The organism is Marinobacter sp. F3R11 (assembly GCF_003318275.1).
Classification (GTDB): Bacteria; Pseudomonadota; Gammaproteobacteria; order Pseudomonadales; family Oleiphilaceae; genus Marinobacter.
Map to the genome: position 1 here is coordinate 222,532 of NZ_QOCH01000003.1, position 230,686 is coordinate 453,217.

A 230,686-nucleotide genomic window follows, 5' to 3' on the forward strand; every position below is an offset into this window, starting at 1 on the left:
GCCAGAGCCAGAGCCAGAAATGGTAGCGGAGCCAGAGACATCTATAGCTACCGACATACAAACTGATAGCCCGGTAACAGAGACGGCAACCAGCGATGCCTCCGAGCCAGCCTCCGAAAATGGTGACGCCCAGTCACAGTCGTCTGTGCCATTGCAAAGTGCCGGCGATCCGTCCGCTGTGGATGATTACCTGGCAAAACTCAGCAGACACCTCTCGCGCTTTTATGAGTACCCCCGCCGGGCCCGCAGGCTCGGGCAGGAAGGCGCTCCGGTCATAACCTTCGAGTTTCGCCGGGACGGCTCACTTGTTGGCCATAGCCTGCGAAAAACATCCGGACACACACTGCTGGACGAAGCAGCCCTTGCCATGCTCGAACAAGCTGCGCCTCTGCCTGCCGTGCCTGCGGGCATGACCGGACGTACCTTTCGTTATGCACTGCCCGTCAGGTTCAGCCTGCGGTGAATTCCGCACCATTGCAGCGCGAATCGCACTGGGCCGGTGCGGAAAATTCTGTACAACCCAACCCACCCATGACTGCCAACTCCCCCCTTACTCTCTGAATAAAAACGTTTTTATCGGAAATTCCAAAGACTGGCACGGCATCTGCTCAGGCTTATTCAGCAGATTTTGATGGTCTGCCCACACAAAGTTTATTTCAGACGACGGCGTCTGCTCACACCTGCCAACCAACGGCAGCCAGTGAGCAGCGCCGTTTTTTTTCGCCTGTCGAAAAGACAGCCTGGAAAGCACAGGGGTTTACGTTATGTCTTACATCATGCCTTCGGAATTCGTCACCAAAATGGTGGACGCCGGTGAATCAAAAATCTACATGGCCACCCGGGATGTACTGATCCGGGCTTTCATGGCCGGTGCCATTCTGGCTCTGGCTGCAGTGTTTGCCATTACCGTAGCCGTCCAGACCGGCAGCCCGCTGGCGGGGGCCATGCTGTTCCCTGTAGGCTTCTGCATGCTCTACCTGATGGGCTTTGATCTACTTACCGGGGTATTCATGCTGACGCCTCTGGCCCTGCTGGACAAACGCCCGGGAGTTGATACCAAAGGTATACTCCGCAACTGGGGCTGGGTATTCCTGGGTAACTTTGGCGGCGCACTGACAGTGGCCATCATCATGGCATTTGTTTTCACCTACGGTTTCAATACAGACCCCGGCGCTGTTGGCGACAAAATTGCCAGTGTCGGCAAGGCACGGACCCTGGGTTATGCCGAATACGGAGTTGCCGGCTGGATGACAATTTTCCTGCGCGGCATGCTGTGCAACTGGATGGTTTCCATGGGCGTAGTTGGCGCCATGATATCGACAACGGTCCCAGGCAAGGTGCTGGCCATGTGGATGCCCATCATGCTGTTTTTCTACATGGGCTTTGAGCACTCTATCGTCAACATGTTCCTGTTCCCGTTTGCCCTGATGATGGGCGGAGAGTTCTCCATCATGGACTACTTCTTCTGGAATGAGATCCCGACTGTACTGGGCAACCTGGTAGGCGGCCTGTCCTTTACCGGTCTCACCCTGTACACCACACACATTCGTACAGCACCCAAACGCACCATGCCTGGCAGTTACACTGGCGAACTGGCCCGCTCCAACTGAACGATTGCTGCAGACACAAAGCCCGGGGGCCGCACCCTCCGGGCTTTGTGCTCTAGCCTGAGGCAAAGCAACCTATGACGAGCCAGCTTTCAGTTACCGTCGGCCAGCATTCGGAAAAGGGCCGGAAACCGGTCAATCAGGACTTTCATGGCCTGATAATGCCAGACAATCATCAGCTCCTCTCCAAAGGCATCGCAGTAGCCATAGCCGACGGCATCAGCTCCAGTAACGTCAGCCAGATTGCCAGCGAATCCACTGTCACAGGTTTTCTGAGTGACTATTACTCGACACCAGACAGCTGGTCAGTCAAACAGTCCTCCGAGAGAGTGCTGCGGGCCAGTAACTCCTGGCTGCACGCCCAAACCCGCCAAAGCAGGTACAGGTATGATCAGGACCGAGGCTATGTCTGCACCTTCAGCGTGCTGATTCTGAAATCTGCCACTGCCCACCTATTTCACGTGGGAGATGCCCGCATCTACCGGGTACAGGGCAACACCCTGGAACAACTGACCACCGATCACCGGGTCTGGCTGTCCCGGGATGACAGCTGCCTGAATCGGGCCATGGGACTGAACTCACACCTGGATATCGATTACCTGACCCTTCCGGTATGGCCCGGCGATACCTTTGTGCTGGTAACTGACGGCGTATATGAACACCTGCCCAGGCAGGACATGGCCCGAATCATCCGTGGGTCCGATAACCCGGACACCGCTGCCAGGCAGCTGATCGCAACAGCCTTGCGAAATGGCAGCGAAGATAACCTGAGCGCACAGATTGTACGGGTGGACTCCATCCCCGCCAGTAAAAGCAATAAAGAAATCACTCTGGATGCCCATCAACTGCCATTCGCCCCGGAGCTGATACCGGGGCAAATGCTGGACGGCTACCGGATTCTCCGCCAGATTCACGCCAGCAGCCGCAGCCATGTCTATCTGGCAGTGGACCAGGCCAGCGATCGACAGGTTGCCCTGAAAGTGCCTGCCATGGAAATGCAGCAGGACCCCGGAGCTCTGGATCTCTTTTCCACCGAACAATGGGTGGCCCAGCGCATCAACAGCCCCCATGTAGTGAAGCCCTTTGCTCCGGAGCGGCAACGCAGTTGCCTTTATCTCGCTACCGAGTACGTGCAGGGGACCAGCCTCAAGCAATGGCTGCTGGACAACCCGAAGCCTGGTCTGGAAACAGTACGCCAGTTGGTAGAACAGATAGCCAGGGGACTACGGGCTTTTCATCGGCTGGAAATGGTGCATCAGGACCTGAAACCGGAAAATATTCTTATCGATAAACAGGGCACAGTGGTACTGATCGACTTCGGAGCCACCCGTATCGCCGGCCTTCAGGAACTCCAGGAGCATGACGAACCCGCCTGGCCCCGGGGTGCAGCACTCTACAGCGCACCTGAGGCTTTTCTGGGAGAATCCGTCAGCTGGCAAGCGGATCAGTTCTCTCTTGGGGTGATCACTTATCAACTGCTGACAGGCCAATTACCCTATGGCACCCGTGTACCGGGAATTCGCAACAGAGGCCAGTTGCGCCGGCTCAGCTATCATCCTGCCCGCCTGTACCGGGAGGATCTGCCAGACTGGGTTGACGAAGCCCTGAGCAGGGCTTTGCATCCCGAGCCCCACAAACGCTATCCGGCACTGTCAGAATTCCTGTTTGAGCTGCGCCAGCCAAGTCATCACTGGAAACAGCAGCACCGGAAACCCCTGATCGAACGCCATCCGGTAGGCTTCTGGCAAGGGCTGTCCGCTTTACTGCTACTCGCTCTGATACTCTCATTCGCCTACTAACAAAGATCCGGGCAATTTCTTGCCCGATCAGCAAAGGCTCGCCTGCATATCAGGCAAGGGTTTGCCCGCATCCTCGCACCGCCATCTAAAAAACACATAATTTATTGTTTTTTAATAAGTTTAATAATCTGGCATGCACCTTGTAATTAAGTAAATGCGCTCGGGGAACAACCCGGGGCGAACATCAACTAAATGTCATGGAGCAGACTATGCCAACCCCTTGTTATATCGCTATCGAAGGTAAAACCCAGGGCAACATCACCGCTGGTGCATTCACGTCCGATTCCGTCGGTAACATCTACGTAGAAGGTCACGAAGACGAAGTGCTGGTTCAGGAATTCAGCCACGTTGTTACCGTTCCTACAGATCCACAATCCGGCCAGCCTTCAGGTCAGCGTGTACACAAGCCGTTCAAGTTCACATCTGCACTGAACAAATCCACACCGCTGATGTATAACGCTCTGGCTTCCGGCGAAATGCTGCCGAAGGTTGAGCTGAAGTGGTACCGCACTTCCGTTGAAGGCAAGCAGGAACATTTCTTCTCGACCATCCTGGAAGATGCCACCATTATCGACATCAACTGCAATATGCCACACTGCCAGGACGCTGCCGCTGCTGACTTCACTCAGCTGGTCACCGTATCCCTGTCCTACCGCAAAGTAACCTGGGAACACGTTGTTGCCGGCACTTCCGGTTCAGACGACTGGCGTTCGCCGATCGAAGCGTAAGAAATACAATATTGGGCTCCTGCGGGGGCCCTTCTTACTTTTTCAAGGATGAAAATATGGATACTCAGCTTTCGGGCGAGGATATTGATAAGACCAGAGCAATCATGAGGGTATTTTACGGACAATCGGTTTCAACAGGATTTACTGAGAGTAGCGTAATTATCTGACCGGGTATTTATTCAGTGAGGAGCACCCCGACTCCATCCTTATTTTCAGCTTTCCAGAAGGTGCGTTTGATAAAATTGCCGAGACGGTCTCGTCTGGTACTTAACGCGCCGAATACAGACAAATTGTCACCACTTATTGTTATCTGGCGACGTTTTGTCTGACTCAATCCCGAGAATCTAGTAAATTGGTTGATACTTTTATCCAGCCCTATTTATCAGATCATGAGGCGTGTAGCCCTTCAATCAATATGAGCGATCCGAAACCTCAAGCCCAAAAGCTCGGCGAACTGATGTGCATGGTTACCACACAGATTCTCTGGCAACCCGCCGCAGACTGGGTTCAGCAAAGGGCTTCTGGCAGTTCCTTGGTGTGCCGGGTGGGCTCTGGCCAGGCCACCTACCACCGCTTTGATCCGCAGCGAAAGCTGCACCAGATTACCTACGGCCTTCGCATGATTCAGGCCAAGCATCAGCCGGTTACGGCCAGTGGCTGGCTTTCTACACGGGAGATCCAGAAACGGGGATATTTCAGCGGCGAGCTGAGCACACTGAATCTGCTGGCCCACACCTGCTGCCACGAGTTTGCGCATCTGTTGCAACACAGTGCCGGGAAACGCTATCGCGGTTCGGTGCACAACCGGCATTTTTACAACATTCTTGATGAACTGCATGAGAGTGGTCTTGCAGAAGCAACCCGGGAAGCACTGGCAACGCGGGCCAGTGAACACCAGGTGCCTTTATCCAACGCCCAGTTCCAACTCCCCGACCCGGCACTCCAGCCTTCGCCCTGGCAGGTAGATGACCCGGTTATGTTTGTCTCCGGTACTCAGGAGTTCCAAGGCGAGATCATCCGCGTCAACCGGAAAACCTGCACTGTGAAAGGCACAGGCAAGTTCCAGGGACAGCGCTACCGCGTTCCCCTATCGATGCTGCAAAGAACGCACTGAAGCCTGTTTCAGGACACGATCTGCACGCTATCTGGTGTCTCGGCCTGCAACAGCTCACGAATTTCAGGAATACAGGAACCACAATTGGTGCCACATTTCAGGGCTTGCCCAAGTTCTTCAACCGTTGCCTGCCCCCCGCGAACAGCTTTGACAATTTGGCGATCACCCACCTGAAAACAGCTGCACACCACCGCCCCTATGTCTTCTGTCTCGACCGACCGCCCTGCAAGCAGGCACTGTCGCTGCTCCGGGCTCAGCTGCTCTGCCGCAAAGCACTGGTCGAGCCATGCCAGATCCGGAAACAGGGCAACCTCACGATCGACCAGCAGAACTGCATCCAGCCGGCCATCAATCACCCGGGCCGCGCGGAACCTCCCCTGTGCGAAATCAGCCATAATCAGCTGGGGGTCGCCTCCCAGCCAGGTCTTCGCTTCGCTTTTCCAGTCAACTGCCTGACTGCCTGCCAGCCACCAGCTCTCACTATGGGAAAGAGGCTGTCGGGACCAGTAGCCACATAACCTGTCCCACTCATAGGCCTTTTCACTTTCAGTACGCCGCATCAGCCTGGCTTGCCATCGGCTGTCGAGCCGGCAAAGGCTGGCAACACCATGCTTACTCTCTGGCTGCCCGGAGATAGGGTCTGTTATTGCGCTGATCAGATTCGTCGCTACACTTTGTGAAGCAAAACAATCACTCCAGTGTATCGGTATAAATACTTCACCTGGCCGCTGATCTGACGTGATTCGGGCCCGACCGACAAACGGTTCTGGCCCTGGACCAGTGAGTCTGCACAACGCCCCCTCGCGGATACCAAGGCGGAGCCCGTCATCCGGGTGAATTTCAACGAATGGTTCCTGGCGATGAGCCAAAAGCCGCGGAGCAAGTGCCGTACGTGTCATAGTGTGCCACTGATCACGAATCCGGCCGGTATTGACCACGAGTGGGTAGTCGCCAGTTACGCTCTGGCAGGGTAGTCCCGAAGATATGGGCACGAGCCGCGCCCGCCCGTCGTTGGTGGCAAAACGCCCGTCAGAAAATAAACGGAGCCTGCCGGTTGCAACACCCTTTTCATCAAGACTGACGGGCCACTGAACCGGCTCCAGTTGGTTATAGGCAGCATCGGTCAATCGAGACAAGGCTCCGATATCAAAAGCCTGACGCCCATCGCTGGTCTTACATGCGAGGGCCGAGAGCGCAGCGTGTTCCCGAAAAATATCCGCAGAGCTCTGGTACGGAAAAGCCGCTGCATGCCCCAACTCGTGCGCAACCGAAGCCAGTATCCACCAGTCCGGCCGAACCTCCGGGGGCAAAGACAGGAAGGAACGTTGGCGGGAAATGCAGCGTTCAGAATTGGTGACAGTGCCATCTTTTTCACCCCAGCCAGCCGCCGGAAGCAAAATATCGGCAAAGGCTGTGGTGTCGGTATGCGCCATGCAGTCAGACACAATTACTGTTGGACAAGCCGCCAGCGCCTCACTAACCCGCGCTGAATCCGGCAGACTAACCGCTGGATTAGTACCCATAATCCAGAGCACCTTGATGTCACCGCGGTGCACGGCTTCAAATAGATCAACAGCCTTATGGCCAGGAGCTTCCGGCAGGCACTCCGTGCCCCAGAACTGAGCCAGCTGCTCGCGAGCACCCGGAGTATCATATTCCATATGAGCCGCCAGGGTATTAGCCAGGCCTCCGACTTCCCGTCCACCCATGGCGTTGGGTTGACCGGTCAGGGAAAAGGGGCTGGCACCCGGCAGGCCAACACGCCCTGTTGCCAGGTGGCAGTTAATTATGGCGTTACACTTGTCGGTGCCAGTTGCCGCCTGGTTAATCCCTTGAGAAAAAGCGGTCACCGTTCGAGGGGTGTCGGCATACCAGCGATAGAACTTTTCAACGTCATCTTCATCAAGATCACATTGGGCTGCAACCGAAACCACCGATGGTGCAGCCTCTTGTGCACACGCCAATGTTTCCTCAAAGCCGTTACAATGCTCCTCAATGTATCCCGGGTTTGTTACGCCGTGTTGCTCCAGCCACACCAGTAAACCGTTAAACAGAACTGTGTCAGTACCCGGTTTCAGTTTGAGGTGCAGGTCCGCAAGCTCTGCAGTGGCTGTCCGGCGGGGATCAATGACCACCACACGGCGCCCGGGCCGCTGAGAAGCTTGCATGCGTTGGTAGAGAACCGGGTGCGCCCAGGCGGCATTGCTGCCCGCCAGCACGATAAGATCCGCGAGTTCCAGGTCGTCATAACACCCTGGAACGCAATCCTCGCCAAAAGCCCGTTTGTGGGCAGCCACAGCAGAGGACATACAAAGGCGGGAGTTGGTATCAACATGAGGTGTCCCGACAAAACCCTTTGCGAGTTTGTTGGCGGCATAATAGTCCTCAGTCAACAACTGCCCTGACAGGTAGAAAGCTACAGAGCCCGGGCCGTACTTATTGACCGCATCACGAATAGCATCGGACACCGCCTCGATGGCCTGTGGCCAGCTTCGATCCTCACCCCCTATCCGGGGCTTCAGTAACCTTCCGTTGGGCACCAGAGTGTCTTGCAACGCCGAGCCTTTCACACACAGCCGCCCCTGATTCGCAGGGTGGCTCTCATCGCCGGCTACTTTGGAAGGGGTGGCCACGACACCACAACCCACACCACAATAAGGGCAAGTCGTCCGGGTGCTGACTAGCTGTTCAGCCTTGGAATCCACGCTACATCCTCTTTGCCTTTGATTCCGGGGGAGGCTGCAATAACAAGGCCAGTGCACCTCCAGACACCGGAGTTTGCCCCGGAGGCCCGGCGACAGTGCATACCTCCCGCAAATTAACCTGAACCAGAGTGAACCAGGCGCCAGGAACTCGTTTTAAAATGGTGCAAAAGGCAACTAACCCGCACTAAAACAACCCAGAAAAAACTGCCTCCAACATCCACTTACCTGGAGGATAATTGCTTACCTGTTGTTTTAAATTAGTTTTCTGTCACTGGCACACGCTGTGCACTATTCAAAACAGATCATTCGAGACTACAAAGTTTAAACCGGCATAGACGCCTGCCCTCCGGCAACGGAGGGCAGGCTTTTTTTTGGCTAAAAGAATGTCACGAGGTAAGAACTCATGAATTGCACCATCACCAGAACATTCAATCAACTGGCCCAACTGATCACAGCAGTCTCCATATTTGCATACACCGGCATAGCCCATGCAGAAATTGCCCCCGCCGAAAAACCGGACCTGAAACTTGGCTTCATCAAATTAACAGACATGGCGCCACTGGCCGTCGCCTGGGAACAAGGCTTTTTTCTGGACGAAGGTCTGTTTGTCGAACTGGAAGCCCAGGCCAACTGGAAGGTATTGCTTGACCGGGTTATTACCGGCGAACTGGACGGAGCCCACATGCTGGCGGGCCAGCCTCTGGGGGCGACCATCGGTTATGGCACCCAGGCGGACATCATTACTGCTTTCAGTATGGACCTGAACGGCAACGGCATCACCGTCTCCAACGATGTATGGGAGACCATGAACCAGAACATCCCACAGAAAGACGGCAAGCCAGTGCATCCGATCAGCGCCACTGCCCTGAAACCGGCTGTGGAAGAATTCCATGCCAGGGGCGAGCGTTTTCGCATGGGCATGGTATTCCCGGTATCCACTCACAATTACGAGTTGCGTTACTGGTTGGCAGCGGGAGGCCTTCACCCTGGCTACTATGCACCCCAGCGTGGCGACACCAGCGGTACTCTGAACGCGGAGGTTCACTTGTCTGTCACACCGCCGCCGCAAATGCCCGCCACTCTGGAAGCCGGCACTATACAGGGATACTGCGTAGGCGAACCCTGGAATCAGCAAGCTGTGTTCAAGGGCATAGGTGTTCCGGTGATCACCGACTACGAAATCTGGCCCAACAACCCGGAAAAGGTATTTGGCGTCAGTGCATCCTGGGCCGAAGACAACCCCAACACCCATTTGCGCCTGCTTCGGGCTCTGATCCGGGCTGCCTACTGGCTGGATGAAAACAACAACGCCAACCGCGCAAAGGCTGTAGAAATCCTGGCCCGGCCGAGTTACGTCGGTGCCGATGCAGAGGTTATTGCCAACTCCATGACCGGCACCTTCGAGTATGAAAAAGGCGATGTTCGGGAAGTGCCTGATTTCAACGTATTCTTCCGCCATCACGCCACCTACCCATACCCCTCCGATGCCATCTGGTACCTCTCGCAGATGCGTCGCTGGGGCCAGATCCCGGATGCAAAGACCGACGACTGGTATATGAAAACTGCCGCACAGGTTTACCGCGGAGATATCTACACACAAGCCGCCAAGTCCCTGATCAACGATGGCTTAATGAAAGCCGAGGATTTTCCCGACTTCAGCCAGAAAAATTTTGTCCGCCCGGCTCAGGGCGAGCTGATTGACGGAGTCACCTTCACACCGCTTCAGCCCAACGCATACATAGACAGTTTTGATATTGGCCTGAAAGGCACGGATACCCCGTAACCGGCCGCAACCAGGAGAATGACATGAGCACGCTAACCACCTCAGGTTCCGGAGCCGGCACGTCTCTCTGGCTTAAAACCCAGACAGAACGACTCACTGGAGTCAGACTGGCCCAGGCCTGCAAGCAGTTAATACTGCCGATAGCTGGCATCCTTATCTTTCTCGGATTCTGGCATCTGGCCGCCCCCCAGGTGAACACCTCACTGGGGGCCTTCCCCGGGCCGGCACAGGTCTGGGAGCAGAGTGGACAACTCTGGCAGGAGCATATCGACCAGCGGGAACGGGCTGATAAATTCGTAACCATGCAGGAAGAAAGAAACGCCCGCATCCTGGCCGACAATCCAGAGGCCCCTGTCAAGATCCGGGGCTACCCCGGAGCCCCTACTTTTGTGGACCAGATCGTCACCAGCCTCATTACTGTAATGGCCGGCTTCCTGCTTGCCTCCGTGATCGCCGTACCACTGGGTATCGTGTTAGGCCTGAACCAATATCTGCAGGCAGCGATCAACCCTCTGATTCAGATTTTCAAACCCGTATCACCACTTGCCTGGTTGCCACTGGTCACCATGGTGGTCTCTGCAGCCTACGTCAGTGACGACCCGATGTTCGAAAAGTCGTTCCTGACCTCCATGATCACAGTCACCCTGTGCAGTCTTTGGCCAACATTGATCAATACCGGCGTTGGTGTGGCTGCGGTAAACCCCGACCTTCTGAACGTATCCCGGGTTCTGAGGCTGTCACCCTGGACCCATGTGAGAAAGGTGGTACTGCCATCATCCGTACCAATGATTTTCACAGGACTTCGGGTGTCGCTGGGCATCGCCTGGATGGTGCTGATTGCTGCTGAAATGCTCGCGCAGAGTCCCGGACTCGGTAAGTTTGTCTGGGATGAATTCCAGAATGGCAGCAGTCAGTCCCTGAGCAGGATCATGGTGGCGGTGCTGACCATTGGTTTTATTGGCTTCTTGCTGGATCGCATCATGCTGATGATCCAGAAAAAAGTTGCCTGGAACGAATAACGGAGACGATCATGACTAAACCTCATTTAGAACTGACCGGTGTCGAAATGGCGTTTGATACGCCTGAAGGCTCATTCATGGCATTGGACAACATCAACCTGAAAATCAAAAAAGGTGAATTTGTCTCCCTGATCGGTCACTCCGGTTGCGGTAAGTCCACCGTCCTGAATATTGTCGCAGGCCTGCTACAGGCTACCAAAGGCGGCTGTATTCTGGATGGCCATGAGATCAATTCTCCGGGCCCTGAACGGGCAGTAGTGTTCCAGAACCACGCACTTATGCCTTGGCTGACGGTATACGAGAACGTCGAACTGGCAGTACAACAGGTGTTCCGCAAGTCCATGGCAAAACAAGAGCGCCGGGACTGGATTCATCACAACCTGGAACTGGTGAATATGGCCCACGCAGCCAACAAACGGCCGGGCGAAATCTCAGGTGGTATGGCGCAAAGGGTTGGTATTGCTCGTGCACTCGCCATGAAGCCTAGTGTACTGCTGCTGGACGAGCCATTCGGTGCTCTGGACGCACTAACCCGGGCCCACCTGCAGGATTCCCTGATGGACATTCAGCAAGAACTGAACAACACAGTAATTATGATCACCCACGATGTGGACGAGGCAGTGCTGCTGTCTGACCGCATCATCATGATGACCAACGGGCCAGCGGCCGTGGTCGGGGAAGATCTGTATATCGATCTGCAAAGGCCTCGCAACCGGGTTACTCTGGCCGATGACCCCACATATGTACACTACCGGCAGGAGGTTCTGAAATTCCTCTACGAAAAGCAGCGAAAACTGGAAAGCATCGCACCACGCCGGGACAGGCCCGCCGCTGCAGAAAACATAAAAAAGGCGCACGGCTGACCACAAATATCAGGGCAAGCCGCCTACTTCAGCAAATCCGCCATAGACACCAATGCCCGGGCAACCTCGGGCAGTTTTTTACCCTGATCCATGGCCAGCTTTCGCAGAACCCGGTGGGCCTCATCATTAGTGATATTGCGGTGGTTCATCAACAACAATACTGCTTTTTCCTGGGTTCTCCGATCCTCCAGCGCTTCCTTGGCACCCTGTAAATCCTCACTCATCTGCTGAAGCCGGCGTGACTGCTCTTGTACAAGATCAAAAATCGAGCGCCCGGACTGCTGCCCGATCCCACCACTACTCCAGGCTTCACTTGCCCGGGACTCTCCATTGCTGCCTGATTCACACAGAACCAGCAGGGGCTGCGTAGCATCTTCCGGCTGATCAAGTGACGCTATCAGTGTCTCATGGTGTGCCAAAGAACTCCGGGCTTCGGCAAATCGCTCGACACAGCGCCCATGAAAGCTGGTTTCCACCGATTCCTCCACCTTTTTGAGCTCGTCCATACGCTCACTCATCAGCGCAAACCATTGGTCTGCGAGCTCGGAATCCAGAGGTTTATAACGCCCGACAGAACATCCGAACTGCCGAAGGCGCCCAATTTCCTTTTCACGATCATTCGCAAGAAGGCTCTGCAATTGCTGGCAGCTTTGTTCATCTGCAAACCCGAGAACCACCTCAAAACACCGCTCCTGCGCTTCAACAAGGTGCGTCATGCGCTGAATCAGTGCCGTATCAAAACCTCCCCCGGAAAATCCGGCAGAGCCTGTTGCGCGCTCCTGGCCACAAAACTCCTTACCATTCATCAAATGCACCATGGCCACCAACAAGCGCGCAAGCGAAGGATCTACTGCAGTATCCGCCGCCTCAAATACAACCGCGATCAGTCGGTGAATAAGAGTGCAGAAGAGTTCAGTTGCCTCGGGTACTTTCAGCGCCCGCGTCTCTATCCTCTTGCGCAGCTCGGGCAGACTCTCCAATCCGTGAAGCGCGCTGGCAATATGGGCCAGCAAGTGACTACTGACAGAATGAGTTGTCAGTTCTACATGAATCTCTGCAAGGGCCTGTTCGAAAACAAAGCGTAACTGCGCAGACTCTTCGGCGATAGCCTTGCGCTCCGGCCCAAACTTTTCGCCATTCGACCCGAGAAAGATATTGGACGCGCCTCGTTCCCTCTGCAGCCCATGCACAAGGTTGCTGATGCTCTGTATCAGCTTTCCCATCTGTAGAAAGTGCTGAAGATTCATCAGCTCACACCGTCTCGATGCGATCAGGTATGCCTCAGCTGAGGGCTGGTCAGAGCTGTATCGATGCTTATTGGTATTCATCTCAAGACTCCGTGCATACGGCCATGTAATTGCGTTACAGGGCACCATGGTATCAGAGCAATTACCGCGCCAGTAAAAAGCCACAAAGTCGTGCAAGCCGCCCCGCCACAGGGCAGGTTTGTGGGTTTCAAATGCCACTTGAAAACCAGACTTCATTCAAGTTATTGATTTAACAGAACTTGCAAAACTGGCACGAAGATCGCTTTACCTATGGTAAGGATGAATATTCCGGCCATGGATCAGGTCGGACCATCAGATCATTGTTGTTGGCATTGGCGCCGGACCATCAACTCCCTAAGGGGACGAGATGCTCCGGCTTTTTTTTTGGCCAAAATAAGGACCGGGGAGAAAAAATGATCCGGAAGACAGAACCCACGTTGATCGTCTGTGGACATGGAATGGTTGCCCAGCGCTTCCTTGAAGAGCTGGTAAACAAAGCTCCGGTCCCCTACAGACATATTATTGTGTTCAGCGGTGAGGCCTGTGCAGCATACAACCGGATCCAGCTTTCAGCCCTGCTCTGCGGAGATACCAGCGAAGACAGCCTGACCCTGAAACCCGACGACTGGTTTACCAGCTATGGTATTCAGGTTCATCGCGGGGAAACGGTAGAGACTGTTGCACCAGACAAACACACGGTGACCACAAGCACTGGTTGCGTTTACAGGTATGACACCCTGGTTATAGCAACCGGAGCCAGTCCTGCCCGCCTGGGTATTCCCGGCGAAGATCTGAACGGCGTTATGACTTTCCGGGATCTTGATGACACCCGCACCCTGATTGAATTAAGCCAAAGCCTGCAACGGGCCGTCGTAGTAGGCGGTGGCTTCCTTGGGCTGGAAGCTGCCGAGGGGCTTTTGCGCCGAGGCATGAATGTAACGGTTCTGCACCGAAGCGAATATCTCCTTAACCGGCAATTGGACCCGGAAAGCGGCAAACTCTTATCCAACGCCCTGACTGCTCGCGGCATCAATATTCTTACTTCGGCCTCGCCACTGCAGATACTCGGTCAGAACCGTGTTCGCGGCATTCAACTGACAAATCAGTCCCTGATCGACACGGATCTGGTTGTTCTTGCCACGGGCATAACCCCTAATAGAAAACTGGCACAAAGTGCCGGTCTCGCTTGCGGGCGGGGCATTCAGGTAAATGCCCACTTTCAGACCAGCCATCCAGACATATTTGCCCTTGGCGAATGTTGTGAATTTAACGGTGAGACCTTCGGGCTGGTAGAGCCCGGCTACCAGCACGCAAAAATCCTGGCAAATCTGCTTGCAGGAACTACAGATAGCGCCACATACCAACCTTCGGTTATCGCAACCCGCCTGAAAATCAGTGGCATACCCGTTTTTTCATGCGGCCAACAGGCACCTGATGAGCATACCGAATCCCTCATCTGGCAGGACCTGGCAACAGACAGCTACAACCACCTACTGGTTCGCAACAGCCGCTTGGTCGGCGCCATTCTGGTAGGAAACACCAGTCAGGGCCCCTGGTACCAGGAGCTGATTACCAGCAAGACCGACATCCACCAGATCCGGGCTCAACTGCCCTTTGGCAAATCGTTTTGCGAGGCAGCGGCTTAAGCCGTTGCCCAGGAGAGAGGACATCACTATGAGCAAGAAAACCCTGGTCGTTATTGGCAACGGCATGGTAGGCCACCATTTTCTGGAGCAGTTCACCAGCAGCCCCGCTGCCGATGACTATGAAATCATCGTTTTCGGTGAGGAAAAGCAACTGGCCTATGACAGAGTCCATTTGTCCGAGTATTTCGATGGTTCTACCCATTCAGATCTGGCGATGGGTACGCTGGAATGGTACACCGGGCAGGGCATCCAGCTGCACCTGAACGAGCAGGTAACCGGCATTGACCGGGAGACCCGCACCCTGGTTACTCCCCGGGGCAGCTACCACTATGATGAACTGGTACTGGCCACTGGCTCTTTTCCTTTCGTGCCTCCAATCAAGGGTAATGACAGCCCTCATTGCCTGGTTTACCGCACTCTGGATGATCTGGATTCCATTCGTTCCTCTTCTGAAGGGGCCAGGACCGGGGTGGTTGTAGGCGGTGGCCTGCTGGGGCTGGAAGCCGCCAACGCTCTCAAGAGTCTGGGGCTACAAGCTGAGGTGGTTGAGTTCGCACCCAGACTGATGCCAGTTCAGCTCGATACCGACGGCGGTGCTCTGTTACGACGCAAGATTGAAGAGCTGGGCGTCAAGGTACATACAGAGAAAGCAACCACGGCCATTACTGAGGGCGAGGATGCCCGCCTGCGCATGAATTTCAGCGACGACTCTTTCCTGGAAACAGACCTGATTGTCTTCTCCGCCGGCATCCGCCCACAGGATGCTCTCGCCCGTGCCAGTGGCCTTGAGATTGGTGAACGCGGCGGCATCGTTATCGACAATCATTGCACCACGTCGGATCCCCATATTCATGCCATTGGCGAGTGCGCGCTCTGGGAGCAGAAGATTTTCGGCCTTGTGGCCCCCGGCTACACCATGGCCCGGACTCTGTCCGCCGTTCTGAACAGTGATCAGGAAGCAGCCTTCACCGGCGCCGACATGAGCACCAAGCTCAAACTTCTGGGAGTGGATGTGGGCTCCATTGGCGACGCCCATGCCCAGACACCCGGCGCCCGCAACATACGCTTTAACGATGAACAGGCCGGCCATTACCGCCGCATGGTGATCAGCGAGGATGGCAAGACGCTGCTGGGCGCCATCCTTGTCGGTGACAACAGCCACTACGACACCCTGTTGCAGTATGCGCTCAACGGCATAACCCTGCCTGCAAACCCGGAAGCCCTGATCCTGCCGGAAAGCCAGGGCGGGGCACCTGCACTGGGGCCGGATGCACTGCCAGAGACGGCATCCATCTGTTCCTGCCATAACGTAACAAAAGGCGATATCTGCTGTGCTATCGATGCTGGCTGCTCCGACCTTGGCAGCGTCAAGGCAGAAACCCGGGCCAGTACAGGCTGCGGCGGCTGCACCGCCCTGCTCAAAAATGTGGTGGACTGTGAGCTGGAAAAGCGCGGCGTAGAAGTGAGCAAGGACCTGTGCGAACACTTTCCGTACAGCCGTCAGGAGCTCTTCCATCTGGTAAAAGTCAATGGCATCCGCACCTTCCGCACATTGATCACCCAGCATGGCAAAGGCCACGGCTGCGACATCTGTAAACCCGCAGTCGCTTCCATTCTGGCTAGCTGCTGGAACGACCATATTCTTGCTACCGACCATGTGCCGTTGCAGGACACCAATGACACCTTCATGGCCAATATGCAGAAGAACGGCACCTACTCCATTGTGCCGAGGATCCCGGGCGGCGAGATCACTCCGGACAAACTGATTGTGCTGGGTGAGGTAGCCAAGGAATACGACCTGTATACCAAAATCACAGGCGGCCAGCGGGTTGACCTGTTCGGCGCCACGCTGACTGAACTGCCGGAGATCTGGGAGAAGCTTATCGCCGCTGGATTCGAGACCGGTCACGCATACGGCAAGTCCCTGCGCACAGTGAAATCCTGCGTCGGCAAAACCTGGTGTCGTTACGGTGTGCAGGACAGCGTCGGCATGGCGATCCGGCTGGAGAATCGCTACAAAGGCCTGCGGGCACCACACAAGTTCAAGATGGCTGTGTCTGGCTGTACCCGCGAGTGCGCGGAGGCTCAGAGCAAGGACTTCGGGGTTATCGCCACCGAGAATGGCTGGAATCTCTATGTCTGCGGCAATGGTGGTATGCGCCCGCGCCACGCCGACCTGTTCGCCACAGATCTGTCTGATGAAGAGCTGATCCGCACTATCGACCGGGTGGTTATGTTTTATGTGCGCACGGCCGACCGGCTGCAGCGCACCAGTGTGTGGATGGAGAATCTGGAGGGCGGTCTGGACTATCTGAAGCAGGTGGTTCTGGAAGACAGTCTGGGTATTTGTGCCGAGCTGGAAGAGCACATGAGCAACGTTATCGATACGTATCAGTGTGAGTGGAAAACGGCAGTGGAAGATCCCGAGAAGCGCAAGCGGTTCCGGGAGTTTGTGAATGAGCCTGAACAGAAAGATCCGGTGCAGCAGTGGACCAGTGAGCGGGGCCAGAGACGGCCTGTTCTGGAGTCTGCGTAACCTCCCCAGAGTTGAAGGTGAGAGGGGGGCGGGGTGCTTTTCCGCCGGGAAAAATGTCTGAGCGCAGCGAGTTGTTTTTCCCAGAGGAAAAGCACCCCGCCCCCCTCGCTGGCAGAAATCCCGGCAATCGAAAATCGAAAGCTTAAGGAAAATACAGATGAAAGCTCGTACTTGTTGGAATGCGGTTTGTACTATCGATGATCTGGTTCCGGAATCCGGAATTGCAGTCTGGACCAAGGATGGGCCGGTTGCGGTGTTTTATATGCCGCACTGGCTGCCGGCATTATTTGCCATCAGCCATACCGACCCGTTCAGTGGCGCCAATGTTCTGGCTCGCGGCATCACTGGGGACCTTAAAGGTGCGCCGGTTGTAGCGTCACCACTTTATAAACAACACTTCAATCTGAAAACCGGTGTCTGTCTGGAAGACGACTCTGTTATGGTGAAAACCTATCCGGTTCTATTGGATGGCAACGAGATCCGCCTGGGGATCCCTGAAGATCAAAGGGAAGCTGTGGCGGCCTGAAACAAGACAAGGATCACCAATAAAAAGGGGTGCCGCCCGTGAAGCCTCTCAGCCCTACTGACCAGCTTTTCCTGTGGCTGGAGAAACGCCAGCAACCCATGCATGTGGGTGGGTTGCAGATTTTCTCGTTTCCCGACGACGCTCCGGATGACTATGTCACCAGGCTTGCTGAGCAGCTCCGTAACAATACAGAGGTGACGTCGCCTTTTGACCGTCGTCTCGACAGCCGGCTGGGACAACCGGTTTGGGTTCACGATAAACATCTGGATCTGGAGCACCACGTTCGTTTTGAAGCTCTGCCCACGCCGGGGCGTGTCCGTGAGCTGCTTGCTTTTGTTTCTGCCGAACATTCGCATCTGATGGATCGTGAACGCCCCCTCTGGGAGTTTCACCTCATTGAAGGGCTGGGAGACAGGCAGTTTGCGGTTTACATCAAGGTTCACCATTCCCTGGTGGATGGTATTTCTGCAATGAAGATAATCCAGCGGATGCTGACAACAGACCCCTCAAAGCGCAACATGCCGCCTCTGTGGGATGTGTCGGCGCAACCGAAGCGAGATGCAGATGGGAGTGGGCCTTCACTGTGGCACAGTGTCGGACAGCTGCTGGGGGCATCGGGAAAGCAGCTGGGCACGGTGCCGGCTGTTGCACGGGAATTGCTGCGCACCATTAACACCGGCCGCAAAAACCCGGCACATCAGTCTGTGTTTCAGGCGCCGCGCAGCATTCTGAACCAGAAAATTACGGGCTCCCGCCGCTTCGCTGCTCAGTCTTACTGCCTGAAGCGGATCAAGGCGGTCTGCAAGGCCTATCGTACAACAGTTAACGATGTGGTCACGGCAATGTGTGCCAGTGCTCTGCGCACCTACCTGATGAACCTGGATGCGCTGCCGGACAAACCCTTGATTGCCATGGTGCCGGTCTCACTGCGTAAGTATGAGCGCTCCGACTGCGATAAGGCGGCCGGAGGCAACCATGTAGGCGTTATTCTGGCCAACCTGTATACGGATGAAAACCACGCCGGCACCCGGCTGCTCAAGATTCATCAGGGTATTCAGGAAACGAAAGACCGTTACGCGCTCATGTCACCGGAAGAAATCGTCAATTACACGGCTTTGACTCTGGCACCCGCGGCCTTTCATCTGCTCACCGGGATGACTCCGAAGTGGCAGACCTTCAACGTGGTCATTTCCAACGTGCCGGGGCCCAAAAAAACCTGTTACTGGAACGGCGCGAGGCTGGAAGGCATATACCCCGTATCCATCGCTATGGACCGGCTTGCCCTGAACATGACACTAACCAGCTACAACGATCATATAGAGTTCGGTCTGATCGGCTGCCGCCGCACACTTCCAAGCCTCCAGCGTATGCTGGATTACCTGGAAGACGGGCTGGCGGAGCTGGAGCAGGGCGCCTTCAACTGAATCTGATTTCGCCATTACGCTCTGAAATCTGATCATTCAATGTCCAGAAATCATAGAGAATACCAATCAGAAAGAGGCCGCCGGTCAGCAGGTAGATAATTCCTGTGATCCACTTGCCCATATACATCCTGTGCAAGCCGAAAACGCCGGTGAACGTGAGCAACAGCCAGGCAATGTTGTAATCTATCGCACCCGCACGGAACCGGCGGTCTGCCTGTTCGTCCATGGATGGGATCAGGAAGAAGTCGACAATCCAGCCAATCAGGAACAGTCCGAAGGTGAAGAACCAGATGGTTCCGGTAACAGGTTTTCCATAGTAAAAACGGTGAGCCCCGAGGAATCCGAAGATCCAGAGCAGGTATCCAAACAACTTGCTGTGCGTATCCGGCCGGTATGTCATATCAGGTTCTCAGGTATAGGTAGGGTTGCATCCATAAATATGAGGTCAGCTTCTGCGTTCCACAACTCCTTTGCGCCACAACCGCCATTCGCCAGGCTGATAGACATCCCACTTTTCATCGGTGGTCAGTGGCTCGGTTACAATAACGCTTACAATATCATCTGGCGTGGTTTCAGATTCGAAATCCACAATAACGTCTGCATCTTTAAGCCGGGCGGGGCCAAAGGGAGCTCGCCGCGTAATACTCGCCATTTTGGTGCTACAGTAGCTGAACAGCCAGTCGCCATTACTCAGTAACAGATTGAAAACTCCCTGATCGGCGTAGTTTTTTGAAAGCTGAACCAGATGTTCAGTAATGGTACCGTCAGAATCGTTACGATCACAGTGAGTGCGCAGGTGGTTGAGGATGTCGCAGAACAGCGCCTCGCTGTCCGTGTCGCCAACCGGCTCATAGAACCCCGGGGATGGGCGGAATTCAGAAAGCTGTCCATTGTGGGCAAACACCCAGTAACGGCCCCAGAGTTCGCGCATAAATGGATGGGTATTGGCCAGGCAGATTTCGCCCACGTTGGCCTGGCGGATGTGGCAAACCGCCACTTCGCTTTTAATAGGATGAGTCTGAACCACTTCCGCAAGGCGCGAGTTGGAGCTGGCATCCACATCGTGGAAAGCCCGCACTCCCTTGCCTTCGTAAAAAGCCACACCCCAGCCATCCTTGTGAGGCCCGGTATCTCCGCCTCTGCGGGTAAGCCCGGTGAAGCTGAAGCAAAGGTCGGTTGGTGTATTGGCGCTCATGGCCAGTAATTCACACATAAAACGAAACGACTCCTTGCCATTACGGCATCAGGTGTACATAGTCCTGCGGGGTTTATTCTTAAAAATGCCTTTGGTAATAGTTTGAACCGCTTTATCAGACGGCGTCATCATCAGTCTATCAAACCCATTGCACAGAGCGGCACCGCTTTCGGTTGTATTCATACACCAGCCACTCTGACTCGGCCTGTGCTTTTGGGTACAATCCTGAATCTCCCCGGGCTTCGGCCTTGCGGATTACTTAAACCCTGAACCTGCGGATTTTCTGTATGGAATGGAGTCTTACGCATTTTTGGCTGATTCTCGCCCTCGTGCTGGGCCTGGCTGAGCTGACATCCGGTGTGCTGTTACTGCTGGCACTGGGCATTGCTTCTGCTCTTACCGCTCTGCTGGCCTATATCGGCATGTCATTCGAGTGGCAGCTTGTAGGCATGGGCGTGTTCTCTGGTCTACTGGTGCCCATCGCTATCCGCTGGATCCGCCCGCGCTTTTCACCGAAAGGCGTAGCTTACGGAACCACTGGTACCGGCGTGGAACAAGGGCAGCGCTATCGCACCCTGAAACGGGATTTTGATGGCGCTGCAGGCATCAAGATTAACGGCGATTTTTACCGGCTGAGAGACGAAGCGACCGGAGCCACGGATTTTCCCGAGGGAACCGACGTTATTTTCAGCCAATTCGACGGCACTACCGCCGTTGTTCAAACCGTCACAAAAAAGGAACAGTAAGCATGGAACCCTACATTTCACCGGGGCTGATCATCAGCCTGATTGTTGTCGCTATCGGCATATTCATCATCGCCAAAGGACTGGTGATTGTCCGTCAGTCTGAAGTTATGGTTATTGAGCGTCTGGGTTCGTTCAACCGCGTGCTGGAAAGCGGCGTTAACATCATCATTCCCTTTATCGAGCGCCCCCGCGCCATCACCATGCTCCGCTATGTCCGCATGGGTGAGGAATACCACCCGATGATCACCGATGAAAGCCGCATTGACCGACGGGAAACGGTAATGGACTTCCCGGGCCAGCCTGTAGTGACCACTGATAACGTGACCGTAAAGATCAACGGTGCGCTTTATTACCAGATCATCGATCCTCGCCGCGCAGTGTACGAAGTGGCCAATATGAGCCAGGCCGTTGAAGTACTGGCAAAAACAACCCTGCGCTCAGTAGTGGGCAAGATGGAGCTGGATAAACTGTTCGAATCCCGCGCAGAAGTGAACAACGCCATTCAGGCAGAAATGGAAGAGGCAGCCTCAAAATGGGGTGTGAAGCTGACCCGGGTGGAAGTTCAGGACATCAGTATGCCGGAAGAAGTGGAGGATGCCATGCGCCTGCAAATGGCCGCAGAGCGTAAGCGCCGTGCCACTGTCACCGAAGCTGAAGGTGAAAAAACTGCAGCGATCGCCAAGGCACAGGGCCAGCGCGAATCTGCCATCCTCAATGCCCAGGGTGACAAGGAATCCGCCATTTTGCGCGCTCAGGGTGAGCAGGAATCCATTCGCCTGGTGCTCAGCGCCATCGGCGATTCCGAAGACAACAAACAGACAGTTATCGGCTACCTTCTGGGACAAAGCTACATCAAGGTTTTGCCGAATATGGCAAAAGATGGAGAGCGGGTGTTTGTGCCCTACGAGTCTTCTGCTCTGCTGGGCTCTATGGGCATGTTCCGGGAACTGGCCGGCAGCCCGGAAGACGTGGTTCGGCAGTCACTGCAAAAAGACGGCCTGCGTGGCGGCCTGGTTGGCGGCGCCAGCAGCGTCTGACCTTTGCGAACCTGTGGACAGCCTGCCGGGATCATCCCAGCAGGTTGTCCAGTGGCTTTTCATAGCCTGGGGCAAACACTTCCATAAAATACGCGACTTCCGGCAACGATTCCTGTTCAAGCCTCTGCCGGATCTGCTTCTCTGCAGGCTCAAACTCCCGGTTACCTGCCCGCACTTCCGCCTGACATTTCAGCCAGGCTGACAAGCGGTCTGCCGCCTTGATCAGCTCACTGTCTTCAGCCGGCAGCCGGGACTCCCGGAGATAAGGTGAAAAATCCTCCCGCAGATCCTCTGGCAGCAAGGCCAGCAGTTCCTCTTCTGCTTTGTGTTCAATGTCACCAAAAGCCTCCCGCATAACCCGGGAGTGATACTTCACGGGTGTGGGCATATCACCCGTTATGACTTCAGTTGCATCGTGATAGAGCGCTGCGGCAGCAATTCTGTCAGCGTTTACCCGGCCACCAAAGTGTCGGTTGCGGATCAGTGCCAGTGCGTGGGCCAGAGTGGCCACTTCCCAGGAATGGGTTGCTACATTTTCTTCGATCGCGTTACGCATCAGCCCCCAGCGCTTGATCCAGCGCAAACGGGAAACGTAAGCAAAAAAATGGCTACTGACCTTGGGCACGGGCTTCATTCCTTTTAATATCCTTGAGTAATCCGGCACAGCCTTAACGGGCGTCCAGTGTAAACCCGACGATGACATTGCCATCGTCTGTTGCCTCGGCGTTGCGCGAAGAATCAAGCATGAATAACTGGTTACTCGGAACCTTATGAGTATCTCGCAGCAGCTCCAGCAGGGCCGTGCCCCGCGCGCTGGCAAGATTGTTCAGCGCTTCAGGTGCCAGGGTACGATTCCCGGCCAGATATGCCTCACGGGCGTCTGCCCACTCCTGTTCCGACAGTTCTGCCCCCTGGCTGGCTGCCATTTCATCCCGAAGAAGTACCAGCCCGTCAACCGAGGGAGACGCCCCACCGCGGATATTCAGCAACAGATCCGGGCGGTCAAGAAGAGCTTCTGCAAGAACCGCGAGTTTTTCGGGCTCACCCGGAGCAAGTCTGGTGGTGCCCGGCTCAAAACTCACCTGACCCAGCTCTTCGCCACTCAGGCCGGCGAGCTCAGCAATGGAGCCCAGCACGCCGAACGGCGAGGTAGCAGCTTTCGCCAGCAGGTTCACAAATGCCCGCATGACCACCTGGCCAACGCTGAAATCGGGGCTGGCCAGATCACCGCTGACGGGCAGGTTCACTTCAATGACCCCGTCGCCATCTCTCAGCAGGGCCAGCCCGAGTTTCACAGGCGCATTTACGGCTTCTTCACTGGCAATGGCCTGCCCCAACTCGAGACGATCCATAACAACCCGGTTCGATGCCTTGATCTGAGTGCCGGAAATCTCATAATCGAGATCCAGTTCCAGCTTTCCGCTGTCCACACTGTAGCCGAGATAGCGGCCGAAGTAGGGTGAAAGAGCTGGTAGTGACAAGTCCTTCATTTCCAGCTTCAGATCACTGGTTTCTTCTGTTCCAAGGGTGCCAATCGTGCCATCAAACACAACGCTGGCACTGTTTCCCACACGCCCGCTCAGAGCAACTTTGCCCTGCTGGGGTGAAATATTACTAAGGCCGGTAACCGTTCCGTTAAGTTGATCAAGAGAGGTCGTAAATGCAGGGTCAAGAGTTCGGTCGGTGTAATCGAGCCCCCCGTCTTCAATCATTAACTGGCCAATACGGAAGATAAACTGTGACGTCTCTGCGGCACTCTGCTCTGGCGCCGCAGAGGCCTCATCTGTCTCGGTCCGGGAAACTATCTGCTCTATGTTATGAAGGCTGTTGGTGTTGCGCACCAGGTTGATAGCCGGCTTGGTGAGGGTAACAGTGCCAATTTCCAGCCGGGCCGGATACACGTTGTACTCAATGGGAGCTAACTGCAGCGTTTGCCATGAAATCATCTTCTCATTGCTGCCAGGCAGCTGCAGGTTCAGCCCTGAAACCTCAGCGGTGCCGCTGAAAGTACCGGTTAAGGGTTCCTGTTGGCCATCCAGATCCAGATTTCCATCCAGCCCTAATTTACCGTCCACAACCGCAAGGTTAGCTGCTTCCTGCAAGTAGGGTTCAAGCGCCGCAAGAAGAATGTCTGAACCGGAGAGGGCCATTTCCAGCGTAAAAGGCTGAGGCGTAAGCTGGCCGTTCAAAGAGAGTTCACCACCGCTGGCCAGAGCTGTCTGCAGCTGGTACGACATCGGGTCTTCCATCCCGCTGTCTATGCCGCCGGTGGTCAGCGACAGCTGTTCAAGCGCGAGTTCTGCTGGAGCCTCTGGTTGCTGATCCTGCCAGAGCACTCGCCCACCGGAAAGACTGATGCCCCCCAGAGACCAGTGGAACGGCTGTTCAGCTGCCTCAGGTTCTGGCAGTTCCGTACCTGACCCGCTCATCTCATCCGTCTCCGCAACCGAGGACAAAGCTCCAAGCCAGTCGATTTCTCCCGCTTTGTTGCGCGCCAGGGCGATATCCGGTTGTTCCAGAGAAATCTGCCCAACACTGGCCTCACGGGCGTTGAGATCAAAACCTATATCATCAATGGCAATGGATCCCGCAGTCAGGCGGGCCTGTTCGCTCTGCGTATCCGGGGCCATGGCAAGGTCTTCCACCAACAAGCGACCATTGCTGGTGGAAAAGTGCAGAATATCACCGGCCTGAAGCTCATAATCGGAGTGCACTGTTACTATGCCACCGCGCAAATCGTAGGGAAGGTATGGCGCCAGGAAATGCCCGAGAGTCTCGTGATCGACACCGGAAATGGCAAGGTTGCCGCTGGAATAAAGCGGCGTGATGCTGAGATTACCCTGCCACTCAATGGTCTGATTACCCAGAGCGGCCTGCAGATGATAATCGCTGTTGCGGTCGTTCCGTGGCCAGGTGGCGAGATCGCTCAGAGAAAGATCCAGCGGTGTAATCCGGAATTCCATCATATCTGACTGGGTAAAATCCCGGAACAACAGCTCCCCGCCGCTTATTGTAAGCTGTTCAAAATACAACGCAGGCAGTGACTGATCTTCGTCTCCGCCCGCCTGATCTGTTGTTTGCCCGCTGTCCCCCGCACTGGCAGCCTGAAAGTCTCGTACGAAATTCACACTGTAGTCTTCCAGCAGGTCCAGCCGTATAAAGGGTTCCTCAAGCTCAATATTCTCAAAACCCACAACACCACTGACAAGCTCAAAGAAATCCATGTCAATGATCAGCCGATCGAAACCAACAACAGGCTCTCCCCCCCTGTCCTGCATCAAGATTCCAAGGGCTTCAACACTCAACGCGAAAGGGTTGGTGTTGATATCAGCGATCTCCACCTGCCACTCCATGCGCTGGCTCAGCTGTTCCGGGATCTGCTTTTTCAGCCACCATGGCAAAAGCAGAAAGCCTGCAAGGCTATACAGAATCAAAAGAACCAGAAATCCGACCAACAGATTCCGGGGTATACGACTGTACTGACGGCTCTGAGCCACGGATATCTCCTCATGAGCAGCGGTTGACCGGGGCGGATGTGCCCTCCTGCCTGCTCTCTAGGATAGTCGGCCAGGTGCCGCTTTGTCAGCTGTTCAAGGCCAGATCGGCGCCTGTCAGTTCTGTTTCCCTGGTCATATCGGTGAATCGGCCGACCTCGCCAGGGTCTCGTGGAAGAATTGCAGCCCGTATCAGCTTTCGTGTCGAATTGCCGGTTACCGGATATACGGACTGGCCGGTGCGCCAGAGTACCGGCATGGAAGTTGTGCCAGCATGTTCCCGGATCCACTGATACATGGGGGCATGTCGTGCACTTTCATGTTCAGGCACCAGAGCAAAAAAACTATTCGGCGAATACCGGGCCAGAAGGACATCTTTGGACATCTGTTTCCTGAGCGGCTCGCTGATCTTGCTGACCAGCAGGTTGACCGACTCACTATCCTTGCCGGAAGACAGCTCCCGGAAGTTGGCAATCTCCATGTATACCAGTGCAAAGGCGTTTTTCCGGGCGTCACCCAGGGCAAATATATCCAGCATCCGCTGCTCAAGGGCGGAACGGTTTGGTAGCCCGGTAGCGGAGTCTGAATACGCCAGTTCCGCGACTCGCTTATCGTCTTCCACTTTTCGTTCGGCCAATTCCCGGCGATAACGAACGTCCAGAGCGGTCACAACCAGGGCAACAGAAAGCAGCGCCATGCAAAAGATTGCCAGGGGAATACCCATCCAGCTTCCACGCAAACCATTATCAATGGCGGGAACGGCACCTTCGGGGAACGTCATCGCCATCATCCCGGTGTAATGCATGCCACAAATTGCCGCAGCCATCACCAGCGCAGCGATAAATTGAACGACCAGGGCACTGGAGCCTTCCATTCCCTGCAACTTCCTGCACAAGGCCAGAGCGGAACCCGAGGCGATAACTGCAATTGCGATGGAAAGCACCAGAAAACCGGTGTTGAACTCCGGTGGTGCGGACATCCGCATGGCGTACATCCCCAGATAATGCATGATCGCTATACCACTGGCCATGGACAGCGTGGCACCAATAAACAACACAGAGCCCAGGTGCTTTCGACCAATAATGTGCAGGGCAATACCCGAAGCTAAAACTGCCGCAAACCAGGAAACCAACGTCATCGGGATATCAAAGGACATGGCCATTTTCATTGGCATCGCCCGCATCCCTACGAAATGCATCGTCCATACGCCCGTCCCCATCAGAAGAGCTCCAGACACCAGCCAGCGCCATCGCTCAACACCTTTGGAACTAACCAGCCTCGCGCCGAAGTACAGAGCTGCGTATGCTGCCAGTACAGCAACAAGGAACGAAGACATCACGAGTGGCAAATCGTACGCAGCTATCATTGATCAACTCTTCTCTTTAAATGTGTATATTGGCCACTTCCGCCAGTTATGACTGGCAGTCCCGACTCAGGACACAAGGGTATACTAAAGTAGTACAGGCCCGTTCACACTTTAATGTTGTCTTTATGTAAATAGTTGCGACACAAGTGGCGCTGACAGCAAGCCCCGAACCCGATATGCTCAGGAGTCGTACCTGCTCCGCGCCATTGTTTGAACACGAATGAGAGGAAGGTTTATGGACATCGGCGATATGCGTCGGGATTTTGAAAGTGAAGGGATTGACCGCGAGGCGATGAGCGACGACCCGGTCATGCAGTTCGAAACCTGGTTCGGTGATGCCCGGGAAGCCGGTATTCTCGAACCCAACGCCATGTCTCTCGCCACCACCGGCGCTGACAGCATGCCAGACCTGCGTACGGTGCTGCTGAAGTATTTTGATGAGCGCGGGTTTGTGTTTTACACAAATTACGGAAGCCGGAAAGCTCAGGAAATTGATGAGAACCCCCGGGCAGCCCTGCTATTCCCCTGGATCGGTCTGAACCGGCAAGTACGTATTCAGGGGCATGTCGAGAAGGTCAGCAAAACCGAATCCCTGAAATACTTTGCCTCCCGACCAAGGGGGAGCCAGATCGGCGCATGGGTATCAGAGCAGAGCAAAGCCATCACTTCCCGGGGCCTTCTGGAGCAGAAAGTAGCTGAAATGAAGCGTAAGTTCAGTGAAGGCGAAGTACCACTACCCGGGTTCTGGGGTGGTTATCGGGTCGTTCCCGAGCGCATCGAATTCTGGCAGGGTCGCCCCAGCCGTCTCCACGATCGCTTCGAATACGTAAGGGAAGGCGATGCCTGGCTCATCCAACGACTCCAGCCCTGATCTCATCGGAGTCCGGCACAAGCCGGTCATCCACCTGTGTCACCAGATCGGACAAGTACCGGAAGTTGCGCCAGACTGGCTGACGGCAAACGAGCTCGAAAGATATTCCGGGCTCAGCGAAACCCGCGCAGCAGAGTTCCTCACCAGCCGCTGGCTCATCCGCCAGGCGTTAAGCCGGGCGAGTTTTACAGAGCCGGATCAATGCTGGCCGACGGAAGGACGCCCGACAACTGCCGCCATCCCGAAAGGTTGGCATATCTCGCTGAGCCATAGTCATGGCTTGTCCGCTTGCAGCACTCAGTATGGCTCTGCACTGGGCATAGACATTGAACCCAGCAAAAGGCATCCACAATGGCAAAAGGTGGCCAACCGCTGGTTCTCACCCATCGAGCAGGAATGGCTGTTTCAGGAGGACGACGCGCACATGTTTCTCCGGGCCTGGACCCTTAAAGAAGCGTGGCTGAAGGCGACTGGCAGGGGTATCGCAGGAAATCTGCAATCTTTGGAAATACGCCGGGATTTCGAACTCTATGGCGATCAGCCAGACGATCACTGGCAGGCCTGCGCCTTTTATACAGAAGGCTTTTTATGTTCACTTGTTTTCAGGCAAACCGAAGGCGGCCATTTCGGTACATGGCCAACCATCACCTTGCTGGAACCACCACCCGAAGACTATAGCCTGAGTGTTGCAGAACCGCTGGATACACACTGGGAACCCATGTTTCAGCGCAGAATCAGCTCAAAACGCGGATAAAATCCCGGAGGAGCGCCATATGCCAAGTGAACACCAGGACAACCCAGCTTCCACAACCCCGGGCACAACCAGCCGTTGCCCATGGTGTGGCACCGACCCCCTGTACATGCATTACCATGACACTGTATGGGGCAGGCCCGAATACGACGACCTGGCTCTTTTCGAAAAACTCTGTCTGGACGGTCAGCAAGCTGGCCTGAGCTGGATCACAATTCTGCGTAAACAGGAGAGTTACCGGGCTGCCTATGATGGTTTCAACCCGGAAAAGATCATTCAGTACGGTGACGCAAAAATTGCCGAGCTTATGCAGAACCCCGGCATTGTACGAAACCGACTGAAAATACAGTCAGTCATCAAAAACGCCAGGGGCTTTCTGGATATACAAGAGAAAGGCGCCGGATTTTCAGACTTCCTCTGGTCATTTGTCGAAAACAGCCCCATACAGAACAACTGGCGCAGCTTTGATGAAGTACCTGTTACCACGCCAGAATCCGAAGCCATGTCCCGGGCGCTGAAGCGTGCCGGCTTTACGTTTGTAGGGCCAACCATTGTCTATGCGTTCATGCAGGCTACCGGCATGGTTAACGACCACCTGGTTCATTGCCCACAGCACAGCCAGTGCCATTCGCCTTGTTTCAAACCCCGGGGTCATCTGTAACGGCTCAGAAGGCTGAACTCATCAGGCTGCAACTATGGCGTACCCGTGGTTGTGGGGCTCAACCAGAACACCATGCAAAGCGATAATCGCTTTCTCATAGTTATCCTCATCAACCACAAACTGGATATCCACCTGTCGCATGCACTGATGTACCGCCAGCACATTGATTTCTTCATCAGCGAGCACTTTGACCGACCGCGCCAGAATGCCAGGCATTTTTATATCACTGCCAATAGCTGAAACCACGGCCACCTTACGAGTAATTATCTCACCGTTTGGAAACTCGCCCTTCAGAGCCTCAACCACGCGTTTGACGTGCTTGAGTGTGCTGTCCACGTAATGGGTAATAGTATTGGCGTTAGTATCCTTGGCCATGAAGCGCACTTTGAAGCGACTCAGGATATCCAGGATACGACGGTCCGAGCCAGGCTCACCCTGCATATCCTGATCAAATACCTCTATGGCAAACACGCCCTTGGCGCCGGCAATAATCTCAACCTGTGGCTTCTCACTGACGTAATCACCGGTGATCAGAGTACCCGTATGCTCAGGCTCAAAGGTATTCATCACCCGCAGGGGAATCTCCGCCTGGCGCAGGCCTTTACCGGCACGGGGGTGAATCGCTTCCATGCCCAGGTTGGCCAGCTGGTCAGCCACATCGTAATTAGTGCGCCCCAGGGGTACTACTTTTTCTGCGCCCACAATGTTGGGGTCAGCTGAACTCAGGTGGTATTCCTTATGAATAACCGCCTCACGGGCCTCGGTAATCACAGCAACCCGGCTGAAAGTCATTTCACTGTAGCCGCGGTCGAATGTGCGCATCAGGCCTTCTTCACACTGGGCGTATCCGGTCACGATCGGCAGTTCCCGGCTCAGATCCACGGCATCGAAAGCCTGCTTCAGCTTCTGGTCCAGAGGCAGCAACTCGCTGTCACGCCAACCGGTAAGGTCCACAAACCTTGCATTGATGCCTTCCTGCTGGAGTTTCAGGGTGGTGTTGAAGGCACTGTGGGCCTCGCCGATACCAGCGAGCATCTCTCGCACCGTCAGCAAGTGTTCTGCCAACTGAAACTGGCCATAGGAGCACAGGCGCTGCAAATCAATAAGGCAGCCCCGAACGCCTTCGATGCGGTCAGTAATGAACTGATCTGCCTGCTGCTTGAGCATCGGATCTTCAAACAGCTTGCCGTTGATGTCGGTGACGAATTTTACCAACTTTGTAAGATCATCACCCCAGGCCCAGTCAGATTCTGCATCGGCAAACAGAGCGTAGACACCCGGCTCCCCGGTTTTCTTGTGCTCCAGCAGTTCGTTGGTTACCCCTCCGTATGCGGACACCACGAAGATACGCTGATAGAGATCTTCCTTGCTACGATTTCCGACAATGATGTTGTCGCGCACAGCTTCGTAGTCGTTCATCGAGGTACCGCCGATCTTCTCAACGGTATGTAATTGACTTGTCATATTCCTACCCTGGCTTACCCTGCAGTCTGAATGTCCGGAATGACGGGGACACCTTACGACGCCTTCCGGATTCCTTCCTGCATGATTTCATCGACACTTTTTGCCAACAGTTCGGCACCCAGTTTCAGGTCTTCCTTGCTGGTTGTCAGCGGCATCAGGCATTTGATGACTTCATCATTCGGACCACTGGTTTCTATGATCAGGCCGTGCTCAAAAGCTCGTTTGGTAATCGGGCCTGTAATATCTGCATGGGTGGCCTCAATGCCTCGCATCAATCCGCGCCCTTTCATTCTGAACTGCCCCGGGTGCTTATCGCAAATCGCCTGCAGAGCATCGCCCAGAACCTGGGTTTTTTCTTTGACCTCATTGGCGAACTTATCATCTTTCCAATAGGTTTCTACTGCCGTACGGGCGGTAATGAACGCCATGTTGTTACCGCGGAAAGTCCCGTTATGCTCACCTGAACTCCAGATATCCAGTTCCGGCTTGAGCAGTACCAGCGCCATTGGCAAGCCATAGCCACTCAGAGACTTGGAGACGGTGACGATATCCGGCTTGATTCCCGCAAACTCGAAGCTGAAAAACTCACCGGTACGGCCATTACCTGCCTGGATATCATCCAGAATCAGCAGCATGTCATGCTTCTTGCACAATGCTTCCAGACCTTTCAGCCACTCAGCACGGGCAGCATTGAGGCCACCTTCGCCCTGAACGGCTTCCACGATTACCGCTGCAGGCACTTCAACACCGGAAGAGCTGTCAGACAACAGTTTGTCCATAACCGCGAGGGTATCAACATCGTCGCCCAGGTAACCGTCGTAGAACATGAAGTCGACATTGCTCAGAGGCACACCCACACCACCCCGGTGATGCTTGTTGCCCGTTGCAGCCACTGCCCCCATAGTCACCCCATGGAAACCGTTAGTGAAGGAAATAATACCGGTACGGCCTTTTACCTTACGCGCCAGTTTCAGGGCTGCTTCAACACAGTTAGTGCCAGTCGGGCCTGTAAACTGCATTTTGTAGTCGAGTCCACGGGGATCAAGAATGTACTTCTTGTATGACGAGATAAAGTCATGCTTGGCCGTTGTAAACAGGTCAAGGCTCTGGCTTACACCGTCAGCCTCAATGTATTCAAGCAATGCTTTTTTAAGAATGTCGTTATTATGGCCATAGTTCAGTGAGCCGGCACCGGCCAGGAAGTCCAGATACTGCTTGCCGTCTTCAGTGTAAAGATGCGCATTCTTGGCGCGATTAAAAATCACCGGGAAAGCACGGCTATATACACGTACTTCAGATTCAGTGGACTTGAAAATTTCCATTGTGTTACCTCTTTGCCTTACGGCTTTGCAAATCAAACTTGGGGATCCGAATCGGCAGGGGATGCAGTTGCAACCCCATCACCGATTCGCTCAGCGTGCGTGGAGTCCTTCCTGGCAGAGCGTTACGCCTGCCTGGTAAACGGTCCGATGCGCAGCAGAAATTCAGAATCGTGCAGGCCGCCAAAATGCGTGTCTTTTTCAAAATGCTCATGGTGCTCAAGTTCTGCACCCATATCCCGGGCAAATGAACGGAACAATGCCCATGAGGCTTCATTATCAGCGGTAATTGTGGTTTCCATGTGGGTAACGTTTTTGCACGCTTCCCGAGCCACTATGGCTTTAAGCATCCGCTTGGCCAGACCCTGTCCACGACCTTTCTCGTGGACAGCTACCTGCCATACAAACACGGTTTCGGGTTTTTTAGGGGGGATATATCCGGAGATAAAGCCGACCAGGTCGCCATTCTTCTCCGCAGCTACGCAGGTATCGGCAAAATGGCTGCACTGCAACAGGTTGCAGTAAATCGAGTTAGGGTCCAGAGGGGGGCATTCTGCCACCAAATTATGGAGCCTGAAGCCATCATCCTTAACGGGTGTACGCAGGGTGATGGCGGTGGTATCCGATCCTTCTGATGTCATAGCGTGGTCAATTCACTTTAAAATTTAGAGCTAAATTATATAGACCACAAAATATATTTCAAGTCGGACCAATTAGCGGCACTACAGAAACCACAAGTACCTGCCTCGTTAACAGACCGGACCAAACGGTCCGCGAGCAGTAGAAAAATTAATCCCCCTGAGGAAATACAAGGTCGGCAGGTGTCAGCGAAGCGCCCCCAAGAATACGCTTGCGATAAGACAGCGCTGCCGGAGTGCCTTCGGGCCACAACTGATCAAACTGTGACAGCCACGCGCTGACGTCATAGTTTACAGGTATCAGATCAACACAGAGTTCACCAGCCACAACGCCCGCAACCGGCTTAATTCCCGGGGCTGCGCGGCTTATGCGTGTAATAAGCCCACGGGGATCCGACCTCAGGTTACCCATACCGGCGGAACCATTATTGGCCACCGCACAAGAGCGGCCATTTACCTCTCCTGTCCAGAGCACAGGAAGGCAAGTATGGGTGGCAGCCATGACATCCGCTCCGGAGGCGCGGAACCACTCCTCAATCCGCTGCTCATTGCCCGCAGCAAAGGATTCATGGGCCAGACCCCAGCCTGCCAGGGATTCCGGATCGCCATGCAGCACCAGAATCTTTAGGCCTCCAAATAACAAGCAATGATATCTGGGGAGAGACGACAGGCGCTTCTGAATATCCGGATGCGCTCCGGCAATATCCTGAAGCCTGGACATGATCTGATTGGAGCGTTCGACAACACCCTGATCAACAAAATCGGGGTAGGCGCAGCCACACCCGGCTCCGGCACTCGGAGTGCCCAGTTCGTAATCCACATTACCCAGACTGGCAGTATGGCTGAGTACCCGGCTATTAATTCCCCGGAACAATTCATCACTGGCATTAAACCAGTTGAAATCGCCGTTGAAGACCAGCTTTACAGTACGACCCTGACGCTCCTCGGCCAGGGCCATACGTTCGACTTCATCAAGCGCAAAAGGGTTACCGTAAAGCCCGCCGATAACATAAAGAACATCCTCAGTAACCGGCGTACTTTGCCCGCACAGGGACGCCGGCTGATAGCGGTAAGCCAGGGGACAACTGCGGCCTTCTGTCATCGTACTTCTCCCGCCGTCAGAGATTTACCTGCCAGCAGGCGCAAGGCCAGGGGCAGGAAAAAGCCCGCACTGCAGATGAGGAACCCATAGGCATTAACGCCCAACAGCATGGCGTAGTTACCCTCACCAATAGCCCAGCTTGCCGGGATCAGGCCGATTGCCAGCATCAACCCCAACCCAAGGCCGGTCCAGAAGCTCAGATGGAAACTCCACGGCGACCAGCGGGTGAACCCGTAAAACAAAAATACCGGCGCCAGCCCCATCACCATGGTGCCGGAAATGGTAGTAGCCTTGAGAATATCCGTGCCGGCAAACATGGGGAGGTTGCCAATCAACGCGAACACCGTCATCACCACCGCGCCCACCCGCATACTCGGCAACCGCTCCGCTGCCCGCTTTGCCAACCGTGGCAGATCAACCGCCAGAGATTTGGCCAGCGAGGTAAAGGTGGAATCCAGAGTAGAACCCGCAGATGTCATCATCACAACACTCATGAAAAACAGCGCAGCCAGCCCCAACGACTGCCCGACGGCTGCCGGCGCATTGCCCATGGTCTCAATACCATTCAAGCGCGCATGAACTCCCACAAGGCTGAACAGGAATACCGCAACAAAGCCCAGCAAGCCGGCAACCACAAAGCTCTTGAGCATGGTTTTTTCCTTGTTCACAAAGCCCCGGTCCGTAAGCACGGGGTCGTGGAACGGATAACTGAACATCTGCAACAGTGCGACCAGCAGCAGATCAAAGCCAGCATTCAACCGGAACTCACCTTCGTTCAGCAACGCCGAGGTATCGTTCGCCGGGATAATCATGAACAACACCGCACCCAGGAAAAACACGAACACGAAGGTCTGAATCACATCGGTAAAAATCGAAGACCGGAGCCCGCCTTTAAGGCTGTATGCCAGCGTAAACGCCGTGAACACCATAGCCGCAACGTAATACTCCCACTCACCAGGCAGCCCGAAATAACCACCCACAACCGCCGTATTACTCCAGACTTCGTTATACAGCCGGATCAGAATAGCCGCCGCAAATGCCAACCCTGCAAAACGCCCAAATCGCGAAGTAAGAAAATCCTGCAGACTACGCGCGCCAGTCTGTGTCCGAATGAGATAAATGATGTACCCAGCCACCGGAATCGACAGCCAGTAACTGGCATAAGCCAGCCCCCCGGTCACCCCATAGGTTGCCCCGAGATTTGCCGCATTGGTCACCGACTTGGCAAAAATCCAGCTGATAAAGATACTCGCCGTAAGCGACCACTGACTAACCGGGTTACCCTGATCATCCGCGCCTTTGTAAAAAGACTCTGAATTCCTGCTTTTTGGCGACAGCACATACATGACAACGCCATAAGCTAACAGGAACCCCCAGAACAGGGTGGCTTCCGTGATATTCATTTTCTCTGTTCCCTCATTATGCTCAGCACCCTGGTGAGCAGCATCAGATTCAGCCGCGGCATGGGAGGTGAGCTTTTCTTTTCGCCGGAAAAAATGTCTGAGCAAAGCGAGTTGTTTTTCCAAGAAAAGAAAAGCTCACCTCCCATGCCGCCAACTCCGAACCACCAGTCCGAAACACTAACCGGGCGCCGAACAACTGGCCCCATAGCGATAACAGGAAAAACACCGGTGGTGCCGCAACATAATGCGCTCATCCATGCTCTCCGCCAGCGACCCTCCCAGATCATATTGCGGGTCATCGTCTACCAGCGTGCACGCATAAACCCGCACCGAATCACCTTTCTTCACCAGCATCCGGGTATAGGTACACATAAAGTGCGACCGGCTCTGAACTGTTGGGTACTTCTCCATACAATTCTCGGTAATCTCCGGGCTACCATCTTCTGAACCCGGCGTCCCCAGATCCGGGAACGCAGTAAACGCCAGAGTTTCGGGAATCTGCCACTCACGGAAAATCTCCCGGAACGCAGCTTCCACATCAGCCGGAACTTCACCCTGGTCAGTCTGACGGGCAATGGAAACCCTGAACCCCTGATCGACCAGCCAGTGAATGCCCTCCAGCGCCTGATCAAAACTGCCGGCACCGCGATCCTTGTCATGGCGGGCACGATCAGGAAAATCCAGGCTCACGCGGAAATGAATCGGGTAGGGGTTATCCAGCAACGGCAACACCTGATGTCTGCGTTTCAGCAGCGGCTCAGTAGCATTGGTCAGCACAAAACAAGGCCGGTGCTGGCTGGCATAATCCAGAATGTTCACAAAATCACGGATCACGAAGGGTTCGCCACCAGTGAAAGAAAACTGCTCCACCCCCATATCCAGGGCTTCGTGAATAAACGGCTTTACATCACTCAGCTTCATGCCGGGAATGCGACCATCGCCCGGATGACTGCCCTCCAGACAGAAGGGGCAAGCCAGATTGCAGGCCGTGCCTGTGTGAATCCACAGCTCTTTCAGCCTGACGGCATCGATGTAACCCCTGGGGGTACCATTACGAGTGTGAGTCCAGCTATCAAAAGCTCTGGACTCCAATATTTCTACCGCCGGAATGCGTTTTCTGGCAGGTCGGGTTTTGGTCAGGGGCATAAATGCTCCTCGGTTGATCCGGAATAAGAACGCTAAATCACAGTTGACGCCTGTTGTTGCTACTGTCGTCCGACTTTTCAGCGTTCGGTTATTTCTATACGTTTCACTGAGCTGGGTCAGCCTTTGCCCCGGCGCCAGTTGTGCAGTTTCTCCAGCAGCTTCAGAATACCTTCAGGGGCATGAGCACGCTTCCACTCTCCAGCCGCATATTTGGCCGACTCGTTCCATGTCGGGTAGGGGTGAACTGTACCCAGAATCTTGTTCAGACCCAGGCCATGCTTCATGGCCAGAGTGAATTCCGCGAGAATTTCGCCCGCATGGGAACCAGCCACCACCACGCCGAGGATCTTGTCCTTGCCTGGCTGGGTCAGGATCTTTATAAAACCGTAGTCTTCACCCTCGGTAATAGCACGGTCCAGATCATCAAGACCATATCGGGTGATTTCGTACGCAACCCCCTGTTCTCTGGCCTCTGCTTCACTGAGTCCGACCCGCGCCACCTCTGGCGACGTAAATGTCACCCAGGGCATGACCCGATAATCCACCCGGAAACGCTTGAACTGACCAAACAGGCCGTTTACTGCCGCATACCAGGCCTGGTGAGCAGCTGCATGAGTAAACTGATACGGGCCAGCCACATCACCACAGGCGAACACGTTGGGGTAACGAAGGCTCATATCGTCTTCAACAGGCACGGTTCCATTAGGCAGGGTTTCGATACCAATTTTGTCGAGCCCCAGACCTTTGGTGTTCGGGGCCCGGCCCACTGCGACCAGCACCTGATCAAAAGCAATACGAACCCGTTCGCCCTTGTGCTCGCAGTAAGCTACTTTCTCTCCATCTTCGATGGCGAATTCCTTTGCCGAATGCTCCAGGCGAAGATCGATACCATCCTTTTCAAACTGAAGCTTCACCAGTTCTGACACATCGCTGTCTTCTTTGGCCAGCAACCGGTCACCCCTTTCTACCTGAATCACCTGACTACCCAGGCGGGCAAAAGCATGGGCCAGCTCGGAACCGATCGGACCGCCGCCCAGTACCAGCAACCGCTCCGGCTGCTCCTGCAAATTCCACAGGTTGTCAGAGTTCAGGGGTTCCATTTCTGCAAGCCCTGGAATTGGCGGCATGGCCGGCTTGCCCCCAGTGGCAACAATTATGCTGCGAGCAGTCAACCGCTCAGTGCGACCGTCGTTGTGCCTGACTTCCAGTTCCCAGGGCGATATGAAGCTTGCCTCTCCCGAGATGCAATCAACGCCCAGTTTGCTGTACCGCTCCGGGGAATCATGGGGTTCAACCTTCGCAATCACCTCTTGAACACGGTTCATAATGTTCTTGAAGGAGCCTTTAACCGGCACAGATTCCAGGCCGTAGCGGTTGGCATGGCGCATGGTATCGGCAGCCTTGGCGCTGCGGATCAGTGCCTTGGATGGCACACAACCTGTGTTCAGGCAGTCACCACCCATCTTGTGCTTTTCAATCAGTGCTACTTTTGCCTTAACAGCGCTTGCAATGTATGCAGAGACCAGACCCGCCGAACCACCGCCAATCACCAGCAGGTTGTAATCGAAACTTTCAGGCTTCTGCCAGCCGGCATATACCTTGCGGCGGCGGATAAAGCCCACCACGAACTTGGCAATCAGAGGGAAAATTCCTAGCAGGGCAAAGGAAAGCAGCAGGTCAGCAGAAACAATATCACTCGTAGACTGGATCTGACCCAGCTGAGTACCGGCATTGACGAAAACAAAAGTCCCCGGAAGCATGGCAATCCAGCTTACCAGTGCATAGGTACGCAGCTTCATAGCCGTAAGGCCCATGGCGAGGTTGATCAGGAAAAAGGGGAATACCGGTACCAACCGCAGAGTAGCCAGATAAAACGCACCGTCTTTTGAAATTCCCCGGTCCATCTTCGCCACGGTTTCACCATAGCGCTTGCGCAGCGAGTCCCGCATGAGGAATCGTGCCACCAGAAACGCCAGAGATGCACCCAGGGTTGAAGCAATCGAAACCGCAACCAGTCCGTAAAAGTTGCCTAAAAAGGCACCACCTGCCAGAGTCATTATGGTAGCCCCCGGTAAAGACAAGGCAGTTACTACCACATAAATAGCGGCATAGCCGACAACAGCGATCAGAAGATTCTGGTCAATCCATTGCGCCAGGGCACTCTGGTTAGCCTGCAGGTTCTCCAGGGTCAGCAGCTTGTGGCCGTCGAAGCCGAGAAAAACGGCAACGATTACAGCGATGACCAAAAGAAGTAAGAGCTTGCTACGAGTCATATCCATGCCTTTTAGATTATAAGAACCAGTTCGTTGATTTCATTCAGACACGGTTACCGATTGAATGTTACACACTACTGAATAAAAATTATTGAGCGATCACTCTAAAATACAGGAACTTTTCCAAAATCAGAAACACTAAAAACAAAATGACTCCCCAAAAACTGATAAGGAACGGCAATCCATGGGCACTAAAGCGCATCCGGATCCACAAGGTTTACTGATTGATGAACTGAAACTAGGCAGCTCATCCGCCTACAAAGAGGCCGTTCGGGAATACTCTCCGGGGATGTTGGCAGTAGCCCGGTTTTATATGGACCACTCCAGTGCTGAAGAGGTGGTCCAGGACTGCTGGGTTACGGTGATTGACGCCATTCACAAGTTTGAAGGCCGTTCCGGCCTGAAAACCTGGCTGCACCGGATCGTCGCCAACCGCTGCAAGAACAAGCTCCGCTCCAGCAACAGGGAAGTCGCTACTGATTTTTCAGAGAGTCTCGATCCGGAACTTGCAGACCGCTTCAATGCCACAGGCCGCTGGGACCTGCCACCAAAACTAAAGTTCCACGAATCTGCTGACACACTTATGGAAAATGATGCGCTCAGTGGCTGCCTGGACAAACACCTGTCGGCTCTGCCAGAAACCCAGCGTTCGGCCCTGATGCTGTACGAAGCCCATCAGCACAAATCTGAAGATGTCTGTAACATTCTTGATATTAGTGCATCTAACCTCCGTGTACTTTTACACCGCGCGAGGCAGAAGATCTTTCTGATGGTTGAAACGTTTCAGGAGACAGGAAAATGTTGATGTGCAGGGATCTGGCAGACATAGCCAGTGACTACATAGATGGTGAACTCACGAGCCGGCAAAACCTGTCTGTGAAAATGCATTTGATGATGTGCAAGCACTGCCGCACGTTTATCGGAAACCTTCGGGCAAGCACGGAAATGATGAAGGCTCACTCATCAGGCAGGCCGAACGAGGAATTCATGCGCAGAATTGATGAGCGGGTAGCGGAAGCACTCAAAACATGGGAACCCGAGGACGGGGATAAAAATTAACCATTCAAATCTTGTTCTAAAGTGCCATTGGCCAAACACATCTGGCGCGGTTCAATGAACGTCTCATGTCCGAATTCCAACAGGCGAGGCACCAACAATGATAAAAGTCAGCGTACTCTACCCGAAGACTGCAGATAGCACTTTCGACATTGCCTATTACCGTGAAACTCACATGGCGCTGGTTCGTGAAAAACTCGGAGACGCCTGTAAGGGAACCGCCATCGAATCAGGCCTGGCAGGAGGCGCACCGGGGGAACCACCCGTCTACATAGCCATGGGACACTTGTTTTTTGATTCTGTAAGTGACTTCGAGACAGCGTTTGGACCTCACGCCAACGAAATCCTGGGGGATATCCCGAATTTCACGAACGTACAACCTGCTGTTCAGATCAGCGAAATTATCCAGTAAACGATTACCGTCGGGTGGGGCCGGAGTTTTCCGCCTCACCCGGTTCCAGAGTGCTACAAAACACCCTACCGGGACTGCACCTGTTGTGTTTCCTCATACACTATCTGTTCTGTGAGCTCGGCTTCCCGGCGAAGATGAAGGTCCTTGCTGACGCTGGTATACGTTGACACCATATATGGAACGCAATAAGTCAGAACCACCTTCACCCAGTCCATGGCCCCCGCACCAACAATAGCTTCCCACTGATTGATCAGGACCAGCAGAGTGCCAACGATTGCCGCCAGCTTCGCAGCACGGCGAGGCGTACCATGGCCTATCGCCAGCTCAAAAGCCTCCCGGTAATGTCGAAACGGCCAACGCAGAACTTTCAGAAAAGACATAAGGCTATCCATGGTTTACGCATGAAACTTCAGGCCCTGCCCAGTTGCAGAAAACGAGACAGACGGGAGCCAGGATGCCTGCTGAGATACAGAGGCAGTACGCTCATGATCAGAAGGATAACAATCGCCGCCACTACGGTCAGTGCAGGGCTGAGATCAAAGCTGTGGCCCAGCCCGGCAAACACAAATGTCATGGGGAGCATCCCCAGGGTTGTGGCGATCGCATAGCGCCAGAAGGATATTGCAGTGACGCCGGCGGCATAGCTGATCAGAGCAAAGGAAAACAGCGGAATCAGGCGCGTCAGTGCCACTGTAACAAACAAAAAACGCTGGGATCCGGAAGCTGAGAAAACCGGGTTGTTCCCCAGTTTGCGCCGGACCGCCTCACGCCCCAGAACCCGCGCCAGATAAAAAGCAATAATGGATCCGGCAAGGGCGCCCGACACAGCAACCGCAGTTCCAGTGAACATGCCGTATGCAAGCCCTGAGGCCGCGCTAATGGGCAGTGTTGGAATCGGCCCGATAACCACCGCGAGGACCATTAGCAGCATCAACAACATTGGCCCAAACACGCCCTGACCATTAAACCACTCCGACAAAGATTCCGGTGCCAGGCTTACCGGCATACCCAACTGACTAAGAAGCAGCCAGATGCCCCCCATCACGAAGGCGATAATGACCAGAAAAGCAAAGCGGAAAGCCCATTGTGAACAGTTCATCAGGCTATTCTACCGGCCATGTCGTGACTATGCACTGTCACCCGCTTCATTCGGAACCCGTTATTCCCATATTCTCAGGCAGATTAAGGGACCAGTCATAAGCGATGTAATCCAGCTCATTCGTACCCGCCAGCTGCTCCACAACAGTGTCGCTGGCCCAACGCAGGATAAAGGCCCTCACCGAGCCCTCAGCCTCAACAAAGTCCTGCTTGTACCACTTGAACAATTCCGTGCCATACAGAGTGTTGCCTGACACCTTAAGATGGCGTTGGGTGCTGAGCGCCCGGCGAGTGTTCTCCTGCAGCAGGTCCTCAAGGTTGTCTGCGGTGTAAATTTGTTCGCGTAACGGAGGGCAGCCGACAGAAGCGCAGTTTACGGCGAAGTGAACCCGGGCATCCTTCCAACCCCTGGATTTATAGTCCTCACCCAACAACACGCCTTTTTCGATCTGGCTCAGGCTGAAGCGCTCCCCGCCAATCACGAAGTTTTCCCGGTCAAAAACACTGTCAACAAACGGATTTACCCGGCCACCGTAATCCCAGACGGATGTGACAAGCTCACCGCCCGGCCGCTCGGTAAGAATCTGCTCAAGCATGAAAAAATTGTAGGCATTTATCCAGAAGGCTACCGACTCTTTCCGGTCGTCCAGGTTTCCGATATCGAACTCCGCCAGAGCATTGCGCTGCTGTTCCAGCATCTGCACCAAGTCTGTATCCGCCAAAGCGGAGGGGTAATCAAAAGCAGAAACCAGTCCGTCACCGGGTAATGCCTGTTCGATAAGATAACCGGACAACAGGCGCTGGTAGGGTTTGTATAGCTCTTCATTAACATCCGCCCAAACCAGGCCTGGCAAAAGAACCCATGCAAAAAAGCCTGTTACTAGCCGATATCCACTCATAGCCACTCCCAAGTCAGTTTAATGATTAGTGCTGCAAGACGATGACTACAGACACGGGCAGGGCTGTTTTGTTACACGGCCAACACCTGAAGAAATGAAATAAACGAGACAGACGTTCCCACCCTCTCCAGCATGCAAATAATCCGTAACACTCGGAGTGTTGGTGTGTCCAAAGAGTGCAAGCCACACATCAGGATGTTGACTGAATTCACAGCAACGCAAATGTGGCCTCTATACAAACCAAAAGGAACAGAATCATGAAAACCTTCACACTGACAGGCGCTCTTATTGCTTTGGCTTTGACATTCGCAGCAACAGCACATGCAGAAGGCGTAAGTGCCGAAGATATCGAGCGCGGAAACAATCCATCCTGCTACCATATCCAGGAAAGCGGAAGCCAGGGTTCAGTCGCCTAAGTAGTGAACCCTGCTTCACAAGCCCGGACGAACCCCAGACCTCCTGGGGTTCTGCCTGTTGGGGACTATCAACACACAACCGGAGTGAAGAATGTTTTTGAGCTGGCTGGCGAAACACCTCGCCGCTTACCTTTCCAGGCAGGTGGCACAGCATTCAGTGCCCACATCAACCTACGAAGCTCTGGAAAGAGCACTCCAACCCGGAGATGTTCTGCTGGTGGAAGGTGATGCCCGCATCAGCGTGGCTATAAAGTACCTGACCCAATCAACCTGGTCTCATGCGGCTCTGTATCTGGGGCCGGATGCAGGTCTGGGAACATCAGAAGACGGAGAGCCCTGCACGCTGATCGAAGCGGACCTGGAAGCAGGTATTCGCCCTCTGCCGCTGTCATTCTATCGCCACAGCCATACCCGCATCTGCCGTCCGGTGGGGCTGAATGAAGAGAACATTCGTGCGCTCACAGATTATGCCCTGAGCCGGCTGGGCCACCAATATGATATGAAGAACGTTTTTGATCTGGCGCGCTACCTTATCCAGACACCCCCGGTGCCTGCACGACACAGGTATAAACTGCTGTCATTTGGCAGCGGCGACCCTACCCGGGCTATCTGTTCCACGTTTATTGCAGAAGGATTCCAGCGCCTGCGCTATCCGATCCTGCCGACCATCAACACCATGCCATCAGACGACCCGAACTGCTCGGGCTGCATTCGTGAGCATTACCGGATCCGGCAAACGTCCTTGTTCACACCCAGGGATTTCGATGCATCTCCGTATTTCCGGATTATCAAACCAACGCTGGAAGACAACTTCGATTTCAGGGCTATCAACTGGGCAGATCTGTGATCTACCTCAGTTACGGGTTGAGGGGCAGGGTGCTCCGCAAGGTGCGCAGGCGGATTCATCCCTCTGCGTCAGCGCGGTTTGTACATTCCCCTGCCCGGAATTAAAGGCAAAAGTAGGGCTGTTAAGGTGATCCACCAAAATCAGCGCCAGAATAACGCCAAGCATGATCAGAATCCGGCCCCGGCTGTATGCTTTGTCCATAGTGGCTAATCTCTCCATATCAGTCAGGTAACCGGAACCAGGGGCGCAGGCGAATACCTATCAACGACCCCGCAAAAGCACAGGCAAACCAGATCCACGCGTGCAGGCTGGCCGATGAAATACCGGAAAACAGCGCGCCAATATTGCAGCCGAAGCCCAAACGGGCACCATAGCCAAGAAGCAGTCCACCCACCACGGCAGCCAGCAGCGGGCGACGCTGAGGACGGTTCCGGCTGGCTTCATTGAAGCGATTGGCAAGGCCCGCCGCCAGCATGGCGCCGAGCAGCAACCCGAAGTTCATTACCGAAGGAATATTGGTCAGCAAGGAATCCTTGAGCGCCATCGCCGGGTAATCCCACTGCCAGAACTCAAACTGCGACATGTTTACGCCAACAGCTTCAAGGGCCTTGGCACCCCATACGTTGAAGGCAAAGGTCACACTCCAGGGTGAGCCGCCGATACCCAGGGTCAGCGCATTTCCCGCGGCCAGAATCAGAATGGCCCAGGTGAACGGCCAGCGACCGCTGATCAGAGTCCTCAAAACACCGTGTTCCTGACCTTTCCAGAGCAATTCATTCCGTTCAAGAGTTCCGTGGGCCTTGAGCTCAACCCGGTTAACCCAACGGGCAATCAGGCCCAGGCCCAGAAGCTGAACAATGATGGCACCGCTGACGCCGAAGGTATTAACCAGAGGTACCGGATCAAAACCAGGCTGGTCCAGCCACCAGGGCAGATGGATAGAGCCAAGCACGGCGCCAGCAATAAAAAATACCAGGGTAACTACCATGCGGATGTTACCGGCGCCGACAGTAAACAGCGTGCCCGAGCCACAACCGCCACCAAGCTGCATGCCAATCCCGAACATGAAAGAACCAACAACCAGAGACGTACCCACAGGCGCGACAGCACCCACAAGGCCAGCCTGCCCGCTGTAGAGCATGGGCACCATAATCAGAGAAGACAGGGCAAACAGCATCAGCTGAGCGCGCATACCCGCACCGCGCTTTTTAAGCACCAGATTGCGCCAGCCTGCTGTAAACCCGAAAGCTCCGTGATAGAGAGCCATACCAAGCACAGTACCGATTGCAAACAGTGCAACCATAAACGGTGCCGTTTCGAGCCAGATAAGCCCGCCAAGCACGCCCAACCCGGCAAGCGCCGTCAAAACCACGAAACGGTCAACAATCCAGGCAGGCGGTTTCACCCCTGCCTGAAGTACAGCTGATTCACTCATTGCAATAGCACTCAGTTAAAGAAATCGAGAAGTTTTCCAAGGCCGCGCTTGGCAACCTGCATGGGGCGATCGCTGTCCTGACTCCATTCCGACATGGAACCATCGTACAAAGCGACCTCACTGAAACCTGCCAGCTCACTCATCACGAACCAGTCGGTTGCAGCCCAGTGGCCAGTGTTACAGAAAGCGATTGTGCGGCTATCGGCTTTCAGATTCGCCCGCTCAATGCTCCCGTTGATAGCGTCTTCGTTGAGGTACCACACATCGGACAGCTCACTGACAAACTGGTGGTGGGGCAGATTCAAAGAGCCGGGGATGGTCCCGGGCGACTTGGCTGCCGGAGAGGTTGTTTCACCCAGGAAGTAATCTTCCGGGCGGGCATCGACCAGCTGCCCCTGGTTCTCCCGGGCATGCTGCACTTCACTCAGAGACGCAATCAGCTCTTCCTGTACGGAACCTTTGAAATCAGCAAACGGGCGATCTGCGCCTTCACCGCTGGCCACTTCATACCCTTCTGCCTGCCAGCCGGCAAAGCCACCGTTCAGGATGGTAACCTCATCATGCCCCAGAACACGGAAGGTCCAGAAGACACGCGCCGCACTGCCAAAGTCGGTGGCACCCGTCCCTGCCGGAACAATCACTACAGTGGCATCATTACCGATACCCAGGCCACCGATCAGACGCTCCATGCTTTTTACCGGCGGCAATACTCCCTGAACACCATCACGGCTTTCTCTCCAGCCATCGTCTGTATAACTGCTGTAAACGGAACCGGGGATATGGGCTTTCTGGAAACTGGTTCGATCACCGCCGTTGTCGATACCGGATCTCACATCCAGAACCACAATATTGTCCTGACCAAGGTGGGATTTCAGCCAGGCTGCATCAACCAGCGGTGGTGTATCGGTGCCAGCAACGGCCAGCGAACTGGCCAGAAACAGGATAGCGATGAAAAGACGGCCCATGCGGTTTTCTCCATAACGGATGAATTCATGGGCGCCATTATGGACCTGCAAAAAAGGAATTTACAGATATAGCATTATTCTATTTGGGAATATCAAAATATCCCGAGGCCAGTTGGCCTCCTCTACGGAGCACCAACTGAGGCCTCTGGCCATGAGCTGACAGCTAGCGCAGTTCCGGATTCAGTGTGTAGGTTCCAGTTACCCTGGCACTGGCCAGAACATGGCCCGCCATGGCCTTGCGTACCGCTTCACCATCAAACTCCCCGGAAAGCCCCAGAGATTCAATGTCCAGCGCATGCACTTCGTAGTGATAGTGATGCAGAAGCTCATCATTCCAGGGTGGGCAGGGGCCATCGTAGCCACCATAGGTGCCCGCCATATCAGGGTTTCCAGCCAGAAACTGAGTAAAGTTGTTTACGCCGCGCAGACCGACGGGGCCCGGGCCTGCGGGTTTACCCTTGGGTATCACACCGTCGCTGTCTTCACCCTCGGGAATACGGCTGACACTGGCGGGAATGTCTACCAGCAACCAGTGAAAAAAATCCACTCGCGGAATATCCTTTGAAACCCTCTTACCTTCCTGATTCGCATCATCCGCAATACTGGGCACATCCGGATCAAACATCATCACCACAAAGCTTTTGGTTCCCTCTGGTGCATCTTCCCAGGACATCCCGGGGTTGCGATTGGGGCCAAAACTCATATGATCTTCCGGATTGAACACGCCGAACGCGAATATCTCCGGGACGGGCTTGCCCTCTTCAATACCCTCAACGTTCAGTTTCATGGTGCTTTCTCCTGTTGTTTATTGCAGTTAATAACCGGGGTCTGACTCACTGATTGTGCCAGAGACCGGTCCATTCTGTGATAAAACCTTGTACCAACGGTATCGTACGTATGTCCAGCCATACAGATACACTTATCAATCACCTGGATCACTAACCCCGACTTCCTCAAAGAGCACAGCATGTTCAATAAAGGCGAGATTATTCACCATAGCCGGGACAAAACCGGCAGCATTCTGGTGATCGACTACCGTAAACACCGGGTACTGACCTTCAATTCACAGTTTGAACAAAGCAAGATCGACCGGCGATATCCGCACCTCCCGGTGCATGAATACAGCCGCGCCATGCTGCTACCCGCTGCCTTTATCGATCCGGGCCACGTAACCATACTGGGGCTTGGAGGAGGAGTAATGGCCGGCGCGTTCCATCACCTTTATCCGGAATGCAGGGTTCACGCCGTTGAACTCAGGCAAGCTGTTCTGGATGTGGCGAGAGAATACTTTGGTTTACCCGATAGTGACCGCCTGAGCGTCACCATTGCCGATGCCCGAAACGCCCTGAACGATCTGCCTGATGCCAGCACCGACATGATCCTGTCGGACCTGTACAACGCAGACCGCATGAGCCCCGCTCAGGCGCAGCGCCAGTTTGTAGAAAGCTGCAGCCGGGTGCTGAGCCCCAACGGCTGGCTGGTTCTGAACTACCACAGAACACCCGACGCCGAAGGGCCTTATTTTCGCCAGTTGAGGAAACACTTTGCAGCGCTGCTGATATTCAAAAGCAAAACCAACAACACCATAGTGTACGCCAGCAAAAAGCCCTTCGAGCCTATGCACCCTAAAGACCCTTCGCTTTCCAACCTCGAAAAGCGCTTGCCAATCGACTGGAGCCGGCTGATGGGCCGAGTCAGCCGGCTTTGAATACGTTCATGATGCTCGGGCTGCTCAGGTCCACTTTTCCCGAGGGGGAAGGTATGACCTGAATCCATCAATCAGTTCTTCAGGGGTTTGTGCAAGCACGATCATATCCAGATAGCGCTGCTTTACGAAACCTGAGGCCACCATGGATTTAATCATGTCGAGCAACGAGTTGTAGAATCCATCCACGTTATAGAGCGCACAAGGTTTTTTGTGGAAACCGAGCTGCGCCCAGGTCCAGACTTCAAAAATTTCCTCCAGCGTGCCTATGCCACCAGGCAAGGCTACAAAGCCATCGGCCAACTCCGCCATTTTGGCTTTACGCTCATGCATATCCTTCACAACAAAAAGCTCAGTAAGCCCCGGGTGTGCTAATTCCCGGTTCACCAGATGCTCGGGAATAACACCATAAACCTTGCCGCCGCTGGCCAGCACCGCATCGGCGGTAATACCCATAAGACCGACATGCCCACCACCAAACACCAGGTCTATCCCGTTTTTACCAAAGAACTGCCCCAACTCACTCGCTTTCTCAGCATATAGCGGTTCATTACCAGAACGGGAACCACAGTAAACTGCTATTTTCATACTTTCCTGCCTCTTGCTGCATGTCCAATAGTAGATAGGCATTCCGACTAATTGTGCCCTCTGCCTGGGGCGCGTTAGTATCCTACCTTGTATCCGGGCTCCAGTGACGACAGCCAAGCGTTTTTTTGGAAGAGTGCTTGGCTCTCTTTACTTACAGGGCTTATGACTATGGAAAACCTTCATCATATCGTGGTGGTCGGCGGCGGTGCCGGTGGTCTCGAACTGGTAACCAGCCTTGGCAGAAAACTCGGCAAAAAAGGCAAAGCCCGCATTACCCTCGTTGACGCCGGGCTGACTCATGTCTGGAAGCCGCTGCTACACGAAGTTGCATCCGGCTCTCTGGATGCCAGTACCAATGAAATCAACTACCGGGCCCACGCCCGTAAACACCATTACGAATTCCAGCTCGGGCGCATGAATGGCCTGAACCGCGAGACCAAAGAACTGGTGATAGCAGCCTTCCTGGATGAAGACGGCAAAGAAGTTGTTCCTGAACGTCGCCTGAAATACGACACTCTGGTGATTGCCGTAGGCAGTACTGCCAATGATTTTGGCACCCCGGGCGCACAGGAGAACTGTCTGTTTCTGGACAGCCTGAAACAGGCTCAACGTTTTCACCACCTGCTGCTGAACGCCTTTCTGCGCAAAAATCACGAAGGCCAGCAAGGCCAGGATCACATACTGAATATAAGCATTATCGGGGCAGGTGCCACGGGGGTTGAGCTTGCAGCGGAGCTGCGCCTCGCTTCGCGGGAATTACCGGTGTACGGCATGAACCACCTGAAAGCCTCTGATATAAACATTACCGTAATTGAAGCCACCGACCGGATTTTGCCTGCACTTCCGGCGCGGCTCTCGGCCGCCGCCGCCAAGGAACTGGAACACCAGCACGTCAAAGTGCTGAATGGCCAGCCTGTAAGCGAAATTCGCCCCGACGCAGTGATACTGAAAGACGGTACTGAGCTGGCGTCTGAAATGACGATCTGGGCCGCTGGTATCAAAGCCCCCGCATTCCTGGCAAATCTGGATGGGCTGGAATCCAATCGCGGCAACCAGCTGGTTGTGCACCAAACACTACAAACCACCCAGGATGTCGATATATTCGCTTTCGGCGACTGCGCTGCCTGCCCACAACCGGATTCTGACCGCCCGGTTGCCCCCCGCGCCCAGGCTGCGCACCAGCAAGCCGACACCTTGTTTAAAACTCTGTGCAACCGGCTGGAAGGTAAAGACGCCGTACCCTTTGTGTACAACGACTATGGCTCCCTGATCAACTTCAGCCGCTACACCACTGTCGGCAACCTGATGGGCAACCTCTCGGGCCGCAGCATGTACATAGAAGGTAAGGTGGCCCGCCTGTTCTATGTATCTCTGTACCGAATGCATCAGGTTGCGCTACACGGTTTTTTGCGCACCGGCCTGATCTGGTTCATGGATAAGATAAGCCGGGCGATGCAGCCGAGGTTGAAGTTGCATTAAAGTGTCCCGGGCTTGGGAGAGGTTTAGCATGCGCGCTGCCCAGGGCTGCGCGCTAACCGTGAAAGGCTCTATTTAGTTGCTGCTACTTTCATTGCCAGAGCTGTCCGATTTGCCACTCCGGTCTTACGGAACAAGGCATGTATCTGGTTTCGAACTGTATTCGGGCTTGAGCCCAGCTCCCGCGCAATCTGCTTGTTACTATTACCGCTGGCAACGAGTTTGAGGATTTGCACCTCCCTGGCCGTAAACTGATACCAGTCCAGCCCCTCATCATTCTGTTCGGAAGGAGCACAAGACGGAAAGTTATCAGCCGCATATATTTGCACAGCTTGCTCAACAAGCCCTGCCACCATACGTTTGACTGTTTTGACGTCATTCCAGTATTTGATCGAGCTAATGACGACAAACAGCAGACTGTTATCCCCAAGCTGAGCCGCATGGACAGCAAAGCGTCGTCCAAGGACCGGCTCCTGCTTCAATACGCGCCGACCAATACAAGTGCATTGACCCAGATCCACCAGCGATGGCGTTCGCATCGCTGTCCACAATGCAACAAGGGACGCACAGTGACTCTGTAAGGTTTCGGGTTCTTCGTGAATTTCGCCATCGAGAAAGAGAACTTCTTTAAAATGCACTGCAGGGCCATTTACATCTGTAATACCAATGGCGGTGCAGTCCACGTCCAATTCCAGAAAGGATGGGGCGCTCATACTTTCTTTAAGTGTTTGCAAACTACCGCTCTTGACACCTGTCATATTCAACCTTCCTTAGTAGATGTGTCCAGATCCTCCATTATAGGTCCATCTTCTAAGTGACGGGTATGAGCGGCCCCAACATCCCTTGACTCAAACCTGTCTCTAGTTCGCCTGAATCAAGCTGAAGCCCAGTACCTACCAGAATGGTATATCTGTTCCATTGTCGACCAAGTGCCGTGATTCCTACTATGGCGACATGAAAACACATATACCTGACCCATTGGATTATCCCCAGGCGCGAGTAACATCGCTCCCGGTTCATGTTCACGATTTGCTCAGGCATGCAGAGCAGGTGCACGGTTCAGCAACAGTGACATCTCTATCATTGGATGGCGCTGTCACAACTCAAACCTATTCTCAGTTCGCCACCGCGGCACAGCATCGAAGCGCCGAGCTGCAGAAACGGGAGGGAGGCCGGGCTCCGACACAATACCTGCTCCTGGACAGCTTTCCATACACGCCGTCTGCAAAAGTTCAAAAATATCTGCTCAAAGAACAAATCGCCTGCCGCCATAACAATAACGAGACTTTGACTCCTGATGCTTCCTGCCGAGGTCATGACTGATGACAGACATAACTAAAACGTCCGTAATAACCCCCGTTGCGAATGGCGCTCTTAAAAGCTCATTGCCCCTCGAAGGGTATCTGCGTTGGGTGGTCAACCACCGAGCCTGGATCATCACCTTGATACTGGCACTGTCAGCCTTCTTCGGTTTTTTTGCAGCCAAACAACAAGTCATCATCAATCCATCTGCGGTAGTACCGCAAAGCCACCCCTATATCAAGGCAACCAACACCATTGAGCAGATTTTCGGCTCGAAGTACATGGTGGTGATTGGCTTGACACCAACCGAGGGTGACGCATTGCAACCCCACGTATTGGAGGCAGTAAAACGTATCACCGACCAGCTATACGCTGCCCCTTCAGTAACCAATCGAACTTTGCTTAGCCTGTCATCCCGACAAGCCAAAAGCATCGCTGGTAATGCCGACGGGTTTGAAGCAAGACCCTTGCTTGCTGACCAGATACCCGACACGGCCCAGGAGCTTGAGGCTTTGAAGGCCACAATAATGAGTAATCCCATCTACCGCGATGCAGTTATCTCCAGAGACTGGCGTACTGCGACCATCATGCTCGAGCTAAAAGAAAACCCCAATGGTTTTGGTGCCATGCTTTCGGAAGTACATGAAATTCTTAGCCGGGAAAATCTTTCGGGTATCGACATTTCCTTGAGTGGCAACCCGGTTTTTCTAGAGCAGGCAGAAGTGTTTGCAGACAGGATAAACTGGTTATTTCCCATCGCTGTATTGGTTATCGGGCTGTTGCATTTTGAAGCCTTCCGAACCGTCCAGGGCTTGGTTCTGCCTCTGATTACAGCCGTCCTCTCGGTAGTGTGGGGGGTCGGCATCATGGGCTTGATGAAGGTACCAATGGATATTTTCAATTCGCCCACGCCAATTCTGATCCTCGCGGTAGCAGCCGGGCACGCTGTGCAGTTGCTGAAACGCTATTACGAGCATTTCATCGACTTGGTCAACGTGCAAAACATGGAACCACACGCAGCCAATCGCCTCGCCACCATTCAGTCCCTCGCCGCAGTAGGTCCGGTGCTCGTAATCGCCGGTGGTATTGCCGCATTGGGTTTCTTTTCACTGGTGGTCTTTGAGCTGGAAACCGTACGTGCCTTCGGCATTTTTACTGGCATAGGCCTACTCTCTGCCGTCATCCTGGAGTTCACCTTTACGCCAGCTGTACGTGCCAGTCTGAAGCCACCTTCAGCAGCTCATATCGATACTGAAATGAAGCCACGCATCTGGGATCGCCTGAGCAACACCATCGCCCGGACTGTGATCAGCTCTATCAGTCGTCGATGGGTGTTGTTGTTCTTCGTGGTACTTATAGGTGTGGCTATTGCCGGCTGGCCCAAAGTGCATGTTGATAACTCAAGCAAAAGTTTTTTCGCTGACTCACTGCCTATACAGCAGGATGATAACCTGTTGAACGCGCAAACCGGCGGTACAAATGTGCTGTACATCATGGTTGACACCGGGCAGCCTGACGGCATCAAGAACCCTCAGGTTCTGACCGCCATTCGCACACTCCAGGCTGATGCAGCAGCCCGAACAATAGTCGGAAAAACCCTCTCCATCGATGATTTCATTCAGCGCATGCACCAGGCCGCCCTCGGTGATCCGGCACTGCCTGTACCGCTTCCCGATGATCAGAACCTCATCGCTCAGTACTTGTTCCTGTATTCGATGTCAGGCGATCCTGAAGACTTTTCAGCCTATGTTGACTATGACTACCAACGGGCAAAGATCTCGATCATGTTACGTACCAACAGCAATGCAGAAATTGGTCAGCTGGTCAGTGAACTGAGCTCCCTGGCGGCCCAGAGTTTTCCCGATCACGTGACATTGTCCTATGGTGGAGAAGTAGCACAGACATTGGCCGTAACCGATGTCATGGTCCACAGCAAGCTATTGAATATTGGTCAGATTCTATTTGTGATCTTTTTGGTGGCTGTGATTGCCTTTCACTCTTTTATTGCCGGCTTTCTGGTGCTCTCACCGCTGCTGGTAGTGCTGTCGCTGGTGTTTGGTGTGATGGGCTATTTCGGCGTGCCACTGAACATTCCCAACTCTCTGATCTCGGCTATGGCGGTAGGCATCGGTGCCGACTACGCGATCTATCTCATTTACCGCATCAGTGAATACACCAAGCAAGGCCAAAGCTTGCCTCACGCAGTCGAAATGGCTATCAAAACCGCTGGCAAAGCCTGTCTGTTCGTTGCCACAGCAGTCGCCGGCGGCTATGCCGTGCTGATGTTTTCCTACGACTATAAGGTTCATGTATGGCTTTCTACATTCATCGTGCTGGCCATGCTAACCAGCGTTCTGGCAACACTAACACTTATCCCAAGCGTGATTCTGACCTTTAAACCGGCTTTCATTTTCCGCCGGCGATCCGGCGATCGCGGCGCTGTACTTCTGGTCATCCTCGCATCCATCGGCTTCCTGACATATTCCCAAGTGGGTTGGTCTGCTGAACAGATCATGGAACGCAATGCTGCCGTAACACGCTTCACCACGTCGACGGCCGATGCAGAATTCATTTTGCAAAACAAGAACGGATCAACCCGCACGCGCAGGTCAAATATGTCCTCCAAGCTCCAGGAGAACGGACAGGACACTATGCGTCTGGTCCGCTTCGACGCCCCTGCAGATATTCGCGGTACTACTACGTTACTGATAGAACACACTGCTGCAGATGATGATATGTGGGTCTACCTCCCGGCTATGCGTCGGGTACGCCGGCTGGTGGCTTCAAACAAAAAAGACAGCTTTATTGGCACTGACTTCAGTTTTGGCGATGTCATGGGCCATAAAGTTAATGACTGGCAGCACAGCCTGCTGAGACAAGACGTGCGAGACGGTGTCGAACACTATGTCGTTGAGTCGCTGCCTGTCGACGAAGACGTACGCATCCATTCGGGCTATAGCAAACGAGTGACCTGGGTGCGCATGGACAACTTTGCCACAACTTATGTGGAAGCCTTTGACATACATGGCAAACCCTACAAAACCTTCAGTTTCTCCGACATTCAGCAGGTTGATGCCGAAAACGACAAGTGGCAACCGATGCGGGCTGAATGCACTAACTTGCAGAGTGGTCACAGCACGACGATCCACTTCAGCAACTTCAAGGTTGGCGAACCGCTAAGCGACAGGCTGTTCTCAGCAAACAACCTGGCGATTCAATAGGAGGCAGAAGTGAGAGGTTCTCAATTGCTTCGTTGGGTGGCCGGTGCACTGGCAACGCTATCGCTTACATCTCAGGGATACGCCAACTTGCCACAATCAAACGGCGAAATCACCACGGGCTTATGGTCATCGAATCGCATGCTGGATAACCAGCATGCGATGTCCTCCAACCGTCTCAAGCTCAATATCGATTGGCAGGCCTCCGGAAACCTGCAACTACGGTCTGAGGTCTGGGCGCTCTCATCACCGGAAAGGCTGGATGGCAAGCGCGAAGACGCCGGGATAAGTGAGCTCTATATCCGGAACAGGGACTGGCTCTGTACCCCGGCGCTAGGCAAAAAACAGGTCATTTGGGGTCGAGCAGACGGTATCAATCCAACTGATTTGGTGTCGCCCACCAACTATCGCCGACTAACCCCAGAGCGTAACGATCAGCGTAGCGGGAACTGGGGCCTGCATCTGGATTGCGCCGTCAATCAAGGCCGGCTGCAAATACATGCGCTGAACCACTTTCGATTCAATGACGTGCCCTTGCCAACTACAACCGGTGTGCAGTTTATCGAAGAAGACCCTAGCGTGCGACCAACTCTGGCGGTCAAGTACGATGTGCTCGGCTCCACAGCCGATTGGTCAGTAAGCGTTATCGACGGACACGACCTCTTTCCCACTTTTGCGTTGCGCAATATTACATCTCAGGGGATTACGTTGGGCCAACATGCCACACGAATGCGAATGCTTGGCAGTGACCTTACCCTGGTGCGCGGAGGGCTAGCCTACAGAGCTGAGATTGCATGGGTCGATTTTCATCAGGCGTCGAATACATCAGTAGCCCGCCGGCGACCATACACCTCATTAATTGCTGGAGCCGAATGGTACCTGGGCGATAGCGAGACAGTGTCGCTGCAGAGTTTCTGGCGACACTTGAAATCCCTTTCACAGCCATCCAGCGATCCGCTGATGGAACAAATTCAAGATGCACAATCACTTGTTAGTAACGAACTGGATACGGACCAGTATGGAATTACCTTCAGGTATGCAAAGCCCTTGATCGACTCAAAAGCAGACCTGGATATCTTCGCTGTATGGACGGAGCCTCGGGGTGACTGGATGCTCAGAGGCCGTCTTAAGTATGCACTGACCGACAACTTTCGCATCAATACCGGGTTCGAGTTTTTTGGGGGCCCGGAGGAGTCGTACCTTGGGCGGTTACGAAACAACTCATTAACCTTCGTCGAGGCAAGCTACCTATGGTAAGTCAATTGCCTCTGAAAAAGAGAGCGTCCTATGCAAATTTTATTTATGTGTACCCATAACAGCTGTTGCAGCCTCTTGTTGCCCGCCAGCCTATTTGAATCTCACTACAAGCTCGTGCAGTTCCCCGGCTATGTTTTCCATCTGCTGAACCTGGTTTATCGCCAGTTCCCCCTTGTGCAGACTATCCGTACCCAGGCTGGAGATATGCTCAACCTGCCCATTTATCTCGTCATATACCTGAGCCTGTTCCTCTACAGCAGCCGCCATCTGGATGGACATTTCAGCAATTATGCTAACCGACCCGGCTATCTGCCCCAACGTGGTCTCGGCTTCCAGCATATGTGTCAGCCCGCTATCGGCGGCATTTTTGCCTTCATCAGTCGCGCGCACAGAATCAGATGTCCTGGAGAGCAAGGCCCCTATAATGCCGTGAATTTCCTGTGTTGAATCCTGTGTCCGTTTCGCAAGGCTCCGCACTTCATCTGCAACAACGGCAAACCCGCGGCCATGCTCGCCAGCCCGGGCCGCTTCGATCGCTGCATTCAACGCCAGCAAATTTGTCTGGCCTGCAATGTCTTCAATGATTTTCGCCGCGTTGGCAATTTTCTGACTTTCAGAGGCAAGCTCGCCAACCGATTCACTGATGCTGTGGACCGTTGTTTGCAGGCCTTCGATAACTTTTCGGGTTGTTCCGATAACAGCAGTACCGCTATCCGCCAGCTCTCGGGATTCCGCAGCCTTGTTGGCAGTATTCTGAACGTTGGAAGACACCTCGGAAATGGTCTTGGATACCTGATGCACTGAAGCCGCCACGTTACCGATTTCAGCCTGTTGCTTCCGGAGGGCTTCATGGGATTCGTAAGTGACTTCAAGTCCCTGCATGGCACCCGCTTTTACTTGCCCGGCAGAATCTTCGAGCCTTGTAAGCACCGCATCCAGGTGTGCTTTCTGAGCCAGTATGGCAACCTTTAGCCGCCCCAGCTCGAGATCATCATCAGTGTAGCTCTGCGCAGCAAGATCGTCGGTAAAGCTCTTTTCAAGCAGTTGCATCACCGAGCTGATCAGCCGGCGACGCGAACGGTGTATCCAGACAATGTATGCGGCCACTCCAAGTACAAATGTTGCCTGGGCAAGTATGGCCTGGCCAAAGTAGTACATAAGCACAGTGAGAATTGCAGTCGCCGCCAGAAACAGTGCCTCTGCCGGGAACCTCCGCAGAAAAGCAGTATCTGAACCGCCCTGGCGAATCCTCGCGTATTGTTTTTCCGCTCTCCGGATATCTTCTCTTGAGGGACATGAGCGAACCGATTCATAACCTACGACCGTACCGTTTTCAGTGATGGGTGTTATGTAGGCACTGACCCAGTAAAAATCACCGTTCTTGCGGCGATTTTTAACCATTCCCATCCAGGGAGTGCCGGCCTTGAGGTGGGACCACATGTTTTCGTATGCAGCCGGAGGCATATCGGGGTGGCGCACGATGTTATGTGGCTGGCCAAAGAGTTCTTCCCGCGTAAATCCGCTGACATCCACAAACGCCTGATTGCAGTGGCGGATGGTACCCTTCAGGTCTGTTGATGAGATGAGTTTTTGCGACCCTGAAAAGGTAAACTCAGTATCCGTTACGGGTAGATTCTTTCTCACTTAAGCGCCTCGTTATAACCGGAATAATCGGTCTAATCTGGCACAGGATGGTCTGTGTGTGAATCTTTTCCGCTTAACATATTGTATCTATAAGACTGAACAAGTATTCATGTTTTCAACAACTTCCGGAACAACAATCATCAGCAGACAAACATTTCTCTTTGATAACAAGCCGGTTTTTGCCTGCTCGCTTCGCTTCATACATAGCTGCATCAGCATCCTGCATAAGGCCTTCGCTGGTAATACCCGCACCGCGGGCAACAACAATACCAATACTCACACCCACACGAGCTTCGCCTTCAGGCAATACAACAGGTTCACCAACAGCCCTAATGATTTTTTCAGCGACGATTGCAGCATTTTCCGATGCAGAGACTTCGGTCAACAGTACAATGAACTCATCCCCACCCATACGCACGACCATATCGGTTTCGCGAACGCAGTCCTGCAGCCTGGAGGCTATTTCCTTTAGCAGCACATCACCAGCATCGTGACCATAGGTGTCGTTAACCGCTTTGAAGTTGTCAAGATCGAGGAACATAAGCCCCAGATAACAGGAATGGCGAGTTGAGAGTTCAATCGCCAGTTGCAGTCGATCTTCCAGACCCCGCCGGTTGGGTAAGCCTGTCAAAGTATCCTGGTAGGCAAGCGAATGGATTTTTTCCTGGTACTGTTTGGTCTCGGAGAAATCCTGGAATGAGATCACCACACCTTCATCCCCTGTGTCACTGGTTAAAGGCGCGGCGTTCAGGGTCACCGGGATGGTCGCGTTGTCTTTACGGCGGAACTCTTCATTTTTGCTGCGATAGAGCTGGCGTGTATTCATCACGTTGAGGATAGAACAGTTTGTTTCATTGCCATCATGAACATGAAATATCTGGTGCCCCTTTTTAGCAACTACCTCGTCAAAACCCCAGCCCAGAATACGCTCAGCTTCAGGGTTGATGTAGGTAACCAAGCCATCTTTATCCATCACAATCAGGCCATCACCCAACACGCTGGAAATTCTCCAGAACCGTTTTGCCTGTTGGATTTTTTCGCGGCTTAGCTGGCGACGTTTGTGGCGGGAAAACTGGAAATAGAACACAGCCACCAAAACCATCACCACGCCAGCAAGATATAAACTCCAAACCCATGGATTCAAAAAAATGGCCGTTGTTGGCAACGAGCTACGAGGTACAAAAGAAACAGCCTTCCAGACATAATCCCCTCCCACTACCGACGAATTCATGCCCTGTAGCGGTCTGACAGATTCAAACACGAACAGGCCTTCCTGAGTGTCTGCATAACCACTGTCGCTTTGTGCAATCTGCAGCCATGCCTGGGGGTACTCACGTTTAAAAGCCGGCGGCAGGCCGAACATAAACCCCCACTCGTTATTTTTATCGGGGCCGGAAAGAACATCACCGTCACTGTTGAGCAAAAACGCAGGGTAGGTGTCCGCCATACTCAACCTGAAGGTATCCAGCAGCGCCTGCCCCTTCATATTGAGAATAACCACACCTCTATTCGGCCCTGTGTCATCAAAAACCCGCACACCAAGGCGGATCATCGGGAGATAGGGAACATCAACCTTTCCATTTTCGACATTCAGGTCCAGAGGAGAGACATATACTTCATTTTCTGAAAGCTCCCGGGTATTAATAAAATAATACCGGTCGCCTTTTGGCTGTAAGGCGCTATCACGTGTAGTAACGCTGTGCCCGAATGAATTCTCAAGCCGCACCAGCTCCATGCCCTCACTGTCAAGAAAGCGCAGTTGGCTGTATATCGGTTTCTGCTCAAGTTGTGCCCGGAAAACCTGCTGCAACCACTGTTTCTCTGCTTCGGTTCTTTGCCGGTTAAACTTTTCTGTTGCGGGCAGTTTGGATATCGCCAGCAGATCGTTAGCTGTGTAGTCAAAAATCTGCTCCAGCAACCCGGATGTCAGTTTTGTTTTTGCCTGTTCAGCGATTTTTATGTCCACAACCTGCCGGGCCGAGTGATAACTCAGGGCACCCGAAAAAATAGCCGTAAACACGAGTACACACAACAAACCTGTGATCAGGGCTGGCTTGATATACCCCCGTTTCTGCAAACGAATGTCAGACATGTGTACCAGATGTTTAGTTTCAGAGAAGGTGTCACTGCAGCGTAAAGATGGCCCGGTAAGCTTTATTCTATATCAGACTCAGCCAAGGATGCTGTTACGATTAGGCCATCCTTCACGTAGTCTTTCAGAATAACGCCGTAAGTCCCATCAGGCACTTCTTTGGAAATGAGATAAACCGTTCCATTATCGTCTTTGGGAGATTCCCTTAAGTCCAGCACCCTGGACTCAGACACAGGTGCTTTATTCTTGTCCCGAACCATTAGCACCTTCGGCTTGAGCCTGTGGCCTTCAAAGCTTTCAACCACGATCCCAACTTCGCCATTCTGCATATCCACAATGGATCCTGGTGGGTATATGCCAACCATCCGGATAAAAGCATCCGCTAATTCGGCATCAAACTGGGTTCCGCGATTCTTATGGATAATTTCCAGAGCCTGCATGGACGCAAGGGCTTTCTGATAAACGCGTCTGCTGGTGATCGCATCGTATGTGTCCACCAGCGAGATAATCTTGGCAAAGTAGGGTATTTTTTCGGCCGGAAGCCCCCTCGGATAACCCTTTCCATCGATCCGCTCGTGGTGGGAAAATGCCACATCAACAGCTGTTTGCAGGGGAGCACCGGTGCTGATAAGAATGGAACGCCCGTATACTGCATGATTACGCATGATATCGAATTCGCCGTCAGTCAGGCGGCCAGGCTTGTTCAGTATCTCATTTGGTATTTTGGTTTTACCCACATCGTGTAGCAAGCCACAAAGAGCCAGGTTCTGGATCTCGCCCTTTATCATACCGAGAGATTTACCAAACGCTGCTGCCAGAATGGAAACGTTAATGCAGTGCTCAGCGGTATACTCATCCTGGTTCTTGATCTTGGTGAGCAGCATCAACGCGTTCTCGTTACGCAGTACGCTTTCTACGCAACTATTCACGACGACCCGGGCGTTGTTTATATCCAGCGTACGGCTGACACGCAAACCGGACATGATGGACTTGGCGGTGCTCTGAGCTTCCTCAAACTTCATGGTGGCCGCTTGTATTTCACGGCCCACGTTCACCTGGTTTATGTAGGAAACGCGCCTGCGGGGAATGGTGTTAGCTTTGACGGAATTCGGCGCCTGCGTATACTTCTGGTTACGCTTGAGACTCCCCTTCGGGCGGCCCCGGCTGGAAACCTTCTCTCCGGGCTGTCTCTGTTTCTCGGCGATGCCCTGTATAACAACGAAGTCACACTGACGGCGCAATGCATGGACTTCTGACATGTCGTTAATGATGAAGCCCTGCACGAGGAAATCCGTTTCTTCCCAAGGCCTGTCCAGCCGGATTACGTGCATGCCAATTTCAAGATCAGCAACATCGATCTGGGTTTCAATAAGCTCAACGTACGTACTGCGCATAGCTAACGCCTAGGAGTGAGATCCAAGCTTAATACCCGGAGATATTAACTTAAAACACACTCGGAGCCTGTAAAAATTGGTTAAACGGGAGCTTGCCTGCCGATTTATTCCTGTTCTGCCTGCAGCCTGGCAACTGTCAACCTGGCCAGTGCAGACAGCTCCGAAGAAGGCCCGTTAGCGTAATCCACGATTTGTTGTTTCATGCTGCGGGCCCAGAACTTGCGCATGTGGTCTGCAGCCACACCGGCCACCTTATCGTCATCACCATGATGCAGATTGTTGGCAATAATCTGGTCGAGCATTTTGATCAGGTTATTCAATTCCTGGTCCTTCACTGGGTGTACTCCTGAGCATGGCTATCACCACGGGTATAGATTACATGTCGGCCGGGGCGTGCAAAGCCGATCAGATTCATCCCGCTTTTTCGTGCCTCACGGATGGCAAGTGCAGTGGGGGCCGATACGGCCACCAGACTAGCTATGCCTGCGCTTGCCGCTTTTTGTACCATTTCAAAACTGGCACGACTGGAGATCAGGGCAAAACCTTCTTTGAAGGCCTGTTTGCCTTGCTCACGCACGCGGGCACCGATCAATTTATCCAGCGCGTTGTGCCGGCCTACGTCTTCCCGTACCAGAATAATCTGGCCATAGGCATCGCACCAGGCGGCACCATGGGTAGCCCCGGTCCGCAATTGCAGCGGCTGAGAGCTTTTCAGGTTTTTCAGCGCAGCCTGAATAGCCTCGTCACCCGGTAAGGGTTGTGCGGTAACCGGCTCAAGGGTTCGCACCACGTAAGCTAGGGATTCGGTACCGCAAAGCCCGCAACCGGTTCGACCGGCCATATTACGGCGCTGCTCCCGCAAACGCGCATAGCAATCGCCGGCAATGTGCATATCTACTTCAATGCCGTTCTCACCCGGGCTTATCCCGATACTGAACAACTGATCAGGCCGCTGCAGAATGCCTTCGCTCAGGCTGAAGCCCAGGGCAAAATCCTCGAGGTTACAGGGTGAAGCCATCATAACTGCATGGGAAACCCCATTGTAGATCATGGCAACCGGCACTTCTTCAGCAACCAGATCGCGGGATCCCGTGTCCTCAACACCACCACATACGTTCACCCGCACTTCGCTCACCGGAGGCGGAGCATGATCAACCACATCTGCCTCCTTGTTACTTGAGGGCATTTGCATGGCTGTCTTCCCGTTTATCCATGGCGGACTTCAGCAAAGCCTGCTGGCGCTTGTCAAAATCCACAAAGTTGAGCTGCCAGTCCGACGGCTGTGTCACTTTCTCTACCTGTACTGCAGTTACCTTGTACTCAGGGCAGTTGGTGGCCCAGTCTGAGTTATCAGTGGTGATTACGTTAGCGCCGCTACCCGGATGGTGGAAGGTGGTATACACGACACCTGGAAGCATTCGGGTGCTTATTTTCGCCCGTAGCACCGTGTGACCCACACGGCTGCTGATTCCCAGCCAGTCCCCATCTTTCACTCCGCGCAATTCAGCATCGCTTGGATGGAGCTCCAGAAGATCTTCCTCATGCCAGTCACTATTACTGGTGCGGCGGGTCTGTGCACCCACATTATACTGGGACAGTATTCGCCCAGTGGTCAGAAGCAGCGGGAAGCGCCGGCTGGTACGTTCTTCTGTAGCCAGATACTCAGTCACGGCAAAGCGGCCTTTGCCAATGGGGAAGTCCAGTCTGTGCATGGTCGGCGTGCCATCCGGATGCTCATCATTACACGGCCACTGAATACTGCCCTGCTCCTCCAGTTTGTCGTAGCTCACACCGGTAAAGGTGGGAGTCAGTTGGGCAATTTCATCCATGATTTCGGAGGGATGGCTGTAGTTCATGGGATAGCCCAGAGCGTTGGACAACGCCATGGTCACTTGCCAGTCTTCCATGCCGGCAATGGGCTCCATCACTTTGCGTACACGGTTGATGCGACGTTCGGCGTTGGTGAAAGTGCCGTTCTTTTCCAGGAAGGTGGAACCTGGCAACAGCACATGAGCATATTTGGCAGTTTCGTTCAGGAAAATGTCCTGAACGATCAGGCAATCCAGGGATTTCAGTGCCGCTTCAACATGCTGGGTATTAGGGTCGGACTGGGCTATGTCTTCGCCCTGCACATAAAGGGCCTTGAAGGTTCCGGCAACTGCTGCGTCAAACATATTAGGTATGCGCAGACCCGGTTCGTTATCCAGTTCCACACCCCACACCGACTGGAAGCGTGCCCGTACGGCAGGATCGCTCACATGCTGGTATCCCGGCAGTTCATGGGGGAAAGAACCCATGTCGCAGGAGCCCTGTACATTGTTCTGGCCCCGTAATGGGTTCACCCCGCCACCTTCACGGCCGATATTGCCGGTCGCCAGAGCAAGGTTGGCGATCCCCATCACCATGGTGGATCCCTGGCTGTGCTCGGTGACACCCAGGCCATAATAGATGGCACCATTGTCAGCCCCGGCATAGATCCGGGCCGCTTCCCGGACTTTAGCAGCCGGCACGCCGGTGACCTCTTCCATGGCTTCCGGAGAGTTACGCTCCTCAGCAATAAAGCTTCGCCATGCCTGGTAGGCCTTAAGGTCGCAACGGTTGCTGATGAAGTCAGTATCTTCAAGGCCTTCGGTCACGATCACATGGGCCAGGGCATTCACCATAGCCACGTTGGTGCCCGGGCGCAGTGGCAGGTGCAGGCCTTCGCCTCCATGGGGAGTGTTCAGAATGTCGGTGCGGCGCGGATCAATCACGACCAGCTTTGCACCCTGGCGCAAGCGCCGGCGCATCAGTGAACCGAATACCGGGTGGGCATCGGTAGGGTTGGCTCCGATCACCATGATGGTGTCAGCTTTCATCACCGAATCGAAAGTCTGAGTACCAGCAGATTCTCCCAGGGTGGTTTTCAGACCATAGCCTGTAGGGGAGTGGCAAACCCTTGCACATGTATCAGTGTTGTTGTTGCCAAACGCCGCACGTACGAGTTTTTGTACCAGATAGGTTTCTTCGTTGGTGCAACGGGAGGAGGTAATGCCGCCGATGCTTTCGCGACCGTATTTCGCCTGGATACCCCTGAGCTTCTGGGCAGCAAAATCCAGGGCCCGGTCCCAGGACACGGCCTGCCAGGGATCATCGATGGACTCGCGGATCATGGGTTCCCGGATACGGTCCTCGTGGGTCGCATAGCCGAAGGCAAAGCGGCCTTTGACGCAGGAATGGCCATGGTTGGCGGCACCGCCCTTGTAGGGCACCATACGTACCAGCTGATCGCCTTTCATCTCAGCCTTGAAGGAGCAGCCCACACCACAGTATGCACAGGTAGTTACCACGCTATGCTCTGGCTGTCCCGCCTCGATCACACTCTTTTCCATCAGAGTGGAAGTGGGGCAGGCCTGCACACAGGCGCCGCAGGATACGCACTCGGAATCCATGAAGGCTTCGCTCTGGCCGGGGGATACTTTGGAGTCAAAACCCCGGCCGTCGATGGTCAGGGCAAAGGTGCCCTGGACTTCCTCACAGGCGCGAACACAGCGGGAGCAGACGATGCACTTGCTGGGGTCGAAGCTGAAATAGGGATTGGAGCTGTCGGTTTCCGCTTCCAGATGGTTTTCCCCGTCGAAGCCGTAGCGAACTTCCCTCAGGCCCACGGCTCCGGCCATATCCTGCAGCTCACAGTTGCCGTTGGCGGGGCAGGTCAGGCAGTCCAGGGGGTGATCGGATATGTACAACTCCATGATATTGCGGCGCAGTTTCGCCAGCTTGCCAGTCTGGGTGGTAACTTCCATGCCCTCAGCCACTGGTGTGGTACAGGAGGCGGGATAGCCACGGCGCCCCTTGATCTCCACCGCGCAAAGACGGCAGGAACCAAAGGCTTCCAGATTATCGGTAGCACATAATTTCGGGATATTGATGCCTGCCAATGCCGCAGCCCGCAACACGGAAGTGCCTTCGGGCACAGTGATGTCCCGGCCATCTACGGAGATGGACACAAGGGATTCTGAAAGGCGTGCAGGCGTTCTATAATCCTGATCCGGGTTCGGAATACTCTTGCCCGGCTCAAAGGTTTCGGTGCTCGGATCATAATAGTGCAACATATCATGCCTCCACTGGGCGCGGGCTGGCCATCAGGTCTTCAGGAAAATGTTTCATCACGCTCTGCACAGGGAAGGGCGTCATTCCGCCCATAGCACACAGAGAGCCATCCACCATGGTTTCGCACAGCTCTTCCAGCAACACCAGATTGTTATCCCTGTTATCTCCGGCCCGAATGCGATCAATCACTTCTACACCGCGTACCGAACCAATCCGGCAGGGGGTACATTTGCCACAAGACTCAACAGCACAGAATTCCATGGCGAACCGGGCCTGCTCCCCCATGTCCACAGTGTCATCGAATACCACCACGCCACCGTGGCCAATGCCGGCGCCCAGTTTGGCAAAGGCTTCATAGTCCATGGGGGTATCCCACTGGCTTTCCGGCAGATAGGCCATCAGCGGGCCACCCACCTGCACGGCCTTTATTGGCCGGCCGGTGAAAGAACCATCACCGAAATCCTCCAGCACTTTGCGCAGGGTAACGCCAAAGGCAAGCTCGATCAGACCGCCCTGTTTGATATTGCCCGCTAACTGAATGGGAAGAGTGCCCAACGAACGCCCCATACCATAATCCGCATAGGTCTTTCCTCCGTGGGCCATGATGTATGGTACGGCCGCCAGCGAGAGTACATTGTTTACCACCGTGGGCTGGCCGAAGAGGCCTTTGATGGCAGGCAGAGGTGGTTTGGAACGCACCAGCCCACGTTTGCCTTCCAGGCTTTCCAGCAGTGAGGTTTCCTCGCCACAGATATAAGCCCCCGCTCCCAGTCGTACTTCGAGACGGAAGGCGCGGCCATTGCCACAGACGTTATCACCCAGATAACCGTGCTCTTCTGCTCTGCGGATGGCTTCGTCCAGCATTTTCCTGGACAGAAGGTATTCAGAACGCACGTAGATAAAGCCAAGAGTGGCACCCACAGCCAGGCCGGCAATGGTCATGCCCTCAATCAGCATGTAGGGATCACATTCCATCACCAGGCGGTCGGCAAAGGTACCGGAATCGCCTTCATCTGCATTGCAGACCACGTATTTTTGCTGGTCATGCGGTTCATCCAGCACGGTCTGCCACTTGATACCTGCCGGGAATGCAGCACCACCACGACCACGCAGGCCGGAAGCTTTTATTTCATCCACAATCCCCTGGGGGGTCAGAGCCGCAGCGTTCTTCAGCCCGGCAAATCCACCATGGGCGATATAGTCTTCAATGCAAACCGGGTCGGTTATACCGATACGGGCAAACGTAAGGCGCTGCTGACGTTGCAGATAAGGATGCTGAGCAATATCCCCCAGATATAAAGCGTGGTCCGGATTACCTTCAAACAAGCCGGCTGCCACAAGCTCTTTCACTTGTCCTGGTTCCACAGGGCCATAAGCTACCCGGCCGTATGGCGTCTGCACCTCTACCAGAGGCTCAAGCCAGAACAATCCGCGCGAGCCATTTCTTACCAGGCGGATATCCTTATTCAGTTCTGCAGCCGCAACCTGCAGCTCTTGTGCCACCCTGTCGGCACCCAGAGAAAGGGCTGTTGTATCGCAGGGCACATAGATTGTTATTGTCATGGTTTTGATCCTGCTTTCATTTTAACTGGAGAACGGACGTTGTCAGTTTGTCCACCAGCTCATCAAATTTTTGCGGGGTCACCCGGCCAATAATTTCATCATTCACCCGGATAGAGGGGCCGCAGGCGCAGTTTCCCAGACAGTACACAGGCTCAAGAGAGACTTCGTTATCAGTAGTGGTTTCGTGATAGCCCACCCCCAGTTTCTTCTGGACATGGCGCTCGAGCGCACGACCACCGCGAGCCTGACAGGCTTCCGCGCGGCATACCTCCAGCAGGTTACTGCCCGCCGGGCGGGTGCGGAAATGATGGTAAAAGCTGATTACGCCATGAATCTCGGCGCGGGTCTGCTGCAGCATTTCGGCAATAATTGGAACGGCCCCTTCCGGCACATACCCGATGCGGGCCTGTATTGCGTGCAGAATGGGTAAAAGCGGTCCGGGTTCATGCTGCAGCGATGCGACTTCCTGACGGATCATGTCGGGGCTCCAGTCACCAGCAGCAGGCACCGGCATAGCAGCCGTTTTGTGGTCAGCTCTCTCTGACATATGCATATCTGTTCCTACCTGTTTTTATTCTGATACAGTAACAACACTCTCAATCAAGCCAAACTAGCACTCCAGACACAAGCACGGAATATGAATGACTATGCATAACAAAAAACTGAACATATCCCCTGCCTGGGTATTTCGTACCGATACCGACGAACTTTTCGAGCCTGTTCTGTTTCGCCTGCTGGAAAGCATCCGCGATACCGGCAAGCTCACCATGGCCGCCACAGCCACCGGCATTTCCTACCGGCACGCATGGAACCTTCTCAACCGTGGCGCCGATATTCTGGGCCTGCCTCTGGTGGTCATGCGCAAAGGCCACGGCAGCGAGCTTTCTGCTCTGGGTGAAAAGCTGCTGTGGGCGGAACACCGCGTAACAGCAAGGCTCGGGCCACAGATCGACAGCATGACCGCAGAACTCAACGACCAGATTCAGCTGTTGCTCGCTGGCGCTCAGCCTACCCTGCGCCTGCATGCAAGCCATGGTTACGCTGTGGCGCTACTGCCGGAATCTTCGAAGCAGGTAAATATCAGCCTGCAGTACCGCAACCCGGAAGAAGCTCTCTCTGCTCTTAACCGTGGCGAATGTGATGCTGCCAGCTTTCATGTACCCACATGCCCGGCACTGGCCCGCCATATCATCAACCATTACCAGAAACACCTGGACGGCGCTCACCACCGACTTATCCGTTTTGTCACCCGGCGCGAGGGACTGATGACGCGCAAAGGCGAGCATGACACTATCCGGACCCTGAAGGATCTGAGCACTTCTGGCCTCAGCTTTATCAGCCGTGACCGGCATTCCGGCACCCGAATCCTTTTTAACTTTCTGCTGAAGCAACAAGGACTCGCAGAGGACAGTGTAAACCGCACCTCCCAGCAGGAATTCACCCACACCGCCATTGCCGCTTTCGTAGCATCAGGTATGGCGGAAGTCGGTTTCGGTGTGCAGGCGGCGGCCGAACAGTTCAATCTGAACTTCATCGAAATGGCAAGCGAACACTACATGCTGATATACCGGCAAGATCGCCTGCCCCCCGCAACGCTCGGACACCTGACCGAACTACTGAAATCCCCGGCACTGATCGAGCGAATCAACAACGTGCCGGGGTACGAACCCGACTACCCCGGCGAGATCACCACGCTTGACGCGCTGACTGCCGGAGAAGCCTGAGCATTCATCAGAACAGGGCTGCTGCCTTCGCGATGGCGATGTATAGCCCGATCAGGAAGGGCACACCTACCGCCAGCCAGGCCAGCACTCCGACTATCCCGAAGGCTCCACGGGCCGCGGTCTGAGCATCAGCAGAAGGACCGTTATCCCGCTGCAGCATACGCTCGCGCGCCAGTTCTTCATCTGTCATATGCAGGGATGCGTCCACCGGCTTGATCAGGCTGTTGCAGATAAGCCCCAGAACAAGCAAGCCGGCCATGATGTAGAGCGTGCGGTCGTATACCAGCGCCGGTTCAATTCCCGCCTCCAGCTGCACTTCACGAATCAGCGCAATAACCACCGGGCCAACAAGACCCGCAGCGGTCCATGCTGTCAGCAGGCGGCCATGGATCGCACCTACCATCTGCGTTCCAAAAATATCAGCCAGGTAAGCCGGTACGGTTGAAAATCCCCCGCCGTACATACTCATGATCACGCAGATGGAAATCACAAACATGCCTGCCATGCCAAGATGCCCCCAGGTGGGCAGCAGGCAATACATGGCAATGCCGAGGACGAAAAAGGTCAGGTAAGTGTTTTTGCGGCCAAGCTTGTCAGAAAGCGACGCCCAGAAAAGGCGACCAACACTGTTGAACAGACTGATCAGACCAACCAGACCCGCCGCAGCGGCGACGACCGCTGTTTTCTGGGCCGCGGTGAGCGCAACGGCGGAATCTTTGATTCCTACAAGAGCGCCACCAAACACATCCTGCAACATCGGACTTGCCATTGAAATAACGGCTATCCCGGCAGTTACGTTGAGGAACAGGACGCTCCAGATCAACCAGAACTGTTTTGTTTTCCATGCGCGGTTCAGGTGAACATGGCCATGGGTAATCATAGTGTTGGCCTGCGGACCACTGGCCGGCTCCCAGCCCAGCGGTTTCCAGCCATTAGGCGGCACCCGGAAACCCAATGCTCCCGCCATCATTACGAAGAAATAGATAACACCCATAGTCATCAGGGTACTGGCAACACCTGTGCCGCCATCCGCTGAAAAATACCCCATCAACCATACTGCCAGAGGCGCGCCCACCATCGCTCCGCCACCGTAACCCATGATGGCGAACCCGGTGGCCATGCCCCGGCGATCCGGGAACCACTTGATCAATGTCGAAACCGGAGTGATATAACCCAGCCCCTGACCAATACCACCAAGCACACCACAGCCGAGATATAGCAACCACAGCTGGTGTGTCATAACACCGATACCGCCCAGCACCATACCTCCACCCCAGCATATTGCTGCAATGGCGCCGGCTTTGCGCGGGCCCGCATGCTCCAGCCAGGCACCCCATAGCGCTGCAGAGATACCTAGCATGCCGATGAAAATTCCGAAGGTGTAGGTAACGTGGCTAACCGCCCAGTTACAGGAAGTGGTGGTCAGTGCCTGAAAGAAACTGATATCTGCGCATGCAACCGGGTCTGCGCCCGACACAAGATTTGCCATCGGCAACCAGAATACCGAAAAGCCATAAGCCATACCGATACACAGGTGTATTGCCAACGCAGCAGTGGGTACGAGCCAGCGGTTGAAACCCGGACCAGCAACCGTGTTCTCCCGATCAAAAAAGCCCGGCTTCGGGCGCGAGGTGTCGCCGCTGAACAAGCGGTCTTCGGCTATCCCATCCATAAACAAACCCTTTTGTTCTTATCATATTGTTGTTGGTGATAACGAAATTCCGCCTCATTACAGATATTGAATATGCATACACCTGCATATTTAATATCCTGAAAAACGTGAAATCGCGTGGCAACGATTTGATTAGTTGCAATACAAAACATCAACTAGCTAAAGGTATTATGAATTTCTGTACCTATATAAAATTCAAGAAACACAGTTACTTGTTTACGGGACGAGTGATGGGCAAACTTAGGGATCATGGAGCGGGTGATGGGAATCGAACCCACGTGTGCAGCTTGGGAAGCTGCCGTTCTACCATTGAACTACACCCGCCAGAAGGCGTGACTACCCGCGCAATATAAGCGCTTCAGCCGGTTCCCGGCAAGCATTCTCTTACGGAGTTCTGATGGATCCAATGCTCACCCTGGTCGGTGCCCTGATGCTTGTTATCAGCATCGTATTGAGCCCGCTTTCAAGCCGTGTTGGCATGCCGGTACTACTGATTTTTCTGGTGGTAGGCATGATGATGGGCAAAGACGGCCCCGGCGGCATTGAGTTTGACGATTTCCAGCTATCCTTCCTGGTCGCCAATCTGGCACTGGGCGTTATCCTGCTTGATGGCGGCATGCGCACCCGGGCTGAAACCTTCCGAGTAGGCCTCAAGCCGGCTCTGGTGCTTGCAACCATCGGTGTTGCCATGACAGCACTAGGTGCGGCATTCGTTGCCTGGCTGGTATTTGACCTGCACTGGATGACCGCCCTTCTCATTGGCTCAATTATCTCATCAACCGATGCTGCAGCCGTATTTTCATTGCTGCAGGGCCGTGGACTGCACTTGAATGAACGTGTAAGCGCCACACTGGAAATTGAATCCGGTAGTAACGACCCCATGGCGATTTTCCTGACGCTGATGATGGTTACCCTGATCGCCAGCAATGGCGACCACCTGGTTCAGGACTCACTGATCCTGCTGGTTAAACAATTCAGCATTGGCGGCATTGGCGGCATAGTCGGCGGTTATCTGATTGCTGAGCTGGCCAACCGTATTCGTCTGACCCCGTCTCTGTATCCACTGCTGGTGGTGGCCGCCGGCATTCTGGTGTTCTCTTGCGTAAATGCCCTTGGCGGCAGCGGGTTTCTGGCCATTTACCTGAGCGGTGTTGTAATCGGTAATCGCCAGGTACGGATGATGCCCATGATTCTTCAGGTTCACGATGGTCTGGCCTGGCTGGCCCAGTTGTGTCTGTTTCTGATACTCGGCTTGCTGGTTAACCCAACAGACCTGCTCCCTCTTGCCGGAAGCGGCCTGATTCTTGCGCTGGCACTGATTTTTGTAATACGCCCGTTAACCGTCATGCTGACCGTGTGGCCGTTCGGCTTTAATCCCCGGGAACTGGGTTTTATCAGCTGGGTAGGGCTAAGGGGAGCTGTACCCATCGTACTGGCGCTGTTCCCGATTATTGCAGGCCTGCCAGAAGCACAAGTTGTATTCCATGCAGCCTTTTTTATCGTGCTGGTATCCCTGTTGGTTCAGGGCACAACCATTACTCCGCTCGCACGTCTGCTGCGCCTTGAAATACCGGCAAACGGCGAGCCATATCGCCGCTTGCCGCTGGACACACCTGCAGCCGGAGATCACGAACTCATGCTTTTTCCCTTACGGGGGGAAAACTGGGAAACACCCAAGGCTCTGAGCCAGTTGCGCATTCCTGAGAACACAGCCATTGCGGGCGTATTCCGCAATCGGGCCTGCCTGCAACCCAAGGGGGATCTGGAAGTATCCAGTGGCGACATGGTCGCCATATTTGCCACGCCCAGTGTTCTGAAGGAGCTGGGTAAGGCACTGAGCGGCCGTCATACGCCGAAATACCTGGCTGAAAGGGCTTTCTTCGGAGACTTTGTACTGAACGGAGATGCGCTGCTCGGTGATGTAGAACAGTTTTATGACATAGAATTCAATGAGTTGCCACCAGAGTTATCACTTGCAGAATGCTTTGCCCGGCGCACCAAAGGGCATCCGGTTATTGGCGACACCGTAGTACTTGGGCCCGTTACTCTGGTAGCAAGAGCCACCGAGGCGGATCAGGTTACCAAGGTTGGCCTGAAAATGGATGCATCACAAAATCCCTGATACCTGCATCGGATAGCCATAAAAGTTAACAAAACCCCTTAACATTTCACTGGCGGGTTATGTTATAAACGGCCTTGAGTAAAGATTAATCATTGGTAAGTTCAGGTTATGGCTATTCCCCGTTTTTTAATTCTCTGTTTTCTGGCTCTGTTTTTTTCAGCAAGCCTTCCAGCCTATAGCTCGGAGTTGCTGGCCAGAGCTGAGTCCCGCATGCCTGTAGAAAACGACGCTTCAGAAGAGTCTCTGGTGGTCAGCAAAGTACTGGTAAAAAAAGGCCAGCGTCGCCTCTACCTGATGAATGGGGAAGAAGTAATCAGAAGCTATCGCATATCACTCGGTGACAACCCGGAAGGGCACAAGCTCTTTGAGGGTGACCAGCGCACGCCAGAAGGAGATTACACGCTGGACTGGCGCAATTCGGGCAGTAGTTTCTACAAGTCCATTCACATTTCGTATCCCAACGGGAAAGACCGTGAAATGGCGGAGAATTGGGGGCTAAACCCGGGCGGCAGCATTATGATTCATGGCCTGCCTAATGGCTCAGAAGACATGGCGTTTGCCTATACTGGCCTGGACTGGACCAACGGCTGCATCGCGGTCAATAATGAGGAAATGGACGAAATCTGGCAATTGGTCAACGATGGCACCCCCATTCGCATACTTCCCTGACCCCCTATCTGTGACACAAGGATTAAGTTGTTGTCATAACCTAAGAAAATTCACGTATACTTAGTTAACATTTCATCTCAGAGTGTTTTACACTGTTTCTCGACTCCGGTAGTCAACGCCTATCGGGCCAAAGCTGACATGAAGTTGTCTGAACTGACCGTCGGATTAACAGGAAATAACTCGATCAATAAGGGGATTTACAATGCGTAAACTGACTATCGCCGGAATCGCACTGGCTACTGCTCTGACCGCAGGTTGTGCAACTACCGACCAAGGCGCTCTTGACGAAGCCAATGCAACTGCCAGCTCTGCCGCGCAGACTGCTGACAAAGCAATGAACACCGCTAACAGCGCTGCCAGCTCTGCACGCTCTGCACAACAAACTGCAGACCAGGCTCTGGCCGCTGCAAAAGCAGCTCAGAAGTCTGCTGACGAAGCAAACGAGCGCGCCAAGCGTATGCTCGATCGTGCAAGCATGAAGTAAGATTCAAGCTTAAGCACTGCGAAAAAGGCCGGTACTCCCGGCCTTTTTTTGTTGCTTCTTTTTCGCCTGTCTTTGCGCGAAATCAGAAATACAGCTTCTGTTCAGGTTCTTCTTCCGCATTCATCTGCTTTTCATTTGGCGCCGTTTTGTCGGATGCCACGCGTGCAACCTGCTCACCAACCATGGCAGGAATCCCATCCGCCTGATCTACGGCCAGCTCTATTGCCCTGCGCTGAACCTCAACACCCGGATGTTTCTGGCGAAACGCCTCAACCTCGAGGGTTACTTCACGCCAAAGGCGATCACGGTCCTCCTGGCTGTAGTCTTCATGAGGGCGATGAACTTCCAGCCAGACCTCACCACCGGACAATCCCATTTTCACCGGATCATTAACAATCTGCACCGGAGTACCCTTGCTCACCTGGTAAACAAAGCGGGATATATCCTCGTTATACATACGGAAGCAGCCATGACTCACCGGCATGCCCACACCAAACCGTTTGTTGGTGCCGTGAATCAGATAACCCTTTTCACTCAACAAAAGAGCATGGGTACCCAAAGGGTTATCCGGTCCAGGCGGTATCATCCGGGGCAGGAAGTCACCAGAAGCTTCATATTCTGCACGAATACTGGCAGGTGGATACCATGCAGGAGACTCCAGGGGCATGGTTACCTTGGCATCTGTCAGGGGAGACGGGTTCTCGGCGCTACCTACGCCAACCGGGTATACCTGCACACCATCCCCGGTGAAATAGTAAAGCCGGTACTCTGCCAGATTAATCACGATACCTTCCCGGCGGGCTTCCGGAATTATGTACTGGCGCGGCAGTGTAATAGTAGTACCTTCACCGGGTAGCCAGGGGTCAACACCCGGATTGGCCTTCACCAGCTCAAGGTAACCTATCGCAAGCTGGCTCCCAACCTCAGCAAACGTATCTTCGTAGCGGGTAGTGAACACACCCAGCTGGCCGGCCAGATCACCATTCACCCTGAATGTCGGAACCCGGGGACTGCGATCGGACGCCTGTTCAGATACCGGATTTTCAGGTGTACGGCTCTGCTCCGCTGCCCACAAGGATGGGAAAGCCAGAGTGCCTGCAAGCAGAATCAGTATCGAATATTTTCTAAATTTCATAAATTTCATTCCAGAAAAACCGGCTTCTCCGCGTGCAGTGACAGCAGCCACCCTCAAGAGTTCCAGAACACCGATAAAAGTGTCACAACGGCCATAACCGCAAACAGAATGCTCGCACAAATCCGCGCGGCCGCCAGCGGCATACGATCCATAATCCAGTGACCCGCCATGATAACTGGTATATTGGCCAGCAACATCCCCACAGTTGTACCAATAATAACCCATACTGTTTCACTGAAGCGCGCGGCCAGTACAACGGTAGCAATCTGGGTTTTATCGCCAATCTCTGCGAGAAAAAACATAACGGTTGTCGCCATGAAGGCTCCCATACCCAGAAACCGGGAGTCGTCGCTGTCATCCTTGTCTGGAACCAGAAGCCAGAGTGCTATCGCTACAAAACTCACTGCAAGGATCCAGGGTAGCCATGGGGCCGGAATCCATACTGAAATCCAGGCCCCCAGCCAGGCAGAAAGCGCATGATTCAGAATCGTCGCGATCAGAATTCCCATGATAATGGCGAAACGCCTGGAATAACGGGCAACCAGAAAGAGTGAGAGCAACTGGGTCTTGTCGCCAATTTCAGCAATGGCAACTGCGACAGTAGAAGTGAGAAATGCATCCATGAAGTTGTCCGGGGCGGAAGTCAGACACGAGACAGCCTACCTTCCGCCTCTGGAGGTAGTCTGCCTCAGGTCTTGCCAATTTCACCGATAAGCGGATGAAACACGATGACCATGGGGATTTTGCCCCAAGTATGTTGACCACCGTTCGCCCTCGAATAATCAAGGTGCGAAGACTACTCCCCTGAAGAGAAGTTACTGATATTAAACAATCACAGCCGGCATAACAACCAGCCGGGCCCGGTATTTGTTGCGCAGATTCGGGCCGCGACAGAGCGTGGTTATTTCTGTTTTTCAGCGTTATCGAGAATTTTGTGGAACACTTTTAACGCATTCTCGATTTCTTCCGGGCTGATACCGTCAAGCATTTCATCCCGCAGCGCATTAGCCCGGGCGGTGAGAACTTCCATGAATTCCCTGCCTGGATCCGTAAGATGCAAGCGGCGGGCACGGCGATCATTAGGACAGGCACGGCGCTCTATCAGCTTCTGCTGTTCCAGACTGTCGAGCAAGCGCACAAGCGTCGGGTTTTCAATGGCCATCAGGCTCGCAAGTTCGCGCTGGGTCAGACCTTCGCCACCCTCTTTGAGATAGACCATTGTGGTCCAGCGGGCCTGAGTAACCCCCAGATCTTTCAGCCGCTCGTCTAGCAACTTACGCCAGCGACGGGTTACCCGGGCGACCGCAAATGGGAACTGATCTTTCATAGTTAATACTCCGTTCCGAGGCCGGAATCGCGCTTCGCGAGTCACACTGACCGACCAAAATGCTTACATTACAGGAAGGGCACAAATAGTAAGCTAACCATTGAGATAAAAACACATATCCGTATCAAACGGCATCGGGAAAAACCGAGAGCCGGGACTGCATTCTTGAGTCAGCCAGCGTGGCGTAAGGGCTCCTCATTTATTTCCTCAACTTCAGGAGATTCCTGAAACTCCATATTTCGCGGATCCAGCTCTGCCAGCACAGTAGAAGTTTCAGGCATTGCAGGCACATACTGCTCCTGATCCGCAACGGCAACATCATCGGTATAGGTGATACGCAGACTCGTAATAACGGCAAGCACCAGCAGAAAACCGGCATTGCCCAGGAAGAGACCCTTTGGCCCCAGCACATTAATCAGTTCAGCCATCACTATTGGGCCGATAACGCTACCAACCCCGTAACTGAGCAACAAGGTTGCGCTTGCGCCTACAATACGGGTGCTTTCCATCCGGTCGTTGGTGATAGCGACAGAAATTGGGTAAATCATGGCCGAGAGGCCGGTAAATAGCCCCACCAGAAGCGTAAGCAGCCCATACCCCCCGGAGCCCAAAAAGCTGACAGCGACCGCAGCCAGGGCTGCAGTGAACACTACCCAAAACATAACACGACGGCGGTCAAAGCGATCACACAGCCGACCAAGCGGCCAGGCAAGAAGCATCGCCGCAACAATGGCACTGGCCATAAAGGTTGAGGTTTTCGCTACATCAAGACCCATAAGGGTTGCGTACACAGGCCCCAGTGCATAAAACCCGCCTATCAGAATGCCGCAGATCACAGCTCCGGAAACGCCGGTAAACGACTCCCGGGCCAAGGTGAATAAAGAGATGCGCTGAACCTGCTCGATAGCCGGCGCCTCCATGCGGGTGAGGGACAGGGGAATCAACGCCAGTGCCAGTAAAATCGCCGCCAGAGAATAGGGCATGAAGTTCGCAGGATCACCCACGTTAACAATCAGCTGACCGCCAGCCGCCGAAAGATAGAAAACAATCTGATAGACCGCAAACAGCGCACCCCGGTTACTGTTACTGGCGCGGCTCGAGAACCAGCTCTCAATCACCACCAGAACACCTGCAATACTGAATCCCGACAACACCCGCAGGAAGGCCCAGAACTCCGTGGAAATCACCATGGGGTACATAAGCGCAGTCACGGCAGCGATTGCCGCAAATACTGCGAACGCGCGTATATGACCAACCCGGCCGATAATATGGTGTACGTAGAGAGTGCCCAGAACAAAGCCAACGGAATAGCACACCAGCACCCAGCCAATGACATCCGGCGAAACCGATTCAATACTCAGGCGAATACCCAAAAGCGTCATCAGAAACGCATTCCCGCTGACTAGCAGAACAATACTCAAAAGGAGAGCAGACAGGGAGGTGACCATTCGGGTCATTGCAAAAACTCCGGGCTTCGCGGTGCGGATTGATAGAGCTGAAAATCAGGGTAGCAGCAAGATCCGGATTTTGCTGTCGACGTATTACAACAGTACCTCAGAAGCGTGACTACTAAGCATTTGCCGAAGCTCTGCTCTGTTCTCAGGAGCGCTAAACATGGTCAGGGCGCGGTTTCACAATGTTTCACATTAATGTGCCGTAACAGACCCGCTGCGACTTAGGAGGTAATATTAAAGACAGCTATTCAATAAAACCGTGAGCGCCTGGTTATGAAAAAAACGGACTGGCCCATCCGATGGGATTTGCTGCTTCGCTACCGCCTTATTGAAACCATTGCCCTGTGGGAAGGTCGCCTGACCACCAACCACATTTGTCACAGCTTTGGTATCGGTCGGCAGCAGGCATCTAAGGATATCAATACTTACCTGCGCGAACTGGCCCCTGGCAATCTTGTTTATGATCGTCATCTCAAGGGCTACGTACCTGCAGACCGTTACCGCCCCGTTGTCACCCGGGGACACGTCAGTGAATATCAGGATCTGCTAGCGCGCCAGCAGAGTCTGAGCAGTACCTTTGAAGATCTCGATATCGGCCTGCCAGACAGCACCGTTGTATACGGCCCTAACCGGGTTATAGCACCCGAAACCATGCGAGCTGTGGTAGCTGCCACTCGCTATGGCCGCCAGCTCAAGGGAAGCTATGCATCCCTGAGCCGCCCCGAAGCCGTGGAGGGTATTCTCGAACCGCACACGTTGATATGTACAGGCAACAACTGGCATCTGCGGGCCTGGTGTGATTCCAATCGCGAGTTCCGGGATTTTGCTCTGAGCCGCTTCCATGCAGCTCCTGTAGCCTTGCGACAGAAAGCCAAACATAACAGCCAGCAGGATGACGACTGGAACCGCACTGTCACAATGTCGATTTCCCCCGATCACCGCCTGACGGAGGCCCAGCAGAAAATCATCGCACTGGACTACGGCATGGAAAATGGTCGGCTGGAGGTCAATACCCGAGCTGCTCTGGTACCCTATGTGCTGTCACGGCTTGGAATCACACTGGACAGCTATCATCCTGACCCACTGATACAGCAACTTGAACTGACCAACCCGGATCAGCTCGGTTTTGGCAGCAAACGCGAACGCGCCCTTAGGGCCGTTGCAGGCCTACGCTAAGCCAATCAGTGTGCTCCTGAACAGACAGTACTTTGTCGCCCTGTCTCTTGCTCTGTCGCTGCCGGCCTCTCAGGGTTCGGCAGCGGACCATTGTGGCAAACCAGCGACACCAATTGCCGAGATTCAGGGCCGGGAAGACACCTCTCCGCTCGTCGGAGAGCGCGTTACGGTAGAAGGTATACTCACCTTCGATGCTCGCAGCGACGGCGGGTTTGGTGGTTTCTATCTGCAACAGGCTGACGGCGAAACCGACAACAATCCCGAGACATCCGAAGCATTATTTGTTTTTACCCGCAAAAAGACAGGGGCGCCCGGCAAGCGGTTGCGCGTTACCGGCACAGTAAAAGAATTCCACGGTCTGACAGAGCTGACCAATATCCAAAGTATAACCTCTTGCGATTCGGCACCCCTCCCTCAGGCACAACCGCTGACTCTGCTTTGGCCACGAGCTCTGGAGTCGCTCGAAAACATGCGGATTCAGGTGCCCAAGCCGCTAACCGTTATTGATTCCTGGAATCTCACACGTTTCGGCGAGCTCGCACTTGCAGCAAGCGATCAGGTAGTACCGACGGAATATATGGAGCCAGGGCCAGAGGTAATACAAATAGCAGACAGAAGCAGGCATCAGAGAGTGTTGCTGGACGATGGCCGCAGCGTTCGATACCCCAATCCTGTACCCTGGCCTGCCGGCGGCCTGAGTGATGAGAATACGGTTCGTAGTGGCGACAAAGTCCTCGGCCTTGCAGGGGTTCTTGATTACCGTTTTGGTGCCTGGAGGATACAGCCGGAAGAAGCTCCGGTTTTCGAATCTGTAAACAGGAGGCCGTCAGCGCCTCAGCGGCCGGCTGAACCCCACCTCCGGATCATGACAATGAATCTGCAAAATTACTTTAACGGCGACGGGAAAGGTGGTGACTTTCCAACGTCACGTGGCGCCGCTACATATGCGGCTCAAAAGATACAGCACCGGAGGCTGGCAGAAGCCCTGCAAAGGCCAGACCCGGATATTCTGGCGGTCACTGAGCTGGAAAACGACGGCTACAGCGAGACCAGCGCCATAGCTCAACTCGCAGGGGCTCTCGGGCCAGAGTGGACCTTTGTTGCTACCCCGGGGGCCGATGGCCACGACCAGATACGCACAGGCCTGCTATACCGCCAGGATCGCATCGTAGCTGAAGCGCAGCCGGTACGTCTGAACACCGGTCCGTTCAGCACAAGTGGCCGCCCACCAGTTGCACAAACCTTCCGTCCGGAAGGGCAGCGCCTTGCCATTCAGGTTGTGGTGCCACATCTGAAATCGAAGTCCTGCCAGGGTGCGACAGCTGCCAACAGGGACAGATCTGATGGTCAGGGATGCTATGCAGAGCGCAGGACAGAAGCCGCTCACGCTCTGGCGAAATGGGTCAAGCAGCTACCACAGGTTCCGGATCTTGCAGGAACACTGATCACCGGCGATCTCAACAGCTATTTCCGGGAGGCGCCTCTTCAGGTTCTTCAGCAAGCCGGGTTCACCAGTATGGTGCATCACTTTTATCCCTGCACAGCACAACAATGCACCCATTACACATACAGGTACAAAGGGGAGAAAGGTTCTCTGGACTACGCTCTGGCCTCGCGGCAACTGAAGCCACGGATTATCAACGCTACAACCTGGAGCATTAACGCCGATGAGCCTGCGCCTCTGTACTATAAAAACAACCTGCCGGGCACCACAGAATCACTCTGGCGCTCCTCAGACCACAATCCGGTGATTACCGACATCCGGCTCTGAACAGAGCCTCAGGTTTCTGTACGCCCCTTGAACTATCCCGGCCAAACCGGATCAGTCAATCCCGATAATCTTGTGCATCTGCAGGGTCAGACGCCAGCGGGGGTGCGCTAAACAATAGTCCGTCGCCTTACGGGTATTACTCTGCTTTACCGGATCTGCTCTGTCATCCGGGATTGACGGGGAGGCCATGGGCGACAGGAAAAAGTGTCGGGCGTTTATGTGCGAGAATCTTTCCGGCATTGCTTTGGGCTGAGGATACACCAGCTTCAGCTCATCGCAGGTTTCAAGCACCAAGGGGGCATCTGCCTTGGGGCTAACGCACAGCCAGTCAATACCATCCGGAGCGGGCAGGGTACCATTGGTTTCAACGCCTACCTCAAAACCCAGCCGGTGGAAGGCAGCAATCAGGGTTTCGTCCAACTGCAACAAAGGCTCTCCACCGGTACAAACCACATAAGGCACACCGGGGGCATCAGGCCAAAGGCTGTGAATATGGGCAGCCAGGGCTTCTGCTGTTTCAAAAATCCCGCCATTCTGGCCGTCAGTACCAACGAAATCCGTGTCACAGAAATTGCACACCGCGGCCGCCCGGTCTTTCTCCCGGCCCGTCCAAAGATTGCATTTGCTGAAACGACAGAATACCGCCGCCCTGCCCGCCTGGGCGCCTTCGCCCTGCAAGGTGTAAAAGGCCTCCTTGACCCGATACATCAGCGCCCGGCCTCATAGTCCAGAGGATCCGCAAGACCATTTTCAGCAAAGGCTTCAAGCCGCTCAACGCAAGAACCGCAAAGCCCGCAGGCTTTCTCCCGCCCGTTGTAGCAGGTCCAGCTATTAGCGTAGTCCAGCCCGAGCTTCAGACCTTCAGCCAGAATTTCACCTTTGCTCATATGCATAAACGGTGCTTCGATACCCACAGGTTCATAATTCGCTATCCTGCACACGGCATCCATTTTTTCTACGAACTCCGGCCGGCAGTCAGGATAGATAGCGTGATCGCCACCATGGGCCCCATACCACACCGCTCCGGCGCTTACGGTTACAGCATAACCTGTGGCCAGGGAAAGCAGGATCATATTCCGATTGGGCACTACCGTGGACTTCATACTTTCTTCTTCGTAGTGGCCCTCAGGAATATCTTCGCCGAAGGTCAGAGAAGATCCGGCCATAACATCACCCATGGCCCGAATATCAATAACCTTGTGGGGAATATTGAGGCCTGAGCAAACGGAACGGGCGACATCCAGTTCACGGACATGCCGCTGACCGTAATTGAAGGACAACGCATGCACGCGCAAACCCCGGGCACGAGCCCGGTGCAGCAGGGTAAAAGAGTCCATACCTCCGGAATAAATTACAACAACAGTGTCAGTCATGCTGGCTCCTGGAAAACGGATTAAATACCCGGCAGGCAAAGGGATAATGGGTTCTGTAAGATCCGGGCAACATAATGTGCGTATTGTAACAGTGCAAAGGCCGGTTGAGTTCGCGTCCATGAAGGCGGGCAGGTAAACTAGGCTAAAATATCCTGAAAATCAGACCGCTAATGACTACCGAAGCAAGTCCGGCATTTATTGATTTCGAAGCCTCAAGCCTCGACCTGATTGCAAGTTACCCGATTGAGGTAGGCGTATGCATGCCTGACAGGACACTGCATAGCTGGCTCATTGAACCTCACGTGCTTTGGAGAGACTGGTCAGAAAGTGCAGAACAGATTCACGGAATAGCCAGGGCAACGTTGTTTTCGGAGGGCTGTGCAGTCACCGAAGTCGCCCACCACCTGAATCAGTTATTGTCCGGGTATGTGTACTGCGATGCCTGGACGTTTGACAGTTTCTGGCTGTACCGGCTGTTCCGGGCTGCTGGTGTGAAGCCTGGATTTCAGTTGGAGTCGATCTCAGCTTTGCTGGATGCCAGACAGGTAGCGCAATGGCAATCAGCACGCCGGCAAGTCATTTCAGATCTGGGCCTGCCTGTTCACCGCGCGGCAAACGACGCCTTGATCCTGCACAAAACCTGGGAATACGTTAGTGCTTCAGATCACGTACTCTGAGAGCAAGAACCTCAATTCCGTCCCGAAGCGTAGATAACGTCCAGTATGTGATCAGCGCCATCAAGCCAGCACCAATAACAGTGAAGGCCAGGTCATCACCAACAACATATTCCTTTGCCAAGACCATATACATGGCCAACACGGCTATCAACAGGACTTCAACGACAAAATGAAACTGGAACTTGTTACGGGCGGATCCGGATTCGTCGGACATTTTCTTAGGTTTCAACCTCTGGGTATTTTTCAGTGTGGGTAATGGAACAGTACAAATTATCACCCAACTAGAGCCGGCATTCTGTACGAGTTAGTGGCTACGAACTTTCCACTACCGAAAAAAAACGCAGCCATACAGGCTGCGTATAAAGGAGAGATCCATAAAACATCTGGCTCGCAGATGCCTGGATATGCACAACGTAAAAACACGTGACAAGAGAATTATGAGTGTGCGCCGCACATACGTCTGTACGCGTTTGCCGAAGCTCCCGGGCTATTGCAAACACTGGGCTAACGGATACACTACCAACTTGAATGAACCAACAAAGCCGATTATGACCAGAATGATTTCACAGCACATTACGTATGCCGCAGCGCCTTGCCCTGAAGGGCAGTTCATGCGTGCGCTGGAAAAAGATATCTAACGGCTTTCGGTCAGTTCCCGGGAGCCTTTTTGCAACCGGGTCAGCATCTCCAAAAACCCCGGTTGCTCTTGGCTCCGGGGTTTTGTTTTTGCCGTCGATAAACGACAAGGGGATAGCCATGAAAAAGCAAGCGACAACACGCGCTGCAAACCAGCCACTGAACAACCGGCCCGGGCCGATACGCCGGCCAGAAAAGCTACCGTTGCTGGATGCCATCTGCAAAAAACTGAACCAGCGCGTTAACCTTGATGACGAGCAAAGAGTACTTGGCGTATATGAGCGGGGCTGGATCTTCAACGGCGTACTGGCCACACTCGGTACTGCTGAAGCCCGCTATGTTCGCGCTCTGGCTACCCGCCATAACTCCTGGATTGCACGTCAGGTGGCATAACGGAACAAGGACGCCTGAATCGGCTGATAGCGCCGGTTCAGGCCGTATGTTTCATCAGCATCGCTGGGCATCAAGGTCGCAGTTCTGCAAAAAACTCTTTTTACGATCGATCATCCGCTCATAGGCTGAAATCATAACGGGTACATGGGGAGCCTGAGTCAGACGCAGAATCTCAATACGGCGCTCCAGCCGCTCTACTTCCGTACTGACTTGCTGATGCACGTGACTTCGCACACTATCGTGATGATCAAGCTGGACATTCCTGTCCGTGGAAGGATGGTATTCAGGGTGTGAGTATGCGGGTTTGTTCATTGTGTCTCTCATCCATTGAGTGGCAGCAGTTCCTTTATAAGGTTGCAGTCTGCACACTTGCCTGGCAAAGCGCAAGAAAATGACCAGAGTTTCATTTTTGCGCCATGATCACTCATCCGCACCCGACTCTCCGGGAATCCTGACGAATCCACTGCTATAGTTTCCTTTACTGTTTTTTCAAACTACCAGGATTGTTTATGAGCCAGACGTCCGTTGCAGATACCCTCCGGGAATACCTCTCCCTGCTTGAGTTACTGGACGATGCATACTGGGAAGCCTCCAGCATCCGGCACAAAGACATGCTGTACGACATCATCAGCATTTTCAGCCAGGAAGTGTCTGAGATGAACAAGCTCAGTATTCAGGACCACCACTACCCCTATGAGGTGATCACCGAGGGCATTCGACGTGTAGTGCCCAAACTTGAACGCCTGGACGAGAACCGCGAGGACGTTATTCAGCGCACGCAGACGCTGACAGATTTCAGGGATATTCTGTCATCCGTGCTCGGAATTCTTGAAGACCAGCTCAGAACCCTCTGAGCCGGTTTTCACGCGGCCACTACAGGGCGTTCGCTCTCCGGGCGAAGAGGAAACTGACGGGCAACGGTATACACAAACCTGCCCAATGCAGGCATATGATGCCCGACAATGGGAAACCCGGTATTGAGCAGACTTACGGAGATATCCCGAGCGGCATCTGCCCAGCAGAATTTATTGATCAGCCCTACGTGTCCGAATGCATAACGACTTTTTGGCCCCCACAAACCTATCGGATTGCCCCCCAGCATCATGCCGGCACTGAAGCGCATGGGAATCATCATGGTGCGGTCAATCTGCAGAGAGCCGAATTGCTGAATCGCCCGGCGAACCGTAATCTCACTGCAGATGCGCTTGCCATTCCATAAACCACCGTTAAGCATCATCTGGAAGAAGCGCCCCATTTCTTCAGCCGTTCCGCACAGATTGCCCGCAGGAATCACGGCTTCCTGGAAGCGGGGGTCATTGGTTACCCGCTCCACTGTAGAGATATCGCTGCCAAGCGCACGGTTTACTATCCAGGACACAGGAAAGCGCGGTGTTGGTCCTGTAGCGTAGTTGGTCGCCAGCTCATGAAGCTTTTCAGGCTGAATACCGTAGGTAAACCACTTCATGCCCATAGGCTGACGCAGATGCTGGTCCAGGTAATTCTCGATGGATATACCAGTAACCTTTTCCAGTACTCTCTGCAGTACATAGCCTCCGGTTATCGCGTGATAGGCAATCTTCGCACCGTTTACCTCAACCGCTCTGGCCTCGCAGAGCAGGCCCCAGATCTCGTCCTGATTCCACAAAATATCAACAGGAGTTTCATTGGGAATAGCTGGAATTCCACCCCGGTGCGACAGAATCTGGTGGACCGTGATGGTACGCTTGCCGTTTGATGCAAACTCAGGACAGTAATAGGAAACGGGGTCCATCAGATTAACAAGACCCTGTTCCGCCAGCATGTGCATCAGCAACGCGGTAACCGCCTTGGACGCGGAAAAATAGCAGATGGGCGTGTCAGTCGTCATGGCGACTCTGGGCGTGTCCGCGCGATCATCGGGGCCATTACCGCTCGCATGGCCAATCGCTCGATGCAGAATCTGCTCCCCCCGATGCCGCACCGATATCTGAATGCCCGGGTGCACTCCAGTGCGATACAGGCTTTCCACACTTTTCCAGATGGTGTCGACCGTTCTGGCATCAACGCCGACCGCTTCGGGCTTTTCGCCCGCAACATCACGATGCGTAACGCCAGAAAGGTCCCTTGGAACCTTGCAACTATGAAGAGCACGACGGGCTATCGGATTCATCGGGGACGCCTTGGTCTTGGTGACGGTTTTATCTGCCTTCAGGCTGGCCGCGATCCGCTTCTGTGGCCGGAAACCAACCGCCTGACCCTGAAACAAAGCCTACACCGGATGCGTCACTGTGTACCAGAATGTATTGTCCGCCGGAACCGGAGTTATCATAGGCAGTATGGCATAGGACAAACCAACGATATCTGGAGCTGTTTATGACACCCGGCATTAATGCGGCCATCAAAGCCGGTATTTTTCACAAGATTCACGAATACGAACATGACCCTGCGAATGCAGGTTACGGCAATGAGGCTGCCGAAAAAATGGCGGTTGATCCTGCACGGGTGTTTAAAACCCTGGTGGTCTCTGTGGATGGAAAAGCCCTGGCTGTCGGCATAGTACCGGTCACTGGAATGCTGAGCATGAAGCTGATGGCCAAAGCGGCCGGTGGTAAAAAAGCCACCATGGCTGATCCCCGGGAAGTCCAGCGCCGCACGGGCTATGTTATGGGAGGCGTTAGCCCACTGGGCCAGAAGAGCCGACTGAAGACCTTTATTGATGCTTCCGCAGAGTCCTTTGAGACAATCTACGTCAGTGCCGGCCGTCGCGGACTGGAGATTGAGCTCTCACCGGCAGACCTGGCCCGGCTGACCGATGGGCAACTGGTACCAATCCAGCAGGAATAAGCCGTGCCCAGATTGTAGCCATAAAAAAACCCGGAGAGCCGTTATCGACTATCCGGGTTTCTGCCTCAGGTGACCGAGCATATTGCCCGGTCACTACTCAGGATTACTTCACCGACGCGCGGGCATCTTCCATAATCCGGTTGAGGGTTTTGCTCGGCTGCATGACTGCCTCTACCTTTTCGGCAGGTGCGTGGTAGTAACCACCGATATCCGCAGGATGGCCCTGGATAACGCTCAGTTCTTCCAGGATCTTGTCCTTGTTCTCTTCCAGTTGCGCCGACAGTTTAGTGAAGAACTCTTTCAGTTCCTTATCACTGTCCTGGCTAGCCAGCTCTTGTGCCCAGTAGCGGGCCAGATGGAAGTGGCTGCCGCGGTTATCCAGCTCACCGGTCACGCGGGACGGAGACTGGTTATTTTCCAGCAGGCGCTCAGTAGCCTTGTCCAGAGTCTGACCCAGCAGGCGAGCACGCTTGTTGTCGTGCTTCTGGCCCAGTTCATCCAGGGACACTGCAATTGCCAGAAACTCACCCAGTGAATCCCAGCGCAGGTGATTTTCCTGCAACAACTGCTGTACGTGCTTGGGCGCCGAACCACCCGCACCTGTTTCGTACAGTCCTCCACCATTCAGCAGGGGAACAATCGACAGCATCTTGGCACTGGTACCAAGCTCCAGAATCGGGAACAGGTCGGTCAGGTAGTCACGCAACACGTTACCGGTGACAGAAATGGTATCCAGGCCACGAATCAGGCGTTCCATGGTCCAGCGAATAGCCCGAACCGGAGACATGATGCGAATATCCAGGCCTTCCGTGTCGTGATCTTTCAGATAGGTCTTCACCTTGGTGATCATCTGCGCGTCATGAGCGCGCTCGTCATCCAGCCAGAATACAGCAGGCATGCCGGTGGCACGCGCACGGTTGACTGCGAGCTTGACCCAATCGCGGATCGGCAGATCTTTGGTCTGGCATGCACGCCAGATATCGCCCTGCTCAACATTGTGCTCGGTCAGTACAGTACCGTCTTCGGCAATCACCCGTACAACACCGTCTTCCTGGATTTCGAATGTTTTGTCATGGGAACCATATTCTTCAGCCTTCTGTGCCATCAGGCCGACATTTGGCACGGTACCCATGGTGGTAGGATCAAACGCTCCGTGAGTTTTACAGAAGTTGATCACTTCCTGATAAATCGTGGCATAGGTGGACTCTGGCATAACTGCCTTGGTGTCCTTGAGCTTGCCATCGCGAGCCCACATCTTGCCGGAGTTACGGATCATGGCCGGCATTGAGGCATCAACAATCACGTCGCTCGGTACATGCAGGTTGGTGATACCCTTTACGGAATCGACCATGGCGATTTCCGGACGGTGCTCGTATGTTTTGTGCAGAGCTTCCTGAATTTCTTCCTGCTTGGACTCCGGCAGCTGCTTGATTTTCTCAAGCACAGAAGACAGACCATTGTTCGGGTTCACACCAATTTCTTCAAACAGGTCGCCGTACTTGTCAAACAGCTCTTTGTAGAAAATCCTCACCGCATGACCAAACACGATCGGGTGTGAGATTTTCATCATCGTGGCTTTCACATGCAGGGAAAACATTACGCCGGTCTTTTCGCAATCCTCGATAACGTCCTCAAAGAATTTGCAAAGCGCTTTTTTACTCATGAACATGCCATCGAGCACTTCGCCTTCAAGCAGGGGCAGATCAGACTTGAGTACGGTCTGTTCGCCTTTTTTGTTCTCGAAAACGATGCGGGCGTTGGTTGCCTTATCGAGGATCAGGGATTGCTCATTTGAATAAAAATCACCACCGTGCATGTGCGCCACGTGGGTGCGTGAAGCCGGGCTCCATTCGCCCATGGTGTGGGGGTATTTGCGAGCGAAAGCTTTAACCGCAGCGGGGGCACGGCGATCAGAGTTGCCTTCTCGCAGAACCGGGTTCACAGCGCTGCCGAGTACCTTGGCGTAGCGGGCAGCAATTTCTTTTTCTTCGTCAGTTTCAGGGTTTTCCTTGTACTCAGGAAGGTTATAACCCTGACTTTTCAGTTCTTCAATAGCCGCGCGCAGCTGCGGTATGGAAGCAGAAATGTTCGGCAGTTTGATGATGTTGGCGTCCGGGTCTTTTGTGTATTCGCCCAGTTCAGTGAGAGCGTCCGGAACCCGCTGACTTTCTTCGAGGTACTCCGGGAAGGTCGCCAGAATACGAGCTGCCAGGGAAATATCGCTGGTTTCAAACTCAATGCCAGCCGGCTTGGCGTAGGTTTCCAGGATTGGAAGAAGAGACCGTGTTGCGAGTGCGGGCGCCTCGTCGGTCAGCGTGTAGACAATCTTGGCTTTGGATGATGTCATTTTCGTCCTCAGGCTAATAGGTGGGTTCAGGACGGCCATGGCGCGATCGGGCACCTTGTGAGCGTCTGATCTTTGCTATGACTGATTTTGGAACTTTTAATAGGCGTACTAAGATACCATTTTTTTTAAATATCCGGTTACGATCTTAGTATAAGAACGCATTAAAATCCGCTGATCGTCGGTGACAGGGTGATTAAAAGAGGGAAATTTACGAAACTTTCTAACATTCTGTTTCAATGTATCGCGGTGGGAGCATGCCCCCACCGCGCCAAAAAACTAACTCTCCGGCAGTAAATTCTCCTCTGCAAGCCGGTCACGAATCTGATCCAGTGCCTCAGGATTGCCCAGAGCATCACGATTGTCGGCTTTACTGGAGCCGTTGATCAGACGGGCAACGGCCAGCTCTACTTTTTTACCGCTTCGGGTGTAGGGGATGTCCGGCACCTGAACAATGTGTCTGGGAACATGGCGTGGGCTCGCGCCCTGACGGATTCGGGCTTTGAGCTGTGTCAGCAAGTCGTCTGTAAGCTCCTGCCCTTCTGCCGGCACGACAAACAACACCACTTCTACGTCACCGTCAATCTGGCGCCCGACTACCAGACTGTCTTTGATTGCCGGTTCCGTTTCTACCTGGCGGTAGATTTCTGCAGTGCCAATGCGTACACCGCCAGGGTTGAGTGTGGCATCAGAACGGCCATAGATGATGGCTCCACCGTGTTCCGTGAACTCAATAAAATCCCCATGAGCCCATACACCCGGGAAGCTGTCGAAGTAGGCAGCGCGATAGCGTTCGCCGTCGGCATCATCCCAGAAGGCAACGGGCATGGAGGGCAATGGCTGACGGCACACAAGTTCGCCACGGCCCTGGTCTACAGGTGTGCCATCATCGCCGTATGCAACGGCGTCGACGCCCAGCAAACTGCACTGTATTTCGCCCCGGCGTACCGGCAACATCGGGGTAGAGCCCACGAAACATCCGCAGATGTCCGTCCCCCCGGCGATGGAGCCGAGCAGTGCTTCAGGAGCACCTTTGCTGTACATCCAGTCGTAGTCTTCCGGAAGCAGGGGGGAACCGGTTGAAAAAACCACTCTCAGGTTGCTGAGATCAAGGGTTTCAGCCGGAGCCATTTCAGCCTTGCGACAACCCGCGATAAACCGGGCACTGGTGCCAAAATGCGTAACTCTTTCGGCGGCAACTGTGTCCCACAGGAAGCTGAGACCGGGGTAGCCGGGCGAGCCGTCTACCGTAATAACAGTGGCCCCGGTCAGCAACGCCGAAGCTTGCCAGTTCCACATCATCCAGCCGCAGGTAGTGAAGTAGAGAAACCTGTCTTCCGGCCCTATATCTCCGTGTAGAATCAGTTCCTTGGCATGATTTACCAGCAAGCCTGCTGTCCCGTGGACAATGCACTTGGGCTTACCCGTAGTGCCGGACGAATACAGAATATAGACGGGGTGATCCGGGTCGACCGGTGTAAAGGTGGGTTCCTGACCTGCACCGAAAGCAAGGGCATCATCCCAGGTAGTAACCAGGTCACCTGGCACAGCGGCTTCACCCGGGAGCTGCTCAACACTGACAACACACTTGAGGGTTTTCAGACCGGCGATCAGTTCAGCAAAGTCGTTCTGGCGGGCAAAGGTCTTACCCCCGTACCCGTAGCCGTTTACCACGATCAGCGCAGACGGCTCGATCTGACCAAATCTGTCCAGAATCGCACCTATGCCAAAATCCGGCGAGGCCGAACTCCAGATAGCACCAAGGCTGGTAGCCGCCAGCATACCTGTGATGGCTTCATAGCCATTAGTAACAACACCTGCAACCCGATTACCTTTCTGGATTCCTTTGCTGCGAAGAAACGCCTCCAGGGCGCCCACATCGGCTTTCAGCTGGCCATAGGTGCGACGCAGAACAGGGCGCGTCTCACAGTAGGCCACAATAGCCTCCTGGTTGGCATGATCACCCTCCGCAAGCCGCAGCAGGTTAGCCGCAAAGTTGAGCTTCATGCCCGGAAACCACTCGGCACCAGGCATGTCGCGTTTGCCCAGGGCTTTGCTAGCGGGCGTTTCGCAAACCAGGCCGCAATACTCCCAGACACTGGACCAGAAAGTTTCCAGATCATTTACCGACCACCGGTGTAACGCGTGATAATCAGCAAAAGGACCCAGGCCCTGATCTTCCAGCCAGGCTTTGAACCTGCCCATCCGGGCATTGTCCAGCGTAGCCCCGGAGGGAGTCCAGACTACGGGCGATTGTTCTGTATGGCTCATCCGTCGCTCCTGTTGCTTACTGCATGTGCCAGCCGTGGCTGACAACAATAGATTGGCCAGTAAGGGCGGCCGAAGGGAAGGCTGCAAGGTGCACCGCCATTTCGGAAACATCTTCCAGCGTCGTAAACTTACCGTCCACTGTGTTCTTCAGCATGACCTTGCTGATGACCTCTTCCTCCGAAAGCCCGAGTTCTTTTGCCTGTTCCGGAATCTGCTTGTCTACCAAAGGCGTTCTCACAAAGCCCGGGCAAATGATATTGCTGCGCACACCGTATTCGGCACCTTCTTTCGCAACCGCACGGCATAACCCCAGCATACCGTGTTTCGCGGCAACGTATGGCGCTTTGAGAGGGGACGCTTCCAGCGAGTGCACGGATCCCATATACAACATGGTCCCGCCGTTGCTGGCGTACATATGCTTAAGGGCCTCCCGTGTTACCAGAAAGGCTCCATCAAGGTGCACATTCACCACCCGGCGCCAATCTGAATAGGCCAGTTTGTGTATTGGGTCTATATGCTGGATACCTGCGTTAGCGACAGCGATATCCAGACCACCCCAGGCTTTCACAACTGCAGCCACACCCTTTTCAACAGCCACCTCGTCAGTCACGTCCATAGCCAGAGCCATTGCTGCCCCCCCGGCTTTTTCAATAGCGTCAACGGCCTCTTGTGCGCTTTCGAGGGTAAGGTCCGCCACCGCTACACGGGCACCTTCACGACCATAATGTTCGGCAATTGCCCGGCCAATACCACGCCCGGCGCCAGTAATCAGTGCAACTCGATTTTCGAGACGCATAGTGTTTGTCTCCCGGTTATTATCAAAAATTCCCTTGAAAATTCCCTGTTTCAGGAACCCCCATAGACTTCGTTAGGTAGCCAGGTCGCCAGCGGGGCAAACCAGAACACCAGAGCCAGCGCCAACAACTGCAAGGCAATGAACGGCAGCACACCCAGATAGATATGCCGGGTGGTAATACCTGGCGGACATACACCTTTGATATAGAAAAGTGAAAAGCCAACCGGTGGCGTCAGGAAGGAGGTCTGCAGGCACATGGCAAACATGATGGCAAACCAAACGGGCTCAACACCCAACTTGAACAGTACCGGTGCCACCAGAGGCAAAACGATCAGAGTAATTTCCACCCAGTCCAGGAAAAACCCGAGCAGAAACGTTATGAACAATACCGTCAGCAGAACACCAGTGGTGCCAAATGGCAGACCGGTAATAGCGCCCTCAATGACTTCATCACCACCAAGCCCTCGCAGTACCGAAGCAAAGACCGTAGCACCAATAAAAATGCCGAAGATAAACGCCGAGGTACGGCTGGTCTGATACAGAGACTCCTTCAGGGTCTCCATATCCAGGCGTTTGCTGACAAACGCCATGAGCAGGGCACCACCCGCACCTACCGCAGAGGCTTCAGTGGTTGTGGCTATACCGAAAAAGATGGAGCCAAGCACAGAAACGATCAGCACCATAGGCGGCAACACCGCCCAGATCACACCCAGCCAGGCGCGGGCATCGAGACGCTGACGGTTCACAGGCGCGGGAGCGAGATCTTTCTTTATGTAGGAGGCAATGATGATATAGAGAACATAGAGCATCGCCAGCATAACGCCGGGTATCAACGCACCCATGAACAATTTGCCCACAGATGCATCCGGGGTACCAAGCCGGTCAGCCATCAACACCAGCATGATGCTTGGGGGAACCAGGATACCAAGCGTACCGACAGAACACGCAGTTCCCACTGCCAGCGACTTGTTATAGTTGGCCTGCATCATGGGCCCCAGTGACAGCATGCCCAGCAATACAACAGACGCTCCGACAATACCGGTGGAAGCTGCAAGCAACACGCCTACAAGCACCACAGTAATCGCATAACCACCACGCAACCCGCCAAGCACCCGCACCAGGCTGTGCATCAGTTTCTCTGCAATGCCTGAACGATCAAGCATGATGCCCATAAATATAAACATGGGCAGAGCCACCATCAGCTCATTAGCGACAATGCCATAAATCCTGGCATCCAGAACGCCAATCGTACCCTGCCAGGTAAACCACAGAGGAGAATCCAGGTACTCGACCATAACGTGGCCGATAATACCGAATACAAGACCAATGCCCGCCAGTGACCATGCAACCGGGAAACCCGACAGCAAGAGCACCATAAAGCTGGCGAACATGGCGATAACAAGAATCGCTTCTACACCCATGACGATAGCCTCGCGGTTCAGGGATTAGGATGGCCGACGGAGTGCCGGTCATCGTAGGGAGGCACAATGGCCCTGGGAAAACGGAACAGGAAGGTGGCGCAACGCGAGGCACGGGACACCAGGGCAATCATCACAAACGCCAGTCCGAGTGGCAGCATGCTTTTGAAAATAAACCGGTAAGGCAGACCGCTGGGTGCCTGGGAGTGTTCCATATAAGTCCACGCCGTCCAGGCGTAGGGCACCATCGCACTGATCATCAGCGCAATAATAGGCAGGGCCAGTAAAAAGATACCCAGAAGCTCGATAACAGCCTGAGCTTTAGGGCTGAACTTCTCCCTCAATACGTCAACACGGACATGGTCATCACGGACAACCGCGTATCCCAGTGTCAGCATGGTCGCGGTACCAAACAGGTGCCAGGATAGTTCCTCAAGTGCTATAGAGCCCTGAGACATTACATAGCGGGAGAAAACGTTGAGCAGAATTACGATCAACACTCCGATCCATAACCAGGAGGCAAGGCGGCCCACGGCAACAACCACTCGGTCAAGATGCCAGGACAGCGCGTTAGTCGGAAGTGTATCGGTGCCGGATGCCGGGGCCTGGTTATCCCCGGAGACATTGGTATCAGTCACAAAAACCTCGGATTTTCCGGATGCAGGGCAGGAAGCGGGTAACGGTCAACCGTTACCCGCAGTGAACATCATCCGTTGATCAATCGTACTTGTAGAAATCCCGCGGCAGGTAGCCATTGGAGTGCCAGATGGAGTGATGTTCCATGAAGTCGCGCTGACTGGTCAGCACGCGATTGAACATTTCGTCCTCGGCAGCAATCTCGTCCAGTACCTCGTTGGTAACCTTCTGCAGCTCGCGTAGCACAGGCTCGGGGAGAGTCTGGGCATTTACGCCTTCTTTTTCGTAGTCACGAAGTGCTGTTGGCTGTGCCCACTCGCTCTCGGCAAAGCCTTTGAGCGTTGCAGCTTCGCAGCCCATTTCGATGAGTGCGCGGCTCTGGGGCTCAAGTCCATCCCACACATCCTTGTTCACCAGAAGGTGGGAAGTGGTCAGCGTCTGATGCCAGCCAGGCATGATGTAGTTCTTGATGATCTGGTCCAGGCCCAGCATTTTATCAATGGCAGGCTGAGAGAACTCTGTTGCATCAATAGTTTTGCGCTCAAGCGCCTGATAAATTTCGCCGCCTGGCACCATGGTTACCGAGGCGCCCAGTTTCTCCAGCACCTTGCCACCGATACCGGCAAAACGAATTTTCAGACCGTCAAAATCTTCCACTCCCTTGATAGGATTGGCGAACCAGCCAGCACCTTCAGGCCCGATAATACTGCACAGCATCGGATGGATATTGCGCTTGGCGTAGATTTCTTCAAGCAGGGCACGGCCATCACCCTGATAGTACCAGGCCAGGTAAGCCGGTGGTTCCATGTTGAAGGGGGCGCCGGAATAAAGCGGCAAGGCCGGGATGGTACCCTGGTCATAGCCCACCCAGGTATAACCCGCAGGATACTTTCCACTGCCCACAGCATCCATGATTTCAAACGGAGGAACCAATTCATTGGGCTCGTAATAACGCAGTTGGACATCACCACCAGAGATTGTCTTGAGATTCTCTGTCAGATGCTTAACCGGTGTTGTCAGGCCCACAAGATGTGAGGGGAAAGCCAGAGGAACCTGCCAACGGATTTTTTCAGCCGCCAGCGCATCGCTGCTGATCATGGCACCTGTCATCAGGGCTGCGGCACTAATGCCCAGAGTCAAACCGGAAAGCTTTTGCTTGATAGACATGAAGATGATCCTTCTTGTTGTTGTATACGGCCCAGGGCTCGTTGGCCCGGAAGGCCTGGTCTGAGATTCAGCCAGAATAAGCAGAAAACGCAGGCGGCATTAGTATCCGGGGGGTCCTACGCTTGGCGCCAGCCTTGTTTTCTGCATTGTTCTGACGTCCTGCATTCATGTATAAGCAGAGACTATGCCAAGGAATTTTTTAGGTTATTTATCAAATAGTTATAAAAATCCCAAAATCAATTAAATTTTAAATGTCCGATATTCCGGACAACACAATGCCATGGTCGTACGTACTTGTACAGATATCAAGACACCTGTCCGGAAATCAGGACATCCTGGCCAGTTTTTCATACAGTACCGAGCGGGAAATACCCAGCAACCGGGCAGCTTTGGTCCGATTACCTCTGGTTGCGACCAGCGCCTCTTCTATGGCCTGAGCTTCTGCCTCTGCCAGCGTTTCCGCCAAGGGCCTGACTGGCCGCGACGCCATTTCCGGCGCAGGGCGCGCGCCATACCGGGGCAGCACTTTAAATATGGCGTCTGCATCCAGCACGCCACCTTCCTCTCCCATGGTCAGGGCTCTCTCCAGCACATTACGCAGTTCGCGAATGTTCCCGGGCCAGTCATAGCTGGCCAGAGCTGCCACACCCGCATCAGTAATCTCTGCGCGCATATCCAGCCCTTCGCTGAGTTCCCATAACAGGGTTTCGCACAGTAACCCAAGATCAACGAGGCGATCTCTGAGAGGAGGTATGGGGATTTCCAGCACGTTAAGCCGGTAGTACAGATCCGACCGGAAACTCCCGTCAGCAATCATGGCTTCGAGATTCCGGCTGGTTGCCGCTATAACCCTGACATCCACTGAGACAACCTTGTTGGAGCCCAGCGGTTCAACCTCTCCTTCCTGCAGCGCCCGCAACAGTTTGGCCTGCAAGGGCAATGGCATATCACCGACTTCGTCAAGGAACAGCGTGCCGCCGTTGGCAAGCTGGAATTTTCCTTCCCGGAACTTGCGATCGGCTCCGGTATAGGCGCCCGGTGCTACGCCGAAGAACTCGGCTTCCAGCAGATTATCGGGAATCGCCGCCACGTTCACACCAACAAAGGGCTTCTCGGCCCGGCTGGAGACGGAGTGGATTGCCTGCGCCAGCACTTCCTTACCGGTACCTGTTTCTCCCAGCAACAGCACCGCCATTTCACGGCCGGCTGCCAGGCGCGCCCGACGCTTGACCTCAAGCGCACCGGGACTCGCGCCGACAAAATCTCCGAGGCTATACCTCGTGCTCCTGGCCTTTTTAGCTAACGCCTTGCGAGCCGCAACCAGATCCTGATGCAAGCGCCGGTGCTTGCTGACCAGCGGCGTAAGCGGTTGCAGATCGTCATAAAGTACGAAAGCCACAGCACCTTCAATCTCTCCCGCTTCGTTATAAAACGGCAACCGGGTAACCACCAGTTGCTGCTGCTGGTGTTCCATAATGTCGAGGAGTAATGGTTTACCGGTTTCCACAACTTCCGGCATACGGGTTTCAGGAATCACCTGGCGTACCGGGCGGCCGATGGCATTGACGTGGCTATCCAGACCCAACAACTGGGAATAACTGTTGTTTATCCAGGTAATGCGAGCGTCGCGATCAACAGCAATTGCGCCTGCACTGGCTTCCTCGAACATGGGGAAGAGCGCTTCAATAAGATCCCGGGTCAGCCCGTTTTTATTTTTATCACCAAACAACTCTGTCATGTAACGCGTACCACCGGGTTCAATATCATTCATGATGAAAGCCCTGCACCCGGCAAAGCCGGGTGTGTTGTCGGAAGTATATGGTCCTCCCTGCAGCGCGAGCAAATGAGAGGACCCGCGCAATGATCAAAAACGTTCTTATTCCGGGATGCGTAACTCGTCATCCACCAGGCTGATACGATCTTCATCAGCAGGTTCATCTGCTATCCCGGGTAAGTTGCTCTGAGCCAGCGGCGTGGAGAGGTCTCCCCGCGGAACAGCCCGGACCACCTGACTTGGAGGCAACGTGGCTCCATTGGCCAGGCGCTCCCACACCAGATCCAGTGCCTGGAAGTAGTAGTGATGCAGCGGTATGTAACGGTCACCAACACCCGGGAACTGGTTCAGTACATCGAGGTGGTGCGCGTTGAGTACTTCGTAATAACGAAGTTCGCTGGCAGCGCCTTCAACCCGCTGATTAAGGGCATAATAGGGCCGGGATGTATGGTTAATGGGCAGAACGGCATCTGCTCGACCAGTCACAAACACGGCCGGTTTGCCACGCAGGTTTCCGGTGGCACGTACTTCCTCGATACCCCCGGCAATTGCATTCGCAAGCGCTGCATCATCACCAGACAAGGGATTTCCGGTAACAACATCGTAGCCCAACGCCAGGCTGTGCAGGCATAACAATGCATCAAGACCATAATCGACCGAGCTACTACTGGGCGAAGCGCTTGCAGCCAGTGCCGTAGGCTGTCCTTCGGCGGTATCGTATACGATAGAAACACCAGCTGTAGGTGGAATGCCGTTGCTGGTTGCAAATGCCGCCGCTTCTGCAGCCTCTGCAAGCGGGGTAACTGCACCCGCAACATCTGTGGCAGCCATACTCAGACCACATACGCGATCTTCAACGCCTGCACGCCCATAGGCATTTGCGTAGGTCATAGAGATGCTTTGGGCAACATTGGATGCGAAGTGCACCGGAGCCAGCAGGTTCTGCTCGGGCTGGATGCCGAAGTCCTCATTCAGGATGCGCAGCGCATCTGTGGCACGCTCGTCGTTATCTGCACCAGTGACCAGGCCCTTGTTGGCCAGAGAGTTACAGATATTCTCGCGGACCTCTTGTGCGTTCAGCACATTCAACGGAGCCAGGTCACGTATAGCCGGAGCATTGTTGGCACACCCCTGGTATACCGCCAGCGCCGTGGTGTATTCCAACAGGCTTCTGCTGTGTTCCGTAATGGCTGCGCCAGCACCCTGCCTGATGGTGAATCCGGTATCCACAACCGGATTTACATTAGGCTCCGAGACGGCAACACCATCAATCAGGCCGTTTGTGTCCTGTTCGGCCGCGCGTACCGAAGAGCCGCCACCGTTGGAAACACTTGAAGCAATTACCAGCGTGTTTTCCGGCGTGATAGCGTCAACGTTATCGTCACTGCCAAATTGCTCATTCAGGGCCCAGAACCCGAACTCGACAGACTGCAGCACATGGCGCCCCCAGTCAGCTTCCGGGTTGGCTTTTGAATGTGCGTGTTTCCAGGCGAAACGGTCTGGCCAGGCAGCGTTGAAATCACTGCGTTCGGCATCCGTCAGGTCAGCACGAAACTGCACAGTTTCATCAGCTGTTGTCAGCGTGCCATCAATACGCTGGGCCGTACTGGTTTCCATATTGTAGGCACCAGTGCCACTGCCTTTATCAGTGTAGACCACGGCACAGCCCTTTTTCAGACCCCACTCTCCGGCAGTCCCAATCGCCCCATAAATACCCCGGGAGCCGGAAGAGGGGGCGGTAATCATGCATGGGTTCTGCGTGTCGAAACTATCCGGTATCTGAGCCATCACTGTGACGGGCACATCACTGCCGGAAACGGTCATAAAGGCAAGGTACTCATGGCCCGGGACCAGCCCTTCGGGTCCAGTTACGCTGCCAACGCCGGGACCGAAGAACTCTCCGTACCCTCCGCCAACGGATGTATCTACCAGGGCTCGATAATTATTGTAGATTGCAAGCCGGCGCAGTTCGGCTGCAGTAGGATTCAGAGTGTCGGCAAAGGTAGGTGCGGCGCCACTCAGACCGGTAGCGCCCAGGCCCGCCGTCAGCAGATCATCAGTAATACCGTCGTATTGTTTGTGCTGGATATCGCCCAGAATAAAGCCGGGCACCTGATTTACCTCAGGAGTGTCGTTGTCACTGTCATTGCAGGCACTCAAAACAAAGCCTGTAGCGCCGATCAGCGTACAGATCATGATACGTTTCATGGTCGTTCCTTATTTTGTTGTTGTTAAGAACGGGTCGGGACCACGACCCGAAACGACCTCCATGCGCCTCCTGTGCCATGATTATATCTTTATGTTTTTATTGGCTATTTTTTAAATCTTCTTTGCCCGGAACGTATAGCTGTCCAGATTTCAGTACAACCCGCTCTTGCAGGAATACGGATTCCCGTCGAAACAACCTGCAGCAGGGGCTATCACAGCCTGCATGTCCGGAAACCAGGACACCGTCGTGATTGTCGGACAGCCGATTAAAACGACATACATCCAGCCATATCAGCAAAACTAACCTAACCGGATAAATGGCAGCAGACTGAACCCGATCATTACAACAATCGCCAGGCAGGCAGCCAGCGTACGCAGGGGTTTATGCCGGAACATGCGCCAGATTCCACCGGTTTCCCCGTTTGAGCGCCGAGCCTCATACGCTTCACGCTGGCATTCCATCCGCTTGCGCTGGTATTCCTGCAGCAAGCCTCTGGCCCTCTCCGCTTCCTCGATATCATGCACCCAGAACCCACCCATGCTGATCCCCCAGCGGCTCGGCGGCGTCTCGTAGTAGCGCACATCATGGGCATCAAAAAGGGCCCGTATTTCCTCGGCTTCGTCATCGGGCACGTGGCGCAGATTCATCAGATGGTGGGGCATGGAGGCTCGTTGGCTGGCACAGGACAGGGTAATGCCGATATTCTAGCATCAAAGACCGACAGACCGAATTTACAACCGGAACCATTCATGACAGATCACCCCCTCCGCCTGTTGCTGGATTTTGAAGCCTGCGCCCAGAGAGACAATGGCCAGGCTCCGGCATTCCTGCACCGGCGGGATCGCAAGTTTGCACTGACCTGCGAACAGCAAGGAACCACGCCAGACCCGGAACGCTGGATGGCACACATGAACAACCTGAGTGGCCCTGGCGCAGGCAACTCCGCCGCAGAAAAGACCCTGCGTTTCTGGCGCCGGATCAACCGCGGATTTGTTGTAGCGGGGACCCTGCTGGGCATGCTGACCATGCTCGGTCTGCTGTTTTATGATGGCGGCCAGCGCATCAATGTTACCGTTATTCTGGCGGTTGCCGCTTTCCAGATAGTGCTGGCACTGGCGACCACAGTGCAGTCTCTGGCAGGATGGCAACCATGGCGTGGATTGCTCAGGCACTTCCGGAACTGTCCTGAGTCTGTAGTTTTCAGGGAACTCAGGCCGCTTCTCATGGCGCGGGCCGCACAGCTTGGCGGGCTGTGTTTTGCTCTATCCGGACTGGTAACCTTGCTGGTTATGGTGGTGCTTCAGGATCTTGCCTTCGGCTGGAGCACGACTCTTGAGACAGACGCCAGCAGTTATTATCGACTGATCTCTGCCATTTCCACACCCTGGGCGTGGCTGTGGCCGGCTGCTGCGCCCGATTTTGCACTTGTGGAAGCCACCCGGTTCTTTCGTGCCTCAGCGGGCGAAGGCAACATGGACCCGGCACGCTGGGGCCAGTGGTGGCCCTTTATTGCCATGCTATGGACAACCTGGGCACTGCTGCCACGACTCATTCTTTCCGTACTGGCAAACGTGCTGATCCGCAGGAAAGCCCGGCGCCTGCTAACCAGCCACCCGGCAATGCGTGCCCTGATGTACCGCATGGAAACGCCGGCTCTTGAGACTGGTAACGAATATAACGATGCGTCCGACCTGCCAGACACCGATACCCAGCTGAGCCTGGATCCTTTGCCGGATTCACGCATAGTATTGTGTTGGGCTGGTGCGGGCGAACCGGAGCTGCCGGACACCCTCAGCACAGGCAAAAGCCTGATTACCAAAGCGGGAGGCAGAATGACTCTGGAGGAAGACCGACAGGCTCTGGAGCGAATCGCCACCGAACTGGCCCAGGGCCCCAGCCTGCCTGTTCTTCTGGTTACCCGCAGCTGGGAGCCTCCCACCGGTGAGCTTGAAGACTTTCTGGCCAGCGCCCGGAAACTCTGGCCGGAAGGCTCCAGGGTTGCCCTGGTGCCTCTGGCGAACCTCACGGCGCTGAAGCCGGATACCCCGCAGGTTCAGCAATGGCTGAGATTTGCCAGGCGGGCAGGTACAGATTTTGTAACAGTCAGCCTGGTACCAACCCAGCAAACCGTACCCGATATGGAAGGGGGAATTATTGAATGAAAAACACCCCCATCTTCGCGGTCGTAGGTCATCCAAACAAAGGCAAATCCAGTGTCGTGGCAACTCTGTCGCAAAACGACGCCATTGCCATTGCACTGGAGCCAGGTACCACGCGCAGGCGACAGTCATACCCTCTTAGTGTTGATGGCAAAGTGCTCTACACCCTGGTAGACACGCCCGGGTTTCAGCGGCCCCGACGTGTTCTGGAGTGGCTGGAGGCGCACAGCGTCTCGGCATCGGATCACAGCGAAACCGTACGTGCGTTTGTGATGCAGCACCGGGGCGACGGTCGCTTTACTGATGAGTGTGAACTGCTGACCCCATTGATCGAAGGCGCCGGCATTATCTACGTTGTAGACGGATCCACCCCCTACAGTGCCGAACATGAAGCGGAGATGACCATTTTGCGCTGGACGGGGCAACCCAGCCTTGCTCTGATTAACAGCATAGGAACTGACGATTACAGTGACACCTGGCAGGCAGCACTGGGGCAGTTCTTCCAGGTTGTACGCAAATTCGACGCTGTTCGCGCCCCGTTCGAGCAACATCTCAGTCTTTTACGGGCCTTTGGCCAGCTTGAGCCCGACTGGGAGCAGGCTCTGGATCAGGCAACTCACCACTTGTCCGCCCAGCGCCAACAGCGGCGGCAGCAAGCGGCACGCATTATTGCCAGAGCCCTGAACGACATGATGTCACTCCAGGAAAAGCGCACCCTCACACTGGACCAGGCCGCAGGCACCAGTGATACCACGCTTGCCGACCAGCTCCGGCAGCGCTGGTACCGGCACCAGCGCCAGCGGGAAGAATCTTTGCGCGTGGAGATTGAACACCTGTATCAGCATCAGTCGATCCGCCGGCAGGAGGCGGAACTGGAATGGCACAGCGATCACGACCTGTTCTCTGAAGACAGTCGCAAACACTGGGCTGTCAGCAAGCGCTATCTCGCTACAGCCGGCTTTGGTGCGGGCGCTGTCGGCGGCGCTGGACTGGATGCAATAACCCTGGGCTCCTCCCTCGGAACCGGGGCTCTGGTAGGCGGCCTCATCGGCGCAGCCGGCAGTTATTTTTACGGGAGCCGGCTAACACTCCCTGCGCTGAACATCGGGATACTCCGGGATGGCCTTAAAACTGCCACATTCGGGCCTGTACAGGACAGCCAGTTCGGATATGTTGTACTGGGACGAGCGGTGGATCACTGGTGGCACATAAGCCATCGTAACCACGCTGGCCGAGAATTGCTCGACCTGGAACCGGCAGACCATCACTGGCTCGAAAGCCTCGACAAAAAGAGCCGACAGACCATTCAGCGAACCTTCGACAAGTATCGTAAACAGCAATTTCTGGACGAAGGCCAAAGGCATAAATTTTATGCCGCCATTGAACAATGTATGGCGATTTATGACGACTGGCGGTTGAACCGGACCTGAAAGGGGTGTTTATACTGTAAGGCTATTCCATCAAAAAACGGGGAATGCTAATGAAGATTGTACGAATTAAAGACATCATTGGTACCGAACGCGAAGTTCATGGGCCAGGCTGGACAAGCCGTCGCATGCTGCTGAAAAAAGACGGTATGGGCTTTTCTTTCCACGAGACAATTATCCCTGCAGGTGCCGAAATGAACCTGTGGTACAAGCATCACCTGGAAGCGGTTTACTGCGTAGCCGGCAATGGCACCATTACCGACAAGGCAACTGGTGAGACCCACGAGATTTCCGACGGAACACTTTACGCCCTCGACAAGCATGACCAGCATACCCTCCGTGGCGGCACTGAGGACATGCGCCTGATCTGTGCATTCAACCCACCCGTCACCGGGCAGGAAGTACACGACGAAGACGGAGCTTACCTGCCAGATACCAGCGAAGACTGATCCTTCTTGTCCCGGCCTGACCAATCCGCAACGCCCACACTGCCACCGACAGCAAGCCTGCTGCCAGTGGCGGTGTTACTTTGGCTGGCCGGAGTTTATCTACGCATTCCCATTCTGGTTGCGCCACCACTGGCACCGTTTATCGGTGATGAGCTGGCACTCTCTCAGACCCTGACCGGCGCTCTGACCACACTGCCCATTCTGATGCTTGCTATAGGCGCCATGCCCGGTTCGCTATCCATATCACGCATAGGCCCGCGTAATACACTGGCCCTCGCCATCGCCATCATGGTCAGCGGCTCCGCCGGTCGCGGTCTTGCTCCCGACACCGTCACACTGATGCTCACCAGCGCCACAATGGGCCTTGGCATTGCCATGATGCAACCTGCACTGCCTGCGTTGTTGCCGCGCTGGCTGGAACCCAAACACCTGGCCTTCGGTTCTGCTATCTACATGAATGGCATGCTGATGGGCGAATTCATCGGTGCGGGTATTACCTTGCCTGTTCTCATGCCCATGCTGGAAAACAGCTGGAGAGCAACCATGCTGGCCTGGTCATTACCGGCATTGCTGATCGCCGCCGCCCTGTTCCTTCCCAAACGCGACCTGGCCAGGCCCGTCCACAAAGTCGCCTGGTTACCAGACTGGAAAAACCCTCTGACACTCAGGCTTGGCTTATTACTTGGCGCATCCGCCTCCCTGTTTTTTGGCGTAAACGCCTATATGGGCGCGTTGCTGGAACAACGAGGGGAATTTGAAAACCTCTCCGAAGCCCTGTTCTCGTTCAACTTCGCACAGGTAATAGCCTCACTGCTGATGCTGAAAATGGCCCGCCACTGGGTCGGCCGGAAAACCCCACTGGTAATCATGCTGGTGTGCGGTCTGCTGGGAGCCTCGGGGGCACTGCTATTTACCGGATGGTGGGCCATAGCCAGTGCAACCTTCATGAGCTTCACCGTCGGCGTATTGCTGATTATGACCGTAGCACTGCCACCGCTGCTGGTGCCCGCCAGCGAAACCGGCAGGCTATCGGCCGGCAACTTCCTGGTGGGCTATACCATTGCTTTCGTCATCCCCATGCTTGGCGGCTTGCTCTCTGACTGGACCGGAGACGTAAGACACGCCATAGCCGTAATGATTGCCTACGGCATCCTCGTCTTACCGTTAGCCATCAAACTAAACCTGCAACGGCAGCAAACTAAACCTGCAATGGCAGTAAACTAAACCTGCAATGGCAGTAAAGCAGCCCTGCCAATGATTGACGGTGCAGGGCCGGGGCGCGGGGGCGCCTTTTCCTCTGGGAAAAACAACTCGCTGCGCTCAGACATTTTTTCCCGACGGGAAAGACACCCCCACACCCCGGCCTTCTGACTTTAAATGTAGTAGTCCTTTAAAGGGGGGAACCCGTTGAACTCCACTGCGCTGTATGTTGTGGTGTAGGCTCCGGTAGAAAGCCAGTACATACGATCGCCAATAGCCAGATTCAGTGGTAACGGATACTTATGGTGCTCGTACATGATGTCCGCACTGTCACACGTCGGCCCGGCAATCACACAGTCTTCACCTTCGCCTTTTTTATCCGTCCAGATCGGGAACTTGATCGCTTCATCCAGCGTCTCAATCAAACCATTGAACTTGCCAACGTCAGCAAATACCCAACGATGCAGAGCGGTGCGGGACTTACGGGCGATCAACACCACTTCGCTCACCAGAACGCCTGCGTTTGAGATCAGCGACCGGCCTGGCTCAATAATGATCTCGGGCAGTTCATCACCGAAGTCTTCTTTCAGAAAACGGGTGATTTCCGCCGCATACACACTCAGTTCATTGGTCCGGTTGATGTAGTTGGCGGGAAAGCCACCGCCCATATTGATCATCTTCAGTTCAATGCCATCTTCTTCCTTCAGACGCTCGAAAATAACCTTCGCCTTGTTCAGCGCCGAATCCCACGCGCCAATTTCACGCTGCTGAGAACCCACGTGGAACGACACACCATAGGGCACCAAACCCAGGTCCCGGGCCAGGATAAGCAAATCCATAGCCATATCACTCTCACAACCAAACTTGCGGGAAAGCGGCCAGTCGGCTGTTTGCGTACCGTCGGTCAGAATGCGCACATACACCTTCGCACCCGGAGCCGCCTTGGCAAGAGTGCGCAGATCCGCCTCAGAGTCCGTGGCAAACATACGCACACCTTTCTCGTAGAAAGTGCGAATATCCCGCGCCTTCTTGATGGTGTTGCCATAGCTGATCCGATCGCCGGTCACCCCAAGCCCCATAACCTTTTCCAGTTCATACACCGAGGCAATATCAAAGTTCGCACCCTTGTCCCGCAGCATAGTCAGAATCTGCGGAGCCGGGTTAGCCTTCACCGCGTAATAAACACTGGCATAAGGGAAGCCTTCCACCAGTTCATCGTACTGACGATCAATGGTGGCGGTATCAATCACCACAAACGGTGTCTCTTTGGTATCTGCAAACGCCTTGATCCGGTTAAAAGTCTCAGCGGTGTAGTAATCGGTGATGTGAGCGTTGGCTGACTCGGTCATTGATGGTGTATCCCTCCCGGGGGAATAAACACAGGCGCCGGAACCAGAATGGCCCGACAATAATCGCGATAATCGGGCTTTTCTCAGCCCTCAGATATGAGCACATCTACCCATAATCTGTAGTATCCGAGAAGTCACCAAAATGGCTGCAAGGCTGCAGGCGGGGAGGGCGTCTGCGCCGGGAAAAAATGTCTGAGCGAAGCGAGTTGTTTTTCCCAGAGCAGACGCCCTCCCCGCCTGCGGCTCACCCCCAAAACAAGCCTTAGCGAACCCCAACCAAACCCTCTATAATCCACCAACATCAAACAACCATCACAGGCCCCCAATGGCGCGACTCATCACAGCAGCCCTTATCGCCCTGCTGTTCCTGACTGGCTGCGCCGAAAACACCTCGCCGCCCACGTTCAAGCAGGCACTGCCCACCGCCACCCAGCAACCGGTCAGCTTCAACGAAGACGTCCGACCCATTGTGGAAGCCAAATGTCTGGCATGTCACAGCTGTTTCGACGCACCCTGTCAGCTCAAAATGGAATACTCCGACGGCCTCATCCGCGGCGCCCATAAAGACGCGGTGTACGATGGCGCTCGCCTGAAAACCCAACAGGCAACCCGGCTGGGGATCGATGCCCAAACCGAGCAACAGTGGCGGGGCAAAGGGTTTTATTCAGTACTCGCCCGGGGCGACCAGACCCGCAGCCTTTTTGAAAACATGATCCGGCTGGGCAAGGAATACGAGTTTCCGCCCAACAGCAAACTGCCAGACGATATTGAACTCGGGCTTTCCCGCGCTAACCAGTGCGTCAGCAACGCTGACTTCGCAGACTACGCCAGCGATCACCCCTACGAGGGCATGCCCCTGGCCGTAACCGGCCTGACCGACGACGAATACGCCACGCTAACCGGCTGGCTCAACCAGGGTGGTGCCATAAGCCCGCCGGTTACCCATATAAGTGAAGCAGAGCAAAACCACATTGAACGCTGGGAAGCCTGGCTCAATGGAAGTGACCGGCGGCAACAACTGGTCAGCCGCTGGATTTATGAACATCTCTATCTTGCCCACCTGTATTTCGAGGAAAACGGTGTTAATACCCGTTTCTTTGAAATCGTGCGCTCACGTACCCAGCCAGACACTCCCATCGACATGATCGCAACCCGTCGGCCCAACGACGACCCGGAAGGCCCGGTGTATTACCGGTTACGCCCGGTAGCGGGCAGCATTGTGCACAAACGCCACATCACCTTCGCGTTTGGGGAAAAACAGTTTGAACGTACCCGCGAATTGTTTGAAACCGGTGACTGGCAAGTAGAAACCATGCCGGACTACAGCCGGACCAGCCGTGCCAATCCATTTGTCACCTTTGCTGATATTCCGTCCAAAGCGCGCTACCAGTTCATGCTCGACAACGCCGAGTACTTTACCCGCACCTTCATTCGCGGGCCGGTGTGCCGCGGCCAGATTGCCACCGACGTCATCCGTGATCATTTCTGGGTGACCTACCACGATCCGGAAGACGACCTGTATGTAACCAGCGCAGAGTATCGCGACAAGGTGAATCCCTTACTGGCTCTGCCAGGGCAGGACAGCGCCCTGCTGGATCTGGGCGAGAATTGGAGCGACTATAAAGGCAAGCGCAATCAATACCGCGAGCTGCGAAACAAGGCCTACGCAGAGGCTTACCCAAGGGGCGCATCCCTTGATCATATCTGGGACGGTGATGGCAACAATACCAATGCACTGCTAACCGTCTTCCGGCACCACGACAACGCCTCTGTACAACGAGGCCTGATCGGTCAGGTTCCGCTGACCAGCTGGTGGATGGACTACCCCCTTTTCGAGCGCACCTACTACGAACTGGTGGTTAACTTTGATGTCTTCGGCAATGTGGCTCATCAGGCCCAGACGCGCCTCTACTTTGACCTGATCCGCAACGGTGGCGAACAGGACTACCTGCGTCTGGTACCACCCGGAGAGCGCAACCGGGTCTTACAGAACTGGTATCAGGGCGCAGGAGAGCTGAAACTGAACTTCAGCTATGCGCGCATGGACGAGACAGCCCCATCTCAGGTGTCTTATGCAACTTCGGCGTTTAACGAAGAGCTGGGAGCGCGCCTGCTAACGCACTTTCGTGACCTGAACGCTGAGCGGGACGACCCCATCAACCGCTGCGCCGGCAGCAACTGTGGCCGGAAAGATGAACCCGAATGGGTTCGCGATGCGGATCAGGCGCTTTCCGAACTGGCAGCAATCCGGGCCGAATTCCTGCCGGCGATCAGCTACCTGCCCAACGTCACTTTCCTGCGGGTATACAACGAGCAAGGCGAGCGCACCCTGTACACCCTCATCCGCGACCGCGCCCACAGCAGCGTTGCCTTTCTGTTCGGAGAAGATCTGCGCTACCAGCCAGAGAACGACAGGCTGACCATCTACCCGGGAATCATCGGTAGCTACCCGAACTTTATGTTCGACATTCCTGCATCACAGCTGGGGCTGTTCAAAGACCGGATGAAAGGTCTGAAAGCCGAGGATCCGGAAGGTTTTGAAGCACTGGTAGGTGTTTGGGGTGTGCGCCGCACCCACCGGCAGTTCTGGGAAATTCTTCACGACATCACAGCCTGGCATCGGGAGCACCAGCCCCTTCAGGCAGGTATTTTCGATATCAACCGCTACAAAAACCTGTAACCAGACAGCCCCGGTATCAGACGGCTATCTGCGGGGGAGGTGGCTCGGGGGCATCAGAGCCACCCGGGTCCCTGGGTTCACTCTGTTGCTGCAGGTATTCCAGGATAGCGTCCTTCAGGTCGTTGCCCTGGCCCAGCCCCTGGTTACCGAACAAACGGTTGAACTCCAGCACGTAGGGATAGCCTTCCACCAGCGCAATATCAAAACCTGCGTGATCTACCTCCAGTTCCCGTGCAAGCCGCAAGGCAAGATCGGTCATTACCGCAGGCACAGGGCTGTCGTCTATCTGGCCACCTTTTGACACGTTGTTGTAAAAGCCCTGATCGGCCTGCGTGCGCCAGTAGGCAGTGACGACCCTGTCTCCCACAATCACAATGCGCGCATCGCGATCCAACGGCAGATATTCCTGAACGTACAGAACATCTGTGCGCTCGCAGTACCGGCGCCAGTCATCACGGTTTTCAATCAACCAGACGCCTTCACCCATACTGGCCTTGGGCAGCTTCGCCACAAAGGGCAACGCCATAACACTCCAGATATGCTCCCGCTCCTGAGCACCGTTGCCTTCAATGATTGTCCAGGGAATATGCTCCGGAGCTACCGCCTCAAAAGCGCGGGTCATTTCCACCTTGTCATGACCAATGAGATAGCTTGCAACGCTGGGGAAAACCCGGCATTTCAAACCATATACCAGGGCATTGAGCTGCCAGTATTCAGGGAAAAGTACCCAGTCTGCATCACGCAGCAATTCTTTATGACTCAGAAAGTGCTCCGGCTTGACGACGGTCGTGTCAGGAAAACCAAGCGTGCGGAAAACATTAAACGATACAAGGTGCATAGCGGGGTCGCGCAGATAAAAGTGAATAAATTTTAGGCAGTTTTGATCTGCGCGCAAGCTTTTTATGAGCAGGCTTGACTACGATCATGGAACACACAAAACATATTGATAATAATTCGCATTATATTGTTAATTCATCTGCCCTGGAGCCATACCATGACAAACCTTCGCCACTTTACCGTTGTAGCCGCTGCCCTTTTGATTGCAGTACCTGCATTTGCCAGCGACACCGACCACTTCAAAGGAGAGCCCTCGCATACCCTTGAGCAGGCTGTTACCAACCTCTCTCAGTACAACAAAAAACTGGAAAAAGTGCTGGCCGGCGATCTGTCCCCGGAAGCCATGAACGAAGTGCACCAGCTCACTTACACGCTGGAAAATGCCCTGCAAAAGCTGGATGACGAGATCGACGAACTTGAGGAAACCCTGGAGAAAGTCCACAAGGCTTCGGAACGTGCTGATGCAGACACTGTTCGCTCTGCTGGCAAGCAGTACCTAACCAACAGCCGGAAAATAGTTCAGTAACAACCTGTTGAACACTCTTATCATAAACCCTGCTACCCTCTGATCAGACTATTCATATATGGTCCGGTCAGAGGCGATTGATGGACAAACAGGCACAGGAAATCCTTCAGCAGGTACGGGACGATCTCCAGTCAGGCGCAGCAAAACTTGCTATTCGCACGCTGGCATCTTTATGTCAGTGGCTCGAAGCGTCAGAGGTCAGCGCGGGTGAGTTGGATGCAGTCCTGACGGCTCTGCATGCAGCGCGACCCAGCATGGTGCCACTTGCCAACGCGATCTCTCGTTGCCGGCGGAAGCTTGAAATCCGTAATGACAGCGCGCCTGCAAGCACCCACGCCTGCGCCGTTATTCATGAAGTCCTACAGCAACTGCAGAATGCCCAGGCCCAGATAGCGGAACATGCGGCAGAGCTGGTGTCACCGGGCGCCGTTATCCTGACTCACAGCAACAGCTCGCAGGTATTCGCCCTGTTCCGGCACCTCAGCAAACAGCGTCGCCCTTTTTCGGTAATCTGTACCCAGAGCAGCCCCGGCAACGAGGGTTTTACGCTTGCCCGGCAACTGGATGAGCTGGACATTGAGGTTACCCTGATTACCGATGCCCAGATCGGGCTGTTCACGGCCAAGGCAGATCTGGTGATCTGTGGCTGCGACACATGGCTCAGCGATGATGCCTTTATCAATAAAAGCGGCACCTATCTGATGGCTCTTGCGGCCCGGGCACAGGCAAAACCCTGCTGGGTACTGGCTGATTCGTTCAAGGACAGCTCTGCCACCAGTAAAACCGTTGTGCTTGAAGAAATGCCGGAGAGTGAACTGGGCGCGCCAGTGGGAAAACACATCACCGTTCGTAATATTTACTTTGAAACTATCCCTGGGCACCTGCTTTCAGGGCGGGTCAGCGAGCAGGGCGTTTTTTCGTTCCATGCTGAGCCTCTGCAGTAAGCGGATCCTCAGGCCAGGGATGTTTGGGATATCGGCCACGGGTATCTTTTCTCACCTGTGGATAGACATTAACCCAGAAACTGCCCAGATCTGCCGTCACCGCCAGTGGCCGGCGCGCTGGCGAAAGCAGGTGAATCACCACTGGCACTTTACCACCAGCCACTTCCGGTGTTTTTGTCCAGCCGAACAGTGCCTGTAGCTTGGCCGCCAGAACCGGCCCGTTCTCAGCCGTATAATCCACATCAACGGAACTGCCGGTGGGAATAGTCAGTGCAGTGGGTGCAAGTTCAGCCAGTTGCTGCTGTTGGGGATACTCAAGCAAGCTGTTGAGGGCGTTCTGCAGGTTCAGCCGCGCCAGTTCAGACCACCGGCTGATGCCTGTCAGGAAAGGCGCAAGCCATTGTTCCAGTGCCTCTGTCAGGGCCTTATCGCTGACGTCTGGCCATTGGCCGGGGAAGTGTTTGGCCAGCAACGCAACCCGTGCCTGCCACTGCCTGGCAGCAGGGGTCCAGGGCAGACTATCCAGGCCTTTACGCCGAATAGCAGCAAGCAGGCCCTGCTGAATCAGCTCGGGGGAGACTTTATCCAGGGGTTTCTCGGCAAGAAGAAGTGCTCCCAGACGGCGGCTTCTGCGGGCAACCACCCTGCCGCGTTTATCATCCCATTCCGCCTCATCTTCTTCACTTATATGGGCTGACAGATCAGATTCCAGAACCGGCAGGTCCACCGGCGCCGCCAGATAAATGGTTGCCTCTTTTGCCTTGCCATCCAGGTCTGCAGCCACCAGCCACTCATGCCGTGCCAGACCATCGTCATCCCGCAGCACCGCACCTTTGCCATTGCTGAGCTGATATCTTGGTGTATCGCCCGACCGCCGCTTGCCAATTCGATCAGGGTAAGCGAGTGCTAACAAACGCCCGACCTCGGTGTCCGTCGGCACCTCTTCCGGTTTACTTTTGCCACCTGTTTCCGGACCTGCCAGACGCTTTGCCTGCTGGCTCAGCGCCTGCAACCGCCGCGTATCTATGCGCTGGGAGCCCCGTTCACCACGAAGTACGCGGATACGCTCATGCATATCGGCACCGGATCCCGGGCCCAACAGGTCCCGGTCTTCCAGCAACGCGGCTAACTCGGCCGCCAGCCTGCCAAGCCCTAGCGATCGCCCCAGTATGACCATGTGTGCCAGCCGGGGATGAATGCCCAGTGCCCGTGCCGATTTACCATGCCCGGTAATCGCGCCATCATCGCCCAGCATATCCAGCCACTGCAGTAATTCCACGGCTTGCTGCCAGTGAGCAGGCGGCGGCGGGTCAATCCATACCAGCTTGTCGGGTGTCCGGGCGCCCCACTGCGCCAGTTCAAGTACAAGGGGTGCCAGATCCGCTTCGCGAATCTCCGGTGGGGTAAAATCAGCAAGCCCGAACTGTTCTGACTCACTCCATAACCGGTAACATACGCCCGGTTCAACACGACCAGCACGGCCTTTGCGCTGTTCTGCCGACGCTTTTGAAACCCGCCCGGTTACCAGCCTTGTCATTCCACTGTTAGGATCGAACACCGCCCTGCGTTGCTGGCCACTGTCCACCACCACCCGTACGCCTTCGATCGTCAGGCTTGTTTCCGCAATGGCGGTTGCCAGCACGAGTTTCCGGGAGCCCTCTGGAGCCGGAGCAATGGCCTGATCCTGTGCAGCGGTATCGAGATTGCCGAACAAGGGCGCAACCACAACATCCGGAGCCACCTGCCCGACAAGAGCCTGAGCTACCCTATGAATCTCCCCGGCTCCCGGAAGAAATACCAGTACCGAGCCTGGCTGTTGTGCCAGTGCCTCGTTAATCACAGCTACCACCTGATCCACCAGCCGGGGATTGCGCTGTGCCGAAGGCGCAGGCCGGTAAAACACCTCCACCGGGAAGGCCCGCCCTTCACTGGTTAATACAGGTACATCCCCCAGCATTCGGGCAATAGGGGCAGTGTCCAGTGTCGCGGACATTACCAGTACCCGCAGATCCTCCCGCAGCGCTTCCTGAGTCTCTCGCACCAGGGCAAGCCCGAGATCGGCCTGCAATGATCGCTCGTGAAATTCATCAAATAGCACTGCAGCGTACTCTTCCAGCATAGGGTCATTCTGGATCAGCCGGGTAAGAATTCCTTCAGTAACAACTTCTATGCGCGTCGTGCCGGAGATTCTGGTATCCAACCGCGTACGGTAGCCTACGGTCTGCCCGGGCTGCTCTCCCAGTTGCAAGGCCATGTACCTGGCAGCCGAACGGGCCGCCAGCCGTCTCGGCTCCAACATCAGTATTTTCCGCCCCTTCAGCCAGGAGGCCTCCAGCAAGGCCAAAGGCACACGGGTTGTTTTACCGGCACCCGGCGGAGCCTGCAGCAGTGCCGTGGTGGTCTGCTCAAGGGTTTGTTTTAACTCTGGGAGGATATGATCTATCGGGAGCACTTTTTCGCTCTGGTTTCGGGCATGCGCAAGGTTAACTTAGGAGCTTAACATGGTTGAGCCCGGGTATTTTCAGCAGGACCGGATCGTTCTTGCGTGCCAGGCTTCGGGGCGGGGAACGAAGAAAACAAACATCAGGCCAAATGCCAGTGCCCCAACGCCTATTCCGAAAGCGGAAACAAGGGTACCGCCGGCATCAAGCCATTGTTTGGTCAGCCAGGGACCAACCATCTGGGTGAAACCGTAGAGGGCCACCATGGCAGCAGATAACCGCGGCCCCTGATGTGGATGCAGGGCACGTCCGATGCGCTGAGTCAGCAAAACTGTACCAAGAAAGGTACCGCCTACCAATGCAGCGCATAGCATCAAGCCAATAGTCCCAGGCCAGAGAACCGCGGCCAGAACACCCGCCAGCTGAATCAGGAAATTCAGCTTCAGGGCTGGTATATCGCCCAGTTTCGTTCCGAGTTTATTCCACAGCCATGCGGCGGGAATGGTGCATAACGCCACGATAAGCCAGGTTCCGTCTATCAACCAGTGGCCGGCTTCCAGCTCCAGTTTTGCAAGCAGAGGCAGGAAAGTCATAGGCAGTATGTAGCCCAGCCCGGCACCCGCGTAGGACAGAAACAGTGGTGCACTGGCCCGGTCTATGAGTGGCGTGGTACTTGCGGTTTTACCATCAGCGTCAGGCAGGTGATCCTGCAACTCCAGACGCGATAGACGACAAGCCCCCCACAGGGCCAGAGGAATGGAGATCAGAGCCGCTGGCCACCAGCGCTCAGCGCCCTCCAGCCAATCAGCACTACCGCTTACCAACCCGCTCGAAACCAGCAGACCCAAGCCTACACCTATGTATACAAGCCCGCTCACACTGGCGCGATTGCGCAACACCAGCCATTCAAGAATCAACGCCGGAGCCTGCACAAAAATCACACCATTGGCGACTCCGTTCAGCCAGCGACTGGCAGAAATAGCAGTCAGACTGTCAGTCTGGGTTATGAAAACTGTGGTTATTACATGCACCGTCAGAAAGATAGGAAGCAGAACACGGATCTGGCTGACCCTGTGCCAACGAATCGCCAGCATGGCACCTACCAGATAGCCAAAGTAATTCCAGGTAGCAACCGCCGCGCCTTCAGGTGCAGTGAACTGAGCATCTTCAACCAGATAAGGCAGTAGCGGGGTGTAGATAAAACGACCAAGCCCGTGCACGACCATCAGCATAATGGCGCCAGCCGCCAGAACGCCAAAGAGCTCTTTCGGGGTTGTGCTGTTCTGCTGATACATGCTTTCTGTTCCGGCGAGTTTATTTTCTGCCAGGCAGTCTATGCGAGTCGCTCGGTCGTGTCAGTTTGACCTTAGCAGAACAGCCTGTCCCACCGCCTTATGAGGGGGACTTTTCATGATTGGCTTTCGCCCACTGGTAGATGCGCGCGAAAGCCTCGGCCAGTTGCTCTGGATTATGGGGTGGCTGAATAAGTGCTGCCAACTCGCCATCCGGGTTCAGCAGTGCAAAATGTCCGCTATGATCAACCAGCAGCTGTCCATCCACCTCGCGATGCACAAAAACCGCACTCAGGCTTTTCGCCAGTTCACGCAAGGTTTCCAGATCACCGGTCAGGCCATGAAAGTTCTCTCCAAAAAACCCGGTATAGGCCTTGAGCTGCTCAGGCGTATCATGCTCCGGATCTGCACTGACCAGCAGATAATCCGGCTGAGGCAATTCATTCGACAGTAACGTGTCTGTACGTCGCAGGTTGGCCATGGCCGCCGGGCAGATATCCGGGCAATTGGTGTAACCAACAAACGCAAACGTCCACCGGCCACGAAGGCTTTCCCGGGTAACAGTCTCGCCGTTTTCATTCACCAGCGTAAACTCAGCCAGCGGCCGCGGCTGGTCATAGACATAAGTGTTCATCTCGGCCAGATCCGGAGCCGGTGTGGGTTCCCCGCCATCGGACAGAAACACCTGGCGCCCTACAACGCCACCAAAAATCAGCACCACCAGTAGCAGAAGTGCAAACAACGTCAACCGAACTGAACGATTCATCATTACTCCAATTGGCCAACTCAGCAGTAACGCAATGACAGCAGGAGGGGGGGAGCCTTTTCCTCTGGGAAAAACAACTCGCTGCGCTCAGACATTTTTTCCCGGCGGAAAAGGCTCCCCCCCTCCTGCTGGCGCGTATGCACCAAGTCAGAAAAACACAAAGTGATCCACAAGAAGTACCACAAACAGAGCCATCAGGTAAGTGATGGAGTATTTGAAGGTGTTCAGTGCAACTCGCCGGTCATCGCCCTTGATCAGACGCACAGCATAGTGCAGAAAGCGTAAGCCTAATACGAGGGCCCCGGCCAGGTAAATCCAGCCGGACATACCTGTGACAAATGGTAGCAGGCTGACAGCCAGCAACATGAGGGTATAAAGCAGTATGTGCAGTTCAGTGTATTTATTGCCGTGAGTAACGGGCAGCATGGGGATGCCGGCCTTCGCATATTCCTCTTTGCGATGAATAGCCAGCGCCCAGAAGTGGGGTGGTGTCCAGGCGAAAATGATCAGAACCAGAAGCAGTGCATGGCCGTCGACCTGCCCTGTAACTGCCGTCCAGCCCAACAGGGGTGGCATTGCCCCTGCGAGACCACCAATCGTTATGTTCTGGGGAGTCGCCCGTTTCAGGAACAGGGTGTAAACACCTGCATAACCCACCAGAGAAGCCAGGGTGAGCCAGGCTGTCAGGTGGTTCACCTGCCACATCAGCAAGATCATACCAATACAGGCCAGCAGTACTGCAAATACGATAGCCTCTACCGGGGAAATCCTGCCTGTGGCAACCGGGCGTTTGCGGGTGCGGGCCATAACTGTATCAATTTTCTGGTCGACCACATGATTGACCACGGCGGCTGCACCGGCAAGCAGGGCAATGCCCAGGTTGCCGTATATCACTACAGTCCAGCCAGGTAACCCCGGGGTAGCCAGCAACATTCCTATAACCGATGTCAGGATCATCAACGCCACGACACGGGGTTTGGTCAGTTCCAGATAATCCCTCCAGGAAATCGATCGGGTGGATTGAATGGAAACCCCTTGAGCCGGCAGTACGTTCACTTGTTCACTCATGCCGTAATCTCCTGATTCATTGTTTTTGTATGTATCGCTGTTTCACTCTTTAGCTCCGGAGACACATGGGACAACTGATAGTGTCGCCAGGTCAGATAAATCACCGACAGCAGCAACCCGGCGCCCATGGCGTTATGGGCAACAGCAACGGGAAGGGGAATGAAAAGCAGAACGTTGGCAATCCCCAGGCTGATCTGGGCCACCAGAGCCGCTGCAACCAGCAGGACAGGGCCGCGCAGATCCCGGCCTGTGGCCTGACGCCAGAGCAAAACCAGCAGAACGGAAAAATATGCCAGAACCACCAGGGCACCCGCCCTGTGAGTTACGTGAATCGCTACCCGTCCATCCGCGTTAAGCTGCCCTCCAAGATAGTTAGGGCCGACATGCTGGGTAATATCAAAACCGTGTTGGAAATCCATGCCTTCCGGCCACCACTGCCCCTGGCATGTTGGCAGATCGGTACAGGCGACAGCTGCATAATTTGCAGCCGTCCAGGCACCCAGAGCAATCTGCATGATGATCAGTAAAAGCCCCCCGGCGAGCCATGGGCGAAAGCTCGCTATACCGTATGTTGGCGCCGGCCTGTTCGCAGAAGCAGGTGTTTCCGGGATAACCCCAGCCTGATGAGCCGCAAACTTCCGAAGACGAAGCAGCAGCAGGGTAAGCAGGCTCAGTGTGGTGAAACCACCCAACAAGTGAAGAGCAACGACCTGGGGCCAGAGCTTCAGAGTGACTGTCCACATACCGAAGGCCCCCTGCAGCAGAATAAATCCTGCAATGAACAGAGGTAGCCTGAAAGGCATACCGCTTCGGCGCTGTCGCACCGCGCTGGCAGCCAGTCCGAACACCACCAGCCCCAGCGTACCGGCTGCGTAGCGATGGATCATTTCCGGCCAGCCCTTGGCCACATCCACGGGCGTATCCGGAAACCGGGCATTGGCGATGGCGATGCTCGCCTCGCTCTGGGGCACGGTGATGAATCCGTAACAACCCGGCCAGTCAGGGCAACCCAGTCCAGCATGAACCAGGCGGGTCCATGCGCCCAGCATGATCACCACAACGGCAAGAAGCACTGCGAATGTCGCCCAGTTAACCATGGCTCTTGCTTTTGGCGGACGTGCGGCGGTCGGATGATGCAAGGTGACTCCTCCAGGCTGAACCTCAGCCCACCTGCGATAATTTGAGCAGGTGTTTCAGGTCCTTGAGCATATCCTTGCCAGAATGTTCCGGGCCATAGTGCATCATCACATTCCCGAAAGGATCAATCAGCATGATGCGCGGTTCTTTTTCGGGAGTGATACCAGCGGGCCAGGCCGGGGTTGTACCCGGCGCAGGTACCAGACGTTCCATTAACCGGTATTCCGTAGGCCAGCGCGCAGCCAGGTCGCCGGAAATACCACCCAGCACAGCCGCTCGGGATACACGGTTGGCGTTTTTGCCCAGTGCAATGTTCACTTGCCGCGACAGATAGAGCAGCTCTTCACAAATGCTGTCACACTCGCCAGCTGCAACCACAAGCAGCCATTGCGGATCCGTACTTGCATTGAAGCGCCTGGCCAGAGGCTCCCCCGAGAGCGTCTCCAGGCCGAGATCTGCCACCGGCACCGGTGGCGTGATCAGAACGCCCTGATTGGTGTGTCCCGCAGGGTTCAGCCAGCCTGTGTAGAACATCACTGTGGCCAGAATCATCGGTCCGAAGCCAAGGGAAAACAGCAGCATCGCTGTGCGACGGCCTCTGCGTACCTGTTCTGGAGAAGGGCCTTCTGCCTCTTCCTGCTGTGGTATCCGGTTAGCCATTGTCATTGTCATTATTGGCTCCTGTCTTTCGATAACTCGCTACTACACTCAATATAGTCAGCACCATGGCAAGCGCAAACCATTGTGCCGCATATCCGTAATGTGTCTGTGGCCCCATCAGATCTGGCGCCCAGTCAGCACGATAGGCTCCGGGCTGCTTATTGTCCTGAAGCCTGATGATAGCGCCTGGCAGAGTTGGTACTTCAACTCTTGCTACCGGACCGGAAAGCATCTGAACCCGCCGGGGCCAACCGCCTGCCGCTAATGACTTGTCCGATAAAACGGGAGGTTGCGGGTACTCACTTATCCGGCCGGTCAGGCTGAACATACCCTCGGGAGGGGTCACATCCGGCAGTTCGTTTCTCGTCCTTGGCGCCCCGACCCAGCCTCTGTTGACCACAACCGGAGGCCCCTGAAGCGGATAAAACACCGTAAGCACCTCGTAACCGGCAATTCCATCGCGGGTCCGGTTATCCAATAACCAGCTTCGATCACCATAAAGCCCGGTTACCGTTACCGGCCGGCCGTTTTCCAGGCCATTCGCAACCAACTCCGGCCAGTCCAGGTTCTGAGCCTCCTGTCTCCATTGCTCCAGTATCACCTGCTTTTGTCCGGCCCGATTCAGTTGCCAGATCCCGAGGCCCACCAACAACGGCAGGAAAGCGCCGGTAAAAATCATCAGGCGCCAGTTAATGCGCCATTTCCGGGGGTTTTTCTTTGCCGTCATCATGGTCTGCTATAGTGAATCTGGCAGCAGTCAGAACAAAAACCAGAGAGACTCTTTATGCTCAAAGCCCTCATCATCTTCCTCATGCTTGCCGTTATCGTCAGCCTTTTCAGTGGTCTGTTCTTTCTCCTCAAAGATGGCGGCAAAACCAATCGTGTGGTGAACTCCCTCGCGGTCCGGGTAACGCTTAGCGTTCTGCTGCTGGCGGTTATTCTTTTGTCGCTGTGGCAAGGGAGCCTGACACTGCATCCGACTCCCTGATAAGAGCTTCCGGTCACCTCAGATGACATACACGAACACAAACAGACCTAGCCAGACCACGTCTACAAAGTGCCAGTACCAGGAAGTTGCCTCAAACCCGAAATGGTTATCCGATGAGAAGTGCCCTTTGTGAATGCGGATCAGCATGATGGTCAGCATCAGCGTACCCAGCATTACGTGCGCACCGTGAAACCCGGTGAGCATGAAAAAAGTACTGCCGTAGATACCGGACTGAAGTGTCAGATTGAGATCCTGATAGGCGTGCACATACTCTTCTGCCTGTAAAAGCAGGAATGCAAGAGCCAGGACAATGGTAGCCCCCAGCCAGATTTTCACTTTCTTCCGGTTATCCGCTTTAAGCGCGTGGTGAGCTACGGTTACGGTAAATGATGAAGTGACCAGCAATATGGTATTTATCAGCGGCAAACCCCAGGCTCCGATGACAGATTTCGGTGCGGGAAAGGCTTCCGGGTCCGGGTTGTTGATCAATGGCCAGGTTGCCTGAAAGCCCTCCCAAAGCATGTTGGAACTGCCTCTGTCGCCTTCACCTCCGAGCCAGGGCACGACAAACACACGCGCGTAGAAAAGTGCTCCGAAAAAGGCCGCAAAAAACATGATCTCCGAGAAGATAAACCAGCTCATCCCCCAGCGGAATGAGCGGTCCATCTGCGGGCTGTACAGGCCGGACCGACTTTCTCTGATCACGCTGCCAAACCAGCCAAACAACATATAAATCATGATTGCCATGCCGACGGCAAAAATCATCCAGTCGCCACCGGTACTTCCGCCCTGGTTGCTGGCGACCATAATTGAGGCGACACCGTAAAGGGTCACCCCGAGGCCGACGGTAGCAACAATAGGCCATTTGCTCTGTTCAGGAACGTAATAGGTCTGAAAGTCCGCCATAGCAATCTCCGATGGCTTATCCATTATCGATTGTTGTTGTTTTGAAAACCGCAGCCTGTGGTTCGCCCTGGTCATACAGCGTATAGGACAGCGTCAGCTTGGTAATGTGGCTGGGCAGATCCCGGTCCACGATAAAAACCAGTGGCATTTCTGTGTTCTCACCGGCTGCTAACGGTTGCTGGTTGAAGCAGAAGCACTCTGTTTTATGGAAATACAAGGTCCCTTCAGATGGCGACAAGCTGGGCACCGCCTGCCCGACCATATCCCTGCCGGTAGGATTCTCGGCGTAAAAACTTACGGTAATTGCCTCTCCCGGGTGCACATCCACACTTCGGGATACCGGACGGAAAACCCAGGGCATGTCCGGCCCGTTCTGGGCCAGAAACTGTACTTTGACCGTGCGCTTCATATCGGCAACCGCAACATCTGAGGACACATACCGGCCGCTGGTTTTGCCATTAATACCGGTGATGTCACAAAACACATCGTACAAAGGCACCATCGCAAAACCGAAGGCAAACATGCCGGCCACGCTGGCAAGACACCAGCCTACAACCCGCGCATTGCTGCGCTGGGTGGCGGGAGCGGCAACCGTTTGCTCAACCATTGAATCCAGCCTCCTACTTCACAACCGGTGGCGTAGAAAAGGTGTGGTAGGGCGCCGGCGAAGGAACCGTCCATTCAAGCCCCTCTGCACCTTCCCATGGCTTGGCAGGAGCTTTCTCTCCACCTCTCACACACTTCACAACGATCAGAAGGAACAATAACTGGGTAGACCCGAACATGAAGGCCCCCACACTCGACACCATATTGAAATCAGCAAACTGCAGGGCGTAGTCCGGAATGCGGCGGGGCATCCCGGCAAGACCCAGGAAATGCATCGGGAAGAAGGCCAGGTTCATGCCGATAAACGACAGCCAGAAATGGGTTTTGGCCAGTGTTTCGTCATACATGTGGCCGGTCCACTTGGGCAACCAGAAATATGCCGAAGCGAAGATGCCGAATATGGCGCCAGGCACCAATACATAGTGGAAGTGTGCAACCACGAAATAGGTGTCGTGGTACTGGAAGTCTGCCGGGGCAATCGCCAGCATCAGGCCTGAGAATCCGCCAATCGTAAAGAGGATCACAAAGGCGATGGCAAACAGCATGGGAGTCTCGAACGAGAGAGAGCCCCTGAACATGGTGGCTACCCAGTTAAATACCTTCACCCCTGTCGGAACGGCAATCAGCAAGGTGGCATACATGAAGAACAGCTGCCCGGCGACGGGTACGCCTACCGTGAACATATGGTGCGCCCACACCAGGAAGGATAGCAGCGCAATCGCACCTACCGCGTATACCATAGATGCATAACCAAACAGCTTCTTCCGCGAAAATGCCGGGATAATATGTGATATAGCCCCAAATGCCGGCAAAATCATGATGTATACCTCCGGATGCCCGAAGAACCAGAACACATGCTGGAACAGAACCGGATCACCACCACCGGCCGCGTTGAAGAAGCTGGTTCCAAAGTTGATATCCATCAGCATCATGGTGACCACACCTGCGAGTACTGGCATCACTGCAATTAGCAGGAACGCAGTAATCAGCCAGGTCCATACAAACATGGGCATTTTCATCATGGTCATGCCGGGCGCGCGCATGTTCAGTATGGTGGCGATCACGTTAATGGCCCCCATGATCGAGGACACACCCATAATGTGGATGGCAAAAATAAAGAAGGTTGTGCTCGGTGGCCCGTAGGTAGTGGAAAGTGGCGCGTAAAATGTCCAGCCGAAGTTAGGGGCTCCGCCTTCCATGAACAGGGTTGAAACCAGTATAAGGAATGCACAGGGCAGCAACCAGAAACTCCAGTTGTTCATCCGCGGCAGGGCCATGTCCGGCGCACCGATCATCAGCGGCACCATCCAGTTTGCCAACCCGACAAATGCCGGCATGACAGCGCCAAACACCATTATCAGGCCATGCATGGTGGTCATCTGGTTGAAAAATTCCGGCTGGACAATCTGTAAGCCTGGCTGGAAGAGTTCAGCCCGTATAACCATTGCCATGGTTCCACCCAGAAGGAACATGGTAAAACTGAATATCAGGTACATGGTCCCGATATCCTTATGATTAGTCGTCAGCAGCCAGCGACTGATGCCGCTCGCCGGGCCATGATGATGTTCCTGGGCGTGGGTATCTGCAACCGCACTCATTAAAACCCCCGTTACCGCCTGTTATTGTGGCTGGTGATAGCTGTTATCTGGCGTTGATTACTGTGCGTTCTTGTAATCGAAGATTTCTTTCGGCGTGACCATGTCGCCAACCTTGTTACCCCAGGCGTTACGCTCGTAAGTAATGATGGCCGCAAGGTCTGCTTCATTCAGCTGGCCGCCGAAGGCCTGCATCGCCGTGCCCGGTTTACCGTTCACCACGATGTCGATGTGCGCGGCTATATCTCCGGTAGCAACAGCGCTGCCCCTGAGTGCCGGAAAAGCCGGTGGCACACCGCTGCCGTCAGCCTGATGACAGGCCGCACAGGCAGTCGCATAGGCTTTTTCACCCCGTTCCAACAATTCTTCCATGGTCCAGTCTTTCTGGGTCAGCTCACGTTCTTTCTCCGCCATGGCTATCTGTTGGTTGACCCAGGTGTTGTAATCTTCTTCTGACACAGCTTTCACCACCACCGGCATAAACCCATGGTCTTTCCCGCATAACTCGGTGCACTGGCCACGGTAGGTGCCCGGCTTGTCCACACGGGTCCAGGCTTCGTTGATAAAGCCAGGGATAGCATCTTTCTTGACGCCAAAATCCGGCACCCACCAGGAGTGGATGACGTCGTTTGCGGTCAGCAGGAAGCGGATTTTTTTACCCACCGGAATAACCATGGGGTTATCCACCTCCAGCAGGTAGTTTTCTCCCTTGGCCTGCCTGTTACTAATCTGATCTGAAGGTGTTGCCAGGTTGGAAAAATAGCCAAAATCTTCATTTATGTATTCGTACTGCCACTTCCACTGATAACCAGTCACCTTGATATCTATATCTGACTCGGTGGTATCGTACATATCGATCAGGGTTGCAGTGGCAGGAATCGCCATGATGACGAGAATCACAAGCGGTATAAGCGTCCATAGGATCTCAACCAGGGTATTCTCGTGAAAATTTGCAGGTTTTGCGCCCTGGGACTTGCGGTGGGCGAAGATAGACCAGAACATAATCCCGAATACCACCACGCCAATGGCGACGCATATCCAGAAAATGGTCATATGAAGGTCGAAAATATCGTTACTGGTACCGGTTACCCCCGGAGTCATGTTTACCGTCCAGTCCGCTACTGACAGAGCGGGGAACGACAGACCACCGAACAGGGCACCTGCCCGCTGAGCGTGCACACGCATACTGTGTCTCCACAGAGTATTATTCTTGTCGGATTTTGCGTTATCCCTCTGACTTTTTTTCCGGTGCTCTCGCATTCACCGGTAACATCAGAGTGAAAGCCTGCTTATTAGATACCTCAAAACCGAGTATAGACACGGATCAAGAAAACACTAAAAAAACGGCTAAACCTAAAACCACTAACTCAGCACTTTTAAGAAGCAGATCGAATATGGCATTCAGGTTGTCTGTAACAGACCGGCGTTTGTGGGCTCTCGCATGGCCTCTTATGCTCACAAATCTCACGGTTCCATTGCTCGGGCTGGTGGACACGGCCGTACTCGGGCACCTGCAAAGCCCGGAATATCTGGGGGCGGTAGCTGTTGGTGCCAACCTGTTCAGCATCCTGTACTGGACTTTCGGTTTTATGCGCATGGGCACAACGGGCCTCGCAGCCCAGGCCTGGGGCAAACGTGACAGCTTCAGCCAGGTTGCTTTACTACTGCGCTCTGTGATGCTGGCGGTCGGCATCGGATTGCTGCTCATTCTGTGCCATCAGCCCCTGATCCGGACCGGGCTGGCACTGATGAACCCCAGCCCCGGCGTTACCGGACTGGCCGGCGAGTATGCAGCCATCAGAATCTGGAGTGCCCCGGCAGTGCTTTGTCAGTACACACTGGTGGGCTGGCTGATAGGTACCCAGTTTGCACGCGGCCCGATGATCATGCTCATTGTCGCCAATGGCCTGAATATCGTACTGGATATACTTTTTGTGACGGTTCTGGGCTGGAACAGCAGGGGAGTTGCCATCGCCACTGTGATTGCAGAGTATGGCGCCGCAATCATCGGGTTCGTTATTGTGCTGAGCCGGATGCCCGAAGGACAAAAACTCACCAGGGAGTTGTTCGGACAGCTTGCGGACTATCTGGCAATTCTCCAGGTTAACCGCTACATCATGGTGCGCACCATTGCTCTGTTGCTCGTACTGGCCTTTTTCACGGCTCAGGGGGCTCGTCAGGGCGACACCATACTGGCAGCCAATGCGGTGCTGATCACATTTCTGCTGCTTATTTCCAACGCCCTTGACGGCTTTGCCAACGCCGCTGAAGCGTTGATCGGCGAGGCTGTTGGCAGGAACAGCCGGCGCAGGTTCTTTGTGGTATTCCGCTGCGCACTGCGCTGGTCTCTGTGGGGCTCTCTGTTGCTGACTCTTGTGTTCGTTTTTGGTGGCCGCAGCATGATCGCCATGCTGACGGGTATCGAGGGTGTGCGCATTGCAGCCTGGCAATATCTGCCCTGGCTCTGGCTACTACCCATCGCATCTGTCTGGGGCTTTTTGTTCGATGGCGTGTTCATTGGTGCCACCCGCACCCGCGATATGCAGAACACCATGTTATTCTCCGCACTTGGCGTTTTTGCACCCGTATGGTGGTTAACCACAGGCTGGGGTAATCATGGGCTATGGTTTTCTCTCATCTGCCTGATGCTCGCCCGTGCTGCAAGTATGGGCTGGCTGTGCTGGTCACATACCCGCAATGATCGATGGTTCCGTGGCCGCTGACCCGGGCACAACCATTAACAATATCTGACAATCAGGAAATCCCGGCTCACGAAATCTCGTCTACACTTGTCAGAAACGGCGGGCGCTTCGTGGTAGCAACTAACCTCAGCATGGCCCGCCAGCTTATCTACAGCCCGTTACAGGAGGCGCCTTGCGACCTCAACTCGTTCAGACAACGGCATGTTCTCAAATGACGCCACAGGCAGTCCTGGAGATCATTGATCACGCGCGGCGCAAAGAGGCCCGCTCAGGAACTTTTTTGCGGCAGCTGCATGATAAGGCAGCTGCACTGCCTTCTGCTGTCACTATTGAGGGCTACAAGCCGGCCAACTGCCTGTTCCAGTTTGCCATCGAATACATTGAAATGGCTCCCAGGCTGATTGAATGCGTGGATGCATGCGCCCGCGCGGCAGGAACTGCCCATTTGTTTGATCCGTTTGTTAAAGCGGCCATTGGGTACTTCACCGAACCTTCGGCATTGCTGGTGCGCTATGCGGGGCTGGATGGTCTACTGATCCAGGCTTACCTCTGTCACCGGCTTATGGAAGACATGCACGAAAACAATCGTTCCATCAGAACCGGAGGGCTTGTCGATATAGAAGCAACTCGTGCTAACCTTCTGGTCCATGAGCTTATTGGCGAACCTTTCGCTAACGAACTGGATGACTCAATCACCGTAACCGTACTGCAGATTGCCGGTACACCCGACTATTACGAGCTGAACCTGGATCCCTTCGTAAAACAGGTAAATAACGACGCCTGGAACTGGATGCGTCATTACTGGGAAAACCTCCTGATCCGGAACCATATCCGGCTTTCCCTGGGCTCTCGCCGGGCCTGACGCAGTTGCAGAATACGCAAGGTGCCATCAAAGAACCGCAGAGAACCCCTATGACCGAACACAAAACCGATATACGCCCCGGCCGCTACCGGCACTACAAAGGCAAGGATTACGAAGTAATCGATATTGCCCGTCACAGCGAAACCGAAGAAAAGCTCGTGGTCTATCGTTGCCTGTACGGTGATAACAGTCTGTGGGTTCGCCCCCTGAGCATGTTCCGTGAAACCGTAAACGTTGCCGGGGAACAGGTGCCCCGGTTTGCCAGGATTGATAAAACCTGAGCATTGCACTGCCCTTTGACTAACCCGGCCAATTACTGCAAATTACCGCGCGTTCAAGATCTCTGCCTTCACAAGAAGGCGGAATAACCCATCTCGTTTTACCCGGAGTTTTCCATGAATGCCGTTGTTGCAGCGGTGCTGATCATGCTCGTACTGAGCCTGGCCCGCATCCACGTTGTTGTTGCTCTTATCGTAGGTGCCATCTCCGGCGGCCTGATTGCCGGAATGTCCCTGGAAGCCACCATTGCCGCCTTCAATAACGGCCTTGGAGGCGGTGCCACCGTGGCACTGTCGTATGCGACTCTCGGCGCCTTCGCTGTCGCTATCGGAAAGTCCGGGCTGGCTCACGCACTGGCGGACAAGACCCTCGCCATGGTCGGGCAACAGGAAAACAGTGCAGCGGCAACAGGCGTACGTTACATGATCATTGGTGTGCTGGTACTGATCGCCCTGTCGTCGCAGAACATTCTGCCCATTCACATCGCGTTTATCCCGCTGGTCGTTCCGCCCATGCTGTACGTGATGGCCAAACTGAAAATGGACCGCCGGCTTGTAGCCTGCACACTCACCTTTGGGCTGATCACTCCTTACATGTTCCTGCCTATTGGTTTCGGAAGCATTTACCTGAACGAAATCCTGATGGCCAAAATCAGTGCCAATGGTGGTGAAACAGAGGGCCTGAGCGTAATGCAGGCCATGGCCCTGCCTGCTCTGGGAATGCTATGTGGGTTGCTGGTCGCTGTATTTTTCACTTACCGGGGAGAGCGAGAATATGACCTGGATGCCATTACCCGTACCGAACGCGTAAATGTGTCTTACAGCCCTCGCACACTGGTTATGGCTCTTGCCGCCATTGTCGTCGCCTTCGTGGTGCAACTCTGGCTCGGTTCAATGATCCTCGGTGCTCTGGCAGGCTTCCTGCTGTTCAATCTTTCCGGCGTGGTGAAATGGAAAGAAGCTGATGACCTGTTCACAGAAGGCATGAAAATGCTGGCCATGATCGGCTTCATCATGATCGCTGCATCGGGTTTTGCGGAAGTCATGCGGGAAACCGGCGAAATCGCAACACTGGTTCAAAGCTCCGTCGACATGATCGGCAGCAACAAACCGCTGGCGGCGCTGCTGATGCTTGCGGTAGGCCTGATGATCACAATGGGGATCGGCTCATCCTTCTCGACAATCCCAATAATTGCCGCCCTGTATGTGCCTCTGGCACTGGAAATGGGCTTCAGCTCTCTTGCCATTGTTGCTCTGGTGGGCACTGCCGGCGCTCTGGGTGATGCCGGCTCCCCGGCCTCCGATTCCACTCTCGGCCCCACCGCCGGCCTCAACGTTGACGGACAGCACAACCACATCTGGGATTCCGTGGTGCCCACGTTCCTGCACTACAACCTGCCGTTGCTCGGGTTTGGGTGGTTGGCGGCTATGGTTCTTTGAGTTTGGAGTTTGCCTTCGTTTCGTAGCCTGCAGGTTTAGGGGATGCGAAGCCACGGGGGTACTTTCTTCTGGAAAAAAGCAACTCGCTGCGCTCAGACATCTTTTTTCCGCCAGAAAGTACCCCCGCACCCTCGCGTTAAACAATACAGATATCGTAAGGGAAAGACGGGGAGGACGAGTGTTCTCTGAATCACTGTATTGGCGGTCAGCAGCTGACACTGAAAACTTGGAACCAAGCCGAACTGAACCGAACTTCCTGATCTTTTAAACGAGTTACCCATGCAGTGAGAACAAGAGGGTGTGGGGAGATGTTTTTCTGCCGGGAAAAAAATGTCTGAGCGCAGCGAGTTGTTTTTTCCCGGCAGAAAAATATATCGCCGCGACCTCTTACTCCCCTCAAGTCACAGGCTACGATCTCAAAAAACCCTAGTCCTCAGAAGACCCAGCCTTAAAAAAAACAACCTGCTTAACCGTATGGTCATCCTCATTGCCGCGCTTGTTAACCCGGGTCTCCAACTCAGGCTCTGCAGGCTTTTCGGCATCCGATACCGCATCGGTAAAACCGCAAGCCACACACTCGCGAATCTGCTCACCGGCATCATCGGTAAACACCCGGATCTTGTCCATCTCCGCACAGCGTGGGCAAACCGCACCGGCTATAAAACGTTTAGGGCTCACCATAAAGTAACTCCACATAAGTCTCCGGCGGCCGTATCGACCGCCAGAGTGGATTGGATCAGGCTGCTTCGTTTGTGATGCCGGTCTGTTTCAGCAGAGCATCCACCTGAGGCTCACGGCCACGGAACGCCTTGAACAGTTCCATGGGCTCCTGTGATCCGCCTTTTTCCAGAATGTTTTGCAGGAAGGCGCGCCCGGTTTCCGGGTCGAAGATGCCCTTTTCCTCAAACATCGAGAAAGCGTCCGCAGCCAGAACTTCCGCCCATTTATAGCTGTAATAACCCGCAGCATAGCCGCCGGCGAAAATGTGTGAAAATGCATTCGGGAAGCGGTTAAATTCCGGGGCTTCCACAACCGCAATGGTTTCACGCACCTTGTGATGCATTTCCAGCGGATTGGTGGGAGCCTCTTCGGTGAATTCTGCGTGCAGACGGAAGTCAAACAGAGAGAATTCCAACTGCCGCACCATGGCCATACCAGACTGGAAATTTTTCGCCGCCAGCAGTTTCTGCAGCATGTCTTCTGGTAAGGGCTCCCCGGTTTCATAGTGGCTGGCAATCAAAGCCAGGGACTCAGGATTCCAGCACCAGTTTTCCAGGAACTGGCTCGGCAGCTCTACCGCATCCCAGGCCACGCCATTGATACCGGAAACGTCTATCACGTCGACCTGAGTCAGCATGTGATGCAGCCCGTGGCCGAATTCATGAAACAGGGTCGTTACTTCATCATGGGTAAGCAGTGATGGCTTGCCATTCACAGGTGCCGTGAAGTTGCAGGTGAGAAATGCCACCGGCAACTGCAGTTGCCCGCGCAAATTGCGCCAGCGTACACGGCAATCTGCCATCCAGGCACCACCACGTTTGCCCTGACGGGCAAACAGGTCAAGGTAGAACCAGGCGATCGGCTCACCCTTACGGCTAATGCAGTAGGCGGTGGCATCTTCGTGCCAGGTTTCCACGTCTGGTCTGGCTTCAATCTGTATGTCAAAAAGCTTCTCCGCAACCCTGAACAAGCCCGGCACTACTTTGTCTGCCGGAAACCAGGGGCGCAGGGTTTCGGGTGAGATGTCATAGCGCTTCTGACGCAGTTTTTCACTGTAGTAGCCCACGTCCCAGGCACTCATATCGTCGAGACCGTGTTCGTCTTTGGCGAATGCTTTGAGCTCTGCAAACTCCTTCTCGGCAATCGGTCTGGATTTCGCTGCCAGCTCAGTAAGAAAACCCAGAACCTCTTCCGTATCTCTGGCCATTTTGGTGGCCAGCGAGCGCTCGGCATAGTTATTGAAACCCAGAAGCCTGGCCAGAGCATGGCGGCGCTTGAGAATTTCGGCCATCACCTGGGTGTTGTCCCAGGTTCCGGCATCCGGCCCCATGTCTGACGCACGGGTCACAAAGGCTTCGTATACTTCACGACGAAGCTCCCGGTTGTCGCAATATGTCATGACCGGAAAGAAGCTGGGAAAATCGAGGGTGATCACGTAGCCATCCAGCTCTTTCTGGCTGGCGGCCTGCCTGGCACCTTCGATGGCAGATTCCGGTATACCAGCCAGCTCTTCTACATTCGTGATGTGCTTGAACCAATGCTGGGTGGCGTCCAGAACGTTATCGCTGAAGCGGTTGGACAATTCGGCCAGCTCCCTGGACAGGGCCGCGTACTGTTTTTTCTGGTCTTCAGGCAGATCAACGCCGCCAAGGTGGAAGTCCCTCAGGGTGTTATCCACGGCTTTGCGCTGGGCTTCACTCAGTTCGCTGAAATCCTCCCGGGCAGCGAGCTTCTTGTAGGCTTCACACAAGGCACTGTTCTGGCTGATTTCTGTGCTGTATTCGGTGAGCTTTTCCAGGCAGTTTTTGTAGACCCCGCGCAGTTCATCGTTGTTCATGACACTGTTGAGGTGCGAAATGACAGACCAGGCGTTGCTGAGCCGGTTATCGAGAGCCTGCATGGGCTGAACCAGTGTGTCCCAGTCAGGATCTTCGTTTTGGGCCAGGCTGGCGATTTTTACACGGTTTTCGCTGAGAATCTGGTCAATAGCCGTTTCCATATGCTCTGTACGCACATGATCGAACTTTGGCAGCAAATCATCAGTCAGTAACGGGTTATTCATGGATCCCCTTCTCAGCAATGAGTTGGTAAAGTAGCGTGACACTATAAACGCTGTACTGTCAGCTCCCGGGAACGGAGTCCGGAGGAAGGGGCTTTCCAAAACCGTGCGGAGCCATGGATGGCGGAGCCGAGCCTACATGGACGTATTTACGGCGTGTTTTGGAAAGCCCCTTCCTCCGGACGACCCAGGTCCGGGAAACAATTTCATCTATCGAGTATATGTAATGACGAATGTACGTTCTCACAAGGGTACCACGCCAGATTTCGGGAAGCGCACTCTGGTGGATGCAAGTGCTGTCGTGATCGGTGATGTTAAAACCGGTGACGACTGCTCTATCTGGCCTATGACTGTGGTGCGAGGCGATATGCACAAGATCCGAATCGGCAGCCGTTGCAGTATCCAGGATGGCTCTGTACTTCATATTACCCACGCCAGCGATTTTAACCCCGGAGGTCACCCTCTCACCCTCGGAGACGATGTAACCGTGGGGCACAAAGCTCTGTTGCATGGCTGCACCATTGGTAACCGTGTGCTGGTGGGTATGGGTTGTATCATTATGGATGGCGCCGTGGTCGAAGATGAGGTCATTGTTGCCGCAGGCTGCCTGGTACCACCGGGGAAAACCCTTGAGTCCGGCCATCTGTACGTCGGCTCACCATGCAAGAAAGCCCGGCCTTTGACCGAAAATGAGCGCTCGTTTTTCACATACACAGCGGCCAACTACGTGAAACTCAAGGATCAATACCTGGCTGAAAGGTGTTAGTACAACCCGCAATTATCGGGGCTTGAAAAGTAACTTGCTGCACATACATTCGGTATGTAGCGACTGTTCACGGATACCCGGCCGTGTGAGTCCCGGGTTCGTCGCAGTTCCGGGAACAGCGCTGGTTTTGTTCAAATTCGTTTGTATAGATAAAAGGGGGTAGTACCTATGAACAATCTTACCCGCTGGAACCCGATCAATGAGCTTGAAGATTTGATGGGGCGTTATAATCGGATACTTGGCACAGCACGCACCGGCAGCGACGGCAAAGACCTCTTCAGTCGCAGTGACTGGGCCCCGGCCGTCGACATCAAGGAAACGGACGAGGCCTTCACGATTGAGGCAGAACTGCCTGGCATGGACAAAAAAGACGTGAAGGTAACCGTCCACGACGGCGTACTCTCCATTGAGGGGGAACGTAAGCACGAAGAGGAGTCCAAGGATAAAAAGCTGCACCGCATTGAACGTTACTATGGCAGCTTCATGCGGCGCTTCACACTGCCGGAAAATGTGGACGAAAACAGTGTGAAAGCCAGTTTTAAGGATGGTTTACTGACTCTGACCCTGCAGAAGGCAGAGCCGAAAGAGCCTAAAGCCATCCAGGTAGACGTCGAGTAACACTCTTCACTCTTGCCTGAGTATCGCTGTAGCCGGGAATCAGGTCCGGCTACAGCGGTTTCCCAAACAGCTCATATTCGTCATTTCCGTGCTCAGGGCAGGATTTCTATCGGCAAATCGCTGGTTGAAATAGATTCATCACACTCGGGATCGCGAATGGCAATTTCTACCCTGCGATTCAATGCGCGGTTTTCAGCCGTATCATTCGGAGCAAGAGGATTGGTTTCTGCCCGGCCAGCGGCAACTACCCGTTCAGCAGGCACCTGCTGGCTCATGACAAGCTCATGTACTACGGATACAGCGCGGGCAGCGGAGAGGTCCCAGTTTGAGCGATAACGGCTGCTGGAGATAGGCCTGTCATCTGTGTAACCGGAAACCAGAACATCACCGGTACAGCCAGCCAGCACGCCGACTACGCGTTCAATGATGGGGATCATCTCGGGCTTGATAGCCGCCTCTCCGGAACGGAAGGTGGCCTCCTCAGAGAACCGGATAACCACTTTGTTTTTATCGTAATTGACGTTCAACGCCCCTGACGCCACTTCACTTTCCAGTTCACCAATCATTCTGCTGGCCAGGTCTATAACACCTTTGGAAATAACGGTGGTTTCAGATTGTGGTGCACGCTCATCAATGAATTCAGGCTCTGGGGTCTGTGATTCGGTGGGCTCTGGCAGAGAAACAGTGTCTGACTCCACCAGGGTAATCGGAGAACCGCCGATATCATCAGCCAGAACATTCGCGGAACCAAATGCAACGGACATGGAGTTCGCCATAGCTTTGTATTTTTCTATATCCATTTCCGCGAAGGATAACAACAGAATAAAAAACGTGAGCAGCAGCGTTGCAAGATCGGCAAAGGTAACGATCCACGCAGGTGTCTGGTTTTTCTGCCGGGGTTTGCCGGCTTTCCGGATCGTTTGCAAAACCTCAGGCCTCCCGCTCCGGCGCCAGCCCTCTGCGCTGATCCGGTGTTACAAACGAGGACAGCATCTCAGTCATTACTCTCGGGTTTTCCCCGCGCATGATGTTGCGCATGGATGTGATGATCAGCACCTGATTACGGCTTTCATCTTCCGCCTTGAGCTGAAGCTTGTCCGCCAGGGGCAGAGCAATCAACTGGGCAATGAAAGCGCCATAAAGTGTGGTCAGAAGGGCAACAGCCATGGCCGGACCAATGGACGAGGGATCATCCAGTGAGTTAAGCATCTGTACAAGACCGACGAGGGTGCCCAACATGCCAATAGCCGGTGCAGATTCTCCAATACCCCGGAACACCCGTTCAGCCACCTCATAACGCTCTGCCGTTTGCTGAGACTCCTGAGCCAGGGCTTCCTCTACCAGTTCTGGCGGGTGGCCATCCACACACAGGTTGATGGCTTTCTGAAGAAATTCATTGCTGGTCCGGTGGTTCTCCAGTCCCAGAATACCCTCCTTGCGCACAACCAGGGCCAGCGCCCCTGCTTCGCGGATCAACTCCGCAGGCCGGTCGACCTTATCGGTGAACGCTGCGCTCATTGCGAGGCGAAAGGCACTCATCACCGAGGGCATACGAAATTTTATAAGCGTTACGGCAAAGGTACCACCGATAACAATGGCCAGGCCCGGCAGGTTGAGAAAGGTCAGAAGCGAGGCATTTGCCAGCATTGCCAGAACAACAATCAGAATACCGGCGACAAGCCCTACGAGGGTAAGAATATCCATGTATAGCCCTTACGGATTAGTCTCTGAAAGTGGCCCGGAAGGGACACGTTTTCATTCATTACGAAGCGCCTCGATTACAGGCGCAGTTTCCGGTAGCACTCCCCGCCATAGACGGAAGGATTCTGCTGCCTGCTCAACCAACATGCCCAAACCATCAAATACCCGGATGGCTCCGTTATCCAGTGCCCATTGGTTAAATGTGGTGGTCTGCAAAGAATACATCATGTCATAGACAACTGTGTCAGCTGCGATCACATCCGCACCAAGGGGAGGCAGGTCTCCCTGCAGACTTGCGCTGGTACCGTTAATAATGACATCGAACGGCTGATCCGGCTCTTTAAATCCGCAGGCTCTCAGAGTTGTTGTGCCGGCCTCATCAGCAAACAGCTTGACCAGCGTCCCGGCTTTCGCAACCGTACGGTTTGCCAGGGTCAGGCTGACAGGTTGTTGTTCAAGCAAAGGGCCCAGAACGCCTCGCACAGCGCCACCTGCACCCAGAACCAGTACCCTGGCATCTTTGAGCCTGACACCGTGGTTATCCACAAGATCACGTACCAGGCCCTGGCCATCAGTATTGTCAGCAACCAGCTGGCCAGCCTCGTTCTGATACAAGGTATTGGCTGCTCCGGCTTTTTCAGCCCTGGCGGCCCGGCATTCCGCCAACGCCCATGCCTGCTCCTTGAAGGGAACCGTCACGTTCAGCCCCTTTCCTCCAGCCTCAAAGAACCGGCGGACCGCCGCCGCGAAACCATCGAGAGGCACCTGAATCGCAGTGTACTCCACGGGCTCTCCCGTCTGGCCCGCGAACAAACTGTGGATTCTCGGTGACTTGCTGTGGCTTATCGGGTTACCCATCACCGCATATAGCTCATTACTCATGCCTTACCCCTCCTGATGCTCGTCACCGGCCAACCAGTCACGCCCGGTGAGAAAGTACTCCGTCAAACGAGCTTCTTCACTGCCAGCTTCCGGCACCCGGCTATAATCCCAGCGCACCAGTGGGGGCAACGACATAAGGATGGATTCTGTGCGGCCGCCAGACTGCAGGCCAAACAAAGTGCCACGATCGTACACCAGGTTGAACTCGACATAGCGCCCGCGCCGGAAGAGCTGAAAATCCCGCTCACGCTCACCGTAAGCATATTCCATACGGCGGCGGACAATGGGCTCGTAAGCCTCGATGTAGCTGTCACCAACAGATTTCATCAGCCCGAAATCCTGCTCGAAATCACCGGTGTTGTGATCGTCGAAGAAAAGCCCGCCAACACCCCGTGGCTCATCCCGGTGCCGCAGGTAAAAATAGTCATCACACCAATCTTTGTAGCGGCGATAGACGTCCTTACCGAAAGGCTCACAGGCCGCCCTGGCTGTTTTATGCCAATGTATGCAGTCCTCATCAAAACCATAATAGGGTGTCAGGTCATAGCCACCACCAAACCAGTAAACAGGCTCGGCGTCTTTCGGGGTTGCAATAAAAAACCGGACATTGGCGTGAGAAGTGGGCACATAGGGGTTGTTCGGGTGGATCACCAGCGAAACTCCCATGGCCTGCCAGGGGGCACCTGCCAGATGGGGGCGGTGCGCCGTGGCAGACGCTGGCATTGTATCTCCCATTACGTGGGAGAAATTCACACCACCTTTTTCAAAAACGCGGCCTTCGCTGATTACACGGCTTATACCGCCGCCACCTTCGGGACGATCCCAGGCATCACGAACAAACTTTTTATCCTTGCCTTCCAGCGCTTCAAGACGCAGGCAGATGGCCTCCTGAAGGCCAAGCAGATACTGTTTAACCGCATTGCTATCCGGTTGCTGAGGCATGAATTCTCCTAACGAAGCTGTTTACCGCTGACAATATCAATAATACAACTGGGCTTCCGGTTTCCACCAAGAGCGCCGGGCACAATCCAGTCAAGCTGGCCATTATAGTATTGGCGAACCTGAAGGGCGCTATGTGCAGGCTGTCGTCCGGCTGGGTTGCAGGAAGTAGATACCAAAGGCATATCGGCGCGTTCACACAAGGCTTTAACCACCGGGTGCTCACTGACTCTGACTGCGATTGAGCTGTGGCTGCCGCGCACCCACTCCGGAACCTGTTTATTCACGTCCGGTAACAGGCAGGTAACCGGGCCAGGCCAATGACTTCGGGCCTGTAGCTGAAGTACTTCGGGCAGCGGATCCAGCAGAAAGCGAACCTGCTCCACCGAAGCAGCCACCAGAATCATGCCTTTTTCAATCGACCGGTTCTTGAGTTCAAGAATACGTGCGACAGCCTGCTGGTTCCAGGGATCGCACCCCAGACCCCAGACCGCCTCTGTCGGGTATGCGATCACGCCACCTTGCAGGATCGTCCTGCGGGCGCAATGTAACTGCCACTCATTGATGGGCTTGGGCGCTGCCATGTTGATGTTGTCAGACCAGAAACAGATGAATCATCACACAGCGCTCAGGCGATTTTCTGATACCCTCCGGGCGCGGAACTCACCAGCCCTTCAAGCTCGAGAAGCAGAAGAGACTGAACAAGCTGATCAGCCGGAAGGCCAGTTGCTGAACACAATGCATCAGTTGACTGGGGATCATACCCTAATGCCTCAAACACCGCGATTTCCCGGTCGTCCAGAGCATCCAGCGGGCTGGGCGGATGGCAAGCGTCTTCGGGTAGTGTAGCGTGCCGCACTGACCTGATCTCACCCACGGGGGAAGACCAGGAAGCGCCCAGCTCTTCTATAATATCATCCACCTGATCCACCAGCCTGGCGCCCTGCTTGATCAAATGGTGGCAGCCTCGCGCCACCGGGCTGTGAATGGACCCGGGAATTGCAAAAACCTCGCGCCCCTGTTCCAGGGCCATGCGGGCGGTGATGAGAGACCCACTTTTCAGACCCGCTTCGACCACCAGTATGCCCCGGCTCAGACCGCTGATAATTCGGTTACGCTGGGGAAAGTGGGCCGCTCTTGCCGGTGTTCCCGGTGGATACTCAGATACCATCAAACCGTTCCCGATAACCCGTTCCCCAAGGTGTCGATGCTGGTTCGGATATATGCGATCAAGCCCACAACCAATAACCGCGATTGTCGAGTGCCCGGCATCCAGTGCTCCGGCATGGGCTGCGCCATCAACTCCCAGGGCCAGGCCGCTGATCACCAACAGGTTCCGGTTACTCAGTTCCGCCGCAAAGCGCCGGGCGTGATCCAACCCTGCCGGCGTAGCATTGCGGCTGCCGATAATACCTATCTGTTCGCGGCCCAACAGGCTGGGGTCACCCCGGGTGTACAACACCAGAGGAGCATCATGGATGTGCTTCAGGGCTTCCGGGTAATCAGGGTGGTGCCAACTGACTATGCCAATGCCATGACGCTCACAATTCAGCAACGTCTGCCGTACTGCGTTGACAGCCTTGTGGGTTTCATCCTGTTGCTGCCAAGCCATGATGGCCGCTACCGTTTCAGCAGACAGACCATATGCCCGGAGCGTCGCGGAGTTTTTCGTGAGAAGGTCGGTCAGATCGGGGATTGTTGCAAGCATGGCCCGCCGGCTGGCACGACCAAACCTGGGTAAACAGGTAAGAAACAACCACTTGGAGGAAGGGGAGGAAAACACGACATCATCCTTGGAAACAGCAAAGCCGGGCCATCCTGGCCCGGCTTTTGATTTACCGGCTATGAAATCAGGGGTTGGTAACCTTGTCACCCACTGACAGAGCACGGGTCGCGTGCAGAATCAGCCCGTAGCTCATTTTTTCATATACCTGGAAGACCATCAGCAAACCCGCCCGTTCGGAGGGTAGTTCAACGGTTTCATTGGTAACCGGGTCGCGTACAAGATTCCCGCTTTTGAGAATAGCCATCACATTGCCAGCTTCGAGCCCTTCACGGCTACCCCGGTTAATGGCAACCACATTGTATTGACCAATCTGGGTAACACCGCCATCAACGGAGATCATTTTACCTTCAACCTGCCGGGCAGGTGAACTCGGCACAAAACTGGTCGTCAGGCGACGGTCTTCACTAACCAGCAAACGGTCGCCGACGCGTACCTCTTCGCTGGAGCGGGTGAGGTCTACTGTCAGAACATCACCGTTTTCTGCAGCTACATCACCCCGGGCGATACTGCGTGCCTCCAGGCCAAGGAACTCTCCGGTATCCGGGTCGACAAATTCCGTACTGCGGCGGAACACACCTACCTTATCCGCAGGTTTTTCACCTCGGGCATAAACCCGGTCACCGGCTCCGGTAACGAGACGACCCTCTGCACCTTCAAGTACATAAGGCGCTCCGCTGAGCTCTTCGGGGCTTACAATACGGGTATCCGTCAGGAAGCTGCTGATAGCATCCAGCGGAATAGCAGGGATGGGTGTATCAATCCGTTCCGAACGTACCTTCGGCGAGAGTTTTACAACACCATTGTTGGACGCCACCTTGGTAATACGGGGCTTACCATCGATATACACCAAGGCAAGACGATCGCCCGGGTATATCAGGTGAGGGTTCGCAACCTGTGGGTTAACGTGCCAGATTTCGGGCCAATACCATGGGTTACTCAAAAATCGCCCTGAAATATCCCAAAGGGTATCACCCTTCACAACAGTGTAACGCTCAGGATGATCAGACCGCAGTTCTGGTGCAGCTTGAGCCCAGGAGGTTAATAGCAGCGTAGTGGCCGCCAGAGCGTACAGCAGTTTCCTCATTGTCTAAGTCCTTGATCGCGTGCCTTGAATCTGTGAGTTCCGGTAAGGATGCAGCCAGTTGTCTGCAGCTTATTCCGTTGTTATGCCAGTTACTATAGAAGAAGTCTCGCAAATTGTGATGTTATCTTTTGTTCTTCCAGTAAATTCTATGCCATTTACAAAAGATTTTAACTATTGCCTGATCAGTTTGTACTCAATCGGCGAATTGTTGGATAATGTACAGGCAGAGTCGTGACGCTGCATATATTAATGTGAAAGGAACAATTTGCGCAGTACGCTGTCGCATTTCAGAGATCGTTTTCACACAGTTACAAAAGACAACGTAAAAAGCCAGGCAACGCCATCAGTAATGCATTTGCCATTAAAGAATGCCAGCGAGCAATTCTGACATTTGTCATACAGGCCAAAAGTACGAGCACTATGATACTAGAAATACTCGAATATCCGGATCCCCGTCTGCGCACCATCGCCAAGCCGGTAGATAAACTGACAGACGCAGATCTCAAGCTCATCGACGACATGTTCGAGACCATGTACGATGCGCCCGGCATTGGTCTGGCGGCCACACAGGTGGACGTCCACAAACAGATCATCGTTATGGATCTGTCCGAGGACAAAAGCGAACCAAGGGTTTTCATCAACCCGCAGGTGGAAGTGCTGGATGGTGATCGTGAAGCCATGCAGGAAGGGTGTCTTTCAGTTCCGGGCTTTTATGAAGACGTCGAGCGCGTAGAGCATTGCATCGTCCGCGCCATGGATCGAGACGGCAAGCCGTTTGAACTGGAAGCCCGCGGCCTTCTGGCGGTCTGTATCCAGCATGAGATGGATCACCTTAACGGCAAGCTGTTTGTAGATTACCTGAGCAACCTCAAGCGTACCCGCATTCGCAAGAAGCTGGAAAAGCTTCACAAGCAAAGTGCGTGAATATTGACTGAAAGGCGCATGAGGATTTTGTAGAAAGTATCGGACCGGGCCCTGGCCCGGTCTTTTCGTATTCAACGAAACAGAGACCCAACACTGTGCGACTCGTTTTTGCCGGCACGCCGGATTTCGCAGCAAGCGCTCTGAAAGCGCTACTGGGCACCCACCATACCGTGGTGGGGGTATACTCCCAGCCCGACCGGCCCGCTGGTCGTGGCCGCAAACTCCAACCCAGCCCGGTCAAACAGGTTGCGCTGGATAACGGGATACCGGTCTTTCAGCCTGAAAGCCTGAAATCTCCGGAAGCGCAGCAGAAACTGGCCAGCCTCCGTCCGGATGTGATGATCGTTGCTGCCTACGGGCTGATTCTTCCGGAACCGGTACTGAAAATCCCCACCCACGGCTGCCTCAACATTCACGCATCTCTTTTGCCCCGCTGGCGTGGTGCAGCGCCTATTCAGCGTGCCATTGCAGCGGGTGACAAGGAAACCGGCATCACCATCATGCAGATGGACAAAGGCCTGGATACAGGTGCCATGTTGCTGAAATCCCGGACGGCTATTGAAGCCTCCGATACAGGCGGCAGTCTACACGATCGCCTTGCCGAACTGGGTGGTGATGCCATTGTTGAAGCGTTGAACCGGCTGGAAAACAATGAACTTGCTGGTGAAATCCAGAATGACGAGGACGCCTGCTACGCCCACAAGCTGTCTAAAGAAGAAGGTCACATTGACTGGTCGCAGGATGCTTTGACCATAGAACGCCTGGTGCGTGCCTTTAACCCCTGGCCTGGTACTTACACAGACCTGGAAGAACAGCGCCTGCGGATTCACGAGGCCCGGGCGACGGAAGAGCAAAGCCAGAAACCGGCAGGCACAGTGATACGAAGGGAGCGGGAAGGTATTGATATTGCCTGCGGCACCGGTACTCTGCGTATCACCCGGCTACAGCTGCCGGGATCCCGCGCCCAGAGTGTTAACGACCTGATTAACGGCGGCAAGCAACTGTTGTTACCCGGACAGGAGTTACGCTGAGCATGGACAGCTACGATCTGCCTATGCGAGCAATTGCTGCCAGCGTGTTGTTAGCGGTGGAGAACGGCGAGTCTTTATCCCAGTGCCTGCCGCCAGCTTTGCAGCGCCTTGCTCCCGGTGAGCGGCCGACACTTCAGGCACTCTGCTACGGCACCTGCCGCTGGTTTCACCGCCTGGACGGTGAACTGGAAACCCGGCTGAAAAAGCCACTGAAGAAACCCGATCGCATCGTTCACCATCTGATGCTTGTCGCGCTGTTCCAGCTCCGCTTCAGCCAGCAGGCGACCTATGCCATTCTCAACGAATCCGTAGAGGCCTGCCGCGCTCTCGACAAACCCCATCTTACCGGCCTCGTGAATGGGGTTTTGCGTTCTGCCGAGCGTGAAGGTGCGCCAGAGCCGCAAACCGATGCCTGCCGTTTCAGCCATCCCGTCTGGATGGTGGAAAAGCTTCGCCATAACTGGCCCGACGACTGGCAACAGATTCTGGAAGCAAACAACGCCCAGGCTCCGATGACACTGAGGGTGAATGCTCTTCGCTTTGGCCGCGACGAATATCTCTCGCTGCTGAAGCAGGCAGAAATTGAAGCAACAGCAACCCGCTTTGCACCTCACGGCATCCAGCTCAGCAGGCCCATACAGGTTGATCAGTTACCCTGGTTTGCCGATGGGGCAGTGAGCGTTCAGGACGAAGCTGCGCAGCTATGCACAACCCTGCTGGATCTGGCGCCCGGGCAACGGGTTCTGGACGCCTGCGCGGCTCCCGGCGGAAAAACCTGCGCCATCCTTGAAAGCCAGGCCGAACTGGCGGAAGTTGTTGCCATCGATGAATCGGCCATGCGCCTGCCCAGAGTCCAGGAAAACCTGGACCGGCTGGATCTGCAAGCCACTTTGCTAGAGGCAGATGCCGCTGACATTGAGCACTGGTGGGACGGAAAGCCTTTTGACCGGATTCTGCTCGACGTACCCTGCAGCGCCAGCGGTGTAATCCGCCGCCATCCGGACATCAAACTGTTGCGACGGGAAACCGACATTGTACCTTTGGCAGCCATACAGCTCGGCCTTCTTGCAGCTATGTGGTCCGTACTCAGACCGGGTGGTCGCCTGGTCTATGCGACCTGTTCGGTGTTCCCCCAGGAAAACCACCGTATAATTCAGCGGTTCCTCAAACAACAAAGCACCGCGGTGCTTGTTGAGCCAGAGGTCCTGTGGGGGCGGAATATGGGTGCGGGGCGACAACTTCTCCCCGATCAAACCAGCCATGACGGCTTTTTCTATGCCGTACTGGAGAAACCTGAATCATGAAGATCCTGATCCTCGGTGCCGGCCAGGTGGGCGGCACGCTGGCTGAAAACCTCGCCAGCGAAGCCAACGATATAACGGTCATCGACACCGACGCGGCACGGCTCCGTGAACTGCAGGATCGCCTCGACATTCGCACAGTTCAGGGCATGGCCTCCTATCCGACAGTGCTTAGCCAGGCTAACGCAGAAGACGCCGACATGCTGATTGCGGTGACCAACAGCGACGAAACCAACATGGTCGCCTGCCAGATCGCAAACATATTGTACAACACGCCCACGAAAATCAGCCGCGTACGGGCCAGTGCCTACCTCTCCAACAACAAGCTGTTCGGGAAAGAAGGCGGCTTCCCCATTGACGTCATGATCAGCCCGGAACATCTGGTTACCCGCCACATTACCCGGCTGATTGAGTACCCTGGCGCTCTGCAGGTGCTGGAGTTCTCCAAGGGGCTGGTCCGGCTGGTTGCTATCCGGGCGACGGAAGGTGGCCCGCTGGTAGGTCGTGAACTGTCCTACCTGCGCACCCACATGCCCAAGGTCGAAACCCGGGTCGCCGCCATTTTCCGCAAAGACCGGGCCATCATGCCCCGCGGCGATACCATACTTGAAGACGGCGACGAGGTGTTTTTCATCGCCGGTACCGATCACATTCGTTCGGTTATGAGCGAGCTGCAACCACTGGTCAAAAACTACAAACGCATTTTTATCTGCGGCGGCGGCAATATCGGCCAGCGCCTGGCCCATACCCTCGAAAACCGTTTTCAGGTGAAACTACTTGAGCGCAATCACGAGCGCTGCGTGCTGCTCTCGGAAAACCTCCGCAAGACGGTTGTACTTGAAGGCAATGCTGCGGACAAAGACATTCTGCTGGAAGAAAACATCGAAAGTACCGATGTGTTCTGCGCGGTCACCAACGACGACGAAGCCAATATCATGGCATCGCTGCTGGCCAAGCGCCTTGGTGCCCGCAAGGTGTTCACCCTGATCAACAACCCCGACTATGTAGATCTGATCCAGGGTGGCGAGATTGATGTGGCTATCTCACCCCAGCAGACCACCATAGGCAGTTTGCTTACTCATGTGCGCCGGGGTGATGTGGTAAATGTTCACTCACTGCGCAGAGGGGCAGCCGAAGCCATAGAGGCCATCGCCCACGGAGATCACAAATCATCCAAGGTTATTGGCCGCAGGCTGGACGAAATAAATCTGCCCCAGGGCGCAACTATTGGCGCAATTGTACGCCACAACGAGGTACTGATTGCCCATGATCACCTGCGGGTGCAGCCTGATGACCATGTCATCCTGTTCCTGGTGGACAAGTCCCGCGTAAGAGAAGTTGAAAAACTCTTCGCGGTAGGGCTGACGTTCTTCTAGTTCAAAATCAAGAGCATGAAGACGACTTAGAAATACCGCATTGGCGAGCGTATAATGCGCCTTTTTTCCGAATGACCCTCTTGTGAGCGAATTGAATATTGGCTCCGGACTGACTCATAACCGAGTCCGAAGAGTGGCTACACACAGACTGAATCAGCAGGCAAATGTTGTGAAAGAGAAGGCGACAGACAAGGCAACGAACAGCACTCCGGACATCAAGACCTTTCAGGGCTTGATTCTGGCTCTGCAGAATTTCTGGGCGCAGCATGGCTGCGTGGTACTTCAGCCCCTGGACATGGAGGTTGGCGCCGGTACGTTTCACCCGGCAACCTTCCTCCGAGCCATAGGGCCGGAAACCTGGAATGCCGCGTATGTGCAGCCTAGCCGGCGCCCTACAGACGGCCGCTATGGGGAAAACCCGAACCGTCTGCAGCACTATTACCAGTTTCAGGTGGTGCTCAAACCCTCGCCCGATAATATTCAGGAACTCTACCTGGACTCATTGCGTGCTCTGGGGCTGGACCCGCTGGTTCACGACATCCGCTTTGTAGAAGACAACTGGGAATCGCCCACGCTTGGCGCCTGGGGGCTGGGTTGGGAAATCTGGCTGAACGGAATGGAAGTTACCCAGTTTACTTACTTCCAGCAGGTTGGCGGCCTTGAATGCTACCCCGTTACCGGCGAACTTACCTACGGTCTTGAGCGCATTGCCATGTACCTTCAGGGAGTAGACAGCGTATACGACCTGGTCTGGACAGAAGGCCCGGACGGTGTGGTTACATATGGCGACGTTTTCCACCAGCAGGAAGTGGAAATGTCCACCTACAACTTCGAGTACGCAGACACCGAGTTCCTCTTCCACAGCTTTGATGTTTATGAGCGCGAAAGCGCCAGGCTGATTGAAGCCGGCCTGGCTCTGCCCGCCTACGAACAGGTTCTGAAGGCATCGCACACCTTCAACCTGCTGGACGCCCGCCACGCTATCTCGGTCACCGAGCGCCAGCGTTTTATCCTGCGCGTACGCACTCTCGCCCGGGCCGTAGCCCAGGCCTACTTCGACAGCCGGCGCAAACTCGGCTTCCCGCTCGCCCAGGAGGCCTTACGTCAAGAGGTGCTGGCCGCAGCCGAAGCCGCCGACAACAAGGGCAAGGGTAAGAAGGGCAAAAAAGAGAAGCAGGCACAGCAGGAAAAGGGAAAAGCATAATCATGGCTACACAGGATTTTCTGGTCGAACTGGGCGTCGAAGAACTGCCCTCAAAATCACTCCAGCCACTGTCTGATGCGTTCACTCAGGGTATCACCAGAGGCCTGGAAGAAGCTGGCATCACTTTCGGCAAGGTAGAAGCCTTTGCTGCACCGCGCCGGCTGGCGCTACGCATACGTGACCTGGCCGATGCCCAGCCCGACAAATCAATTGAAAAACGCGGTCCGGCCGTGAAAGCTGCTTTTGATGACGCTGGCAACCCGACCCGCGCGCTCACCGGCTTCGCTACATCTCTGGGCGTAACCCCGGATCAGCTTGATACTCTGGAAACCGACAAGGGCGCATGGCTGGTCTATCGCACCGTCGAGCAGGGCAAGCCCACCGTAGATCTGATGGCCGGGCTCGTTGAAAGCTCTCTGGCCTCGCTGCCGATTCCCAAACGGATGCGCTGGGGCGCACACCGCACTGAATTCGTCAGGCCTGTGCACTGGCTGGTAATGCTCTTTGGCAACAAGGTTATCGACACCCCCATCATGGGGCTGACTCCAGGCAACAAAACCCTGGGCCACCGCTTCCATTGCCCCAAAGAGCTGATTATTCCGACCCCGGCTGATTACGAAGTTGTACTTGAGCAGGAAGGCTACGTCATTGCCGACTTTGCAAAGCGCCGGGAACAGATCCGCGCCGGTGTCACTGCCCTTGCGGTAGCAAATGCCGATGGTGAAGCAGTGATTGATGAGGATCTTCTGGACGAAGTCACCGGCCTGAATGAATGGCCCGTGCCTCTTATGGGGCGCTTTGATGACAGGTTCCTGGAAGTTCCTGCGGAAGCACTGATTTCCTCCATGAAGGAGCATCAGAAGTACTTCCATGTGGTAAACGCCTCCGGCCAGATGCTGCCCCTGTTCATTACCGTTGCCAACATAGAGAGCAAGGATCCGTCTCAGGTCGTATCGGGTAACGAAAAGGTGATCCGTCCACGACTTTCAGACGCTGCGTTCTTCTATGAAACTGACCGCAAAACCCGCCTGGAAGACCGCATTGAGCAACTCAAGCCAATTGTGTTCCAGGAAAAACTCGGCAGTATTTACGACAAATCCGTTCGGGTAGCCACCCTCGCCAAAAAGATCGCCTCAGCTATTGGCAGCGACCCGGCTCTGGCCGAGCGCGCAGCCATGCTCGCAAAAACCGACCTGGTGACTGAAATGGTGCTGGAGTTCAGCGACCTTCAGGGCATTATGGGGCAGTACTACGCAACCAACGATGGCGAACCTGCCGATGTAGCGAAAGCGATGAACGAGCAGTATATGCCTCGCTTCGCCAAAGACAGCCTGCCCACAACCCTGACCAGTTGTGCGCTCGCCATCGCTGACCGCCTGGATTCACTGGTAGGCCTGTTTGGTATCGGACAGCCACCGTCTGGCACCCGGGATCCCTTCGCCCTGCGTCGCGCTTCTTTGGGTGTGCTGCGTATTATCATTGAGCGGGAGCTGCCACTGGATCTGCAGACATGCTGCGAGTGGGCAGAGGAAAGCTTCAACGGACTGACCGGGGAAGGTACTGCCTCCCAGGTTGTCGATTACATGCTGGACCGGTTCCGGGCCCATTACGATGAGCTGGGCATCAGCGCCGAGGTATACCTGGCTGTCCATGCCCGCCGCCCAACCCGCCCGCTGGACTTCGATCGCCGGGTAAAAGCTGTGGAAGCATTCCGCCAGTTGCCGGAAGCACAGGCCCTGGCCGGTGCAAACAAGCGGGTTTCCAATATTCTGTCCAAACAGGGCGGAGAGAGCCTTGGCGAAACCGTCAACAGCAGCCTGCTGCAGGATGCAGCTGAGAAAACCCTGGCCGCACAGGTAGAGCAACAAGCACAGAAGGTGGCCCCACTGTTTGAGCAGGGCGACTACTCCAGTGCCTTGCAGTCACTGGCCACATTGCAGGAGCCCGTAGACAGCTTCTTCAATGACGTCATGGTTATGGCCGAGGATAAAGCCGTGCGGGACAACCGCCTTGCACTGCTGAACCGCCTGCATAACCTGTTTTTGCGAGTCGCAGATATCTCGCTGCTACCCGCCGCTGGCTGATCCATGCTGATCATCCTCGACCGGGACGGGGTCATCAACGAGTACGACGGCAGCTACATCTGCTCTGCAGATGAATGGCACCCGATTCCCGGTAGCGTTGAGGCGATGGCCAGGCTTTGCCTGGCTGGTCATCGTATTGCCATCGCCACCAATCAGTCCGGAATCGGACGGGGTTACTACAGTACCGATGCGCTGAATGCCATGCATGAAAAGCTGGACCGGTTACTGGAACCCCATGGCGGTTGTATCGATTTTATCGCATATTGTCCGCACCACCCGGATGACGACTGTCACTGCCGAAAGCCCCTGACTGGCCTGCTGGAACAAATTCGCGGACACTTTCACCTGAGCTCTCTGGACAGTGCAGTTATGGTTGGCGACAGCCTTAAGGATCTGGAGGCAGGTTTTGCTGGAGGGTGCCAGCCTGTGCTGGTTCGCACCGGAAACGGGGAAGAGACTGAACAGCACCTGGAAAAGCACCCGATTCCAGGTGCAAGAGTGGCAATCTACGACAACCTCAGCGCATTTACGGATGCCTTTTTATCAGGCTCAGACTGGTAAAAACTCCGGGAATCAGTATAATACCGGCCGTTGATCGGCGTGTGGCGCAGCTTGGTAGCGCACTTCGTTCGGGACGAAGGGGTCGGAGGTTCGAATCCTCTCACGCCGACCACTTTCCCGAATTTCTCTCCCGCATTATGTGCATCTTCTGAAAATTCTGTGTCAGTCAGCTCGAAGCTCGATTGCCCGTTTTGCTTTCTGAACAGAACCTACCAATACACTTGTGCCTGAGCCCCTCCTAAACCGCCAGATGCCGCCGGAACAAAGCCAGCGACAGGCTGAAGAACACTACACTTATACCTGCCAGCGCCAGCATTTGTGGCCATACCACTTCCAGCCCTGCGCCCCGATAAAGAATTGCCTGAGCCATGCTCACGAAATGTGTGGTGGGTGCCGCCAGCATGATGTTCTGCACCAGATCCGGCATGCTTTCTCTTGGCGTAATGCCGCCAGAGAGCAATTGCAGGGGCAGAATGGTAAGGATCAGCAGCAAGCCAAACTGCGGCATGGTGCGCGCTACTGTGCCAATCAGGATTCCGATCGCAGTGGTGGAGAAAAGATGAATCAGGGCTCCAAACAGGAACAATAAAACCGAACCCTGCACAGGCACTGCAAGCACGCCCTGGATTACGATAGTGATGGAAAGCGTAGCCGCCAGCATAACCACCAGACCGTTTGCCCAGACCTTGGCAGCCATAATCTCGAAGGGTCTTACGGGCATCACCATCAGGTGCTCCACCGTGCCATGTTCGCGCTCCCGGATCAGTGCAGCACCGGTAAGGATGATACTGATCAGAGTAATCTCGGTAATCAGCTCCATTACGCCACCGAACCAGGTGCCTTCGAGATTCGGATTAAAGCTGACCCGGGTAATCAGTTCTACCTGAAGCGTACTTGCGGAGCTTCCCGTCTCCAGGTATTCCGCTACTTCAGTGGTAATTATCTGCTCAATGTAGCTGGCGCCGATAAACGCCTGTGTCATTCGTGTGGCATCAATATCCAGTTGCAGGCTGGATACTTTTCCACTGCGTATGTCCCGTTCAAAACCTTCCGGAATGACCAGGGCGAAAGTATGAGTACCCTGATCCAGCATCTCGTCTATCTGGCTGAGGCTAACGAGATCGGGCTTCAGAAACCAGGGCTGTTGCAGCGAATCTATAACACGGCCGGAAAGCACTGTCTGATCTTCATCCACTACCGCCACGGGTGCATTGTGCAGTTCCATGGAACCCGCAGAGCCTGCGGTATAGACAATCAAAGTAAAAGCCAGCAACACAAAGATCAGCAGAACCTTGTCGTGCCAGACGCTGCGCAGCTCTTTAATACCAAGGTTCCATATAGTTCCGAGAGATTCCATCATCAGCGCCCCTGTTTCCGGAGTAATGCCACGGATAAAAACGTGAGCACGGGAATGAACGCCGCCAGTATCAGGAAGGCATGTTGCAGGTCACCAAAGGTCAGCCCCTTGGTAAACACCCCCCGGCAGATCTCCAAAAACCAGGTGGCGGGCCAGAACAGGCCGATAAGCGCGGTAAAGCCTTCCAAAGCAGATACAGGTTCCGTCAGACCGGAGAACTGCACCGTCGGCAGGATGGTAATAATGGCGGTAGCCGCCAAAGCAGCAATCTGGGTAGATGCAAAGGCCGAGATCACCTGACCCAGGCCAGTCGTAACCGTGACAAAGAGCAGGGCGCTCACTGTTAATGTCAGCAAGCTGCCCTTGATGGGCACATCAAACAGGAAGACAGCCAGCAATACGAGGCTCGCATAGCTCACCATACTGAACCCGATATAGGGCAGTTGTTTGCCCAGCAAGAATTCCAGCCGGGTTACAGGGGTTACGTAGAGGTTGGTGATGGAGCCCAGCTCTTTCTCTCGCACAATGCCCAGGGCCATAAGAATCGCCGGGATAAAAATCAGCAAAATAGGGATCACTGCAGGCACCATGGCATCCAGACTTCGGAACTCCTGATTATAGCGATAGCGGGTTTTTATGGAGACCAGACTCAGGGTCGGCTCCGAGCCGTATGTGCGCAGGATCAGGTCCTCGAAGTAGCTCAGGTGCAATCCCTGGATGTATCCAAGAATAGTCTCTCCACGAAAAGGCATGGCTCCATCTATCCAGACGGCTATCTCTGTGGAGCGGCCACTCTTGAGATCCTTGCCAAACCCCGGAGGGAATGAGAGCGCGAGACTGAGTTCACCAGATACCATACGCTGTTCCAGCTCAGCCATGGTCGAAATCGGCGGTTGCTCAACAAAATACCGGGAACCCGAAACCGCCGTGATGTAATCCTGGCTCTCAGGGCTCTGGTCCTGATCCAGTACGGCGAAAGCAAGATCTTCCACATCCAGGGTAATGCCGTACCCAAGGATCATCATAAGCAGCGCTGAGCCAATAAAGGCAAAGGCCATGCGGACAGGGTCACGCAACAGCTCCCGGGATTCACGGCGAGCGTAGGCCATAAGACGCCTCAGGCTGAAGGCTCTGTGACCTTGGGGCGATGAGTCGTCCGCACTCAGAACCTTACCGTCACCCTGGCCCGGCGGCTCTTCATCAACCGCCTCAAGGGTCTTCATAAACGCCGCTTCAAGGTTGTCTGCCTGTGCATCACGGACCAGCGCAGCTGGCGTATCACAGGCCAGCACTTCACCGGCATGCATCAGCGAGATCCTGTCGCAACGCTCACCTTCGTTCATGAAATGGGTGGAGATAAATATGGTGACGCCGTCTTCCCTGGATAGCCTCAGCAACAGGCTCCAGAAACGGTTACGGGCACCCGGGTCCACCCCGGACGTGGGTTCGTCAAGAATCAGCAATTCCGGGGAATGCACAACCGCTACAGCAAGGGACAACCGTTGACGTACCCCCAGTGGCAAGTCACCGGCAAACTGCTCCATCACCTCAGCAAGCCCAAACTGCTGAGTCAGTTCATCCACTCTGGGCTCAATGGTCTCTGGGGGCAGGTGAAACAGACGGGCGTGCAACTCCAGGTTCTGACGCACCGTCAACTCGCTATAGAGCGAGAACGACTGGGACATATAACCAACACGCTGGCGAGTAGCCAGGTCCCTGGCATCCAATGGCGAACCGAACAGGGAAACCTCACCCTCGGAAGGCACCAGCAGGCCCGTGAGCATTTTCATGGTTGTGGTCTTGCCACATCCGTTAGAGCCCAGAAAGCCAAAAATCTCGCCCTTCGGAATAGTAAAGCTGACGTTTTTCACCGCCGTGAAATTACCAAACCGCAGGGTAAGATTGTGTGCCTCGATTGCCGGGACACCTTCAGACAAACCATCATCTTTGGTCAATTGCAGCTCGCCGCCAGCCCCCCCGGACACGAATTCCTGGCGATCTTCCGGTAACAGAGCAATGAATGCATCATCCAGGGTTTCTGTCCCCGTCTTCAGCTTTAACTCGGCAGGAGAACCTGTTGCAAGAATGGCGCCGCTGTCCATGGCAACCAACCAGTCATAACGCTCGGCTTCTTCCATATAGGCCGTGGCAACCAGCACGCTCATGGATGGCTGCTGCCGGCGAATGGTATCGATCAGATCCCAGAAACGCTGGCGCGACAGAGGATCTACTCCGGTGGTAGGTTCATCAAGAATCAGCAGCTCGGGGTTATGGATAAGCGCACAGCACAAACCCAGTTTCTGTTTCATACCTCCGGAGAGCTTGCCAGCAGGCCGGCTGCGGAAATCCAGCAGCCCTGTTGCATCAAGCAGGCGGTCAATCTGCCTGGTGCGAGCCGCACCGGAAAGGCCGAACAGGTCGGCAAAAAAACCAATGTTTTCGTCTACTGTCAGCGTATGATAGAGGTTGCCCCCAAGGCCCTGGGGCATATAGGCAATGCGTGGTGAAACCTCTCTTCGAAACGGGGAACTGGCCATATCACCACCCAGCACCTGCAACTTGCCTTGCTGCAGTTTCCGGGCTCCGGCCACCAATCCCAACAATGTGGATTTACCCACACCATCCGGGCCAATCAACCCGACCATGCAACCAGCCGGCACGTTCAGGTTGATGTCCTGCAATGCCTCGCTCGCGCCGTAGGCATGGCTGACGGCCTCCAGCCGCGCAACACTCTCTGCATCATTCATACCCACGTTCTGCGTCTCAGCCATTGGGCAAAGTCACCTGCAGGCTTTCTGGCCAGGGCTTGCTTTCATCCAGGCGTACATAAGCGTCGCCCGGCACACCGGTTTTTACTCTGTCCCTGTAGGCTTTCAGCAATTCCGGGTCAATGCGAATACGTACCCTGAACATGAGCTTTTCCCGTTCGCTGCGGGTTTCCACCGCTTTGGGGGTAAACTGAGCTTCAGCAGCAACGAAACTGACCTCTGCAGGCACCACAAAATCAGGCAAGGCATCCAGAATAATCCGCGCTTCCGCCCCAACTTTCACTTTTCCTGCCTGGGCTGTAGGCAGGAATATGGTCATATAGACATCGGTAACATCCAGTATCGTGGCGACTTTGCCACCGGATGCCAGCACTTCGCCCGGCTCTGCAAGCCGGTAGAGCACGCGCCCGCCTATCGGGCTTTCAAGGTGGCTGTCATCAATAGTGGATTGAATTTTGCGGATACTGGCCTGCGCGGCCTCAATACCTGCCTGCGCTGAAGCAATCTGAACCCGTGCAGCCTGTAATGCAGCATCGGCCGTTTCTGCGGCGGTGCTTGCCTGATCAAGCTGCTCACGGGAAACGTGACCCTTTTCTACCAGAGACTGAAACCGGCTCAGTTCTGCGCGGGCCAAACGCGTTTCACTCTCCCGCTGCTTCACAACCGCCTCTGCCAGACGCTTGGCTTCTATCGCCTGGCTCAGGTTAGCCTGGGCCGCCGCCAGACTCGCGTCCAGTTCGTCCGTGTCCATCTCTGCTACCGGCGTACCCGCCTCAATCAGATCACCTTCAGCCACAAGAACACTGTCTAACCGACCCGAAATCCGGGTAGCAATGTCTACCTGAGTAGCTTCGATACGGCCGTTACCAGAAGCTATATACTCCGGTAACTCGTCGCTATCGGGCAGAAATTGCCAGGCGACGATGGCAACCAGTGCAATGATGGCCAGTGCAATCAGGAGTTTCATATAGGGGCTTGAGGTTGAGCGTGACATTCATATTCCCTGCTGCTGTTGAGGGTTTGGGCCGTGACTGGAGAAAGTTTATCACCAGCGCCTTCACAGTGACTGACGCGTATCAAAAGCGTGAGTGGTACTTAAAGCAACGATTCAATAGGCAAGAACGAGAAGAAAGCAACCATCATACGCTTTATCAACCCGGTTCCCGGGTCGTGGTTGTAGCGGATCACTTCCTCACCATTACGTTCTAACCATTGTAGGTCACCGCCTTCGTCCAGCACCAATTCGTATGCAATAACTCGCGTCTGCTCATCAAATCGCGCGTTCATCATCTGTGTCAACTCAGGGCTTTCAATAACAAAGCCCAGCTCTGTGTTGATGTGAACCGACCGGGGGTCGAAATTGAACGAGCCGACAAAAAGCCTTTCATTATCTACAGCAAAGGTTTTAGCGTGGAGACTGGAGGCAGAACTTCCCATCAGGTTATTTTGCAACTGGCTCTCCACAGGCACGCCCCCCGACAGCTCGCGCATCTCGAATAGTTGTACTCCGGCTTCCAGCAGCGGCTTCCGGTATTTCGCATAACCGGCATGGACCATAGCCACGTCGTTGGCTTCCAGGGAATTGGTCAGCACACGTACCTGAACTCCTCTACTCTCCATATCGCGAAATATATCCACACCGGCCTGGGTGGGTATGAAGTATGGTGAGACCAGTGTCACTGAGCGCTCAGGGCTGCCCATGACTTCTGCAAGCTGCCGGCTCAGCAATCCGTTTTCTGATTTTTCACCCAGCACCTTGGCGGGGTCATCACTGACCATGGTAACCGGCGCCCAGGTAAACTCCAGATTGCCTTCCAGCAACCCTTTAAGGAGGCGTGATTCCGCCACAACACAGATATATTTGCTGGCCTCGGAGCTGAGGCTGCATTGCCTGGCTGTATCCACGATCAGGGCAAGATCATCCTGGTCGGCCGCGGGCAAAATGGTCGTTGCAGGGTACGCCGAAGCACTGGACCAGTAACGGTCAAAGTCATCAGAAAGCTCGTGCACCACCGGGCCGATGGCTAATACATCAAGATCCGCAAACAATGCTCCCTGTCCCGCTCCGAAATATGCATCCGCAATATTACGTCCGCCGATGATCGCAGCCTGATTATCGGCGATGAACGATTTGTTGTGCATGCGATGGTTCAGGCGCGGAAAACTGGTCAGGTAGCCGATCCATTTAGGGTTACGCACAACAAACGGGTTAAACAGACGAACCTCAATATTCGGGTGTGTATCCATCGCGGCGAGTGGCTTATCCAGTCCGGAGATGCCATTGTCATCCAGCAGTAGGCGGACACGAACACCCCGCTCCGCAGCCCGATAAAGCGCATCAAGCAGCATTGTGCCGGTGATATCGTATTGCCAGATGTAATACTGGACATCCAGAGTCGTTTCGGCGCCTTCGGCCAGCAGCGCCCGTGCAGCGAAGGCATCGTAGGGATTTTCAAGCATGATAACCCCACTCTCGCCCGGGTGTGCGCCAGCTAAGGGTGCGATCGCGCTACCAAGCCGGGTATTGGCGGTTTGGCCGGCTGGCACCGACCAACTCTCGGTTCGCTCGGCCACAGGAGGCAGAGCGCATCCGCTTATAACCAGCACCAATACCAGAATGGAGATCGGGCGCGGACAATGCCGCCTGAACCAGTTCGACAATAGAATAACTCCGTTTCGTCAGGTCCGTAGTTGTAGCAGCTACCTGCCCACTGTTTTGATTCTGATCAATCCCGGGTTATAAGCTTATATCCATAATTGATACATGCTGCACATTGAGAGTATTGTAAAAGTGAATTTTATTGTATATCGACTTCAGGAGAAAAAACGATGAGGCTTTTACTGGCTGCACTTCTCATGACCCTCGGGCTGAGCTTTCATGCTTCGGCAGAAGAGGCTCTTTCTCTGACCCCTCAGGAAACCTACGACCTTGTTCAGAAGCAAGGCGACCAGATTCTCTTTGTTGATGTAAGGGATCCGCTGGAAATCATGTTTATCGGTTTCACCGATGTTGTTGATAAGAACATTCCGTTCATGCTCGCTGATCGCACCACGTTTCTTGCCGACAAAGGCCGGTTTGCCATGAAGACCAACCCCGACTTCGCAGCCGGCGTTGAGCAGGCTCTCAAAGATAAAGGGCTAAGCAAGGATGCACTGATCATCACCATGTGCCGTTCCGGCTCAAGTCGCGGCAAACCCAGCGCCGAGTACCTGCTTGAACGCGGTTTCAGCAACGTTAAATACATTGATCATGGTTTTCAGGGCAGCAGTGCCAAAGAAGGCAAAAAAGCCGGAATGAGAATTGTGAACGGCTGGCAGAACGAGGGCTTGCCCTGGTCCATGACGCTCAATCCGGAAAAAATATACCAACCCTGACAGCGACTATACTGACAGGGCAGGGGTGGTTTCCCGGAATGGGCGTTTTAACGTGGAGGATGTCATGGCAAAGCTGATCACGATTCGCCATCTCCGGCAATTGGGGATGGGCATGCTGGTGGCCGTATTGATGCTGGCAGGAGCGCTTCCTTCGCAGGCAGCGGTTGAACACGCACCTCCCACAGCTGACCACAGTAAATTCAGATCCCTCGAAGGCCCATTCGAAACCGCGAGTGACGTAACCGAAGCCTGTGTGAAATGCCACACAGAAGCCGCCGGGCAAATCAAGGCAACCACACACTGGACCTGGCTCTATAAGCACGCCGAAACAGGACAGACCCTGGGCAAAAACCAGGTTATCAACAGCTTCTGTGGCATGGCCATAACCAACGAGCCTCGCTGTACTTCATGCCACGTGGGTTACGGCTGGGAAGACATGCGGCAACCGCCGCCGGAAGCTGATTCCGCGGTGGACTGCCTGGTGTGTCACGACACAACCGGTGAATACTGGAAATTTCCGACGCTCGCCGGTGACCCCACCTATATTCCGCGGGAATGGCCCAAGGGCAGTGGCAAGATTGTTCAACCGCCAGACCTGCCCAACATTGCACAGAACGTGGGTGCCAGCGGTCGCGCTAACTGCGGTAGTTGCCACTTCTACGGTGGCGGTGGCGACGGAGTCAAACACGGCGATCTCGACTCATCACTGGTAACACCCGACCGGTCGCTGGACGTGCACATGTCTCCCGATGGTGGCAATTTCAGCTGTTCAGACTGCCACACAACCTGGGGCCACAGTGTTTCTGGCAGCCGCTATCAGGTAAACGCCAAAGATACCCTCGGGATTGATGTACCCGGCCACACAGATCTGAGCCGGGCAAGCTGTGAGTCCTGTCATGGCGGGGCACCCCATCACAAGGAAAAGCTTAACGATCACATAGACAAGCTTGCATGCCAGACCTGCCACGTACCTGCATTCGCCCGGGGCGGTGTCGCCACAAAGATGTGGTGGGACTGGTCAACTGCCGGAAAGCTTGATGAAGAGGGTAAACCGATCACCGAGTACGACGAGCACGGCCACCTCAGTTACCTGAGTGAGAAGGGCGACTTCCGCTACGGTGAAAATGTGCTTCCTTACTACGCCTGGTTTAACGGCACCGTTGAGTACACCATGATTGACGAGGTACTCGATGTTGAAAATCCTCCGCTGGAGATCAACCGGATTGAAGGCGGGCCGGATGACCCTGACTCACGCATCTGGCCATTCAAGCTGATGCGCGGCAAACAGCCTTTCGATACCGAACGCAAAACACTCCTGGCAACTCACGTGTTCGGCGCAGATGACTCATCACTCTGGAGCAACTACGACTGGCCCAAAGCCCTTCAGGCCGCCAGCGACATGTCGGGGATGCCCTTCAGCGGTAACTTTGATTTCATTGAAACCAGAATGTACTGGCCGATTACCCACATGGTACCGCCCGCCAGTCAGGCCCTGCGTTGCGGCTCCTGCCACGCTGGTGAAAGCCGCCTGGCAGGTATTGGTGGCATTTACATACCGGGGCACAGCGCCAACCCATGGCTGGATCGTATCGGCTGGCTGGTTGTAGCGCTCACCCTGGCCGGAGTTATCATCCACGGCCTTCTCCGTGTGGTCTTCAGAAAGAGGAAGCAATCATGAGCCGGGTACTGGTATACAAACGCTTTGAACGCTTCTGGCACTGGCTTCAGGCTTTGCTGATTTTCAGCCTGCTGATAACCGGCTTTGACATACACGGCAGTTATTCATTGCTGAGGTTTGGTGACGCAACACAGCTGCACACCATCGCAGCCTGGTCGCTGATCGTGCTCTGGCTTTTTGCGATTTTCTGGCACATCACCACGGGTGAGTGGCGCCAGTATGTGCCCACTCGCAAAGGTCTGTTTGCGGTGATGTACTACTACCTGATCGGTACGTTTACCGGAGCTGAACACCCGTACCGTAAAACCACCAAAGCCAAGCACAATCCGTTGCAGAGGCTGGCCTACCTGTTTTTCAAACTGGTGATCTCCCCCATTATCTGGGTGAGCGGCCTGCTGTATCTGTTTTACAACGACTGGCCGGCCACACTTACAGGGGCTCTCAACCTTGAAACCGTGGCACTGGTTCATACCGCAGCAGCCTTTGCCATGCTGGTTTTCATTATTGCTCATGTGTATATGGCTACCATGGGCCACACACTAACCAGTCTCATCAAGCCCATGGTGACCGGTTACGAGGATCTGGACGAACCTGCCAGTAAATCCTGAGAGTTTCTGCCATCTGCAAAAAAGCCGGCCCTTGTTCAGGGGGCCGGCTTTTTTATGCCTTTCCAGGATACCGGAAGGCTCAGAACGTAAAGGTACGCATAGCCGGATTCAGCATCTGATCCGCCATTTCCGGAGGGGTAGCAACACCCACACCTTCAATCAGGTCATCTTTACTGTGATCGCCGTTAGGCAGGTACAGAGCACAAACGTTGGCTACGCCACCCTGCTTCATCAACCCACGCAGCATCTGGCCGGGGGTCAGGTCCTTTGGCTTCAGAGCGGGTGCTTCGTAGCTTTTCAGCGCCAGGTCGCCCGCTTTGTCACACAGCAGTACGTTCACCTTGGCACCCTTCTGAGCCATAGTATTGGAAAGCACCATTGCCATACCCTGGGTCTGTAAGGAATCGCTTGAAAGTATCACCAGTACTTCCTCAACCATTTTCTGATCTCCTGCATGAGCGCTGATGGGAGCAACGGCAACCACAGCCGCTGCGACAAGTGCCTTGATTGATCTGATCATTATTCGGTGCTCCTTGTGTCGGTTTATCGTCGGTATATGTCCAGCCTATGCCGCCTGCCAGCCCGGTTCAGTGACAAAGTCACCCTTATCCCTCATCACAGCCACCAAAAGCCTGACCATACTGAGGGCTTGAGAGGCAGCTGCTTTATATTACTATTTTATATAACCATAGAACTTAATGTTTGCTAAGATTTGATGTATCTCAAGAGAAGATGCACATACATATAATTACAAGAGGTTTGACACATGGGTAGCAACACGGCAGAGCATGGCAAAATCAAACAACACACCGTGGTCATCGTAGGGGGCGGAGCTGCAGGCATTTCTGTTGCTGCCAGTCTGCATAAAAGAGACAGTAGCCTCGATATTGCGATTATTGAGCCGGCACAAAAGCATCACTATCAGCCTGGCTGGACAATGGTTGGTGGCGGTGTATTCAAACCGGAAACAACCTCAAAGCCCATGACTTCGGTCATGCCCGGGTTCGCTTCATGGTATAGACAATCGGTATCTTCTATTGATGAAGAGCACAATCAGGTCGCTTTGGCAGATGGCTCAACGGTCCAGTATCAGGCCCTGATTCTCGCGCCCGGGCTGGAACTGAACTGGGGCGGTATCGACGGTCTGAGGGAAGCCCTGGGCTCCAATGGTGTTACTTCCAACTACCAGGAGGGTATGGCGAGTTATACCTGGGAGACAGTGCAGAACCTTAAAAACGGCCGGGCCCTGTTCAGCCAGCCACCAATGCCGATCAAATGTGCCGGTGCGCCTCAGAAAGCCCTGTATCTGTCCGCAGATCACTGGCTGCGGACCGGGGTTCTGCATAACATCGACATCCAGTTCCACAATGCCGGGGCCGTGCTCTTCGGAGTACCGGATTATGTTCCGGCGCTGCAAAGCTATATTGAAAAGTATGGCGTAGGGCTTAACTACCAAAGCACCCTGGTCTCAGTGAACGGCCCCTCCCGCAAGGCCACATTCCGCCACACCGACGCCAACGGCAATACCGAAGACCGCGAAATCGGCTTTGACATGCTGCACGCCGTGCCGCCCCAGCGTGCTCCGGGGTTTATCAGGCAGTCCCGACTTGCCAATGAAGGTGGCTGGCTGGACCTGGAAGATGACACACTCCGCCATAAACGCCATAGCAACATCTTTGGCCTTGGAGATGTGAGCGGAACAGGCAATGCAAAAACTGCTGCCGCTGTGCGCAAACAGGCTCCAGTGGTTGCTGAAAACGTCATCGCCCACTTGCGCAATCAACCCTTAACAGCCGCCTACCTTGGTTACGGCTCCTGCCCATTGACCGTAGAAAACGGGCGTATCGTTCTGGCGGAATTCGGTTACGGTGGCGTCTTGCAGCCCACCTTTCCAGCCTGGGTAAATGATGGTACCAAAGCCACAAGAGCTGCCTGGTTTCTGAAGGCCAAGCAACTGCCTGCTCTGTACTGGTATGTTATGCTTAAAGGCCATGAGTGGCTGGCAAAGCCTGCTCGTCGCTCGGTCTGAAAGCGGGAGCCCGTATATTTCGGTTACGGGCTCATTCGTGATCGCCCGGTCTACCAAATGTCAACTACAACCTGTCCTGATCTGCTAATATTTCATTCGCTGGAGTCATCAGGAATAACGAATGAATAATACAGAAACTGAACCAAGGCGACTCGCTGCACTAGACCGGCTGGAAATTCTCGACACCCCCCCTGACGAGCGGTTTGACCGTCTTACCCGTATCGCTCGCCAACACTATCAGGTCGAAATTGCCCTTATCAGCGTGCTGGACGAAAAACGCCAGTGGTTCAAATCACGGCAGGGAATTGATATTACCGAAACACCTCGGTCCATAGCTTTCTGCGACCATGCTTTGCGTCAGGATCAGGTTTTTATTGTTGGAGACGCCTCTCAGGATCCACGTTTTCGCAACAACCCTTTCGTAAAAGACAGCCCCCATGTTCGTTTTTACGCGGGCGTGCCCGTGCGCGAACCCTCCGGTTTCAAAATCGGTACCCTGTGCATCATCGATACCAGGCCACGGCAATTCACCGAGCGAAATCTGGACGTGCTCCGTATACTGGCCACTTTAGTGGAAGAGGAACTGGAGCGTTCGTACATTGAATCGGATAAAAGTGAGTATGTGCCGGTCTCACATCTCAACAGGGCGATCCATCATGCCCAGAACGTCTTCCTCACAAGCGATAACGAGCGTGCGGCATTTCAGCAGATGCTCGGCGATCTGCTCGCCCTTACGGGGAGCCAGTTCGGGTTTATCGGTGAAGTTCTGCACGAGCGCAGCGGCACTCCGTATCTGAAAGTCCATGCCATCACGAACATAGCCTGGAACCCTGAAACCCAGGCCCTGTATCAGGATGTGGAACGCCGGGGAATGATTTTCGACCGTCTGGACAACATCCTTGGTCTACCCATGGTTACCGGAGAGACGATCATCTCCAACAATCTGGCTACTGATTCCCGCCGTGGCGGCCTGCCTCCGGGGCATCCACCCATCGACACCTACCTTGGCATTCCTGTTTACTCCGGAAACACACTGTTAGGGCTGATTGGCCTTGCGAACAGAGCCGAAGGTTATACTCAGAAACTTGTAGATGAACTGGCCCCACTGTCACAAACGCTCGCCAACCTCATTGAGCGCAAGCGACTGTATGAAGAAAAGAGTGCCCATAAAAAAGATCTGGAACTCGCAGCCAATTACGATGCTCTCACCGGCCTGCCCAACCGCAGACGGCTGACCGAACTGTTTGAACAGGAATTGTATGAAGCCGACCAGAGAAACGGCCTGGTTTCGGTGTGCCTTATTGACCTCGACGGTTTCAAAAGCATCAACGATGAATATGGCCACCTGGTGGGGGATGCAATACTCAGGTCCGTGGCAGCCAAACTCCAGGCTACCGTGCGCAGCCACGATATCATTGCCCGCCCGGGCGGCGACGAGTTTGTTGCCATTCTCCGAGATGTAGACGACGAACGGATTTATGCCCGCATTCTGGAGGCGATACGCCAACCCATCAACTTCCGGCACCATATGTTCCATGTTTCCGGCAGCATGGGCGTAACCGTGTACCCGGAAGATGATGCGGATTCCGATCTGCTGCTTCGCCATGCAGATCAGGCCATGTACGCTGCAAAAGAAACCGGTAAAAACTGTTTCAAATTCTTCGACCTGCAGTCGCATTCGTCCCGCGAAGAACGAATCCGGGTGCTGGAACAGATTGATAGCGCACTGCGTAACCAGCAGATGGAGTTGTACTATCAGCCAAAAATCTGTTTCCACAATCACACAGTGAATGGCTTCGAAGCACTTATCCGCTGGAATCACCCGAAAGAAGGCCTTCTTGAGCCGCTGTTTTTCCTGGAGCACATAGAGTACACGGAGTACGCACGTACTTTGGGCAATTTCGTCATCCGGGAAGCAGTGAAACGGCTGCTGGAGTTTGCTCAGCAAGACCTTCCCTACACCCTGAGCATCAATCTGAGCCCATGCCACTTCCTGAGCCATGAGTTCCGGGACGATTTATCGAGTGCTCTGGAAGACTGCCCCCAGGAACTACGTTCGCGCCTCATTCTGGAAATCCTGGAAACCACAATAATGGACGACACCGAAACGGTAATGCAGAACCTCAAGGCCTGTCGTGAGCTGGGTGTAGACGTTTCTCTGGATGACTTTGGCACCGGCTATTCATCACTGGATTATTTTCGCCGGTTACCCGCTCAGGAAATCAAAATCGACCGTTCGTTCGTGATGGATATGCTGGATGATGCGGATGACAGCATGATTGTCAGCGCCATCATCAGCCTGTCGAAGAGTTTTAAGCGACGTCTGGTTGCCGAAGGTATAGATTGTATAGATATTGAGCGCAAACTCATTGAGCTTGGCTGCGATATAGGTCAGGGATTTTTCTACAGCAAACCATTGCCACTCCCGGAAGCGCTGCGCTGGGCAGCTGATTTTCAATGGGAAAACAGATTAATGGGTTGAAGCCTGGCGCACATATACAGAACGCAAATCAGGAGCACACAGCATGATCGGATACGTCACCATTGGTGTCAGCGATATGGAAAAAGCGAAGGCGTTCTATACAAGCCTTCTGGGGGACATGGGCGGCAAGCTTCTGCTCGACATGGGCCGCATTGCATTTATAGGCGAAAGCATGAAGGGGCCGATGCTGGCAGTTTGCACACCCTTCGACGGTAAGCCGAACCACCCCGGCAACGGTAATATGCTGGCATTCTGGCCGGGCTCGAAAGAAGAAGTTGATGCCCACTACAAGAAAGCCATCGAACTGGGAGCAACCTGCGACGGAGAGCCGGGACAGCGTATTCCCGACAAGTTCTATGGTGCCTATGTGAAAGACCCGGACGGCAACAAAGTGGCGTTTTATCATTTCGGCTGATTCAGCCTTGCCATACACTGAGGCCGCTTTAACCTGCGGTCTCAGTCCTGAACCACCAGCCCGGTAACAACCCCCGAACCTGCGGCTGTAAAAAGCGGTCATCTATCAGCCAGATCACGCCCTGATCCTCCGGTGTGCGAATCACCCTTCCCGCAGCCTGAGCTACTTTCTGCAAGCCCGGAATCAGATAGGTGTATTCATAACCGGCACCAAAACGCTGCTGCAGCCGATGTTTGAGAATCTCATGCCAGGCATCAAATGGCGGTAAGCCCAGGGTTGCCACAAAGGCGCCAATCAACTGATCACCCGGCAGATCAATGCCTTCACTGAACACACCCCCCAAAACGGCAAAGGCCACGCTGCCGCTCTCTTCCCGGAACCCTGCAAGAAACTCCCGGCGCTGTTGCGGGCTCATGCCTGAATGCTGAGAGCGCTGGGGTACCTCCGGGGCGCTTGCTCCCAAGGCTTCACTCACTTCGTTCAGGTATTTGAAGCTGCTGAAGAACGCCAGATAGTGCCCCGGGCACGTCTTATATTGCTCCGCAATCAGCGTGGCAATGGGCGCTACCGACGCCTCCCGGTGGGCCTGACGTGTACTGATCTTCGGTGTGAACTTTACCCTTAGCTGGTCAGCGCTGAAGGGGCTGGGCAATGAGGTAAACCGGCTGTCTTCCGGCAGGCCCAGAAGGTCCCGGTAATAAACGCCTGGGCTGAGGGTGGCGGAAAACAGCACTACCGAGGCCGCGGCCTGAAAACGGTCGCGCAAAAAATCCGCCGGCACCAGGTTCTGAATCGCCAGACTGGCACGGCCCCGGCCTTCGCGGCGGAATTCACACAGGGAATGATCGCCGAAGGAATCCGCCAGTTTCATGAAAGACACAGACTCAAACAACAGCTCCTGCAGAGCCAGATCCGGCGGGTTATCCGCCAGATAATCCGTAAGGCCGGATACCAGCCCTTGCAGGCTGCCGGTGAGAGCCGGGGGCAGGTTATCGAGAAACACCGGGGCAGAACTTACGGCTGAGTGATCACGCACAATCCCCTGCCAGGCCCGTGCCGTTCGGTCCAGATGGGGTTTCAGAGCCTTGGGTGCTGTTTTACGTACCTTCAGTAACCGCTGCTGATCCAACTGCACCGAGTACATCCCCCGGCCGCGATCCACAAGGTTGTGGGCTTCGTCCACCAGAATGGCTGTTTTCCAGTTGTTCTGCCGGGTCAGGCCGTGGAGCAGGGCGGACTGATCAAACATCCGGTTTACATCGCCAATCACCAGATCACACCAGCGCGCCATTTCCTGAGCCAGAAAGTAGGGGCAGATATTATGGCCGCTGGCAATCTTCGCCAACACCTCCTGAGTCAGCGTCGTGCCGGCCTGAACCGCTTCAGCGCGAGCATCCGGCAAGCGGTCAAAAAACCCTTTGGCCAGCGGGCAGGAATCTCCGTGGCAGGCTTTATCCGGATGCTCACAGGCATCGGCCCTGGCCATCAGTTCCAGGGTACGCAAGGGCCAGAACTGCGGCGTATCCTGCGCCGCCCGCAGACGCTCGACGGCATCCACCGCCAGTTGCCGTGCGGTATTGCGGCAGGTGAGATAATTCAAACGGTCGTGCTGCGCAGCCGGCATAGCCATCAAGGCCGGGAACAGAGTCCCCAGGGTTTTGCCCAGCCCCGTGGGCGCTTCCAGCAGCAGGGTGCCGCCTTTGACTGTGTTCTTGTAAACCGTTTCCGCAAGCTGACGCTGGCGGGGACGAAAGTCTGCAAAAGGAAACCGCAGGCCGGAGAGGCGAATATCCCGCTGTTCCCGGTGGTGGGCTTCCTGTTCCGCCCAGAGCCGGTAGCGGTCGCACAAGGCTTCCAGTTCCTGCCAAAGCTCATCGGCCGTGGCGATTTCGGTAACCGGCGTTTCACGGTTTTTGCCGATATCGAAATAAACCAGAGACAGCTTCAGTTTTTTGCGCTTTTCCTGGCGACAGAGCAGGGCACCATAAGCCCTCAACTGCGCACGGTGCAAAGCCCGCTGATGGGGCCGGATACGGGATAAATCCCCCCGGTGGGTTTTGATCTCTTCCAGCAGCCCCGAATGCGGGTTATAAACGTCCGCGCGGCCATAAAGCTCTAAACCAAGGCACTCACCGGTAAGTGAATACTCGCTTTTATAACCGTAGCCACGTTTCCCCTGAATAGCCTGATGCCCCGCAATACCCTCTTCGGCGCTGGGTGCCGGCGTATAACGGAAGTCCAGGTCGCCTTCGCGAGCGGCAAACTCGCAGAGGGTTCTGACCGCAACCCTCACCGTGTCGCTCCGCTATCCTGCCAACGCAGATAACACACGCTGGCGGCGATGCCCTGACGGGCGAAGAAGTGCAGCCAGCGGACCTGGTGATCCTGCAACCGGTCGCCCGGGCCTTTCACCTCGATCATTTCATAACGGGGCTTATCCTCCGGGTTCTCCGGATAAAAACGTACAAGATCGGGGAAACCACTGCGATGTTCGCGGATATTCAGCAAAAGGCGCTCAAAAAGAACCTGCAGATCTGTTGCGGGAATGCAATCCAGTGCCAGACCCAGCAATTCCTCATTCAGCGCCGGCCAGATCACAAACGGGTTGGAGATGCCCTGTTTGGCAGCGTAGGTGGCCAGAATCCTCTCCCGGTATCCGCCATTCTGAAGCGCGGAAAAACACTCTTCAAACCCGGCTTGCCGGCGGCTGACAAAATCTTCCCGCACCAGATCCGCCGGCCCGGTGTGGAACGGGTGAAAAAATGCACCGGGTATGGCTTTGAAGACAGTGTGCCAGCACAGCAAACCGAACAGACCATTGATCAGGGTGTTTTCCACATAGAATACAGGAGCTTCAGGTGTGGACAGGTGGTCCCGGACCACGGACTCCACAGAGCCGCCGGTTTGCGGCAGGGTCAGTACGAATTCACGGATATCCGGGGCTTGGTGCACCGGTGGTGCCGGCTCGCCAACTTTTACCACCAGCCGCTTGAGTATACGTGCCAGCCCCTGGGATTCAGCGTCGCTCAGTTCATCACTTTGCCATTCAGTGGCAATGGCCCAGGCTTCTTTAAAGCGCTTCATCCGCTCCAGCAGCCGCAGCTGTTTTAACCGGGCCTCCCGATGGCCACTGGCCGCCAGCGCCTGCAACGCAAGCTCTCGCTCCCCCTGGCGTTCCGCCTGACGCCCCAGCTCCAGCAGCAGACGATCACGGCGACTACTCAGCCAGGCGTTATCCGAAGCAGACGGAACCTCAGCCCACACCTCTGCCGCTGGCATTCCCGCATCCAGGTTTTCACGGCAGTGGTGCATCGCCAGGTAGGTATCCACCTCGCTGCGATGCGAGAAGGCTCGTGCTTCCGGGGTAAACTCCACCGGCTCATAACGGTGATGGCCCAGTTCCACCAATACAAAATCAGACCAGCTCTGGCGCAGATTGCCGAAAAACATCAGGCGGATGCGGTCGAACAGCATCATCTGATTGACCCGTACTACCGGGGCCATCGTTTGATCAAACCAGTCCGCCAAGGTGCGAGCGTCGGTGAAGGTGCCCTGCAAAGCTTCATGCATGCGGGCTTTGGGAAGGTTTTTGGCAAATCCCGCCTGCGCCAGAACCGGCGTAAACGCGGGGCGCAGTTCGGCCAGGGTGAACAGGCGGAAGAGTTCATCCAACGCGAGCAGAGGATCAGAATCCAGCCAGCCACCAGCAATCAGCTCAACCAGTGCCTCCGCTTCCGGGCACCCCAGCTCGGGATAATTCAGCTTGTCGGCGCGAAACAGATCCCCTGTGCGCATCACCATGCGTGTCAGCAATGCTCGCGCAGGACAACTCAAATCAAAAAACGCCTGCAACCTTTCCCGTTCCGACTTCAGCAACAGATCCGAGTGGTGGTTAGCCACCCACGCCACCACTGTTTCCATGTTTTCCAGGTAGTACAAGGGATTTTCAAGATCCGCGGCGGCGGGTCGGGTGTCCCAGCTTTTTGGCTTGATGTTGAACGCCCTCCAGAATGGACTCACTGATACGCGATGGAAAATCGCAGGGTAACAAGGCCTCCACTTTGCTGATAACGGCAGGCACCTGCTCTGCAATCTCGCCAAGCAGTTCGCTCGCCCTCTCGCTGGAAAAGCCAACCTGTTGAGCGGTAGTTATGAAATGCCTTCGCTCAATGCGATCCCAATGATAGTGGCGATTGCGGCCTTTTACTGACATGGCCATTTTGGCTTTTTGCGGTGCCAGGCTGCCTTGCGCCATGAGCGGATAGGCTGAAATCACATCGTAGAGGGGTGTCATGCGGTAGGCTGAGCCGGGCTCAATGAACAGGCTGAAGTTTTTGGCATGACCATCAATCGCCGCAAGCAGCCAAAACACTATCTGCGTCTTGAAGAAAGTTTCGCGATCCTTGTTAGCTTCCTGTGAGCCAAGAAGAAGCTTCATGCCATCACGAATGCCTGGCCCTCCATCGCTTTCGTATTTGATCGCCGGTGCCACACCGAGCGCCTGGCAAAGGTCTTCCTGAGGCAATCTCATTAGCCATTCGGAATCCTTGGACCAGCGTCGATCAAAGCGCTCGACAATCAGAACCTTTTGTTGACCGAACTGGCCAAGTTCAGCGTTAGCGGTTGGCAAGTCAAAAGCTTTCAGGAGTTGCAGACAGAGCCATTCATTCTCACCACTGTCCCGAAGATCTATGTTGCTATGATCGATAAAGCCGATAGGAAGTTTGAAGATATGACTGGTGGGTGTGCTCCCTGTAGGAAGCTGCCAGCCGCCCCGATACCATAACAGAGCGGTTTTCTCTTGAGCTCCTGCCAAAGAAATGCGGAAATCATTGTCCCGCGCCATTCCCAAAGGTGAATTCTGATAGTCGCCCAGAAGCTGTTCTATTGCCGCGGCACCGAGAGGTTCCGCCGTCACCGTCCGAACATCTGGCACCACCGAATTCTGCGGATACAGCTGAATAGCACCAATACAGTCGCGACCAACGCTTTCCAGCAAATCGAACGGATGGCGCGTAGGCGCTTTGAAACGTGCCTGCATTCGAGATCTTATGGCATCGGAATCTGGCAGCAAGTTGTCGAAAAAATTAAAAACCAACGCCCCTCGATAGGTCTTTGGCGATAGCGGTAATGAAAGCGAAATGGCTCGGGCGCCAGGTTGATTCAGCCAGGCGGGATAGTACTGAAAGGCCATGGCACCAGAGTTTTCCAGCGTTAACCTCCCTACCTCAATACCGTTCAGGGCCACGTTCAAGTCAGACATACACGCTCACCACTCTTCGCTCCAACCATTTGCCGAATCCGGTGCACCGCGCTCCACCACACGCAACTCAAGATCGAGAGCAGAGAGGAGCTTGAACAGGGTCTCGATCCGGCTTTTTTCCGGATGATTCTCAAAGCTTGAAACAGTGGCCTGTTTCACGCCGACTCTGGCCGCAGTAGCCTGTTGACTGAGATTTTTCTGGTGCCTGGCATTTTTTATGGCTGTTGAGAGCGCTTCTGGCGATGTGACTTTCATATCTATACCCATTAGAGGATTGATTATTTTTATCCCCTAAAGGGCATAATGTCAACACTATCCTCTAGCGGGCATAAATTCTGGACCTGTTGACCCAAGCGACCTGCAACAGCGTAATCACCATCTCTATATACAGGAGAATTTCATGACCGTACCCATCGGCCGGCGGTCAAAACCGAAGGCGACTGTTTGGTTTAGCTCGGGACTGACGTGAGTGATCTCCCCATAGCCGTTGTAGGCGAAGGTTCGGTTCAGGATGCCATTACTCAGGCTGATGGGCAGGCCATGGTTGGCATCGCGGCCGAGGGTGAAGCCGTGAATGCCGGTGAGCAGGCCGTCCCGGTCGTGCTCAGATTGGTGCTGTCGCCGGCGTAGGTGAGCTGGCTGATCTGATCACCGTGGTGATAGCTGTAGAGGATGGCACTCTCTGGCGTGTTGGTCTGGGTCAGCCGGTTCTGGCTGTAGAAGTTCTCCAGTCGTTGCCCGGAGGGCAGTTCGATGGCGGTGAGGCGGCGGTCGCGGTCGTACTCGTAGTGCGTGGCTTCGCCCAGCGGGGTGGTGTCGGAGGTGACCCGGTTGATGCCGTTGACCGTGCTGACATGGTCAGCGGGTGTGTGCACCACCAGCGTGGTCTGGTTGCCGTTCGCATCGTACTCACTGAGCGTGGCATGGCCATCGGGGTAGGTGACTTGGGTCACACGGCCCAGTGAGTCGTACTCATAGAGGGTTTGCTGGCCATCAGTGGCGGTAATGGCTGTTACCTGGCCACGGCCTTCGCTGCCGTAGTGATAGGTTGAAGCACGCTGTCGATGATAGTGTTCAAAGCTTTGTATTATTTTTTGCTCTACCCGAAAAAAGATGACTCATGATGGTCATTCTTGGTTCATCAGTTGCCGATAACTCCTGAACAACTCTACTGCCTCAGAATCTCCCTCAATGAGAAGTTCATAGAAAGATGAGTTATTGGCCCACTCATCAAAAACGAGCGAGGATAAAACTCCCTCTTCCTCTTGATCGACTACCGACAATTTCCAATATAACGACAGCCGGCCATCTAAAACACTAAAGAGTTCAGCGGCAAACGGTTTCGGGTACTCATCATATTCCTCAGAACAAAGATAATACCAAGGGCTATTGTCCCAAAAAACTACTCCATAAACTGTGTACTCCTTACCAACATCAAGATCGATCTCTCCATCGGGCATAGAGATATATTTTTTTAACCGTGCTAACAGTCTTTCATCGGAAAGGCTGTTTAGATTGTTCACTTTACAAACAACTTTCATTATTACCCCATCAGAATCAGTAAGTACCGCTCTTGGATCTGAAGCGCTACCATTGTTAGGAAGGTGCCCGCCTCGATGTTGCCAACACTAGCGCAACTGTTCGGGGTCAGCGTGGATGAGCTGTTAGGGCTTAAAGACTCAGCAGCTAAACGAGGGTCAATGCCCAAGCTTCAGCGCCAGATCGAACAAGTCGCCTTGCTACCCAAGGCTAAACAGAAGTTTGTTAGTGAGATGTTAGAAACGGTGGTTCAACAGACCGCACATTAAAAAGCCCGCGATTGCGAGATTTTTATCAGTATTCTATTTCTAGTAGATTTTTAGCCTCTTTAACAGCACTATCAAAATCACCAAACCTTCCGGTAGGATCTGGATACTCTCTGATTTCGTATGACTTATCCTCTTCAGAGTCATATTTACGAACAAATTTATGAAGTAAGTATGAACCATCATTATCCTGGACAACTTCAAATATTTGTCGACCGTCAGCGGAAGAAATTCTTTCAAGCTTTTCCATAATTAATATCAGCCATCAATCACCAATTATTGTTTTAGGTCCGATAAGTTCATTTGTTGAAGCATCTCTAAACGAGTGCGTCTGAACTTGCTGACCGTCTCTTGCTACTCGTGCATCAGAGCTAACTTTTTGGATGTTTGCAGGGTTACGACCCGTTTGGGCTGCTATTCGGTCTGCTTGTTTTGCTGGCTGACTAATAACAGTTCCTCCACCACTAGAAAGTTGACCCAACTGTTCCTGAGAAGCCAACTGTTTTTCAAGTTTTACCTTAGTGGCGTTATTAACAGCACCGCTTCCACTCTTTGTGACTTTATCAACCTTATTGAGCTTCCCGATTTTATCAAGAATCCCACCACCAACAGCACCCATCGCCGCTGCGGCTGCTACCTGACCACCATCGACACAGCTCCAGGATTTGCCTTCCACAATCATCTGCCAGGCCAGATCGGCACCTGCTCCTACGATTGCGCCAACAACCCAGGCGATTTCACCTGTGGGATCCACGAAGTTTACGGGATCGTTGGACACATACCCATAAAGATTCGTATCCCCTCCCGCAAAGCCAATCGGATCCCGGGCCGTCCAGCGACCGGTTTCCGGATCGTAGTCCCGATAGCCGAAACGGATCAATCCAGTATCATCGTCCTTTAACCCGCCTGCAAAGCCAAACGGAAGTGTGATACTCGGATTGCTGTCGGCGGTTACATTGCCATAGGCATCGTATTCAACGGCCTTCACCACTTGCCCCGCACTGTCAGTAATCACCCTCGGGCTGCCCAGCTGATCCGTCAGCAGATAATAGGTGTTGCCGTTCTCCGTAAAGCTGGTGGGGGCATGGCCCAGCGTGTAGTTGAATCGCTGCTTCAGGTTTCCTTGGCCATCATAAGTCGCCAGCAACGTAGTTTTGTCCTGCCACAGGTAACGTTCTATGACTTGTCCGTCTTTGAGCTTGGCTACCCGGTTACCCAGGGCGTTGTGGCGGTATTCGATGGTGTGGTTCGGAGTCTGCACCTGTTTGAGCCGGCCCTGACTGTCGTAATTATAGGTGGTAACTTCGGTGCCGGTGGTTTTCTGACTCAGGCGGCCATTGCCGTCGTAAATGTAACTCGTCTTGCTTGGGCCGATGCCTTGGCTTTGCAACTGGTCGCCCAAGTTATAGCTGGCTACGGTGGTGCTATTGACGCCTCGCTCGGTGCTGGTGGCCAGAGTGCGGTTGCCGTTGGCGTCGTACTGGTACTGCTCCACCAACAGGCTGTTTTTGGTGACTCCGGTCAGGCGGTAGCGGTCATCGTAGGTGTAACTGTATTCGTTGATTTCTCCGTTTGGCAGGGTTTCGGTTTTGCCGGTGATCTGGCCAACGCTGTTGTAGGTCAGTTCGTAGCCGAAGGCGGCGGTTTGATTCAGCTCGGTGCTGACGTGGGTAACTTCCCCGTAGCCGTTGTAGGCGAAGGTTCGGTTCAGGGTGCCATTACTCAGGCTGATGGGCAGGCCGTGGTTGGCGTGGCGGCCGATGGTGAAGCCGCGAATGCCGGTTAACAGGCCGTCCCGGTCGTAGGTCAGGTTGGTACTGTCACCGGCGTAGGTGAGCTGACTGATCTGGAAGTTGGCATTGTGATCGTACTGGATGCCTTCGTTGAGTTCACCCTGGTACCAGACTTCCTTCAGCAGGCTGCCATCCCAGGTATAGGCGAGGGTTTCAGTGCCTTCGCTGATCTGGCTGAGCTGGTCACCGTGTTGGTAGGTGTAGAGTATGGAACCCTCTGGTGTGTTGGTCTGGATCAGCCGGTTCTGGCTGTAGGTGTTCTCCAGTCGTTGGCCGGAGGGCAGTTCAATGGCCGAGAGGCGACGGTCGCGGTCGTACTCGTAGTGCGTGGCCTCGCCCAGCGGGGTGGTTTCAGAGGTGACCCGGTTGATGCCATTGAACGTGCTGGCATGATCAGCGGGCGTGGGCACCACGAGCGTGGTCTGGTTGCCGTTCGCATCGTACTCACTGAGCGTGGCATGGCCGTCCGGGTAGGTGACTTTGGTTACATTGCCCAGTGAGCCTCTCCTAGCGAACCCCACTTAGCCAAGATTTAACTTCTCTGCTGGAGGCAATTACCATGCTCAACACTACACCTAGAAGACTCAAGAAAACGAAACTTGGCAGGTGCAGGCTTTGGTAGTGGGCGTTCATAAAAGGAAAAATGCACCAAGAGTTCGCTAGCCAGCCAAAAAACAAAGGGAAATAGCCTCCTTTCTTTCTGTTCAATAACCAAAGAACACCCCACCAATAGATCAGAATTCCTGGAATGAACGATATGTAGGCCCATCCGGCGGCGATGCCATACTCTTCTTCCAAGGCACCCAAGAGTATTCCAAACACCGGAAAGACTAGAATTAAAACTCCAACGACCGCCGCATACCGAAGCATGCGCGGGGAAGCAATTAAATCATGGTAGATCTTTACCATACAGATACTGAAACTCCCATTGCACCACCGACAGACAAAATGGATCAGGCCGGTATGATCGCCCTTTTAACCGCTGGAAACGCCTTATACGGCGGTCTGTACAGACACCAGGATGACTGCCATAAAATCTATTTTTTCCGTTTCCTTTTATACTTTTCCTCAACTGCCGCGAACGTCAGAACTCCAACTATAATGACAGCAAGAACCACACCCAATTTATCAGGGAAATAAGCCCTCCCCAATAAAATAACAACTATATACAAAAGCGAAAGACCACCCACCCTGTAGATAAATAGTTTTGCGTTTCTATTCATGATATCAAGTTAAACCCAGAGCGAAACAACCATTATAAATAGTCTACGATATAATCCTCGGACAACAACAACGATCGAGCTATAACAGTATTGAGCTACCAGGCTACTGAATCAACCATGCAGAAGAAAAGACTCCCTCTCGCAATTGTTTTAGTCTGATAATAATACTACTTACGTGATCGTAGTCCTTATATCGAGCCCCATAGAAAATATCGTTTCGAGAATATTATTTTCAAACCGGTACTCAAAGCTCTCTTGTACATAGTAGTCTTCATCCGACAGCCCGACAAAAATATCAACTATCGCATGTTCAACTCCATCAATTTCCTTTAGATTTCGGGCTTCCATTGAGTCTAAAAGTGCCTTCAACTCGAGCTCTAAATTCGAACTCACTTCTCTAGTATGACACCACATACCAAGCTCCCTTGGTGCCGAAAGATTTCCACCCGATAACTTTTTTACATCTCCCTTTAATTGAGTTTGAGTAGGCTGAAGGCCCAATATTTCAGTGATCTTATCCGGCTGAAGTTCCTCTCCCCAAAGTCGGACGCCAATTTTTACGAATCGCATGCCTTACACCACGCTGTCAGTCGGATTTTTATCAGAGACAAAACTCGTTGAGGTTATCGTATTGTTCCTCAGTTGTGTCATACGTTTTCCCGGTTTTCTGATGTAGATACTCCGTCCAAAGAGTGTGTGCGCCAGTTGTTGCTGCGCCTGCTGCGCGAAACTGGTTGAACGCATTTGCTTTTGAAGCAGCCCACCCTTGGCGGCCCTCCCCGCAACATTCATCAATACGACTCCGAATCCGGGGTTGCATAAGGTAACCTGTCACTTCACGAAACAAGCGCAGGTACCCGTTAAGGACTCCCATGCCCGAACACTCCGCCATCACCCCCGGCTTTCACGCCGTTCACGCCAACCATCTGGAAGACCTGCGCCGGGCCGTGGTGTTTATCTGCCAGCAGAACCCGCTGCCGCCGCTGCAGAGCGAGACCTTTCTGGTGCAGAGCAACGGTATAGCCCAGTGGCTGAAGCTGGCGCTGGCGGAAAAGCCTTCAGACGATGGCAGTGAAGGCGGGCTGGGTATTGCCGCAGGTATGGATTTTCTGTTCCCGGCAAGATTTATCTGGCAGGCCTACCGGGCCGTGTTACCGGATGGCGAGGTGCCGGAACAGTCTCCTTTCGATAAGCGCCGGCTGGTGTGGCGGCTTTACCGGCTGCTGCCGGAACTTGTGCATACCAACGAAGTGTTCAATCCGCTGGCGCGTTTTCTGGAAGGCAGCGATACGGACCTGCGGGCCTTCCAGTTGGCTGAGAAAGTAGCGGATCTGTTCGACCAGTATCAGGTGTTCCGTGCCGACTGGCTGGCAGCCTGGGAGCAGGGACGGGATGTGGTGATCAGCGCCCGTGGTGAAGAAAAACCCATTGCAGAAGACACTCGCTGGCAGCCGAGGCTTTGGCGCGAACTGGTGGAAGATACAGGCGCGGAAGCCCACACCAGCCGGTCACAGATTCATACCCGCTTTATGGCTGAAGGCCAGCGCATATCCGCACCCGCGCACCCAGACCGCCTGCCCAGGCGCATTGTGGTCTTCGGGGTATCCTCGCTGCCAAAGCAGGCGCTGGAAGCGCTATACGTGCTCAGCCGTTTCAGCCAGGTGGTACTCTGCGTTCATAACCCCTCGCAGTTTTACTGGGCGGACATTGTCAGTGACCGCGAGCTGCTGAAAGCCGAGCGCAAGCGCGGTGCCAGTCATCCAACCCTGTCAAAGATCGAGGATGCCGATCAGTTGCACCAGCATGCGAATCCACTGCTGGCAGCCTGGGGCAAACAGGGCCGGGATTACATTCGCCTGCTGGATGAATTCGATAATCCGGATGAATACCGCAGCAGTTTCCAGACGCCGGATCAGAAAATCGATATTTTCTCGGAGCATGGCACAGGGCAGGCAAGGAGTTTGCTGCACCAGCTGCAGAACGACATTTACAACCTGACCCCATTGCAGGAAATCCGCGATGAACAGCGAGAGCTGGATCTTCACGGGGATCATTCCGTCGTCTTTCACGATGCCCACAGCCCCCAGCGGGAGGTGGAGATTCTGCACGATCAGCTGCTGGCAGCGTTTAACGCAGACGCCTCTCTGAGGCCCAGGGATGTGATGGTAATGGTGCCGGATATCAACGTCTACGCACCCCATATCCAGGCGGTATTCGGGCGCTACCCTGCAGGGCAGAAACGCCATATTCCCTTTACCATTTCCGACCAGGGCCAGCGCAATCACGAGCCAGTACTGATTGCGCTGGAAACACTCATGTCGTTGCCCCGCAGCCGGTTCGGGGTGAGTGAAATCATCAGCCTGCTGGAAGTACCCGGCATTCGTGAACGGTTCGAAATTACCGAGGAAGAAATCCCTCTGGCCCGGCGCTGGGTTGAAGGCGCCAACATACGCTGGGGGCTGCACGGTGCCCACCGGGAAAGCCTGGAGTTACCGGCCCACCTGGAACGCAATACCTGGCAGTCTGGCCTGCGTTCCATGCTGCTCGGCTACGGCATGGGCGACGACGAGCCCTGGGCAGGTGTTCAGCCCTACGGTGAAATCGGGGGGCTGCAAGCCAGCCTGGCAGGGCGCCTTGGCGAGTTTGTGTATCGCCTGGAAACCCTGTGGCAAGAGCTACAGGCGAGCCGAGCACCTCAGCAATGGGAAGCCTTGTTCTCTGCCATGCTGGAGCAGTTTTTCCACAAGGTAGAGGGCCACGACCTCTTGCTGCTGAACCGCTTCCGCAGGCAGCTGGAGCAGTGGCTCGATGACACCCTTGCCGCCGGGCTGGATCAGCAACCCCTGCCTTTGAACATTGTGAAAGACGTATTATTAGAGGGCCTCGATGAAGGCGGCCTTAACCAGCGTTTCCTTGCCGGCAAGGTAAACTTCGCTACCCTGATGCCCATGCGTGCGATTCCCTTCCGCAAGGTGTGCCTGCTGGGCATGAACGACGGCGACTACCCGCGCTCACGACCACCGGTTGATTTCGACCTGATGGCTCAGGATTACCGCCCGGGCGACCGCTCCCGCCGTGAAGACGACCGCTACCTGTTCCTTGAAGCCATGCTCTCCGCCCGGGAACAGCTTTACATCAGCTGGGTAGGGCGCAGCATCCGCGATGATTCACCACGACCACCCTCCGTTCTGGTGGGCCAGTTGCAGGATCATCTGGACAGCCTCTGGCAGGTAGAAGCTGAGCCAGACATAACGGTAACTGCAGCCCTCACCACCTGCCATCCGCTGCAACCGTTCAGCCGTGACTATTTCCCCCAGGTTCAGCAGGCTCGCAGCCTGTTCACCTATGAACATGAATGGCGCAGCGCTCACAGAGACGAGAGAGCGGAGCAGGAGGGGCAGCAAGGAAATCAACAAACAGCCCTGCCATACCAGCAGCCCGAAGAGCCCATCACCCTGAACGACCTGGCGGGCTTCCTGAAAAAGCCCGTGGATACCTTCTACCAGCGCCGCCTGCAGGTGCGCTTCGAGGATGTAGAAGATGAGGATACAGATAACGAAAACTTTGATCTGAATGGTCTTGATCGCTGGCGCCTGGATACCGAACTGATTGAACAGGGCCTGCTGAAAGCCGGTGATGAAGAAGACCTGCACGAGCGCCTGCAAACTACGCTGGATCGTATGGCACGGCGCGGCGACCTGGGTATGGGCGTGACAGAACACAGGCTGCGCAACGAGCTGTCCGGCCGTCTGCCGGATCTGTTTGGGCGTTATCAGAGCGCGCTGGCCGAATGGCCTGAAGCGATCAGTGAACCCCTGCCGTTTGAATACCGCTTTGCTGACACGACCGGCTCCGTGGAAGTGCTGGATCTGATTGGTGACCTGCGCCGCAACCATGAAGGCAAAACCTGCCGGCTGGTGATCGCAGGTTCCAGCCTGCTCAGTGGCAGCGGCAACAGCAAAAAGCTGCGCTACGCCAACCTGATGCGGGACTGGGTGATTCATCTGGCCGGACAATTGACGGAGCAGCCTTTTGAAACCCTGATTCTGGGCAAGGAAGAAGGCCGTAAGGTACGCTTTGCATCCCTGCCAAAGGAAGCCGCAGCCAGGCATCTGGACGCCATACTGGCCCACTGGATAGAAGCCAGCACCCGGGCCCTGCCGCTGCATGTGGAAGCCGGTTTTGCCTGGATTTACAGCTTCTACCAAAGCAAGAAATTTCTCGGCGACCACGAGCGCGCCATCAGTGACGCTCAGCAGGCATACGCCACTGCGTTGGAACGGGATACCGGCTACCTGCGCGGCGCCTTCGACAGTGCTGAAGCCCTGATGCAAAGCGGTGAGTTCGAGGCACTGCTGCACACACTTTACGTGCCTTTATGGGAGGCCGAACAGGACAAGTCAGCCGCCGGCCAGATCGAGGGCAAGCTATGACAACCGTGAAAAATCTGAACCCTAATCTGGATCCGCTGGCACTGCCCCTGAACGGCAGTAGCCTGATTGAGGCCAGCGCAGGTACAGGTAAAACCTTTACCATTGCGATTCTGTATGTGCGTTTGGTACTCGGCCACGGCCAACCGGAAGGCAGCGCCCTGGCTGCCGGCATGCTGCCGCCAAACCTGCTGGTGGTCACCTTTACCGACGCCGCTACCAAGGAACTTCGGGATCGCATCCGCACCCGGCTCACCCAGGCTGCCGAGGTATTTTCCAGCAACGCGGAAAGCCTTCAGCCCACGCCGGAAACAGCGCTGATTCACCAGCTCAGAGACCACAGCTACCCGGACCCGGCCACCTGGCCGGACTGCCGCAAAAAACTGCTTCTGGCAGCCGAGTGGATGGACGAAGCTGCGGTATCCACCATCCATGCCTGGTGTAACCGCATGCTCACCGAGCATGCTTTCGACAGTGGCAGCCTCTTCCGGCTGACACTGGAAACCGACCAGAACGATCTGCTGGATGAAGTGGCCCGGGATTACTGGCGCACGTTTATCTATCCGCTGTCGCCGGTACTGATGGATGAAGTACTTGGCCACTGGAAAACGCCGGATAACCTGCGGGCCTCCGTACACAACCTGCTTGCCGATGCCGATTCTCTGGAGCTTGCCACCGACGATGTAAAAGGGGCCATCGAAGCCACTGTGCAACGGCGCATGGAGCAGGCACAAGTACTGAAAGCCCACCCCTGGGCGGACTGGAAACCCGAAGTAACCGACATGCTGGTGGCGCTCAACAAGAGCAAGCGCCTGCACGGCGGCAGCATGAAGCCGATGATTGCCGCCTGGGACACATTGCTGGACTGGGCCGCATCCGATGCGCTCTACCCGGAAGGGCTTGAGAAAGCGGGTTTCCAGAACCAGACACCGGACATACTGGCCAGCAAACTGAAAGGCGAGGGCGATGTGCCCCACCATCCCGCCTTTGATGCTATCGAAGAGCTGATCGCCTTCGCAGAAAACCTGCCCAGCGCTGAGGCCGACATTCTCCGGCACGCCACCCGCTGGATTGCAGAACGGCTGGAATCGGAAAAACAGAAACGCTCGGAAATGGGTTTTGACGATCTGCTCACCCGGCTGGACGATGCTCTTCATGGCCCCCGGGGCGATCAGCTGGCCGCGACCATCCGCCGGCAATTCCCGGTAGCCTTGATTGACGAATTTCAGGATACGGATCCGGTTCAGTACCGCATCTTCAACCGTATTTACCGGGTCGTGGAGAATCACCCGGATACCTGCCTGCTGATGATAGGCGATCCCAAACAGGCCATTTACGGCTTCCGTGGCGCCGACATTTACACCTACCTGGACGCCCGCACAGGCGCCCGCGATCGTACCTGGACCCTGGGCCGCAACTTCCGTTCGTCCAGACCCATGGTGGCCGCGGTCAACCGGGTATTTGAGCATGGTGACCTGAACAGCCCGGAAGGCGCCTTTCTGTTCGGCAAGGGCGACGCCTCTCCGTTGCCATTTCAGGGGGTAGAAGCCAACGGCACCAAACGCCTGTGGACAATGAACGGCGAGATACAGCCCAGCCTCACCCTGTGGTCGCTGGAAGGTGATCAGGAAGACAGAAACGGCAACCGTAAAAGCCTGGCAAAAGGCACAGCGACCACGGAAGTGGCTGAAACCTGCGCCAGCGAAATCGCGCGCCTGCTGACGCTTGGCCAGCAAGGGAAGGCAGGATTTGCTCTGGAAGACGCTGCTGATGATCTGGAGCCGGTTGAGCCCAAAGATATTGCCATTCTGGTGAACAACCGCAACGAAGCTGCTGCGGTGCGGGACGCTCTGAGCCAAAGGAGCATAAAAAGCGTGTATCTGTCCGACCGGGATTCCGTACTTACCTCCCAGGAGGCAAAGGAAGTACTGTGCTGGCTCAAGGCCTTTGCCGAACCCCGGCAGCTGGCCTATGCCCGTGCTGCTCTGGCCACACCTACACTGGGCCTGCCCTGGCGCTATCTGGACCAGCTACTGACCGATGAAATAGCGCTGGAGCGCGAAATTGAACGCTTTATGGGCTATCAGAAACAGTGGCAGACCCGGGGCGTTCTGCCCATGCTGCGCAGCTTTCTGATGGACTTTGAAGTGCCCGGACAGCTACTGCAGCGCCCGGATGGTGAGCGCCGGCTCACCGACATTCTGCACATTGCGGAATTGCTGCAGCAGGACAGCCTGCAACTGGATGGTGAACACGCGCTGGTGCACCACTACACCCAGATACTGCGGGCAGCGGACGAAGAAGACGAGCACCGCACCCTGCGTCTGGAAAGCGATGCTGGTCTGGTAAAAGTCATCACCGTGCACAAGTCCAAAGGCCTGGAATATCCCCTGGTGTTTTTGCCTTTTGGTACCGCCTTCCGCGCCCAGAGTGAAAAGCAGTCGTTCGTGCGTTATCACGACGACAACTCCCAATTGATCACTGTATTCGACCCCACGCCAGAAGATGTTGCCCGGGCCGACCGGGAACGCCTCGGCGAAGATATCCGTAAACTCTACGTGGCCCTGACCCGCGCCCGGTTTGCTACCTGGGTAGGCGTGGCCGATATTGAAAACTGGCACCTGAGCGGCCTGGGGTATCTGCTGGGGGGAGAACCTGCAGCGCAGCAACCCTTGAGTGATGTGCTGAACCATCTGGTTGATGGCTATCCGGAGCTTTATACCGAGCCGCTGCCTGGCGCCAGCGATCTGGGTTACACAGAAGAAACACCAGCCGCCCTGGGGCCGGCGCGGGTATCGACCCGCGAAGCCAGGGAAGACTGGTGGATTGCCAGCTACTCTTCGCTGGAATACATCGGTCTCTCAGGTACTGGCATTGTGTTCACCGGCGAAGTGGAAGACGCAGAAACCCAGAACCTGCTGGAAGAGGGCGCCCACAATCCAGAGGACGAAGAGGCACTCAGCCCGCTCAGCCACAGCCTGCATAATTTTCCAAAGGGTGCTGGCCCGGGAACCTTTTTGCACGACCTGCTGGAATGGTGTGTACAGCAAGGCCTCCAGAGCATTGTGGATAACCCCGCCCAGCTACGTGAACAGCTTGTCCGCCGCTGCAGTACACGGGGCTGGAGTGACTGGGCAGACACTCTGGAACAATGGATACTGGCGCTTATCCGCCAACCTCTGAAACTGAACCGCAACGGCAGTGAAAGCGCCAGCCTGGCCAGCCTTGGCACTCTGCGCCCCGAGCTGGAGTTCTGGTTTGAAAGCCGCAACGTAAGCACCTCAGCCATGGACAAGCTGGTTACCCGACACACCCTGAACGGCGCTGACCGCCCGCGGGTGGATGACGGGCGTTTCAACGGCATGCTGAAAGGTTTCATAGACCTTGTATTTGAACACAAGGGCCAGTATTACGTACTGGACTATAAATCCAATTATCTCGGTGACAATGACAGCGCCTACACAGATCAGGCCATGGGTGAAGCCATACTGGAGAAACGCTATGACCTGCAATACGTTCTCTATCTGCTCGCTCTGCACCGACTGCTGAAAGCACGACTGCCGGATTATGACTATGACCAGCACCTGGGTGGCGCCGTCTATCTGTTTTTGCGGGGAATTAACGCGCCGGGCGCCGGAGCCTTTACCGACAAGCCGCCCAGAGTATTGATTGAACAGCTGGATGCGATGTTTGACGGCAAGGCAGCCCCGGGGGAGGTGGCAGCATGAGCAAAACCCGGAATACCGACAACCAGTTTGCCTTTGATCTGGAGCCACCAGGAGATATGGACACGGCATCCCCTGTTTCCGTCGGCCAGGATAGCGACACCGGTATTAATCGAGTGAACCCCAGACTGGCACTGAGCCAGACAGACACCTTACTGGAGCTGTTGGATAACTGGGAGCAGGCCGGCTGGATCCGGCCGCTGGATGTGCGCTTTGCACGGCTGATACAAGACCTGTCAGAAGAGCAGGGTGAGGCGCCACAACCGCTGGTTCTGCTCCTCGCCGCAATGACGTCCCATCAGGTGGGTCGGGGCCATGTGTGTGTGGATCTGGCAACCCTGCTGGCCGATGCAGACAGCACGCTTGCGCTGCCTCCTGAGGACCCGAAAGGAGCCTCTGTTTTCAACGATCCGGAAAGCACTGAGACGAACCGGACCGGACCGGGCGAGCTTCTTGCCGAAACATCCACACAAGAGTGCCTATCCGCTCTTGGCAATGCTTTGGCAGTAAGTGATGGCTCACATACAACGCCATTGGTGTTGAACGGCACCCGCCTTTATCTGCGCCGCTTCTGGCGTTATGAACAGCAGATTGCCGCTGGCATTCTTCAGCGCCTTGCCCGGCCATCCGCCCTCGCCGACCCGGCTGCCCCGGCCGCCATCACCCTGAGCCAGGCATTGGATACACTCTTTAAACCACAGGATTCTGCCGGTTCACCTGTGGACTACCAAAAGCTCGCCTGCGCCCTCGCAGCCCGCAACCGTTTTGCCGTCATTACCGGTGGTCCGGGCACAGGAAAAACCACCACCGTAGTGAATTTGCTGGCAGCCCTGCAGTCCGTCGCCGGTGAATCCACAGAACGAAACGGCCGCAAATACCGTATCCGCCTTGCTGCACCCACCGGCAAAGCGGCAGCGCGACTGAACGAATCCATCGGCGGCGCCGTCAGCCGTTTGCCTCTGGACAAGCTGCCAGGGAAGGTGTCGCAGGCGGACATTCCCACCCGGGTAACCACGCTGCACCGTCTGCTGGGCAGCCGCCCGGATACCCGCAAATTCCGCCACAACCGCGACAACCCTCTGCTGGTGGACATACTGGTGATTGATGAAGCGTCCATGGTGGATCTGGACCTTATGGCGTCGGTATTTGATGCCCTGCCCGCCAACGCCCAGTTAATTTTGTTGGGTGACAAAGACCAGCTGGCCTCGGTAGACGCCGGCGCGGTGCTGGGCGAACTTTGCCAGCGTGCAGCAGACGGACATTATCAGCCAGCCACGGTGCAATGGTTGCAAGCCATCACCGGCACCGACATACCGCCAGATTTACAGGACAACGAAGGCCAGCCACTGGACCAGGCTGTCGCCATGCTCCGCAAGAGCTACCGCTTTGCCGAAGGCAGCGGTATCCGCCAGCTTGCCGAGGCCGTCAACACCAACACATTAAGCGCCAGCACCCTTGAACAGGCCCGCAACGCAGGGTTCGAAGATGTGGTGTGGCTCAATGGCCACACCGGAAAGCCCTCACTGGAAACTACTCAGGCGCTGATATGCAGCCATGCGGTCACCGGCAGCCCTCAGGCCTTCCGTAATCAGGGAGAAGGGCGCATTGAAGGTAATGGTCAGCCACTACCTCCACCAGTGGGTTACCGACATTATTTAACGCTGATGCAGAATCACAACCTGAACAGCAACAGCTCCAAGGAACAATGGGACCAGTTGGCGAAAACGGTATTGCTGGCCTTCAGCGACTTCCAGATACTCTGCGCCCTGCGCCGGGGCCCCTGGGGTGTGGAAGGGCTGAATGAGCTGATTGCCCATCACTTGCTGGCGCAACGGCTGATTCCACGTGCTGAAGGCTGGTATGCCGGGCGCCCGGTGCTGATTACCGGCAATGATTACAACCTGGGGCTGATGAATGGCGATGTCGGGATTACCTTCAGCCTGCCGGTCCATGGGGACCCACGGAACACCGACAACAGCTCACAGACAGCGTTGCGTGTCGCCTTTCCTGCCAGCGATGGCAGCGGCACCATCCGCTGGATATCACCCAGCCGGCTGCAGCAACTGGAAACCGTGTACGCCATGACTGTGCATAAGTCCCAGGGCTCTGAATTCAATCACACCTGCCTGGTGCTGCCTGACCGCCTCAGCCCGGTGCTCACACGGGAACTGGTCTATACCGGCATCACCCGCGCCAGGAACTGGTTCAGCCTGATAACCGGTGACTCCAGCATATTCAGCGAGAGCGTAGACCAGAGAGTAGTAAGAGCGTCAGGACTGGCGTCGGTGCTCCGTTAACCCTGCTCGTCTTCATCTCTATGCTGTTGCTGCAGCCACAACCTTGCGTAGTAACCATTCTTTGCAAGCAGGTCACTGTGGCTGCCACGTTCCACAATCCGGCCGTGGTCCATAACCAGAATAGAATCGGCATCGCGCACTGTAGATAAGCGATGGGCAATGACCAGTGTGGTGCGCTGGCGGCTGACTTCATTGAGCGCACTCAGAATGGCCTGCTCGGAAATGGAATCCAGGGACGACGTAGCTTCATCCAGAATCAGCAGCGGCGGGTTTTTCAACAGCACACGGGCGATGGCAACACGCTGTTTTTCACCGCCGGAGAGCTTCAGGCCCCGTTCACCGACCTTGGTGTCATAGCCGTCCGGCAGACTGCGGATGAAGTCGTCCAGGCGTGCCTGTTTAGCCGCGTGGTACACCTCGGCTTCGGTGGCCTCTGGCCGACCATAAGCCAGATTCCGGTACAGGGTGTCGTTGAACAGTACCGTGTCCTGTGGCACCACCCCGATTGCCGCACGCAGGCTGTCCTGACTGACCTCCCGGATATCCTGGCCATCAATGGTGATACTTCCCTTATCCACATCAAAAAACCGGAACAACAGGCGGGCAAGGGTGGATTTACCCGCGCCGCTGGCACCCACAACCGCCAGTGTATTCCCGGCTGGTATGGAAAAATCCACATTCTGCAGAATGGGCCGGTCAGGGCGATAGGCAAAGGACACTTTATGGAAGCCAACCTCGCCCTTGTCCACAACCAGCGGCGGGGCCTCCTCGGCATCTTCGACAGCCGGCTTTTCACCCAGCAGGCCAAAAAGGCGCTCCACATTCACCAGCGACTGGCGAATTTCCCTGTAAACAAAGCCCAGGGCATTGAGAGGAATGAACAACTGCAGCAGATAGGCGTTGATCATGGTGAAATCACCCAGAGTAATGTCACCGCTGGCCACTTCCGTTACCGCCATAGCCATCATGGCGATCATGGCCAGACTGATGATAAGCGCCTGGCCGGTGTTCAGAGCTGCAAGAGACAAACGGTTCTTCAGGCGAGCCTTCTCCCAATCCTCAAGATCCTGATCATAGAGGTCTGCTTCAAACTGTTCGTTATTGAAATATTTAACTGTCTCATAATTGAGCAGGCTGTCGATTGCCCGTGAATTGGACTGGTTGTCCCGGGCATTGGCCTCACGCACGAACCGGGTTCGCCACTCGGTGACCATAATCGAGAACACCACATACACCACTACAGCAACGAGAATTGCAACCACATAGATGGCGTTAAAGGCCACTAGCAGAATGCCCGCCACCATCAGAATTTCCAGCAGGGTAGGAATGATATTGAACAGGCTAAAACGCAACAGGAAACTTATGCCTGTGGTACCGCGCTCGATATCGCGGGCCAGGCCGCCGGTTTTCCGGTCCAGATGAAAAGCCAGTTCGCGGGCATGGAGGTGACGGAACACCCGCAGTGATACCCGGCGCATGGCACGTTCGGCAACCCTAGCAAACACTGCGTCCCGCAGCTCACTGAACAGGGTGCTGGCAAACCTCAGAGCACCATAAGCAACCACCAGCACCACAGGGATCCATAGTAACAGGTCGCTTTCACGGCCCTGATCCAGGTAATCCACGATGTATTTCAGAGCCACCGGGGTTGCAACGGTGGCAAGTTTTGCCAGAACCAGAAAAGCGACAGACAGAACTACCCGTCCGCGGAATTCTGCCAGATAGGGCCAGAGCCCGGCGATTACTTTCCAGTTGGGTTTATGGTGAGCAGAGTAATCACTGTCAGCGTATGCTCGCACAGGGCTTCCTTCCTTTTCATCAAGGACACAAGCCTATGATAAAGCTTGTCAGGAAGCACCTTCTTGATCGCTATCAGTGATGATGCCCGGCACCGGAGGCTGAGGTTGCAGGCCAGAGCTGGCCGCTCCATACCACACCCACCGACCAGCGCAGATCACTTTCCGGCAAGGTCCGGTCCTCGGTAACTTCAGTTCGTAATGCCAGATTGTCCCGCCATTGCCAGTGCCAGAATGCAGTATAACGTTCCGGATCGTGATCCTGCGGGTTCGCAAGTCCGGAGTCAGTGGCCAGAACAGGTGCCGCAGCCCCAACCAGATGATTATCGGTTGAGAGCCATTCACCTCTCAGGCCCATCGTATGACGGCGCCACTGCAGATATGGTTGTACCCAGGCGCCAAACTGATCGCTGTCTACGCTGGCCTGACGTCCGGTAGAGTCATGCAGGATGCCGTCCATATTCATTTGCATAAGTTCGGCCTCGACACCCCATTGCCAATGGGGTTGAGGGTTGTAACGAATAGCACCGTGCAGGCCGGCGATGTCTGTATCGCCGGTAAAGCGGGTATCAGGAAACAGGGTTGCCGTTACACCTGGTGGTGCCACCGGGGTATGAATATGTGTGCCTCCATAACGGTGGTCTGCTCTGGAACTGGCAGAGGCCTGGTAGAACCAGCCGCCCCCGGAAAGAGTAAACCGTTCCCCCTGCCACAGGTAACTGGCGAATACATCCCAGTTGGTATCGCCGGTATCTGTGGCTGGATAGGCATTGCCCCGCCACACCTCAACGCCCGCCGACACACCCGCTGTTTCATGCCACCAGAAGCGCACACCCTCATCGTGGAAATCGCGGCCAAAAAACACATCATTGATCAAGGGCGAATCGCTGATCCAGCGGTCAACTGCATGGCTGGCCAGACTCGGAGAAAACACTGCCGACATTTTACCCGCTTCCAGCACCCAGGGGCCTGCACTATCACAACAGACATAGCCTAGATAGGCGTGTTGCAGTTCCACCTCGTCGCTATGATCATCGCCACCTCCGTGGCTACCGATTTCTATTACCCCGAACACGCGCTCATTGATGCGGGAACCAACCGTCAGGGTTGCCTCATCAACACTTACGCCTTTCTCCTGAGGCCAGGCATGCCCTCCCATCATGGTTCCCGGGATTTGCCAGAATTCATATTCATCAACAAGACTGGAGGAACGCCAGGTTGCCGCCACGCTTGCACTCACTTCCAGCCGGGCATCTTCGGGAATGTAATGGGCATGGCCCATAACCGGCAGAAGTAATGCCAGCAAGACACAGAAACGAATCATGGAGTCAGATCCTTATTGGAATTATCGGTCCAGGGATTTGAGAATCGCGGGTTGGCAATAAAAGCCTGGTCCGTCAGGGACTCTAAAAAGGCTACCAGGTCCTGGATTTCCGATTCAGTAATTGAAAACGAAACGATGAAACCATCTTTGTAGGGATTCATACGGCCATCGCCCGGATAGGGCGGGGAAACCCTCAGGCGCCCACCGGCGGCGTAATTGCGGATCACATCTTCCAGAGTGTCCACCGACCCATCGTGATTGTAAGGTGCGGTCAGCGCCACATTCCTCAGGCCTGGAGCCCGGAACTGTCCCATGTGGCCGGGGTTCCCGGTGACCTCATGGCGGCCTGTATTTGGTGAAGGGTAGGCCCCAAGACCATCAATGTTGTACAGCCCGGTATTGTGGAACAGCACCGTATTGAACGTGGTCAGGCGATCTGTGGTGGCATCGGTAAAGTTATACCCCGCATGACAGTGGAAACACTCCAGTCTTTCACTATTGAATAGGCGCTCCCCCCGCAAAGCCTGTTCAGACATGGTTCCACGGTCAAAGTCACTGTCGAACGAAACCAGCCCACGTACAAAAGAGCCAAGTGCTTTCACTATATTGTCCCAGGCCAGATCACCGGCTAAGGGATCACTCTGCTCAGGAAATGCCTCGGCAAACAAACTTGCGTACACAGGTTCAGCCTGCAAGTTCCGGAGCACCTGCTCATGATTGCCCTCGTTCAGCCCATGCTCAATAGGGTCATCGCCAAACAGGGGGATCATGATCTGTTTCTCGATAGTCCCGAGGCTGGGGTTACCCCAGGTCAGGGAATTATTCCAGGCAACGTTCACCAGAGCCTGACTGTTCCTGGGATGACGTTCGCCGGTAGCCCCGGAAGCCTGCGCCAGGCCATCACTGAACGCCTTGTCCTGATGATGACAACTGGAACAGCTGATGGTGCCATTGGAAGACAGGCGAGTGTCATAAAACAGATGCCGCCCAAGCTGGAATTTTTCTTCCGTCATGGGGTTGTCTTCGGGCTCCCGGGGCAGGGGAATGTGGTCCGGGAGCCCCCAGTCAAAACCGGAAACCCGGGCACCCTGATCATCCACCGTCGTCCGGCTTTGTTCGAGACAGCCCGTCAGCATAATCAGTAAAGCAACAACCAGGGCAGGCCGGCAAATGCCGGCCCCCAACTGCCGTTTTATCATGGCGCCGAAAGCTCGACTATCTTGAACACCTCAACATTTGGGTTACCCCCGGTGTTTTCCTCTCCACCGTATGGCAGCGCAAGATTCCTGAACACTGAACTACACTCGGGATCATCTACGAATGACATACAACCTGCCTTTTCACCCTTATCCTGATTCAAGTTGGAACCGGACACCAAAGCGGCATAATCAATTGCGATAGCGTATGCTCCTGGCCCATATCCCGAGAGAGGCAAGGATACTTCTACCCGATTATCCGCTGCACAGGGTTCAGGCGACACACCGTCTGTCAGGTCGGAGACGACTACTTCACAGCCGGTGCTGCCAAGATGGAAGTTCCAGGCGGTACCAGTCCAGTCAGGATCAGCTGGCCGGGTGATTTCTCCCGTAGGTAAGACGTCTATCGCCATGAACTTGTAACCATTCTGCCAGTTCCAGGTCATACCGCTTGCATAGCCGGGATTTCTCAAAGGCTCTTCAGCATCGGTCTGGCTGGCGTGGTTCAGTTCAAATGGCACACCTATGGTAAATTTCAAATGGCTGATGCTTTTGGCTGGATCCAGGGCGGCTGTGCCTTTCAGATAGTCCTTGTAGCCCGGGTTATCCTGGGTTCCAGAAACACATACATCAGTAACAGCCCCGTTTTCATCCACTTCAGCCTTATCACGGAAGTCCAGCAGAGCCACCTGAGCGTTCTGGCCGGGAGCATCCGCATCCAGGTTAAAAGGAATTTCTTCTCCCTGATCCGTTACAAAGCGCGGGTTACTGATAAACATCCTGAAATCTTCAAATTCAACGCTGGCAGAATTCGTGCCCAAACCTGTAAATGTCTGCCCGCAGGTCATTTGATCACTATCCACCATCGCCTTGAAGGGTATGGTCAGCTCCGTCAGCTCAGCAGTGTCAGATTCCGTTGTTGAGGAAGAGGACGAACTTCCGCCACAGCCACTCAATAGAACCCCACCTGCGATCAAACAGTAAATTCCTTTATTTACCATGCCAGCACTCTCCTTTTATCCGTCGCACTTATGATTATTTGAATTAATCATCTAATTGAAACGGGCCTATTATCTTTAGCTTAAGTACAAAAATGGATGTGGCATGTTGTCGCGGTTTCAGGGTCTTTCAACATACTCAAGACAGAGAGTCTTTCCGTCATCGGTTTGTGTCATGCCCCGGTACTCCCTACACTGTTTAATGAAACTGATAATTCAGAGACACAGGGAGAATGGCAAAGTGAGCAACAAAGAATTGCAGACACTCAAAGAACGCTATGTTGCAGCGGGTGTGGCAAGCCCTAATGAACAGTTTGCCGACCATGCAACCAACGCGGAACTGTGGGACGCAGACGGCAAACGCATGATCGACTTTGCCGGGGGTATTGGTGTACTCAATATTGGCCACCGGCACCCCAAAGTTGTCGAAGCAGTAAAGAGCCAGCTGGATAAGCTGATGCATACCTGCCAGACGGTCATGCCCTATGAGGGTTATGTACGCCTGGCCCAGAAGCTGAGTGAAGTAACGCCCGTACGAGGGCATGCCAAGGTTATGCTGGCCAACTCCGGCGCCGAAGCTCTGGAAAATGCCCTCAAAATTGCCCGTTCGGCCACAGGTCGCAACAACGTTATATGTTTTGACGGCGGGTATCATGGCCGTACCTTTATGACCATGGCCATGAACGGCAAGGCAGCACCCTACCAGACAGATTTCGGAGTGATGCCTGGCTCTGTTTACCGAGCACCTTATCCTGTGCCTTATCACGGCGTGAGCGAGGATGAAGCTCTGCGTGGTCTGCGCATGACCATGAAGACCGACTCCCCGGCAAACCAGACAGCTGCCATAGTGCTGGAACCGGTGTTGGGTGAGGGCGGTTTTTACGCTGCTCCAGCCAGCTTCCTGAAAGAGATCCGCAAGATCTGCGATGAGAACGGCATCATGATGATTGTCGACGAAGTCCAGAGCGGCTTTGGTCGTACCGGCAAGATGTTTGCTATAGAACATAGCGGTGTTGAGCCAGACATCATGACCATGGCCAAGAGTATGGCTGACGGTATGCCGATTTCAGCCATTGTTGGCACCGACAAATTCATGGATTCATCAGGGCCTAACTCTCTGGGCGGCACTTATACAGGCAGCCCGACAGCCTGTGCAGCTGCCCTGGCAGTATTCGATGTGTTCAAAGAGGAAGATATTCTGAGCAAGAGCCTTCGCCTGGGTGAGAAGCTGAATCAACGTTTCTCTCAATGGCAGGAGCAGTTCACTCATGTGGACAATGTTCGCGGTCTCGGCCCCATGGCAGCATTCGAGATGGTAGAAAGCAAGGAAAGCCGTAAACCTATGCCGGAACTTGCGGCGGATATCACCAGAAGGGCCAAGGAGAAGGGTCTGATCCTTCTCAGCTGCGGCATGTATGGAAACACCTTACGTTTCCTTATGCCCGTTACAATTGAGGACAGTGTCCTGGAGGAAGGCCTCAGTATTGTGGAGGAAAGCCTGAAAGAAGCGGGCGCTTAATACAGAAAACCGCTGTCACAAAGCCGAACCTACGGGTTCGGTTTTTTTATGGCGTTCGTCGTATACTGCCCTGAGCTGTTTCACCAATCAGGCAGAATTATGAATTCACCGAACACCAACTCTGTACCCGACCACAAGCCCAGGCCCTGGGTCGATCTGCTCGTCAGCATCATCATTCCATCCGTTATTCTGATGAAATTCAGCGGCGATCAGCATCTTGGCAGTGTCAACGCTCTGATCCTGGGTCTGGCATTTCCCCTGGGTTGGGGACTGTTTGAGTTAATCCGTTATAACAAGAAGAACTTTATCGCCTTACTGGGCCTGGTAAGCGTCGGGTTAACAGGCGGTATCGGTTTACTCGAGCTTGATGCCGGGTGGCTGGCGATAAAAGAGGCGGCAATTCCGGCGATTATCGGCCTGGCAGTACTGGTTTCTACCCGCACCAAGTATCCGCTGGTTCGCACACTTCTCTATAACCCCAATGTACTCGATGTGGAAAAAATTCATGGGGCGCTGGAGGAGAAAAACTGCGTAGAGCAATTTGAAGAACGTTTATTGAAGGCCAGCTACTTTTTTGCCGGTACCTTTTTGTTCTCATCCATCATGAACTATGTGCTTGCGCGCTGGATTGTGGTCAGTCCCTCGGGTACACAAGCATTTAACGAAGAGCTTGGCAGAATGACTCTGGTCAGCTATCCAATGATAGCTATTCCCTCCATGGTCATGATGATGCTGATTTTTTACTATCTTTGGCGAACCATACGCCGCCTTACAGGTTATACCCTGGAAGAGGTGATGGCACCTCATCTGGCGGAGAAAGATAAGGCGAGCTCATAAATATTGAGGAGGGAATTCGTTAAATAACAGTATATTACAAGCACACACCTGCATTTACAGCACAAAAAAGCGGCCAGAGAATCATTCTCTGGCCGCTTTTTTTTACTTCCTGGTAACCCTTTATCAGATATCCAGGTTGTTTACTTCCAACGCATTGGTCTGAATAAAGTTACGACGAGGCTCAACATCATCACCCATCAGAGTAGTGAAGATCTGATCAGCGGCTATGGCGTCATCAATCTTCACCTTCATCATCCGTCGGGTTTCAGGATCCATGGTTGTTTCCCATAGCTGATCCGGATTCATCTCGCCAAGGCCTTTGTAGCGCTGGATGTTCAGGCCTCGCTGGGCTTCCTTCATCAACCAGTTCAGTGCACCTTCAAACGACAATATCGCCTGTTTGCGCTCGCCCCGCTGCACATATGCACCTTCTTCAATCAATCCGTTCAGGGTCTCACCCAGGCGCGCTATGGCTCCATAAGATGGCGATTCAAAGAAGTCATGGGTGAATATGTGTTCATGAGGAATACCGTGAACATAAATAGTGACCTTAGGCAGATAAAGACCACGCTCGGAATCCCTGGCTACTGAAAAAACGTATTTGGTTCCGGTACGGGTATCAATATCAAGCCCTTCACCCAGGCGGCTGGCCCATGAAGAAACTTTTTCCTCGTCCTTCAAGTCCTCAATCTTCAAAGTATCGTTCTGAAGCATCAGCTCCAGTACTTTTGCCGGGTATGCCCGGGACAGGCGGTCAATCATTGCCATCACAGCCTGGTAATCCTTCACCATCGTCTCAAGCGCGGAATCCTTGATGGCTGGTGCTTCCGGGTTCACATACAGCTGTGCGCCTTCCAGGGCGGTCTGGGTAAGGAACGCCTCTTTGGCCTTCTCATCCTTCAGGTACTGTTCCTGTTTGCCACGCTTGACCTTGTAAAGCGGTGGCATAGCGATAAACACGTGGCCACGCTCGATAATTTCGCGCATCTGACGGAACAGGAAAGTCAGTAACAGGGTCCGGATGTGAGAACCATCAACGTCAGCATCCGTCATAATAATGATGGAGTGATATCTGAGCTTATCCGGATTGAACTCTTCGCGGCCGATACCACAGCCCAAAGCAGTAATCAGAGTGCCTACTTCTGCAGAAGACAACATCTTGTCGAACCGTGCTTTCTCTACGTTCAGGATCTTGCCTTTAAGCGGCAGAATTGCCTGAGTCTTGCGGTCCCGGCCCTGTTTGGCGCTGCCGCCGGCCGAGTCACCCTCCACTATGAACAGTTCGGAGAGGGCTGGGTCTTTCTCCTGACAATCTGCCAACTTGCCCGGCAAGCCGGCAATATCCAGAGCACCTTTACGACGGGTCATATCCCGTGCCTTACGGGCTGCTTCGCGAGCCCTGGCGGCTTCGATCATTTTATTAACAATCAGTTTTGCTTCATTGGGCTGTTCCTGCAGATATTCCGCAAAGCTCTGATAAAGCTCCTGCTCAACAGCCGTTTTTACTTCTGACGAGACCAGCTTGTCTTTGGTCTGAGAAGAAAACTTGGGATCAGGCACTTTTACGCTGATGATCGCTGTCAGTCCTTCCCGTGCATCATCACCGGAAGTGTTCACCTTGGATTTCTTACCCAGTCCTTCGTGTTCAATGTAGTTGTTGAGAGAACGGGTAAGAGCAGCCCGGAACCCTGCCAGATGGGTACCCCCGTCCCGTTGAGGGATGTTGTTGGTGAAACAGTAGATATTTTCCTGGAACGCATCATTCCATTGCATGGAAATTTCTACAGAAATCCCGTCATCACGTTCGCGGCTAAAGTGGAAGACCCTGTTTATAGGGGTTTTGTTGGCATTCAGATGTTCAACAAATGCCCGCAGGCCACCGTCGTACTGGAAAATTTCCTCTTTACCACTGCGCTCATCCGTCAGTCGAATACGCACGCCACTGTTCAGAAACGCGAGTTCCCTTATTCGCTTGGCAAGGATTTCGTAGTGGAATTCGATGTGGCTGAAGGTTTCAGGCGAGGGGACAAAATGAACCCGGGTTCCGGAAGCGTCTGTGTCACCAACGACTTTGAGAGGTGCGTTGGGCACACCGTGGGTATAAACCTGCTCATAAACCTTTCCATCCCGACGGATAGTCAGGGTGAGCGTTGACGACAGAGCGTTTACAACGGAAACGCCTACACCGTGGAGACCGCCGGAAACCTTATAGGAGTTATCATCAAACTTACCCCCTGCGTGGAGGATCGTCATGATAACTTCAGCTGCGGATACACCCTCTTCCTCGTGGATATCCACGGGAATTCCCCGGCCGTTATCCTGAACGCTAACTGACTCGTCCGGATGGATAATAATCCCGATTTCCGAACAGTGCCCTGCAAGAGCTTCATCGATGGAGTTATCCACCAATTCGAAGACCATGTGATGCAGACCGGTGCCATCATCTGTGTCACCGATGTACATCCCAGGCCGTTTTCGCACAGCATCCAGCCCTTTCAGAACTTTGATACTGGTAGAATTGTAGCTCGATTCACTCATTAGGAAACTCCTGAAGCCTAAGGGCCGGCGCTTTCCCTACGGCTGCTTCTATGCAGGCCAGGGAGTTGGTATGCCGGTTTTATTCTTCCTTCAATTTGCCATGTTCCACGTGGAACATCCGATAATCAGGTATCTCGTTGCCATTCCACAAAGAATCCGGATCCGGACGTTCAATGGCGGTAATAAATACCTGACAACGTAATTGCTGTAACTTGCGGGCCAACATAACTCTGTGGCCCTCATCCAACTCGGCGTTAATGTCATCAACCAGAAAGCTGACCTGCTTTCCGAGATCATTCAACACCATGCTCTGGGCAATTTTCATCAAAATAACGAGGGTTTTCTGTTGGCCGCGAGAAAAGGTTTCCGCTACCGGTCGTCCCTGAAATTTGATTCGGATATCCGCACGGTTAGGCCCGTAAAGGGTGTGCCCCATGCGCATCTCCTGCTCCCTGTGGCGGGAAAGTACATCAACCAGTGATTGACCAGTATCCCACCCCGGGTAGAACTCCAGTTTCAACCCTTTCGTCCAATTCACATCCACTTCGTTAACCAGACTGTCAAACGCACTTTTGAACTGATCAAAGGCGGCTTTACGGGCATCACTTATTCTTTCGCTCAGTGTCGCGTACTGGGCATCCCATATACGCAACATGGATTCGTCTATTCTAGCATTTCTCAGCGTTTGATTCCGCTGTGATGTTACTCTCTGACACTGTTGCCAACTAATTGCGAAAGAAGGTTCCACGTGGAACACTGCCCAATCAAGAAACTGACGTCGCTTTCCAGGCCCACCCGCCACTATATCGAATACCCCAGGATCAATAACCGAAACCGGTAAATGCTTCGCGAGACTGGAAAGACTTCGCACCCCTTCGCCATCTACGCGAAGCGTTGTTTCTTTCTGAACTACATCCCTGGAGATACCTAAGCGATGAGCGAAAGCACCCGCGGACTGTGTATTACGTTCATCATCAAACCCATGATCCAGACCGCCAAACACCGTGAACCTTTGTTGGCCATGCTGAACGACCGCCTGGTGGCGGTTAACCCGGAAAGAACGCCCAAGCCCAAGATAACCGATAGCCTCAAGTACACTGGTCTTCCCGCTGCCGTTAGCACCGTAAAGTAAATTAAACGACGGTGAGAACGAAACAGGCTCAGCGGGGGAGAGGTTGCGGAAAAACTCTGTATGGAGTTTCACTAGCGCCATAGAAGGGACAGCTCATCGCGGCAACAAGAAGAATGGACGTATCCATGAAAAAAGGCAGCATTTCAGGGTTACTGGAATGCTGCCCTAGTGTACAAAACCACACAAGTGAAGGCGAATGCCTCAGTGAAGCATATTAAGACGCTCGTCCATAAATACGTCCATTTCGGGCGCAAGAATATGAACGTAACGGTCAAAATACAGGAACTGCTTCAAAAGCAACGCAAATTCCCGGGGGAAATGAAGCCCGTGGCTTTCGCCCACTTTCACCATATCCATCAAGATACTATTTACATCATCTTCGGCCTGGTCAGCGTGATAGGGGACTTCATCAGGCACCATTTTGTCCATCTGCTGATACAGTTTACGCAAGTCCGCTGCCAGATCCTCCGCCCTGACAGTCTGGCTGGTGACGCCAATACGAATCATGGCCTCGGCCATACCATCAAAATTACCGACCATCACTGATGAAATAAAGTCACTGACAGCCTGCCAGGTGTCTGGGCGGATCCGCCCGACAATACCAAAATCAATGAAGCCTACACGCCCGTCTTCTAATACCATCAGATTACCGGCATGCACATCTGCATGGAAAAATTCGCATTGGGTAAGGCTGGCAAACCAGGTATTCATTGCCGTAATTAAAGTCCGTTCGGGATCCTTGGCATAACCCCGGATACTCTCGAGATCCGTCAAAGAGACTCCATGGAAACGCTCCATTGTGAGTATTCTCCGGGTACTGCAGTGTTCGTAAACCAGGGGAACGGTGGCGTCTTCATTATGTGTTTCGTGGAGGAAGTTGCGAAACACCTTGAGATTATTCGCCTCTTTGATGAAATCACATTCTTCCATCATGGTACGCTGGATTTCTTCAACAATACCCGAGAGCGACGTCCAGGAGAGCTTTGGCGCCAGGGTTTCAAGTATCCGCGCTGAGAGATACAGAAAATTCAGATCTGTCAGCAGAATATTTTCAACGCCAGGCTTCTGAACCTTGATGACAACTTCTTCTCCTGTGACCAACCGGGCAGTGTGCACCTGTGCAATGGAGGCTGAAGCCAGGGCCACGGGGTCAATATCAGAGAATACCTCGTCTATCGGTCTACCCAGTTCATCACGGATAATCCGTTTTATAACGCCGAAAGGCAGATTGGGAGTCTGGTCCAGACAGTATTGAAACTCTTCTACATATTCTTCAGGAAAGAAGGTAGGTGAACTGGCAATGAATTGCCCAAGCTTGATGTAAGTCGCGCCTAAGGATTCAAACGTCTGGCGCAACAGGCGCGGAGCAGGGGGACGATCCCCTGCTACCCACCGGGCACCGGTCCGGCCCAATACAGAGAGCGTTTGCCCGATTCTGAATGCGCCTTTGATTCCGTTGGTTACGGTGCCCATCACACATCTCCTACAGCCTCATCGGCATGACCACATAAAGGCAGCGGTTATCATTTTGCGATTCAATCAAAGCGCTGCTGTTTGGATTGGATAGAGTTAGCTTCACCTGATCCTCATCCAGTGCATTCATCACATCCACCAGATAGCCGACATTAAAACCTATCTGAAGCGATTCACCCTGGTAATCAACCGGAAGCGCGTCTTCTGCCTGCTCCTGATCGGGGTTGTTGGCAAACACCTGAAGTTCGTTTGTTGCCAGATTCAGACGAACGCCACGGATGTTCTCGTGGGAAAGAATACCGGCGCGCTGAAGGGTGTTCTTCAGAGTCGCCCGATCCGCCAGAACGACCTTGTCGCCACCACGAGGAATAACCCGGTTGTAGTCCGGGAACTTACCTTCAATCAACTTGGAGGTGAACGTATAGGACCCGACCGTAGCCCGCAGATGGTTGTCGCCGATAACCAGTGTGACCGGTGTTTCCACATCATCCAGCAAGCGTGATAGCTCAAGAACACCTTTGCGGGGAACAATTACCTGGCGCGGCTCCGCACACCCGGTATCAAGCTGAACATGGGCCATCGCCAGCCTGTGACCATCTGTTGCAACAGTACGCACGTGATCTTTGTCCACTTCGAGCAACAATCCGTTCAGATAATAACGAACATCCTGCTGAGCCATGGCGAAAGCAGTTGCATCAAACATGCGCCGGAGTTCTTTCTGCGGCAGCTCGAGCCGGAAACTCTCTGGCTCATCTTCTACATTCGGGAAATGCTCTGCTGGTAGTGTGGAGAGTGTAAAATGACTTGCACCACACCGGACATGAAGCCGGTCGCCTTCAAGCACGAGCTCTATCGGCGCCTCATCTCCCAGGGCCCGACATATGTCTGAAAGCTTACGGGCCGGAACTGTAATCCGGCCTGGCTGGTCAACATGAACCGGAGTGACCCGTCCAACCAGCTCCACTTCCATATTCGTTCCGGTCAGGATCAATGAATTGTCTTCCGCCACCAGCAGTACATTGGACAGTACCGGCATGGTCTGCTTTTTTTCTACGACACCGGCAATGCTTTGCAGAGGTGTGAGCAGGGATTCTCGACTGATCGTCAGTTTCATGTCACTCAGCTTTCTGTTGTTGGAAGGATGAATGTTATTTTCATGTGGTCAGCAACCTCATGAAATTCTGATAGTCTTCGCGGATACCGGGATCCGTCTCCTGAAGCTCCACAATCTTCTTGCAGGCATGCAGGACAGTTGTGTGGTCACGCCCGCCAAAAGCATCTCCGATCTCCGGCAGGCTATGATTGGTCAGCTCTTTCGAGAGCGACATAGCCACCTGGCGGGGCCGGGTAACCACACGGGTACGCCGCTTGGAATGCAGATCCGCCACCTTTATTTTATAGTACTCAGCAACCGTGCGCTGAATGTTATCAATACTGACCTGCTTTTCATGCAAAGCCAGAAGATCTTTCAGGCTTTCACGAATAAACGGTGGTGTAATCTCAGACCCGGTGAAGTGAGCATTCGCTATCACTAATCGAAGCGCCCCCTCAAGTTCTCTTACATTAGACCGGATTTTCTGTGCAATGAAAAACGCCGCTTCGCTACTGAGTTTCACGTTTACCTGATCGGCCTTCTTCATCAGAATAGCTACCCGCGTTTCCAGCTCAGGCGGCTCTACCATCACGGTCAGGCCCCAGCCAAAACGGGATTTAAGACGCTCTTCCATATCCACAATTTCTTTGGGAAACCGGTCACAGGTTACGATCACCTGTTGCCCGCCTTCCAGCAGCGCATTAAAGGTATGAAAAAACTCTTCCTGGGAGCGCTCTTTACGGGCGAAAAACTGGATATCATCAATCAGCAATGCATCAACCGACCGGTAATATCGTTTGAATTCGTTGATAGCATTCAGTTGCAGGGCCTTGACCATGTCCGCAACAAAACGTTCTGAACGCAGGTAAGCAACCTTTGCATTCGGGTTACGCCGGACAATATCATTCCCGATCGCGTGCATAAGGTGTGTTTTACCAAGGCCCACACCACCGTATAGAAATAACGGGTTATAAGCACCACCGGGGTTTTCCGCGACCTGCATGGAGGCTGCGCGGGCAAGCTGGTTGGATTTACCCTCCACGAAGGTCTCAAAAGTAAATCCTTCATTAAGGAAGCTCTGGTGTTTGATATCACCTTCTACCTGTACCGACCGGCGTTCTGAACCTGATCCACCCCCGCTACTCCGGGCTGGACGATTACCTCCGGCTGTTACAGCAACACCTTTCTCTTCGTCAGTGATTTTCCCTTCCGACTCATCCTGAACACGCGTAGCCGGAGTCTGCTGCGCCGATTCAGAACGCAAAACCGGTTCGCTCTCGCGCGGAGCTGATCCGACTTTCATCGCGACTCTGGGGGCCTGACCTCCGTTCAACTCCTTGAGAACTTCCTCTATACGCCGAAGATATTTCTCATTCACCCAGTCCATCACAAAACGATTGGGCGCAAACAACATCAGGTTCCCGTCCCGGTGTTCAGACTGAAGGGGCCTGAGCCAGGTATTAAACTGTTGTGCGGGAAACTCATCCCGGAGTACTTCAAGACATTGATGCCAGACGCTGTTAGGCACGACAGTCCGCTCCCGATAACCCATGAATTTCTCAAACCGGACTAACAACGCCCGATCACAAAAGTTGAGCAGGGATTCTAACCCGCCAGCGCCTCCAGTGAAAGTAAAAGCACAAAGCCATAAACAACCTGTGGAAAATTTAATTCACTAATATCAGCTATTTGTAAACTTACACACAACCTTGTGTACAGAAATTCAACCATTAGAAGTTACTCACACACAGGTGTGCACAACTGCTCACAAGCTCTGTGTATAATCCCGGGTTTTCCGGTGGACAACCACACGCCTGGCCGCAAGCGAAACTTCTCCACAATCCGTCATTCACTTATCCACAAGGCTCAGGCCTACTTCCACTCAGCTTTATGAGTAGTTCAACTTTTTGATTTGTATTGTATAAATAGACTTTTACACAGAAACAGGCCTGTGTAATAACAGTAATAATAGATCTTTTAAAGAATTATAGAAAAAGACCTATAACTACTATTGTTCGTCAGACACCCTGGCTTTTCTGCCTGTTCCAGCCACCCCCTGCAGGTCCCTCCCAACATCGGCACAAGCGCTTATCAATAAACATTGAACCCAGGATAAAATTTGCATAGAATGCCGCTCCTGTTTTGGTTATTAATTTTTCAGCCAATTCCTAATGTTCAATATTCGAATTGTGAGATAGTCACCATGAAAAGAACGTTTCAACCAAGCGTCCTGAAGCGTAAGCGCGTACACGGTTTCCGTGCTCGTATGGCAACAGCCAACGGTCGCAAGGTAATTTCCCGTCGTCGTGCCAAAGGCCGCGCCCGTCTGTCTGCGTAATCTGTTGCTCGCCTTATGAAGGCTTTGAGTTTCCCGAAATCGCATCGTCTTTTACGGCCAGCCGATTACGGCAAAGTCTTCAACGACGTGCAGTTGAAGGTTCCTCACAGGAATTTTCTGATCCTGGCTACTCCGAATAACCTCGGACATGCCAGGATCGGTCTTGTTTTTGCGAAAAAGAATCTGAAACTATCCGTACAGCGAAACCGGATCAAACGTCAGGTGCGGGAAACTTTCCGCCACCAGACAGACCTTCCCGGAATGGATATCATCGTTCTTGCACGCCAAGGACTTGCAGTTCTCGATAACCAGACAGTTCGCCAATCCCTTGATGGCCTCTGGCAACGGTTAGCGAAAAAGTACTATCAGCTCCCCCCACATAAACCAGCAGAACCTGTGTCTGCCGGAGAGGGAAAAGATTAATGCGCAAGTTGCTGCTTCTTCCTATCCGCTTTTACCAGTACGCCATAAGCCCTTTGATGGCGAGTCATTGCCGCCATTATCCCACCTGTTCACAATACGCTGTGGAAGCAATTTCGCATCACGGTTCACTGAAAGGTTTGTATCTTTCAGTAAAACGCCTGTTGAGATGCCATCCATGGGCGGAAGGTGGTTATGATCCTGTGCCAGATACGTTTCCATCCGGCCAGAAAAAAGTGATCAAGTGCTGTACGCAAGCTGACCATTCCTCAATAACAACCCAGACCAGACAGTAACTCTATGGATATTCAACGCATCGTATTATTCGCCGGCCTGGCTGTTGTCAGTTATCTGATGGTACTTGCCTGGAATGATGATTATCACCAGCCGGTCCCTACTGAGCAGGTAGCAGAATCGGGAAATATCCAGGCAGACAACAGCTCTGTCGGGTCTGATTCCATGGTGCTTCCAGGTGAATCTTCCCAGGGATCAGCAACTGCAAACGCAACTGACGATGAATTCACAACTCCTGAAAGTGGTCAGTCAGTGTCCAGCTCTGCCAGTAGCCCTGTTGATGTGAGCAACCAATATATATCTGTTCGCACAGATGTATTTGATCTCACTATTGATCGCGTAAGTGGAAATCTGGTTAAAAGTTCTCTCCTTGCCTACAAAAAAACCTTGAAAGGCAACGAACCTCTGGCTCTTCTGAACAACACTGATAACCGTTTTTATGTGTTGGAAAGTGGGCTTATCGGTAAAAACGGGCCAGATAACGCAAAAAATGGCCAGGCACCGGTCTACGAGACTGATGCAACAACCTATGAGCTTACTGAAGGCGAAAATGAACTAACCGTAGACCTGGTTCATACCATGGAAAACGGTGTTCGCATCACCAAACGCTATCGGTTTGAGCGTGACAGTTATGAAATTGACGTTCGTTACCTGATCGATAACCAGTCAAATGAGGACTGGCAGGCTAATTTCACCGGAAAGATTGTTCGCGATCAGGCTCCGGATCCTACCTCCGGGCCCAGCATGGGCATCAAGGCGTTTCTTGGTCTGGTAACCAGCTCTCCGGAAGATCCCTACGAAAAATTCGATTTTGGCGATCTGGAAGAAAAACGTATCAATCAGACTGTGACCAACGGCTGGATGGCCTTTCTGCAACATTATTTCCTTACAGCCTGGGTACCTGAGCGGGATCAGCCCTCACAGTTCCAGACCACGCGCCGTGGCCAGTTACATGTAATGGGCTTTGTTTATCCGGCAACCACAGTAGCTTCTGGTGAGACTGCCGAAATAGGTGCTAAAGCCTATGTAGGACCCAAAATCATCGATCGTCTTGAAGCGGCCGCTCCGAATCTTGACCGTACCGTAGACTTTGGCTGGCTGTTCTTTATCTCACTACCCTTGTTTATCATTCTCGAATGGTTCCACAGCATCGTAGGCAACTGGGGCGTCGCCATCATCCTGCTGACTGTGCTGGTTAAAGGTGTGTTTTTCAAACTCTCCGCCACCAGCTATCGCTCCATGGGCCGTATGCGTGCAGTTGCTCCGCAGCTCACCCGGCTGAAAGAACTCTATGGCGATGATCGCCAGCGTATGTCCCAGGAAATGATGGCCCTGTACAAAAAGGAAAAGATCAATCCTCTGGGTGGCTGTCTGCCTATCCTGGTGCAAATGCCTGTGTTCATTTCACTGTACTGGGTTCTGTTCGAGAGCGTACAACTCCGCCACGCGCCGTTCATGCTCTGGATTCACGATCTGTCGGTTATGGACCCATACTTCATTCTACCAATCCTTATGGGTGCCAGCATGATGTTGCAAATGAGTCTGAACCCGACACCTCCGGATCCTATGCAAGCCAAGATCATGAAGCTGATGCCCGTGGTATTCACTGTCTTCTTCCTCTGGTTCCCGGCTGGTCTGGTACTCTACTGGTTGGTTAACAACATTCTGTCGATCAGTCAGCAGTGGTACATTACTCGCAAGATCGAAGCAGAAATGGCCAATAAGAAACACTGATTCAGTGGCCAGTTGATTGTTCAGTAGAGGCTCCGTAAGGGGCCTTTACTGTTTCAGGAATACGCAAAACTCTTGTGTAAGAGGCAGATGCAATGAACTTCAGCTCAGCAACCCCGGAAACCCTCCCCGCCAGCGATACCATCGCGGCCATAGCCACGGCCCCTGGCCAGGCCGGAGTGGGCATCGTCCGGGTATCCGGTCCGCAGGCAAAAGCTATTGCTGCTGCGATGCTGGGGTATACACCCAAACCCAGATATGCCCATTACGGGCCCTTTCTCGATCAGAAAAATGAACTTATCGATGAAGGAATCGGACTCTTCTTCCCAAATCCCCATTCGTTTACAGGTGAGGATGTTTTCGAGTTGCAGGGCCACGGTGGCACCGTAATTCTGGATTTGCTGCTACGGGAAGTCTGCCAGCTTGGTGCACGGCTGGCGCGCCCGGGAGAATTCTCTGAGCGGGCATTTCTCAACGACAAGCTGGATCTGGCTCAGGCGGAAGCTATCGCTGACCTGATTGAAAGCAGCTCGGAACAAGCAGCTCGCTGTGCCGTGCGTTCCATGCAAGGTGTGTTTTCACGGCGTATAGAAACGTTGGTGGAATCAGTAACACATCTGCGAATTTATGTGGAAGCCGCCATCGATTTCCCGGAAGAGGAAATCGACTTTCTTGCGGATGGTAAGGTTGCCACAGATCTGCAAGCCTTGCTGGAACAGCTTGAGGGCATAATGGGTGAGGCCCAGCAGGGCACAATCTTGCGGGATGGAATGAAAGTGGTCATTGCCGGTCGTCCCAATGCCGGAAAATCCAGCCTTCTGAATGCGCTGGCTGGCCGGGAAGCCGCAATAGTAACCGCTATTGAAGGTACAACCCGGGACGTTTTACGTGAACATATCCACATTGACGGTATGCCCCTGCATATCATTGACACTGCAGGCTTACGAGACAGCCCGGATGAAGTGGAGCAGATCGGCATTGCACGGGCCTGGGAAGAAATCCGCCAGGCCGACCGGATACTGCTGATGGTGGATGCCACCACCACTGATAAAACCACACCCCATGAAATCTGGCCTGATTTTATTGATCAGCTGCCGGATTCAGCGCCTCTTACAGTGGTTCGTAACAAGGTAGATCTGAGCGGAGAAACGGTTGGTATTTCAGAGTCATCCACAGAGCAGGCCCCCGTCATAAGACTTGCTGCCAAATCTACCGAGGGGCTCGAAGTGCTACGCGATCACCTCAAACAATGCATGGGCTTTGCCAGCACCACCGAAGGCGGTTTCCTGGCTCGGCGCAGACATCTGGACGCACTGGAGCGTGCCCGGGATTCCCTGCTGCAGGGCCAGGCACAACTTGAAGGTTATGGAGCCGGTGAGCTGCTGGCTGAGGACCTTCGGGCCGCTCAGGATGCCCTGGGAGAGATCACAGGGCAGATTACTCCAGATGAATTGCTGGGCAAAATTTTCGGTTCGTTCTGTATCGGGAAGTGATGATCCGACAATAAGTGCTGTCAAATATAACCGGAGTGGTTGTCAGACAACGAGCAGATCAGCCCTGTTTTCGACTCACCTCTTGCATCAGTTTGTCGATACATCTGACTACACCCATGCTGTATGCTTCCATTTGCTCAAGATATTTCAGCATACCCTTGTGATCGCCCTCTTCTCCACAGGTCAGGGCGGCTCTGCCTGACTCATGCACTCCGCGGTGTGGATCCTCCAGTGCCTTGAAATTGATCAGATCAGCGTATTTACGGCTACCGTAACCTTCATAGTACCAGCGGCCCAACCGACATTCGGTATGACTATTGACACCCGCAGCAAACTCACCGCGTTCAATCAGACTGTATACCTGGTTTTTCCACACGGTATGATCCAGCTTGACTGTATTGAGGAAAGAGTTCGTTGTAGCAATGCGGATAACAGTCTGCATATGATCCGAACGATCAATGACTTCACCCACAACGGCATCAATCTGTGTAGACGAAGCAGCAACATCTGAAGCGACTTTCAGATTCTGATCAATAGCAGAAAGGATAGAGTTAGTCTGACCAATAACCTGTGCCACAAGGCTTTCGATTTCCTGGCTTGCCCCATGGGCTTTGGCTGCCAGGGCACGGACCTCATCTGCAACCACTGCAAAACCACGGCCAGCCTCACCGGCACGTGCAGCCTCAATGGCAGCGTTCAGAGCAAGCAGATTGGTCTGGTCTGATATTTCCTGAATACTGCTCACGAGCCTGGAAATAGCGTTTGCGGTCGTATCCAGTACAGTGGCCGCCTGCAGACTGGTATTGGCCTGTTCGTTGATAAGATTGGCACGATGGCCCAGCTTCTGCAGAGCTTCACGGGTGTGGTCAAATGCAGAATCCAGCTGCTTCAGAGCCTTGCGTTCATTAGTAAGTTCTTCTGCCATAGTCGCCAGCCCGTCACGGATACTCAACAGCATATCTCCGCCCTTCAACTGCCAGGACATGGCTTCTGCCTTGTAGTTCCCCTGCTGTTGCGCCTGTTGCAACTGCTGCTCTTTTTCTTCAAGTAAGCTGTGCAACCTTTCTTTCTCGGCCTTATGTTCAGCCTCCATGGTTTGCAGCCTGGCCCTGAGCTCAGCTTCTATTTTTTTCTGTTGTTTATGACCTAATCCAAACATTAATACCTCGAAAAACTGCCTTAAAAATATGCCAGTCGCCTGTGGCAGTAAAAGCTCCACCTGAGTGCATCCATAATGACTCTGATTATTTGAAAGTCCGGCTGTGCTGACCGCTGGAATTTAAAAGCTTGTCTGTTTGATCAACAGTTTTCTTTTGTCCATAGGACTGGCGTAATCAGGGGATTATACTGCGCACGACGACAGGTGGGGAGTAAAACGCAGCTTGCTTACAGGCAACACGCTTTGAACTTCCTGCCGCTGCCACAGGGGCAGGGTTCAATGTAATCAGGCATTTGAGGACTCAGCAAGCGGTATTACCATCAAGCCCGTGCTGAAAGTGAGTTAATGACTTATAACATGACATCTGTTTTGACAGTTTCTGATCCTGTGCCTATATATTCTGGATAAACGGATCCGCTGGCTATTATCAGGCTGACCGGAAAAGGAACTTCAATCAGGGAGTGGGTCAGTTATGGGTATGCACAACAGCCAGAGAGTCTTCTTCAGCAGTAAGGGTGGCGTTTTTCCCGGTGCATTTTTGTGGTTAATGCTGTTTTTTATCCCATTTTTGGTGGCCTGTGGGGGGGACAATGATAACGACAGCACTTCCGCTGCGTTGACGATCACTTCTCAGCCAGCTAACCAATCGGTGGTGGTTGGCTCTTCTGCCCGGTTTTCGGTAGCGGCAACAGGTTCCGGAACCCTGAGTTACCAATGGCAGCGAGACGGCAGTGATATTGCCGGCGCACAAGGGAGTAGCTACACCTTGGCAGCTGCGGCATTAACAGACGCGGGCGCCAGCTTCACTGTGCGGGTGTCTGACGACAGCACCTCTGTGGTCAGCGCAGCAGCCATTCTTACCGTTACCTCTGGGCCCGAAGCACCAGTCATTACTAGCCAGCCTATGGCGCAATTGGTCGAGCAAGGTCAGCAGGCCAGCTTTTCAGTGGTCGCTACAGGCACCCCCCCATTAAGTTACCAGTGGCGGCGAGACAATGTTGATATCGCGGGGGCCGACTCTGCCAGTTACACCACGCCTGTGCTAACGCAGTCTGCGGATGACGGTACTCTTTACAGTGTGGTCGTGAGCAACTCGGTGGCCAGCGTAACCAGCAGCGATGCCGAAGTTACCGTGACACAAACGCTTTTGGCCTGCTCGGGAGGTGCACAAGCAGGCTGGTGCTGGATTGAGCCCAAACCCCATGGCAATACCATGCACGATGTGCAGTATCTCGGTGCTGACGTGTTTGTGGCGGCTGGCGAGGGTGGTGTGTTCATGCGCTCCACCGATGGTGGTGCCACCTGGACTACCAGCTTTACCATTGGTAGCAGTGTTAACGCCATGCACTTTGTCAGCAGCACCCTGGGCTTTGCGGTGGGCGACCAGGGTTTTATCGCTCGCACCAATGATGGTGGGGAAACCTGGGTGCCGCAGACAAGCACCGTAGAAACCACACTGAACGACGTATATTTCTTTGATGCCAACCTGGGTCTCGCCGTTGGCGACAGCAGTACCATTCTTCACAGCATTGATGGTGGCACCACCTGGACACCGGTCACCGTACCCGGATTCGGCCATGCCTATGGGGTAAGTTTTGCGGATGCCAATGTCGCCATGGTGGTAGGTTCAGGCGGTGCCCGGCTACGTTCCGTCGATGGCGGCGCCAACTGGAACCGGGTTGACACACCAGCCGGATGCCAGACCTGTACCCTGAGAAGTGTCACCTTCACCAGCGCCACCACCGGCTTCGCAGTTGGCGACCAATCTAACTCAATCATGCGCACTGACGATGCCGGCCAAACCTGGGCAAAGGTACCGGGTGGCAATGCTTCCGGGGCGAACGATGGCAGTTGCGGATTCGAGGATATAAGCTTTTTGGGCAATCATGGCTTGGCTGTGGCTACGTGTGGCTGGATTGCACATTCCTCTGACGGCGGGGTGAGCTGGACCAAGTTTCCAGCGGTTGGCATACATCTGGAGACCGATACTTTTGGTGCGGCGTTCGGCGCAGGTTCTGCTGTGGCGGTGGTTGTGGGAGGTGAAGGCCAGCTCTATCGCACCACCAACGCTGGTGCCAGCTGGACCAGTATCTTCCCTGAAAGAGTTGCCCAGGACTTTTTTAACGTGTATTTCGATGATGCCAGTACGGCTTATATTCTGGGCACCAAAAGCTACAAATCGACTGATAGCGGACTGACCTGGGCCGAAGACTTATCACTGCCCAGCGGGGCGAACGCAATGGCATCAACCAATGCGGGGCTGATTACCGCGGGAAACAATCGCAGCATTTATCGGTCCATCGATGGAGGCCTTACCTGGGATTACATTGCCGCTATCCCGGTCGGTTCTGGTAACTTCTACAGGCTTTACTTTTATAACCCACTGGTGGGATACGCCTATGGCAGCACCGCTGGCACCATCAAGACCACGGATGGCGGTCTCACCTGGACCACGGTGTTTGGTGGACTGAGTGCTGTTACTGGAATTCATTTTTATACAGAAGATATTGGAGTGTACGTCGGCGAAGGGCGCATTTATCGTACTGTGAATGGGGGGGTAAACTGGAACGAGGTCCAGCGGTCCCAATGGGGGCTGGTCGGGGCTGCATTTACGGGCAATGGTGGCGTTGCGGTTGGCGGAAACGGCGCCTACTATACCTCCGATCAGGGTGCTACGTGGATCCAGGTTACCGGTGTCAGCACCGAAAACTTCAGAGGGGTGGAAAGCAACCCTGCCAGCTCTTTGTTTATCGCCTACACCGATTCAGGAAACATGCTGAAAAGTGTGGATGGAAGCAGTTGGAGCAAACTTGCATCGCCGGTGGGTGGCCAGATCAACGCCCTCCGCTACTATGACGATTCGCTGGGTCTCGCGGTTGGTGGTCAAGGGATTATCCTGCGCACGACGACGGGCGGAGAGTAATAGACCGCCTCCTTAGAGGCAACACGCTTTGAACTTCCTGCCGCTGCCACAGGGGCAGGGTTCATTGCGTCCTGGCTTCAGAACGCCTTCGTGGGGCTCGCCTTTCAAGTAATACCAGCGACCGTTTTCCCGCACAAATTGTGACTGCTCCTGCAGGTAACCCCAGCCCGGATTGAGCCGGTAGATGGCCTGAAAGTGTACGTGGCCATTGTCTCCATTGTGGCCGCTTTCGAGAATACGCAGCGATGCCCAGTCCGGAGAGTTGTCCAGATCAAGTATCTCTGGCCTTGTGCTGGGGTGCCAGCTGGCGCGCAGGTAATCTTCAAGCTTCAGCACAAATGCAGTGAAACGTGAGCGCATCAAAGCTTCGGGGGTAGGTGCGGCTGCACCCTGGTGATAGTGCTGGCAGCAATTTGTGTAGAGGCTCTGGCTGCCACATGGACAGTATGGGATAGTCTTTGTTTCTGGCATTGATCTGGGGTATTTGCGTCAGAATTGAAGCCCGCAGTATAACAACCGTATTCAGACACAAAAGGATTGATTCAAACCATGTTCACAAAGCCCAGTACAGTTTCTGTTACCAGCCGGCTAGCTGGCCTGTTTTGCCTGTTGCTGGTATTCAGTGGTTGCAGTTCCATGTACTACAGCACTATGGAAAAGTTCGGAGTCGAGAAGCGCGATATCCTGGTAGACAGGGTAGGTGAAGCCCGTGATGCGCAGAGCGATGCCCGGGAAACATTTCGCTCTTCTCTGGAAAGGTTTCAGAGTGTAGTGGAAACGCCGGAGACCGGGCTTCAGGAAAAATACGACGTTATTACCAAGGCTTACGACAACAGTCTGAAATCTGCAAATAAGGTCCGGGATCGTATCAAGAGCGTTGAAGGAGTATCCGAGGCGTTGTTTGATGAGTGGGAAGATGAACTGGATCTCTATGAAAGCGCATCACTCAGGAAAACCAGTGAGCGCAGGCTTGATGAAACCCGTGAGCTTTACAATAGCCTGATTACACGCATGCACCGGGTTGAAAAACGTATGGATCCTGTTCTCGAGGCATTTGAAGACCAGGTACTGTTCCTCAAGCACAATCTCAACGCTCAGGCGATCGGAGCACTGCAGGATGAACTGGGGCAGATCAGCCAGGATGTGGATAGCCTTATTCGAGATATGGAAGCGTCTATTGAGGAATCTGAAGCATTTATCCAACGATTCCGTGAAGGATAAGCTGGTGAAATATGAATGCTGTTTGCTTCTATGATGTTGATTAAGATTAGTATTGCTATTTGTAAATAATAAGTAATATCATTCGCACCTTTATGATGTTTGTCAAAAGGAAGGATGATATGTTGCTTTACCGGATTGCGATCGGGGCTGCGTGCAGCGCCCTTGTTTTTAACTCGTCTGCACAGGCCCAGCAAACGGAGCTGGGAGAGCTGGTTGTAACCGCTTCGGGTTTTGAACAGAGCCAGACTGCCGCGCCTGCAAGTATCACTGTTATCTCCGGTGAAGAAATTCGCAGCAAACAAGCATTCAGCCTTACGGATATTCTGGATGATGTAGAGGGTATTGATGTCAGTGGTTCTGCCGGGAAAACTGGTGGATTTGATATCCGGATGCGCGGAATGCCGTCCGAGTACACGCTTATTCTGATCGATGGCCGCCGTCAGAACACTGCCGGTAGTGTTACCCCGAATGGTTTTGGTCAGACTGCCACCAGCTTTTTTCCACCACCTTCAGCCATCGAACGCATAGAAGTTGTGCGAGGCCCCATGTCGACTCTTTATGGTTCTGACGCCATGGGCGGTGTTATCAACATCATTACCCGAAAAGTAAGTCCGGAATGGGCATCTACGCTCACCGCAGAAACCACTCTTAATCAGGACAGTGATTTTGGTGACAGCCGGGCCTACAGCGCCTATACCAACGGTCCGCTTGTGGATGACCTTATTGGCTTTCAGCTGCGCGGTCGCTGGTTTGAACGGGATGAGTCCACGCTGGAATACCTCGATCTGAATGGTGATCCGGTAGAAGTCAGCACCCGCGGGCCCAGCCCGGTAGAGTCGGACCAGTATACGGTTGGTGGCCGCATTACCGTAACGCCAGGTGAGTCAAATGACTTCTGGCTGGATATTGAAAGCAGCAGGCAGGACTACGATAACTCGGAAGGTCAGTTGGGCACCCTTGGTGTACAAGGTTACGGTCCTGAGCTGGAATTTGATCGTGACCAGTTTGCAGTGGGCCACACCGGCCGGTTTGCTATAGGTACGCTGGAAACCAGCATCATGAGAAACGTCACAGAAACCAGTGGTCGTATTATTCCTGAAGGTGTCCCTGGAAAAGTAGCGGGTTCTGCCCGGGAACTGAAGGCGGAAAACCGGGTGATCGACAGCAAGCTGGTTATGCCTGTCGACAACCATGTGGTGACAGTGGGTGGTCAGTGGTTTGATGCGCGTATGACCGATGGCGTTGCCGTTGAAGAGTTCAAGCAAAAAACCCAGGCACTGTTTGTTGAGGATGAATGGTTCCTGGCCGATGATCTCGCTCTGACCCTGGGTGGCCGATACGACCGTCACGATGCATTTGGTGGGCAGTTCAGCCCGCGGGCCTATCTTGTCTGGAGTTCCACACCTGAGCTGACCATCAAAGGTGGCGTTAGCCGCGGTTATAAAACACCGGGACTTGAGCAACTTGCGCCAGGTATTGTCGGTTTTAGCGGGCAGGGAACAATCCCCTTGTTTGGTAACCCGGATCTGAAACCGGAGAAATCAACTTCAACTGAACTGGCTGTGGTGTACGAAAAGCCGGCTGGTTTCAGCGTGGGTGCAACGGTGTTTTACAACAAGTTCACCGACAAAATTGCTGAAGGGCCTGATCTGCTGAATTGCAGCTACGCGGCAGATCCCAATCGCCCGGGTTGTGTGGATAAAGGCGACTGGCCATTGACGGATGCATTTGGCCAGGATCTGAACATTGATGAGGCTATCACTCAGGGTGTGGAGTTAAGTGGTTCAGTGCCCATTGCCCGGGACTGGCGTCTGGCTGCGAACTACACCTACACCGACAGTGAACAGAAATCCGGAGAGAATAAGGGCGAGCCTCTCACTGATACACCGGAACATATGGCTAATGTTTCTCTGCGCTGGAAACCTTCCGCACGCTGGTCGGCATTTATGAAAGCCCAGTATGAAAGTGAGCGTTACCGCGCTCGGGAGCGCAGCCGTGGTGCTCCTTCGTATGCCGATCTCGGGGATTTTAAAGCGGTCACTCTTGTGCATCTTGGCGGCCAGTTCCAGGCTTCCGAAAACCTTGGTTTCAGTGCGACCATTTATAATCTTCTGGACGAAGACTTTATTGAATACCGTGCTTATGACAATGGTGCCAGCTACGGGAACCTCTACGCTAACAGCGAAGAAGGGCGGCGTTTGTGGCTGGCTGCAACCTACTCGTTTTAATCCGTTTATTGCATTAACGGGAGGAATTTGACAGTCGTCAATTTTGCTACCGGTAATCGTGCCGGTAGCTCCCTGTTCATTTACAAACATGAACATTCTGTTAGGTTTATTCCAGAAGTTCTGTAGATAACAGAAGTGAATGGGGAGAGTACAAATGAAACGGCAAACATTGAAGTTGGCTATAGCTGTCAGTCTTGGTTTATCCGCAGGAGCGGTCATGGCTGATGATTTGCGGGAGCGGGCGGCGACCATGTTTTCGGCGGTACCGCAGTATCCACCAGTCATAGATGGAAACGAGCTTACGGAGGCTAAACTGGACCTTGGCAAGATGCTGTTCTTTGAACCGCGATTGTCCTCAAGCCATCTGATCAGTTGCAATACCTGCCACAACGTAGGTATGGGCGGGCACGATTATCTTCCGACCTCCATTGGTCACGGATGGCAAAAAGGCCCGCGTAACTCGCCAACAGTTTTCAACGCTGTGTTCAACATCGCCCAGTTCTGGGATGGCCGTGCCGGGGATCTCGCTGAACAGGCAAAAGGCCCTGTTCAGGCGGGCGTTGAAATGAGTAGTACACCGGAACGTGTTGTTGCTACTTTGAAGAGCATGCCAATTTATGTTGAGAAATTTGGCAATGCTTTCCCCGGTCAGGAAGACCCGGTCACTTTCGATAATATGGCGACAGCGATCGAAGCGTTTGAAGCAACACTCATTACCCCGGATGCGGACTTTGACAAGTTCCTTCGTGGTGATACTTCAGCCCTCAATGATGAGGAAAAAGAAGGTCTGGCGTTGTTCATGGATAAGGGCTGTGTGGCCTGCCATGCCGGCACTAACCTGGGCGGACAGGGATATTTCCCGTTTGGCCTGGTGACCAAGCCTGGTGCCGAAATCCTGCCGGCTGGCGACAAAGGTCGCTTCACTGTGACTTCGACTGCTTCCGACGAGTACGTATTCCGGGCCGCGCCTTTGCGTAATATTGAGCTGACAGCACCTTATTTCCACTCCGGAGCCGTGTGGAGCCTGGAAGAAGCGGTCGCTGTTATGGGTACAGCTCAGCTGGGTGCAGAACTGGCTGATGATGAAGTTAAGTCCATCACTGCATTTCTGAAAACGCTGACCGGCAAGATCCCGGAAATCCGTTACCCGGAACTGCCACCAAGCACAGACGATACTCCAAAGCCTGAACCTATGGTTTTTTGAAGTGATCTGAACCCCTGTCTCTATATCCCGGGTAGAAACAACCCGGGATATAGATGTGCAAATGTCTCATCTACACCTCCTTTCCTGGTATTTTGATTTTAGGTAACAACACGCCCCTTAACGCAAAGCTTCTTTAAGCTTGCGCTACGCTTCGGTATGGCTTCGTTTTTGCAGGCATATAAAGCTCTTTGCCCAGGCTGTCTTACTGAGGAGGCTTTTCCATGCGTTTAATTTCATTGTTTGTTCTGGGAATATTGCTGTGTTTCAGCACGTCACAGGCTATTGCGGAGGAAAGACTGTATCTGTACACCGAGAATTTTCCGCCCTATAACATGAGCACCAGCGGCCGCGCGTTTGAACACAGTGCTGACATGATTGATGGAATTTGCATGGAAAGAGTGCGGGCCGCCCTGAATCAGTCAGGCTATGACTACAGGGTGAAACTGCGCAACTGGAATTATGGTTATAACCGGGCCCTGACCAAACCCAATCACGGTATCTTCTGCACCACCTATACAGAAGAGCGCGCCCCTATGTTCAAGTGGATAGGGCCGCTGGCACAGAACCTGTGGACTATTTTCGCGCCCGCAGGAAGCACCTTTAAAATGAACACGCTGGAGGATGCCAGAGGCAAAACCATAGGGGGTTATCGCAATGATGTCAGAAGCGAGTATCTTTTGCAGCGTGGCTATAAGGTGTCCGTGATCGATAGTGATGATCTGAACCCGAAAAGGCTGGCCCTGGGCCAGATTGATCTGTGGATTGCAGAACGCCTCGGAGGGCCCTATATGGCTTCTCAGCAGGATATTGAAGGACTGGTTCCAGTGTATTCGTTCAATGATGTTGATTTGTACCTGGCCATGAGCCCGGATACTCCTGATCAAGTCATTGAAGACCTGAATAAAGCCCTGGAAATCACCAGAGAAAATGGTACTTACGATGCGATCGGAACCAAGTACGGCCTCTGATCGTTGAGTGCGTGACAAGCCAGTGCCCGGGTAGCAGACCCTGTCCGGGTATCTCTTTAGTGTAAAATATGTGCAAAAACTGTCTTCTATGACTGTCAAATCCAAACAGCGCTTTATACTCTTGCTGTTCGGCCCGGGGGTTGGTACCCGATCTCTTTTTTTGCTGTGAACTTTCTGCCCGAGGGGTAGTCAAGGGTATTTCCGGAGACGGTATCCTGCATGTGCGGATGGTTGGCTGTATCCGGTGATATCCGACACCCTGATCAATCAGACCACCATGAGTAGATGGGGGGTTGATGTTGGTGAGATGGTTCATGGGATACAGAAAAAATAACGTCGGCGAAAGCCCGTCTGTTTGTTGGAAAATTCTATGTGGAAACAATGGCTGATCGGTGTTGTGCTGGTGGTGTTAGCGGTAGGTGGCTCTGTGGCATACCGCAACCTGAGTGCGCCGTCTCAGGCTGAAGCTGTAAATAAGCGGCCGGCCACCACGGTAAACACAGTACTCCCTGTAATCGAAACCGTGCGCGATCAGGTTGGCGCCGTCGGCAGTCTGAAAGCCGTGAACGCCGTTGAGTTGACGACCGAGACCAGCGGCCGTGTGGTAGACATCAATCTGCAGTCTGGTCGCCTGGTAAAGAAGGGCGATGTGTTGTTACAGCTCGATGACCGGCAGGCAAAAGCAGATCTTGGTGTCATCGAAGCGCAGTTGGCTGATGCCCAGCGTCAGCATGAGCGGGCCCGAAGCCTGCGGGACAAGAACAGTATTTCCCAGTCTCTTGTTGATGAACTCCGAACCGCTGTTGAAGTATTGGAAGCGCAACGGACAGCCGCACGGGTCCGGCTTGAAAATCATCGCATTCAGGCGCCTTTCTCGGGAGTTATTGGTCTTAGTGACATCGATATTGGCGCCTACATTACGGCAGGGACCACTGTAACGACGCTGGATGCCGTATCCCGTATGGAACTGAATTTTTCCATTCCCGAGCGGTTTCTTGGGGAGATCAGCCCGGGCCAGAAAGTGCAGGGTAAATCGCCTGCCTATCCCGAGAGGATTTTTACTGGTGAACTGGTAGAACTGGGCGCCCGCATTGATGAGCTCAGCCGTTCATTGCCGGTTCGTGCTCTGATCGACAACTCCGAAGGCCGGTTGCGTCCGGGTCAGTTCATGTCCGTTAATCTTACATTGCGTGAACGGCAGGCTCTGGTGGTTCCGGAGCAGGCCGTCATGCTTCGCGGTGCCGAACAGTACGTTTTTGTAGCAGAAGATGGTGTTGCCCGGAGGGTTTCTGTAACTCTGGGATCCCGTATGCCCGGGCTTGTTGAAATTATGCAGGGGCTTACCAGAGAGGATCTGGTGGTGGTGACCGGTCAGGACCGGCTCAGCAGCGGGGATCCGATACGGGTAATCGATGATGACAACGCCATTCCGGACAATCGCTTCGCCCAGTCTGTGGATTCCTGACAGTGATTCTTTCCGATATATCTATAAAGCGCCCCGTTTTTGCCACGGTTATCAGCCTGCTGATAGTTGTATTTGGTCTCGCTGCCCTGATGGGTCTTCCGGTGCGGGAATACCCCGATATTGACCCTCCTGTCGTGTCGATTTCTACCGATTACACGGGGGCGGCGGCTGAAGTGGTGGACACCCAGATCACTCAGGTGATTGAAGGTGCTATCAGTGGGATAGAAGGCATCCGTTCGATTGAGTCGTCTACTGAACAGGGCGAATCCCGCACCAGTATCGAGTTTTCCACCTCCCGGGATGTGGATATTGCAGCCAATGATGTTCGTGATGCTGTTTCCCGGGTTGCAAACCAGCTGCCTGAAGAAGCGGATCCTCCTGTGGTGCGAAAGGCGGATTCTGATGCCCGTCCGATGATGTGGGTGACCCTGCGTAGCGATGTCTGGGACAGTGCCGAACTCAGTGATTTCGCAGATCGTGTTCTGTCTGATCGCCTGTCGGTACTGGATGGTGTTGCAGACGTACGTATCGGTGGTGAACGGCGCTACGCCATCCGTGTCTGGCTGGACAGGGAGAGGCTGGCAGCCAGAAATATTACGGTTGCGGAAGTGGAAAGTGCTCTGCGTGCCAATAACGTGGAGTTACCCGCTGGCTCTGTGGATTCGTCCACCCGGACTTTCACCATCCGGACCGAAGGGCGGTTATCCACAGTGGAACAGTTCCGCGAGTTGGTTATCCGCAGAAACGACGATGAACTCCTGCGCCTCGGAAGTGTTGCAAATGTGCAGATGGGGGTTGAGTCTGATATCAGCCGCCTTCGTGCCAATGGGCAGACCGCTATTGGCATGGGGATCATCCGCCAGTCCAAAGCCAATACCGTTGCAGTATCTGATGCCGTTCAGGCAGAGCTGGAAAAAATACGCGAAACCCTGCCCCCGGAAGTAACGATTTCCGAGAGCTACGACGAATCCATATTTATACGCGCCTCAATCAAGGAAGTGATGACCACGCTTGCGATTGCAGTAAGCCTGGTGATCCTGGTGATCTTTCTCTTTCTCCGTTCCTGGCGGGCAACCCTGATTCCTGCGATAACAATCCCGGTTGCTGTGATTGGTGCCTTTATTGGCCTGGGATTTCTTGGTTTTTCTATCAATGTACTGACGCTGTTGGCTGTGATTCTTGCCATAGGCCTGGTGGTAGACGACGCAATTGTTATGCTGGAAAACATCCAGCGCCGGATTGACGAGGGAGAACCCCCGTTGCTGGCAGCGTACCGTGGCGCGAAACAGGTCGCTTTCGCGGTAATAGCCACCACACTGACTTTGGTGGCGGTATTCGTACCTATTTCATTTATGGGCGGCAACATAGGCCGCCTGTTTGCCGAATTTGGTTTCACTCTTGCAGCTGCTGTGGTGGTGTCCAGCCTGGTTGCGCTGACTCTTGCGCCAATGCTGTGCTCGAAATGGCTCCGGCATAGCCCGGAATCGAGCGAGGGGCATGGATTCTGGGCTGCCAGCGAGAAGGTTCTGAACGGTCTGACCCATGGGTACGAACGGTTATTGAGCTTTTCCCTTCGTCAGCCGGGGCTGTTACTTGGCCTGGGGGTGGTTGCGCTTGTCATTACAGCGGTTATTTATCCGAAACTGCCCCAGGAGCTGGCACCAACAGAAGACCGTGGCGTAATTATCATGCCCGTCAGTGCTCCCCGGGGTTCGACGGTGGAATTCACCGATCATTACGTACGTAAAGCCGAAGAACAGCTTATACCCTACCTTGAATCCGGCTCAGCCAGCCGTTTGCTTTCAATCGTCGGGTTTCGTGAGGAAGAAGACAGCGCTTTCATGATCATGGGCCTGGCGCCATGGGAAGAGAGGGATATCAAGCAGCAGCAGATTACCAGTGAGCTCCGTGGCAAACTAAGCCAGGTAACCGGGACAAGAATTGTGGCTGTAAATCCTCCGGGACTTGGGCAGAGAGGCTTTAACCAACCGGTGGAATTTGTTGTTGCCGGCCCGGACTATGAATCAGTCCAGGCCTGGAGTGAGGAAATTGTTGCGCGGGCCAAGGAAAATCCCAAGCTCCTGAATCTGGAAACCGACTTTGAACTGACCCGGCCCGAACTTCGCCTGACCATTGATCGCGAGCGCGCCGCAGACCTGGATATAACCGTTGCCGACGTAGGCCTGACCCTGCAAACCATGCTGGCATCCCGGCAGGTTACAACTTATCTGGATCGCGGCCGTGAATATGATGTCATTGTGCAAGCGGGTGATGCGGATCGTGCAACACCGGGCGATCTAGGTCAGATTTTTCTGCGGCCGAGAGAAGGGGGCACACTTATACCACTTCAGGCTTTGGTGTCGGTTGAAGAGCTGGGCGCGAATCCCGATTTGCGGCGGATTGACCGGCTGCCGGCCGTGGTCATCAGCGCTTCACTGGCGGATGGCTATGACCTTGGCTCGGCTCTTACCTATCTGAATACTCTGGCAATGGATAACCTGCCGCCGGAAGCGCGGCTGAGTTACAAGGGACTGTCCCGTGAATTTGAGGAGTCTTCCTCAGCTATCTACGTGACATTTGCATTGGCGTTTGTGATTGTATTCCTGGTGCTGGCGGCTCAGTTCGAAAGCTGGATTCACCCGTTAATTATCATGCTTCCGGTACCTCTGGCCGTAACCGGCGCATTGCTGGCGCTCTGGTGGAGTGGTATCAGCCTGAATATATACAGTCAGATTGGTATCATCATGCTGCTGGGGCTGATGGCGAAGAACGGAATATTGATAGTTGAGTTTGCCAACCAGCTCCGGGACAAAGGTTATGATGTCAAAGATGCCATTCTGGAGGGCGCCAGCCTGCGTTTCAGGCCGGTACTCATGACCACCATTTCCACTGTCTTCGGCGCAGTGCCGTTGGTCATAGCGACGGGTGCCGGAGCAGAAAGCCGTGCGGCGATTGGAATGGTTATTCTTGGGGGCTTGATTTTCGCCACCACTCTTACGTTGTTTATTATCCCCGTGCTATACAACCTGCTGGCAAGATTTGCCAAATCCGCTAACACTGTGGAGCTGGAACTTGAACGCCTGGCAACGGGAAGTGCTGGTGGAGCAGGGATGGCAACTGCGCCGAGCAAACGGGCCGATGATTTCTGACGGATCACCTTGGGTGGGCCGGATCTCGGTCTCAGGTCAGAGCGTGGCAGGAAAGCACAGCTGCCCGTTGAATACCTCGTCCGGGTGTATATCTACACAGAAAACCTGCGGACCGGAACCTGTTGGCAGAGTGGTGGACAAGGTAACGGTACGCCGTGCATCGGGCAGAGCAACATAGGGTCGCGAGCTGTTGATATACTGTGGACGCTCCCGAGCGTTGCGGAAGTATTCCCGGTGGCCCCAACTGGCGCCTGCAGAGCGGTACAGAGGGTTGAACTCCCCGGATTTGGTGTTGTTGCCGGTATGGGCAAGATTACCTTGCTGGATTCCGTTTTCGTCAAGCAGAAAACAGCGTTTGACCCCATCAAGTTGCAGCAGTATTTTGCAGGCTTCAGTGAACGGCTGGTCCCGAACGATCTGATGGCAAGCATCCATGATTTCGAAATGCAGTAACCGCAGATAACTCTCCTGGTCCTTGCTATCCTGTATCCACCACTCACTGGAGTCAGTAACTACCGCAAGTAACCGGGCTTCTGACCGTTCTACTGTTTCACTGGCAATGACTCCCGGCCTGGCAAACAGAAACCCCTGCAACAGATCTGCCTCGGTATCCAGCGCGATTCTGGCCTGGGTGCCATTTTCGATGCCTTCCAGCAACACCAGGCTGCCGCTCTCGCGGATCATCCGTACAAGGCTTTCCAGAAGCAGTCGAGCGCGGTTATTGTTCTCCGCATTTACCAGCAAACTGCGGTCCAGCTTGACGATCAGGGGATTGATCCGCCACAGGCGTTCGAAATTGGAATCCCCCATACCAAAGTCATCAATGGCGATCTGGAAACCAAGAACTTTTGCTTTGTGGATAAATTCCATAAGTGCTTCAGGATTGTCTGAAGCAGTTTCCACCAGTTCCAGAACGACTTTTTCAGGGCGTGTGCCGCTGATCTCACATTGCTGTGCGAGTCGCTCCAATGAGGCCTCGGGATGCACACAGGTATGAGGGTTTATGTTCAGAAACAGCCATACCGGGTTGTCGGTCTGGGAAAATCCGGACAGGTGCAGGCGCAGCAGATGGCGATCCAGCTCCGGGATCTGGCCAAGCGCCGCAGCCTGTTCAAATAGCTCTACTGGCGATACAGGGTGTTTGTTCCGGCTGACCCGGACCAGAGCCTCGTAGCCGACCAGTTTCTGGTGTGTAGGGCTGAGTATTGGCTGGTAAGCCGATTTGAAATCATGCCTACTGATAATCGTGGGGTCGGGCGTGCGCCTGTCGCTGGCATGGCCGGCACTGGGGAGTCGGACAACTCTGCTCATGATCAGAAACCTTTATATCGCTGATTCTGTTAGAGCCGTCCTGGCCAGAAAATTGAGGGATGAACAGATATCCGCAGCGAAATTCATGCCGAAAATTCACAAATAACTGATAATATTGGCATTAATCTATTCTTTTTTTCATGCCCGCAGGTTCCCGGCACACTTCTGGTGCGTATTCGCAGGTGTTGTTGAGACAACGCACCAAAACAGGGTGATTCATGGCGAAACACAGTCAGTTCCCCAACTTTGCCCGTACCAACCTCCTTGGGGGATGAAACAGTGGTCACCTTGTTGCTGGCTGGAATTCTGGTTCTTGGTGTCTTCAAGTTAGGTATCCCAGGATTTTTCCTGCTGTTGTCGGCGGTCAATGCCTTGGTATTACTGGCCGTTTGGCGTTTGCGTCATTTTAAAAAAGATAAATCTGTGGATAATTAATTGGACAACCTATGGATAATCTTTTGGTCAATAAATTTAATACTTATAAAACAATGGCTTAAATACAAAAACCAAGGCTTTGAGTGGCTCTGAAAATGTGGATAACTTTATTGAAAACTTTTCTGAGAAGGTGATTCCAAGCCTATGAAAAGCGGATAATTTCGGATTGCCAACAACCTTGAACTGAAGGGACTTCAGTATTTTATTCCGGCGTTGGCAGTCTATAGCTTTTAACCAGAAACAACTCTGGTTAAAATTTGCACATTCTGACTGCAATTTTGCGGCTGAAACGTTATACTCGCCGCCCTGTTTTTATCCCCCGAATTCCGAGGTGAACTGTGGATTTTCCAACCCGTTTCGATGTTATTGTCATTGGTGGTGGCCATGCCGGCACTGAAGCCGCGCTTGCAGCGGCGCGTATGGGCTCTCAAACCCTGCTGCTGACCCATAACATCGAAACACTGGGCCAGATGTCCTGCAACCCGGCCATCGGAGGCATCGGTAAAAGCCACCTGGTCAAAGAAATTGATGCTCTTGGCGGCGCCATGGCTCAGGCGACCGACAAAGCCGGTATCCAGTTCCGTGTGCTTAACAGCCGCAAAGGTCCTGCGGTGCGAGCCACTCGTGCCCAGGCTGACAGGGTGTTGTACAAGGCGGCTATCCGTCACACTCTGGAGAACCAGCCAAACCTCACCCTGTTTCAGCAGGCTGCGGATGATCTGATTGTAGAAAATGATCAGGTTACGGGTGTTGTGTCCCAGACGGGTATCCGCTTCAACGCAAAAACAGTTGTACTGACCACGGGTACCTTTCTCGGTGGTGTGATTCATATTGGTATGCAGAATCACGCCGGCGGCCGTGCCGGTGATGCGCCGGCCAATGCTCTGGCTCAACGTTTGAGAGAACTGCCGTTCAACGTGGGTCGGCTGAAGACCGGCACACCGCCGCGTATTGACGCTCGCAGTGTCGATTTCTCGGTAATGCAGGAACAATGGGGCGATGATCCTACTCCGGTTATGTCTTTTATTGGTGACCGGGCACAGCATCCTGAGCAGATCTGCTGCTATGTGACCCGCACTAACGAGCAGACCCACGATATTATCCGCAGCGGTTTCGACCGTTCGCCGATGTTCGCCGGTAATATTGAAGGCGTGGGGCCACGCTATTGCCCATCGATCGAAGATAAGGTCAATCGTTTTTCCGATAAGGACTCACACCAGATTTTTGTGGAGCCCGAAGGCCTGACTACCAACGAGCTTTACCCGAATGGCATTTCCACCAGTCTGCCTTTTGATATCCAGCTGGCGGCCGTTCGTACAATCCCGGGTTTTGAGAATGCCCATATCACCCGCCCCGGCTACGCCATTGAATACGATTATCTGAATCCACAGGATCTGCGCCACACCCTGGAAACCAAATTTATTCAGGGCCTTTACTTTGCAGGTCAGATCAATGGCACCACCGGTTACGAAGAAGCCGGTGCCCAGGGTTTGCTGGCCGGTATTAATGCGGCTCTGCGTTCCCAGGAAAAAAGCGAATGGTATCCGCGCCGGGATGAAGCCTACCTGGGAGTGCTGGTAGATGATCTGATTACCATGGGTACCAGTGAGCCTTATCGCATGTTTACCAGCCGTGCTGAGTATCGTCTCATTCTGCGTGAAGACAACGCAGACCTCCGCCTGACGGAGACCGGCCGCAAACTCGGTCTGGTGGATGATGAGCGCTGGCAGAAATTCAACGACAAGTGTGAAGCGATTAAAGCGGAGCGTAACCGGCTGGAAACGACCCGCATTCACCCTTCAACGGGTGCTGGCGAACGCGCCAATGGTTTTCTCAAGCAGCCCATGAACCGGGACCATACCCTGGCGGAGTTGCTTCGCCGCCCGGAGATTATGTATAGCCACATTGCCGAGATTGGTGCTGCGCAAGCGGATGACCCTGTCGTGGCAGAGCAGGTTGAAATCGAGATTAAATACGAAGGCTACATTTCGCGCCAGAGCGATGAAATCGACCGCCTGCGCCGGAATGAAAACACAGTGTTACCCATTGACCTGGATTACGATGTGATTGGTGGCTTGTCTAATGAGATCAGGCAGAAACTGAAAGAGGTGCGTCCGGAGACGGTCGCCCAGGCATCGCGTATTCAGGGGGTTACACCGGCTGCGATCTCGCAGATTCTTGTAAACCTGAAAAAGCGTGAGCTTCTGCGCAAGCAGAGCGCCTGAGTAGCTCGATGGCTGAAACACTCTGGCAGCGCCAGCTCCGGGAAGGGCTGGCTGAGATGGAACTTTCCCTCAGTGACGAGCAGCAGAAAAAGTTGCTGGCGTTTCTGGCTTTGCTTAACAAGTGGAATAAAGCGTACAACCTTACGGCAGTGCGTAATGAGGGGGAGATGGTCTCCCGGCAGTTGCTCGACAGCCTCAGTATTTTACCCTGGGTAACCACGGAGCGGCTTCTGGACGTCGGCGCTGGCGGCGGGTTGCCGGGTATTCCCCTGGCTATAGCCTTTCCTGAAAAGCACTTTACCTTGCTGGATAGTAACGGCAAGAAAACCCGCTTTCTGAATCAGTGCATACTTGAGCTTGGTCTGGCTAACGTGGAAGTGATCCATGGTCGTGCGGAAGACTGCGCGCCTGAAAAACCATTCAGCCAGATCAGCAGTCGGGCATTCACTGCGCTGGATAATCTGGTGGACTGGTGTGGCGGGCTGTTGGCCAATGATGGCAGGTTCCTTGCCATGAAAGGCCTGTATCCGGATGATGAAGTAGCTGCCCTTCCAGGCGGCTGGCAAGTATCATCCAGCCACTCCCTGAAGGTCCCCGGAGCTGACGGTGAGAGGCACCTGCTGATTGTGACCCGGACAGAGCAGTCCAGGTAGAGAACAATCCCGGTAATACGCAACTGTATTCGGCAACAAGGAGGCGAGACATGGCGCGCGTGATTGCAGTGACCAATCAGAAAGGCGGTGTGGGTAAAACCACCACCTGCGTCAATCTTGCAGCTTCCCTGGCAGCCACCAGGCGTCGGGTTTTGCTGGTGGATATGGACCCTCAGGGCAACGCCACCATGGGCAGTGGGGTGGATAAAAACGGGCTGGAACTCTCCGGTTACGACCTGCTCACCAAGCGTGCAACCGCGGCAGAAGTGATCATTCCGGCGGAAGCCTCAGGTTTCGATATCATTCCTTCGAACGGCGATCTGACCGCAGCGGAAGTAGCACTGATGAATGAGATTGGCCGGGAACACCGGTTAAGGCTTGCTCTCAACAGTGTTCGTGAGAACTATGACTACATACTGATTGACTGCCCTCCTTCCCTAAGCCTGTTAACTGTGAATGCGCTATCTGCTGCCGATTCGGTACTAATCCCCATGCAGTGTGAGTATTACGCTCTGGAAGGGCTGGCGGCGTTGATGAATACGGTTGAGCAGATCAAGGAAACGGTCAACCCGGATCTGGAAATCGAGGGTATTCTCAGAACCATGTACGACCCCCGGAACAGCCTGACACTGGATGTCTCCGGCCAGCTTAACGAGTATTTCGGGGACAAGGTTTATCGTGCGGTTATTCCCCGTAATGTGCGTCTTGCCGAAGCCCCGAGTTACGGGATGCCGGCCCTGAAATACGACAAGACCTCCAAGGGCGCTATTGCCTATCTGGCGCTGGCTGGGGAAATGGTCCGCCGTCATGGGGCAAAAAAGACATCGGCTCAGGTTGCGGTGTAACATACCGGCTCGTCTGTCTTAAAAGACGCACACCAACTATCAACGGGAAGAATGACTGATACCATGGCGGCGAAGAAACGAGGATTGGGCGAGCGCGGGCTTGGAGCATTGCTGGCCGGATCCAGGGTGAACCTGGATCAGGAACTGAAAAACCACGACGGTGAGTTACGGCAGGTTCCTGTTGATCTGATTCAGCGTGGCCGCTATCAGCCGCGTCGGGACATGGATCCCGCTGCACTGCAGGAGCTGGCTGATTCCATTCGCCAGCAGGGCGTCATGCAACCGGTTGTGGTGCGTCCCGTCGCTGAGGGTCGCTACGAGTTGATTGCCGGTGAGCGCCGCTGGCGTGCCACCCAGATGGCGGAACTGGACAGTATCCCGGCTATTATCCGGGATGTTCCCGATGAAGCGGCTATCGCCATGGCGCTTATCGAGAACATTCAGCGGGAAAATCTTAATCCGATCGAAGAAGCTTTTGCTCTTCAGCGCCTGCAGGAAGAGTTTGGTCTGACCCAGGCTCAGGTGGCTGAAGCTGTGGGTAAGTCCCGTACCACCATTACCAACCTGCTGCGTCTGATTGGTCTGACTGAAGATGTGCGCCTGATGCTGGAACACGGTGATCTGGAAATGGGCCATGGCCGCGCCATGCTGACTCTGTCTCCGGAGCAGCAGATGCAGGTAGCAAAGCAGGTTGTTGCCAAATCTCTGTCTGTACGGCAGACAGAAGCGCTTGTCCGTCGGATTCAGCAGGAAACAGCAACAGGAAAACCTGCCAAGCCGGGCGCGATCGACCCCAATGTCCGTGCTCTGCAGGATGATCTGGCTGAGCGCCTCGGCGCGAAAGTATCGATTGCTCAGGGGCCGCGAGGCAAAGGCAAGCTGGTTATCGAATACAGCTCACTCGATGAGCTTGATGGCATTCTGGGCCATATTCATTAAATAGCAGGGTTTTTCCGAACTTTCGGCCCCCCTCCAAAAGTTTGATGTCTCTGCTATACACAACATGTAGTGGTGCCACGCGACACAAATGTCTATTTGTGTCTAATAAGAGCCCGTGCCGGTCATTCTGCGGCTTTTCACGGTTTGGGGCCGGTCAGGTTTTGTTGATTCGTGCACATTGAACACATATAATCTGCGGCGCTAATGTCGGTGTGTCTGGCTAGTTTTTTTACATGACATCGGTTGAAAGCGCCGAACTTTGGGACAAACATGGCCAAACCAGCTCCGGGTGGCATTCAACGCCCGCCCATCGCACGATGGTTTGCAATAGAAAGTGTGGTACTTCTCCTGGTTAGTCTGGCGTTTTCTTTACGCGGTCAGGTTTCCGGTTATTCAGCGCTTATGGGTGGTCTCATTTTTCTGCTGCCCCATGGTTATTTTGCGCTTAAGGCATTCCGCTATACCGGTGCGCGGTCTGCCAAAAAGATCATAAGTTCTTTTTATCAGGGTGAGGCCGGAAAGCTCATCCTGTGCGCCGTCTTGTTTACGGTGGTGTTTAAATGGATTCAGCCGCTTGACGTGGCGGCACTTTTTTTAACATTTGCGACCATGCTGATTACCAACTGGCTAACGCCATTCCTGGTTAACAGTACGCAGCGACGCTAACAGGACCTGAGAGAAAGATATGGCAGGCTCAACCCCATCCGAGTATATCAAGCACCACCTCCAGAACCTGACTTATGGGCAGTTGCCGGAAGGTTCTGTACGTCCTGACGGAACTGTGCTTTCTGAAGCAACCTGGACCATTGCGCAAACATCTGAAGAAGCAGCGAATATGGGCTTCTGGGCGATTCACGTAGATAGTATGGCCTGGGCTATTGGGCTTGGTGTGTTGTTCCTGTTCCTGTTCCGGCGTGCTGCCAAGAGTGCAACTTCAGGGGTTCCTGGCGCGCTGCAGAACTTCGTTGAAGTGATGGTTGAATTTGTTGATGGCAGCGTCAAAGAAACCTTTCATGGCAAGAATTCCGTTATCGCACCCTTGTCACTGACCATTTTCTGTTGGGTTTTCATGATGAACCTGATGGACCTGATACCTGTTGATTTCATCCCGCACCTGTTTACGCTTGCTGGCTTCCCCTACATGAAGATTGTTCCGACCACGGACATCAACGTGAGCTTGGGTATGGCCCTGTCGGTTTTTGCATTGATTCTTTATTACAGCATCAAGATCAAAGGTGTAAGTGGCTTCGTTGGCGAGCTGACTCTGCATCCGTTCTCGTCTGATAATTTCTTCCTGAAGCTTTTGCTTATTCCGGTCAACCTGTTGCTGGAAGGTGTCAGCCTGCTGGCCAAGCCGGTTTCACTGGCACTGCGTCTGTTCGGTAACCTGTATGCAGGCGAGCTGATCTTTATCCTGATTGCTCTGCTGCCCTTCTGGGCACAGTGGGCGTTGTCTGTGCCCTGGGCAATCTTCCACATACTGATCATCACTCTGCAGGCGTTCATCTTTATGATGCTGACCATCGTGTACCTGAGTATGGCGCACGAGGACAGTCACTGATTTTGCGTTGAAAACGTAGTTTTAAACCCCTAACCCTTAAACTGAAAACTAAACTGAAAACTGGGAGTTATCATGGAAACTGTAGTTGGAATGACCGCGATTGCTGTTGCATTGCTGATCGGCCTGGGCGCACTGGGTACCGCTATCGGCTTTGGTATTCTGGGTGGTAAGTTCCTGGAAGGCGCAGCGCGTCAGCCGGAAATGACCCCGATGTTGCAGGTCAAAATGTTTATCGTTGCGGGTCTGCTGGATGCTGTAACCATGATCGGTGTTGGTATCGCACTGTTCTTCACCTTCGCCAACCCGTTTGTCGGCCAGCTCGCCGGTTAATCGAATCGCCACCGGAATGTTCCGGAACGGTGTTTTCTTACATAACAGGCGAGAGGTGAAGACGTGAACATTAATTTGACGATTCTTGGTCAAGCCATCGCGTTCTTTATCTTTGTTGTTTTCTGCATGAAGTTGGTCTGGCCTCCGGTCATTGCCGCTTTGCAGGAACGACAAAAGAAGATCGCTGACGGACTTGCTGCTTCAGATCGTGCACAACGTGATCTCGAAATGGCTCAGGACAAGTCAGCTCAGGAGCTGCGTGAAGCCAAACAGCAGGCCGCCGGCCTTATTGAGCAGGCTAACAAGCGCGCAGCCCAGATTGTGGAAGCATCCAAGGATGACGCCCGCAAAGAAGGCGAGAAGCTTATCGAGCAGGCCAGGGCCGAAATTGAACAGGAGCGGAATCAGGCTCGTGAGGCGCTGCGTGCAGAAATTGGCGCCATAGCGATTGCGGGTGCCGAGAAGATTCTTGAAGCCTCTGTCGATGCCTCCAAGCACAACGAAATGTTGGAAAAACTGGCGGCAGAACTTTAAACGACGAGGTTCATCATGGCAGAACTGAGAACGCTGGCCCGCCCATATGCAAAGGCAGCATTTTCCGCAGCCCGGGAGCACGACCAGCTTGCTGAGTGGTCCCGGGTGCTGACGATCGCCGGACAGGTCACTGGGAACAAAGACATTCGACAGCTTCTCGCGAATCCGGAGCTGGAAGAGCAGAAGAAGGCTGACATGATTCTGGAAGTTGCCGAAGCTGGTGACTCTGAACAGGTACGCAACTTCTTTTCTGTGCTGGCTGACAACCGCCGGCTTGCTCTTCTTCCCGAGATTTCAGCGCTCTTCAATACGTACCGGGCTGATCTGGAGCGCACTGTTGATATTGAAGTGACCGCAGCCTATGAGCTGACGGACGAACAGCAACAGAAGCTCGCCCAGGCACTCTCGAAGAAGCTCGAGCGGCAAGTGTCACTCGCAGCGTCATTAGACAAGTCACTGATTGGCGGCGTAATTATTCGCACTGGCGATCTGGTGATTGACGCATCTGTACGCGGAAAGCTGACCAAGTTGGCCGACGCTCTGGGCTCCTGATTTCAGCACAAGGTTTGAGGATATTGGCATGCAGCAACTGAATCCATCCGAGATCAGTGACATCATCAAGAAGAGAATCGAAAAACTCGATATCTCTTCTGAAGCAAAGAACGAAGGTACGATCCTGTCTGTTTCTGACGGTATCGTACTGATCCATGGTCTTGCCGACGTAATGTCTGGTGAGATGATTGAATTCGCCAACGGCGTATACGGCATGGCTCTGAACCTGGAGCGTGATTCCGTAGGTGCCGTTGTGCTGGGTGACTACGAAGAACTGGCAGAAGGCCAGAAAGTTCGTTGTACCGGTCGTATTCTTGAAGTTCCGGTCGGTCCTGAACTGTTGGGCCGTGTAGTCGATGGTCTGGGTAACCCGATCGACGGCAAAGGCGATCTGGGCACAGACGTGACGTCTCCGGTTGAGAAAGTCGCACCGGGCGTAATCGAGCGTCAATCGGTTGATCAACCGGTACAGACAGGTCTGAAAGCCATCGATACCATGGTGCCAATCGGCCGTGGCCAGCGTGAGCTGATCATCGGTGACCGTCAGATTGGTAAGACCGCTGTCGCTATCGACGCGATCATCAACCAGAAGAACACCGGCATCAAGTGTGTCTACGTTGCCATTGGTCAGAAGCAGTCTTCCATTGCCGCAGTTGTGCGCAAACTGGAAGAACACGGCGCGATGGATCACACCATCGTCGTTGCCGCTGGTGCTGCTGATCCTGCAGCCATGCAGTTCCTGGCTCCGTACTCCGGTACTTCCATGGGTGAATACTTCCGTGACCGCGGTGAAGACGCCCTGATCGTGTATGACGATCTGTCCAAGCAGGCTGTGGCATATCGCCAGATCTCCCTGCTGCTGCGTCGCCCGCCAGGCCGTGAAGCCTATCCTGGTGACGTATTCTACCTGCACTCTCGTCTGCTGGAGCGCGCCTCCCGCGTTAACGCAGAGTACGTTGAGAAGTTCACCAATGGTGAAGTGAAAGGTAAAACCGGTTCTTTGACCGCTTTGCCAGTCATTGAGACACAGGCCGGTGACGTATCTGCATTCGTACCGACCAACGTAATCTCAATCACCGATGGTCAGATCTTCCTGGAAACCAACCTGTTCAACTCCGGCATCCGTCCGGCCATGAACGCCGGTATCTCTGTATCCCGGGTAGGTGGTGCAGCTCAGACCAAGATCATGAAAAAGCTTGGCGGTAACATCCGTCTGGCACTGGCCCAGTACCGGGAACTTGCGGCGTTCGCTCAGTTTGCTTCTGATCTTGATGAAGCAACCCGCAAGCAGCTCGAACACGGTCAGCGTGTTACGGAACTCATGAAACAGAACCAGTACAGCCCGATGTCTGTGGCTGAAATGGGTACGGTTCTGTTCGCAGCCAACGAAGGTTTCCTGGACGACGTTGATGTCGACAAGGTTGTTAGGTTCGAAGCGCAGTTGCTTGACTGGATGCGCTCCGAGCAGAAAGACCTGCTCGCCAAGATCGACGAGAAAGGCGATTACAACGACGAAATCGCTGCCGGCCTTAAAGCTGCACTTGAGAAATTCAAGACCACTCAGAGCTGGTAAGAAACAGGCCTGCGGCGATAGTCGCGGGCCGCTTTCGAAGCAATGAGTGTCTAACTTGAGAAGGCAGTGAGTTATGGCCGTCGGCAAAGAAATACGTAATCAGATTACAAGCATCAAGAGCACGCAGAAAATCACCAGTGCCATGGAAATGGTTGCTGCGAGCAAGATGCGCAAAGCTCAGGAACGCATGCAGGCTACGCGCCCGTACGCTGACAAGATGCGACAGGTGATCGGGCACATTGCCAAGGCGAATGCTCAGTACAAACATCCGTTTATGGTCCATCGGGAAGTCAAGCGCGTGGGCTATATTGTGGTGTCAACTGACCGTGGCCTTTGCGGTGGTCTGAACATCAACCTGTTCAAAGCGCTTATTCGTGAAATGAAAGCGTGGAAAGACAGCGGAGTGGAAATTGATCTTTGCGCCATAGGGCAGAAAGGGGCCTCCTTTTTCGGGAGTTACGGCGGTAACGTCGTTGCGGCACTTACCCATCTGGGTGATAACCCAAGCTCTGACAAACTCATCGGCAACGTCAAGGTGATGCTGGATGCGTTCTCGGAAGGCAAGATTGACCGCCTTTATGTGGTCAGCAACGAGTTCGTAAACACCATGACCCAGCGCCCGACGGTAGAGCAGCTTCTGCCTCTGCCCGAGAGCGATGACGAAGAAGAGATCAAGAACCAGTGGGAATATCTCTACGAGCCCGATGCCAGGCAGATCCTTGATGGCCTACTGCCACGTTTTATTGAGTCCCAGGTATATCAGGGTGTGGTAGAGAATCTGGCATGTGAACAGGCAGCCCGGATGATCGCCATGAAGAGTGCAACTGACAACGCCGGAGACATTATCGGTGAACTTCAGTTGGCTTATAACAAGGCTCGTCAGGCAGCTATCACCCAAGAGATTTCGGAGATTGTGAGCGGCGCGGCTTCGGTCTGATCCCGCCCACAATCCAACTGGATTTATTGACTACTTTAGATAACGAGGAACCGAGCATGAGTAGCGGACAAATCGTTCAGATCATTGGCGCGGTTATCGACGTGGAATTTCCACGTGACTCCGTACCCAAGGTATATGACGCACTGCTGCTTGAAGGTGGCGAAACAACTCTGGAAGTCCAGCAACAGCTGGGTGACGGAATCGTTCGTACCATCGCCATGGGCAGCACTGACGGCCTTAAGCGAGGCCTGAAAGCAGAAAACACCGGCAAGGCAATCTCAGTACCAGTTGGTACCCAGACCCTGGGCCGCATCATGGATGTTCTGGGTCGTCCTATCGACGAACAGGGCCCGATCGGAGAAGAAGAGCGTTGGGGTATCCACCGCAAAGCTCCGGGTTATGCCGATCAGTCAGCATCCGCAGACCTGCTGGAAACCGGCATCAAGGTTATCGACCTTATTTGTCCGTTCGCCAAGGGTGGTAAGGTTGGCCTCTTCGGCGGTGCCGGCGTAGGTAAGACCGTTAACATGATGGAACTGATCAACAACATCGCGAAAGAGCACTCCGGTCTCTCCGTATTCGCTGGTGTTGGTGAGCGGACCCGTGAAGGTAACGACTTCTACTACGAAATGAAGGAATCCAACGTACTCGACAAGGTGGCCATGGTTTACGGCCAGATGAACGAGCCCCCAGGAAACCGTCTTCGTGTAGCCCTGACCGGCCTGACTATGGCTGAGAAGTTCCGTGACGAAGGTCGTGACGTACTGTTGTTCGTTGACAACATTTACCGTTACACCCTGGCAGGCACCGAGGTATCTGCACTCTTGGGTCGTATGCCTTCCGCGGTAGGTTACCAGCCGACTCTGGCCCAGGAAATGGGTGAGCTTCAAGAGCGTATTACCTCTACCAAGAATGGCTCTATTACGTCGATCCAGGCGGTATACGTACCTGCGGATGACTTGACCGACCCATCACCAGCCACCACTTTCTCGCACCTGGATGCGACCGTGGTTCTAAGCCGTGATATTGCTTCCAAGGGTATCTACCCGGCGATTGATCCTCTGGATTCCACCTCGCGTCAGCTGGATCCACTGATCATTGGTGAAGAGCATTACGAAGTAGCTCGTGGCGTTCAGACTAACCTGCAGCGTTACAAGGAACTGAAAGATATCATCGCCATCCTTGGTATGGATGAGTTGTCAGAAGAAGATAAACTGACAGTCGCCCGTGCCCGTAAGATCGAGCGTTTTCTGTCCCAGCCGTTCCACGTTGCTGAAGTATTCACCGGTTCACCCGGTAAGTACGTTTCCCTGAAAGAAACGATCAGCAGCTTCAAGGGCATCCTTAACGGCGACTATGACGACATGCCAGAGCAGGCGTTCTACATGGTCGGTGGTATCGAGGAAGCGGTTGAGAAAGCGAAGGAAATGAAGGACAAGGCCAAGAAGTGATTCTAAGCTCTTGCATTCATTGCCGGATCGATCAAAGAGGCAACAGACATGGCTATAAGCGTGCATTGTGATGTAGTAAGTGCCGAAACAAAGATCTATTCCGGATTGGTGGAAATGCTGATCGCAGCGGGTTCTGAAGGTGACCTGGGTATCGCCCCGGGTCACGCTCCCCTGCTGACTCAGCTTAAACCAGGTCCCATTCGGATCGTCAAGCAGGGCGGTGAGGAAGAAATTCTTTACGTGTCAGGCGGCTATCTGGAGGTTCAGCCCAATCTGATTACTTTGTTGGCGGATACGGCTATTCGTGCAAAGGATGTGGACGAAGCCGCAGCGATCGAGGCTCAGAAAGACGCCGAGAAAGCGCTTGCTAACCAAACCGGTGAATTCGAGTATGTCCGTGCCGCTGCAGAGTTGGCGGAGGCTGTTGCTCAGCTTCGCACCATTCAGCAGTTGCGTAACAAAATGCGCTAAGCATTTTTATTTCGAGCTTACCGAATACGGAAGCCGCATCCTGAGTAGCAGAAAGACTGACGTTATGCGTCTGTTCTTCAGGCTTCGAAGGCTGCGGTTTTTTTTTGAGTCCGTACCTATAATCTTCAATCTTTTCAGGAGCCGGAAGTCGTTATGAGCCCTTTACACGTTGTGATACTGGCCGCGGGTCAGGGGTCAAGAATGAAATCCGCCCTGCCCAAGGTACTGCATTCCGTGGCTGGCCGTCCGATGCTGCACCATGTGATTGCCACTGCCAGGCAACTGGGTGCCGAAAAGATCCATACGGTGATTGGCCACGGCGGAGACAAGGTTCGCGAAACAACCACCGACAGCCTGGTGAACTGGGTAGTGCAGGAGGAGCAGCTGGGAACAGGTCACGCTGTTGCTCAGGCCTTGCCCTGTCTTCCGGATGATGCGCGGGTTCTGGTTCTTTACGGCGATGTGCCGCTGACCCGGGCAGACACTCTGAAGGCGATGGTGGAGTCGCTGGATGACAAAACTCTGGGTTTGTTGACGGTCACCCTCGATAACCCGCAGGGTTATGGCCGCATCGTGCGCGATGCTAACGGCAAGGTGACGTCGATTGTCGAGCAAAAAGACGCCGATGCAGATCAGTTGTCTATCCGGGAAGTGAATACTGGCATACTCGCAATAACGGCAAAACACCTGAAGAGCTGGCTTCCGGCATTGTCCAATTCCAACGCCCAGGGCGAATACTACCTCACCGACATCATCGCCATGGCAGTTGAGCATAACCTGAAGATCTCGGTGTCCCAGCCAGATAACCCTTTTGAAGTTCAGGGGGTAAACAACCGCCTGCAACTGGCAGAACTTGAGCGCTGGGTACAGCGACGTGAAGCTGAACGTCTGATGACAGAGGGCGCTACTCTGGCTGACCCGGCACGTATTGACGTGCGTGGTGAGCTGGTCATTGGCAATGATATCCTGATTGACGTGAATGTAGTCTTCGAAGGGAAGGTTAGCCTCGGAAACAATGTGTCTGTTGGACCAGGCTGTGTAATCCGGGATGCAGCGATTGCCGATGGCGTACAAATCAGCGCCCACAGTGTGATTGACGGAGCGGTGATTGGCGCTAATGCCCAGATCGGCCCTTTTGCCCGAATACGCCCGGGCACTGAACTTGCCGCAAACACCAAGGTAGGAAACTTTGTGGAGACCAAAAAAGCGTTGGTGGGAGAGGGAAGCAAGATCAACCACCTGAGCTACGTCGGCGATGCCTCTCTTGGACGTAATGTAAATGTAGGTGCAGGAACCATTACCTGTAACTATGATGGGGTCAATAAATTCAAGACCGAGATTGGCGATGAAGTTTTTGTGGGTTCCAATACCTCGCTGGTAGCACCGGTCCATATTGGTGCCGGAGCGACTATTGGAGCAGGTTCCACTGTAACCCGGAACGTCGACGACAATGAGTTGGCTGTGGCACGCGGTCCCCAGCGCAATATCAAGGGCTGGAAACGCCCCCAAAAATCTGATTAAACGATTATTTGAACAGGTGAAAGTAACATGTGTGGCATCGTAGGTGCGGTTTCGGAACGGGACGTTCAGGGTATTCTTCTGGAGGGACTGCGCCGCCTGGAGTACCGGGGATATGATTCTGCCGGTATGGCAGTTCTGGACGGTGCCCGAGTAGTGCAGCGTGCCAGGGAAGTTGGCAAGGTAGCCTCTCTGGCTGCAGCCATCGAAGCCAGCCCGCTTACCGGACATGTAGGTATTGCTCATACGCGTTGGGCAACCC

At 54.2% G+C, this 230,686-nt stretch carries 198 protein-coding genes, 2 tRNA genes and 1 pseudogene (1 of these 201 cut by a window edge); 100 read left to right on the forward strand and 101 right to left on the reverse strand.

Annotated features, from left to right (window positions below; all coding sequences use genetic code 11):
- The 5 genes from DS878_RS01065 to DS878_RS01085 all read left to right on the forward strand — a co-directional run.
- On the forward strand, positions 1–463 hold a 463-nt coding region (locus DS878_RS01065), incomplete at its 5' end, for an energy transducer TonB (protein ID WP_148707056.1).
- A gap of 301 nt (positions 464–764) precedes the next feature.
- Positions 765–1,610 (forward strand): formate/nitrite transporter family protein, encoded by an 846-nt coding sequence (locus DS878_RS01070; RefSeq protein ID WP_113814087.1) that lies wholly within the window; start codon positions 765–767, stop codon positions 1,608–1,610.
- Between the two features lie 74 nt (positions 1,611–1,684).
- A complete protein-coding gene (locus DS878_RS01075) occupies positions 1,685–3,406 on the forward strand; it encodes a bifunctional protein-serine/threonine kinase/phosphatase (RefSeq protein ID WP_113814088.1) in 1,722 nt (573 codons plus the stop codon).
- A gap of 209 nt (positions 3,407–3,615) precedes the next feature.
- Positions 3,616–4,134, forward strand: a complete 519-nt coding sequence (locus tag DS878_RS01080) for an Hcp family type VI secretion system effector (RefSeq protein WP_113814089.1) — start codon at positions 3,616–3,618, stop codon at positions 4,132–4,134.
- Positions 4,135–4,549: 415 nt separating this feature from the next.
- Positions 4,550–5,248 (forward strand): hypothetical protein, encoded by a 699-nt coding sequence (locus tag DS878_RS01085; protein ID WP_113814090.1) that lies wholly within the window; start codon positions 4,550–4,552, stop codon positions 5,246–5,248.
- Positions 5,249–5,256: 8 nt separating this feature from the next.
- Here DS878_RS01085 and DS878_RS01090 read toward each other — a convergent pair whose 3' ends face one another.
- Positions 5,257–7,953, reverse strand: a complete 2,697-nt coding sequence (locus DS878_RS01090) for a nitrate reductase (RefSeq protein WP_113814091.1) — start codon at positions 7,951–7,953, stop codon at positions 5,257–5,259.
- A 403-nt stretch (positions 7,954–8,356) separates the two neighbouring features.
- Between DS878_RS01090 and DS878_RS01095 the strand changes: the two genes are divergently transcribed.
- Genes DS878_RS01095 through DS878_RS01105 form a run of 3 tightly spaced genes read left to right on the forward strand, consistent with a single transcriptional unit; the run spans position 8,357 to position 11,618 of the window.
- A complete protein-coding gene (locus DS878_RS01095) occupies positions 8,357–9,736 on the forward strand; it encodes a CmpA/NrtA family ABC transporter substrate-binding protein (protein WP_113814092.1) in 1,380 nt (459 codons plus the stop codon).
- 23 nt (positions 9,737–9,759) lie between these two features.
- Complete coding sequence (locus tag DS878_RS01100) at positions 9,760–10,755, forward strand: ABC transporter permease (protein WP_113814093.1); 996 nt, start codon at positions 9,760–9,762, stop codon at positions 10,753–10,755.
- 11 nt (positions 10,756–10,766) lie between these two features.
- On the forward strand, positions 10,767–11,618 hold the full coding sequence (locus DS878_RS01105) for an ABC transporter ATP-binding protein (RefSeq protein WP_113814094.1): 852 nt from the start codon (positions 10,767–10,769) through the stop codon (positions 11,616–11,618).
- Positions 11,619–11,641: 23 nt separating this feature from the next.
- Here the strand turns inward: DS878_RS01105 and DS878_RS01110 are convergent, their stop codons facing one another.
- Positions 11,642–12,946: a nitrate regulatory protein gene (locus DS878_RS01110; protein WP_113814095.1), complete on the reverse strand. Its 1,305-nt coding sequence runs from the start codon at positions 12,944–12,946 to the stop codon at positions 11,642–11,644.
- Between the two features lie 353 nt (positions 12,947–13,299).
- Here DS878_RS01110 and DS878_RS01115 point away from each other — a divergent pair, with 353 nt between their 5' ends.
- From DS878_RS01115 to DS878_RS01130, 4 genes are all read left to right on the forward strand, one after another.
- Positions 13,300–14,532 carry an NAD(P)/FAD-dependent oxidoreductase gene (locus tag DS878_RS01115; RefSeq protein WP_113814096.1) on the forward strand — a complete coding sequence of 411 codons (1,233 nt, stop codon included), beginning with the start codon at positions 13,300–13,302 and terminating at the stop codon, positions 14,530–14,532.
- 28 nt (positions 14,533–14,560) lie between these two features.
- On the forward strand, positions 14,561–17,068 hold the full coding sequence (gene nirB, locus DS878_RS01120; RefSeq protein WP_113814097.1) for a nitrite reductase large subunit NirB: 2,508 nt from the start codon (positions 14,561–14,563) through the stop codon (positions 17,066–17,068).
- A 157-nt stretch (positions 17,069–17,225) separates the two neighbouring features.
- A complete protein-coding gene (nirD, locus tag DS878_RS01125; protein WP_113814098.1) occupies positions 17,226–17,594 on the forward strand; it encodes a nitrite reductase small subunit NirD in 369 nt (122 codons plus the stop codon).
- Positions 17,595–17,632: 38 nt separating this feature from the next.
- Positions 17,633–19,018, forward strand: coding sequence for a WS/DGAT/MGAT family O-acyltransferase (locus tag DS878_RS01130; protein ID WP_113814099.1), 1,386 nt, complete (start codon positions 17,633–17,635; stop codon positions 19,016–19,018).
- On the opposite strand, the gene DS878_RS01135 is transcribed toward DS878_RS01130, so the two are convergent.
- Positions 19,011–19,418: an NINE protein gene (locus DS878_RS01135; protein WP_113814100.1), complete on the reverse strand. Its 408-nt coding sequence runs from the start codon at positions 19,416–19,418 to the stop codon at positions 19,011–19,013. The genes DS878_RS01130 and DS878_RS01135 overlap by 8 nt on opposite strands.
- Positions 19,419–19,463: 45 nt before the next feature.
- Positions 19,464–20,231, reverse strand: coding sequence for a class II glutamine amidotransferase (locus DS878_RS01140; RefSeq protein ID WP_113814101.1), 768 nt, complete (start codon positions 20,229–20,231; stop codon positions 19,464–19,466).
- Between the two features lie 269 nt (positions 20,232–20,500).
- Here DS878_RS01140 and DS878_RS01145 point away from each other — a divergent pair, with 269 nt between their 5' ends.
- Positions 20,501–20,959, forward strand: a complete 459-nt coding sequence (locus tag DS878_RS01145; RefSeq protein WP_113814102.1) for an NfeD family protein — start codon at positions 20,501–20,503, stop codon at positions 20,957–20,959.
- Between the two features lie 2 nt (positions 20,960–20,961).
- A complete protein-coding gene (locus DS878_RS01150; RefSeq protein ID WP_113814103.1) occupies positions 20,962–21,996 on the forward strand; it encodes an SPFH domain-containing protein in 1,035 nt (344 codons plus the stop codon).
- Between the two features lie 31 nt (positions 21,997–22,027).
- Here DS878_RS01150 and yfbR read toward each other — a convergent pair whose 3' ends face one another.
- The 3 genes from yfbR to DS878_RS01165 form a co-directional block, all read right to left on the reverse strand.
- Entirely contained in the window at positions 22,028–22,630 is a 603-nt protein-coding gene (gene yfbR / locus DS878_RS01155; protein WP_410003439.1) for a 5'-deoxynucleotidase, read from the reverse strand.
- A 34-nt stretch (positions 22,631–22,664) separates the two neighbouring features.
- Positions 22,665–25,493, reverse strand: coding sequence for a DUF748 domain-containing protein (locus DS878_RS01160; protein WP_113814104.1), 2,829 nt, complete (start codon positions 25,491–25,493; stop codon positions 22,665–22,667).
- Positions 25,494–25,578: 85 nt separating this feature from the next.
- Complete coding sequence (locus tag DS878_RS01165) at positions 25,579–26,856, reverse strand: MHYT domain-containing protein (protein WP_113814105.1); 1,278 nt, start codon at positions 26,854–26,856, stop codon at positions 25,579–25,581.
- Between the two features lie 235 nt (positions 26,857–27,091).
- Between DS878_RS01165 and pdxH the strand changes: the two genes are divergently transcribed.
- From pdxH to DS878_RS01180, 3 genes are read left to right on the forward strand one after another with little or no spacing between them, the layout of a single operon-like run.
- Positions 27,092–27,727, forward strand: a complete 636-nt coding sequence (gene pdxH, locus DS878_RS01170; protein ID WP_113814106.1) for a pyridoxamine 5'-phosphate oxidase — start codon at positions 27,092–27,094, stop codon at positions 27,725–27,727.
- Positions 27,696–28,481 carry a 4'-phosphopantetheinyl transferase family protein gene (locus DS878_RS01175; protein ID WP_113814107.1) on the forward strand — a complete coding sequence of 262 codons (786 nt, stop codon included), beginning with the start codon at positions 27,696–27,698 and terminating at the stop codon, positions 28,479–28,481. Before pdxH ends, DS878_RS01175 begins: the two co-directional genes overlap by 32 nt.
- A 19-nt stretch (positions 28,482–28,500) precedes the next feature.
- Positions 28,501–29,139 carry a DNA-3-methyladenine glycosylase I gene (locus DS878_RS01180; protein WP_113814108.1) on the forward strand — a complete coding sequence of 213 codons (639 nt, stop codon included), beginning with the start codon at positions 28,501–28,503 and terminating at the stop codon, positions 29,137–29,139.
- A gap of 21 nt (positions 29,140–29,160) precedes the next feature.
- On the opposite strand, the gene DS878_RS01185 is transcribed toward DS878_RS01180, so the two are convergent.
- From DS878_RS01185 to DS878_RS01215, 7 genes are all read right to left on the reverse strand, one after another.
- Positions 29,161–30,603 carry an aspartate kinase gene (locus DS878_RS01185; RefSeq protein WP_113814109.1) on the reverse strand — a complete coding sequence of 481 codons (1,443 nt, stop codon included), beginning with the start codon at positions 30,601–30,603 and terminating at the stop codon, positions 29,161–29,163.
- A gap of 53 nt (positions 30,604–30,656) precedes the next feature.
- Positions 30,657–31,925 carry a diaminobutyrate--2-oxoglutarate transaminase gene (ectB, locus tag DS878_RS01190; protein WP_113814110.1) on the reverse strand — a complete coding sequence of 423 codons (1,269 nt, stop codon included), beginning with the start codon at positions 31,923–31,925 and terminating at the stop codon, positions 30,657–30,659.
- A gap of 122 nt (positions 31,926–32,047) precedes the next feature.
- Positions 32,048–32,563, reverse strand: a complete 516-nt coding sequence (gene ectA, locus DS878_RS01195) for a diaminobutyrate acetyltransferase (RefSeq protein ID WP_113814111.1) — start codon at positions 32,561–32,563, stop codon at positions 32,048–32,050.
- Positions 32,564–32,711: 148 nt separating this feature from the next.
- Positions 32,712–33,662 (reverse strand): metallophosphoesterase family protein, encoded by a 951-nt coding sequence (locus DS878_RS01200; RefSeq protein WP_113814112.1) that lies wholly within the window; start codon positions 33,660–33,662, stop codon positions 32,712–32,714.
- On the reverse strand, positions 33,659–35,065 hold the full coding sequence (locus tag DS878_RS01205; protein WP_113814297.1) for a sodium:solute symporter family transporter: 1,407 nt from the start codon (positions 35,063–35,065) through the stop codon (positions 33,659–33,661). The genes DS878_RS01200 and DS878_RS01205 overlap by 4 nt, the downstream gene beginning before the upstream one ends.
- Before the next feature lie 177 nt (positions 35,066–35,242).
- Complete coding sequence (locus DS878_RS01210) at positions 35,243–36,211, reverse strand: radical SAM protein (protein WP_113814113.1); 969 nt, start codon at positions 36,209–36,211, stop codon at positions 35,243–35,245.
- A gap of 116 nt (positions 36,212–36,327) precedes the next feature.
- Positions 36,328–38,484, reverse strand: a complete 2,157-nt coding sequence (locus tag DS878_RS01215; RefSeq protein ID WP_113814114.1) for an FAD-dependent oxidoreductase — start codon at positions 38,482–38,484, stop codon at positions 36,328–36,330.
- Positions 38,485–38,668: 184 nt separating this feature from the next.
- Between DS878_RS01215 and DS878_RS01220 the strand changes: the two genes are divergently transcribed.
- From DS878_RS01220 to DS878_RS01230, 3 genes are all read left to right on the forward strand, one after another.
- On the forward strand, positions 38,669–39,289 hold the full coding sequence (locus DS878_RS01220) for an RNA polymerase sigma factor (RefSeq protein ID WP_113814115.1): 621 nt from the start codon (positions 38,669–38,671) through the stop codon (positions 39,287–39,289).
- Positions 39,283–39,543 (forward strand): zf-HC2 domain-containing protein, encoded by a 261-nt coding sequence (locus DS878_RS01225; protein WP_113814116.1) that lies wholly within the window; start codon positions 39,283–39,285, stop codon positions 39,541–39,543. The genes DS878_RS01220 and DS878_RS01225 overlap by 7 nt, the downstream gene beginning before the upstream one ends.
- A gap of 97 nt (positions 39,544–39,640) precedes the next feature.
- Positions 39,641–39,952: an EthD family reductase gene (locus DS878_RS01230; RefSeq protein WP_113814117.1), complete on the forward strand. Its 312-nt coding sequence runs from the start codon at positions 39,641–39,643 to the stop codon at positions 39,950–39,952.
- Positions 39,953–40,017: 65 nt separating this feature from the next.
- Here the strand turns inward: DS878_RS01230 and nrtS are convergent, their stop codons facing one another.
- The 3 genes from nrtS to DS878_RS01245 are packed head-to-tail and all read right to left on the reverse strand — an operon-like array spanning position 40,018 to position 41,949.
- On the reverse strand, positions 40,018–40,332 hold the full coding sequence (gene nrtS, locus DS878_RS01235) for a nitrate/nitrite transporter NrtS (protein ID WP_113814118.1): 315 nt from the start codon (positions 40,330–40,332) through the stop codon (positions 40,018–40,020).
- 29 nt (positions 40,333–40,361) lie between these two features.
- Positions 40,362–41,051: a TVP38/TMEM64 family protein gene (locus tag DS878_RS01240; protein ID WP_113814119.1), complete on the reverse strand. Its 690-nt coding sequence runs from the start codon at positions 41,049–41,051 to the stop codon at positions 40,362–40,364.
- 46 nt (positions 41,052–41,097) lie between these two features.
- Positions 41,098–41,949, reverse strand: a complete 852-nt coding sequence (locus DS878_RS01245) for a DUF547 domain-containing protein (RefSeq protein WP_113814120.1) — start codon at positions 41,947–41,949, stop codon at positions 41,098–41,100.
- Between the two features lie 257 nt (positions 41,950–42,206).
- Here DS878_RS01245 and DS878_RS15445 point away from each other — a divergent pair, with 257 nt between their 5' ends.
- Together DS878_RS15445 and DS878_RS01250 are read left to right on the forward strand one after the other, a co-directional pair.
- A complete protein-coding gene (locus DS878_RS15445; protein WP_187298704.1) occupies positions 42,207–42,365 on the forward strand; it encodes a hypothetical protein in 159 nt (52 codons plus the stop codon).
- A 91-nt stretch (positions 42,366–42,456) separates the two neighbouring features.
- Positions 42,457–43,212 (forward strand): YiiX/YebB-like N1pC/P60 family cysteine hydrolase, encoded by a 756-nt coding sequence (locus DS878_RS01250; RefSeq protein ID WP_113814121.1) that lies wholly within the window; start codon positions 42,457–42,459, stop codon positions 43,210–43,212.
- Positions 43,213–43,218: 6 nt separating this feature from the next.
- On the opposite strand, the gene DS878_RS01255 is transcribed toward DS878_RS01250, so the two are convergent.
- The 4 genes from DS878_RS01255 to DS878_RS01270 form a co-directional block, all read right to left on the reverse strand.
- Positions 43,219–43,413, reverse strand: coding sequence for a hypothetical protein (locus DS878_RS01255; protein WP_113814122.1), 195 nt, complete (start codon positions 43,411–43,413; stop codon positions 43,219–43,221).
- Positions 43,414–43,432: 19 nt separating this feature from the next.
- Complete coding sequence (locus DS878_RS01260; RefSeq protein WP_113814123.1) at positions 43,433–44,647, reverse strand: YeeE/YedE family protein; 1,215 nt, start codon at positions 44,645–44,647, stop codon at positions 43,433–43,435.
- Positions 44,648–44,658: 11 nt separating this feature from the next.
- Entirely contained in the window at positions 44,659–45,612 is a 954-nt protein-coding gene (locus tag DS878_RS01265; protein ID WP_113814124.1) for a sulfurtransferase, read from the reverse strand.
- Between the two features lie 163 nt (positions 45,613–45,775).
- Complete coding sequence (locus DS878_RS01270) at positions 45,776–46,399, reverse strand: YbhB/YbcL family Raf kinase inhibitor-like protein (protein ID WP_113814125.1); 624 nt, start codon at positions 46,397–46,399, stop codon at positions 45,776–45,778.
- 180 nt (positions 46,400–46,579) lie between these two features.
- Here DS878_RS01270 and DS878_RS01275 point away from each other — a divergent pair, with 180 nt between their 5' ends.
- Positions 46,580–47,320, forward strand: a complete 741-nt coding sequence (locus DS878_RS01275) for a spermidine synthase (RefSeq protein WP_113814126.1) — start codon at positions 46,580–46,582, stop codon at positions 47,318–47,320.
- Positions 47,321–47,344: 24 nt separating this feature from the next.
- Here DS878_RS01275 and DS878_RS01280 read toward each other — a convergent pair whose 3' ends face one another.
- Positions 47,345–47,905: a TIGR00730 family Rossman fold protein gene (locus DS878_RS01280; protein WP_113814127.1), complete on the reverse strand. Its 561-nt coding sequence runs from the start codon at positions 47,903–47,905 to the stop codon at positions 47,345–47,347.
- A gap of 168 nt (positions 47,906–48,073) precedes the next feature.
- Here DS878_RS01280 and DS878_RS01285 point away from each other — a divergent pair, with 168 nt between their 5' ends.
- Complete coding sequence (locus tag DS878_RS01285; RefSeq protein WP_113814128.1) at positions 48,074–49,384, forward strand: NAD(P)/FAD-dependent oxidoreductase; 1,311 nt, start codon at positions 48,074–48,076, stop codon at positions 49,382–49,384.
- A gap of 68 nt (positions 49,385–49,452) precedes the next feature.
- On the opposite strand, the gene DS878_RS01290 is transcribed toward DS878_RS01285, so the two are convergent.
- On the reverse strand, positions 49,453–50,139 hold the full coding sequence (locus tag DS878_RS01290; protein WP_113814129.1) for a response regulator transcription factor: 687 nt from the start codon (positions 50,137–50,139) through the stop codon (positions 49,453–49,455).
- A gap of 564 nt (positions 50,140–50,703) precedes the next feature.
- On the opposite strand from DS878_RS01290, the gene DS878_RS01300 reads away from it, so the two are divergent.
- Positions 50,704–53,904: an outer membrane lipoprotein-sorting protein gene (locus DS878_RS01300; RefSeq protein WP_113814131.1), complete on the forward strand. Its 3,201-nt coding sequence runs from the start codon at positions 50,704–50,706 to the stop codon at positions 53,902–53,904.
- A 9-nt stretch (positions 53,905–53,913) separates the two neighbouring features.
- Positions 53,914–55,158: a hypothetical protein gene (locus DS878_RS01305; protein ID WP_148707053.1), complete on the forward strand. Its 1,245-nt coding sequence runs from the start codon at positions 53,914–53,916 to the stop codon at positions 55,156–55,158.
- A 90-nt stretch (positions 55,159–55,248) separates the two neighbouring features.
- Here DS878_RS01305 and DS878_RS01310 read toward each other — a convergent pair whose 3' ends face one another.
- The 8 genes from DS878_RS01310 to DS878_RS01345 form a co-directional block, all read right to left on the reverse strand.
- Complete coding sequence (locus DS878_RS01310) at positions 55,249–56,802, reverse strand: methyl-accepting chemotaxis protein (protein ID WP_113814133.1); 1,554 nt, start codon at positions 56,800–56,802, stop codon at positions 55,249–55,251.
- A gap of 115 nt (positions 56,803–56,917) precedes the next feature.
- On the reverse strand, positions 56,918–58,894 hold the full coding sequence (locus DS878_RS01315; protein WP_113814134.1) for a diguanylate cyclase domain-containing protein: 1,977 nt from the start codon (positions 58,892–58,894) through the stop codon (positions 56,918–56,920).
- 62 nt (positions 58,895–58,956) lie between these two features.
- Positions 58,957–60,288, reverse strand: a complete 1,332-nt coding sequence (locus DS878_RS01320) for an HD-GYP domain-containing protein (RefSeq protein ID WP_113814135.1) — start codon at positions 60,286–60,288, stop codon at positions 58,957–58,959.
- A gap of 104 nt (positions 60,289–60,392) precedes the next feature.
- On the reverse strand, positions 60,393–60,623 hold the full coding sequence (locus DS878_RS01325; protein ID WP_113814136.1) for a formate dehydrogenase subunit delta: 231 nt from the start codon (positions 60,621–60,623) through the stop codon (positions 60,393–60,395).
- The gene (gene fdhD, locus DS878_RS01330) at positions 60,620–61,480 is read right to left on the reverse strand and encodes a formate dehydrogenase accessory sulfurtransferase FdhD (protein WP_113814137.1); all 861 of its coding nucleotides are present in this window, start codon (positions 61,478–61,480) and stop codon (positions 60,620–60,622) included. Before fdhD ends, DS878_RS01325 begins: the two co-directional genes overlap by 4 nt.
- Entirely contained in the window at positions 61,461–64,382 is a 2,922-nt protein-coding gene (gene fdhF / locus DS878_RS01335) for a formate dehydrogenase subunit alpha (protein WP_113814138.1), read from the reverse strand. The genes fdhD and fdhF overlap by 20 nt, the downstream gene beginning before the upstream one ends.
- Before the next feature lies 1 nt (position 64,383).
- The gene (locus tag DS878_RS01340) at positions 64,384–65,943 is read right to left on the reverse strand and encodes a formate dehydrogenase beta subunit (protein ID WP_113814139.1); all 1,560 of its coding nucleotides are present in this window, start codon (positions 65,941–65,943) and stop codon (positions 64,384–64,386) included.
- A 16-nt stretch (positions 65,944–65,959) separates the two neighbouring features.
- The gene (locus DS878_RS01345) at positions 65,960–66,490 is read right to left on the reverse strand and encodes a formate dehydrogenase subunit gamma (RefSeq protein ID WP_410003440.1); all 531 of its coding nucleotides are present in this window, start codon (positions 66,488–66,490) and stop codon (positions 65,960–65,962) included.
- A 94-nt stretch (positions 66,491–66,584) separates the two neighbouring features.
- Here DS878_RS01345 and DS878_RS01350 point away from each other — a divergent pair, with 94 nt between their 5' ends.
- Entirely contained in the window at positions 66,585–67,667 is a 1,083-nt protein-coding gene (locus DS878_RS01350) for a helix-turn-helix transcriptional regulator (protein WP_261977542.1), read from the forward strand.
- A 7-nt stretch (positions 67,668–67,674) separates the two neighbouring features.
- Here DS878_RS01350 and DS878_RS01355 read toward each other — a convergent pair whose 3' ends face one another.
- Positions 67,675–69,339: an OFA family MFS transporter gene (locus DS878_RS01355; protein WP_113814141.1), complete on the reverse strand. Its 1,665-nt coding sequence runs from the start codon at positions 69,337–69,339 to the stop codon at positions 67,675–67,677.
- A 250-nt stretch (positions 69,340–69,589) separates the two neighbouring features.
- Positions 69,590–69,663, reverse strand: a tRNA-Gly gene (locus tag DS878_RS01360).
- 73 nt (positions 69,664–69,736) lie between these two features.
- On the opposite strand from DS878_RS01360, the gene DS878_RS01365 reads away from it, so the two are divergent.
- The 3 genes from DS878_RS01365 to DS878_RS01375 all read left to right on the forward strand — a co-directional run bounded on the left by DS878_RS01365 (position 69,737) and on the right by DS878_RS01375 (position 72,614).
- Positions 69,737–71,461, forward strand: coding sequence for a potassium/proton antiporter (locus DS878_RS01365; RefSeq protein ID WP_113814142.1), 1,725 nt, complete (start codon positions 69,737–69,739; stop codon positions 71,459–71,461).
- 108 nt (positions 71,462–71,569) lie between these two features.
- Positions 71,570–72,130 carry a murein L,D-transpeptidase family protein gene (locus DS878_RS01370; protein WP_113814143.1) on the forward strand — a complete coding sequence of 187 codons (561 nt, stop codon included), beginning with the start codon at positions 71,570–71,572 and terminating at the stop codon, positions 72,128–72,130.
- A 202-nt stretch (positions 72,131–72,332) separates the two neighbouring features.
- The gene (locus DS878_RS01375; RefSeq protein ID WP_113814144.1) at positions 72,333–72,614 is read left to right on the forward strand and encodes an Lpp/OprI family alanine-zipper lipoprotein; all 282 of its coding nucleotides are present in this window, start codon (positions 72,333–72,335) and stop codon (positions 72,612–72,614) included.
- Positions 72,615–72,696: 82 nt separating this feature from the next.
- On the opposite strand, the gene DS878_RS01380 is transcribed toward DS878_RS01375, so the two are convergent.
- The 4 genes from DS878_RS01380 to DS878_RS01395 all read right to left on the reverse strand — a co-directional run bounded on the left by DS878_RS01380 (position 72,697) and on the right by DS878_RS01395 (position 76,533).
- The gene (locus DS878_RS01380; protein WP_410003441.1) at positions 72,697–73,758 is read right to left on the reverse strand and encodes a L,D-transpeptidase family protein; all 1,062 of its coding nucleotides are present in this window, start codon (positions 73,756–73,758) and stop codon (positions 72,697–72,699) included.
- 44 nt (positions 73,759–73,802) lie between these two features.
- Positions 73,803–74,372: a TMEM165/GDT1 family protein gene (locus tag DS878_RS01385; RefSeq protein ID WP_113814145.1), complete on the reverse strand. Its 570-nt coding sequence runs from the start codon at positions 74,370–74,372 to the stop codon at positions 73,803–73,805.
- 278 nt (positions 74,373–74,650) lie between these two features.
- Entirely contained in the window at positions 74,651–75,076 is a 426-nt protein-coding gene (locus DS878_RS01390) for a MarR family transcriptional regulator (protein ID WP_113814146.1), read from the reverse strand.
- A 170-nt stretch (positions 75,077–75,246) separates the two neighbouring features.
- Positions 75,247–76,533, reverse strand: coding sequence for an MFS transporter (locus tag DS878_RS01395; RefSeq protein ID WP_113814147.1), 1,287 nt, complete (start codon positions 76,531–76,533; stop codon positions 75,247–75,249).
- A 270-nt stretch (positions 76,534–76,803) separates the two neighbouring features.
- Between DS878_RS01395 and DS878_RS01400 the strand changes: the two genes are divergently transcribed.
- Entirely contained in the window at positions 76,804–77,706 is a 903-nt protein-coding gene (locus DS878_RS01400; protein WP_113814148.1) for a WYL domain-containing protein, read from the forward strand.
- Positions 77,657–79,477, forward strand: a complete 1,821-nt coding sequence (locus DS878_RS01405) for an ExeM/NucH family extracellular endonuclease (protein ID WP_261977543.1) — start codon at positions 77,657–77,659, stop codon at positions 79,475–79,477. Before DS878_RS01400 ends, DS878_RS01405 begins: the two co-directional genes overlap by 50 nt.
- Positions 79,478–79,528: 51 nt before the next feature.
- Here DS878_RS01405 and queE read toward each other — a convergent pair whose 3' ends face one another.
- Together queE and queC are read right to left on the reverse strand one after the other, a co-directional pair.
- Positions 79,529–80,185 (reverse strand): 7-carboxy-7-deazaguanine synthase, encoded by a 657-nt coding sequence (gene queE / locus DS878_RS01410; RefSeq protein WP_113814149.1) that lies wholly within the window; start codon positions 80,183–80,185, stop codon positions 79,529–79,531.
- Positions 80,185–80,850 carry a 7-cyano-7-deazaguanine synthase QueC gene (queC, locus tag DS878_RS01415; RefSeq protein ID WP_113814150.1) on the reverse strand — a complete coding sequence of 222 codons (666 nt, stop codon included), beginning with the start codon at positions 80,848–80,850 and terminating at the stop codon, positions 80,185–80,187. The genes queE and queC overlap by 1 nt, the downstream gene beginning before the upstream one ends.
- Before the next feature lie 170 nt (positions 80,851–81,020).
- Here queC and DS878_RS01420 point away from each other — a divergent pair, with 170 nt between their 5' ends.
- The gene (locus DS878_RS01420; RefSeq protein WP_113814151.1) at positions 81,021–81,527 is read left to right on the forward strand and encodes a hypothetical protein; all 507 of its coding nucleotides are present in this window, start codon (positions 81,021–81,023) and stop codon (positions 81,525–81,527) included.
- Here DS878_RS01420 and DS878_RS01425 read toward each other — a convergent pair.
- Positions 81,502–81,741, reverse strand: a complete 240-nt coding sequence (locus DS878_RS01425) for a hypothetical protein (RefSeq protein WP_113814152.1) — start codon at positions 81,739–81,741, stop codon at positions 81,502–81,504. The genes DS878_RS01420 and DS878_RS01425 overlap by 26 nt on opposite strands.
- A gap of 542 nt (positions 81,742–82,283) precedes the next feature.
- Between DS878_RS01425 and DS878_RS01430 the strand changes: the two genes are divergently transcribed.
- Entirely contained in the window at positions 82,284–82,556 is a 273-nt protein-coding gene (locus tag DS878_RS01430; protein WP_113814301.1) for a hypothetical protein, read from the forward strand.
- A 54-nt stretch (positions 82,557–82,610) separates the two neighbouring features.
- Here DS878_RS01430 and DS878_RS01435 read toward each other — a convergent pair whose 3' ends face one another.
- On the reverse strand, positions 82,611–82,868 hold the full coding sequence (locus tag DS878_RS01435) for a hypothetical protein (RefSeq protein ID WP_113814153.1): 258 nt from the start codon (positions 82,866–82,868) through the stop codon (positions 82,611–82,613).
- 197 nt (positions 82,869–83,065) lie between these two features.
- On the opposite strand from DS878_RS01435, the gene DS878_RS01440 reads away from it, so the two are divergent.
- Positions 83,066–83,410, forward strand: a complete 345-nt coding sequence (locus tag DS878_RS01440) for a hypothetical protein (protein WP_113814154.1) — start codon at positions 83,066–83,068, stop codon at positions 83,408–83,410.
- A gap of 8 nt (positions 83,411–83,418) precedes the next feature.
- On the opposite strand, the gene DS878_RS01445 is transcribed toward DS878_RS01440, so the two are convergent.
- Positions 83,419–84,705 (reverse strand): serine hydrolase domain-containing protein, encoded by a 1,287-nt coding sequence (locus DS878_RS01445; protein ID WP_113814302.1) that lies wholly within the window; start codon positions 84,703–84,705, stop codon positions 83,419–83,421.
- Between the two features lie 203 nt (positions 84,706–84,908).
- On the opposite strand from DS878_RS01445, the gene ybaK reads away from it, so the two are divergent.
- Positions 84,909–85,379: a Cys-tRNA(Pro) deacylase gene (gene ybaK, locus DS878_RS01450; RefSeq protein WP_113814155.1), complete on the forward strand. Its 471-nt coding sequence runs from the start codon at positions 84,909–84,911 to the stop codon at positions 85,377–85,379.
- 103 nt (positions 85,380–85,482) lie between these two features.
- On the opposite strand, the gene DS878_RS01455 is transcribed toward ybaK, so the two are convergent.
- From DS878_RS01455 to DS878_RS01495, 9 genes are all read right to left on the reverse strand, one after another.
- Positions 85,483–87,726, reverse strand: a complete 2,244-nt coding sequence (locus tag DS878_RS01455) for an NADP-dependent isocitrate dehydrogenase (protein WP_113814156.1) — start codon at positions 87,724–87,726, stop codon at positions 85,483–85,485.
- 276 nt (positions 87,727–88,002) lie between these two features.
- Positions 88,003–89,994, reverse strand: coding sequence for an acetoacetate--CoA ligase (locus DS878_RS01460; RefSeq protein WP_113814157.1), 1,992 nt, complete (start codon positions 89,992–89,994; stop codon positions 88,003–88,005).
- Between the two features lie 16 nt (positions 89,995–90,010).
- Positions 90,011–90,790, reverse strand: coding sequence for a 3-hydroxybutyrate dehydrogenase (locus DS878_RS01465; RefSeq protein WP_113814158.1), 780 nt, complete (start codon positions 90,788–90,790; stop codon positions 90,011–90,013).
- Between the two features lie 50 nt (positions 90,791–90,840).
- Complete coding sequence (locus DS878_RS01470) at positions 90,841–92,211, reverse strand: TRAP transporter large permease subunit (RefSeq protein ID WP_113814159.1); 1,371 nt, start codon at positions 92,209–92,211, stop codon at positions 90,841–90,843.
- 17 nt (positions 92,212–92,228) lie between these two features.
- On the reverse strand, positions 92,229–92,846 hold the full coding sequence (locus tag DS878_RS01475) for a TRAP transporter small permease subunit (protein WP_113814160.1): 618 nt from the start codon (positions 92,844–92,846) through the stop codon (positions 92,229–92,231).
- A 79-nt stretch (positions 92,847–92,925) separates the two neighbouring features.
- The gene (locus tag DS878_RS01480; protein WP_113814161.1) at positions 92,926–94,011 is read right to left on the reverse strand and encodes a TRAP transporter substrate-binding protein; all 1,086 of its coding nucleotides are present in this window, start codon (positions 94,009–94,011) and stop codon (positions 92,926–92,928) included.
- A 325-nt stretch (positions 94,012–94,336) separates the two neighbouring features.
- The gene (locus tag DS878_RS01485) at positions 94,337–95,749 is read right to left on the reverse strand and encodes a sigma-54 interaction domain-containing protein (RefSeq protein ID WP_113814303.1); all 1,413 of its coding nucleotides are present in this window, start codon (positions 95,747–95,749) and stop codon (positions 94,337–94,339) included.
- A 138-nt stretch (positions 95,750–95,887) separates the two neighbouring features.
- Positions 95,888–97,993, reverse strand: coding sequence for a 3-hydroxybutyrate oligomer hydrolase family protein (locus DS878_RS01490; RefSeq protein ID WP_113814162.1), 2,106 nt, complete (start codon positions 97,991–97,993; stop codon positions 95,888–95,890).
- A 300-nt stretch (positions 97,994–98,293) separates the two neighbouring features.
- A complete protein-coding gene (locus DS878_RS01495; RefSeq protein ID WP_113814163.1) occupies positions 98,294–98,656 on the reverse strand; it encodes a DUF6164 family protein in 363 nt (120 codons plus the stop codon).
- Positions 98,657–98,743: 87 nt separating this feature from the next.
- Here DS878_RS01495 and DS878_RS01500 point away from each other — a divergent pair, with 87 nt between their 5' ends.
- From DS878_RS01500 to DS878_RS01515, 4 genes are read left to right on the forward strand one after another with little or no spacing between them, the layout of a single operon-like run.
- Complete coding sequence (locus tag DS878_RS01500) at positions 98,744–100,156, forward strand: DUF2868 domain-containing protein (RefSeq protein ID WP_113814164.1); 1,413 nt, start codon at positions 98,744–98,746, stop codon at positions 100,154–100,156.
- Complete coding sequence (locus DS878_RS01505; RefSeq protein WP_113814165.1) at positions 100,153–101,583, forward strand: GTPase/DUF3482 domain-containing protein; 1,431 nt, start codon at positions 100,153–100,155, stop codon at positions 101,581–101,583. Before DS878_RS01500 ends, DS878_RS01505 begins: the two co-directional genes overlap by 4 nt.
- A 50-nt stretch (positions 101,584–101,633) precedes the next feature.
- Complete coding sequence (locus tag DS878_RS01510; RefSeq protein ID WP_113814166.1) at positions 101,634–102,029, forward strand: ectoine synthase; 396 nt, start codon at positions 101,634–101,636, stop codon at positions 102,027–102,029.
- Between the two features lie 6 nt (positions 102,030–102,035).
- Positions 102,036–103,253: a CynX/NimT family MFS transporter gene (locus DS878_RS01515; protein WP_113814167.1), complete on the forward strand. Its 1,218-nt coding sequence runs from the start codon at positions 102,036–102,038 to the stop codon at positions 103,251–103,253.
- A 149-nt stretch (positions 103,254–103,402) separates the two neighbouring features.
- On the opposite strand, the gene DS878_RS01520 is transcribed toward DS878_RS01515, so the two are convergent.
- On the reverse strand, positions 103,403–104,578 hold the full coding sequence (locus tag DS878_RS01520; protein ID WP_113814168.1) for a type III PLP-dependent enzyme: 1,176 nt from the start codon (positions 104,576–104,578) through the stop codon (positions 103,403–103,405).
- Positions 104,579–104,903: 325 nt separating this feature from the next.
- Between DS878_RS01520 and DS878_RS01525 the strand changes: the two genes are divergently transcribed.
- Positions 104,904–107,258 (forward strand): fatty acid cis/trans isomerase, encoded by a 2,355-nt coding sequence (locus DS878_RS01525; protein ID WP_113814169.1) that lies wholly within the window; start codon positions 104,904–104,906, stop codon positions 107,256–107,258.
- 16 nt (positions 107,259–107,274) lie between these two features.
- Here the strand turns inward: DS878_RS01525 and DS878_RS01530 are convergent, their stop codons facing one another.
- The gene (locus DS878_RS01530; RefSeq protein ID WP_113814304.1) at positions 107,275–108,096 is read right to left on the reverse strand and encodes a RimK family alpha-L-glutamate ligase; all 822 of its coding nucleotides are present in this window, start codon (positions 108,094–108,096) and stop codon (positions 107,275–107,277) included.
- A 156-nt stretch (positions 108,097–108,252) separates the two neighbouring features.
- Between DS878_RS01530 and DS878_RS01535 the strand changes: the two genes are divergently transcribed.
- Positions 108,253–108,621 (forward strand): DUF6746 family protein, encoded by a 369-nt coding sequence (locus DS878_RS01535; protein WP_113814170.1) that lies wholly within the window; start codon positions 108,253–108,255, stop codon positions 108,619–108,621.
- An 80-nt stretch (positions 108,622–108,701) separates the two neighbouring features.
- Positions 108,702–109,565: a translation initiation factor eIF-2B gene (locus DS878_RS01540; protein WP_113814171.1), complete on the forward strand. Its 864-nt coding sequence runs from the start codon at positions 108,702–108,704 to the stop codon at positions 109,563–109,565.
- On the opposite strand, the gene hrpB is transcribed toward DS878_RS01540, so the two are convergent.
- The 7 genes from hrpB to DS878_RS01575 form a co-directional block, all read right to left on the reverse strand.
- Positions 109,519–112,017: an ATP-dependent helicase HrpB gene (hrpB, locus tag DS878_RS01545; RefSeq protein WP_113814172.1), complete on the reverse strand. Its 2,499-nt coding sequence runs from the start codon at positions 112,015–112,017 to the stop codon at positions 109,519–109,521. The two genes, DS878_RS01540 and hrpB, sit on opposite strands and share 47 nt — an antisense overlap.
- A 69-nt stretch (positions 112,018–112,086) precedes the next feature.
- On the reverse strand, positions 112,087–113,301 hold the full coding sequence (locus DS878_RS01550; protein WP_113814173.1) for a YbfB/YjiJ family MFS transporter: 1,215 nt from the start codon (positions 113,299–113,301) through the stop codon (positions 112,087–112,089).
- Positions 113,302–113,398: 97 nt separating this feature from the next.
- Positions 113,399–114,064 carry an SCO family protein gene (locus tag DS878_RS01555; protein ID WP_113814174.1) on the reverse strand — a complete coding sequence of 222 codons (666 nt, stop codon included), beginning with the start codon at positions 114,062–114,064 and terminating at the stop codon, positions 113,399–113,401.
- Between the two features lie 147 nt (positions 114,065–114,211).
- Positions 114,212–115,132, reverse strand: a complete 921-nt coding sequence (gene cyoE / locus DS878_RS01560; RefSeq protein ID WP_113814175.1) for a heme o synthase — start codon at positions 115,130–115,132, stop codon at positions 114,212–114,214.
- Positions 115,129–116,229: a COX15/CtaA family protein gene (locus DS878_RS01565; RefSeq protein ID WP_113814176.1), complete on the reverse strand. Its 1,101-nt coding sequence runs from the start codon at positions 116,227–116,229 to the stop codon at positions 115,129–115,131. Before DS878_RS01565 ends, cyoE begins: the two co-directional genes overlap by 4 nt.
- Before the next feature lie 64 nt (positions 116,230–116,293).
- Positions 116,294–116,941: a hypothetical protein gene (locus DS878_RS01570; protein WP_410003442.1), complete on the reverse strand. Its 648-nt coding sequence runs from the start codon at positions 116,939–116,941 to the stop codon at positions 116,294–116,296.
- A complete protein-coding gene (locus tag DS878_RS01575; RefSeq protein ID WP_261977544.1) occupies positions 116,922–117,656 on the reverse strand; it encodes an SURF1 family protein in 735 nt (244 codons plus the stop codon). The genes DS878_RS01570 and DS878_RS01575 overlap by 20 nt, the downstream gene beginning before the upstream one ends.
- A 57-nt stretch (positions 117,657–117,713) precedes the next feature.
- On the opposite strand from DS878_RS01575, the gene DS878_RS01580 reads away from it, so the two are divergent.
- The gene (locus tag DS878_RS01580) at positions 117,714–117,917 is read left to right on the forward strand and encodes a twin transmembrane helix small protein (protein ID WP_113814177.1); all 204 of its coding nucleotides are present in this window, start codon (positions 117,714–117,716) and stop codon (positions 117,915–117,917) included.
- 18 nt (positions 117,918–117,935) lie between these two features.
- On the opposite strand, the gene DS878_RS01585 is transcribed toward DS878_RS01580, so the two are convergent.
- The 4 genes from DS878_RS01585 to coxB are packed head-to-tail and all read right to left on the reverse strand — an operon-like array spanning position 117,936 to position 122,209.
- Positions 117,936–118,823, reverse strand: a complete 888-nt coding sequence (locus tag DS878_RS01585) for a cytochrome c oxidase subunit 3 (protein WP_113814307.1) — start codon at positions 118,821–118,823, stop codon at positions 117,936–117,938.
- Positions 118,824–118,839: 16 nt separating this feature from the next.
- Positions 118,840–119,430, reverse strand: coding sequence for a cytochrome c oxidase assembly protein (locus tag DS878_RS01590; RefSeq protein ID WP_113814178.1), 591 nt, complete (start codon positions 119,428–119,430; stop codon positions 118,840–118,842).
- A gap of 13 nt (positions 119,431–119,443) precedes the next feature.
- Positions 119,444–121,027 (reverse strand): cytochrome c oxidase subunit I, encoded by a 1,584-nt coding sequence (ctaD, locus tag DS878_RS01595; RefSeq protein ID WP_113814179.1) that lies wholly within the window; start codon positions 121,025–121,027, stop codon positions 119,444–119,446.
- 57 nt (positions 121,028–121,084) lie between these two features.
- Positions 121,085–122,209 carry a cytochrome c oxidase subunit II gene (gene coxB, locus DS878_RS01600; protein WP_113814180.1) on the reverse strand — a complete coding sequence of 375 codons (1,125 nt, stop codon included), beginning with the start codon at positions 122,207–122,209 and terminating at the stop codon, positions 121,085–121,087.
- Between the two features lie 209 nt (positions 122,210–122,418).
- Here coxB and DS878_RS01605 point away from each other — a divergent pair, with 209 nt between their 5' ends.
- The 4 genes from DS878_RS01605 to DS878_RS01620 all read left to right on the forward strand — a co-directional run bounded on the left by DS878_RS01605 (position 122,419) and on the right by DS878_RS01620 (position 126,306).
- Entirely contained in the window at positions 122,419–123,747 is a 1,329-nt protein-coding gene (locus tag DS878_RS01605) for an MATE family efflux transporter (RefSeq protein WP_113814181.1), read from the forward strand.
- A 190-nt stretch (positions 123,748–123,937) separates the two neighbouring features.
- On the forward strand, positions 123,938–124,588 hold the full coding sequence (locus DS878_RS01610) for a hypothetical protein (RefSeq protein WP_113814182.1): 651 nt from the start codon (positions 123,938–123,940) through the stop codon (positions 124,586–124,588).
- A gap of 50 nt (positions 124,589–124,638) precedes the next feature.
- Positions 124,639–124,869, forward strand: a complete 231-nt coding sequence (locus DS878_RS01615; protein WP_113814183.1) for a DUF1653 domain-containing protein — start codon at positions 124,639–124,641, stop codon at positions 124,867–124,869.
- Positions 124,870–124,983: 114 nt separating this feature from the next.
- Positions 124,984–126,306 carry a Na+/H+ antiporter family protein gene (locus DS878_RS01620; protein WP_113814184.1) on the forward strand — a complete coding sequence of 441 codons (1,323 nt, stop codon included), beginning with the start codon at positions 124,984–124,986 and terminating at the stop codon, positions 126,304–126,306.
- 426 nt (positions 126,307–126,732) lie between these two features.
- Here the strand turns inward: DS878_RS01620 and DS878_RS01625 are convergent, their stop codons facing one another.
- Positions 126,733–126,987, reverse strand: coding sequence for a YheV family putative zinc ribbon protein (locus DS878_RS01625; RefSeq protein ID WP_113814308.1), 255 nt, complete (start codon positions 126,985–126,987; stop codon positions 126,733–126,735).
- A gap of 55 nt (positions 126,988–127,042) precedes the next feature.
- The gene (gene prlC / locus DS878_RS01630) at positions 127,043–129,088 is read right to left on the reverse strand and encodes an oligopeptidase A (RefSeq protein ID WP_113814185.1); all 2,046 of its coding nucleotides are present in this window, start codon (positions 129,086–129,088) and stop codon (positions 127,043–127,045) included.
- A 223-nt stretch (positions 129,089–129,311) separates the two neighbouring features.
- Here prlC and DS878_RS01635 point away from each other — a divergent pair, with 223 nt between their 5' ends.
- Both DS878_RS01635 and DS878_RS01640 read left to right on the forward strand, forming a co-directional pair.
- On the forward strand, positions 129,312–129,851 hold the full coding sequence (locus DS878_RS01635; RefSeq protein WP_113814309.1) for a gamma carbonic anhydrase family protein: 540 nt from the start codon (positions 129,312–129,314) through the stop codon (positions 129,849–129,851).
- A gap of 168 nt (positions 129,852–130,019) precedes the next feature.
- Positions 130,020–130,469 carry an Hsp20/alpha crystallin family protein gene (locus DS878_RS01640; RefSeq protein WP_113814186.1) on the forward strand — a complete coding sequence of 150 codons (450 nt, stop codon included), beginning with the start codon at positions 130,020–130,022 and terminating at the stop codon, positions 130,467–130,469.
- 92 nt (positions 130,470–130,561) lie between these two features.
- Here the strand turns inward: DS878_RS01640 and DS878_RS01645 are convergent, their stop codons facing one another.
- From DS878_RS01645 to DS878_RS01675, 7 genes are all read right to left on the reverse strand, one after another.
- Positions 130,562–131,395, reverse strand: coding sequence for a flagellar motor protein MotB (locus DS878_RS01645; protein ID WP_113814187.1), 834 nt, complete (start codon positions 131,393–131,395; stop codon positions 130,562–130,564).
- Between the two features lie 4 nt (positions 131,396–131,399).
- On the reverse strand, positions 131,400–132,173 hold the full coding sequence (locus tag DS878_RS01650) for a MotA/TolQ/ExbB proton channel family protein (RefSeq protein ID WP_113814188.1): 774 nt from the start codon (positions 132,171–132,173) through the stop codon (positions 131,400–131,402).
- 51 nt (positions 132,174–132,224) lie between these two features.
- Positions 132,225–133,052, reverse strand: coding sequence for a shikimate dehydrogenase (gene aroE, locus DS878_RS01655; protein ID WP_113814189.1), 828 nt, complete (start codon positions 133,050–133,052; stop codon positions 132,225–132,227).
- A gap of 3 nt (positions 133,053–133,055) precedes the next feature.
- Entirely contained in the window at positions 133,056–133,994 is a 939-nt protein-coding gene (hemF, locus tag DS878_RS01660; protein WP_113814190.1) for an oxygen-dependent coproporphyrinogen oxidase, read from the reverse strand.
- A gap of 8 nt (positions 133,995–134,002) precedes the next feature.
- A complete protein-coding gene (locus DS878_RS01665; protein ID WP_113814191.1) occupies positions 134,003–134,575 on the reverse strand; it encodes an L-threonylcarbamoyladenylate synthase in 573 nt (190 codons plus the stop codon).
- A gap of 44 nt (positions 134,576–134,619) precedes the next feature.
- Complete coding sequence (gene dprA / locus DS878_RS01670) at positions 134,620–135,774, reverse strand: DNA-processing protein DprA (protein WP_113814192.1); 1,155 nt, start codon at positions 135,772–135,774, stop codon at positions 134,620–134,622.
- A 67-nt stretch (positions 135,775–135,841) separates the two neighbouring features.
- Complete coding sequence (locus tag DS878_RS01675) at positions 135,842–136,861, reverse strand: LysM peptidoglycan-binding domain-containing protein (protein ID WP_113814193.1); 1,020 nt, start codon at positions 136,859–136,861, stop codon at positions 135,842–135,844.
- Positions 136,862–137,281: 420 nt separating this feature from the next.
- On the opposite strand from DS878_RS01675, the gene def reads away from it, so the two are divergent.
- The 8 genes from def (at position 137,282) to DS878_RS01715 (ending at position 145,454) form a co-directional block, all read left to right on the forward strand.
- Positions 137,282–137,785 (forward strand): peptide deformylase, encoded by a 504-nt coding sequence (def, locus tag DS878_RS01680; RefSeq protein WP_113814194.1) that lies wholly within the window; start codon positions 137,282–137,284, stop codon positions 137,783–137,785.
- 95 nt (positions 137,786–137,880) lie between these two features.
- Positions 137,881–138,816, forward strand: coding sequence for a methionyl-tRNA formyltransferase (gene fmt / locus DS878_RS01685; RefSeq protein ID WP_113814195.1), 936 nt, complete (start codon positions 137,881–137,883; stop codon positions 138,814–138,816).
- A gap of 2 nt (positions 138,817–138,818) precedes the next feature.
- Positions 138,819–140,120, forward strand: a complete 1,302-nt coding sequence (gene rsmB, locus DS878_RS01690; RefSeq protein ID WP_113814196.1) for a 16S rRNA (cytosine(967)-C(5))-methyltransferase RsmB — start codon at positions 138,819–138,821, stop codon at positions 140,118–140,120.
- On the forward strand, positions 140,117–141,493 hold the full coding sequence (gene trkA, locus DS878_RS01695; protein ID WP_113814197.1) for a Trk system potassium transporter TrkA: 1,377 nt from the start codon (positions 140,117–140,119) through the stop codon (positions 141,491–141,493). Before rsmB ends, trkA begins: the two co-directional genes overlap by 4 nt.
- Before the next feature lie 169 nt (positions 141,494–141,662).
- Complete coding sequence (glyQ, locus tag DS878_RS01700; RefSeq protein ID WP_113814310.1) at positions 141,663–142,697, forward strand: glycine--tRNA ligase subunit alpha; 1,035 nt, start codon at positions 141,663–141,665, stop codon at positions 142,695–142,697.
- Between the two features lie 2 nt (positions 142,698–142,699).
- On the forward strand, positions 142,700–144,781 hold the full coding sequence (gene glyS, locus DS878_RS01705) for a glycine--tRNA ligase subunit beta (protein WP_113814198.1): 2,082 nt from the start codon (positions 142,700–142,702) through the stop codon (positions 144,779–144,781).
- A 3-nt stretch (positions 144,782–144,784) separates the two neighbouring features.
- Positions 144,785–145,342, forward strand: coding sequence for a D-glycero-beta-D-manno-heptose 1,7-bisphosphate 7-phosphatase (gmhB, locus tag DS878_RS01710; protein WP_113814199.1), 558 nt, complete (start codon positions 144,785–144,787; stop codon positions 145,340–145,342).
- 35 nt (positions 145,343–145,377) lie between these two features.
- A tRNA-Pro gene (locus DS878_RS01715) sits at positions 145,378–145,454 on the forward strand.
- Positions 145,455–145,580: 126 nt separating this feature from the next.
- Here the strand turns inward: DS878_RS01715 and DS878_RS01720 are convergent.
- The 4 genes from DS878_RS01720 to DS878_RS01735 all read right to left on the reverse strand — a co-directional run bounded on the left by DS878_RS01720 (position 145,581) and on the right by DS878_RS01735 (position 152,128).
- Positions 145,581–146,699 (reverse strand): ABC transporter permease, encoded by a 1,119-nt coding sequence (locus tag DS878_RS01720; protein ID WP_113814311.1) that lies wholly within the window; start codon positions 146,697–146,699, stop codon positions 145,581–145,583.
- Between the two features lie 2 nt (positions 146,700–146,701).
- Positions 146,702–149,470: a ribosome-associated ATPase/putative transporter RbbA gene (gene rbbA, locus DS878_RS01725; protein ID WP_410003443.1), complete on the reverse strand. Its 2,769-nt coding sequence runs from the start codon at positions 149,468–149,470 to the stop codon at positions 146,702–146,704.
- Entirely contained in the window at positions 149,463–150,461 is a 999-nt protein-coding gene (locus DS878_RS01730; protein WP_113814200.1) for an HlyD family secretion protein, read from the reverse strand. Before DS878_RS01730 ends, rbbA begins: the two co-directional genes overlap by 8 nt.
- Before the next feature lie 101 nt (positions 150,462–150,562).
- The gene (locus DS878_RS01735) at positions 150,563–152,128 is read right to left on the reverse strand and encodes a phospholipase D family protein (RefSeq protein WP_113814201.1); all 1,566 of its coding nucleotides are present in this window, start codon (positions 152,126–152,128) and stop codon (positions 150,563–150,565) included.
- Positions 152,129–152,296: 168 nt separating this feature from the next.
- Between DS878_RS01735 and DS878_RS01740 the strand changes: the two genes are divergently transcribed.
- From DS878_RS01740 to DS878_RS01750, 3 genes are all read left to right on the forward strand, one after another.
- A complete protein-coding gene (locus DS878_RS01740; RefSeq protein WP_113814202.1) occupies positions 152,297–152,842 on the forward strand; it encodes a rhodanese-like domain-containing protein in 546 nt (181 codons plus the stop codon).
- Positions 152,843–152,906: 64 nt separating this feature from the next.
- Entirely contained in the window at positions 152,907–154,520 is a 1,614-nt protein-coding gene (locus tag DS878_RS01745; protein ID WP_222837414.1) for a tetrathionate reductase family octaheme c-type cytochrome, read from the forward strand.
- On the forward strand, positions 154,517–155,128 hold the full coding sequence (locus tag DS878_RS01750; RefSeq protein ID WP_113814203.1) for a cytochrome b/b6 domain-containing protein: 612 nt from the start codon (positions 154,517–154,519) through the stop codon (positions 155,126–155,128). The genes DS878_RS01745 and DS878_RS01750 overlap by 4 nt, the downstream gene beginning before the upstream one ends.
- A 79-nt stretch (positions 155,129–155,207) precedes the next feature.
- Here the strand turns inward: DS878_RS01750 and DS878_RS01755 are convergent, their stop codons facing one another.
- Positions 155,208–155,648 (reverse strand): hypothetical protein, encoded by a 441-nt coding sequence (locus DS878_RS01755; RefSeq protein WP_113814204.1) that lies wholly within the window; start codon positions 155,646–155,648, stop codon positions 155,208–155,210.
- Positions 155,649–155,894: 246 nt separating this feature from the next.
- On the opposite strand from DS878_RS01755, the gene DS878_RS01760 reads away from it, so the two are divergent.
- From DS878_RS01760 to DS878_RS01770, 3 genes are all read left to right on the forward strand, one after another.
- A complete protein-coding gene (locus tag DS878_RS01760) occupies positions 155,895–157,157 on the forward strand; it encodes an FAD/NAD(P)-binding oxidoreductase (protein WP_113814205.1) in 1,263 nt (420 codons plus the stop codon).
- A 121-nt stretch (positions 157,158–157,278) separates the two neighbouring features.
- Positions 157,279–159,639, forward strand: a complete 2,361-nt coding sequence (locus DS878_RS01765) for an EAL domain-containing protein (protein WP_113814206.1) — start codon at positions 157,279–157,281, stop codon at positions 159,637–159,639.
- A gap of 43 nt (positions 159,640–159,682) precedes the next feature.
- On the forward strand, positions 159,683–160,054 hold the full coding sequence (locus tag DS878_RS01770; protein ID WP_113814207.1) for a VOC family protein: 372 nt from the start codon (positions 159,683–159,685) through the stop codon (positions 160,052–160,054).
- Positions 160,055–160,082: 28 nt separating this feature from the next.
- On the opposite strand, the gene DS878_RS01775 is transcribed toward DS878_RS01770, so the two are convergent.
- From DS878_RS01775 to DS878_RS01790, 4 genes are read right to left on the reverse strand one after another with little or no spacing between them, the layout of a single operon-like run.
- Positions 160,083–162,347: an ATP-dependent DNA helicase gene (locus DS878_RS01775; protein WP_113814208.1), complete on the reverse strand. Its 2,265-nt coding sequence runs from the start codon at positions 162,345–162,347 to the stop codon at positions 160,083–160,085.
- Positions 162,344–163,993, reverse strand: coding sequence for a VRR-NUC domain-containing protein (locus tag DS878_RS01780; RefSeq protein WP_410003444.1), 1,650 nt, complete (start codon positions 163,991–163,993; stop codon positions 162,344–162,346). The genes DS878_RS01775 and DS878_RS01780 overlap by 4 nt, the downstream gene beginning before the upstream one ends.
- A 7-nt stretch (positions 163,994–164,000) precedes the next feature.
- Positions 164,001–165,317: a type II toxin-antitoxin system HipA family toxin gene (locus DS878_RS01785; protein ID WP_113814210.1), complete on the reverse strand. Its 1,317-nt coding sequence runs from the start codon at positions 165,315–165,317 to the stop codon at positions 164,001–164,003.
- A 6-nt stretch (positions 165,318–165,323) separates the two neighbouring features.
- The gene (locus DS878_RS01790) at positions 165,324–165,572 is read right to left on the reverse strand and encodes a helix-turn-helix domain-containing protein (protein WP_113814211.1); all 249 of its coding nucleotides are present in this window, start codon (positions 165,570–165,572) and stop codon (positions 165,324–165,326) included.
- A gap of 210 nt (positions 165,573–165,782) precedes the next feature.
- Here DS878_RS01790 and DS878_RS15450 point away from each other — a divergent pair, with 210 nt between their 5' ends.
- Both DS878_RS15450 and DS878_RS15425 read left to right on the forward strand, forming a co-directional pair.
- On the forward strand, positions 165,783–165,947 hold the full coding sequence (locus DS878_RS15450) for a hypothetical protein (RefSeq protein WP_187298713.1): 165 nt from the start codon (positions 165,783–165,785) through the stop codon (positions 165,945–165,947).
- Positions 165,948–165,973: 26 nt separating this feature from the next.
- Positions 165,974–166,282, forward strand: a complete 309-nt coding sequence (locus DS878_RS15425; protein WP_148707054.1) for a hypothetical protein — start codon at positions 165,974–165,976, stop codon at positions 166,280–166,282.
- A 162-nt stretch (positions 166,283–166,444) separates the two neighbouring features.
- Here the strand turns inward: DS878_RS15425 and DS878_RS01800 are convergent, their stop codons facing one another.
- The 5 genes from DS878_RS01800 to DS878_RS01830 all read right to left on the reverse strand — a co-directional run bounded on the left by DS878_RS01800 (position 166,445) and on the right by DS878_RS01830 (position 170,708).
- The gene (locus tag DS878_RS01800) at positions 166,445–166,858 is read right to left on the reverse strand and encodes a hypothetical protein (protein WP_113814213.1); all 414 of its coding nucleotides are present in this window, start codon (positions 166,856–166,858) and stop codon (positions 166,445–166,447) included.
- A 292-nt stretch (positions 166,859–167,150) separates the two neighbouring features.
- A complete protein-coding gene (locus DS878_RS01810) occupies positions 167,151–167,372 on the reverse strand; it encodes a hypothetical protein (protein ID WP_148707055.1) in 222 nt (73 codons plus the stop codon).
- A gap of 15 nt (positions 167,373–167,387) precedes the next feature.
- The gene (locus DS878_RS01815) at positions 167,388–169,436 is read right to left on the reverse strand and encodes an RHS repeat domain-containing protein (RefSeq protein ID WP_113814216.1); all 2,049 of its coding nucleotides are present in this window, start codon (positions 169,434–169,436) and stop codon (positions 167,388–167,390) included.
- Complete coding sequence (locus DS878_RS01820; protein ID WP_113814217.1) at positions 169,423–169,824, reverse strand: hypothetical protein; 402 nt, start codon at positions 169,822–169,824, stop codon at positions 169,423–169,425. Before DS878_RS01820 ends, DS878_RS01815 begins: the two co-directional genes overlap by 14 nt.
- 485 nt (positions 169,825–170,309) lie before the next feature.
- Complete coding sequence (locus DS878_RS01830; RefSeq protein ID WP_113814219.1) at positions 170,310–170,708, reverse strand: DUF4279 domain-containing protein; 399 nt, start codon at positions 170,706–170,708, stop codon at positions 170,310–170,312.
- A 302-nt stretch (positions 170,709–171,010) separates the two neighbouring features.
- On the opposite strand from DS878_RS01830, the gene recC reads away from it, so the two are divergent.
- From recC to recD, 3 genes are read left to right on the forward strand one after another with little or no spacing between them, the layout of a single operon-like run.
- A complete protein-coding gene (gene recC / locus DS878_RS01840; RefSeq protein WP_113814221.1) occupies positions 171,011–174,571 on the forward strand; it encodes an exodeoxyribonuclease V subunit gamma in 3,561 nt (1,186 codons plus the stop codon).
- Complete coding sequence (gene recB, locus DS878_RS01845; protein WP_113814222.1) at positions 174,568–178,296, forward strand: exodeoxyribonuclease V subunit beta; 3,729 nt, start codon at positions 174,568–174,570, stop codon at positions 178,294–178,296. Before recC ends, recB begins: the two co-directional genes overlap by 4 nt.
- Positions 178,293–180,590, forward strand: a complete 2,298-nt coding sequence (gene recD / locus DS878_RS01850) for an exodeoxyribonuclease V subunit alpha (protein WP_113814223.1) — start codon at positions 178,293–178,295, stop codon at positions 180,588–180,590. The genes recB and recD overlap by 4 nt, the downstream gene beginning before the upstream one ends.
- On the opposite strand, the gene DS878_RS01855 is transcribed toward recD, so the two are convergent.
- The 4 genes from DS878_RS01855 to DS878_RS01870 form a co-directional block, all read right to left on the reverse strand.
- Positions 180,587–182,389 carry an ABCB family ABC transporter ATP-binding protein/permease gene (locus tag DS878_RS01855; protein WP_113814224.1) on the reverse strand — a complete coding sequence of 601 codons (1,803 nt, stop codon included), beginning with the start codon at positions 182,387–182,389 and terminating at the stop codon, positions 180,587–180,589. The two genes, recD and DS878_RS01855, sit on opposite strands and share 4 nt — an antisense overlap.
- 73 nt (positions 182,390–182,462) lie before the next feature.
- Positions 182,463–183,710, reverse strand: a complete 1,248-nt coding sequence (locus DS878_RS01860; protein ID WP_113814225.1) for a hypothetical protein — start codon at positions 183,708–183,710, stop codon at positions 182,463–182,465.
- The gene (locus tag DS878_RS01865; protein ID WP_113814226.1) at positions 183,707–184,909 is read right to left on the reverse strand and encodes a methanobactin export MATE transporter MbnM; all 1,203 of its coding nucleotides are present in this window, start codon (positions 184,907–184,909) and stop codon (positions 183,707–183,709) included. The genes DS878_RS01860 and DS878_RS01865 overlap by 4 nt, the downstream gene beginning before the upstream one ends.
- The gene (locus tag DS878_RS01870) at positions 184,906–185,907 is read right to left on the reverse strand and encodes an MbnP family copper-binding protein (RefSeq protein ID WP_261977545.1); all 1,002 of its coding nucleotides are present in this window, start codon (positions 185,905–185,907) and stop codon (positions 184,906–184,908) included. The genes DS878_RS01865 and DS878_RS01870 overlap by 4 nt, the downstream gene beginning before the upstream one ends.
- A 238-nt stretch (positions 185,908–186,145) precedes the next feature.
- On the opposite strand from DS878_RS01870, the gene gabT reads away from it, so the two are divergent.
- Both gabT and DS878_RS01880 read left to right on the forward strand, forming a co-directional pair.
- Entirely contained in the window at positions 186,146–187,423 is a 1,278-nt protein-coding gene (gene gabT / locus DS878_RS01875; RefSeq protein ID WP_113814315.1) for a 4-aminobutyrate--2-oxoglutarate transaminase, read from the forward strand.
- Between the two features lie 99 nt (positions 187,424–187,522).
- Complete coding sequence (locus DS878_RS01880; RefSeq protein ID WP_113814227.1) at positions 187,523–188,260, forward strand: VC0807 family protein; 738 nt, start codon at positions 187,523–187,525, stop codon at positions 188,258–188,260.
- Between the two features lie 123 nt (positions 188,261–188,383).
- On the opposite strand, the gene gyrB is transcribed toward DS878_RS01880, so the two are convergent.
- From gyrB to dnaA, 5 genes are all read right to left on the reverse strand, one after another.
- Positions 188,384–190,798, reverse strand: coding sequence for a DNA topoisomerase (ATP-hydrolyzing) subunit B (gene gyrB, locus DS878_RS01885; RefSeq protein ID WP_113814228.1), 2,415 nt, complete (start codon positions 190,796–190,798; stop codon positions 188,384–188,386).
- A 79-nt stretch (positions 190,799–190,877) separates the two neighbouring features.
- Positions 190,878–192,011: a DNA replication/repair protein RecF gene (gene recF, locus DS878_RS01890; protein ID WP_113814229.1), complete on the reverse strand. Its 1,134-nt coding sequence runs from the start codon at positions 192,009–192,011 to the stop codon at positions 190,878–190,880.
- Between the two features lie 120 nt (positions 192,012–192,131).
- Positions 192,132–193,403 (reverse strand): ABC1 kinase family protein, encoded by a 1,272-nt coding sequence (locus tag DS878_RS01895; protein WP_113814230.1) that lies wholly within the window; start codon positions 193,401–193,403, stop codon positions 192,132–192,134.
- A gap of 10 nt (positions 193,404–193,413) precedes the next feature.
- Positions 193,414–194,517 (reverse strand): DNA polymerase III subunit beta, encoded by a 1,104-nt coding sequence (gene dnaN, locus DS878_RS01900; protein WP_113814231.1) that lies wholly within the window; start codon positions 194,515–194,517, stop codon positions 193,414–193,416.
- Between the two features lie 40 nt (positions 194,518–194,557).
- Complete coding sequence (gene dnaA, locus DS878_RS01905; RefSeq protein ID WP_113814316.1) at positions 194,558–196,024, reverse strand: chromosomal replication initiator protein DnaA; 1,467 nt, start codon at positions 196,022–196,024, stop codon at positions 194,558–194,560.
- Between the two features lie 675 nt (positions 196,025–196,699).
- On the opposite strand from dnaA, the gene rpmH reads away from it, so the two are divergent.
- The 5 genes from rpmH to mnmE all read left to right on the forward strand — a co-directional run bounded on the left by rpmH (position 196,700) and on the right by mnmE (position 200,772).
- Positions 196,700–196,834, forward strand: coding sequence for a 50S ribosomal protein L34 (rpmH, locus tag DS878_RS01910; RefSeq protein ID WP_008172542.1), 135 nt, complete (start codon positions 196,700–196,702; stop codon positions 196,832–196,834).
- Positions 196,835–196,849: 15 nt separating this feature from the next.
- A complete protein-coding gene (gene rnpA / locus DS878_RS01915) occupies positions 196,850–197,257 on the forward strand; it encodes a ribonuclease P protein component (RefSeq protein ID WP_113814232.1) in 408 nt (135 codons plus the stop codon).
- On the forward strand, positions 197,257–197,550 hold the full coding sequence (gene yidD / locus DS878_RS01920) for a membrane protein insertion efficiency factor YidD (RefSeq protein ID WP_113814233.1): 294 nt from the start codon (positions 197,257–197,259) through the stop codon (positions 197,548–197,550). Before rnpA ends, yidD begins: the two co-directional genes overlap by 1 nt.
- 4 nt (positions 197,551–197,554) lie before the next feature.
- Positions 197,555–199,282 carry a membrane protein insertase YidC gene (yidC, locus tag DS878_RS01925; protein WP_113814234.1) on the forward strand — a complete coding sequence of 576 codons (1,728 nt, stop codon included), beginning with the start codon at positions 197,555–197,557 and terminating at the stop codon, positions 199,280–199,282.
- A 92-nt stretch (positions 199,283–199,374) separates the two neighbouring features.
- Positions 199,375–200,772, forward strand: a complete 1,398-nt coding sequence (gene mnmE, locus DS878_RS01930) for a tRNA uridine-5-carboxymethylaminomethyl(34) synthesis GTPase MnmE (protein WP_113814235.1) — start codon at positions 199,375–199,377, stop codon at positions 200,770–200,772.
- A 58-nt stretch (positions 200,773–200,830) separates the two neighbouring features.
- On the opposite strand, the gene DS878_RS15705 is transcribed toward mnmE, so the two are convergent.
- From DS878_RS15705 to DS878_RS15715, 3 genes and pseudogenes are all read right to left on the reverse strand, one after another.
- Positions 200,831–201,214: a CZB domain-containing protein gene (locus DS878_RS15705; protein WP_261977557.1), complete on the reverse strand. Its 384-nt coding sequence runs from the start codon at positions 201,212–201,214 to the stop codon at positions 200,831–200,833.
- A gap of 54 nt (positions 201,215–201,268) precedes the next feature.
- A pseudogene (locus DS878_RS15710) lies at positions 201,269–201,931 on the reverse strand (methyl-accepting chemotaxis protein); the annotation flags it as partial.
- A 227-nt stretch (positions 201,932–202,158) separates the two neighbouring features.
- Positions 202,159–202,224 carry an SEC-C metal-binding domain-containing protein gene (locus tag DS878_RS15715; RefSeq protein ID WP_148707057.1) on the reverse strand — a complete coding sequence of 22 codons (66 nt, stop codon included), beginning with the start codon at positions 202,222–202,224 and terminating at the stop codon, positions 202,159–202,161.
- 179 nt (positions 202,225–202,403) lie between these two features.
- Between DS878_RS15715 and DS878_RS01945 the strand changes: the two genes are divergently transcribed.
- Positions 202,404–204,854 (forward strand): YCF48-related protein, encoded by a 2,451-nt coding sequence (locus tag DS878_RS01945; protein WP_113814237.1) that lies wholly within the window; start codon positions 202,404–202,406, stop codon positions 204,852–204,854.
- A 12-nt stretch (positions 204,855–204,866) separates the two neighbouring features.
- On the opposite strand, the gene DS878_RS01950 is transcribed toward DS878_RS01945, so the two are convergent.
- Positions 204,867–205,325 carry a YchJ family protein gene (locus tag DS878_RS01950; protein WP_261977546.1) on the reverse strand — a complete coding sequence of 153 codons (459 nt, stop codon included), beginning with the start codon at positions 205,323–205,325 and terminating at the stop codon, positions 204,867–204,869.
- A 78-nt stretch (positions 205,326–205,403) separates the two neighbouring features.
- On the opposite strand from DS878_RS01950, the gene DS878_RS01955 reads away from it, so the two are divergent.
- The 7 genes from DS878_RS01955 (at position 205,404) to DS878_RS01985 (ending at position 215,089) form a co-directional block, all read left to right on the forward strand.
- On the forward strand, positions 205,404–206,075 hold the full coding sequence (locus DS878_RS01955) for a DUF2959 domain-containing protein (protein ID WP_113814239.1): 672 nt from the start codon (positions 205,404–205,406) through the stop codon (positions 206,073–206,075).
- Positions 206,076–206,194: 119 nt separating this feature from the next.
- A complete protein-coding gene (locus DS878_RS01960; protein WP_113814240.1) occupies positions 206,195–208,303 on the forward strand; it encodes a TonB-dependent receptor domain-containing protein in 2,109 nt (702 codons plus the stop codon).
- A gap of 154 nt (positions 208,304–208,457) precedes the next feature.
- Entirely contained in the window at positions 208,458–209,507 is a 1,050-nt protein-coding gene (locus tag DS878_RS01965) for a cytochrome-c peroxidase (RefSeq protein ID WP_113814241.1), read from the forward strand.
- Between the two features lie 221 nt (positions 209,508–209,728).
- Positions 209,729–210,475, forward strand: a complete 747-nt coding sequence (locus DS878_RS01970) for a substrate-binding periplasmic protein (RefSeq protein WP_113814242.1) — start codon at positions 209,729–209,731, stop codon at positions 210,473–210,475.
- A gap of 235 nt (positions 210,476–210,710) precedes the next feature.
- Positions 210,711–210,809, forward strand: coding sequence for a hypothetical protein (locus DS878_RS01975; RefSeq protein ID WP_410003446.1), 99 nt, complete (start codon positions 210,711–210,713; stop codon positions 210,807–210,809).
- A 36-nt stretch (positions 210,810–210,845) separates the two neighbouring features.
- Positions 210,846–211,940, forward strand: a complete 1,095-nt coding sequence (locus DS878_RS01980) for an efflux RND transporter periplasmic adaptor subunit (RefSeq protein WP_113814243.1) — start codon at positions 210,846–210,848, stop codon at positions 211,938–211,940.
- Positions 211,941–211,942: 2 nt separating this feature from the next.
- Entirely contained in the window at positions 211,943–215,089 is a 3,147-nt protein-coding gene (locus tag DS878_RS01985; RefSeq protein WP_113814244.1) for an efflux RND transporter permease subunit, read from the forward strand.
- 36 nt (positions 215,090–215,125) lie between these two features.
- Here DS878_RS01985 and DS878_RS01990 read toward each other — a convergent pair whose 3' ends face one another.
- Positions 215,126–216,400, reverse strand: a complete 1,275-nt coding sequence (locus tag DS878_RS01990) for an EAL domain-containing protein (protein WP_113814245.1) — start codon at positions 216,398–216,400, stop codon at positions 215,126–215,128.
- A 279-nt stretch (positions 216,401–216,679) separates the two neighbouring features.
- Between DS878_RS01990 and DS878_RS01995 the strand changes: the two genes are divergently transcribed.
- The 16 genes from DS878_RS01995 to glmS form a co-directional block, all read left to right on the forward strand.
- Positions 216,680–216,835: a hypothetical protein gene (locus tag DS878_RS01995; RefSeq protein WP_261977548.1), complete on the forward strand. Its 156-nt coding sequence runs from the start codon at positions 216,680–216,682 to the stop codon at positions 216,833–216,835.
- A 338-nt stretch (positions 216,836–217,173) separates the two neighbouring features.
- Positions 217,174–219,060, forward strand: a complete 1,887-nt coding sequence (mnmG, locus tag DS878_RS02000; protein WP_113814246.1) for a tRNA uridine-5-carboxymethylaminomethyl(34) synthesis enzyme MnmG — start codon at positions 217,174–217,176, stop codon at positions 219,058–219,060.
- Positions 219,061–219,068: 8 nt separating this feature from the next.
- Complete coding sequence (rsmG, locus tag DS878_RS02005; protein ID WP_113814247.1) at positions 219,069–219,713, forward strand: 16S rRNA (guanine(527)-N(7))-methyltransferase RsmG; 645 nt, start codon at positions 219,069–219,071, stop codon at positions 219,711–219,713.
- 50 nt (positions 219,714–219,763) lie between these two features.
- On the forward strand, positions 219,764–220,558 hold the full coding sequence (locus tag DS878_RS02010) for a ParA family protein (protein ID WP_113814248.1): 795 nt from the start codon (positions 219,764–219,766) through the stop codon (positions 220,556–220,558).
- A gap of 63 nt (positions 220,559–220,621) precedes the next feature.
- On the forward strand, positions 220,622–221,497 hold the full coding sequence (locus DS878_RS02015; RefSeq protein WP_113814318.1) for a ParB/RepB/Spo0J family partition protein: 876 nt from the start codon (positions 220,622–220,624) through the stop codon (positions 221,495–221,497).
- A 270-nt stretch (positions 221,498–221,767) separates the two neighbouring features.
- A complete protein-coding gene (locus DS878_RS02020; RefSeq protein WP_113814249.1) occupies positions 221,768–222,163 on the forward strand; it encodes a F0F1 ATP synthase subunit I in 396 nt (131 codons plus the stop codon).
- 19 nt (positions 222,164–222,182) lie between these two features.
- On the forward strand, positions 222,183–223,058 hold the full coding sequence (atpB, locus tag DS878_RS02025; RefSeq protein WP_113814250.1) for a F0F1 ATP synthase subunit A: 876 nt from the start codon (positions 222,183–222,185) through the stop codon (positions 223,056–223,058).
- Positions 223,059–223,130: 72 nt separating this feature from the next.
- Positions 223,131–223,388 (forward strand): F0F1 ATP synthase subunit C, encoded by a 258-nt coding sequence (atpE, locus tag DS878_RS02030; protein ID WP_026224019.1) that lies wholly within the window; start codon positions 223,131–223,133, stop codon positions 223,386–223,388.
- Positions 223,389–223,451: 63 nt separating this feature from the next.
- Positions 223,452–223,922 (forward strand): F0F1 ATP synthase subunit B, encoded by a 471-nt coding sequence (locus DS878_RS02035; protein ID WP_113814251.1) that lies wholly within the window; start codon positions 223,452–223,454, stop codon positions 223,920–223,922.
- Between the two features lie 15 nt (positions 223,923–223,937).
- A complete protein-coding gene (locus DS878_RS02040) occupies positions 223,938–224,474 on the forward strand; it encodes a F0F1 ATP synthase subunit delta (RefSeq protein WP_113814252.1) in 537 nt (178 codons plus the stop codon).
- A gap of 28 nt (positions 224,475–224,502) precedes the next feature.
- Positions 224,503–226,047: a F0F1 ATP synthase subunit alpha gene (gene atpA, locus DS878_RS02045; protein ID WP_113814253.1), complete on the forward strand. Its 1,545-nt coding sequence runs from the start codon at positions 224,503–224,505 to the stop codon at positions 226,045–226,047.
- Between the two features lie 73 nt (positions 226,048–226,120).
- Positions 226,121–226,984 carry a F0F1 ATP synthase subunit gamma gene (gene atpG / locus DS878_RS02050; RefSeq protein ID WP_113814254.1) on the forward strand — a complete coding sequence of 288 codons (864 nt, stop codon included), beginning with the start codon at positions 226,121–226,123 and terminating at the stop codon, positions 226,982–226,984.
- A gap of 56 nt (positions 226,985–227,040) precedes the next feature.
- Positions 227,041–228,435, forward strand: a complete 1,395-nt coding sequence (gene atpD / locus DS878_RS02055; RefSeq protein WP_113814255.1) for a F0F1 ATP synthase subunit beta — start codon at positions 227,041–227,043, stop codon at positions 228,433–228,435.
- A 48-nt stretch (positions 228,436–228,483) separates the two neighbouring features.
- Positions 228,484–228,906: a F0F1 ATP synthase subunit epsilon gene (locus DS878_RS02060; RefSeq protein WP_113814256.1), complete on the forward strand. Its 423-nt coding sequence runs from the start codon at positions 228,484–228,486 to the stop codon at positions 228,904–228,906.
- Positions 228,907–229,059: 153 nt separating this feature from the next.
- Positions 229,060–230,427: a bifunctional UDP-N-acetylglucosamine diphosphorylase/glucosamine-1-phosphate N-acetyltransferase GlmU gene (glmU, locus tag DS878_RS02065; RefSeq protein WP_113814257.1), complete on the forward strand. Its 1,368-nt coding sequence runs from the start codon at positions 229,060–229,062 to the stop codon at positions 230,425–230,427.
- Positions 230,428–230,454: 27 nt separating this feature from the next.
- Positions 230,455–230,686 carry the beginning of a glutamine--fructose-6-phosphate transaminase (isomerizing) gene (glmS, locus tag DS878_RS02070; RefSeq protein ID WP_113814258.1) on the forward strand. It continues 1,601 nt past the right edge of the window, so 232 of the gene's 1,833 nt are visible here — the first part of the coding sequence; the start codon lies at positions 230,455–230,457; the stop codon falls past the right edge of the window.

Bases quoted from the DNA above. Each gene is read 5' to 3' on its own strand.
- DS878_RS01070 (WP_113814087.1), top strand. From the start codon at position 765: ATGTCTTACATCATGCCTTCGGAATTCGTCACCAAAATGGTGGACGCC.
- DS878_RS01075 (WP_113814088.1), top strand. From the start codon at position 1,685: ATGACGAGCCAGCTTTCAGTTACCGTCGGCCAGCATTCGGAAAAGGGC.
- DS878_RS01080 (WP_113814089.1), top strand. From the start codon at position 3,616: ATGCCAACCCCTTGTTATATCGCTATCGAAGGTAAAACCCAGGGCAAC.
- DS878_RS01085 (WP_113814090.1), top strand. From the start codon at position 4,550: ATGAGCGATCCGAAACCTCAAGCCCAAAAGCTCGGCGAACTGATGTGC.
- DS878_RS01095 (WP_113814092.1), top strand. From the start codon at position 8,357: ATGAATTGCACCATCACCAGAACATTCAATCAACTGGCCCAACTGATC.
- DS878_RS01100 (WP_113814093.1), top strand. From the start codon at position 9,760: ATGAGCACGCTAACCACCTCAGGTTCCGGAGCCGGCACGTCTCTCTGG.
- DS878_RS01105 (WP_113814094.1), top strand. From the start codon at position 10,767: ATGACTAAACCTCATTTAGAACTGACCGGTGTCGAAATGGCGTTTGAT.
- DS878_RS01110 (WP_113814095.1), bottom strand. From the start codon at position 12,946: ATGAATACCAATAAGCATCGATACAGCTCTGACCAGCCCTCAGCTGAG.
- DS878_RS01115 (WP_113814096.1), top strand. From the start codon at position 13,300: ATGATCCGGAAGACAGAACCCACGTTGATCGTCTGTGGACATGGAATG.
- nirB (WP_113814097.1), top strand. From the start codon at position 14,561: ATGAGCAAGAAAACCCTGGTCGTTATTGGCAACGGCATGGTAGGCCAC.
- nirD (WP_113814098.1), top strand. From the start codon at position 17,226: ATGAAAGCTCGTACTTGTTGGAATGCGGTTTGTACTATCGATGATCTG.
- DS878_RS01135 (WP_113814100.1), bottom strand. From the start codon at position 19,418: ATGACATACCGGCCGGATACGCACAGCAAGTTGTTTGGATACCTGCTC.
- DS878_RS01140 (WP_113814101.1), bottom strand. From the start codon at position 20,231: ATGTGTGAATTACTGGCCATGAGCGCCAATACACCAACCGACCTTTGC.
- DS878_RS01145 (WP_113814102.1), top strand. From the start codon at position 20,501: ATGGAATGGAGTCTTACGCATTTTTGGCTGATTCTCGCCCTCGTGCTG.
- DS878_RS01150 (WP_113814103.1), top strand. From the start codon at position 20,962: ATGGAACCCTACATTTCACCGGGGCTGATCATCAGCCTGATTGTTGTC.
- yfbR (WP_410003439.1), bottom strand. From the start codon at position 22,630: ATGAAGCCCGTGCCCAAGGTCAGTAGCCATTTTTTTGCTTACGTTTCC.
- DS878_RS01165 (WP_113814105.1), bottom strand. From the start codon at position 26,856: ATGATAGCTGCGTACGATTTGCCACTCGTGATGTCTTCGTTCCTTGTT.
- pdxH (WP_113814106.1), top strand. From the start codon at position 27,092: ATGGACATCGGCGATATGCGTCGGGATTTTGAAAGTGAAGGGATTGAC.
- DS878_RS01175 (WP_113814107.1), top strand. From the start codon at position 27,696: ATGCCTGGCTCATCCAACGACTCCAGCCCTGATCTCATCGGAGTCCGG.
- DS878_RS01180 (WP_113814108.1), top strand. From the start codon at position 28,501: ATGCCAAGTGAACACCAGGACAACCCAGCTTCCACAACCCCGGGCACA.
- DS878_RS01185 (WP_113814109.1), bottom strand. From the start codon at position 30,603: ATGACAAGTCAATTACATACCGTTGAGAAGATCGGCGGTACCTCGATG.
- ectB (WP_113814110.1), bottom strand. From the start codon at position 31,925: ATGGAAATTTTCAAGTCCACTGAATCTGAAGTACGTGTATATAGCCGT.
- ectA (WP_113814111.1), bottom strand. From the start codon at position 32,563: ATGACATCAGAAGGATCGGATACCACCGCCATCACCCTGCGTACACCC.
- DS878_RS01200 (WP_113814112.1), bottom strand. From the start codon at position 33,662: ATGACAGAAGGCCGCAGTTGTCCCCTGGCTTACCGCTATCAGCCGGCG.
- DS878_RS01205 (WP_113814297.1), bottom strand. From the start codon at position 35,065: ATGAATATCACGGAAGCCACCCTGTTCTGGGGGTTCCTGTTAGCTTAT.
- DS878_RS01210 (WP_113814113.1), bottom strand. From the start codon at position 36,211: ATGCCCCTGACCAAAACCCGACCTGCCAGAAAACGCATTCCGGCGGTA.
- DS878_RS01215 (WP_113814114.1), bottom strand. From the start codon at position 38,484: ATGACTCGTAGCAAGCTCTTACTTCTTTTGGTCATCGCTGTAATCGTT.
- DS878_RS01220 (WP_113814115.1), top strand. From the start codon at position 38,669: ATGGGCACTAAAGCGCATCCGGATCCACAAGGTTTACTGATTGATGAA.
- DS878_RS01225 (WP_113814116.1), top strand. From the start codon at position 39,283: ATGTTGATGTGCAGGGATCTGGCAGACATAGCCAGTGACTACATAGAT.
- DS878_RS01230 (WP_113814117.1), top strand. From the start codon at position 39,641: ATGATAAAAGTCAGCGTACTCTACCCGAAGACTGCAGATAGCACTTTC.
- nrtS (WP_113814118.1), bottom strand. From the start codon at position 40,332: ATGTCTTTTCTGAAAGTTCTGCGTTGGCCGTTTCGACATTACCGGGAG.
- DS878_RS01240 (WP_113814119.1), bottom strand. From the start codon at position 41,051: ATGAACTGTTCACAATGGGCTTTCCGCTTTGCTTTTCTGGTCATTATC.
- DS878_RS01245 (WP_113814120.1), bottom strand. From the start codon at position 41,949: ATGAGTGGATATCGGCTAGTAACAGGCTTTTTTGCATGGGTTCTTTTG.
- DS878_RS15445 (WP_187298704.1), top strand. From the start codon at position 42,207: ATGAAAACCTTCACACTGACAGGCGCTCTTATTGCTTTGGCTTTGACA.
- DS878_RS01250 (WP_113814121.1), top strand. From the start codon at position 42,457: ATGTTTTTGAGCTGGCTGGCGAAACACCTCGCCGCTTACCTTTCCAGG.
- DS878_RS01255 (WP_113814122.1), bottom strand. From the start codon at position 43,413: ATGGACAAAGCATACAGCCGGGGCCGGATTCTGATCATGCTTGGCGTT.
- DS878_RS01260 (WP_113814123.1), bottom strand. From the start codon at position 44,647: ATGAGTGAATCAGCTGTACTTCAGGCAGGGGTGAAACCGCCTGCCTGG.
- DS878_RS01265 (WP_113814124.1), bottom strand. From the start codon at position 45,612: ATGGGCCGTCTTTTCATCGCTATCCTGTTTCTGGCCAGTTCGCTGGCC.
- DS878_RS01270 (WP_113814125.1), bottom strand. From the start codon at position 46,399: ATGAAACTGAACGTTGAGGGTATTGAAGAGGGCAAGCCCGTCCCGGAG.
- DS878_RS01275 (WP_113814126.1), top strand. From the start codon at position 46,580: ATGTTCAATAAAGGCGAGATTATTCACCATAGCCGGGACAAAACCGGC.
- DS878_RS01280 (WP_113814127.1), bottom strand. From the start codon at position 47,905: ATGAAAATAGCAGTTTACTGTGGTTCCCGTTCTGGTAATGAACCGCTA.
- DS878_RS01285 (WP_113814128.1), top strand. From the start codon at position 48,074: ATGGAAAACCTTCATCATATCGTGGTGGTCGGCGGCGGTGCCGGTGGT.
- DS878_RS01290 (WP_113814129.1), bottom strand. From the start codon at position 50,139: ATGACAGGTGTCAAGAGCGGTAGTTTGCAAACACTTAAAGAAAGTATG.
- DS878_RS01300 (WP_113814131.1), top strand. From the start codon at position 50,704: ATGACAGACATAACTAAAACGTCCGTAATAACCCCCGTTGCGAATGGC.
- DS878_RS01315 (WP_113814134.1), bottom strand. From the start codon at position 58,894: ATGTCTGACATTCGTTTGCAGAAACGGGGGTATATCAAGCCAGCCCTG.
- DS878_RS01320 (WP_113814135.1), bottom strand. From the start codon at position 60,288: ATGCGCAGTACGTACGTTGAGCTTATTGAAACCCAGATCGATGTTGCT.
- fdhD (WP_113814137.1), bottom strand. From the start codon at position 61,480: ATGCAAATGCCCTCAAGTAACAAGGAGGCAGATGTGGTTGATCATGCT.
- fdhF (WP_113814138.1), bottom strand. From the start codon at position 64,382: ATGTTGCACTATTATGATCCGAGCACCGAAACCTTTGAGCCGGGCAAG.
- DS878_RS01340 (WP_113814139.1), bottom strand. From the start codon at position 65,943: ATGACAATAACAATCTATGTGCCCTGCGATACAACAGCCCTTTCTCTG.
- DS878_RS01345 (WP_410003440.1), bottom strand. From the start codon at position 66,490: ATGTCAGAGAGAGCTGACCACAAAACGGCTGCTATGCCGGTGCCTGCT.
- DS878_RS01350 (WP_261977542.1), top strand. From the start codon at position 66,585: ATGACTATGCATAACAAAAAACTGAACATATCCCCTGCCTGGGTATTT.
- DS878_RS01355 (WP_113814141.1), bottom strand. From the start codon at position 69,339: ATGGATGGGATAGCCGAAGACCGCTTGTTCAGCGGCGACACCTCGCGC.
- DS878_RS01365 (WP_113814142.1), top strand. From the start codon at position 69,737: ATGGATCCAATGCTCACCCTGGTCGGTGCCCTGATGCTTGTTATCAGC.
- DS878_RS01370 (WP_113814143.1), top strand. From the start codon at position 71,570: ATGGCTATTCCCCGTTTTTTAATTCTCTGTTTTCTGGCTCTGTTTTTT.
- DS878_RS01375 (WP_113814144.1), top strand. From the start codon at position 72,333: ATGCGTAAACTGACTATCGCCGGAATCGCACTGGCTACTGCTCTGACC.
- DS878_RS01380 (WP_410003441.1), bottom strand. From the start codon at position 73,758: ATGAAATTTATGAAATTTAGAAAATATTCGATACTGATTCTGCTTGCA.
- DS878_RS01385 (WP_113814145.1), bottom strand. From the start codon at position 74,372: ATGGATGCATTTCTCACTTCTACTGTCGCAGTTGCCATTGCTGAAATT.
- DS878_RS01390 (WP_113814146.1), bottom strand. From the start codon at position 75,076: ATGAAAGATCAGTTCCCATTTGCGGTCGCCCGGGTAACCCGTCGCTGG.
- DS878_RS01395 (WP_113814147.1), bottom strand. From the start codon at position 76,533: ATGACCCGAATGGTCACCTCCCTGTCTGCTCTCCTTTTGAGTATTGTT.
- DS878_RS01400 (WP_113814148.1), top strand. From the start codon at position 76,804: ATGAAAAAAACGGACTGGCCCATCCGATGGGATTTGCTGCTTCGCTAC.
- queE (WP_113814149.1), bottom strand. From the start codon at position 80,185: ATGTATCGGGTCAAGGAGGCCTTTTACACCTTGCAGGGCGAAGGCGCC.
- queC (WP_113814150.1), bottom strand. From the start codon at position 80,850: ATGACTGACACTGTTGTTGTAATTTATTCCGGAGGTATGGACTCTTTT.
- DS878_RS01420 (WP_113814151.1), top strand. From the start codon at position 81,021: ATGACTACCGAAGCAAGTCCGGCATTTATTGATTTCGAAGCCTCAAGC.
- DS878_RS01425 (WP_113814152.1), bottom strand. From the start codon at position 81,741: ATGTCCGACGAATCCGGATCCGCCCGTAACAAGTTCCAGTTTCATTTT.
- DS878_RS01430 (WP_113814301.1), top strand. From the start codon at position 82,284: ATGAAAAAGCAAGCGACAACACGCGCTGCAAACCAGCCACTGAACAAC.
- DS878_RS01435 (WP_113814153.1), bottom strand. From the start codon at position 82,868: ATGAACAAACCCGCATACTCACACCCTGAATACCATCCTTCCACGGAC.
- DS878_RS01440 (WP_113814154.1), top strand. From the start codon at position 83,066: ATGAGCCAGACGTCCGTTGCAGATACCCTCCGGGAATACCTCTCCCTG.
- DS878_RS01445 (WP_113814302.1), bottom strand. From the start codon at position 84,705: ATGAATCCGATAGCCCGTCGTGCTCTTCATAGTTGCAAGGTTCCAAGG.
- ybaK (WP_113814155.1), top strand. From the start codon at position 84,909: ATGACACCCGGCATTAATGCGGCCATCAAAGCCGGTATTTTTCACAAG.
- DS878_RS01455 (WP_113814156.1), bottom strand. From the start codon at position 87,726: ATGACATCATCCAAAGCCAAGATTGTCTACACGCTGACCGACGAGGCG.
- DS878_RS01460 (WP_113814157.1), bottom strand. From the start codon at position 89,994: ATGAGCCATACAGAACAATCGCCCGTAGTCTGGACTCCCTCCGGGGCT.
- DS878_RS01465 (WP_113814158.1), bottom strand. From the start codon at position 90,790: ATGCGTCTCGAAAATCGAGTTGCACTGATTACTGGCGCCGGGCGTGGT.
- DS878_RS01470 (WP_113814159.1), bottom strand. From the start codon at position 92,211: ATGGGTGTAGAAGCGATTCTTGTTATCGCCATGTTCGCCAGCTTTATG.
- DS878_RS01480 (WP_113814161.1), bottom strand. From the start codon at position 94,011: ATGTCTATCAAGCAAAAGCTTTCCGGTTTGACTCTGGGCATTAGTGCC.
- DS878_RS01485 (WP_113814303.1), bottom strand. From the start codon at position 95,749: ATGACAGAGTTGTTTGGTGATAAAAATAAAAACGGGCTGACCCGGGAT.
- DS878_RS01490 (WP_113814162.1), bottom strand. From the start codon at position 97,993: ATGAAACGTATCATGATCTGTACGCTGATCGGCGCTACAGGCTTTGTT.
- DS878_RS01495 (WP_113814163.1), bottom strand. From the start codon at position 98,656: ATGCCCCACCATCTGATGAATCTGCGCCACGTGCCCGATGACGAAGCC.
- DS878_RS01500 (WP_113814164.1), top strand. From the start codon at position 98,744: ATGACAGATCACCCCCTCCGCCTGTTGCTGGATTTTGAAGCCTGCGCC.
- DS878_RS01505 (WP_113814165.1), top strand. From the start codon at position 100,153: ATGAAAAACACCCCCATCTTCGCGGTCGTAGGTCATCCAAACAAAGGC.
- DS878_RS01510 (WP_113814166.1), top strand. From the start codon at position 101,634: ATGAAGATTGTACGAATTAAAGACATCATTGGTACCGAACGCGAAGTT.
- DS878_RS01520 (WP_113814168.1), bottom strand. From the start codon at position 104,578: ATGACCGAGTCAGCCAACGCTCACATCACCGATTACTACACCGCTGAG.
- DS878_RS01525 (WP_113814169.1), top strand. From the start codon at position 104,904: ATGGCGCGACTCATCACAGCAGCCCTTATCGCCCTGCTGTTCCTGACT.
- DS878_RS01530 (WP_113814304.1), bottom strand. From the start codon at position 108,096: ATGCACCTTGTATCGTTTAATGTTTTCCGCACGCTTGGTTTTCCTGAC.
- DS878_RS01535 (WP_113814170.1), top strand. From the start codon at position 108,253: ATGACAAACCTTCGCCACTTTACCGTTGTAGCCGCTGCCCTTTTGATT.
- DS878_RS01540 (WP_113814171.1), top strand. From the start codon at position 108,702: ATGGACAAACAGGCACAGGAAATCCTTCAGCAGGTACGGGACGATCTC.
- DS878_RS01550 (WP_113814173.1), bottom strand. From the start codon at position 113,301: ATGTATCAGCAGAACAGCACAACCCCGAAAGAGCTCTTTGGCGTTCTG.
- DS878_RS01555 (WP_113814174.1), bottom strand. From the start codon at position 114,064: ATGAATCGTTCAGTTCGGTTGACGTTGTTTGCACTTCTGCTACTGGTG.
- cyoE (WP_113814175.1), bottom strand. From the start codon at position 115,132: ATGAGTGAACAAGTGAACGTACTGCCGGCTCAAGGGGTTTCCATTCAA.
- DS878_RS01565 (WP_113814176.1), bottom strand. From the start codon at position 116,229: ATGGTTAACTGGGCGACATTCGCAGTGCTTCTTGCCGTTGTGGTGATC.
- DS878_RS01570 (WP_410003442.1), bottom strand. From the start codon at position 116,941: ATGACAATGACAATGGCTAACCGGATACCACAGCAGGAAGAGGCAGAA.
- DS878_RS01575 (WP_261977544.1), bottom strand. From the start codon at position 117,656: ATGACGGCAAAGAAAAACCCCCGGAAATGGCGCATTAACTGGCGCCTG.
- DS878_RS01580 (WP_113814177.1), top strand. From the start codon at position 117,714: ATGCTCAAAGCCCTCATCATCTTCCTCATGCTTGCCGTTATCGTCAGC.
- DS878_RS01585 (WP_113814307.1), bottom strand. From the start codon at position 118,823: ATGGCGGACTTTCAGACCTATTACGTTCCTGAACAGAGCAAATGGCCT.
- DS878_RS01590 (WP_113814178.1), bottom strand. From the start codon at position 119,430: ATGGTTGAGCAAACGGTTGCCGCTCCCGCCACCCAGCGCAGCAATGCG.
- ctaD (WP_113814179.1), bottom strand. From the start codon at position 121,027: ATGAGTGCGGTTGCAGATACCCACGCCCAGGAACATCATCATGGCCCG.
- coxB (WP_113814180.1), bottom strand. From the start codon at position 122,209: ATGCGTGTGCACGCTCAGCGGGCAGGTGCCCTGTTCGGTGGTCTGTCG.
- DS878_RS01605 (WP_113814181.1), top strand. From the start codon at position 122,419: ATGGCATTCAGGTTGTCTGTAACAGACCGGCGTTTGTGGGCTCTCGCA.
- DS878_RS01610 (WP_113814182.1), top strand. From the start codon at position 123,938: ATGACGCCACAGGCAGTCCTGGAGATCATTGATCACGCGCGGCGCAAA.
- DS878_RS01615 (WP_113814183.1), top strand. From the start codon at position 124,639: ATGACCGAACACAAAACCGATATACGCCCCGGCCGCTACCGGCACTAC.
- DS878_RS01620 (WP_113814184.1), top strand. From the start codon at position 124,984: ATGAATGCCGTTGTTGCAGCGGTGCTGATCATGCTCGTACTGAGCCTG.
- DS878_RS01625 (WP_113814308.1), bottom strand. From the start codon at position 126,987: ATGGTGAGCCCTAAACGTTTTATAGCCGGTGCGGTTTGCCCACGCTGT.
- prlC (WP_113814185.1), bottom strand. From the start codon at position 129,088: ATGAATAACCCGTTACTGACTGATGATTTGCTGCCAAAGTTCGATCAT.
- DS878_RS01635 (WP_113814309.1), top strand. From the start codon at position 129,312: ATGACGAATGTACGTTCTCACAAGGGTACCACGCCAGATTTCGGGAAG.
- DS878_RS01640 (WP_113814186.1), top strand. From the start codon at position 130,020: ATGAACAATCTTACCCGCTGGAACCCGATCAATGAGCTTGAAGATTTG.
- DS878_RS01650 (WP_113814188.1), bottom strand. From the start codon at position 132,173: ATGGATATTCTTACCCTCGTAGGGCTTGTCGCCGGTATTCTGATTGTT.
- aroE (WP_113814189.1), bottom strand. From the start codon at position 133,052: ATGAGTAATGAGCTATATGCGGTGATGGGTAACCCGATAAGCCACAGC.
- hemF (WP_113814190.1), bottom strand. From the start codon at position 133,994: ATGCCTCAGCAACCGGATAGCAATGCGGTTAAACAGTATCTGCTTGGC.
- DS878_RS01665 (WP_113814191.1), bottom strand. From the start codon at position 134,575: ATGGCAGCGCCCAAGCCCATCAATGAGTGGCAGTTACATTGCGCCCGC.
- DS878_RS01675 (WP_113814193.1), bottom strand. From the start codon at position 136,861: ATGAGGAAACTGCTGTACGCTCTGGCGGCCACTACGCTGCTATTAACC.
- def (WP_113814194.1), top strand. From the start codon at position 137,282: ATGATACTAGAAATACTCGAATATCCGGATCCCCGTCTGCGCACCATC.
- rsmB (WP_113814196.1), top strand. From the start codon at position 138,819: ATGGACAGCTACGATCTGCCTATGCGAGCAATTGCTGCCAGCGTGTTG.
- trkA (WP_113814197.1), top strand. From the start codon at position 140,117: ATGAAGATCCTGATCCTCGGTGCCGGCCAGGTGGGCGGCACGCTGGCT.
- glyS (WP_113814198.1), top strand. From the start codon at position 142,700: ATGGCTACACAGGATTTTCTGGTCGAACTGGGCGTCGAAGAACTGCCC.
- gmhB (WP_113814199.1), top strand. From the start codon at position 144,785: ATGCTGATCATCCTCGACCGGGACGGGGTCATCAACGAGTACGACGGC.
- DS878_RS01720 (WP_113814311.1), bottom strand. From the start codon at position 146,699: ATGGAATCTCTCGGAACTATATGGAACCTTGGTATTAAAGAGCTGCGC.
- rbbA (WP_410003443.1), bottom strand. From the start codon at position 149,470: ATGGCTGAGACGCAGAACGTGGGTATGAATGATGCAGAGAGTGTTGCG.
- DS878_RS01730 (WP_113814200.1), bottom strand. From the start codon at position 150,461: ATGTCACGCTCAACCTCAAGCCCCTATATGAAACTCCTGATTGCACTG.
- DS878_RS01740 (WP_113814202.1), top strand. From the start codon at position 152,297: ATGAGGCTTTTACTGGCTGCACTTCTCATGACCCTCGGGCTGAGCTTT.
- DS878_RS01745 (WP_222837414.1), top strand. From the start codon at position 152,907: ATGGCAAAGCTGATCACGATTCGCCATCTCCGGCAATTGGGGATGGGC.
- DS878_RS01750 (WP_113814203.1), top strand. From the start codon at position 154,517: ATGAGCCGGGTACTGGTATACAAACGCTTTGAACGCTTCTGGCACTGG.
- DS878_RS01755 (WP_113814204.1), bottom strand. From the start codon at position 155,648: ATGATCAGATCAATCAAGGCACTTGTCGCAGCGGCTGTGGTTGCCGTT.
- DS878_RS01760 (WP_113814205.1), top strand. From the start codon at position 155,895: ATGGGTAGCAACACGGCAGAGCATGGCAAAATCAAACAACACACCGTG.
- DS878_RS01765 (WP_113814206.1), top strand. From the start codon at position 157,279: ATGAATAATACAGAAACTGAACCAAGGCGACTCGCTGCACTAGACCGG.
- DS878_RS01770 (WP_113814207.1), top strand. From the start codon at position 159,683: ATGATCGGATACGTCACCATTGGTGTCAGCGATATGGAAAAAGCGAAG.
- DS878_RS01785 (WP_113814210.1), bottom strand. From the start codon at position 165,317: ATGTCTGACTTGAACGTGGCCCTGAACGGTATTGAGGTAGGGAGGTTA.
- DS878_RS01790 (WP_113814211.1), bottom strand. From the start codon at position 165,572: ATGAAAGTCACATCGCCAGAAGCGCTCTCAACAGCCATAAAAAATGCC.
- DS878_RS01800 (WP_113814213.1), bottom strand. From the start codon at position 166,858: ATGAAAGTTGTTTGTAAAGTGAACAATCTAAACAGCCTTTCCGATGAA.
- DS878_RS01810 (WP_148707055.1), bottom strand. From the start codon at position 167,372: ATGGAAAAGCTTGAAAGAATTTCTTCCGCTGACGGTCGACAAATATTT.
- DS878_RS01820 (WP_113814217.1), bottom strand. From the start codon at position 169,824: ATGGTAAAGATCTACCATGATTTAATTGCTTCCCCGCGCATGCTTCGG.
- DS878_RS01830 (WP_113814219.1), bottom strand. From the start codon at position 170,708: ATGCGATTCGTAAAAATTGGCGTCCGACTTTGGGGAGAGGAACTTCAG.
- recC (WP_113814221.1), top strand. From the start codon at position 171,011: ATGCCCGAACACTCCGCCATCACCCCCGGCTTTCACGCCGTTCACGCC.
- recB (WP_113814222.1), top strand. From the start codon at position 174,568: ATGACAACCGTGAAAAATCTGAACCCTAATCTGGATCCGCTGGCACTG.
- recD (WP_113814223.1), top strand. From the start codon at position 178,293: ATGAGCAAAACCCGGAATACCGACAACCAGTTTGCCTTTGATCTGGAG.
- DS878_RS01860 (WP_113814225.1), bottom strand. From the start codon at position 183,710: ATGATTCGTTTCTGTGTCTTGCTGGCATTACTTCTGCCGGTTATGGGC.
- DS878_RS01865 (WP_113814226.1), bottom strand. From the start codon at position 184,909: ATGATAAAACGGCAGTTGGGGGCCGGCATTTGCCGGCCTGCCCTGGTT.
- DS878_RS01870 (WP_261977545.1), bottom strand. From the start codon at position 185,907: ATGGTAAATAAAGGAATTTACTGTTTGATCGCAGGTGGGGTTCTATTG.
- DS878_RS01880 (WP_113814227.1), top strand. From the start codon at position 187,523: ATGAATTCACCGAACACCAACTCTGTACCCGACCACAAGCCCAGGCCC.
- gyrB (WP_113814228.1), bottom strand. From the start codon at position 190,798: ATGAGTGAATCGAGCTACAATTCTACCAGTATCAAAGTTCTGAAAGGG.
- recF (WP_113814229.1), bottom strand. From the start codon at position 192,011: ATGGCGCTAGTGAAACTCCATACAGAGTTTTTCCGCAACCTCTCCCCC.
- DS878_RS01895 (WP_113814230.1), bottom strand. From the start codon at position 193,403: ATGGGCACCGTAACCAACGGAATCAAAGGCGCATTCAGAATCGGGCAA.
- dnaN (WP_113814231.1), bottom strand. From the start codon at position 194,517: ATGAAACTGACGATCAGTCGAGAATCCCTGCTCACACCTCTGCAAAGC.
- rpmH (WP_008172542.1), top strand. From the start codon at position 196,700: ATGAAAAGAACGTTTCAACCAAGCGTCCTGAAGCGTAAGCGCGTACAC.
- rnpA (WP_113814232.1), top strand. From the start codon at position 196,850: ATGAAGGCTTTGAGTTTCCCGAAATCGCATCGTCTTTTACGGCCAGCC.
- yidD (WP_113814233.1), top strand. From the start codon at position 197,257: ATGCGCAAGTTGCTGCTTCTTCCTATCCGCTTTTACCAGTACGCCATA.
- yidC (WP_113814234.1), top strand. From the start codon at position 197,555: ATGGATATTCAACGCATCGTATTATTCGCCGGCCTGGCTGTTGTCAGT.
- mnmE (WP_113814235.1), top strand. From the start codon at position 199,375: ATGAACTTCAGCTCAGCAACCCCGGAAACCCTCCCCGCCAGCGATACC.
- DS878_RS15705 (WP_261977557.1), bottom strand. From the start codon at position 201,214: ATGCAGACTGTTATCCGCATTGCTACAACGAACTCTTTCCTCAATACA.
- DS878_RS01945 (WP_113814237.1), top strand. From the start codon at position 202,404: ATGGGTATGCACAACAGCCAGAGAGTCTTCTTCAGCAGTAAGGGTGGC.
- DS878_RS01950 (WP_261977546.1), bottom strand. From the start codon at position 205,325: ATGCCAGAAACAAAGACTATCCCATACTGTCCATGTGGCAGCCAGAGC.
- DS878_RS01955 (WP_113814239.1), top strand. From the start codon at position 205,404: ATGTTCACAAAGCCCAGTACAGTTTCTGTTACCAGCCGGCTAGCTGGC.
- DS878_RS01960 (WP_113814240.1), top strand. From the start codon at position 206,195: ATGTTGCTTTACCGGATTGCGATCGGGGCTGCGTGCAGCGCCCTTGTT.
- DS878_RS01965 (WP_113814241.1), top strand. From the start codon at position 208,458: ATGAAACGGCAAACATTGAAGTTGGCTATAGCTGTCAGTCTTGGTTTA.
- DS878_RS01970 (WP_113814242.1), top strand. From the start codon at position 209,729: ATGCGTTTAATTTCATTGTTTGTTCTGGGAATATTGCTGTGTTTCAGC.
- DS878_RS01980 (WP_113814243.1), top strand. From the start codon at position 210,846: ATGTGGAAACAATGGCTGATCGGTGTTGTGCTGGTGGTGTTAGCGGTA.
- DS878_RS01990 (WP_113814245.1), bottom strand. From the start codon at position 216,400: ATGAGCAGAGTTGTCCGACTCCCCAGTGCCGGCCATGCCAGCGACAGG.
- rsmG (WP_113814247.1), top strand. From the start codon at position 219,069: ATGGCTGAAACACTCTGGCAGCGCCAGCTCCGGGAAGGGCTGGCTGAG.
- DS878_RS02010 (WP_113814248.1), top strand. From the start codon at position 219,764: ATGGCGCGCGTGATTGCAGTGACCAATCAGAAAGGCGGTGTGGGTAAA.
- DS878_RS02015 (WP_113814318.1), top strand. From the start codon at position 220,622: ATGGCGGCGAAGAAACGAGGATTGGGCGAGCGCGGGCTTGGAGCATTG.
- DS878_RS02020 (WP_113814249.1), top strand. From the start codon at position 221,768: ATGGCCAAACCAGCTCCGGGTGGCATTCAACGCCCGCCCATCGCACGA.
- atpB (WP_113814250.1), top strand. From the start codon at position 222,183: ATGGCAGGCTCAACCCCATCCGAGTATATCAAGCACCACCTCCAGAAC.
- atpE (WP_026224019.1), top strand. From the start codon at position 223,131: ATGGAAACTGTAGTTGGAATGACCGCGATTGCTGTTGCATTGCTGATC.
- DS878_RS02040 (WP_113814252.1), top strand. From the start codon at position 223,938: ATGGCAGAACTGAGAACGCTGGCCCGCCCATATGCAAAGGCAGCATTT.
- atpA (WP_113814253.1), top strand. From the start codon at position 224,503: ATGCAGCAACTGAATCCATCCGAGATCAGTGACATCATCAAGAAGAGA.
- atpG (WP_113814254.1), top strand. From the start codon at position 226,121: ATGGCCGTCGGCAAAGAAATACGTAATCAGATTACAAGCATCAAGAGC.
- atpD (WP_113814255.1), top strand. From the start codon at position 227,041: ATGAGTAGCGGACAAATCGTTCAGATCATTGGCGCGGTTATCGACGTG.
- DS878_RS02060 (WP_113814256.1), top strand. From the start codon at position 228,484: ATGGCTATAAGCGTGCATTGTGATGTAGTAAGTGCCGAAACAAAGATC.
- glmU (WP_113814257.1), top strand. From the start codon at position 229,060: ATGAGCCCTTTACACGTTGTGATACTGGCCGCGGGTCAGGGGTCAAGA.